Raw genomic sequence first — 230,686 nt, 5'->3', positions numbered from 1 at the left:
TCCAATAATAGACTTTCCAGACCCCATATATCCAACTAAAATTAACATCATTTTCTTCTTATAAATTGATTATTAAAAACATAAGTAACAAGATAACAAAAAAACAAAAAAATATCCAATAATAGGTTTGGAATATTAATTAAACGTTTTATATTTGCACCCTCGTTAGAGAAACTTAATGACCAGTTAGCTCAGTTGGCAGAGCATCTCCCTTTTAAGGAGAGGGTCCTGGGTTCGAGCCCCAGACTGGTCACAACAAAAAAAGTTAAGCATTCGCTTAGCTTTTTTTTTATCTTTACTTAAAATAATGCGCACGTGGCGGAATTGGTAGACGCGCCAGCTTGAGGGGTTGGTGGACATTAGTCCGTGGAAGTTCGAGTCTTCTCGTGCGCACATTAATCCCTTGTTTACTTAAAAAAAAATCTTCAACCACATATTCAAATAAAAAAAGTTTATTTTTGTTTAATCTTTTTCTATTAAAAATGAACAACATAAAAAGTACGTTTAGTATAAAAGACCTAGAAAATCTGAGTGGTATCAAAGCACATACCATTAGAATTTGGGAAAAAAGATACAACTTACTACAGCCAGAAAGAACAGGTACAAATATTAGATATTACAGTTTGAGTAATCTTCAAAAACTGTTAAACATTAGCTATTTAAACAATAATGGCTATAAAATCTCAAAATTAGCAACTGTTAAAACTTCAGAAATCGTAGAATTAGTAAGAGAAGTCGCTATAAATGATGGTACAAATAACCATGTATTGACCGCCTTCAAACTTTCAATGATTAATTTTGATCAAAAGTTATTTTATGACACGTATTCATATTTAGAAAAAGAAAAATCATTCACAGATATTTTTTATGATGACTTTATTCCTTTACTAAATCAAATAGGAATGCTCTGGCAAACAGACACCATCACTCCTGCTCATGAACATTTTGCTACGACTTTAATTCGGCAAAAAATTCTTATAAATACTGAAATCCTTCAGTCTCAAAATCAAGTAAACTCTAAAAAGACGTTTGTTCTATTTTTACCTGATAATGAAGTCCATGAACTTGGACTTATGATGATAAACTATAAAATCATTGAAAACGGACATCAAAGTATTTATTTAGGTCAAAGTGTTCCAACCGATAGCCTAAAGGACATTTTAAATTACTATGACGAAATTACGTTTATATCTTATTTTACAGTAAAACCTGAAAAAGAAAATATTAAAAATTATATTAAAGTCTTTTCCGAAAGCATCCTTAAAAATAAACTTACCAAACTTTGGATATTAGGTAAACAGTTAGATGAAATTGATTTAAACTCACTACCTAAACAAATTGTTCCTTTTAAAACAATAAAAGATTTAGTTAAAAAACTATAAAATTTTGTTATCAAAACCATTTTTTGTTTAACTTTTTTGTAATTTTGTTAAACAATGAAAAAAACTGTTTCAATTATTGGTTCTGGATTTTCCGCTTTAGCAGCATCATGTTATTTAGCTAAAGCAGGTTTTAGTGTTACCATATTTGAAAAAAACAAAACTATTGGTGGTCGTGCTAGGCAACTAAAGAAAGAAGGGTTCACTTTTGATATTGGTCCAACATGGTATTGGATGCCTGATGTTTTTGAGCGCTTCTTTTCAGATTTTAATAAAAGCCCAGAAGACTATTATAAACTAGAAAAACTAAATCCAGCCTATAGCGTTTATTTCGGAAAAGATGATTACATCACTATTGAGGATACTATAGATAAAATTTGTGCCGCTTTTGAAAATGAAGAAAAAGGGAGTTCAAAAAAGCTCATGAAATTCATTAACAATGCACAAGATAATTATGATGTAGCAATAAAAGATTTAGTTTACAGACCTGGAGTTTCACCTTTCGAATTGGTAACACCTGTTACCATAAAAAAAATCAATCAGTTTTTTAGTACCATAAAAAAAGATGTCAGGAAAGCATTTAGCAATGATAGATTAGCTATGATTCTTGAATTCCCTGTACTTTTTCTTGGTGCTAAACCTGATAATACACCTTCATTTTATAGCTTTATGAATTATGCCGATTTTGGAATTGGAACATTTCATCCTAAAAAAGGCATGTATCAAGTTATTCTAGCTATGGAAACTTTAGCAAAGAGCTTAGGTGTGACTATTAAAACTGAAAATCCAATCGATAAGATCATCGTAGATAATGGAAAAGCTACTGGGATTATCGCAAATAACATAACATATAATAGCGATATTATTTTAAGTGGAGCAGATTATCATCATACTGAAACACTTTTAGATTCTAATTATGTGCAATATTCTGAAACATATTGGGAGAAAAAAACCTTTGCGCCTTCTTCCTTATTGTTTTATGTAGGCTTTGATAAAAAACTAAAAAATGTTAACCACCATACCTTATTTTTTGATGTAGATTTTGACGTTCATGCGAAAGATATTTATGATACACCGAAGTGGCCAGAAAATCCATTGTTTTATGCAAGTTTTCCTTCAATAACAGACAGCAATGCTGCTCCTGAAGGCAGAGAAGCTGGGATTTTCTTAATTCCATTAGCTCCAGGACTAGAAGATACTTCAGAATTAAGAGAACAATATTTTAACAAGATTATTAATCGATTTGAAATGCTCACTTCTCAAAGCGTTGAAAAAAGCATTATCTTTAAAGAGTCCTTTTGTGTTAATGATTTTATACAAGATTACAATTCCTATAAAGGTAATGCTTATGGAATGGCAAATACACTTTTACAAACCGCTTTTTTGAGACCAAAATTGAAAAGCAAAAAAGTGAACAATCTTTATTTTACAGGACAACTAACGGTTCCAGGACCAGGAGTTCCGCCTTCACTAATTTCAGGAAAGTTAGTCGCAGAACTTATTAAAAAACACCACAACAACAGATGAAAGCCATTTTTGATACCGTTTCTTACCAATGTAGTAAGGTTGTTACCAAATCTTACAGCACGTCATTTTCATTAGCAACAAAAATGCTGGCAAGTTCAATTCGCCAAGACATTTACAATATTTATGGATTTGTAAGATTTGCCGATGAAATTGTTGATAGTTTCCATGACTATGACAAAGAACTATTATTTAATAAGTTTACAAATGATTTAGAATTAGCGCTAGAACATAAAATTAGTCTGAACCCAATTTTAAATTCGTTTCAAGAAACCTATCATAAATATGCTATTGAAAAAAGTATGGTTGATGCATTTATGAAAAGTATGCGACTCGATTTACACAAACAAAATTACCTTACAGATACAGAATATAAAAACTATATTTATGGCTCTGCTGATGTGGTTGGATTAATGTGCCTGAAAGTGTTTGTTAAAGGTGATCAAGAAAAATATGATGCTCTTAAAGATTCTGCAATGAGCTTAGGTTCTGCTTTTCAGAAAGTAAATTTCTTAAGAGATTTGAAAGTTGATTTTGAAGATTTAAGTAGAACTTATTTTCCAAATACAAATCTTAATCATTTAGATGAAGATTCTAAAAAAACAATTATAGATGACATAGAGCGTGATTTTGAAAAAGGCCTTAAAGGCATCAAAAACTTACCTATAGAAGCTAAATTTGGTGTATTTATGGCGTATAGATATTATAGTCAGTTGCTGAAAAAATTAAAGAAAACTCCAGCTTTAGATATAAAATCGACAAGAATTAGAGTACCAAACTACAAGAAGTTTGAGTTACTTACCAGAAGCTATGTCAAATATCAATTAAATCTATTATAATCGTATGCAAACTGTATTGTGGATTCTTATTTTTTTAGGTGTCTTTTGCACTATGGAATTTATGGCTTGGTTTACTCATAAATACGTCATGCATGGATTTTTATGGAATTTACATAAAGATCATCACAAAAAAGATCACAACAGTTGGTTTGAACGAAATGATGCATTTTTTATTTTTTATGCTTTAGTCAGTATGACTTGTTTTTATTTATGGAGCTATGAAAACATGTGGTTTTGCTTACCAATCGCTCTTGGCATTATGGCCTATGGTGCAACTTACTTTTTAGTTCACGACATTTTTATTCATCAACGTTTAAAAATGTTTAGAAATGCTAATAATTGGTACGCAAAAGGTGTTAGACGTGCTCATAAAATGCATCATAAACACTTAGGAAAAGCTGATGGCGAATGCTTCGGAATGTTATTCGTACCTTTCAAATATTTCAAAAAATAAGTATTTATTTATGACTGAAAGTTCCCATTTCGATTATATCATCATTGGAAATGGTTTGGCTGGTTTTCAACTGGCTTTAAAATTGTCTGAAGATTCCTATTTTAAGAATAAGCAAATTGCTCTTATCGACCCTTCAGAAAAAAACACCAATGATAAAACGTGGAGTTTTTGGCAAAAGGATACTTCTCAATGGAGTTCTATCATTCATAAATCTTGGAAGAATGCATCTGTAATCACTTCTAAAAAGAAAATAAATTTAGAGTTAAACCCATATACTTATCATGCAATAAAAGCAATCGATTTTTATAATTATGCTAAAACTCAACTTAGAGAAAAAGATAACATTCATTTTATAACTGAAAAAGCATCTTCTGTTAAAGCTAATGAAACAGTTTTAGTGTCAACAGATAAAAACAATTACACAGCATTACATATTTTTGATAGTCGGATTCCCGAAGAATTCTCTATTAAGAATAACGATAATATTTCGATCATTCAGCATTTTAAAGGTTGGATTATAAAAACTGATAGTGAATGTTTTGATGACACGAAAATCACAATGATGGATTATCGTTTGAAAGATGAAAACCAAACCACATTTATGTATGTCTTGCCTTTTTCAAAAACCGAAGCCTTAGTAGAATTCACATATTTTACCGAAAACTTGGTCGATCAAACTATTTATGATTCCTACATTAAAACATATATCAAAGACTATTTACAAATAGACAACTACACTATGGTAGAAACTGAAGTTGGTCAAATTCCAATGACCAACTATGACTTCTCTAAATTTAACACCAACAAAGTAACCAAAATTGGAACAGGAGGTGGTTGGGTAAAAGGCTCAACAGGATATTCCTTCAAACATACTGAAAAGAAAGTCGCAAAAATAATAGAGAATATTAAAGCCAACAAAATACCTTCTCACAATTTATTTAAGAGTAAATATAAATTTTACGACAAAATTTTTCTAAAAACTCTTAAAGATGATAATCATAAAGGTGAATGGATTTTCGAGCAATTTTATAGCAAAAACTCCGTTCAAACCATGTTTAAATTTTTAGATGAAGACTCCACATTTTTAGAAGATATAAAAATCATGTCTTCGCTGTTCTCTTGGTCATTTATTAAAGCCTTTTTTAAAACGCTTTAAGCAACTCATCAATCGTATTGGTTACAGCGTCACTATTCCAATCTGCTGGACCAGTTTTATCAATTACAATCTCTCCTGTTTTACTTATGACGAATGTTCTTGGAATTGAAGATACATTAAATTCTTTAGGATGTTCAGTTACTGATTGGTAGACATTAAAACTATACTCTTTTTTAGACATAAACTTTTCAATTACTGAAACCTCTTCATTTGATACAAATAAAAACACGACATCTTCATTGTCTTTATAATTCTGATAAAGTTCTTCCATACTTGGCATTTCTGCAATACATGGTGGACACCACGTTGCCCAAAAGTTTATGACAACCACTTTTTCTTTAGCTGAATTAAAATCAAAATTAGTTTCAGAAATACCTCTAAGCTCCCAATCGTAGCTGGAAAGTATTTTTCGTTCTGAGTGATCAATTACTGAAGGTTTTACAATTAAAGTAATGCCTTTATTTATAAACACCTGAATTGGTTGTCTTGTCTGCGGAATAAGTAGCAACGCAATTACAATTAAAAATATGAGATTGTAAATTTTTGATTTTTTAGATCTAGCCATAATAACAAAATAAAGAAACGCATTACCATAGTCGGCAATGCGTTTCAAATCTAACATCAAAATATCAATAAATTTTTCTTTTTCATAAGTAATTAGACAAACTCCTTGTATATTTTAATTTCAAAAACACAATGAAACGTCAGTTCGAGTGATTTTGTCGTACGATAAATAGTATCGAGAACAAATTTTAAGTTAAAATTCTTATTCTCGATACTATTTTCACTTATTTTCAATCGTAAAATTCACTCGAATTGACGAATTTCATTAAAACAAACAACGACTTATATTAGTTTCTAGTTACAGATCCTGAAATTGTAGCTACTGGTCCCATTCCCATAGAAATAGCAGTATGTGTCATTGCAGTTGCAGGAACCATATGAGCTAAAGGTTTTAGGGTAAATGGCATCGGACTATTATCTGGGCTTGGTTCAACTGAAATCACAATTGTTGCACCTCTTAAATCTGTTGGAAACGTCATTCCTGTTGGAGCATTTTGTAAATAATCTTCTCCAGGGTATCCAGGACCATTTCCTGCATCACCTTTAAACATTGAAGTTGCAGCATTTTCATCTGCAGCAGCAGGATCAGTAAATGTTCCTGTACTTATTGGAGTGCCTTCTAAAACTGCCCAACCTTCGTATTTCCAACCTTCAGTTAACACAGGTAAATCTAATCCTGTCATTCCTGTTCCACTTGAATTATCTAAAAACCAAACACCACTTTCTTCATTAGTATCATCTGTATCAGTAGGAGTTGCTAAAATATAAGTTCCTGTCGAAGCACTAAAATCTCCAACAATACCATCAGAATTCACATTAGCAGAAGCTCCTAAAAAATCACCTGCTAAAATTTTTGTTGCAGCTGGCGCTGGATCTAAATCAACTGCTGGTTCAATAGAAAGTACAAAGGTTGTTGCACTATTTAAATCTGAAGTATTGACTGAAAAGGTTTGAGGAAACGTCACACTGGTAAACGTTCCTGTAGAAACTGGCGCTCCATCTACAATAATCCATCCTTCGTAAACAAAATCATTACCTAAAGCTTCTAAACCTGCTAAGTTCAAAACTAAATCTGAATTTGTTGGAGCACTACTTGTGTTATCGTCATCACTACTGCATGAAGTGGCTACAAATCCTAGTGCCAAAATTGCTAAAAACATTTTTTTAATCATCATTTAAAATTTTAAAGTTATTTAATACTTCAAAATTATAGTTTGACATTATTAAAAAATGTTAGCTAGCTAACACTAAGCACTTTTTTTTAAAATTCTTATCTCTTTTCGGTTGAAATCGATATAATTCTCTTCTTTAAGCTCGTTTAGAAGAATATTAAGTGTTGGTCTTGAAGTACCAATTAAAGACGCGATATCTTTTTGAGTGTATGGATGTTTAATAACGTGATCTCCTGTTTTGTCACAATCATAGCCGTAATCTGAACAAAGCTCATCTAAAAACTCGATTAATCGCGTTTTAGTATCTTTAAATAATAACAGTTGAAGTCGGCGTTCTAATTTTTTAAATTTAAATCCAATAAACTTATAGATTTTAAAACTGAAGGTTTGATTATCACGCATTAATTCATGCAATGTGGTTACTCCTATTGGACAAATAGACGTAGCATTATCAATAGACTGCGCAAATTCATCTCTAACATTATCACCAAGTATAGCCTTTTCACCAAATAATTCTCCTTTCGATAAAATTGCTTTTACAATTTCATCACCATTGTCGTTGTAATAACCAATCTTTACTTTACCTTTTTCGATGAGATAGACTTTGTTAGCTGAATCCTCTTCAAAGTAGATGTAATCCTTCTTTTTATAAGCATCAAAATCATGTTCTTTTTTATAGGCTTTGAATTTATGAGGACAAAGCACCTTAAATAGATTGACATCATCAAAGAACCAAATGGATTGCATTTTGAGTATTTTATTGTTAGATAATATTCAAGTCGTATTAAACCTTTAATCCTTACATTTTTATCATAAAAAAAGCCCTTGAGATTTCAAGGGCTTTTTTTATTTAATAATACAGTTTATTAAGCTGCATTTTCCTTTTTAATTAAGTTTAAAGCAGAACCTTCATTATACCAATCAATTTGAGATTGATTATACGTATGATTGACTTTAATAGTGTCTTTATTTCCATCTGCATGAACAATTTCAATTGTTAATTGTTTCCCAGGAGCAAATTCATTTAAATCTAAGAAGTTAAATGTATCATCCTCTTGAATTAAATCGTAATCACTTTCATTAGCAAATGTCAATCCTAACATTCCTTGTTTTTTAAGGTTTGTTTCATGGATACGTGCAAAAGATTTTACGATGACAGCAACAACACCTAAATGTCTAGGTTCCATTGCAGCATGCTCACGAGATGAGCCTTCACCATAATTATGATCTCCTACAACTATAGATTTAATTCCTGCCGTTTTATATGCTCTTGCAGTATCTGGAACACCACCAAAATCGCCAGTTAATTGATTCTTAACGAAGTTTGTTTTCTTTCCGTAGGCATTAACAGCGCCAATTAAACAGTTGTTAGAAATATTATCTAAATGTCCTCTAAATCGTAACCAAGGTCCAGCCATAGAAATATGATCTGTAGTACATTTACCGAACGCTTTTATTAATAATTTAGCGCCAGAAATATCGTTTCCAATAGGTTCAAAAGGCGTTAATAATTGTAGTCTTTCAGAATCTGAAGCTACAGTAACTTGAACACCACTTCCATCAGCCATTGGTGCTAAATAACCATTATCTTTTACTTCAAAACCTTTAGGAGGTAATTCCCATCCTGTTGGTTCATCTAACATCACTTCTTCTCCGTTTTCATTGATTAGAGCATCAGTCATTGGATTAAAGTCTAGGCGACCAGCAAGTGCTATTGCAGCTGTTAATTCTGGTGAAGCCACAAATGCATGTGTATTTGGATTTCCATCAGCACGCTTGGCAAAATTTCTATTAAACGAATGCACTATACTATTCTTAGGTGCATTTTTAGGATCATCATAACGAGCCCATTGACCAATACATGGTCCACATGCGTTTGTAAATATTTTAGCGCCTAATCCTTCAAAAATTTGAAGAATCCCATCGCGATCAGCAGTAAAACGTACTTGTTCAGAACCTGGATTAATTCCTAATTCAGATTTCATCTTCACACCTTTATCTATTGCTTGTTGCGCAACAGAAGAAGCACGAGATAAATCTTCATAAGAGGAGTTGGTACAAGACCCAATTAAACCCCATTCTACTTTTATTGGCCAATCGTTAGCTTTCGCTTTTTCTCCCATTGCAGAACCGACTTCAGTAGATAAATCTGGAGTAAAAGGCCCATTTAATAAAGGTCCTAATTCAGAAAGATTAATATCAATAACCTGATCAAAATAGTCTTCAGGATTTGCATATACTTCAGCATCACCTGTTAAATACTCTTTAACTTGATTTGCAGCATCAGCAACATCAGCTCTATCTGTAGAACGCAAATAGCGTTCCATAGATTCGTCGTAACCAAACGTAGATGTGGTTGCTCCTATTTCGGCTCCCATATTACAAATGGTTCCTTTTCCAGTACAAGACATTGCAGTTGCACCAGGACCAAAATATTCTACAATTGCTCCAGTTCCTCCTTTTGCAGAAACAATACCAGCAACTTTTAAAATTACATCTTTAGGTGCAGTCCAACCAGATAATTTTCCTGTTAATCTAACACCAATTAGTTTTGGAAACTTCAATTCCCAAGCCATTCCTGCCATAACATCTACAGCGTCCGCTCCACCAACTCCAATAGCAACCATTCCTAATCCACCAGCATTTACTGTATGTGAATCTGTTCCTATCATCATTCCTCCTGGAAATGCATAATTTTCTAAAACTACTTGGTGAATAATACCTGCTCCTGGTTTCCAGAAACCTATTCCGTACTTATTAGAGACAGACTCTAAGAAATTAAAGACTTCATTACTCGTATTAATTGCGTGTTGCAAATCTGTAGTTGCACCATTTTTTGCTTGAATCAAGTGATCACAATGCACAGTTGTTGGAACTCCTACTTTAGTTTTACCAGCTTGCATAAATTGCAATAAAGCCATTTGTGCTGTTGCATCTTGACATGCTACTCTATCTGGAGCAAAATCTACATAATCTTTACCTCTTGTGAATGCTTTATTTGGTGTTCCATCCCAAAGGTGTGAGTATAAAATCTTTTCTGAAAGTGTAAGTGGTTTACCAACGATATCACGAGCAGCATCAACGCGCTCAGCCATATTTGAGTAAACCTTTTTAATCATGTCTATATCAAATGCCATATGTGTAATTAATAAGGGTGAATATTAGTTTATTTTCCTTGAAGACAAGGACTGCAAAATTACGAATTTTTAGTCAGATTTTAAAATGTGTAACGAAATGAGTTTAATGCTAAAAATATATCAAAGAATAATGATTTTTGTTGCATAAAATTGCATTATCATCAGTTTTTAGTAGTGTAAAATACCAAATTGACAATATAACTCACTTAAAATACTTTTTTATTCTAGAAGAATCTCTTAAATCTGTCATTGGTTTTTCATATATGCGATACACCAAATATGCTACCACAAATGTTATAAGTACATAAACTAAAAGATAAATAACGAGGTCTAATCCTTCCATGGGTTCTGAAGGAATGAGATATTTCATCAGTTGCATAATTATTGAATAATGAAATACATAGATTGCATATGACAAAATGCTAATGTAAGTGATTGGTATTCTGATTGATTTTGGTGCAGATTTTACAACACTTAATAATGGCAACGTACAAGCAATTGCTATAGATTTAATTATAAAATACCATACGTTCCAAAACTGAGGATATTCTGTAATAAACCATCCTTTTAATGGAATCAAAAAATTCATACTAATTAAAACTACAATTCCAAAAGCGCATGCTATATACCTTATACGATACCAAAACTTAGGTTTTACAATTGAAATATATGCAGCCAAAACACCGTAATAAATAGCATCAATTCTGTAAATTACAATCGATTTCACATTAAGCGTCCAATGCCTCATATGACGAACTGTTTCCTCATGATTATACATCAACTTACTTATGATAAACAACACTAAAATAAAAAGTGTCACTTCTAGAAATAATCGTGGTCGAGCAGTCTTTTTTCTGAAAAACAAAACCAAATACAGTAGTAAAGGCCCTAAAATGTAGGCAAACTCTTCAACTGACAAACTCCATGACTCAGGATAAAACCAAGGTAATTCTGTAGTGAAATTATGTAGAAAAAGAGCATATTTCCATAATTGATCAGGCAATTGGTTTCCAATATAAATAAAGACAAGAATGTTTATAATTAAAGTCAGATAGTAATTCGGCAGCGTTCTAAACCAACGTCTGACCCAAAAATAACTCATATCTTTAAACGTAAAATCTTTAGAGACATACATTTTATATAAAATCTTTCCGATTAAAAAACCACTCAAAACAAAAAAAACATCGACACCTAAAATCCCCCAAACACTAAACAATTTTCGAGTAATTCCTCTCATTTCAGGAACTATCCAAAGCGTATGTGAGCACATGACCATAATAATGGCCATAGCTCTCATGAGGTCTAAGCCAAAAATTCGTTTTTCATAATCTATTCGCATCAAAAAAAGCCTTAGTTTTGTTTAGGTAGTCCATTTATAATGAAGTCCAAAATACTAAAATATACAATGCTGTTCATAGTTTTATTAACTATTGTTGGTGGCATTTACTATTTAAGACTTCCAAACAGGCATAAAGCTATTGTAAAAACAAAGCTATATCATGGCTTAGGCATTGTTGATGAGAAGTGGAATATTCAATCCAACGACTCATCCATACGTGTTATTACTCCAACTTTAGTTATCGACAATATCTACAAATCTATGGAAGGTCCGAAAGTTATACGTTCAATTCAGTTAGATAACACCAAAAATGAATTGGTTTGGATCACCTCTTTTGAAACAAAGGCATTAAGTACAAATGAAGTCGATCAACTTTCAAACGACTACATATGTCATACAAATATTGATTTATTTGAAGGCGAACACTATTCTAGATGGCAACTTAATGATAGAATTGGTGAACAATATCCACGTTTGACGTCTATGAGTAATGGTATTGAAAGCTACAAATTTCCTGAAGGATTTGGATTTCCTGTGTTTACTAATGAAAATTTATTGTTAGCAACGCAATCTTTAAATCACAATATTAAAGGTGATCCGTTTGATATTAAACATGAAGTGAATTTAGGTTTCAAACCGCATAGCAAACTCATGAAACCTCTAATGAGCAAAACCGTTTTTGTGATGCTGCCTTATGATTCTGAAAATCCGTTTCAAGGTCCATCAGACAATAGTCCAAATATGTGTTTACCGATAGAAACTAATAACCATAGTTATAAAAACGACCAAGGTGAATCGTTATCTGGTCATTGGGTGATATTCCCTGGAAAAGAAACTTATAATTATGATATTACGCATCAACTTCAACTAAAAGACAGTACGACAATGCATCATATTGCAACGCATTTACATCCTTTTTCTGAAACCTTAGCATTGCGAGATAAAACAGCAGATTCGATATTATTTGTTTCTAAAGCTGAAAATTATGTGGATAAAATCGGACTTAAAAGCGTGTCTTATTTTTCAAGTACAGAAGGCATTATGCTGTATCCAGATCACAACTACGAATTAGTGCTTCACACCAATAATACGACCAAAATTAATCAAGATATGATGGCTAGTATGTTTGTGTTTTTATACGATAAGGAAATGCATGACAAACTAAAATCGTATCAACCTTGACAAACTTTAAACTATTAGTGTGTTCATTATTTTTACTTGTTTTGAATTGTAATACGTCTTCAAAAGAGTTACCCATTTTAAGTTATAAAATTGATGCTACAGGAAACCAACGTTTCTACAACATGACTTACCAAGGATTTACAAATCAATTAGGAGATTCTTTTTCTACGGAAGACATTCAAAACAAAATTTGTATTGCTAATTTCTTCTTCACGCGTTGCCCAAGTATTTGTCCACCAATGCGAACCGAATTAATTTCAATTGCTGAAGCATTTTCAGTAGATGAGAACATTCTGTTAATCTCTCATACGATAGACCCAAAGCATGATTCAATTCCTGTTTTAAAAGGGTATTCTGAAGCGACAGCAATTCCAGATAATAAATGGCAATTTATAAGAGCTTCCGAAGAAAAAACCAAATTACAAGCAGAAATGTATATGACGAATTTCAAACCTAATGAAGATGGTTCAGATTTTTATCATAGTAGTTTTGCAGCTTTAGTAGATCAAAAACAACAAATTAGAGGTTTTTATAATGTCTTAGTTCTGGAAGACGTTGAACGTTTAAAAATTGATATCAAACAGTTATTAAAGTAATTATTTTCATTTATTTCTCACAATACAAATTCGAAACGTCAGTTCGAGTGATTTTGAGATACGAAAAATCATATCGAGTACTTTTAATCCATCAAATCAGCTTGTTCACGATACTAATTTCACTCATATTCAATCATGAAATTCACTCCAACTGATTATAACATTCAATTTATAAATAAAATTAATTAATAATATTCTATAGTCGTATTTGGAGTATCAAGATAGGTGTCAATATAGTTTTTAACTTTTAAATACACGCGTTCTTCAGGATAAACAATTACACCAATGGTTCTTCCTGACCAATCGTTTAAATCGATATAATAATCTTGATATTCGTTCTTTACGTTTAATTTGATATGCTCTGGCAAGGCTTCAATATCATTCGGATTATTAAAATGAATCTTACAGTATTTCGGTTTACCAGAAAAATAACTAAACGCTAGAATATGGTCATAAAACCCAAATAAATTTAATACTGGAAATACAATAGCAATGAGAAATAAGGCAATGACTTTTGGATGATTAATCTTAAACAAATCTTTAGGAGAAAACGCTGATTTATAGAACAAATAAAACAACACAAATACATTAAAGAATGTCATTGGAAATACAATATAGCCATAGCCTCCTTTAATAAAAGTTGTCAAAATAATAGTGTGCATTATCGCAATTGACCAAATCCCAATTGTTCTTGTTTTTGGGAAAATTAAAAATGCTCCAAACGATGCTTCTAAAAATGGAACAGCATAAGTAAAGGCTAATCGCAACCATTCAGGAACAAACGGAATACGTTTACTAAGACCAAAAGCCCATTTTTCAAAAAAGAGCGCGTTCCATTTATGCATACCGCTCCAGAAATAGGTGCCAACTAAAATTAAGAGAATACATTGCTTAACACGTTTAGGATTATTGCTGAACTGCGTCAATGCCAATACCATAAAAATAATTTCAAAATAAAAGGGTTGAATTCTATTTTGGTCAAGCAATATCCAAAAAATATAAATGCCAATTATAAGCATACTGAATTCCCAAGTGGGTTTTAAAACAAAGCTTAAAAAGCTGATTATAAATAGAGACAAGAGTACAATATCAATCGAATAACTAGGAATTGGAATACCATCAAAAAGAGAAATCAAAGGAAATAAACGCTCCGAAAACCATATTCTAGGAGACATTACTATTGGAATTAAAATTGCGAGAAACGCGAGAAGCCTCACCCAAAAGAGTTTGTCTAGTTTAAGATTCAGAAACATTCCTTTTTGATTATTCAACTTTAATGCAGTTTTAAAATACTAAGAGGAATTTAAGATACCATTAAAAATTAAAAAGTGATGTTTTTTTTAACTTAAAACAAACTCTTAACGATTTGCTCATCAGTAATTCCTTCAGCTTCTGCCTTGTAGTTTTTAATAATTCTATGACGAAGAATTCCTTGAGCAACCGCTTGAACATTTTCAATATCTGGTGAAAATTTACCATTGATTGCGGCATGTGTTTTAGCTGCAAGAATAAGATTTTGAGACGCTCTTGGTCCAGCTCCCCAATCTACAAACTCTCTTACTATCTCTGAAGCCGTATTTGCTTTTGGTCTCGTTTTACTTACCATTTTCACGGCATATTCAATAACATTATCTGCAACAGGAATACGACGAATAACATTTTGAAAACCAATAATTTCTTCAGCAGTAAACAGTGAATTTACTGTAGCCTGTTTATCTGTCGTTGTAGCTTTTACAACTTGAACTTCTTCTTCAAAAGAAGGGTATTCTAAATTGATAGCGAACATAAAACGGTCTAATTGAGCTTCAGGTAAAGGGTATGTTCCTTCCTGTTCAATTGGGTTTTGTGTAGCTAAAACAAAGTAAGGCAAATTCAGTTTGTACTGATGACCAGCAACAGTCACCACGCGTTCTTGCATTGCTTCTAATAAAGCTGCTTGGGTTTTTGGTGGTGTTCTATTAATCTCATCTGCTAAAATAATATTAGCAAATATTGGTCCTTTTATAAATTTAAAATGTCTGCTTTCATCTAGGATTTCACTACCTAAAATATCACTAGGCATTAAATCTGGTGTAAATTGAATACGCTTAAAATTTAAGCCGAGTGCTTGCGCAATAGTATTAACCATTAAGGTTTTTGCTAAACCAGGAACACCAATTAACAACGAGTGTCCTCCTGAAAAAATAGAAATTAGTATTTGATTAACGACCTCATCCTGACCAACAATAACTTTGGCAACTTCGGTTTTTAAGGCATTATATTTTTTTACAAACTGTTCTATTGCAGCAACGTCAGACATACTTTATTGTTTTTCTGTTTTTAACCAATTATTAGAAAACTCACAATCTCTATAATCGCCATTAACCTTAATGTAAGTATCATTAATTTTTTCTTCTTGCCATTTCGCTATTTCTTGAATTTGCTTATCTTGAAGTGTTAAGTTTTTAATTTTCAAGTAGTCTTTTGCAAAATTGGCTTCATGCTCATCAACTCGGTCAGTTACAATTAGTAATTTATATTTTAGAGCGTTAACTCTATCTTGATCTTGCAAAACCAAACTCACTTCATTATCTTTTAAATCTTGAATTTGTCCGTATAATTCTGGATCCATTTTAGTCAATTCAAAATTAAAATCTTGCGTGTATGGATTGATTAATTGTCCACCATCATTTTTAGTTTCCTTCTCATCACTAAACTCTTTAGCAGCAGCAGCAAATGTTAGTTCACCAGCCACGATACGCTCTCTAATTTTATTGATTTTATCTTTTGCTTCGTTTTTAGCTTCTTCAGTAACTCTAGGCCTAAGTAAGATATGTCTAACATCATATTCTTGTCCTCGTATTTTTTCTAGCATTACAATATGGTATCCAAAATCAGTTTCAAAAGGATCAGAAATTTCACCTTCTTGCATCCCAAAAGCGACATCTCTAAATTCTTTAACCATACGAGGTCGTTTTTTATTTAAGGTATATTTACCACCATCTTTACGAGATGCGACATCATCAGAATAAAATACGGCTTTAGTTGTGAAGCTTGCTCCATTTTCGATTACATCTGCTTTAAACTCTTTAAGTTTATCAATAACTTTTTGTTTTTCAGTTTCAGATATTTCAGGAATAATAACAATTTGAGCCACTTTTAATTCGGTACCAAAAGTAGGACGCTCATCTTCAGGAATATCATTAAAGTATTCTCTCACTTCTTCTGGAGTTACTTCAATTTCTGAAACAATTTTACGTTGCATATCTGATGCTAACTTTGCATTTTTGTTAATCTCAAACATTTCATCTCGTAAACTTTGCTCACTATCCTTATTATAGAAATCAAGTAATTCTGCCATTGTGCCACCTTTAGTTTCAAGAAATGCATTGATTTGTTGCTCTATGCTTGAGCGAATTTCCAATTCATTTATTGTAATACTATCTTGAATGGCGTGATGTGCATATAGTTTATCTTCTAACAGTTTTCCAAATAATTGACAACGCGTAATATCTGCTGTAGAAACACCTCTGGCTTGAAGTTGGATAAATTCTTTATCTATATCAGAATCTAGCACTACAAAATCTCCAATTACAGCAGCCACACCATCGACTTTCACACGATCACTAGCTTTAAGTGTATCTTTATGTGTTTTAGATTTTGCAACTTCGTCTTCAATGATCTCTTGTCCTACAACTATTTGTGTACATAGAGCTAAGGCAATTGCAACGACTAGTTTTGAGTTATTTATAAATTTCAAATTGTTTATTTTTAATAGCATCTTTGGTAATATCTGTTTCAAGCTTTTTAATGAGCTCTAGTTTTCTTTTATTGATAATTATCTGATCGATAGTAGGTTTTACATAGTCTAAAGGTGCTAAATCATTCTGAAATAAAACATCTTTAATTTGCACCAAATATAGGTCTAATGAATCTTTGAGTTGTATAAAATTAGATTTTTTTAACAGTTCTTTTTTATTTTCCGAATTTAATGCAGAAATTTTGTTTACAATCTGTGATGTCTGTATCCATAAGGAATCGTTAAGTGAGTAGGATTTAAATTGAACTGAAATAGAATCTAGGTAAATTTTATCATCAACATCATATCTTTTAAACCGCTCTTTAATTTCGTCTTCATTAATCGCATTATTAGGAATGGTAATATATCTAAACCTTACTAATTCTTCATTAAGTTTAAAGGTTTCTTTATTAGCTTCATAAACCTGTAGTGCTTCATCAGCATTCACTATTGTATCGATACTTTTTTTCACTAAAGCTTCAAGATATGCTTTGGTGTAAAGGTCTTTTTTGTATTGATTGACTAGTTTTTGAAAATTCTCTTGTTTTTCTTCTGAAAGATTACGTTCTGCACCATCAACAAGAAGCAATTGAGTTGCCCAACGATTGATAAATCCATTGACAACAAATGTACTATCTTCTTCAGAAATACCTTCAGCAACAAGGGCTTCAATATCATCTTGATACAGATAAGTATCGTTAACTTTTGCCACAGGAATTTTATCATCAGTTGTTTTAAAAAAACTACACGAAGACAATGATATGACACACAATATGATTACGCTATATTTTTTCAACAACTAGTTTAGAATTAAGGATTTTACCTTTTTTAGAACTTTATGATCTACTTTTACGTTATAGCGTTCATTAAGTGATTTGATCCAATCGTTTTCAATTTGATTTTGATAATCACTAACAATTTTACCACGAGCTGCATCTAAAGTTTTATGGCTTTTAGAAATTACTGTTTTAACCATAATGACATGATAAGCATCATTATGCTCATATACTTTTGAAATTCCTTCTTTAAATTCAAAATCCTTTGGTAATTCTTTATCACCAAGCTCAAAAATATCACTTGTAGAAATTATATTTTGAGCTTCATCTTTATTAAGTTCAGCTTCAATCGCTTCAATAGTTTTTCCTTTATTTAATAACTTAATTGCTTTTTCTATCATGTTCTTATTAGCAGAAGATAAGATTACACCTTCTACTCTATCTTCCCACATATAATTATCTTTGTTGTTTGCATGAAACGCTTTTAATCCAACTGTATCTTTAGAAGCTGCGTTCCAAACTTGCTTTTCCATAAGATCAAATAATAGCAAGCCATCTCTATATTCTTTTAAAACATGAGCAAAGTCTTCATTCTCAAATTCTAAATTCTCTTTGTTATAAAGAATCACTTCATCTTCTTTGTATTTACTATAAATGCTATTAATAAGAGCCTTAGTACTCATTTTTTTATTGGCATATGTACGTTGGATTTTAAATAAATGTTGCGCGAAGTCACCATAAGTGATTTTTTTTGTACCAATGGTCAAAAATATTTTTTCTTGCTCTAAATCTACTGGCACAATCCATGCTTGCTTAAAGTAAGAATCATTAATTATAGTTTCGAAATACGATAAAGCATCTTTATTATCTACAACTTTATACTTTTCGTCTAATTGTTTTGCTAAGGATGTATTTATGAGTTTAGAACGAGAATCACGTTTCACTTTATTTTCAAAAATTGCTTTAGTTTTTTCATAAGGCTGAATGCTACTTTTTCCAATTAATTTAACAATATGCCAACCAAAATCTGTTTTAAATGGTTCAGACACTTGTCCTTTATCTTTTAAACTGAAGGCCATATCTTCAAATTCCTGAGAGCCAAGTTGTCCACCAGTAAATGGAGCTAATTGTCCGCCTTTACTAGAAGAACTCTTATCATCTGAGAATTGCTTAGCAAGAGATTCAAATTTTTCTCCTTGCTGTAATTTTTTATAAATCTCATTGATACGTGTTTCGGGAACAAGTAAAGTATCTTTTTGGTTATTTGCAACCATAATGTGTGCAACAGTTACTTCACCTAACGATGGACGTTTATCTGTAACATTTACAATATGGAATCCAAAACGTGTTCTAAATGGCATTGAGACCTCTCCAATTTTTGTATTATAAGCAGCTGTTTCAAATGCATATACCATTTTAAACACTGAGAAATAGCCTAAATCTTCAGCAAACACAGTTTTTCCATTGTGCACTTCATTTTTAACAACATCATAACCTTCTTTCATTATACGCTGTCTTAACTCTAATAATCTATTATAAACTTGAGTCGTATCTGTATTAGTTTCTTCAATCCTAATAAGAACATGAGACGCTTTAATATCCTCTGTAGATCTATCATAAGCTTCTTTCACTAAAGTTTCAGTCACTTTACTATCCGATAAGAAATTCTTTGTCAGCTGTGATTTATAATTCGTAAATTCTCTAATGTATTTTGCATCTTTATCAAGTTCTAAACGTCTAGCTTCTTTAACTTTTAACTGATAATTAATAAAAAGCTCTAGGTAAGCATCTACATCTTTTTGTGATTCGTCTTTCACTAAATCTAAATTTTTATTGTAAACTCTAACAAATTCTGAAGCCATAACAGGTTCTTCATCAACAGTAAACAAGATGTCATTTTTATCAATTTGTGCAAAAACAGTAACTGAAAAACAAAAGAAAATAGCAGTAATAAAGTGTTTCATAGTGTAATAATTATGAATTAAATATATTATATGATTATATCAAACTTCAGCAAAAATAATACAATTCAGACATTTAGCAAGATGCTTTCACTAAACGGTTAAATATTCTTTTAATTATCGTGTAAATCATACATTATTAAAAAGAATTCTATATTTTATTCCTCAAAGTTATTAACACGAAAACGATGTAGTAATTGTAATAATTACAAAATCAGCAAGTTTATACTTAGATTTGGTTAAATCAAAATAATATATATGATGAAAAATTACTTATTAATTTTATTTAGCCTAACTGCATTTTTGTCTTTTTCACAAACGACCTACAATGGAAACGGAAATACTGGTTTTGGAGGTGTGATTGGTCCTGGATCAATAACTATAAATGATGATGGAACAACAATAACACTTGAAGTAACTAGAGGATCTGGAGAATTTAATGATGCACTAGTGATTTATTTAGATACATCAACTGGAGGTAGAACCTCTATTGACGCTGATGTAAATGATCAAGGAGATGATTTAAGAAGAGCTATCTCTAGTGCTGGTGACAATGCTTCTGTTTTAAGTTTTCCTGCAGGTTTTGAACCAGATTATGCCATGGCAATTGATACTAACTTTGGTGGTTTATGGTCAATCCCAGAGACAGGTATGATTGGAGATAATGGTTTAGTATATCAAACATCTTTAAATTCAACTTTAACCGCAGCGAGCGATATGACATTTACGCTTGATGTAGATTGGACTGAATTAGGGTTAACGTCTATTGATAGCTTTAAATTTATTGGCATCTACCTTAATGCTGGAAATGGATATACATCTGATGAAGCTTTTGGCTCTTCTATTGCTGGAGGAAACGTTGCTGGAAATGACTTAACTTTCACTTCAAACTTTGAATACAGTAATACACTAAGTGTTTCTCAATTTGACACTAAAAACAATATTAAAGTTGCTAATAATATACTATTCATAAATAATTATATTGGTGATTTAAATATTTCAGTAGTTGATATTACTGGAAAAAAAATTAAAACCTTAACTGCATATAGTGATTCAAACACTTTAAAAATGCCATTAGGTTTACCAAAAAATCAATTATATGTTATGCATATTGAAGGTTCAAATTTTAACAAAACAATGAAGATTGTTATTCGTTAAACTGATTTAACATACCAGTAATCTAAAATGGTGATTGAAACTTCTCAGTCGCTCTTTTATTTTAAAAAAAGAAAGTATCTTTAAAGCAATAAAATATATCCCTCGTAATGCTTTATACTACAGAAATTATAGTTAAAGTTCCTCTTGATGCATTTGTAAAAAAAATGAATAACATCGACAATAAAAAACATTGGCAAAGAGGACTGCAATCTACCGAACACATTTCGGGTAATCCAGGAGACTTAGGCTCAAAAATAAAACTCAATTATAAGTACGACAAACGCGACATGGAAATCATAGAAACAATTACTAAGAATGATTTCCCTAACAAATTTTGTGCGACTTACAAGACTAAGGGAATGAATAATATTCAAAAAAACCATTTTAAAGAAACAGAAGAAGGCTTTACTAAATGGACTTCAACAAATGAATTTACACCACTTAGTTTTTCAATGAGAGTCATGCTGTTTTTGATGCCAAGAGCATTTAAAAAACAATCTTTAAAATACATGCAAGATTTTAAAAATTTTGCTGAAAATGGAATTTCAGTATCTAATGCGTAAACTAAAACTCATTTGGGATTTTCGTGGTCCAAACGCATTAAAAACTGCAGAACACCATACAATTCATTTAAAAGAATATATTGCAATCCAAAAATTAAACATAAGCATTACTGGTTTTCAAAATTTAAATGACATGCATGCCATAGCATTTATGGTTGTCGATGAACAAGATATGAGACCTATTAGAGATGCATTAAAACCTCATCGAGGACAAGTATATCAAGACTAATTTAATATCTAAATAATGAACATTACAAAAAAAGTTGCACTTTACTCACCTCTATTATTGCTGTTAATTTTCGGTTGCCAAACAGAAACTAAAGATGAAAAAAAGACGACAAACTATGCTGAAGAATTACATTCATATGCAAAACCTAATATTTCTGCCATTAAGCACTTAAATTTAGATATAACTGTAGATTTTAAAACAGAAGTCATTAGTGGAAAAGCCACTTATACCATAGAAAACAACAATGCAAGTAGCATTATATTAGATTCAAAATTTTTAAAAATTGACAAGGTAGAAGCTGATGGAAAAGAGACGACTTTTAAACTTGGAGAATTTAATGAACAGTTAGGACAACCGCTTACAATTGAAATAAAAAACACGACTAAAACAATAGCTATAAGTTACAGAACAACTAATAAAACTGAAGCTTTACAATGGTTAACTCCGCAACAAACAGCAGATAAGAAATATCCTTTTTTATTCACTCAAGGTCAAGCAATTTTAACCAGAACTTGGATTCCAATTCAGGATAGTCCGCAAATTCGAATTACTTATGATGCGACTGTAAAAGTTCCAAAAGAACTAATGGCTGTCATGAGTGCTGAAAATCCGAAAGCGAAAACTGCAGATGGAGTGTATTCATTTAAAATGAAACAACCCATTTCTCCATACTTAATGGCACTTGCTGTTGGAGATCTTGAATACAAAGCTGTAAGTGAGCGTACAGGAGTTTACGCTGAAAAATCGATGATAGAGAAAGCTCATTTTGAATTTTCAGATATGGAAAAGATGGTTATAGCTGCCGAAAACTTATATGGTGATTACGATTGGGAGCAATTTGATGTCATTGTTTTACCTCCTAGTTTTCCATTTGGAGGTATGGAAAATCCGCGTTTAACCTTTGCAACACCAACCGTTATTGCTGGTGATAAAAGTTTAACATCTTTAATTGCACATGAATTAGCACATTCTTGGTCTGGAAATTTAGTAACAAATGCTACTTGGAATGATTTCTGGTTGAATGAAGGTTTTACAGTCTACTTTGAAATACGAATTATGGAGGCGGTCTACGGAAAAGACAGAGCCAACATGATTGCATTAATTGGCAGACAAGATTTAGACGAAGAGATTGAAAGCTTTAAAGACGAGCCTTACAGAACAAAACTGAAGCTGGATTTAAAAGGAAAAAATCCTGATGATGGCATGAACAGTATTGCGTATGATAAAGGGTATTTATTTTTAAGAACTTTAGAAGAAACTGTCGGTCGTGAAAAATTTGACATCTTCTTAAAAGACTATTTTAAAACACATGCGTTTTCTACAATCACAACTGAAAAGTTTCTAAACTATCTAAATGCAAATCTTTTAGAACCAAATAACGTTATATTTAATACTGAAGCATGGATTTATCAGCCAGGTATTCCAACAAATCAAGCGATTATTACATCAAATAAGTTTTCAAATGTTGAAAAAACCTTACACAACTTTTTAGAAAATGTGACCATTGATGACACATTAACAAAAGATTGGACGACGCTAGAATGGGTACACTTTATTAGAAACTTCCCAGAGACAATGACCAATAAAGACATGACGCGTTTTGATGAAGCTTTTGATTTATCTAGCGCAACTAACTCACATATTGCTATGGTTTGGTTTGAACAAGCTATCAACCTAGATTATCATGGAAATAATGTAGATCAAAATATTGAAGATTTTTTAATTAGAGTCGGCAGACGTTGGTACGTAAATACCTTGTTTAAAGCTTTTGAGAAAAATGGAAAAACAGAAGAAGCTTTAGCTATTTATAAAAAATCTAGAGCAAATTACCACTCAGTTACAGCAAACACTATAGATGAATTGTTAAATTACAACCAATAAGACTTTAAAATATATTTAATTGAAAAAACGATCAATTTGGATGACAAACTTAAGAGCAGTAGCAACAATTGCTGTTATTCTTTTGCACGTATCTGCTCCTATTCTTTATAAATATGGAAAGGTTTCAAATACAGATTGGCATATTGGTAATTTTTTTGATGGTATAGTTAGATGGTGTGTTCCTATATTTTTTATGATAACAGGTGCACTGCTTTTAAATGAAGATTACAAACTAAAAGTGTATTTAAAAAAACGTTTTTTTCGAATAATACCTCCTTTTATTTTTTGGAGTTTAGTTTATATCCTTTATGATCACTTTACTAAAACAAATAGTGATACTACCCTATTTGCATTTTTAGAAACACTCCTAACAAAGTTATTAAACGGAAGCAAGTTTCATTTATGGTTTGTTTATGTATTACTTGGTTTGTATTTAGTAATTCCTATTTTAAGAAAATGGATTAAGAACGCTTCAAGAAATGAAATTCTATACTTTTTAATGATTTGGTTTTGCACAATTATATTTAGCATTCCATATTTAAAAGCCTATATACCAAATATAAATCTAGATTATTTCGCTGGTTATATTGGATATTTAGTTCTTGGTTATTTTTTATCTAAAATAGAATATAACAAACAACTTATTCCATTTCTATTTATAATAATCGGATGTACCATTACAATTTTAGGAACCATATACATCACAGAAAAAAACCATAAATTTGATAACCTTTTCTATAGTTATTTAAGTCTAAATGTACTGTTAAGCTCTACTGGTGTTTTTCTTTTATTTAAAAATACGGAGTTCAGACATAAGCATTTCAACAAACTTATGACTGTAATTAGTGATCATAGTTATGGTATATATTTAATTCACATCTTAATCCTAATTTTATTAAAAAATATTGGTATTAATTGGAATACCATTCATCCATTAATTGGCATCCCTTTCACAACATGTATTTGCGCCTTAATATCTTTACTAATAATATTTGTACTTAGAAAGGTGAAATTCGGCAATTATATTTCGGGATAAGCATTTCAATCAATACCATTTAAACAAATGGCGCCATTATAGAAAGTAAGGCAAATAGATAATTAAAAATATTGTAACTGCCCCAAGTACTGCAAAAGTAACTGCACCTGCAGCAATATCTTTTATAAATCCAATTCGAGAATGAAAATCTGGGTGAATAAAATCAGCCATTTTTTCTACTGCTGTATTTAAACCTTCAATTCCTAAAACCAAAGCCATTGCTAATGTTTGATTGATCCAATCTTGCTTAGAAATATCAAAATAAAACCCTAAAAAAACAATAATAGAGAACAAACTCGTTTGCGCCATAACGCTATGTTCTGTTGTTATTAATAAAAAGCAACCTTTAATTGCAAATTTTAAGCTTTTAAGTCGTCCTACAATAAATTCTTTCATAAAAGTCCGTTATTTTTCTTTTTGTTTTAATTTATATTTTCTCTTATTATACTGGTCTGAAGCAGTGATAATGTGACTCAATGCATCTTTTGCTAAGTCTTTATTAAGTTCAGCTGGGCTTAAACTATCATTCTCATCAATATTGAACTGAACTGGCTCTTTACCTGATTGAAGTACTATCAATTCTTCACCAACTCTAAATGCATTTGTGCTGTGAAATTGCATAATTGCTCGCCCTTTAGTGTTTTCATTTAATTCATAAATATTACGTCCTACCATTGGAGTTTCAATATCAATACCAATTAAATCCAATAATGTAGGCGGAATATCTAATTGACTACAAAGTTTATCGTAAGTAATGCCTCCTTCTATATTAGGAGCTATTATTAAAGCTGGAATATGGAATTTATTTACTGGAATTAAATCCTTTCCCCAAGTTCTAGTATTATGGTCTGCAATTACAATAAAAACAGTATTGTTATAATATGCTTCTTTTTTTGCAAGTTTAAAGAATTCTCCAATAGCATAATCGGCATATTTTATTGCATTATTTACAGTGCTTTTCTTTTCATCATATAATTCAATTTTTCCATCGGGAAACTCAAAAGGCTCATGATTAGAACTCGAAAACATTAAAGAAAAAAATGGTTTCTCAATATAAGACGCATATAATTGATTTCCTTTTTTCACTAAAGACTCATCAGAAACACCCCAATTTCCTTTAAAATCGTATTCCTCCTTTTTGTAATCTCTTTCATCAATAATATTATCAAATCCATTACCATTAAAAAAAGATGCCATATTATCAAAATTAGCAGAACCACCATACACAAAACTTGTTTGATATCCTTTCCGCTTTAAAGCATCTGCAAGTGTAAAGAAGCCATTTTGTGACTTTCCTAATTTAACAACACTCCTTGAAGGTGTTGGCAAAAAACCTGTTGTTACAGCCTCAATTCCTCTTACACTTCGTGTTCCAGTTGCATATAAATTTGTAAATAACAATCCTTCTTTTGACAAAGCGTCAAAGTTTGGTGTTAATGGTAATCCTCCCAATGAACCAACATATTCTGCTCCAAGGCTTTCTTGCAAAAATATAACAAGGTTATAGGGCTTTTCTCTTTTATGTGTGCTTTCTTGTAAGTGCAACAAAGGAATTTCTGAATCATGATAATCAGATTCTGTAGGTGTCATATATTTTTTAACCCTTTTTAAAGCCTTATCTATTGGCAACTTTCCATACATATCTATGGCGTTTTCTTCATTTTTCAAAGAATAAATTGCAAAACCTACAGTATACAATGAATTTAAAGCTAGGTTATTTGTTAACTGATCTGTACAAAAAACTGCATCACTTGCGTTTATAGGTCGCTTTGAAGTTAAACTAGAACGTGCTCCTAAAAACAATAAGGAAGCAACAAATGGCAAACAAATTAACTTAAACCAATATGAACTAGTAGATGCTACTTTAAACCAATTCTTTGAATACTTTACTAAAACATATCCAATTATAGATAGCGCTACAACCGCAAAAATCATAATGCCTAAAAAACTTTTGAGTAACATTCCAAAGACTTCTTTTGGGTATTCTAAATACTCAACAAAAAGTCGATTTGGTCTTGTGTCATATTGTAAAATAAAATTAGGTGTTGCTAGTTCCATAAACAACAATAAAAATAGAAACGCAATAAAATAAAACCTGATAAACGTGTTGATTTTTGGCAACCAATTATCTGGTAACAATAGTATTAAAACAGTAGGTAACACAGCAATATAACTTAAGAGTATTACATCAATTCTTAAGCCAATAGGAAAGATAAGCCAATAGTTTTCAATTTCTGTAACTCGCTCTGAGAACCATATAAAAAGTATAAACCTGCTACATGTTGTTATGATTATTCCTAAAAGAAAAAACATGAAAACTGGTTTTAAAAATAAAATTTTTTTCATTTTAAAATTTATTCATAAAAAAAGTGAAGATATACTAAATAGTTAAATCAACCAATAGGCATTATCGATTACAACTAAAAATCAACCATATTAAATTAGTTTGAACAATTGTTTCCAAAAGTGTTATTCATAGAAAATTTAACAAATTCTCTACAGGTTCTTTATACTTTTACTAATTTCGTTTCAGACATTTAAATACCATTCTATTTTGAAAACGATCATAAACACTACAAAAGCACCAGCACCAATTGGACCATACAACCAAGCTATTTTATCAGGAAACACATTATATACTTCTGGCCAAATTGCATTAGACGCAGATACTGGAGAACTTGTTATGGGTTCTATACAAGATGAAACCAAACAGGTTATGGAAAATTTAAAAGCTGTATTAGAAGCTGCCGAAATGACGTTTAACAATGTGATTAAAACGTCTATTTTTATCAGCGATATGCATAATTTTTCTCAAATAAATGAAGTATACGCTCAATATTTTAATGTTGATACAGCTCCTGCACGTGAAACCGTTGAAGTTGCTAATTTACCAAAATTTGTTAATGTTGAAATTAGCATGATTGCTGTAAAATAACGCAACACTATTTTGGCCAAAACTTTAAAACTATCTAAAAAAGAAATCAAAGGATTTCTTGATGAAAAAGTAATACAATACAATCATCCAAGATTTATTGAGAGTGACCCAATACAAATTCCTCATCAGTTTTCTAAAAAAGAAGATATTGAAATCGCTGGATTTTTAACAGCTACCATTGCTTGGGGAAATCGAAAAAGCATTATTAAAAATGCTCATAAAATGATGCAGCTTTTAGAACAATCTCCTTACGATTTTGTTACCAACCATCAAGAATCAGATTTAGAAAAACTATCCACCTTTGTACATCGCACTTTTAATGGACATGATTTTATTCAGTTTATAAAAAGTTTAAAACATATTTATAAAAATCATAACGGATTAGAAGCTGTGTTTTCTAAGAATACTAAAGAGCAATCCCTTCAGTATTCAATTCATCAATTTAAATCCCATTTTTTTGAGATTAATCATTTGCAAAGAACACAAAAACATATTAGTGATCCTTTAAAAAACTCTGCAGCAAAACGCTTCAACATTTTTTTACGTTTAATAAGTACTGCTTACTTGTTAATGTTCTTTATTCTTTTTAGGAATAATTATAAGCTATGCATATGCAATACTCATAACTTATAAGAAAGTGATATAAATAGAACTATATTCAGAGTGTTTAAGTTTATTTTTTATTAAATCAATTGAATGAACGATAATTACCCAATTTTATTATCATATTAATTCGTTTTTTATATCTTTAGAATATACCTAACACTCTAAATGTAAGATATTATGAAGCAATTATTTAGATTAGCATTATTAGTAATTTCAATTTTTATAATAGTTCTATCATGCTCAAAAGATGATAGTACTGATAGTACTGATGAATCAACAAACTCTAATTTAACTGTTTATAAGAATCAAACTGGCGATTTTAATGCAGATGCATTACAAGCACAACATAAAGATTCTAATGGGACTTTTAATTTTTATGGTCATTTTGATGGAGACAATAATCCAACGACGATAAATACACTAACGTATCAAAAGGTTAATAACGATACTATTGTAAATTTAATTGTTGACCCATTAACAAGTAGAATTACTAATGCTTACACCTCGGTTAATGGGGTGAAATCGGATGTTGTTATAAAATATGACTATCCTAGTAATACTCATATGAGCGTTTCTTTTCATCAATATGATTGGAGCAATAATAGCTCTGAGATTATTTATGGAGTAAATCTGGAAACTCCTTTTAATAGTGAGAATAGATTTTCTTCTGATGTAGGTTGGAATATTGGAGCTTTGTTATCTGGTATTCTTATTGTTGAAGCTGGAAGTGCTATCGCAGGCGGAGTTACTATAGGTATATTTGCAGGAATAGGAACAGTTGCAGCTGCGGCAATTGCAGCTCCATTAATAGCGACTACATTCGCTTTAGCAATAGCTTCAGCTTTCATACCTTCAGATGCCTTTTCATCAGAGCTTTTACCTTCGGATTTACCTTACCCTGAAGATACACCTATATTAAACCCAGTTACTTCAGAAGAAGACCCAACGCCAAATCTCACACCATTTGATTGTTCTGCAACTTTTATTGCGTTTACACCAGTAATGCAATATGATGGAACAATTGTGATAGAAGATATTAATGAAGGTATAAGCCCTTATCTTTATTTGGTTGAAACAGAGATTAGAACTTACCCAATATTCCCTAATAATTACGAAGATGGTGGTTATGAAGTTTGTTTAAGAGACGCCAATGGATGCATTACATGTCGCTATGTTACACTGCAAAGGGAATGTTTAGAGGTTACCACAACCACTACTAGTAATAGTGCAACGGCAATAATTTCTAGCGGACAGCCGCCCTATACTTATTTATGGAATAATGGAAGCACCAACAATTCAATAACTAATTTAACAGAAGGAACTTATACAGTTACAGTTTCAGACGAAGCTGGTTGCACCGGTATTGGGAATGCAGTAATTGTAAATAACGATATAGAAACGGTGGTTATAGGGACACAAGAATGGATGTTAAAAAACCTTGATGTTAGTATGTATCGAAATGGTGACCCTATCCCACAAGTAACAGACCTAACAACTTGGTCAAACCTTACTACAGGCGCTTGGTGCTATTATGCTAATAATTCTACAAACGGTTTAGTTTATGGTAAATTATACAACGCCTACGCAGTAAATGACTCACGAGGTTTAGCTCCTGAAGGTTGGCATGTACCAAGTGACACAGAGTGGGAAGTTTTAAGTGAATATTTAGGAGGGGCTTCTGAAGCGGGAGGTAAATTAAAAAGCACGTCGTCTTTATGGGATTTAGAAAACACAGGTGCTACCAACAGTAGTGGTTTTACTGGTCTTCCAGCTGGATTAGTCGACGGAACTAATGGCTTTGTCTTTAATTTAAAAGGAAAATCGGGTTGGTTTTGGAGTTCTACGTTGGACAATATGAATCCTCAGCACAATTGGTTTCATTTATTATCGACATTTCATGATGACTTCTATGGGGGCCAATATCCACAAAATTATGGTATGTCTGTACGCTGTATAAGAGATTAGCTAACTTGTTAAATTTTCAATAGCTATAAAACATCCATAAAAAATAATTTGATAATTGATTCAATCCGAACTAAAAGAATTCCTAGAATCCAAAGTATCAATATACAATAACCCAAAGTTTATTGAGAGTGACCCTATCCAAATACCACATCGTTACCAGTTAAAAGAAGATATTGAAATATCTGCATTTCTAACAGCTACCATCGCTTGGGGAAACCGTAAAATGATAATTAAAAACGCTGACAGGATGATGCAGTTATTAAGTAATTCACCATTCGATTTTATTATGAATCATAAAGATTCGGACTTAGATAAATTCGATGGCTTTGTTCACCGTACGTTTAATGCAGAAGATTTTAAATATTTCATTAAAGCTCTAAATAATATATATACTAATTATGGTGGCATGGAGTCTATATTCCAGAAGAATGTGACTCAGGATAGTATCCAACCAGCTATTCATGAGTTTAAACAAATATTCTTTTCATTGGACCATCAAGTAAGAACCCAAAAACATGTTGGTGACCCAAATAAAGGTTCGGCATGTAAACGAATAAATATGATGCTCAGGTGGTTAATTAGAAAAGATAATTCTGGTGTGGATTTTGGGATTTGGAAAACTATTCCATCGTCAATTCTGTCGTGTCCTTTGGATGTGCATTCTGGTAATGTTGCCAGAAAGCTAGGTGTATTAACACGAAAGCAAAATGATGCTAAAGCCTTACTTGAACTTGATACATCGTTACGTAAATTAGACTCGATGGACCCTGTAAAGTACGACTTTGCATTATTTGGGTTGGGTGTATTTGAGGCGTTTTGATGATTACTCTATTATTTTTAATAAAGCTTTTGTCTATAAGGTAGATTCTAATTCAGATAATCTAAATCTTAATTTTTCACCTTCTTCAATATTTTTCTCTAAATCATTTCTTAAATAATTTATTTCATCGGTAAGTCCTACAATGTTATCATTCAATACTCTAATCACGTTTGCTAATTCTTGTGTATTCATTTTTTATAATATTTATTTTTAATATCTGCTCATTTGCTTCACCCAATGTTTCACTCGGTAAAGATTCTCGATGATTTTCTTAGCTGAAGACGGACTACTTGCTGAGGTTGAAACTTCAACTGCCGTTCCAACACCCTCTATTCGTATTTTCCCTTTGTACATTATCATATTAGCAATTTTTTATATTTAATTAAGCAGGTTCTAACACCAGTTTTCGGACTTTCTGAACTGTACCGCTAGACTTACCCGTTAGGGTCATTATGTTTCTTATGGACTGATTCTGCTTTACAAACTTTACGATATCTGAATGCTCGGTCAATAATTGTTTGGAATTTTTTGTGGAATTTACTCTACGACCAAGCTTACCACCTTCTTTAATATATTTGGCTCTACCACTATCAAGACGACTCTTAATTAATCTTAATTCAGCCATAGCAAAGGTAGATGCAATACTTAGCATCGTTTGGACCATGCCATTCACCTCTCCATTTTCAAGCAGTGTATGTAGCTTATAATTGTCGATAATAATATTTATTTTGTTTTCATTGCACTTCTCTAGGAACAAGGCAAATGATGATATTTTACGTGATATCCTGGATGTTTCTGATGCTATTATGTGCTTCACATTGTTGGTAATAGCATATTCCAATATATCATCATTAACCGCATCATTTTTAGTTCCACTTTTATAGTAGCTAAACTCCTTAATGATTTGGTAAGTGTTACCATAATTACACCTCAACTCTTCACTCTGACGAGTAACATCTTGTTTACTCTCGGTAGTAGAACACCTACTAATGATTAATGCTATTTCCATATCTTAAAATTTACATATCAAATATAGCTAAAAACTATTATAATTACAATTATTATAGTTTTAATCTATTAATTAGTAATTGTGTATTACGGGAAACCTTTAATAATATTTAATAATTTTGTTTAATTTACATGTTTTTAGTGACTTATAAGACCACATCAAATAACTTTGAATTAATCAATATGAAAAATTTATTAGCTACATTAATATTATTATTCACAATTACTTTTCTACAAGCACAGACACCCATTACTGACGCCAACATAAACGAAGCTGTTGATTTGTGGCTTTCTGACCAGCCCTTGGCAGAATCTACTTATGGCAATATTTCAAACTGGGATACAAGTTCGGTTACAGATATGAGTGAGTTGTTTTTATTTGCTGAATCATTTAACGAAGATATTGGTAATTGGGATACAAGCTCCGTTACGGATATGAGTGATATGTTTCGGAATGCTGAATCATTTAATCAAGATATTGGAAGTTGGAATACAAGCGCGGTTACAGATATGAGTTTTATGTTTGAAAGTAGTGCCATAGCTTTAGGAATTGAAAGTTGGGACACAAGTTCCGTTACAGATATGAGTGGAATGTTTATCTTTTCGGGTGGCTTTATTCCAGATATAGGAGGTTGGAATACAAGCTCAGTTACAAATATGACATATATGTTTGGTGAGTGCTTTACTTTTAATCAAGATATAGGAAGTTGGAACACAAGCTCTGTTACAAATATGAGTGAAATGTTTTCTGATGCCAGAGCTTTTAATCAAGATATTGGAGGTTGGGATACAAGCTCCGTTACAGATATGAGTAGAATGTTTCAATTCTATTTCGACGAATTTACTGACCCTGATGCTACTTACTCATTTAACCAAGACATAGGTAGTTGGGATGTTTCTAATGTTCAAGATATGAGTTTCATGTTTGACGAAGTGGAACTTTCTACATCAATTTATGATAGTATATTAATCGGATGGGCATCGCAAACTCTGCAAACTAATGTACCCTTCGAAGGGGGGGTATCAAGCTACTGTAATGGAGAAACAGCAAGAAACTCTATTATAAATGACTTTAATTGGAATATTACAGATGGTGGTTTGGACTGCCCTTTAACTCCTATTACTGACAGCAATATATACGCTGCTGTTAGTTTGTGGTTTACTCAAACGAATTTGGCAGAAGCTACTTATGGCAATATTTCAAACTGGGACACAAGCACCATTACAAGTATGAGTTTTATGTTTTCTGGTCGTCAATCTTTTAACCAAGATATCGGAGGTTGGGACACAAGTTCGGTTACAAGTATGAGAAATATGTTTAGCGGTGCTAATACATTTAATCAAGATATTGGTGGTTGGGATACAAATTTGGTTACAAATATGGAATCAATGTTTAGTGGTGCTAGTGCATTTAATCAAGATATTGGAGATTGGGATACAAGCTCGGTTGCTAATATGGAATCAATGTTTAGGGGTGCTAATGCATTTAACCAAGATATTGGAGGGTGGAACACAAGCTCTGTTATAGGTTCAGGTATGCAGAATATGTTTAACGGTGCTAATACATTTAATCAAGATATTGGTGGTTGGGATACAAGCGCCATTACAAATATGAATTCTATGTTTCGAGATGCTACTGTATTTAACCAAGATATTGGAGATTGGGACACAAGCTCTGTTATAGGTATGAATTCTACGTTTACTGGGGCTAGAGCGTTTAACCAAGATATTGGTGGTTGGGATACAGGAACTGTTACAGATATGAGAAATATGTTGAGTTTTACTGATGTATTTAATCAAGATATTGGAGGGTGGGATGTTTCTAATGTTCAAGACATGGCGGGAATGTTTGCTAACGCAACTGTATTTAACCAAGATATTGGAGGTTGGGATACAAGCACTGTCACAACTACATACTTAATGTTTTTTTTAGCTGAATCATTTAACCAAGATATAGGAGGTTGGGATACAACCTCTTTAATAGATATGACTTCAATGTTTTATAAATGCGAATCATTTAACCAAGATATAGGAGGTTGGGACACAAGCACTGTATCTACTATGGCTAGAATGTTTGATACTGCTTTATCATTTAACCAAAATATAGGAGATTGGGATGTTTCTAATGTTCAAGATATGAATCGTATGTTTGAAGGAGTGGAACTTTCAACATCAATCTATGATAGTATATTAATAGGATGGGCGTCGCAAAATCTACAAACTAATGTACTCTTCGATGGGGGGTTATCAAACTATTGTAATGGAGAAAATGCAAGAAATTCAATTATAAATGACTTTAATTGGACTATTACGGATGATGGTTTAGATTGCTCAACATTAGATTTAGTCGATAATGAATTGGATGGTCTTAAAGTTTATCCAAACCCTGTGACAAACCACCTTTTTATTCACAACGGTAACACTAATACAAAAATTAGAATATTCAATCTATTAGGAGAGGAAGTTATTACATTACAGCATAGTAGTCGCATTGATTTATCATCATTGAATTCAGGAGTTTATTTTCTTGAACTATCTTTTGATTCTATAACTACTGTAATAAAAATAATCAAAGACTAAAAATGATACATTATTAGCGTATCATTTAATGTGTTAATAGATTTAAAATGATACACTTTGGATTTTGATACGCTAACATGAAGATTAATCTAGCTTTTTAGGCAACACCCGTTTAGCGGTTTTACCACTCATAGTAAGTTGTAAGCCTTTAATTAGGTGCATGTTCTTTATTAGCAGTTCAAACTGTTGTTGTGTGACTCGTATTTTCATTTTTAATTTTTAATTCTATGTCGTTACCAAATAAATCCCAATCTTCATTAACCAATCCATCTTTGCTCATATAAAACAGTCCAGCTTTAAATGGGTCGTACTTTCCGTAATCCACTCTATCAAAAGAAAAGAATTGTAGAATATCTTGTATAACATCTAAGTGTAAACTTTCATCCCCAACATATAAGGCTAAATGGTTGTGATGACCATTACGATTATTATAAGTTTCTGTTGTGAAAAACATTCTAATTGTTGTTTCTGGATATCTTTCTACAAGGTCATCATTTAATGCTCTTATCAGCCTACTACAAGATTTTTGGTCTCTATCTAATTTATAGGAAATTGTTACAAAGTATGACCAAGGCATATACCATAGTTCTTTACACAATGAATCTTTATCCATTAAACCATCGATGAGGTTACGCATACTTTTATTTTCATTACAAACTTGATTATACTCATCGTGCATAATTTCAATATCAAAATATTTTAGGTGTGATTCAGGAATTAACCTTTTTCTGTTTTGGAGTTTCGTTTCAGTAAATAGGTCAGGACGTTTAACATAAAAACGATAGATAGAACTTCTACTTTTATTAACTGATTTAGTAAACTTTTTAATTGTTTCATATTTCATAATATTTATATTTAGTGCATTTGTTATTTGAACATAATTGTCCCATATAAAGAGATGTTAATTACAACCCTCTATAATTTAAATATCATCGAAAACCTAAAAGTTCACCTGTGACACACATTTTTAGAAAAAAATTTTAATTTCCAGTAAAATAAAGGTGAACCGCAGATGACACACTTCTTTTAAATACTTGTAAATGGTGCACAAATTAAATATAGGTCGGTTTGCAATCGAGAGGGAGCACCTATATATACATAGCAAGGTGCGATACGTTGTTGGCCATATACAGTTAGCGCAATGAGAACTTGGGTTTTTAGGATAATAAGAGGAAGTGTCCTACCGTAGAATCATTCTAGCGGATACGTGCTAGAGCAAATGTTTTAAGCAGCCTTAACTCTACAATTAATTTATTTAATTATCTTTAAAGTAAATATTATTTATGGTTGGAATTTATTGTAGAATTTCTGGTGATAAAGAAGAAGGAAAAGACACCAGTATAGAATATCAAGAAGAACGTGGTATTGGTTTCGCAAATGAAATGGGCATGCTTTATGAGGTTTATAAAGACATAAATGTTTCTGGTAAAGCAGATATTATTGCTCGTGATGAGTTTCATAGGTTTATTGGTGATGTTAAATCTGGAAAAATCACACATGTATTTGCAATACATCAAGACAGAATAGAACGGAATCCAGATACATGGCGTTACTTCGTTTCTACAGTTCTAAATGCTGGTGTTCAATGGTTTCCTGATGGCAAATTTTATGACCTTGATTCAACAACCAATAGAGCGATGGCAAACTTACTATCCATATTTAATGAAATGCATTCTGATAAAACTTCTGATGCTGTTAAGGTTGCATTCTATCGTAATGCTCTTAAAGGTAAAGTCCATGGCATAAGACCATATGGAATTACTAAAGATGAAGATGGTTATATGATACATGAGCCTAATGAGATAAAAGTAGTCAAAGATATATTTAAATGGTCATTAGAGGGTTTAGGGGTATATAGCATTGCCAAAAAATTAAATGATTTGAATATACCAACAAGGTTTGCTACACTTGATAAAAGCACCACCACCATAGATTCGAGTACTGGTAGAAAAGTTAAACAAAAGAATAAGGTTTGGTGGGGTTCAACAGTACATGGAATCTTAAAGAAAAAGTTATATGCTGGTTTCCATGTTTGGAATAAGGAAGAAATAGAGTTGCCACATCTAGCTTTAGTCACACTAGATGAATTCGATAAAGTCCAGGAGAATTTGAAAAAAAACAAAAGGACTAAATCAGGCAAGAAACCTATTTACAAATACTTATTGAATGGTCTGATTTATTGTCATGATTGTAGTAAGATGTACAAAGGCAAAAGGAGATTATCCGATAGGCGGAATCAGTATATATGTTCTGGAAAACAAGCACCACTTCATATTTGTAAAACCAGCAAAGGTTTTAATATTCCTCGTTTTGAAACGTTCATCATTAAGCATTTATTCCTTAGCAAAGACCTTCAGAAACATCTCAATAACATTGAAGTTGACACTGTTGAAATAGATACGTTAACTTTTAAAAAGAATGAGTTAAAGAGTAAGATTAAGACAGCAGAAAAACAAGAGACAAAAGCGTTTAATTTGTTGTTTGGTGACGATGATTTATCAGATGATACTAGGTTAAAAGCTAAATACAAAGAAACAAAAAACAAAGTTGTTTCGTATAAAGAATCTTTGGAACAAGTTGAATCTGAATTGAAAATACAAACCGATAACAACCGCTTAAATAGAGTTAACAGAACTATAGAGGGTTTCAACCTCAACGCTGGATTTGAAGCTATTAAACTAGCTGTACAACAGCTTATAGAACGTGTTGATGTTGAATACCGACCGCTAAAAAAGAATGGCAGATTCATCTTTAGAATTAAATATAAAGGGTTTCAAGAACATATATCTTATGCTGCCACCCAACAGTTAGACAGATTTGCATGTGTTAATTATGAAAATACTCTTGAATCTTATGAATATGCTGAAGGTCTAAATGTTTGGAAGGGGTATAAGTCTTCTAATAAACACTTCCTAAAATCAGATGCCAATTTTAATGAATACTTTGATAAGTTCTACAAACATCACAGTATGCCTATAAGAGTTAACAAAGAGGAATTGCTTCATTTTGATTAAATACTATGCTGCATAATTTATATGCATCAACATGTACTTGAGGTGGATGGTAAGACAAGATCAAAATGGTGTGGATTTTGGGATTTGGAAACACATCAACCCTTCACTTCTATCTTGTCCTTTAGATGTGCATTCTGGTAATGTAGCTCGTAAATTAGGATTACTAAAACGCAAACAAAATGATGGTAAGGCTTTAGCTGAATTAGATATCTCTCTTCGCAAATTAGATGCAATTGATCCTACCAAATACGATTTTGCTTTATTTGGTTTAGGTGTATTTGAAGGCTTTTAAAAAACCTTATTCGGATTTACTTTTTTCATCAAGCATTTCTGTATTTGAAGCATTATTTAACCAAGCTTTACGAATCTTAATTTGAGCAGAAGTAGCTTTGCTATTTTCTACAATATTCTTTTTAGTGGAATACGCTTGAGTCAATTTTGTTTTTATAATAATTTCTTCTCCATTGCGATCGATAACCAAATGAATATCATCTCCAATTTTTGCACCATAAAGTTGTATTAAAATAACCCTAGCATTTTCGATAGTTGCTGCTTTTCCATTTACAGATTTAACAATATCATTTTCATTGACACCATTTTTCACCCAAAAGCTATTATCTTTAACATTAGAAGAGAAAAACACAATTCCTTTGTCTTTATCTGCCTCGAAAACTGATCCAGCTCCAGATTGTATTAGCCCTATTTCAACACGTGTTTCTTCAAAGGTCAAACCAACTTTTTCTAAAAATGTGCTATAATCTATTGGAGTTGCACCAACTATATGTGTCTTAAAAAACTCACCAATTGAAGGGTATGTCATATCAATAATTTCATCAATTAGTAAATCATCCTTAAACGGTTTTTCTATTCCGTATATGTTTGATAATTCTTTCATTAAGCTAAGCATACTTCTATTCCCATTGCTTTCTTCTCTCAATAAAATATCCAGACACATTCCTAATAAAGGTCCTTTTTCATATACGTTACCATAATTTGATTTAAAAGGTTCTTCTAAAATATTCTCACTCATTTCAGTAAAACTCATTTCATCATCGTAATAACCTCTAGACCTATGAATTTCTGAATTCACTACTTTATAATAATCTTCTGATGTAATCAAACCTTGATACGCCTGAAAATGCTGCGCAAAATATTCAGTTACGCCTTCATACATCCATAAATGTTTAGAAAAGGTTGGCTCATTATAATCGAAATAGTGCACATCTTCAGAATGTACAGTTAAAGGTGTTACAATATGAAAAAACTCATGTCCAACAATATCAATTACAGATTTCGCCAAACGTTCTTCAGTACTATTTTCTAACAAAACGGCAACTGTTGAAGTATGATGTTCTAATGCGCCTATACCTTTGGGCTGACCTTCGCTCCTATCTGTTAAATACAAATAAATATCATAGCGTGATGTTGCATTCATATCTCCTAAATACGCTATTTGAGCTTCCATCATTTTAGAAACAGTAGCTTTCAAAGTCGATACTTTATGTTTACTATTTGGCGAATACACACTTAAAACAATTTTAACATCTCCAACCATAAATTCTTCAACATCTAAGTTACCGTACATCATTGGATTATCAGTGATGTCAAAATAACGAGGCGCAAAATAACTTGTTGTAATTTTTGTGCCATCAGGACTAGATTTTAAGTTGGTACTTTGCAATGCTGATGTACGTTCAAAAATTGCTGGTGCTGTTATATCTAATGTATATTGTGCATTTTTAAGTGCATCAAAATAACCTATAAATCCGTGTAAATTCAATACATAATTTTCTGGTGAAATATTAGTTCCTCCAGGTGAAAAAGGTATTTCTTCTCTAGAATTCGCATGATTTTCAAGGTCAAATGTATCATTAACTAAGTATTCTAGTTTATCTAATCGTGTTGCATTAGCAATTTGCCAGGTGTTATCATTTATTCTAACAACAGGCAAAATAGTTCCACTATAATCAAAGGCCTTTAAATCTTCAATATATTTCCCAAAATCTTCAACAGCATAACTGCCTTGAATAATTCTGGGCATTCTATAAATCACTGTATCTAATATGAAGCGGCCTGGATTTATAGTTACAGGAGCTTTATCATCTACAACTTTAGTTAAATCAATTGATGCAGCTACAGGGTTTTTATAAGCTAAGTCACTAATGTCGCTTTTGGAAGTTCCGCAAGCAAAAAGTAATATACTAAATGTTGCTACAACTAAAATGTGCTTCATAATATTTTTTTTAACGCACAAAATTACAATAGGCAATACTTAATTTAGCAAAGGTTTTGTTAAAATAGATGTTGTATTTTAGCCGTATGTCTAAACCAGTTATAAGTATTCTTACTCCTTTTAAAAACTCATCTATTTTTTTACCAGAATGTTTAGAATCTATCATTCAACAAACGTATAGAGATTGGGAATTATTAATAGTAGATGATAACTCAACAGACAATAGTTATGCTGTTGTAAATCAATTTGTTCAAAAAGATTCGCGTATCAAATTATTTAAAAACTCAGATACTGGAATTATAAATGCATTACGTTTAGCCTTTGATAAAAGCTCAGGAACTTACGTCACAAGAATGGATAGTGATGATCTTATGCATCCCGAGAAATTAGCCATAATGTTAAATGATTTACAAACACATGGCAAAAAACACATGGCTTTAGGCTTAGTAAAATACTTTAGTGAAACTGGTATTGGTAATGGGTATGCCAAATACGAATCTTGGTTAAACACACTTACAAAAAATGGAACTAATTATTCTGACATCTACAAAGAATGTGTCATCCCATCGCCATGCTGGATGCTACATCGAGAAGATTTAATCGCTTGTGACGCATTTAATCCTGAACGCTATCCAGAAGATTATGACTTGGCATTTCGATGCTATAAAAACAACATCAAATGCATTCCAAGTAATAGTCTTCTACATTACTGGAGAGATTATAGTACAAGAGCTTCAAGAACTGATAGTAATTATGCCGACAATCATTTTCTTAGCATTAAATTACATTACTTTTTAGAACTTAATTACAATGCTTTAAGACCTCTAACAGTTTGGGGAGCAGGTCAAAAAGGAAAAACTACAGCAAAACTTTTACAAAAAGCTGGTGTCGACTTTATATGGATATGTGATAATCCGAAAAAAATTGGCAAGCATATTTATGATGTAAAATTATACAATTTCGAACACTTAAAAACGCTCCGAAATCCGCAAAGCATTATAACTGTTGCCAATTCAAAGGAACAGGAAATCATCAAATTATATTTAGAATCTATAAATATGGCAGTAATGAACGATTACATTTTCTTTTGTTAATTAAAAGTAACACTAGAATAACATAGAAATATAGAAATATTCTTTAATTTGCTACACATTTTATAGCTATGAAACCAAACACCTCAATTCTTATTCTTTTATATTTTTTTTTGTCAATCAATCATATTGATGCAATAAATTTATCAAATTCTTCAGACTCATCTAGTCTTAATGTATTGTGCCCTGCACCAATCTTAACGTCTTACCAGCCAAGTAGTGGTCCAGAAAACACTTTAATCACGATACAAGGAAGTGATTTTGATACCGCAGCTTCTGTAACTTTCGACGGAACAGAAGCGTCATTCACTATCATTAATGCTAATGAAATTACTGCACTTGTTCCTGCTGGAATAGCAGAAACATCTACCATTTCTATCACTAGCACTGGAGGTTGTACTGGAGATGCTGCAACTAATTTTACTTTTATTTCTTCAGAATGTTTTACAGGTGAATTATATATTTCTGAAATTTTTGATTCAGAAACTGGTAGTTATGGTATTATAGAACTTTACAATCCAACAAATACAACAATTACTCTAGATGGTATCTACACTGTAGAACGATATGGCGATATTGGAAACGCTGCTCCAAGTATTACAATTCCTCTTGTAAATACTGTTGGTCCTCAACAAACATATAATATTCAACTTGGAAATACTGGTACTGATTGTGGTATTGCAACTGATCTCGAAACCGCTACTGGGTTTAATGAAAATGATGAATTCAAACTTCTTAAAAACAATGTTTTAATAGATATTGTACATGCTCCTGATGAAAAAGGGTATACGATTATAAGAAATGCTAATGCTGTTGCTCCAAGTAACACTTTTAATGCTACAGAATGGTTGATCGATAGTTTTGAAATGTGTACTGATTTAGGAATGCATACTGCAGATCCGACATCTTCTGAAACACCAGAAATCATACATCCTATGTCACAAAACATGTGTGCTAACGATCCAACATCATTTACAGTTTCTGTAGATAGCGGAACGTTTTCTTACCAATGGAAAACACTTGATGCTTCGGGGAACTGGGTAAATGTGACTAACAATGCTATTTACTCTGGAGCAACAACTAATACATTAAACTTGATAAATGTACCTATCACTTTTAACGGAAACCAATACTATTGTGAAATAACTTCTGCTAATTGTGAGCTTGCTAGTAATGCTGCACAATTATTCGTTTTTACTTCAGAAGTTGATGATTTAGCAGACGCAAATGTTTGTGAAAACTATACGCTTCCTGATTTAACAAATGGCAACTACTTTACATTAGCCAATGGCTCTGGAACACAATTAAATGCTGGTGATGTCATTACTACAACACAAACAATTTTCATTTTCAACAGTGTTGGAACTTGTACTAACGAGTCTAGTTTTACAGTTACCATCACAGATCCACCAGCTGTTGACACCATAGAAGATCAAACCGTTTGTACAGAATATATTTTACCTACATTAATCAATGGTACTTATTTTCCTGAAGCTAATGGCACAGGAACAACTTTGAATGCTGGAGATGTTATTTCTTCAACACAAACAATTTATATTTATAACGAAACAGGAGTTGCTCCTGATATATGTTCTAACGAATCTAGTTTTACGGTTACTATTAGTGGAACGCCTACTGTAGATATTCTAAACGATGACACAGCTTGTTCAGAATTTACCTTACCTGCATTAATCAATGGAAATTACTTTACTGCATCAGGTGGAAACGGCACATCTTTAAATGCTGGTGATGTGATTACTACATCCCAAAGAATTTACATATATATAGAAATAGGAACTGCGCCTGATACATGCTCGAATGAAAGTAGTTTTGATATCACCATCAACCAAGTTCCCATAGTTGATATAATTTCTAGTCAAGACATTTGCTCTGATTATACGCTTCCAATGTTAACCAACGGAAACTATTTCACTTCAACTAATGGCGCAGGAACACAATTAAATGCTGGTGATTTAATTTCAGCATCGCAAACCATTTATATTTATAATGAAATAGGAACTTCTCCAAATATATGTTCTAACGAATCTAGTTTTGATATCACAATTTATCCTGCTGTTGATTTTTCTTTAACCGAAAGTAATATTACAATAGATGAAGACTCTATAACTGTAACAATGACAGACAACACAATACCTTATGAATACGCCATTGATAATGGAGTATTTCAGTCTGACTTTATGTTTACAAACCTTTCAAATGGACAACACACGTTATACGTAAGTGATAATAATGGCTGTGTAACAAAGTCTTTAACTTTTGATATTTCAGTTGACCTTGGAGAGTTAATAATTCCTGAAGGGTTTTCACCAAATAATGATGGAAAAAACGATTGGTTTAACATCCAAGGGCTATATGATAATTACCAAAATCATGAATTAAAAATCTACAATCGCTATGGTGCTTTAATTTTTGAAGGAAATAACAACAACAAATGGTATGGAATCGCAAATAAAGGTCTAATGAAAACCAGTAACGTACTTCCTGTAGGCACCTATTTTTACGTTTTAAATCTTAATGATACTAATGCAACTAAAAACGAATATATTGGTTGGGTATATCTAAACAAGTAAAATAGAACCAATTAAATATTATTATTTTTAATCCCTAATAACACTTAATGAAACGTTTTATTTTTATATCTGCTTTTTTTTGTGCGCTTTTTGCGTCTAATCAAAGTTTCTCATTTAATGCGATTAAAAATAACGCAAGTACAACTGTTAATAGATTATGTCCTGCTCCAATTGTTTCAGTTTTCTCTCCTTCGACAGGACCTGAAAATACGCTTATAACAATAACTGGAGTTAATTTTACAGATGTTGTTTCTGTACAATTAGAAGGTATGGACATCGGATTCATAATTATTAATGATAACGAAATCACTGCTGTTGCACCAGCGACATTATCAGCATCTTCTCAAATAAATCTTATTAGTTCTGGTGGATGTATAGGTGTTTCAGCAAATGCATTTACTGTAACCGAATCTGAATGCAGTACAAGTAGTGGAGAAATCTACATTTCTGAAGTATATGACTCTGATGGTGGTAGTTATGGTGTTATTGAACTTTATAATCCAACAAATAATATCATCACTTTAGATGGAGTTTATCAAATTGATCGATATGGTGATATTGGAAACGCTACACCAAGTTATTCAATTCTGTTAACAGGTACTATAAATCCATTTGATACATTTATAATTGAAATGGGAAGCACAGGAAATGTATGTCCTGGCATAGTTCCTGATTTAAGTCTTGGCGCTGGTATTAATGCAAATGATGAAATAGTACTTCTTAAAAATGGTATTCAAATTGATGTTTTATATACTGATGTTAATATTGGTTATACATATGTTAGAAATCCTGATGCTGTTGTACCTTCAAGTACATTTGACATTAACGATTGGGCATTTTCAGATAATGAAATTTGTTCAAATCTTAATACGCATACAGAAGATCCTTTCATCTTGCCAAATATAACACAACCTGTATCTCAGAATGTTTGTGTGAATGGAAACACAATGTTTACTGTTTCTGTTGACACAGGAACCTATACCTATCAATGGAAAGTTCTTGATGCTTCTGGAAACTGGATAGATATTATTAACAATGCAAACTATTCAGGTGCGACTACAGCGACATTAATGCTAAACAATATACCTGGAAATTTTGATGGCAATCAATATTATTGTGAGATGACTTCTGGTAATTGCGATTTGTTAAGTGTTGCTGTACAACTTGTAGTTAACAATCCTGAAGTTGATACATTAGCAGATCAAACGTTTTGTACACAATATATCTTACCTCCTCTTACTAATGGTAATTATTTCTTAGCTCCTAATGGTGGTGGAGCAATTTTATTTGCTGGAGATGGTGTTGGAATTACAAGGACAATCTATATTTATAACGAAACCGGAGTTGCTCCTGATATATGTTATAACGAATCTAGTTTTTTAGTAACCATAACTGGTATACCTGCAGTAGATACAATACCTGACCAAAATATTTGTTCAGAATACACCTTACCTCCTCTCACCAACGGAAACTATTTCTCTTTAACTGGTGGAAATGGAACAGCATTTAATGCTGGTGATGTTATCAATACAACGCAAACCATATTTATTTACAATGAAAATGGAGTCACTACAGATACCTGTACTAATGAGAGTAGTTTTACGATCACAATTCTTCCGCTGCCTTTGGTAGATACAATTGCTGATCAAGATGTGTGTACGGATTTCACATTGCCTGCACTAACCAATGGAAACTATTTTTCTCTTACTGGTGGAAATGGAACAACGTTTAATGCTGGTGATGTAATCAGTTCTGATCAGACTATTTTTATCTATAATGAAACAGGAACGGCTCCTGATATTTGCACTAACGAAACGAGTTTTACGGTTACTGTTGTTGGAACGCCTTTAGTAGACACCATTGCAAATCAGAATGTATGTGTCGATTATACCTTGCCTACACTTACTAACGGAAACTACTTTTCTCTTACTGGTGGAAATGGAACAGCATTTAATGCTGGTGATGTCATTAATGCAACGCAAACCATATTCATTTACAATCAAATCGGAACGGCTCCTGATATTTGTACTAACGAAACGAGTTTTACAATTACCATTCTTGGATTGCCTTTGGTAGATACCATTGCCAATCAAATTGTGTGTACAGATTATACCTTGCCTGCACTTACCAATGGAACTTATTTTTCTCTTACTGGTGGAAATGGAACAACGTTTAACGCTGGTGATGTCATTAATTCAACCCAAACCATATTCATTTACAATGAAACTGGAACGGCTCCTGATATTTGCACTAACGAAACGAGTTTTACGGTTACTGTTGTTGGAACGCCTTTAGTAGACACCATTGCAAATCAGAATGTATGTGTCGATTATACCTTGCCTACACTTACTAACGGAAACTACTTTTCTCTTACTGGTGGAAATGGAACAGCATTTAATGCTGGTGATGTCATAAATACAACGCAAACCATATTCATTTACAATCAAATCGGAACGGCTCCTGATATTTGTACTAACGAAACGAGTTTTACAATTACCATTCTTGGATTGCCTTTAGTGGATACCATTGCCAATCAAATTGTGTGTACAGATTATACCTTGCCTGCACTTACCAATGGAACTTATTTTTCTCTTACTGGTGGAAATGGAACAACGTTTAACGCTGGTGATGTAATCAGTTCAGATCAGACTATTTTTATCTATAATGAAACAGGAACGGCTCCTGATATTTGCACTAACGAAGCGAGTTTTACGGTTACAATTATCGGAACACCTTTAGTGGACACCATTGCAAATCAGAATGTTTGTGTCGATTATACCTTGCCTACACTTACTAACGGAAACTACTTTTCTCTTACTGGTGGAAATGGAACTACCTTTAATGCTGGTGATGTCATAAATACAACGCAAACCATATTCATTTACAATCAAATCGGAACGGCTACTGATATTTGTACTAACGAAACGAGTTTTACAATTACCATTCTTGGATTGCCTTTAGTGGATACCATTTCCAATCAAATCGTGTGTACAGATTACACCTTACCTGCACTAACCAATGGAAACTATTTTTCTCTTACTGGTGGAAATGGAACAACGTTTAATGCTGGTGATGTAATCAGTTCTGATCAGACTATTTTTATCTATAATGAAACAGGAACGGCTCCTGATATTTGCACTAACGAAACGAGTTTTACGGTTACAATTATCGGAACACCTTTAGTAGACACCATTGCAAATCAGAATGTTTGTGTCGATTATACCTTGCCTACACTTACTAACGGAAACTACTTTTCTCTTACTGGAGGAAATGGAACTACCTTTAATGCTGGTGATGTCATAAATGCAACGCAAACCATATTTATTTACAATCAAATCGGAACGGCTCCTGATATTTGTACTAACGAAACGAGTTTTACAATTACCATTCTTGGATTGCCTTTAGTGGATACCATTGCCAATCAAATTGTGTGTACAGATTACACCTTACCTGTGCTTACTAATGGAACTTATTTTTCTCTTACTGGTGGAAATGGAACAACGTTTAATACTGGTGATGTAATCAGTTCTGATCAGACTATTTTTATCTATAATGAAACAGGAACGGCTCCTGATATTTGCACTAACGAAACGAGTTTTACGGTTACTGTTGTTGGAACGCCTTTAGTGGACACCATTGCAAATCAGAATGTTTGTGTCGATTATACCTTGCCTACACTTACTAATGGAAACTACTTTTCTCTAACTGGAGGAAATGGAACTACCTTTAATGCTGGTGATGTCATAAATACAACGCAAACCATATTCATTTACAATCAAATCGGAACGACTCCTGATATTTGTACTAACGAAACGAGTTTTACAATTACCATTCTTGGATTGCCTTTAGTGGATACCATTGCCAATCAAATTGTGTGTACAGATTACACCTTACCTGCACTTACCAATGGAACTTATTTTTCTCTTACTGGTGGAAATGGAACAACGTTTAATGCTGGTGATGTAATCAGTTCTGATCAGACTATTTTTATCTATAATGAAACAGGAACGGCTCCTGATATTTGCACTAACGAAACGAGTTTTACGGTTACAATTATCGGAACACCTTTAGTAGACACCATTGCAAATCAGAATGTTTGTGTCGATTATACCTTGCCTACACTTACTAACGGAAACTACTTTTCTCTTACTGGAGGAAATGGAACTACCTTTAATGCTGGTGATGTCATAAATACAACGCAAACCATATTCATTTACAATCAAATCGGAACGGCTCCTGATATTTGTACTAACGAAACGAGTTTTACGGTTACGATTATCGGAACACCTTTAGTAGACACCATTGCGAATCAGAATGTTTGTATCGATTATACCTTGCCTACACTTACTAATGGAAACTACTTTTCTCTAACTGGAGGAAATGGAACTACCTTTAATGCTGGTGATGTCATAAATGCAACGCAAACCATATTCATTTACAATCAAATCGGAACGGCTCCTGATATTTGTACTAACGAAACGAGTTTTACAATTACCATTCTTGGATTGCCTTTAGTGGATACCATTGCCAATCAAATTGTGTGTACAGATTACACCTTACCTGTGCTTACTAATGGAACTTATTTTTCTCTTACTGGTGGAAATGGAACAACGTTTAATGCTGGTGATGTAATCAGTTCTGATCAGACTATTTTTATCTATAATGAAACAGGAACGGCTCCTGATATTTGTACTAACGAAACGAGTTTTACGGTTACGATTATTTCATCTTCAGACTTCAGTCTTACTGAATCGAATATTGAAACCTTAAATGAAACTCTTACAGTTAATATGAATGACCCTTCTGTTACTTATGAATATTCATTGAATGGTTTAGACTTTCAAACTAGTAATGTGTTTTCAAATTTACCTGAAGGCACTTATATTTTATATGTTAGAGAAATTGGTGGATGTATTACAAAATCTATATTTTTTGAAATAACAATAGATTTATTTATTCCGAAGTTTTTAACACCAAACGAAGATGGTTTTAAAGATACATGGAAAATTATCGACCGAAATAACATCATCAAAGATGTCTATATTTTTGACAGATATGGTAAGCTTCTGAAACATATCATAGGAAATGCTGTAGCTTGGAATGGTACTTATAACGGAAAAGCTCTAGGAACTAATGATTATTGGTACATTATAAATTTAAGGACTGGTAAACAAATAAAAGGTCATTTCACTTTAAAACGGTAGTTCCTTTACACATAAGTTTTATGTAACTTTGTAAGATGCGTTTTAAAGTACAATCCGAATTCAAACCTACAGGTGATCAACCTCAAGCCATTCAGCAATTAGTTGATGGAATAAACACCAACGAAAAATACCAAACTTTACTTGGCGTAACTGGTTCTGGAAAAACGTTTACAGTTGCAAACGTCATTCAAGAAGTACAAAAACCTACGTTGGTTTTAGCTCACAATAAAACTTTGGCTGCACAATTGTATTCAGAATTTAAACAGTTTTTTCCAGAAAATGCTGTTGAGTATTTTGTGTCGTATTATGACTACTATCAACCAGAAGCATACATTCCAGTTTCTGGAGTTTACATAGAAAAGGATTTGTCAATAAACGAAGAAATTGAGAAAATGCGTTTGAGTACAACTTCATCTCTATTGTCAGGACGACGTGATGTGATTGTTGTGGCTTCTGTATCTTGTTTATATGGTATTGGAAATCCTGTTGAATTTCAAAAGAATGTGATTTCAATAGAAATCGATCAACAAATTTCTAGAACCGATTTATTACATCGACTTGTGCAAAGTTTATACTCAAGAACTGAAGCCGATTTTAATCATGGTAATTTCAGAATAAAAGGCGATACAGTTGATGTATTTCCTAGTTATGCAGATGATGCATTCCGCATTCATTTTTTTGGAGATGAAATCGAAGATATAGAACAATTCAATATTCAAACTAATGAAGTTATCGAGCATTATGACCGATTGAATATTTATCCTGCTAACATGTTTGTAACCTCACCAGATGTACTCCAAGGTGCAATTCGAGACATTCAAGATGATCTAGTAAAACAATACGATTACTTCAAAGACATTGGAAAACATTTAGAAGCAAAACGTTTGAAAGAACGTACCGAATTTGATTTAGAAATGATTCGTGAATTAGGCTATTGTTCTGGAATTGAAAATTATTCTAGATATTTAGATGGACGATTACCTGGAACACGTCCTTTCTGTTTATTGGATTATTTTCCAGATGATTTTTTAATGGTTGTTGATGAAAGTCATGTTACCATTTCCCAAGTTCATGCCATGTATGGTGGCGATCGAAGTCGTAAAGAAAATTTAGTAGAATATGGTTTTAGATTACCAGCTGCTATGGATAATAGACCATTAAAATTTGAAGAATTTGAAGTCTTGCAAAATCAGGTGATTTATGTAAGTGCCACTCCTGCTGATTATGAATTACAAAAAACAGATGGAATCTATGTAGAACAAGTCATTAGACCTACTGGACTTTTAGATCCTATTATTGAAGTGCGACCAAGTTTGAATCAGATCGATGATTTAATCGAAGAGATTCATCAACGTATAGAAAAAGATGAACGGACTTTAGTCACAACGTTAACCAAACGTATGGCTGAAGAATTGACAAAATATTTAGATCGCATTCAAATTCGTTGTCGATATATTCACAGTGATGTCGACACCCTTGAACGTGTTCAAATCATGCAAGATCTACGTAAAGGTGTATTTGATGTATTAGTTGGTGTTAATTTACTTCGTGAAGGTTTAGATTTACCAGAAGTATCTTTAGTTGCTATCCTTGATGCTGATAAAGAAGGGTTTTTAAGATCTACACGATCTCTTACTCAAACCGTTGGAAGAGCAGCACGACATCTTAATGGAAAAGCCATAATGTATGCAGATAAAATTACTAAAAGCATGCAAAAAACGATTGATGAAACTGAATATAGACGTGAAAAACAAATTGCTTATAACACCAAACATAATGTAACTCCAAGAGCGCTTAATAAGAGTTTAGACAACGCTTTAACTGAAAATTCGGTTAGCACTTATAGTTATGAGTTGGAAGCTGCGAAAGCAGCAGAACCAGAAAGTGAATACTTGACTAAAAATCAATTAGAAAAGAAAATTCGTGAAAAACGTAAGCTTATGGAACAAGCTGCTAAAGCATTAGACTTTATTATAGCAGCTCAACTTCGTGATGAAATTAAAAGCTATCAGGAAAAATTAGAAAAAGTAAATATGACATAAATGAAAGTTAGCGAACCAATAATTCAAATAACGCAACATTATGAACAACCTATAAAAAGTGTGTGGAACGCTTTAACAGATGTTCATGTAATGAGACAATGGTTTTTTGATAACATTCCTGAATTTGAACCAACAGTTGGATTTAAAACTCGATTTTCAGTAACATCTGAAGATCGCATATTCCTTCATCTTTGGGAAATAACTGAGGTCATTCCATATCATAAAATTGTTCTCAATTGGAAATATGATGGCTATCAAGGGGATTCCTTTGTAACTTTTGAATTGTCTAAAGTTGACAACCACACACAATTGACTTTAATAACAAAAGTTATTGAGGATTTTCCAGACAACATACCTGAGTTTAAAAGAGAAAGCTGTATAGCTGGCTGGAATTATTTTATCAAGACGAGTTTAATGAATTATTTCAAACAATAATTAATTATACTGTACTTTAAAAATATCAATTAAGAAATCTGGTGGAACAATTTTATTTGGAAAACTATCCATTAAATCAAGAACTCTATTTATAGATTCATGACTCAAACCCATTCTTAGTCCGAAATTATGAAGTTTAACTAGTTCCTTAGAACTTATCTCATGATCTAAATTCATTAATAAGACTAATCTATGAAACTGAACGATACGTTCGCTATGAGATTTAAGATTAACATACGTTACAGGATGTTCTATTAAGTATTCAAAATCTTCTTTTGAAATGTCCAATTGTTTGGCAACTCCAAAAAGAAATCTATATTCTATGGATTTTATATTTTCATTTTTCTGTGCAAAAGCAATCATTTCTGAAAGCAAGCTCAATTTTTCAACGCGATTTATCATGACGAGGGATTATGATTTTTAATTATTTAAATTTAATAAGTTTAATGTGGCTATAATCCTTGATAAATTGTAGCTCATCGAAAAATAATCTACATTTCATCGGTTTTTTCCTACTTTTACATAGAATAAAAATGCAATATATTGATTTTCAGCATCTTAAAAAGATAGTGTCGTTCATCGATTATTCAGTCTTTGAAAATTATTATCGATGAAATACACTATGATTAATTATTAAATTTTACAACAGTTATTTCGATACATATTAATACACAAAGTACTACCTTTAAACTTTCAACTTTCAACTTTTTAATTTTTAGTGAATGACTAACAACGACATATTTAAAAAACTAAGAGTAGCACACAAACTTCGCGATGATGATATTGTAAAGATTTTAGAACTCGTCGACTTTAGAGTTACTAAAAGTGAGTTAAATGCCATGTTCAGACGTGAAGATCATCCCAACTATATGGAATGTGGAGATCAGATTTTACGGAATTTCCTTAACGGATTAATCATACATTTACGAGGTCCTATGCCAAAACCACAAAAAAAGAAGTCCTAAATTATCAATATCGTAATTATAATAGTATTAACAGTAGTTTTAGATTTAAGGCTGTAAATTGCATGTTGATTAAATCATACTTATGTTTGAGATTTCAAATGCGACTAAAGTCATTCCTAATATTTCAAAAGCTGAAATAAAAGCACTTAACGCTAAATACAAAAAGCTTTCTGCAACACAACGTATTCAAGAACTGTACAACGATTTTGATGTTACAGAAGTCATGCTGACAAGTTCTTTTGCTGCAACCTCAGCTTTTTTATTAAAACTATTTTCTCAAGTTAATAAAAAGCAAAAAGTGTTCTTTATTGATACAGGTTATCATTTTGAGGATACAATTACATACAAAGATCAACTTAGTAAACAATACGGACTTAATGTGACTTCAATAAGCGCATTAAAAAAGGAGCATGAGTTTACAACAAAAGATGAGACTTGGAAAAAAAATCCTGATTTCTGTTGCTCTATTAATAAGGTAAAACCTTTAGATAGTATTAAAAACAACTATAAAGTATGGGTTTCTGGACTTATGGAATGGCAAAGTGACCATCGTGCAACTTTAGATATTTTTGAACTTCGTGGAGACATCTTAAAATTCTATCCTTTATTAGACATTACAAAAGCACAACGTGATGCGTATATAAAAGAACACAATTTACCGTTTCATCCATTAGTTTCTAAAGGTTACAATTCAATTGGTTGTAAACATTGTACTGTTCCAGGAGGTGATGATCGTAGTGGTCGCTGGAATAACAATCCTAAAACAGAGTGTGGATTACATTTATAAATAATATTATTATCGCATAAACGAAAAAAGTCTCTATGAAAAAAAAATGAGAGCACTCATATTCGTTAGAATTAACAATAAATTGGTATTAAATCTATAAAAAAAAGCTCTCAATATGAGAGCTTTTTTTATTTATGATTCTTCGCTTGCGCTATGAATGTCAGTTTTTAAGACAAAACTTCTTGTACTTTATCAGCTGCTTCTTGAAATTCTGTAGCACTCATAACATCTAAGCCAGAACTATCAATTAATTCTTTAGCAATATCTGCATTGGTACCTTGTAAACGTACAATAATTGGCACTTCAATATTACCCATGTTTTTATACGCATCAATAACACCTTGAGCAACACGATCACAACGCACAATTCCACCAAAGATGTTTATTAAAATAGCTTTCACAGCTGGATCTCTTAAAATAAGCTCAAAAGCAATTTCTACTCTTGCAGCATCAGCAGTACCACCAACATCTAGAAAGTTAGCTGGCTCTCCTCCTGCTTGTTTAATCAAGTCCATCGTTGCCATTGCTAAACCTGCTCCATTTACCATACAACCAACGTTTCCGTCAAGGTCAACATAGTTTAATCCATGTTCACCTGCTTCAACTTCAATTGGATTTTCTTCACGTAAATCACGTAATGCCGCTAAATCTTTATGTCTAAATAAGGCGTTATCATCTAAAGATACTTTAGCATCAACAGCCATAATTTTATCGTCACTAGTTTTCAGTACTGGATTAATTTCAAATAAAGAAGAATCAGATTCTGAATATGCTTTATATAGTGACGTTACAAATTTCGTCATATCTTTAAATGCAGCTCCAGACAATCCTAAGTTAAAAGCGATTTTTCGAGCTTGAAAAGGTAAAATACCAGTTGCTGGATCAATTTCTTCATTAAAAATTAAATGAGGTGTTTCCTCAGCAACAGTTTCAATATCCATTCCACCTTCAGTAGAATACATAATCATGTTACGACCATTGCCTCTATTTAATAAAACAGACATATAATATTCTTCTGGTTCAGAATCTCCAGGATAATACACATCTTCAGTGACTAACACTTGATGTACTCGCTTCCCATCTGCAGAAGTTTGAGGTGTAACCAAATCCATTCCTATTATTTGCCCAGCAATTGTTTTTACTTCATCTAAATTTTTAGCAAGCTTAACTCCACCACCTTTTCCACGTCCTCCTGCGTGAACTTGAGCTTTAATTACGTGCCAACCTGTACCAGTATCTTCAGTTAATTTCTTAGCTGCTGCAACTGCTTCATCAGCATTTTGTGCAACGATACCTCGCTGAATACGTACGCCAAAACTGTTTAATAATTCTTTTCCTTGATATTCGTGTAAATCCATTTGGTCTTGAAATTTATTGTTAGCTCCGAATATGCATTCGAAGTGTCTTTATTCATCTACAAAAATAAACATACTTAAAGTTTTTACCAATATTTTTAAAGAGATAATATTTATTCAGAATTCTTTAATAAAAGCCTCGTATTTTTATGATATCACCATCATTTCGTGACGTAAAAGCAAGTAAATTTGTAACATATTTAAATTTTAATCTAATGGAACAAAACACATTAATACAGATAGCTAAAGACTTTGGAAGTCCTGTTTATGTTTATGATGCTGAAAAAATTCAATTTCAGTATAAACGATTAACGTCTGCATTTTGTAAGGTGAAGCATTTAAAATTAAATTATGCTGTAAAAGCGTTATCAAATATTTCTGTTTTAAAATTATTTAATAGCTTAGGCTCTGGCTTAGATACTGTTTCTATTCAAGAAGTACAACTCGGACTCAAAGCTGGTTTTAAACCTGACGCGATTATTTTTACACCTAATGGAGTCTCTCTTGAAGAAATAGAAAATGCAGCAGAATTAGGAGTTCAAATCAATATTGACAACCTTTCTATTTTAGAACAATTCGGAACGAAACACCCTAAAACTCCTGTGTGTATTCGCATCAATCCACATGTTATGGCAGGAGGAAATACTAATATTTCCGTAGGTCATATTGATAGTAAATTTGGAATTTCAATTCATCAAATTCCACATTTACTTCGCATTGTCGAAAATACCAACATGACTATTAATGGAATTCACATGCATACTGGTAGTGACATCTTAGATATTGATGTGTTTTTATATGCAAGCGAAATTTTATTTGATACTGCTAAAAACTTTAAAAACTTAGAATTTATAGATTTTGGCTCAGGATTTAAAGTCCCATACAAAGTTGGAGATATTGAAACCAATGTTGAAGAACTCGGAGAAAAATTATCTAACCGTTTTAATGAGTTCTGTAAAAATTATGGTAAGCCATTAACTTTAGCCTTTGAACCAGGTAAATTTTTAGTGAGCGAAGCTGGATACTTTTTAACAAAAGTAAATGTTGTAAAACAAACTACTTCTACAGTTTTTGCTCAAGTAGATACTGGCTTTAATCATTTAATACGACCTATGCTTTATGGTTCGCAACATGAAATTAGTAATATTTCTAATCCAAATGGTCGTGAGCGTTTTTATTCAGTCGTAGGTTACATCTGTGAAACGGATACGTTTGCTAATAACAGACGAATTAACGAAATTAGTGAAGATGACATTCTAGCTTTCAAAAATGCTGGTGCATATTGTTATTCTATGGCTTCAAATTACAATTCTCGTTATCGTCCTGCTGAAGTACTTTGGCACAACAATTCAGCTTATTTAATTCGCAAACGTGAAACTTTTGATGATATTCTTAACAATCAGATTGAAATAACACTCTAAATTAAAAAAACGATAAGAACTCTGTATTCTTTTTATAGATCTTAAGTTTCGCTTCGTTAAGACAATGTTAAAATTGTAAGGATTTTTTTACTACCTTTAGCTTTCCCTAAAGTCTTTTAATAGCTATATAAAGACTTATGACTAAAAAACTAACCCTAATATTACTTACACTATTTTGTGTAATTAATAGTCATGCTCAAACTTCAGATGCGAATCCATCATCAATAAATGATATAATGGATTGGCTGGAAACGCATGTAGATAAGCCAAAAGACTCAACTTTAATTGGTTTAAATTCCCAAAAAGCAATTCAACTTTCAAAGCAAGTTAATAATCAAATTTCACTTGCTCAATCTTATCGTTATTTAGCTATATATCATAAAGAATACTCAAAATTAGATTCTTCCTTATATTATTTTAATAAAGCTAAAGACATTTATAGCAATATAAATGAAGACCTCAGCCTTGCTAATATTTATATGGACATTAAAGGGTTTTACACTGTAAAAGCAAATTACAATCAAGCAAAAAAGTTTGTTTACAAGGCCTTAGAACTTTACGAAAAACTAGATAACCAAAGAGGAATAGCATTATCGTTTGCACATGTTGGCGATTTATTATATTATGAAAACAATTATAATGAAGCCATTAAATATTGTGATAAAGCCATCATCATTCAGAAAAACATTAATGCAAATGAAGACCTAGCACTTACCTATCGCTTTAAAGCTAGCAGCCAGTTATTTACTGGATTTGATTCAGAAAACGCATTGAAATCAATAAACGCATCAATAGAACTTTATAGGCAATTAGGTGAAACTGGTATACCTATGATGGCTTCTGTTAATTGGAGAGGCAACATTTATAAATATATGGAGCATTACGATGAAGCCATAGTAGATTATCAAACAAATTTTGATAATTCAAAACAAATGGGACTTGAGTGCTACCTCATCCCTTCGTTAGCAAATATTGGTCATGTTTATCTTATGCAAGGACGATATAAAGAAGCTTTACCTTATAACTTAAAAGCTATTGATCTCATCAAAAAAACTGGGAGAACTCGAAATTTATGGGAAAACTACATGCATGTTTCTGAAATATATGAATCACTTAGTGACCATAAAAAGGCATTGTATTACCATCAGTTATATACTTCAGAATTAGAATCTTTTAAAGACAATATCATCTTAAGTTTAGAAAATGAAGCGCAATCAAAATATGAAGTTGGTCAAAAAAATGCTACAATTAAATTTCAGGATGAGAAAATCAGTCAACAAAAACGTACTAAGATTTTATATTTAGTTTTAACAGCTTTATTAGCAACGATACTATTCGGATTATTTTATTATTCTAGGAAAAACCAAAAGCGAAATCAGCAATTAGAACTATTAAATAACGAATTAGACAACAAGAATACCCAAAACGAATTACTACTAAGAGAGATTCATCATCGTGTAAAAAACAATCTTGAATTGGTTAAAAGCCTAATTGCATTACAATCTGCCGAGTTAGAAGATTCTGCAACAAAAGATGCCATGATTGCTAGCCAGAACAGAGTCCAATCCATGGGAATTATTCATCAAAAATTATATCAAGGTGAAAACTTAGGCTGTATCGATATGAAAGACTATTTCATTAATTTAGGCGATGGTATTTTAGATACATTTGATGCTGATGATAAAGTGAAAATTGAATGTGCTATGGAGCAATTAGAACTTGATGTAGACACTGCTGTTCCTATCGGACTTATTGTAAATGAACTTATAACAAACGCTTTAAAATATGCTTTCCCAGAAGATAGTAAAGGGAAAATTGAAATCTGTTTAACACGATCAAATTCAGAAATTTTGACATTAAAAGTAGTCGATAATGGGATTGGAAAAACCACTGAAGCAACTCCAAAAGGGACAGGTTTTGGAACGCAACTTATTAAATTACTCACCCAACAACTCAATGGAAATATGCAAGAGAACCATGAAAACGGAACGTCAGTTGTATTTGAATTTAAAATTAAATCTGCTGCATAAATGAGTACACCTATAAAAATATTGATTGTTGAGGATGAAATGATAATCGCAGCAAATATCTCTTTACAACTTACTACACTTGGTTACGATATTATTGGAATTGTACCAAGAGCAGAAGAAGCAATAACATGCGTTAAACATGACCTTCCAGATATTGTTTTAATGGATATAAATTTGAAAGGCGATTTGGATGGAATAGACACCGTAAAACGCATTCAAAAAGAGCATGAAATTGCAGTTATATATTTAACTGCAAATGCAGATGAAACTAATTTTAATCGTGCAAAAAGCACACATCCTCATGCGTTTATTTCTAAGCCTTTTAAAAAATTAGACCTTCAACGTGCTATTGAACTAACAGTAGATCGTCTTCAGCAAGAAAACAATGATAATGTAGAGATCAGTTCTTCAGTTGCTGAATCATCTCCGTTTATGCTTAGTGACTGTATTTTTGTGCGACATAATGACAAAATGGTAAAAGTCCATATCAATGACATTTTCTATATTGAAGCCGAACGTAATTATTGTCGCATCTATTCAAAAGGCAAAGAATATTTATTGGTAATAACCTTAAAAGATATGGATGAGAAACTACCAAACAAACACTTCTTAAGAGTACATCGTTCATTTATTGTCAATCTATCTCAAATAGATGAAATTGCAACAAGTCATATTGTTATTGCTAAAAAAGCTATACCTGTAAGTAAAACTTTAAAAGAAGAATTACTCAAAAGATTACAGACCATCTAATTCTTCTTCGATAATTAGATGCTATCCTTCGGACAGTAAAAGCATCCATTCGTCCTATATTGTTTCTTTTTTATCATGATTATCAGTTATTTAGTAATAGAATCAATACAGATTCAATATTAATTAACCATTAAAACTATTAATCATGAAAATTTCAAAACAATTTCACGAACACTTAATCAATACAAGTGACATGTGTAAAACAATTTTATTAACAGCTTGCTTTTTATTAATGCTACCTACAATTACTCAAGCCCAAGATGCAGAAGAAAGTTTTATTCTTGATCTCACAGAATTTACAATTAAACAAGGACAAGACACTAACTTCACAGATGGTGTAAAAAAGTGGAACAAATGTTACAAAGACAGCAAAGGAACAAATACTTGGAATGTTTGGCATCGCCTACAAGGAAAAGGGAATGTTTATGTATTGTCATCAAGATTAGCTAATTGGGCTGACATGGACAAAAAAGATGCTGCAGCAAAAGAATGTAGAACAATCGCAATAAGCTCTATTATACCTCACATAGAAAGTTCTGAATATAATGTTACTAGATATATGCCAGAACCAAGTCGCAAAGCCAATATGGAAGGCATGAGTATTGTTTGGGTAAATAGCTTTAAAGTGAACGACTTTGTAGCTTTTAATGAAGTCTTAAAAGAGGTGACATCAACCATTGCAAAAAAAGAAGGAGCTAATAGAGGCTATTGGTACAGCATCATGGGTGGAGAAGGCGCTGATTATTTTATTTCAACACCTTTTAAAGATTTTGCCGATTTAGATAAAGACACAGACAGTGTATGGAAAGTATATGAAAGTGTACATGGCAAATCAAAAGCTCAAGATATCCGCAAAAAATTTAATGCATCCTTAGAAGATGCTTGGAGCTATACTTATACGTTAGTAGAAGACTTAAGTATGAACTAAAATTTAGGTCTATTCATTATAGAGAATTAAAAAAACATTAACCTTATAAAACAACAATTATGAAAACAATATTAAAAACAATAGCACTAGTAGTATTCCTTTTCATAGGACAAATCACTACTGCCCAAGAACAGGAAACGAAAAGTTTCAATGAAGTCGTTACACAAAATCCTACTGCCGAAGAAGACCTTAAGATCGTTACAGATTACCTTGATGCCGTAATAAACAACAAAATGGATATCGTAGATAATTTATTATCAGATACATATGTAAATAATGGCCCTAGTAATGGTGAAAGTTCAACAAAAGCTGAAGAAATAGCAAGTTGGAAAGACATACATAAAATTCGTACTAATCAAAAAAATGAGTATGTAGTTAATACTTGGAGAGTACTAGAAGGTGATTACAAAGGTCATTGGGTGTCTATTTGGGGAACCTATACGTTTACACAAGATGGAGCAGACATCATTTTACCATATCAATACACCGCAATGGTTGAAAATGGTAAAATACAAAAATCAGTAATATATTATGATAATTTGGCTATTGCTAAAGCTATGGGTTATACACTAACTCCTCCAAAAAAGAAAGAATAAAAAGTACTTTCATATTCAATTGAAATATAAAAACTTCAACTTGAATAATTATTTCTAACAGGCAGAACGGTTTTTGTGGAGAGGATCGTGATATTACTAAAAGGTTTTCTATTTAGTGTTTTAAAAAGTAAACCAACCAACGAGTTTATCATCTGCCTGTTTTTTCTTCCAACTTATTATAAGCATCAATCATGAAAAAAGTAGGCATCATTGGAGGTTCTGGCTTTATAGGAAGTCACATCACCAAACAATTTTTAGAAAATGGTTTTGAAGTAAAGGTCTCATCTACAAACATTTCAAAACAAGAAAAATATCAACATTTAATGGAGTTAGATCATGCTGATCATTTATACATTAGTGAACTTAATGTTGTAGACAAAACACAATTAAAAGAATTTGTAAAAGACTGTGACATTGTCATTCATGGTGGCACACCTTTTCAATTAGATGTTACAGATCCACAATCTGAATTATTTGACCCAACCATTAAAGGCACAGAAAACTTTTTAGATGCAATCAAATCAACACCAACTGTAAAAAAGGTCGTTCTTATTGCTTCAGTTGCTGCTTGGAATACAAATTTCCCAATGCCAGCAGGTGAAAAGTTAGCAACAGATACTTTTAGTGAAACTGATACTCCTTTCATAAGCAACGAAAGTCATCCTTATGCACAAGCAAAATTTATGGCGAATCAAGCTGTCAATGCATTTATAGAAAACCATCCGCAATTAGATTTTGAAATCACAAGTGTGTCTCCTGTTTTTGTAATGGGAAAATCAATGTCTAACAGGGAAGATTCCACATCAACAGGCTTACAATTTTTATTTAAAAACAACCTTGCTCCTAACCCATTTATTCAAATGCTGTATGACACAGATGCTGAGTTTGCTATAGTCAATGTTAAAGATGTTGCAAATGCTGTATTTAAAGCAGCTACCATTCCTAGTTTACATGGCAAAAACTACTTACTCAGTAGTGAAACTTATGCTGTTTCTGATATTTCATTAATGCTAAACCATCAAACACCTAAAAACCAACCTAAAGTTATTTACCAAAATCAAAAAGCTGAACGTGAATTAGGTCTTCCTTTTCAATCAGTACAATCCACTTTAAATGAATATTCTAATTAAAATAAACTAAAAATTAAAAATGAAGACAACAAGACTAGTACTAGCAGTTACTATTTTGAGCATCACATCAACTTTTGCTCAAAAAAACACTATTGAAAAAGATATCAAAATGTATACTCAAGTTTGGGATGATATTGTAAATAAAGGTGACATTGACAAAATCAATTCAACCTATTTTGACACAAACATTACTGCTATTCAAAGTCCAGAAAACATTGTTGGTATTGAAAATTTCAAAGCCTATTATCAGAACTTTATTACTGGTTTTTCAAATATCGAATTTACAATAATAGACGTCTTTGGTGTTGACAATAAAATTGTAAAACATTGGAATTTCAAAGGCATGCATACTGGCGATTTTTTTGGTATTCCTGCGACCAATCGAACGGTTGATATTCAAGGTGTCACTATAACAAAAATGAAAGATGGCAAAATAGCTCAAGAACAGGATTTTATGGATAATGCTGTTTTTATGCAACAACTAGGTTTGGTTTCTAATCCTGAAAACATTTCAATTATTAATGGACTTTACCAGGCTTTTGAAAAAGGTGATATTCCTACAGTACTTGCTGGAATGGATACAAAAATTGAATGGAACGAAGCGGAAAGTAATTCATTAGCTGATGGCAATCCGTATGTTGGTCCTGATGCCATTTTAAATGGTGTTTTTGCTCGTCTTGGAGCTAACCATGAGTATTTCAAATTAGCTGATATTGAACTTCATGAGATGAGTAACAATCAAGTATTAGCAACGTTACGCTATGATGCCAAAAACAAAGCAACTGGTAAAGTTTATAATGCTCAAGCAGCTCACTTATGGACTCTCAAAGATGGAAAAGTGATTGCTTTTCAACAATATGTTGATACCAAAAAGCTGGCAGATTCTGAAAAATAATAAACTAAAAAATTATTAAATGATTTATTACTGGATACATCTTATATACCTATTCATTGGATCAAAATTATTTTGGAGCAAGACCGACTTAACTTCTGATCTTACTAGAAAACAACGTGTTAACATACTAGATTGCGACACCTTTAGGTATATGGCGAATTCCAAGTATTCCTATTACATGGATTTTATTCGGTTTGAAAAAATGTTTCGCTCAAAATTATACGGAAACACTGTTAAAAAAGGAATGTATGCTGTTTTAGGATCTCAGAAAATCATTTACAAAAAACCACTCAAAAGATGGTCAACATTCACAATAACCTTAGTTCTAGAAGGATGGGATGAAAAATGGGTATACCACAAACAAGTTTTTAAACAAAAAGATCAAGTTTGTGCAATTGGATATACTAAAGCAGCCTTTTGGAAACATAAAAAAGCGCAAGATATAAGTGGCATTTTTAAAAATTGTGATGTTCAACAAAAAGAGATGAAAATATCTGAAAACATACAATTAATATTTGATAATGATTATAGTCTTTTAAAAGCTAATTCAATAACCTAAAAATAAATGAAAATATCTAAACTTAAATTTAGCCGAAGTCTTACAGAAAGTCCTCTATCTCGTTATTTTTCGTTTTCAGCACTATATATTGCTCAAGGGATTCCTGAAGGCATTCTCTTTTTTGCAATGCCAGCATGGTTAGCTATGAATGGTAAATCAGCTACAGAAATAGCTGCTTTTATTGGCGTAATTCTTATTCCCTGGAGTTTTAAATTGGTAGTTGCGCCTTTAATGGATCGCTTTACAATTCTTTCTATGGGACGAAAACGACCTTGGGTTATTTTTGGTCAATTAGGTTTAATTCTAAGTTTTTTGAGTATCGGATTTGTACCTGATCCACTGAATAATATTTCAGGTTTGATGGTTGTTGGTTTCTGTATTAGTTTTTTTGGCGCTTTTCAAGATGTTGCGACAGATGGAATGGCTGTTGATGTCATTCCTGATGATGAAAAAGCCAGAGCAAATGGTTTAATGTGGGGAACAAAAATTATAGGCACCTCACTTTCCTTATTAGCAGGAACATATTTAATCAATAGTTTAGGATTTACAACAGCTATCTCATTATTATCCATTGCAGTAGCAATCATTATGATTGTTCCTATTTATTTCACCGAACGTCCTGGCGAAAAAATCATGCCTTGGTCAAAAGGGGAAGCTAATCTCGAATCTAAGGAGAGTCAGTTAAGAAGTTGGTCTGAAATACTAAAAAGCCTCTATCGCGTAACGAAATTACGTTCAAGTCTCATTTTTATTGTCATTTCGTTTATTGGTGGTATTTTGTTTGGTCTCATGGATACGATTCTGCCCATTTTTACAATTCAAGAATTAAATTGGACAAATACTGAATTTTCAGAACTCTTCTCAATCATAAATATCGTAGCTGGGATTTTTGGAATGCTCGTTGGTGGCTACTTGGTAGATTACTTCGGAAACATAAAAATGTTAACCATTTACTTAGGTTTAACCACTGTAATTATCACTGCCTTTGCATTTGCGACAGGGTTTTGGACAAGTGTTGTTTTTATATGCGGTTTCATTTTCAGCTATTATGTATTATACATATTTCTTACCATTGCTGTATTTGCCGCAGGAATGAATCTTTGCTGGAAAACTGTAGCTGCAACACAATTTACATTGTATATGGCATTGTCTAATATGGGACGAGCATTAGGATCAGCATTAGTTGGTGTTTTAAAAGAAAATTTCAGTTGGGAATACGTTTTCATCTTTGCTGCTACCATACCATTACTAATGGGAATTATGGTACAATTCATTAACTTTAAAAGTCACAAAGCAAAAGTAGATAGCTTTAAAGTTTTAGATCACACGTTAGTTGCTCCACATGTTATAGATGATTAAATAAAAAATGTAGATATAGGAACAAACTAAAGATTTCAAAAACCAACCACTGATGATTACTAAATTCGGAGAAAAGTTTACAATTCTATTTCAAAAATATATGCCTAATGCATTTGTTTTTGCTCTAATACTTACACTTATTACAGCCTTATCTGCTTTTATTTGGCTTGATGCAACACCTCTAAAAATTGTACAATCATGGTATGATGGATTTTGGTCTCTCTTAGAATTTGGAATGCAAATCGTTTTAATTATAATTACTGGTTTTGCTATCGCCTTATCTCCTATTATAAATAAAGGCATAGACAAATTGGCCATTTATATAAAAACGCCGAAACAAGTTTACTTTTTTGTGACTTTAATAGGTGTTTTATTATCTTTTGTTAGCTTTGGTTGGGTTGTAATCACTTGTGTTTTAGCTAGAGAATTAGCGCTTAGAATCAAAGGAATCAATTATCCTTTTTTAGTAGCTTGTGTTTATTTTAGTAATGGAGGTTGGGTTACTGGATTGTCAAGTTCTATTCCATTGTTATTAGGCACAAAAAACAACTATTTAATTGAAACAGGAATTCTATCTGAAATCATTCCTACCACTTACACTTTAGGGTCTTCTTTAAATATTGCTATGATGATTTTTTATTTAGTAGTTGCGCCATTGATGATGCTTTTAATCATTCCAAAAATTAAAAATTTCAAAGAGCTAAAAGACATGACAGATGGCACAGAACCAACAAATAAAAGCTCTGTAAAAGAAGAAGCTTTAAATCAAAATTTAGACTACCCTTCAGTATCTGACAAATTAAATAATAGTATTATACTTCAGTACATTATCGTTTTAATGGGATTAAGTTATATCGTGTACTACTTTGCGACTTTCGGTTTTGAACTCAATTTCAATATCATGATATTCATTTTCTTGATTATTGGTTTAGCACTACACAAAACTCCAATGCGATATGTGATTGCGATGAAACGTTCGAGTAGTAATGTGTCAGGGATTTTATATCAATATCCATTTTACGCTGGCATTATGGGCATTATGATTTATACTGGTCTTGGCGAAGAACTCGCGAATATTATAGCTTCAGTAGCCACGATTGATTCGTATCCTTTTTTCGCTTATCTCACAGGTGGCTTAATTAATTTTGCTATTCCTTCTGCTGGTGGTGAATTTGCCGTTGTTGGTCCAAGTATTATTAATGCTGTTACAGATATTGGCGCTGGACTTCCAGATCAAGAGGTTACAGCAATGATTTCTAGAGCTTCTTTATCTATTGCTTATGGTGAAAGTTTAACCAACCTATTACAACCATTTTTCTTACTACTCGTGTTTCCTATTATGGGAAAAGGAATCAAAATTCAAGCGCGTGATGTCATGGGTTATTTTGTAATTCCGTTTATTTTATTTTTCATCATCCAATCTTTGTTAATCACCTACATTCCTTTATAAATAGAATTTATGATAAAAGTCTTCAGACACCTCAGACAATCCTTGATTATGGAAAACAAAACAGGCAAATACTTCAAATATGCCATTGGTGAAATACTGCTAGTCGTTATAGGTATTTTAATTGCGTTGCAAATTAACAGTTGGAAACAAGAAAAAAATTATAGAATAGTAGAACAATCCATTCTCACTAATCTAAAAGAAGATTTTATTAAAAACCAACAAGAAATCGAGGTCCTGATATTTGCTAATCAAAAATACCATCGCAATCTAAATCAATTTATTAAACTTCTAAAATCATCACCAAAAGAGACAACAATCCAAATTCCAGATACCTTAACGATGGCTGCAATTGCTGCACCAACATATATTCCTACAACATCAACAATTGATGTCATCATATCTACTGGAAACATTGATTTGATAAAAAACGAAACCTTAAAAACAACGATTAGTCGCTTTAAACGAGAACTTGCAGATTTAAATGAAGATGAATATGATGTACGAACAATGGCAAATGATCAACTAGCTCCTTTATTAAGTCAGAAAAGTGATTTAATTAATGAATATGAAAACACGTATGCATATACTATAGATCGTGATAATAAGGTGAAGATTAACACGTCTTCGCTTGTAAACAACTCAAATTTATTAGCAACTTATATTGCTCAAAGGTTCTATTATAACAAAATGATTATAAGTCAGTTGAATGGAATTTACGACATGCAAAAAGAAATACTAGAACTCGTTAATAGTGAACTTAAATGATAAAAGTTTTTAGACGTTTCAGACAAACCTTAATTATGGAAAATAAGACTTCAAAGTACTTCAAATATGCTATTGGTGAAATACTACTAGTTGTCATTGGAATTTTAATTGCTGTACAAATCAACACTTGGAATGAACACCGAAAAACCAAATCCAATGAGATAAAAACACTTACCCAATTAAATGTTGATCTTAGAGAAAACTATAAAGAAATAACTGAAATACATGAATTAATGCTACTCAGTAATAAAAGTGGTCAACAGATGCTTGACCATTTAAACACAAGCAATCAAGTCACAGATTCTTTAAAATATTGGGTTGAAAGTTTTAGCAATACTAACATATTTAATAATGCCAACACAACCTATAAAAACCTTGAAAACAGTAATGACAACATTATTTCAAATGATTCGATTCGATTACAAATTACTTTAATGTATGAACTTGACTTTGCAAATATTCATAGACGTGAAAAAATGTTTTATGAAGATTATTTACCTAACTATCAGGAAGAATTATTAAAAAATTTCAAAACTTCACCTGTCGTCGACAAATGGCTTGAAGATGTTAAACTAGCAGTAAATACTCCTATAAATTTATCAAATTTAAAACAGAATGAAGCTTTTAAAAACACATCTGTAGAACTCTATAATTTTAGATTATTACGCTTAAAATGGCTTAACGGATCAATAATAAAACTTGAGACATTAATTAAAACTATAGACAACGAAATCAATACATTAAAATCTTAATAAAACAGACCTTTAACCAAACAATCAATACTATTATGACATCAAAAATTGACCAATGGACCAAATTAGAACTTCAAATCTACATCCTTCTTCTATGTGCCAATGCAGATTCAGAAGAAACAGATCTAGAAATTGAAATGATTACATCGAAAGTTGATACAGACACATTTAACAAAATCTACAACGAATTTAAAGCTGATACTGAAGACGAACAACTCGAGAAAATAGATGATAATATTCATCAACATGAATACACTAATATGGAACTCGCTAAATTTCGTCAAGAAGCTCACCACATATTTTTCAGTGATGGAAAATTTATGCAAATGGAACAAAACTTAAATCGCATTTTAGACAATATCCTTTACTAAACAATTAAAAACACTTAAAAATGAATGAAGACAAAGGCTTAAAACGTAGTATTGGTATATTTGGCTTATCAGCTAATATTGTAAACATCATGATTGGCGCAGGCATTTTTGCCTTACCTGCAATTATTACAGGAATCATGGGAGTTGCAAGTATATTTTCATACATCTTTTGCGGAATTCTAATTGCACTAGTCGTGCTCTGTTTTGCTGAAGCAGGTAGTAAAGTCAATAATACTGGAGGTCCTTACACCTATATTGAAACCGCTTTTGGAGACTACGCTGGATTTATAGCTGGCATTTTTGCGTCTGGTAGCAATATGATTGCAAGTGCAGCTGTAGCTATTGCTCTTGTAAATATCTTGGCAACTATCAATCCTGTTTTCGAAATACCTTGGGTTCGTACAAGCTTTCTGTTTCTAATGTATTTATGTCTTGCTTTTATTAATATAAGAGGTGTCAAACAAGGGATTGGTTTGATAAAACTTAATACCATTTTAAAAGTAAGTCCGTTACTTATTTTAGTCCTCTTTGGATTAAGTCATATCTCATTTGACAATCTACACATCGAAGCTTTACCAAGTATCAATCAGCTTGGAGAATCATCATTAATCTTATTTTTCGCGTTTTTAGGTTGCGAAACAGGATTGATTGTTGGTGGCGAAATCAAAAATCCAAAGCGAACCATTCCACGTGCCATTTTAATTAGTATTGGCTCTGTCGTTATTTTGTATATCCTTATTCAAACGGTTTGTCAAGGTGTTTTAGGTTCTAATTTAGTCGATTATAAAGCAGCTCCTCTAGCTGAAACTGCTAAAGTTATATTGGGTCCTTTTGGATATATTTTATTAACAGTTGGTGCTGCAGTATCTATGTTCGGACTTATTAGTGGAGATTTATTAAACTCACCACGGATTTTATTTGCACTATCAAGAGATAGAGTCATTCCAATTAAAAAATTATCAAAAGTACATTCAAAATTTGCCACACCTCATATTGCCATCATTACACATACAGCGTTAACGTTTATATTGGCTACAACAGGAAGTTTTGAGCAATTGGTTATTCTTGCAACGTCATCTATTCTATTGATCTATTTAGGCGTTGCTTGTTCTGTTATTAAATTACGAAAAACTCAAAAGGCTGAACCTGGAGACTTTAAAATACCTGGAGGTAATTTTGTTCCTTTATTATCTATAGGAATTATCATTTATTTTCTTTCTAACTTGTCTTCGGAAGAACTCATTGGTACAGGAATTTTCATTGCAGTACTATCGCTTCTTTTTATGCTTATTAATAAAATGAAAAAGAAAAGCAATGATTAAATTTTTCAGACATATTAGACAAAACTTAATTATGAAAAACAAGACTTCGAAGTATTTTAAATATGCTGTTGGAGAAATTATACTTGTGGTTATTGGGATTTTAATCGCGCTGCAGATTAACAATTGGAATCAGGAATTAGGCTATAAACAAGATGAACATCTAATCGTTAAAAACCTAAATTTAGAATTTAAAAAGAATAAAGTAAGTATTGAGAAGTACATTAAAAATTATGAAAGCATTTTATCAGACATTAGAGATATTATGAATTTGGTAGGTGAACCTGAAGACGTTCTAAACAAATATAATCTGGATAGTTTAATATCGCGAAGCATAGATTATTGGACGTATAAACCAAGTCAATCTGTGGTCTCAGATATTATTTCTTCTGGCAAGCTCAATTTAATTACTTCAGATTCATTGCGATTACAACTTTTTGATTGGTCTGTCAATTTAGAAGAAAACGAAGAAAATTATAAAACATTAGATGAAATTAGTCAGAGTATCGTGTTACCCTATTTAATAAAGCATGCTTCATTAAAAAATATCGATAGTTATGGCATTCTGGAATGGCATAATAAAACAAAACTCAAACATTCCAATTACAAAATGTTTCAGGATATTGAATTTGAAAATGTAATGGATGCCCATGCTTGGGATATAAAAAATTATATAATAATACTTAAAAATCTTGAGAAAACTATAGATAGAATTATCATCGAAACCAATCGAGAATTACAACTATGATTAAACTCTTTCGAAATATTCGTAAAACCCTTTTAGCAGAAGGTAAAACCCCAAAATATTTCAAATATGCTATAGGTGAAATTGTACTTGTCGTCATTGGAATTTTAATTGCATTACAAATTAACACTTGGAACCTACAACGTATTGAAAACAAAAAGGAAGAAGAATTACTAATTGGTCTATTAGATGAGTTTCAATATAATTTAGGCACGCTTGAAGAAGGACTTATCGTTAATGAAAAAGTAAGTCAAGCTTGCATTAGCCTTACTCAAATGATTAGATCAGGCACCATAGACAAGGACACTAAACTAACTGATGAATTACTGGTTACGCTTGGAACATTTCAATCTTTCGATGCTCGAACAGGGATTTCTGATGAAATTGTTAATTCTGGAAAAATAAGTATTCTAAAAAATGACACGTTACGCACACAATTGGGTAATTGGCTTACACTTTTAAGAGATTCTGAAGAAGATATCCTTTTTAGATCTGATCATTATACCATGAACTTGATGCCATTTTTAATGAAACGATTTCCTTTAGCTAATGGAGAACTTACAAAAAAGCTACCATTTGATAAGAAAAACTATTTGAAGACTATAAAGAAAAATCGCCATTTGAATACAATTTATCGGAAAAAGACCTGATGGAGTTTGAAAATCAAGTGTGGCATCACAAACACAATCATGATTATATAGTTATAAACGATCTCAACACTCGAGATTTCATAAACATTACGATTAAGATAATAAATGAAGAATTGAACAAAAAACAGTAGTATGATTAAATTCTTCAGGCTATTAGACAAAGCTTAATTATGGAAAACAAAACCTCTAAATATTTCAAATATGCTATTGGTGAAATTATTCTTGTAGTCATTGGAATTCTCATCGCCTTGCAGATTAATACTTGGAATAAACAACAAGAAGAACATCAATTAGAATTAAAAATCATTGAAGAAATACGCTCTAATCTAAACCATGATTTAGACGAAATTCAAGAAGATATTGCAATAATGGCAGATATCAATTCGGCTTGTGATGCCTTAAAAACTTATATTAACACTCAAGAAATTCCGTCAGAAGAATTGTTTATAACTGCTGGTTTACTTAGAGTAACACCACATTTTGATCCGAATACAAGTGGTTACGGACTTTTAGTTTCTAAAGGCATTGGTGTCATTTCTAGTGATAGCTTAAGAAATGATATTTCACTACATTATGAAAGACTCTATAACTATTACAAACGTTATGAAGAAGAACGTATACAATTTCATGCCTTACATAGCGAACCAAAACTCATAGAACACTTCTCGCCTTCTTATGATGCAAACCAAACGTATTATGTGATGCATGAAATTTCACAAGAAGACTTTAGCATTCTAAAAAAAGATAAAGCATTTATTAAAGTAGTATCTGCCATAGCTTTTGAAAATTCCTCAGTTAAAAATAGAGCAGAACGTGTTGAGAGCAGTATCTTGTCACTTATTACAGCTCTCGACAAAGAAATTAAAGTGCTAAAAGAATAATTATATGCGCATATCAAATACAACATTTACTTTTAAAATCATAAGTTCAATTAGTCTCTTTTTACTGTTATGGAATTGTAAAAACCAACCAGAACTGCCAGATCCTCATGAAGCAGGATGGAACAATCAAGTGATTTGTGAAGTTGTAGAAGATAACGACAAATTACGAACCTTAAAATGTACCTTTCCTCCTGGTGTTGGTCATGAACGTCATTATCATAATGCACATTATGGTTATACGGTTTCTGGAAGTAAGTTCAGAATTAAAGACACAACTGGAACTAGAGAAGTGAATGTACCTTCTGGCTATTCATTTTATAACGACAAAATTGAATGGCATGAAGTTTTAAATATTGGCGATAGTACTGCTGTGTTTTTGATTGTTGAACCGAAATAATTAAACATATTAACTTGAGTCTTATATAAGCAGTTTTTTATTTGAATATAGATATTCTATAATGTCTGTCAGGTCGAGCGCAGTCGAGACCTATTAAAAACTATAAATTCTAAGACCTTTCGACTGAGCTCAAGGTGACAACTTATTGTTTTATTGGTTATTTGTATAAAATAACAAAAGCTTATATAGAACTTACATTATTAGTATAAATCACAATTCTTGTTAAAAATACTTTAAGCTGAATTCAATGTTTTAAATTTGGTGTTGTATTCAAAAGTGATGTTATGAGTGGGTTCGATATTGTTATGGTCATTGCCATAATTCTTTGTGCAAGATTAGGTGTTCGTCTAGTAACTGGCTATATCAAAATGCAAAAAGAAACTAAAGATGAAGACGATAACACTGTCGAATAATTGCTGCTAAGCTTACTCTTTTATTGTTCCGTAAAAATGATTCACCTTAGGATTTATAGCATTCCCAGAAGTTCTACGGAAAGATGCAATCTGTCCACAATGCCAAATAGCATCAGCAATTGGCCCATTAATTTGATTCCAAAACGGAGTTTCACGTTTACCAGAAATAATTTTAAATTGTGAAATATCATCACTTTGTCTTAAAATATCTGCTGCTGTTTTTAAGTTGATAAGAGTTTGTCTACGTTGTTCTTCAAAACTCATTTCAGGAGTCTTTTGACCTCTAATATTAGCTTTTTTTAATGTAGAATTAACGATAGTTTTAGACAAATTATAGATGTGTTTCACAGTTTCTCCAGTTGTTCGTACTGAATCATTCGGTTTATATCCCAAATCATGTTCAGATAAATGTTCTGTAGCCCAATAAAACCGAAATCCTAATGCATCAACTAGTCTTGCTGCTACAGTACCAGCAGTAAATGTTTCGGAATATTCTGGAATTTCATAATAAGGAAGTTCTTGCTCTTCAGTTTGTGCTTGAATAACAATTGATAATAATAAAGCAAGAATAAGTGTAATTTGTTTCATCTTATTTTGGTTCTAAAATTCTATTCTTATAGGGAAAATAACCTGTTTAGTCTTTCAATTCAGTATCATTAGTTATGGTATCAGTTCCATACTTGTCTATCAAATAAATCAAAGCTGTCATTGATGCTGCACCAAGTTCTAATTCTCGTTTATTCACATGTTCAAAGGTGTCATTTGCTGCATGATGATGATCAAAATAACGTTGCGAATCTGGACGTAAACCAGCTAGAACGATGTTATCATTTTTCAACGGACCAATATCTGCTCCACTGTAACCTGCTTCAAAATAATGAATTAAATACGGTTTGAATAAGGATCTCCAACTTTGAACTTTAGCCAACATAGCTTCACTAGATTGAAAACTAAATCCTCTTGGTGTAAATCCACCAGAATCACTTTCTAAGGCAAAGATGTGATTCTCACCTTTCTTTTTAGCGACTTCAGCATACTTTTTACCACCACGTAAACCATTTTCCTCATTCATAAATAACACTGCTCGAATGGTTCGTTTAGGACGAATACCACTTTCTTTTAATAAGCGTAATACATCCATAGATTGCACAACTCCTGCTCCATCATCATGAGAACCATCACCTAAATCCCATGAATCAAGGTGACCACCAACCACAATAACTTCATTTGGAAACTCGCTTCCAGTAATTTCTCCAATCACATTATAGGATTGTACATCTGCTAATTGTTTACAATTCTGACTAAAGTAAAATTTAAGATCCTTATTAAGAGCTATCATTCCACTTAGCAATTCTGCATCGTTTGTACTTATTGCAGCAGAAGGAATACGCTGTGAATTTGGCAAATCTCCATAACTCATACTACCTGTATGTGGATAATCGTCTAATCTCAAATTCAATGAACGTACAATAACAGCAAGTGCACCATATTTGGCAGCTTCTTTCGCGCCATTATAACGTTCACTTGAACAACCACCATACGCTTCAAACGTATTGATTAAATTGGCTTGCATTGGTCTGTTAATAAATACAATTTTACCTTTAATTTTAGTTTCACCTAGGGCTTCAAGATCTTTGTATGTTTCAACTTCAATAAGATTTGCTTTAACGCCTCCAGTTGGTGTAGCAATTGATCCGCCAAGTGCGCAAATATTTACGCTAGTAGTTTTTCCAGGTGACGTTTCAATATAAGCAAATTCAGGAGCTCCTCTAATCCAACGTGGTACCATTACTGGTTGCAACCAAACTTTATCTAAACCTAGAGTTTCAAATTGTTCTTTAGTATATTGAACAGCTATTTCGGCATTTAAAGATCCTGAAAGTCGTCCTCCAATTTGATTAGACAAATGATCTAACCATTGATAACTCATACCATTAGTGAGCGAATTATCATATATTTTTTTTAGATTTTCTGTATCAGTTTGTGCTGAAAGTTGACATGTAATTACAATAGAAAGTAATAGGATTAATTGCTTCATGTAAGATTTTTTATTGAAGCTAAATATACTACTTATAATAATGAGGATTTATAAAGAAATCATAAAAAAACTATTCATTTTCAAGTTGTTTAATATAAACATCAAGATTCGCTTTAATATCATCATCAAGCTCAGGTTCAACAATATCCTTATATTGAATTAGAGTATCGTATAAAATTTTAGCTACAATATAACGCGCTGTTGGTTTATCATCTGCAGGAATTGCAAACCAAGGCGCATGAGGTTTAGATGTTCTATTTAAAGCATCTTCGTAACAGTCTTGGTATTTGTCCCAAAGTTTACGTTCTTTTAAATCGCCTGGAGAGAATTTCCAATTTTTATTCGGTTTTTCTAAACGACGTAATAATCGATTCTTTTGTTCTTCTTTAGATAAATGAAGGAAAAATTTAAATATGATGGTTCCATTTTCAGCAATGTGTTTTTCAAAATCGTTAATCTGATTAAAACGTTGATCCCAAAATGCATCATTGATATCATCAACAGAATTCACATCAGGCAAATTTTCACCTAAAATATAACCTGGATGCACTCGAGTCACTAATACATTTTCATAATGTGTTCTATTAAAAACACTAAACTTTCCTCGTGCAGGAAGTGCAATATAATGTCGCCATAAATAATCGTGATTTAGTTCGTTTTCGGTTGGAACTTTAAAGCTATGAACTACAATTCCTCTGGTATTGAAATCTTTAAACACTTCTCTAATCATACTGTCTTTTCCAGCAGTATCCATGCCTTGAATGCAAATTAAGATGGCATATTTACCATGTGCATAGATGGTGTTTTGAAAATCGCCAAGTTTTTCACGAACCTCTTCTAATTCGTCTTCTACAGTATTTTTATTGGCTCCTAAATTGAAAGTCGTAGATATGTTACTTAACTGAATATTTTCGGTTACCTTAAACTCATTAATCTTAATCTCTTTCATAACCCTTTATTTTGATGCGAATAACTTCACGTCCTTTTCACTTACTTCAATTCCACCCAAAATAATAAGACGTTCTACAACATTGCGCAATTCACGAATATTGCCAGTCCAATCATAATCTTGGAGTAATTTAATGGCTTTATCAGAAAACTCTTTTTTAGCTGTCCCTTGTTCTGTAGCTATTTTAGATGTAAAATGGTTAATCAACAACGGAATATCTTCTCTTCTGTCATTTAAAGCTGGAACTTTTATGAGAATTACGGCTAATCTATGGTATAAATCTTCTCTAAATCTACCTTCAGAAATTTCCTTTTTTAAGTCTTTATTAGTCGCAGCAACAACACGAACATCAACTTTAATATCCTTATCATTACCAACACGCTGAATTTTATTTTCTTGCAAAGCCCTCAATACTTTCGCTTGAGCAGACAAACTCATATCTCCAATTTCATCAAGAAATATAGTTCCAGAATTTGCAGCTTCAAACTTACCTGCTCGATCTTTAACAGCACTCGTAAAAGCCCCTTTAACATGACCAAACAATTCGCTTTCAATCAATTCTGAAGGAATAGCAGCACAATTCACTTCTATTAAAGGACCTTTTGAACGTGCACTTTTTTGGTGTAACCAATGTGCAACAAGTTCTTTACCTGTTCCATTTGGCCCAGTAATTAATACTCTAGCATCTGTAGCAGAAACTTTTTCAATCATATCCTTAATATGAGAAATAGCATCACTATCACCAATCATTTCGTATTTCTTGCTGACTTTCTTTTTGAGCATTTTATTCTCAACAACCAATGTTTTTGTGTCTAATGCAATACGAACTGTATTGAGCAACCTGTTTAAATCTGGTGGTTTAGAAATATAATCGAAAGCTCCTAAACGCATAGTATTTACAGCTGTATCAAGATCTCCATGACCAGAAATCATGACCATTGGAATTTCAGGTTTAATTTTTTTGACAGCTTCTAAAACCTCAACACCATCCATCTTTGGCATTTTTATGTCACAGAGCACTAAATCGTAATCTTCTTTCTTAATTTTTTCAATACCAACAAGGCCATCTTCGGCTTCTTCAACTTGGTAGCTATCACTTTCTTCAGACAGTATTTTTACTAAAACTCTTCGAATTGCCGCTTCATCTTCTATCACTAAAATCTTTGACATAACTATATTTTAAATTAAATCTTATTCTTAAATAAATTGAATTATTTTGGTTGCTGTTTGATATGAATATCTCTCTGAGGAAATGGGATTGAAATATTGTTCTCTCTAAATAACTTATCGATTTTGAATCGAATATCACTTTGAGGAAAGCGTGCATTAAAACTATCGTTTAATGTAAAAACTACTTTAAAATTTAATGAACTCTCGCCAAAATCTGTAAACAAAACTCTAGTTTCTGCTTTTGCTAATACTTTTGGATGTTCGTTAGCTGCTTGCATCAATAATGCCTTCACTAACTCGACATCACTTCCATATGCTACACCTACAGCTACACCTTCTCTTGTTGTTGTTCCATTTTGAGTCCAATTATAGAGACTATTGGTTAAATAAAGATGATTTGGTATTACTAACACTTTATTATCTGCAGTAGTTGCTCTTGTCGTTCTTAATTTAATTTCTTCTACTCTGCCAATTTTACCATCTAATTCGATAATATCTCCAACATGAACAGATTGATCAATTAAAATAAATACTCCTGAAATTATATCTTGAAATAAAGTTTGTAATGCTAAACCAATACCTATAAGTAATGCTGCTGATGCAGCAAAAACAGCTGTAACATCAACGCCTACTGTATGTAATGTTATCAATAAAATAACAACATAAATAAGCCATCTAAAATAACTAAATACGACATTAAACTTCCCTTTTTCTTCATTAGGCAAATGTCTTGTAAACGCTTTAAGCAAAAGTCTTAAAACAATTGTGGTTATGAATATTACTGTGATTATGATTAAGATATCCAAGATTGATATGCTTATATTCTCAGTAATATCTAAATGGAGGTTCAGAAAATCTTTTACTTTTTGCCAAGCAGAACTTTCGGTAATCTTATGTTCGATATTAGATAATTTCTGTGTCACAATTAATATTTAATCCATTTAAATAGTTCTTTATAACTAGGTTTTTTACCATACATCAAAATACCTACTCGATAAATTTTGGCTGCAAACCAAACTGTAAACACAAATGTACCAACTAAAATTAAAAAGGATACTACTTGTTGCCAAATAGGCACTCCAAATGGAATACGCATTAACATCACAACTGGAGACGTAAACGGAATAAATGAAAACACTGTAGATACGGTTCCATGAGGATCTTCAATTACTGTAAAAATACCAACATATACAGCTAAAATTAAAGGCATTAGGATTGGCATCATAAACTGTTGCGTATCAGTTTCATTATCTACAGCTGCACCTACTGCTGCATATAATGAGCTATACAATAGAAATCCTCCAATGAAGAAGAACATGAATGCGAAGACGAGATTGGCAATTGGTAGATTTAAAAAGGATTGTAATCCCATTTGGACATCATTCGCAAAATCAGGATTTTGCATCACTTCGGTCACCATTTCTTGCTGTGGTGTTTGTATTTCTGCCAAATTAATACCAAGAACTGCAGATCCTGCCAACATTAAAACGCTACCCAAAACTACCCAAATAGCAAATTGCGTAATGCCTGCTAATGATGTCCCAATAATTTTGCCCATCATTAATTGAATAGGTTTTACTGACGAAATTATGATTTCAATAATTCTACTTGTTTTTTCTTCAATGACGCTACGCATAATCATATTTCCATAAATGATAATAAACATGAACAATAAGTAACCTGCTGCACCTCCAAAAATAAGTTTCAACCAACTATCAAGCTTAGATGTTTTTTCACCTGAAAATGTTTCTTGAGCAATCGTTATATTTGTCTTAGAAGCTTCTATTTGTTCTATATCCACTCCGTTTTTAACTAATTTAGTGCCTTCTAATTTCTTTTCAATTTTCTCTTCTAAACTATTCATGATCCCAACAGAAGGTGACTCATCTGAGAAGAACTGAACACTTGAGTAAATGTTTGTTGTATCAGTGCTTTTTTCGATATATAGTAATCCAAAATCCTCTTTGGCTTTTGTAAGCTCTTTGGCAGTTTCTAAATTGGTATCCTTTGTTAAAATGGTGTAAGTTGTATGTTCAGTGTTTTTAAACTCATCACTCAACATGCCTGTTTCATCCAAAATGGCAATAGTGCGTTCTTTATCGTTATTTAATTGAGCTAAATAACCAACAACCACAAATAACGCCACCATAATTAATGGACTTACAAACGTCATTATGATGAATGATTTGTTTTTAACCTTAGTTAGGTATTCTCTTTTTATAATAAGTGGCAAATGATTCATCTTAATTGTTTTTGACCGTTTGAATAAAAATATCGCTTGCGCTAGGAATCACTTCAGTAAAGTGGTGCACTTCTGCTTTAGATGTTAAAAATGATAACAAATCGTTAGACGAATCGTTAGCATTTAATTTAATATTCATTTTAACATCATCATTTAAATTTCTAAATGTTGCTGGCAACACTTCAAATTTATCTTTAATGGCATTTGAAACGTTCTCAATAGTATTTGTTTGAAGACCGACTTCAAAAGTATTCGTTTTATATTGACGTTTAATGTCTGTTAACTTTCCGTCTAAAATTTTATTTGACTTATGAATTAAAGCAATATGATCGCAAAGTTCTTCTACAGACTCCATTCTATGGGTAGAAAATATCACTGTTGCACCTTCATCTCTTAGCTGAAGAATTTCATCCTTAATTAAATTAGCATTAATAGGATCAAAACCTGAAAAAGGCTCATCAAAAATTAATAATTTTGGCTGATGTAAGACTGTAACAATAAACTGAATTTTTTGTGCTTGTCCTTTACTAAGTTCTTGAATTTTCTTATTCCACCAATCTCCTATTTCTAACTTTTCAAACCAATATTTTAATCGTTTTTTTGCTTCTTGTTTTGTTAAGCCTTTAAGTTGTGCCAAATACAAAACTTGCTCACCAACTTTCATTGATTTGTATAAGCCACGTTCTTCAGGTAAATAACCAATATTTTGAATGTCTTCAGGTTGTAACGGTTGACCATCTAATAACACTTGACCAGAATCTGGCATTGTAATTTGATTGATAATACGAATAAGGGTAGTTTTACCAGCTCCATTAGGTCCTAGCAACCCGAAAATACTTCCTTTGGGCACAGATACTGAGACAGCGTTTAGCGCTCTAAAATCTCCAAAGTTTTTAGACACTGAATCGGCAACTAAGAGGTTATTCATAACTATAAATTGAAAAATTAAATATTATAACGTGTAAAGATAAAAATGTTAATGATGAATAAGGCTTATACCTAATTATTTTTAATAAAATCACTTGAATATAAAAATATTAAAAAAGTTAAAAAGTCGCTAATCAACTCACTAAAAATGACTTGAAAAACAAAACCCACCCTTAATAAATTAAGGATGGGAAAAAATTGCTATGAAAAAGAAAAATTACCACTAAAATAAATTAGTGATAATCAAATATAGTTTTTTTTTTGTAAATAACAGTTTTTTAAGAAAACATATCTTTAACTTTTTCAAAAAAAGATTTATCACTACTCTCTGGTTTAGGATTGAAGTGTTCATCATTTTTCATACTTTCAAAAAATTGTTTTTGCTCCTTATTTAGTGTTTTTGGTGTCCATACATTCACATGTACTAATAAATCTCCAGTACCATATCCATTGATGCTAGAAATCCCTTTTCCACGTAGACGTAAAATCTTTCCAGATTGCACACCAGCTTCTACTTTAATTCTAACTTTACCTGTAACTGTATCAATTTCTTTTGAAGTCCCTAAAACAGCATCAGGAAGGCTAATATAAAGATCATAATGTAGATTATCTCCTTCGCGCTTAAGCGTGTCATGTTCTTTCTCTTCTATAACTACTAATAAATCTCCAGAAATACCATTTCCTGGAGCATCATTACCTTTACCAGTGACTTTTAATTGCATACCATCAACAACACCAGCGGGAATCTTTACAGAAACAGTTTCTTCTTGAACTTTAAGGCCTTGAGCATCTGCATCACTAGGTTTTTTGTCAATACTTTGTCCAGCTCCACCACAAGTTGGGCAGGCAGCTGCTGTTTGCATTCTTCCTAAAATAGTATTTGTAACTCTAGTAACTTGACCAGCACCATTACAGGTACTACAGGTTTTATAAGTAGTTCCAGATGCTTGAATTTTTCGTTTTACTTTAATTTTCTTTTCAACACCATTAGCAATCTCTTCTAAGGTAAGTGTAACACGAATACGAAGATTACTTCCTTTTACTCGTCTTTGACCTCCACCAAAACCGCCTCCAAAGCCAGAGAAACCTCCACCTCCAAAGCCACCACCAAAAATATCTCCAAACTGACTGAATATGTCATCCATATTCATTCCGCCTCCACCACCAAAGCCTCCAGCTCCATCAAAAGCTTGATGACCAAATTGATCGTATTTTGCTTTTTTGTCAGCATTACTCAATATTTCATAGGCCTCAGCTGCTTCTTTGAATTTTGCTTCAGCATCTTTGTCATCTGGATTTTTATCTGGATGAAATTTAATTGCCATCTTACGATAAGCTTTCTTAATTTCAGCTGCAGAAGCATTTTTATCTATACCTAATATCTCGTAATAATCTCTTTTTGCCATATTGTTTTATCTATTCTTAATATTAAAAAACAGGTGTCTTTTTAATTAATATTTTATTGTCCGATAACCACTTTTGGAAAACGAATTACTTTCTCTCCTAACTTATATCCCTTTTCTACAACATCTACAATTTTACCTTTAAGATCATCAGTTGGCGCAGGAATTTGAGTAATAGCCTCATGAATATCTGCATCAAATACATCACCAGCATTAACTTCTAACTTCTCTAAACCTTTTTGATTCAAAGTCGTCAACAGTTTATTATAAATTAAAAGCACGCCTTTTCTAAGTTCTTCAGCTTCTTTATCGTCTTCAATATGTGCTAAAGCGCGTTCAAAATCATCTAAAACCGGAAGCATTGCCAACATGACATCTTCGCTTGCTGTTTTAAATAAATCAATACGTTCTTTCGACGTTCGTCTCTTATAATTTTCAAACTCTGCAAACAAACGCAAAAACTTATCTTTTTCTTTAGCAAGTTCTTCTTTTAATTGTTCTTCCACAGAAATCTCTTCTACTTGTGTATCTTGATTTGAAGTTTCATTAACTTCAGTATCTTTTATAGTTTCACTTTTATCCTTTTTACCCATTATTTGGTCATTTTTATAAATCTTCGATTTAGGATTTGCAAAAGTACTGCCATTATTATTAAAATGTCAAAATGTCATCAAAAAAATTAATCATTTGAGGTCTCTTCAGAAATCATTATTTTTGAATTCATAATAACACTAAAACTATTTTAAATGATTAAGAAAACATTATATCTTACATTATCACTGATTTTTACTCTTTCAATTACTGGATGCAAAGATAATGCTAAAGAAGCTAATACTAGTGACGCTGAAGCTGCTGCAATAAGCAAGAGTACTTCTGAAAAATTTACTGTTAACGTTTCTGAATCTACGATTGAGTGGATCGGATTTAAGCCAACAGGAACTCATAGTGGGACAATAAGCCTTGACAATGGTGTATTTAAAACTGATGACGGCAAACTTCAAAGTGGTACATTTTTAATAGACATGAATAGTATTACTGTTACAGATATGGAATCTGGTGATGGCAAAGAAGATCTTGAAGCACATTTAAAAGGGACTGTTGAAGGAAAAGAGAATCATTTCTTTGATGTTAAAAAATTCCCTACTGCTGCTTTTGAAATTACAGGAACTGAATCTTTAGCAGCAGGAAAAACAAGATTATCTGGAAACTTAGACATTAAAGGTCAAAAGCATAATATTTCTTTCCCAGTAAATATTACTAATAATGGAGATGAAATGACAATTGAAAGTGAACCTTTTAAAATTGACAGAACAAAATGGAATGTAAATTATGGTTCAAAATCTATCTTTGAAGGTTTAGGAGATAAATTTATAAATGACGATTTTGAATTAAAAATACGTATTAAAGCTAAAAAGGCTTAAACGTTAGTACTTTAATATTGAAAAGGCCATTCTTTTTAAGAGTGGTTTTTTTGTATTCTTATAAAAAATGAAACATCTTAATAATTTCCTCTTTTCGCTGATTACTAAATGGGATTTCGTTCTCTTTTATGACTAAATAATTTATACCTATTTGATCTACTGCATTTTTATTAACTATATATGAACGATGTACTTGAATAAAATGATTTTCAGGTAAGGTTTTTAAAAACTCTGAAAGTCCATAACGTAATAAGTATTTTTTAGTTCCGACGTAAACCTCTATATACTTTAATTCTGATTTTATATAGAGTATATCTTTCATTGCAATTTTCTTATAGATATTTTTCTCTTTTATAAAAATATAATCTTCAATAGCTAAGGGCTTTTCTTTAATGGTAGATTGTATATCTAATTCGGTGTTGAATTGAAAATCAACAAAATTTCTAAGCGCGACTTCAATAGATGTAAATAAATCCATTTTCTTGAATGGTTTTATTAAATATCCAAAAGGTTGAGTTTCCACAGCACTTTTTACAGTTTTCTTATCACTATAGGCTGTTAAAAATATAAATGGAATTTTATAAGATTCTTTTATTCGTTTTGCTAGCCATATTCCATCTCTAGCCCCTTGTATATTCATATCTAAAATAGCAATATCAGTTTCTCCTTCATCTAAAATTGATAACGCTTCTTTTGCATCTCTTGCTATACCAGAAATTCTATAACCTACGTCTTCTAAATTGTCTTTTATAGCATCAACTGTTAAAAATTCATCTTCAACAATTAACACACTAATGGTTTCACTCATACGTTTTCCTTTAGGTTATCACTAAACGTTATTTCAAAAGCACATCCTTCTGGTTTTTTATTATAATATTTCACATTGCCTCTTAATTGCCAAGCAAGGCCTTTAATTAGACTTAAACCATAAGTTTTTTTTGATTTTTCTTCCATATTACTAGGAAGCCCAATTCCATTATCTTCAACACATAATAGGTAAGTATGCTCTTCTAACTTAGTGATTGTTATATTTATTGTTCCACTCTTTTTTCCTTTAAAACCATACTGAAAACTATTGCTCAATAATTCGTTTAAAATAAGCCCATATGGAACAGCAACGTCAACATGAAATGTAGTTTCAGGGATATCAATTTTAATATTGGCTTTAAACTCAGTGTAGTCTGAAATATTATCAACTAATAAAGTTGTATATTCTTTTAAATTAATACGCTCAAGATTCTCAGTTTTATATAATTGCTGATGAATCATTGCCATAGCATTAATTCTATTTTGACCATCATCCATTAGTTTTTTTACAGATTCATCATTTGAAGTTTTAGCTTGTTTGCTAAGTAAGCTCGATACTACTTGAAGGTTGTTTTTTACACGATGATGTACTTCTTTTAATAATATTTCTTTTTCTATTAAAGATTGATCTACTGCTAATTTTTGTGTTTCAATTTCAGCTTTTTGTATTTTCGTTTTTCTTAAAAAAGCATATAACATAAACAATAAAAGTAACAGTGTTACTATAAAAAGTAAGTAAAAAATTTGTTGTTGCTTTTGGCTAGAAATTTTGTTATTCTTTTCTAATAGTTTCAATTTTTGGATTTGAATCTCTAAATCATTTTTATTTTTCTCATATAAAATAGCTGCTATTTCAGAGCTTCTTTTGGTTTTATTAATTGCAATAGAATCCTGCAAATGATTCATCTTATTGTAGACCTTTTCACTCTCCTCTTGTTTATCTAATGCAAGTAGAATTTTACTTTCTAATTGTAAATTACTAATCAATAATGTAGTAAACTGTTTATAAGGAATTGCTTCTCTTGCCTTATTGATATAAAACAAAGCTTTAAGGTATTCTTTTTTTAAAAAATAAATATGTGATAAAGTATTATTCGCCTCAATGTAGAGGTTTATTTCTCCTAAATCAAGTGCCGAAATTGATTCTTTTTTTAATGCGTTTATAGCATTATTATAATTGTTTTTATTTAATTCTAATTCAGCGATATTTAAGTTAATAACATTTTTAAAATGCTCATTATAGTTTGGTTTAAAGCCTTCTTGTTTAACATTTGAAATAGACACTAATTGTAGTGCTTTTTTAAAATAGACCTCTGCACTATCTGCTTGTTCTTCTCTAGAAAATGAAAGTCCGATATTATTATTTATACTCGCTTTAAAAAATGGTCTGTTTTTTTCTTTTACTGAAACAATTGCTTTTTTATAATAGGCTCTTGCTCTTTCATACTGGCTCATAGCATAATATGCAGAAGCTATATCGCTAAATTCGTTTTGTGAAGCTTCAGGTTCTTTATTTAAGGCTTTTAGAATTCTGTATTTTTCCGGAATTAACTCAATGTAATTCGTTAAATATCCAGCTGAATAATATTCAAAACAAAGATATGTATATATAAAATGCTTGTCTTGTAGTGTTGCAAATGAATCTTTAGTAATCATTTCGTTTGCAAGGGCTATGAACTTAACTATTTCTCTATGCGATAAATAATAATCTATTTCAAAGCGCTTAGCTGCTGCTATTTGTTTTAGACTTCCGTTTTTATTTGACCAAATTAAAGCATCATTAATGTAATCGAAATATTCAGTTGGATAGCCTTTTTTTTCAACTTCAGAATCATAAGGTCGTAGCATTTGTCCTAATTCTACAGTCAATTTATAACGCTCTTCACTTTCAGAAATACTATTAGCCAAAGCACTTTCAATTGCTTCAATTTGAAAAGATTGAGCACAAAGGTTAGTGTTAAAAAGGCAAAACAGTATAACTGCAATAATTCTCATTCACTTTGAATTAATAAATCTAAGAAATTGAAAATATGAATATATACCAAAAAAATGACATGAATGCATAAAATACAGACATGAGTCTCTTACAAAAAGGCATCAAAGGTAAACGTAATGTTGTTCATACCACAAATAATAGATTTCAATACCATGAATACTTAGTTCGCGACATTTTTTTGATTATTTAACTACCAATGAAGAACTTACTGTTACCAATCAATACCGTAATACATGAAAACGCATATTCACATTCTATTATTTTTAATTTTCACAGGCACAACTTTTGCTCAAGTAGGAATTGGTACTACAAGTCCTAATGCACAATTAGATATACGATCATCTAATGAAAGTGCACCAGCAAATACTGATGGTATCCTCATACCAAAAATAGATGAGTTTCCTTCAACAAGCCCAACAGCGCTTCAAGATGGCATGATGGTTTATCTTACGGGAGATGTAACTCCTGGAAAAGGATTTTACTATTGGGATAATACAGGATCTTCTTGGGTAGCGCTTTCTAGTGGAGCTAGTTCTGGAGATCATGATTGGTATACTGAAAGTACAACTATAGCTCCAACTAGCATAAATGATGATATTTATACGCAAGGCAATGTTGCCATTGGAAAAAACACCGCAAGTTATCCGTTAGATATAGCAACTATAGCTGGTAGAAGAGCCATTAATATAGATATTTCAGGTAATTCAACTGGAGCGAGTATTGGTACTCGATATATAGCAACAGGTAATACAAGTACTGGATCTGCTACTGGGTTATATAATTTGTTTTATGGCTCTGGAACAGGAAATCAAACGGGAGTATACAATTCGTTTTTTCACGATGGAGATGGCATTCACTATGGTATTCAAACATTAATGAATAATTCTGGTAATGGAATACATTTGGGTTCTAGAGTTGTGTTAGGTGGTACTGGAACTGGACCACAAGTTGGAAGCGATGTAGAAATAAGTAATACTGGTTCTGGAAGTCATTTTGCAGCTTCTCACTACATAACAGGAGCATCTTCTGGAGAACAACGTGGTACATTTAGTCGAATTGATACTAATGGAAATGGCAGACATTACGCTTCATACAACTGGATATCAGGTGCAGGAACCGGAAATAAATATGGTTGTTACAATAGGTTTACTGGTTCTGGAGGGACTCATTATGGTGTTTACGCAAATGTAGATGCAGCAAATGGAGATGCTGGTTATTTTTTGGGTGATGTGTATGTATCTGGTATCTTGACAAATCCGTCAGCACGATTTTTAAAAAGAAATATTACACCTGCAGATGCTGTTATAAAAAAATTAATGAAGCTTGATGTGAAAAGCTATAATTACAGAACCACTGAGTATGATTTTATGAATCTGCCAGAAGGTTTACAGACTGGCTTTATTGCTGAAGAGTTAGAAGTTGAATTTCCAATGCTCGTTACAAATACAATTCATCCGGAAGCATACAGCGAAAATGATAAAGGTGAGAATATTAAAACTTCTGATAAAGTAGAATTCAAATCTGTTAGTTATGTAGGTTTAGTACCTCATCTTGTTAAGGCTTTACAAGAGCAACAAAAAGAAATAGAAGATTTAAAAACTAGGCTTTCTAAAATAGAAGCTCTTTTAAATATCGAATCTAAATAATATTTTGTTAGCCTAACAAATCTTCAAGAGCTGGTTCTAAATGATGGTGTGTAAAGTTAAAACCAGCCTCTTCAATCTTTTGCGAACTTACGCGTTGACTTTCAAATAACAATATATGCATGTCGCCTAAAATTAGTTTCATAACAAATTTTGGTATGTTAGGTAAAACAAGTGGTTTCTTTAAAACTTTAGCTGCTATTTTTGTAAGTTCTGAATTACTCACTGGATTTGGTGACACGCCATTAAAAATACCATCAAGACGATTATCTGCCACATAGACAAATAATGCTGATAAATCTTCAATATGAATCCATGACTGCCATTGCTGTCCATTTCCAAAAGCTGCACCAGCGCAAAAGCGCATTGGTTTTATAATTTCGGGAAGCGCTCCTCCATCTTCTGAAAGCACTAAACCAATTCTAATTTTTGAAACTATAATTCCTAGAGAAGAAAATTGGTCAATTGCGTCTTCCCATTTATCGACTACATGACCTAAAAACGATGTTGAAATGGGTTCAAAATCTTCTTCATAGTAATTGGTTTGAGAACTTGGATACATACCAATTGCACTTGCAGAAACAATCTGTTCTATAGGAAAATTATTAGTTTTAATGGTGTCAAATAGCAACTTTGCAGTTGCTGTTCTACTTTTGATAATTTCATTTTTGTAATCTGGAGTCCATCTTTTTGAAATAGAAGCTCCAACTAAATTTATGATAGTATCAACACCTTCAAAACAAGAGCTATCAATTTCATTCGTTTTAGGATTCCAATAAAACCCTTTATATGCGTCATGATTGTTAAGTTTTTGTCTTGACGTCGTTAAGTAATGAACCGTCCAGTTTTTTTCATGACAAACTCTAACAATTTCTTGTCCGATTAATCCTGTAGCACCTGTAATTAATACTATTTTCATGATACTACAAAGATAATGATACTCAAATATAAGAACTAAATATTTGGGAATGGTTTAACTTTTAATGGCTCTAAGCATGTGTCGTTTTCCAGGAGGACCTTCGAGACGTTTGATAGAAAAACCCACAGCTCTTAGCGCTCGTTTCACACTTCCTTTAGCTGAATAGGTGACTAAAACACCATTTGGTTTTAGCGCATCATACATTTTTTTGAATATGACTTCTGTCCATAATTCTGGTTGTACACGTGCGCCAAAAGCATCAAAATAAATGACATCATAACAGTTAACATCAACAATATCGTTAAAAAACTTCTGCTGTTTAGTCAACCGAAATTGTTTGGTAACTTTATGCGATGTTTCCCAATCTGACTTATGAATATCTACAAAAGCGCTACTCTGAATTTTTAATGCTTCAGCATAATTAAGTTGCGACAATTCCTCAGTAGAAACGGGATACGCTTCAACTCCACAGTAGTTAATATTTAGCTTGAGTTCTTCAGAAACTAATAACGTTAGAATAGCATTTAAGCCAGTGCCAAAACCTATTTCTAAGATTGAGATTGGATGAGATTCTGAATTCGGTTCAGAATGACAAATGGTTTCAGAAACGCCTAAAATATGTTCATTATAAAAAAAAAGCAAACCCTGTTTTATATATACGTGGTTTGCTTCTTGGATTGCACCATGCACAGAATGATATTGTTCATTCCAGTCTTCAATTTGAATGGTTTTAGAACCGTCTGCAGTGGTAATTATTTTTCGTTGCACAATGGTTATTTAATCAGCAATTTTTTAATCTTAGGAATTGGTCCTGTACATTCAGTTTGATGACAAGACAAGCATAAGTTAATTGCATTATTATAGCGTTCAGAAAGTGGTATGGTAGAATCTTGAACAAAAATCATTTTCTGAGCTTCAATAAATTTCCCTGAATAATGGTCGAAGGTTTGGTTTCTTGACTTTGCTTTCGTGAATTCAGCAGTATGAATTTTCAAAAACTCTTCTGGAAATTCGGTAACAACCTTTCCATTTTCAACTTCTTTTTTCAGCTGTAAATTAAAAGCATGCATGCCTCTCATTAAATTCGCCATTTCAGAACCTTGATACACATCATAACGTTCTGTGCCATCAACTATACTAACCTTTTTTTCAGTTTCATCTGATTTACCTGAAGAATTACAACTAAAAACTAAAGCAATTAAAAATATGTAACTAACGTGTTTTAGCATTACTCCTCTTTTAACAAGACACCATCTGCAACAAATGAGAATGTCTTTTTAGGCTCAGTGATTTTTGCAATTTCTTCAGCTGATTTTCCAGCATCTTCAGCGTAGTGACGTTGTTCATCAACAGGAACTTCATTTACAAAAGCTTTACCATTTAATACAACGTCTTTACCTGCAATGTCCATTGGCATAAAAAATCCATAATCTTTAAATTTCACCATTGCTTGCTCTCCGTTCCCAAGATCTACTTTCATCCAACATCCTTTTGCTTGACACACTTCATCAACTTTTGCAATCATTTTGGTATTTATAGAATCTCCAATAGTCATACTTTCAAATTTAGCAGCCATTTTTTTAGATGAAAGAGCATCAGTATCGTTAATCTCTTTTCCAAAAGAGCTATAAGAAACAGCTTCTGTATCAGGCATATCTTGAGCGACATCTATATGTTTTTCAGTTTGTTTATTTTCATTTTTACAAGAAAAAACAAAAACAGCAAGCATTAATAGTAAAAAAATACGTTTCATAATTGGTGTGATTTTAAAATAATTATTTGTAATACAAAGGTACATATTTTTTAGCTGATTTTTATGCGTTTTTTTAAGCTGAAATGACTAATTTTGCATAATCAAATTTATACAAAAAAATGACTAAAGTTTCAACTCACGAAATCGATATAGTAAAATCAAAAAACACTAAGATTCATGATGTAGATTTTGACAACCTTACATTTGGTCGCGTATTTACAGATCATATGTTTTACTGTGATTATATTGATGGCGAATGGCAACAACCAAAAATTGAACCTTATGGTCCAATGAGTATTGATCCATCAGCTCGGGTATTTCATTATGGTCAGGCAGTTTTTGAAGGCATGAAAGCTTATAAAGACGATCATGGAGATGTGTTTTTATTTAGACCAGATGAAAACTTTGCACGAATAAATAAATCGGCTAAGCGATTAGCAATTCCTGAGTTTCCAAAAAACTATTTCTTTGAAGGTCTTACAACCTTATTAAACCTTGATAAAGCTTGGGTAAAAAGTGGAGAAGGCAACTCTTTATACATTCGACCATTTGTAATTGCTACAGATTCTGCAATTGCTGCAGCACCTTCAGACAACTATCGATTTATGATTATTTGCTCACCTGCAAAAGCATATTACAAAGGAACTGTAAAGGTATTAATTGCCGAAGAATATAGCCGTTCTGCAAATGGAGGTGTTGGTTTTGCAAAAGCAGCCGGAAATTATGCAGCACAATTCTATCCAACAAGTTTAGCTCAAAATAAAGGCTTTCAACAAGTGATTTGGACAGATGCTGATACACATACATTTTTAGAAGAAGCAGGAACTATGAATGTGTTTTTTAGAATTGGAGACACCTTAATTACAGCGCCTACTAGTGACCGTATTTTGGATGGTGTAACACGAAAAAGTTTAATTCAATTGGCAGATGACAACGCAATAAAATGTGAAGTACGACCAATTAAGGTTCAAGAAATCGTTGAAGCATCTAAAAATGGTAGCTTAAAGGAAATTTTTGGTGCTGGAACAGCAGCTGTTATTAGTCCGATTTCAGATTTCGAATATCAAAACACTATTTACAATCTGCCCGAAATAAATGAACATTCTTATTCAAGCATTCTAAAACAAAAAATGCTAAACATACAGCATAATCTTGCCGAGGACAAACATGGTTGGAGGTATGAAATATAATAAAAAAGCAGCCAATTGGCTGCTTTTTTTATGACTCTAAAATCTCTTGAATCTTTGGCTTAAAGTAGTTTGGTCCTTTTAATACTTTTCCATCTGCTCTATAAATAGGTTCTCCATCTTCACCAAGTTTACTCATATTACTACGTTGAATCTCATCAAAAACTTCTTCAATTTTATATTGCAAACCATGTTCAATGATGGTGCCACATAAAATATAGAGCATATCACCTAACGCGTCAGCAACCTCAACTAAATCATCATTATTTGCGGCCTCAAGGTATTCTTCATTTTCCTCTCGCATCAATTTATAGCGCAACATGTTTTTATCAATACCCAAACTCGCTTTTGGTGTTTCTCTATGACCAATTTTAAATGCCGTATGAAATGCTTTTACTGCTTCTATTTTGTTTTTCATTTTTTGATTCTATTTTTTTTAAAATTAAATATCTATGCCTTATTATGTTACCATTTAAATTACAAAATTCACAAACATTAACGTGATTTATGTGAAATTTGCAGTCGTATTATTTATTTTTGTATAAAAATAGCTATATGTTTAGTAATGGTCAATTGATTTTTGGGATTTTATTTGCAATTGCATTTATTGTAATTATTTTTTTTGCATATAGAAAAGATATCAAGATCCATAAAAAATATTACAAAGGTAGTATCTGGATTTTAATTGCTTTTGTTTCTTTTTTAGCTATGATTGCTACAATTAAATCAATTTTTGTTTAAAGCAACTCTCTGTTTTTATATTATTTCTTTCCTATTTCCCCTGTAAATACTACATTTTTCAGTAAATTAGGTTGATATACCTAGAATTGGGTATGTTATGATGTTTTCCTATTTCGCATCTTTGATATCAAATACCAACTAAATTCGATCCTTATGAAATCAAAAATGTTACTAATTACAATTGCATTAGTCATTATTTCCCTTTATTTAGGTTACAAATTATGTAATGTAGAATGCGACGACACTCAAACTGATTGCACGTATTGTGAACCTTGTAAAGGTGAAGAAGTCAGAGAAATAAACATGCCTTTAAACAGTGATTTAACTTTTAAAATCAATAGTGCAGACACTTCCAATTTTCAACCTTTTCAATATGATATATTGAATAGTTATGGAATTCTTGGGCAAATATATCTAGATGAAAACAACTCAAAAAAGATTTCTAAGATTGATTTTGAATTATTAGAAGTAGGTAAATGTAACCGCTGGAAAATTGAGAGTGTTAGCTATCTGAAAGATTCAAACGGGCATAATATTGAGTATAAAATAAATAAATACCATGAAAATGGAACACCCAATCACGCAGATCTAAATACTAGTTTCGAATTTGAAATTGGAGATGATTTTAATATTAGAATAACGTCTGATGATGATCCACGAATAGTAACTCCAGCCGAAGGTATTTACCCACCATTCATATGCTTTGGAAAAATTGTTGATATCAATTAGTTTGATGAGACTCATCTTACTAATTTCAGTTCTAATGTACAGTGTAGCTTGTGACTCTCAAAACACTCAAAAGTTACATCAAACACTTGAGTACCTTTTATACAACAATATTGAAAAAGCTTATGATAAAATTAAAACAATACCAGAATCTCAAGAACGTAAGAACTTAATTTGGCATCTCGATGCATTCTATTACGGAATAAAAGATAGTCTAGTTGACCAAACCAAAAGTAAAGATGAATCCCATTTTGGAGTTGTGTTAAATGAAATAAAAGAAGCAGATATCTATAATGAATTTTATATCAATAAAGATTCAATCATTTTTGAAAAGTACAAAAAAGCTGTAGAGCTTTCAAAACACCAAAACGATAGCATATTAGTTAAATATTCTTTGAATAAAATATTGAAGTATTTATTTTATAAAAGAAAATCTTATGATGTATTGAACCAATACAATAATATATACAGTAATTATATAAAAACTCCAAGTGACCAGGTGGTTTATGATTATTATAAATATACAACTAAGTCCTTTATTGAAAATAAGCCATGCATTCCAATATATTTAAATGGACTAAAATTACTTGAAAACATTGATAACGACTTTTTAAAAGGTAAACTCAATGTTATGCTTGGCAATCAAGAAAGTCATTTTAATAAACAAAATGATTCTGCAATTAAGCATTTTCAAAAAGCCAAAAATTACTTCACAAAAGTACCAGGAGTTTTAGGCAAACGCAGTATGTTTGGTATTTATAATAATCTAGCTGCAGCTCATAATTATAATAATGAACCGATAAAAGCTTTATATTATTTTGATAAAGCAATTCAACAAGACATTCCTAAAAATGGTTTTTTACAACAATCATATTTATATTTAGCTTTAGCACAAACTCATAAAAATTTAAAAAATTACGACAGCGCTTATTTCTATTTGAATATGGAAAAGGAAGCAATAAAACAACATAAAGAATACGAAAACGCATTGCAGCTAACTGAAATTGAAACCAAATACCAAACCGAAAAAAAAGAGAAAGAAAATTTATTACTAAAAGCTTCAAATTTAGAAAGCGAAGCCAAAAGGAAACAAAATCAAAACATCTCAATAGGTTTGGCAGTAGGTCTGGCATTAGTGAGTATCATCGCTTTCCTCCTTTTCAAAAACACCAAACGCAAACAGAATCTAGCAGAGAAAGAAAAAGAACTAGAAACTCAAAAACTCGCAACAGTTTTAAAAGAACAAGAACTTACCACTATTGATGCCATGATTGAAGGTCAAGAAAAAGAACGGCAACGTATTGCTAACGATTTACATGATGATTTAGGTGGTTTAATCGCAACTGTAAAACTTCATTTTAATGCACTAAAAGAAAAAAACACACCTGAACTCTATGATAAAACAAATACTCTAATTGATGAAGCATATCAAAAAGTAAGATCCGTTGCTCATGCAAAAAACTCTGGTGTTATTGCTAAACAAGGTTTATTGTTAGCTGTTCAACAAATGGCAGAAAAAGTTTCAGCATCTAACAAAATCACTATAGATGTTATAGATCATGGATTAGAAAATCGCTTAGAAAACAGCTTAGAACTTACCATTTTTAGAATTATTCAAGAACTTGTTACAAATGTTATAAAACATGCAGAAGCCAATGAAACTACAGTCCACATTACTAATCATGATGAAAGCTTAAACATCATGGTTGAAGATAACGGTATAGGTTTTAATCCAAATCAGATTACCAAAACAAATAAAGGTATGGGAATTAGCAGTATTGATAAACGTGTTGCACATTTGGATGGCACAATGACTATTGAATCTGATAAAAATCAAGGAACAACCATAATAATAGATATTCCAATATGATACGACTAGCCATTGCAGAAGATCACCAATCGCTAATTGATGGCATTTCACTTCTATTAGAATATGAAGAAGACATTTCCATTGTTGGCACAGCTAATGATGGCGAAGCTCTATTAAAAATTGTAGAAAAAAAGCGTCCTACTGTTGTACTTACAGATATAAGAATGCCAAAATTAGATGGAATAGAAGCCGCAAAACGAATAAAAAAGGCGCATCCTGAAATCAAAATCTTGTCATTTTCTATGTTTGAACAAACTGAAGCCATCCAACAAATGCTAGACGCTGGAGCAACAGGCTATGTCTTAAAAAACTCTTCACTCAAAGAAGTTTTGAAGGCTATAAGAACCGTAGCAAAAGGAGAAATCTATTTTGATGCTAACATCAATACCAATGTCCTCAATCCTGAAAACAATTCGAAAAAAAAGGGACTTTTAACAAAACGGCAAATTGAAATTCTTCAACTAATCGCATTAGGTAAAACCTCAAGGGAAATAGCTGATGAATTGTTTATAGGTATTCACACCGTTGATACCCATCGCAAAAACATGGCACGTATTTTAGGTCTTCAAGGTAAAGGAGAGCTGATGAGATATGCTTTGGAAAAGAAATATAAATTTTAAAATATCAAAAAAATATACCTTATATTATGCATATTCAAAAGCACAAAAACTATCTGTTTTTATCATAAATATTAATTAACAAACTAAACTCTAATATGAAAATATTTAAATCGCTTTTCTTATTATTATCAGTACTTCTCTTTAATGAGAGTTTTTCACAAAGTTACATTGGATATAATGCCGATAATTACTCTGGTATTCATGGCGTTACTCATAATCCATCCAATATTTTTGGTTCAAACTTCAAAACTGATGTAAATTTAATATCAGTTAGTGGATTTACTGGTAGTGATTATTTTGGAATTAACTTTAGTAGTATACTAAGTGGTAATTTTGATGTCGATGAAGATTCTGAACGCTTTGTTAGTGATAAGAATAATTTCTTTTTGAATACAGATATTTTAGGCCCTTCATTTATGTTTAACATTAATAAAAAGAGTAGCATTGGTATTATTACAAGAGCTAGAGTTTTTTTTAATTTAAATAATATCAATGGAGAACTCTTTGAGGCTATTGAAGATGATTTCGAATCGGATAGCAATGTTGCATTTGGTTCACAAAATTTGAACGGAACTATTCATGCTTGGACAGAAATTGGAATTGCCTATGGAAGACTATTAATGGACAAACAAAATCATATCTTAAAAGGTGGTGTAACTCTAAAATATCTGCAAGGTGCAGGTGCTTTATTCACAAATAGCCCAGGATTAACGGGACAATATAATAATGTAACCGAAACTTTAACGACGCAAGGTGAACTTAATTATGGTACTACTGAGGATTTTGATTCAGATGATTTAGGGTTCGACAATCTAACTGCTGGTTTTGGCTTAGATTTAGGATTCACATACCAATGGCATCCTAATAGAGAAGATGATAGCACGCCAATTTATAAAGATCATTACAAACTAAAAGCAGGTATTGCTATAACTGACATAGGGTCGATTAAATATAAAAATGCAGAACGAACAACTTACAATATGAATAACACCGTTGATGCTTCTTCATTTGATGATTTAGAAGAGTTTCTTGATGATAACTATAATAATACAGATGTTATTGAAGATACCAAAATTCAACTACCAACAGCTTTGCATTTGCTAGTAGATTATAGATTAGCAAAAAAATGGCTGGTGAGTGCTCAAGCAAATTTATCTCTAGTAAAAAAAGAAAATGATCTTGCTAGTTCTATAATCAATACAGTAACTATAGCTCCAAGATTAGAAACGAAATGGTTTAGTTTTTATACACCATTAAGTTTCAGGCAATATGGTGATTTTGCTTTTGGAGGAGGCTTTAGACTTGGACCATTAAGTGTTGGTTCTGGTTCAATTTTTAGTAATCTCTTATCAGATAGCTCAAAAACTACTGATGTATTTTTTGGTTTAAAAGTACCTATCTATAGGAAATAACCTGGCCTAACTGATATCATAAATACCCAATATTAGGTATTTTTCTTTAACATTAATTTTCCTATTTTTATAAAGCTATTAATTTATAGCGAGAATTAATATTAACCAACAAATTATTTAATTATGAAAAAAATCAAAACTATTCTCGTTTTACTATTTATGGGTTTTTCATTAATCCATTGTAGTTCTGACGGAAGTGATTCAGAAGAAAAGGAATTTATCGACCCTTCAAATTCTAACGCATTAGCTCGTGCTTTAATTATTACTGGAGATGTCACAAATGGTAATCCTCCTCCTACATCTCAAAACGGAAATGCTCCAGCAGCTACCAACAATCAAACTTCAGCAACAACTACTGTAGATAACACGTTATACCTTCCATTTAATTTTGCTACAACAGGTGCTAATAATTTTTATGCAGGATGTTATGTACAAGTCGTAGGTGCAAATATTTATTGGGATATTAATTTACCTAGTAATAATAGCAGTGGTCAGTTAATAATTCCTGTTGGAATTCCAAACAATATTTTAGAAGGAAATTTCACACTAGCATATTGCTTATATGATAGTCAGGGAAATATTAGTAATGTATTACAAACCTATGTTACCATTGCACCACCACAAACCTGTCCTGGATTTGAAAGCGGAAGTGACGGATTAACTATTTTCACTTATGACATGGGAGAAAATAGTGGAAACGTTATCATAAGCTATGACACTTATAGTATTGTAGATCGAATCGATTTATTTTATGCAGGACAATGGATTGATGGAACAGGTTCTCCTCTTGGTCAAAACGAATTCCCTCCAATAATGAATTGTTTTGATGCCGTTGAAGATGGCTATGTTGGACAATCTGGATACTTTGAGTTTCAATACAATCCTTCAAATGGTAAAGAGTTAGACATTTACGTTTCTGGATGTATTGGAGGCAGTACAGCTTGGGATATTGCTGTGAATTGTCCAGAATAAACTCCTGACAACAAAAAAATAGGCAAAACGCTAATTATTTAGAGTTGGTATACTAATACTCTATAGGGAGAATCAATTATAGCCAACTTAGAAAAATCCCCTTAATTGGGGATTTTAAATATAAATTATTTTCTATATTTGTCTAACTATTAATCATTTAATCATTTTTTCAAATGAAAAGAATTTTACTTTCCCTCATTGCTTTATTTATTTATACAACAGCATTTTCTCAGGTTCCAATAAACGATACTATAGAAAATGCCATTGAAATTACAGAGAACTCCTTTGTTGATGAAAATCTTCGTTTAGATTTAGCTAGTGAAAGTTCTGGTGGACAAGTTGGATGTCCTACAACAGATAAGGTTGTTTACTATAAATTCACTGCTGATGCAGATACTAAAATTTTCACAAAACTTACTGATGATACTGATAATCCTATTTCAGGAAGTGGTAGTACTTTTATTAATATATATGAAGCTCCTAACCTCAATATTACTTCAGAAAGTGAATTAACCGCAGTTACTGGTTTTGTTTGTGGTCTACAGTCTACAGTAAATATCGACATTATAAATGGACAAAATTATTATATCTTGTTAAACAGAGATCGTGAATTTGCTAGAAGCACTTTCACTTTTGAACAAGATCCTCCACAAATTGAAAGACAAGCTTTAATTGATTTCTATAATGCTACTAATGGCCCTTTATGGACTTCTTCTGATAATTGGCTCTCTAATAATGTTCCAATTAAAGATTGGGAGTATGTATCAGTTGAAGAAGGCCATGTCATTAGATTATCTTTTTGGAATAAAAATTTAACTGGTGAGATACCAAATTCCATTTTAAATCTTGAGTTTTTAAATTCATTTAACTGCACTTATAACAATCTAAGTGGAATTATTCCTGATTTTTCAACATTATCAAACTTTGATGATTTAAGACTAAATAATAATAACTATTCGATACTTGATTTTGAAACTAATTTTGTAGCTAATTCAACAATTGATTTTTTTGGATTCTCTCCTCAAAATACAGTAGATGAATATATATTAATAGAAAACCCAGTAGTTGGTCAAGACTATACTCTTAGCATGACGCCTCAAGAAGGTACAAATATTAACTATCAATGGGTAAAAAGGGCTGCAAATTTATACGATCCAATTATTGAAAACGTTGTAGGAGCAAATAGCAGTGATTATATAATTTCAAACTTTCAATTAGAAAATGGCTCAACGTATTCTTGTTTTGTTACAAGTCCATTAGTACCTGGCTTAACAATTGAAAGAAAAAGTATCGAATTTAGAGTTCCAATTTCACAATCTGAAAGAGATGCACTTATTGCACTTTACATCGCTACAGATGGAGACAATTGGTATGATACGATAGGAACTGGTGTTATCATTGAGAACTGGAATACTTCTGCCCATGTCGACACTTGGACTGGTGTGGAGACTTTAGGTAATAAAGTGGTCTATTTGAATCTAAATTTCAGAAATCTCAATGGCCAATTACCTGAAGAAATTGGAGATTTAATTCATTTAAATGAATTGAGAGTAAGTGCTAATCCTGACTTAATTGGACCAATTCCATCATCATTAGGTAACCTTACTGAATTACAATGGCTAAGATTACAAAATAATGGTCATTCAGGAGAGATACCTGCGTCAATAGGGAATCTTCCTCTACTAAATAGACTTTACCTTAGTTACAATCAATTAACTGGAAATTTACCTTCTAGTTTAGGAAATGCTACTGAATTGATTCAATTAATTCTAGAAAACAATCAATTATCGGGTGAAATTCCAGCAAGTATTGGGAACCTAAGTAGCTTAAATAGTCTAAGTTTAGGGAACAATATTTTATCAGGTACAATTCCTTCTGAACTAAGCAATTTAACATCTCTTTATTCTTTTGAAGTATTCAATAATAATTTATCAGGACCACTTCCAGAATGGACATCATTTGACAATCCAGAATATGTTAGCATCGATTTGAGAAATAATTACTATACTTTCAGTGATCTAGAACCATTAGTAAATAATGGTATTACCTATGGTTCATTACAATACTCGCCTCAAAACACACTAGACGATGAAGAAGAAATCACATCACCTCCTGGAGTAGATATCTCTCTAGATGTAAATGACACAGATATCAATAGAGATTCTCAAGCCCCTTCACCAAATAATGTATACCAATGGCATAAAGACAATGTAGCCATTAGTGGTGCTAATGCAAACACGTACACCATTGTAAACGCTCAAGAATCTGATAGCGGAGTTTACCATTGTGAGATTACTAATCCTTTAGTTCCAGATCTCACTGTCGTTAGAGCAGATATTAATGTGACTGTAGATAGTAATTTAAACACTGAAGATTTTGAAAATGAAAGCTTCAAAATATTCCCAAATCCAGCGAGTAATTGGTTATCGATAAAAACCAACTCAAATATAAATACTAATGCAAAAGTATTTGATATTAATGGTAAATTACTGTTTGAAAAACAATTAACTTCTGAAGTTACAGCAATTGCTGTTGATCAATTAGCTTCTGGTGTTTATCTAATTCACATCAACATAGATGGTAAAACAGCTACCAAACGATTTATTAAACAATAAACTAAAAATCGGATTCAAACTATTATTAATCAATTCTGTTACCTCAAATGAAAACATATTCACTTTTTCTGCTAGCCCTTTTGATATCTTTCACTTCTTTATGTCAAGTTCCAATAAATGATACTATTGAGAATGCCATAGAAATTACTGAAACTTCATTTATAGATGACAATCTTCGTCTTGATTTAGCTTCGGAAGCTTCAGGATTTTCTAGCGGTATTTGTGGTTCTAATGGATATAAATCTATTTATTACAAATTCACCACTTCATTTACTGGTGATGTTTCCGCAATTATAAAAAATCAAGATGGCTCGGATATTCCAAATAGTAATAGCTTAGTTTTGTTTTATTCTGCTCCTAACCTCAATGTTACATCTGAGTCAGAGTTGATTGAAAATATATCTGGATGTGTTTCTAGTTCATTTAGAAATGCTTACGTAGAAACTGGTCAATCATATTATCTAGTAATAAGTAGATCAGAAACTAATGCAGTGTCAAGAGTCGAAATAAACATAGAAGAAGTTATACCTCCAATTAATGGTTCATTATTAAATGCTACAGAAATTACTACTTCAATTTTTTCGGATGAAAATTTAAGAATAGATTATGCAGAAGAAAGTCCTGGTGGACAAATTGGATGCAGTACTCCTGACACAAAAGGTCTCTATTATAAATTTACTGCAGCATCAGATACAAGACTTATTACAACTCTTTACAATGACAATGGTCCATCAGGTAGTCTTTCTGACTTATCTTTTGTCATGATTTATGAAGCTCCCAATCTAAACGTTACATCGGAATCAGAATTAACTCTAGCATCAAGTTTATCTTGTTCAACTCAAAATTATGTAGATTATGATATCACTAGTGGACAGTCTTATTATATACTAATTCATAGACCTGATGAATTTGAGGAATCTGTATTTACATTTGATTTAGAACCACCAAATAGTGAAAAACAAGCATTAATTGATTTATTCAATGCAACCGAAGGTCCTTATTGGACTTCAAATATAAATTGGCTTTCAGTATATGATCCTGTTAGTTCTTGGCAAGGTGTTACAGTTGAAAATGGACATGTAGTTTCATTACAGTTAGGCAGTAAAAATCTTACAGGTGAAATTCCAAATTCCATACTTAACTTAACTTTTTTAGAATCGCTTAGTATGTCTAATAATCATTTAAGCGGAACTATCCCTGACTTTTCAAGTATAACAAGTCTTGAGTTTATTAACCTACGACAAAATGACTTTTCTTTTGCTGATTTTGAGCCTAATTTTATTGCAAATACTGCATCAAACGTGTTTAATTACTATCCGCAAAATTCATTTAATGATTTGATAGAAATTGATAATCCTGTCTATGGTGATGATTACACTTTAACCGCTATAACGCAAGGCACTAATTTAAGTTATCAATGGATTAAAGAAGTAATGGGTCTTAATAATATAGAAATTGAAGAAATTTCAGGAGCTACAAACTCCGAATATACAATTACTAATTTCCAAGAAGAGGATTTGTTAACCTATTCTTGTATTGTAACAAGCTCTGTTATCCCTGAATTAATTCTGGAACGTAAAAAAATAAAATTCAGAACTCCTGTATCTCAAACTGAAAGAGAAGCACTAATTGCCATTTACAATGCTACAAATGGTGATTTCTGGACAAATAATGAGGATTGGAATTGGACAACATCTGCGCATGTTGACAATTGGACTGGTGTTGAAACTCTAGGAAATAAAGTTGTGTCTTTAAATCTGACTTTTCAAAATCTTAATGGACAATTACCTGATGAAATAGGTGATTTAATCTACCTAAAAGAATTAAGTATCAGTTTCAATTATTCATTAACTGGACCAATACCAATAACTATTGGTAATCTAACAGAGTTAAGCTGGTTAAGAATACAAGCTAATAGTCTTACTGGAGAAATACCTGCAGTAATTGGTGCTTTATCAAATTTAAAATATCTAAATCTTAGCGAAAATCAATTGACTGGCAGTATACCTTCAAACTTAGACAACTTAAATCAACTGATTACTTTGTCTTTACGAGTTAATCAGCTAGAAGGTGAAATTCCAACTAGTTTAGGGAGCTTAAGTGAGTTAAACTATTTAAGATTAGACAACAATAACCTTAGTGGTACAATTCCTTCTGAATTAGACAATTTAACATCTCCTTTGTCTTTTGATGTATACAGTAATAATTTATCAGGACCACTTCCAGAATGGACATCATTTGACAATCCAGAATATGTTAGCATCGATTTGAGAAATAATTACTATACTTTCAGTGATCTAGAACCATTAGTAAATAATGGTATTACCTATGGTTCATTACAATACTCGCCTCAAAACACACTAGACGATGAAGAAGAAATCACATCACCTCCTGGAGTAGATATCTCTCTAGATGTAAATAACACAGATATCAATAGAGATTCTCAAGCCCCTTCACCAAATAATGTATACCAATGGCATAAAGACAATGTAGCCATTAGTGGTGCTAATGCAAACACGTACACCATTGTAAACGCTCAAGAATCTGATAGTGGAGTTTACCATTGTGAGATTACTAATCCTTTAGTTCCAGATCTCACTGTCGTTAGAGCAGATATTAATGTGACTGTAGATAGTAATTTAAACACTGAAGATTTTGAAAATGAAAGCTTCAAAATATTCCCAAATCCAGCGAGTAATTGGTTATCGATAAAAACCAACTCAGGAACTAATGCTCTAGCACAAGTATTTGATATTGATGGTAAATTACTATTTGAAAAACAATTAACTTCTGAAGTTACAGCAATTGCTGTTGATCAATTAGCTTCTGGTGTTTATCTAATTCACATCAACATAGATGGTAAAACAGCTACCAAACGATTTATTAAACAATAAAAAAAGTATATTGAACTTACATACAAATACCCAAAATTGGGGATTTGTATGTATAGACTTGATGACATTTTAGATTTTATAAGATGTTCTATAAAATATAAGCATGACCATTATTTCAATTTTCATTTCTCTAATTATTATCAACCTATTACTATTAAAGTTTAGCATTAATAAATACAGACAATAATTAGTTTAATATAGCTTTATATTTATTTCCGCAAAGCTTTAGCTAAATTGATTATCTTTGATTGTACAATCATTATCAATCAAATAATCTAAAGATGAAAGCGTTTAAATACATTTTATTTTTAATCCTAATTCTCATCATAGGTTTGGCTATTTACATTGCAGTTCAGCCAAACTCTTTTGAAGTCAAACGCACAAGAACGATTCAAGCTCCAGTAGCTGTTGTTTATAACAATATTATTGATTTCAAAAACTGGGAAGCATGGTCATCTTGGGTTGAGGAAAAACCAGAAACCATTATTACGTTATCTGATACAACTAATGGTATTGGAGGTTCCTATTCTTGGAAAGATAAAGATGGTGTTGGTACAATGAAAACTATTGACACAAAACGTAACACATCTATTACACAAGAAATGCAATTTGGAGATTTCCCTAAATCTGATATTACTTGGAAACTAGAATCTAACAATGATGGCTCAACAGAAATCAATTGGACTATTTCAGGCAAAGATTTGCCATTTGGATTTAAGATGTTTTCAACTTTTATGGGAGGAATGGAAAAACAAATCGGTCCACATTTTGAACGAGGATTAGAAAAACTAGATAGTATTCTAGTTGCAGACATGAAAAAATATAGCATCAATATTGAAGGCGTAACACAACATAGTGGTGGATTTTATTTGTACAACACAACGTCATGTAAGATGTCAAATTTTAAAGAAAAAATGCAAGAGATGTTACCTAAGGTTGGTGCTTATGCATTAACAAACAATATCTCTATGGCTGGAAAACCGTTTGTAATGTACCACAAATGGGATACTGAAAATGATGCTGTTATGTTTTCTTGTTGTATACCTACAACTTCAAAAATAATGGCAAACGAAGCTGATATAATTACTGGTCAGCTTGAGCCCTTTAAAACTGTAAAAACGGTTCTTAAAGGAGATTATGCCAATCTACAAGAAGCTTGGGATAAAACAATGGCTTATATTCCAGCGCATAGTTTAGAGTTTACTGAAGCAGGACCAATGCTAGAAGTTTATCTTACTGATCCTATGGCAACACCTAATCCAGCAGATTGGATTACTGAAATCTATATTGCTATTAAATAATGATCAAACAATTAATACTCGTTTTTATTGGTGGAGGTTTGGGAAGTGTACTTCGTTTCATTATTGGAAAATATCTAAACAATGCTGAAAACGGCATTCCATACGGCACATTTGCTGCTAATATTATTGGTAGTCTTTTAATAGGAATCATTTTAGGTATGGCTGCAAAAAACAACACCTTAACTTCTAATCAAACCCTATTGCTTGCTACTGGCTTCTGTGGTGGTTTCACGACATTTTCAACCTTTGCTTATGAGAATCACATCTTTTTAAGATCAGGAGATTTTACCTCATTTGCTATTTACACCATTGCTAGTTTTATTGTAGGGTTCTTAGCAGTTTTCTTCGGAATGTATTTGGTAAAATAAATCATTCCTGTTTTTCAAATGCCTTCACTCCTGCTCTAACACTTAAAGCTAAATAATTGACTCTTGGTACAATCGGACAAGAATACTTATCGTTATATGCGCAATAAGGATTATAAGCTTTGTTGAAATCTATCTCAATGGTGTCATCTTCTGGGATTCTCAAATCAATATAACGTCCACCTCCATAACTTTCTTCGCCATTAGTATCATCAATAAACGGAAGAAATAAATAATCTTCTAGTCCTTCCCTTTTCATAACATCTTTACCTTGATAAAGGTTTAATGTATAAGTTTGTCCTTGCAGTTCAAAGGTCAAAATTCCATAAATACGTTCAGGAGACACACGACTAGTCGTTGTTTTCATATCAAACCATTCTGTATCTGGTGTTAACTTTAAACGTGCTGTCACAACATATGAAGAATCAAATTTAAAGAAATCTAGACCTTTAAAATGCTTTCTGTCTTTGTCTTTTAATGGAGAACTTGTTGCGTCTTTATATTCTGAATTGAGCTCTCGTTGAAATTCAGTCTCACCCAAAATAGGTTTCTTTTCTTGTGCACAACTAAATGTACTTACCAATACAATCAATATTAAAAATGGCTTCATAATTATAGTTTTCAGTATTCAAAAATACAACTTAAACCTTTTTTTCATAGATTTGACTGTAAATAAAAAACAAACCATGCAAAATTGCGTCGTATTATATACAAAAAGACAAACCTCTTGTTTCAAGAGTCGGACTTACTATATGCGATGATAATATAATTATATAACCAATCAATCATAAAAAGTCCGACGATATCGTCGGACTTTTTATATTTATACAACAACCAAAATGAAAAAACTATACATAAACTATATTGAATCATTCCAAGGTTTATCTAAAGAAATCTGGTACTTAGCTTTAATAACACTTATAAATAGAGCTGGCACTATGGTAATCCCATTTTTGTCGTTATACTTTAAAAATAGTCTCGATTTTAATAATGATGATGTAGGATGGATTTTTGTGTTCTTCGGACTTGGTTCTGTTATTGGTGGCTGGTTAGGCGGAAAGTTAACTGATAAAATAGGGTTTTATAAAGTCATGATTTTAAGTTTATTTATTACTGGGCTTAGTTTTATCGGGTTACAATACATCACGTCGTTTTGGGGATTATGTTTTGGTATATTATTTCTTATGATTGTAGCTGACACATTTCGTCCTGCCATTTATGTATCGCTTAAAGCATATAGCAAACCAGATAACCAAACACGTTCACTGGCACTAATTCGCTTGGCAATCAATGCAGGAATGGGAATTGGGCCAACAGCTGCAGGTTTAATTATTGTAACAAAAGGGTATAGTTTATTGTTTTGGATAGATGGAATAACTTGTCTTTTGGCTATCGTATTGTTTTACTATTTAGTGAAAGAACCAAAAAAGAAACGTGTTGAAACTAATGAAGACTTAGACATAAAAAAGGATAATAATCTTGTTTACAAAGACTTCACCTATTGGATTTTTATCGGCATTTGTTTCTTCATGGGAATGGCGTTTTTTCAACTCGTTGTGACCATGCCATTATATTATAATGAAGTTTTTAACTTAAATGAATTTGAAATTAGTTTGTTCTGGGTTATAAACATAAGCATTATCGTTGTTTTTGAAATGCCTTTTATAAATTACTTGGAAAAAAAACATATTTCTATAACCAAACATATTCTTGTCGCTTGTTTACTTATGGGATTGAGTTTCTTTGTAATATTTCAGAATTTTTGGATAGGTATTCTTGTCGTAAATATGATTATGATGACTATTGGTGAAATGCTAGGTTTTCCATACACTAATAAATTTGCACTTAATAGAGCAAAAGAAGGGCTTGAAGGGAGTTATATGGCTTTATTCGCCATTGCTTTTTCAATAGCACATATTTTCAGTCCAAAAATTGGACTAAGTGTTGTAGAGAATTATGGCTACCAAATTAATTGGTTAATTACTGGTACTTATGGCTTAATAGGAGTTTTATTATCCATATGGTTGCAAAAACGTATTAAAAAGAATTTATAATGAATTTAAACCAAATCACCATACCATCATTAGATGTTGAAAAAGCGACCGAGTTTTATAAAACGTTCGGACTGAAACTCATCGTAGATGCATTACCTAGATATGTTAGGTTTGAATGTCCTGACGGAAATGCTACGTTCTCAATTCATAAGGTAGATGAAGTACCAAAAGGAAATGGAATTAGTATTTACTTTGAAGATGATAATCTTGATGAACTAGTGGATCAACTTCAGCAAAAAGGAATTATATTTACTTCAGAAGCTGAAGATAAAGACTGGTTGTGGCGAGAAGCACATTTAAACGATTTAGATGGCAACCATATCATTTTATTCAATGCTGGAAAAAACAGAACAAATCCGCCTTGGCGAATCAAATAAAATACCACTCAACCTGCAAGGTTTTAAATACCTTGTAGGTTTAATTTATAGACTATGAAAAACATACTCTTAATATTTAGCATAGTAATCTTTATAAGTTGTAATACGTCCGAAGATAAAAACAAGAACTCAAATAATGAGCTACTGAAACAAGCTCAGCAGAAGGAAAAAGAATTTCCAAAGCTTGAACCCAACAGATACAATGTAGCTTTTCTTATTATGGATGGTGTTTTTAATACTGAATTAACGGCACCTTTTGATATCTTTCAGCACACTATTTTTAGAGATAGCATTAAACCTATGAATGTTTTTACTGTTGCTAATACTGATGAACCTATTGTTACATTTGAAGGCATGCGAATCATTCCCGATTTCAATTATCTGAAAGACAACTTACCAAAAATTGATATTCTCGTTGTGCCAAGTGCCGAACATCATTTGGATACAGATTTAGAAGATGAAGCAATGATAAAATTTGTAAGAAAAATTGATGCACAAGCTCAGTTTATAACATCTCATTGTGATGGTGCTTTTGTTTTAGCGCAAGCTGGATTGCTTGATAATTCAGTATCGACAACGTTTCCAGGTGATATTGATACCATGCGAGAGCGTTTTCCTAATCTAGATATTAGAAAAGATGTGTTATTTGTTCACGACGGAAAATACATAACCTCAGCAGGAGGTGCAAAATCTTTTGAAGCAGCTTTGTATTTATGCGAATTTCTCTACGGCAAAGATATCGCAGAAAGTTTAGCTGGTGGCTTAGTGATTGATTGGAACTTAGAAACTATTCCGCATACTATAATTGAAAGATAATTTATTTCAAAGGTTTAACCTCATTATGTTTTATAACGTGTGATAATACAATTTGTGTTTTTGTTTCACCATAAACAATTAGTTGATCAATAAAAGATTCTAAGTGTTTTTGGTTTTTTAAAACGACTTCCATTACAATATTTTCATTACCAGTTATACGATAACAATTAATTACTTCATTATAGGTTTTCACTTTTTCTAAAAAGGGTTTCAACATGCCCATAAAAGCACGTAAAGTAATTAATGCTTTTAATTGATAACCAACTTCAAACGGACTTACTAAAGTATTATAACTCTGAATAATTCCAGCATCCTCCATTTTTTTAATTCGCTCTGAAACTGCAGGCGAACTAATACCAACTTGACGACCAATTTCAGCATTAGACTCTCGAGCGTTAGTTTGTAAGCATTTCAAAATCTTCCAATTTAGGCTATCAATATCCATTTAAAGTATTTTTACAATCTACATTAATAATTAAATCAAATATACAATTTTACTTTAATATCTAAAGCAAAATATCAATACTTGTCACTAATTTTGTTACGATTGCTATTGAAAATGAATTATAATATCCCATCTCACCTCTCTGAACTGCCTATATATCAAAAGGCTATAGATATCATTGTTCTGTCGCGAAATATTTCGACATACATTGGTCAGGATTTATCATATTTAAGATCAGATGGTACTGAAGACACTCACATATACTTTTCTGGTGATATCATTCAACAATCAGAATCTTTAGCTCCAGAAATTGAAAAAGCGCAAGCTGAATATTGTTCTGATAAGAAACACAAACACTTTATGTCTTTAGAACGATTAGTACATCGTTTACATTTAAATTGCAACCGCTTGCAACATTGCAATAGTAATGGTAAAGATTATTTACCGATCCTACAAAGTGAATTGAAAAAATTCAAGCGTTTACAGCGTCATTGGATGATGACACTTTAAGTAGATGTGCAAACTTTGCAATCTGCCTTTTCTTTAAGTTCTCCAACCAAAAAACCATTATCATTGACTTTAAAATCACAACAATCAATAAAACCTTGAGCGATGAGTTTTCTTCCGCGTTGTATTTGAGATTTCACTGTTGGCAACGGCAAATGCAATTGTTCTGATATTTGAGCTTGCTTCATTCCTTTTACATCACTCAAAAACAATGGATCTCTATATTTTTTTGGTAAATTTTTAATAATACCTCGCAAACAATCAATTTCAGAGTGCTCTAGTTTTAGATCTTCAAAAACAAAATCCTCATCAGTCATTTCATAAACAAGATCGCGTTGTCTAAAATAATCCATAACCGTATATCTAGCTATAGAAAACAACCAAGATTTCAGCTTATTAATATCTTTAAGAGTATTATGTTTGGTATGAACTTTTATAAATGTTTCTTGCAATAAATCATCAGCTACTGTTACATCTTTAACTTTACTCAAAATAAAGTGTTTGATATCATCAGCGTATAGGTTCCAAATGTCTTTTGTTGTCGTCATACTATTGAAAAAATAAAACAATGTCTATTTCGATATAAAGTTACCAAAACAGACATTATTAGCTTATAATTTTAATATAACTTAACAGTTACAATTGTTACATGAACAATTATCACACGTACAGTTTTTACAATTTCCATCATTACAACCTTTACAGTCGCAGGTACAATTTGAATTTTTCATAATCTCTATTTTTAAAGTTCATATTATAGACGATAAAAGATTAAAAAAGATGCATTTCGCTGTATTTATTTTTAAACAGAAATCTAGATTAAGGATTAGTAGACCACAAAGATGCACTTTTAAGCATTGCTCTCTTTGGGAGTTTTAAACCTGCAAGTATTAATTCTGCAAAATCTTCAGGCTGTAAAACGCTATCTTGAGACTCGCTATCTGCAATACCTAAGTCAATTGACATATCTGAAGCTATTGTACTTGGTGTTAAGGTACAAACTCTAATGTTATTCTTACGAACTTCTTTCATTAGAGATTCAGACATTCCAATAACTGCAAATTTAGATGCAGAATAAGCTGATGTACTCGCATTTCCGTTTAAACCTGCTGTAGATGATACATTAATAATTTCACCTTCATTTTGATTAATTAAATATGGCAACACTTCTTTAGTTACATAATACATTCCCATAAGATTGGTTTGAATGATTTGACTCCATTGGTTTACGTCCATGTCATTCAACGTTCCAAAAGCAGCAATTCCAGCATTGTTTACCAAAATATCAATAGAACCCAAAGAATTGATTATATCTTTTATACCTTTTTGAACAGCCTCATAATCACTAACATCAAATACTGAATATATAGCTTTAACGCCAAATGCTTCCAATTCTGAAACGGTTGCTTTTAAAACAGTTTCATTTCTTCCTGTAATAGCAACATCAATTCCTTCTTTTGCAAAGGCTATTGCTGTCGCTTTCCCTAGTCCTCTTCCTCCTCCAGTTATGATTGCCTTTTTATTTTTCAATTGTGTCATCCTAATTTTTTAAATTGTTTTTGAGGTTACTAAAGTAAAAAACACGAATCAAACAGAACAGCTATTCAGTCTCAAAATCGCTGAAATAAGTTTTTTTTGAGAATACCGAATTAATTAGATCGGTTTAATAAACATCTTCTATTCTGAAATTATAAATCCACCAATAAGTTCATCCTTGTTAGGTCTTTCAAACCAGGTTTCCATAAAGTCAAAGTTTTCTTTACTGACTTCAAATTCAAATGTTACTCCTTTTTCATGATTTCGTTTCATGACTCTTTCAAAACGAATTTCCTTTGAAATGTCTAAAAAATGAAACTTTAACTCATAGCCTTTTAATTTAGCGAATGTTCTAAATTTTTCTCTGTGCTCAAATTTCGATAATCCTAAATCGAGAATAGAATCTGTATTAGAGTTTTCTAATTGATCTATTAACTCCATAATCAATAATTCGGCTCTATCAATTCGTTCCAGAAACCATTCTAATCCGTCATCAGGAGTTTTATCTGCAAGAAATAATGTATTATTCCATTTGTCAATTGAAAAAACAATCCCGTTTGTTTTTCTTTTCAATTCCTTAGAATATGTTGTTTTTCCTGAGCCTGTATTTCCGACTATTAAATGAATCATTGGTCTGTTTAATGCATGACAACATGCTCAAATTTGGCAGTGTTTTCCTGCTAAAAAAATTAGTAAAAAAGAAATCTTTAAGGTGAATTCGCTAAGAAATTCCAAGTACGAGTTATGATTAAACTGTTTTCATAACAACACTTTACAGTTACTAATGATATGCAGAGTTATGAGCTAAAGCGCCTTTACAAGTACTACAAGAGCCTGCAGCTCCAGAACCACCTGCACAGCCTTTTGAACATGTATAATGCCATACTCCAGCTGAGTTTTGAGCAGGCTCAGGCTTCTTATCTTGTGTAACAGTTTTAGAAGCAACAGGAGCAGCAAAAGGAGCTGTTGTTGCACTATTTGCTTTGTCATGATAAGTTGTATTATGCGCTAAAACATTTCCACATGTTCCACATTTATCAGCTTTTCCTGCACCTCCAGGGCAACCTATTCTGCAGGTATAATGCCAAACTCCTGCTGTATTTTGAGCAGGCTCTTTAGTCGTTGGAGTTGCTGTAGTTGGTTCTGTTTTTAAATTTTCAACTTCCAATGGTTTTGTACTGTCTTCTTTTGGTGCTTTAGTAGTGTCATTACAGCTATAGAAAGAAATGACTGAACTAAATAATAATATGGCAATAATCTTAAAGTACTTCATAATTGTTTTTAAATCTAAATGGTTTATATAAAATTACATATTTCTGCGATACTGACCGCCTACTTCAAACAAAGCTGAAGTAATTTCTCCTAAAGAACACACTTTACATACATCCATTAAAGCTTCAAATATGTTTTCGTTATTAACGGCTTTAAGTTGTAAATCTTTCAGTAATTGAGTTGTATCATTCGCTTTATGAAGATTCTCTAAAGTTTTTATCTGGAATTGCTTTTCTTCTTCAGTGGCACGAATCACTTCCGCAGGTAAAACCGTTGGAGATCCTGTACTACTCAAAAATGTATTTACTCCAATAATTGGAAAATCACCATTATGCTTAAGCGTTTCATAATACAAGCTTTCTTCTTGAATTTTAGAACGTTGATACATGGTTTCCATAGCTCCTAAAACACCACCACGTTCTGTGATACGATCAAATTCTAAAAGCACAGCTTCTTCAACTAAATCTGTTAGTTCTTCGATAATAAAAGCCCCTTGAATTGGGTTTTCATTTTTATTTAAACCTAATTCTTTATTAATAATCAACTGAATAGCCATCGCACGACGAACCGATTCTTCAGTTGGTGTTGTAATAGCTTCATCATACGCATTAGTATGCAATGAGTTACAGTTGTCATAAATTGCATATAAAGCTTGAAGCGTTGTTCGAATATCATTAAAATCGATTTCTTGAGCATGTAAACTTCTACCAGACGTTTGAATATGGTATTTCAACATTTGGGCTCTTGAATTTGCACCATACTTATGCTTCATAGCTTTAGACCAAATCTTACGAGCTACACGACCAATGACTGCGTATTCTGGATCTATTCCGTTTGAGAAAAAGAACGATAAGTTAGGTCCAAATTTATTGATATCCATACCTCTCGACAAGTAGTATTCAACGTAAGTAAATCCGTTTGATAATGTAAATGCCAATTGTGAAATTGGATTTGCTCCAGCTTCAGCTATATGATATCCTGAAATAGACACACTATAGAAGTTACGCACATTATTATCAATGAAGTACTCTTGAACGTCTCCCATTAAACGCAATGCAAATTCCGTAGAAAAAATACAAGTGTTTTGTGCTTGATCTTCTTTTAAAATATCTGCTTGAACCGTTCCTCTAACTTGAGCAATTGTTTTTGTTTTAATATCTAAATAAATGTCTATTGGCAACACTTGGTCACCTGTAACTCCAAGTAGCATTAAACCTAAACCGTTATTCCCTTTTGGCAATTCGCCATTATAAGATGGACGTTCTTTGTCTTTATAAAGCTTAGTTATTTTAGTTTCAACCTCTTTCTCTAAGTTATTTTCTTTGATATAAAGCTCACATTGTTGGTCTATTGCAGCATTCATAAAAAAGCCTAACAACATTGGAGCAGGACCATTAATCGTCATACTAACTGAGGTCATTACATTTGCCAAATCAAAACCAGAATATAGTTTCTTAGCATCGTCTAAACAGCAGATTGACACACCAGCATTACCTATTTTTCCGTAGATATCTGGTCTGTGATCTGGATCATTTCCGTAGAGTGTTACACTGTCAAATGCTGTAGACAAACGCTTTGCAGGCAATCCCATACTCACATAATGAAAACGACGATTGGTACGTTCTGGACCACCTTCGCCAGCAAACATTCGAGCAGGATCTTCACCTGTGCGTTTAAAAGGATATAATCCTGCTGTAAATGGAAATTCTCCTGGTACATTTTCTTGTAGAGTCCATCTTAAAATATCTCCCCAAGCTTGATACTTAGGCAGAGCGACTTTAGGAATTTTCGTATGAGACAATGACTCTGTCTGAGTTTCAATTTTAATCTCCTTATCTCTCACTTTAAAGGAATAGATAGGATTTTTATACTTGTTTACTTTTTCGTCCCAACCAGTAATCACTTCCCAGTTATATGGGTCTAGGTTGAGTTTTACTCTATCGAATTCTCCAACAAGTAGCTTAATGAAGGCTTTGTTCTCGACTATAATCGGATTGACAGACTCACTTTCAATTCCTGCTTTATCTAATTGTGGTGCATTTCCAGCAACAGATTCAATGGTTTTATAAATCCCATAAAGCTTTTGAGCTACTTCAATTTGATTATTTGCTGTTTTATCGTAGGCACGATTATTTTCAGCTATCTCAGACAAATAACGTGTTCTTGCAGGAGGAATCACAAAGATCTTCTCGCTCATCTCATCAGAGATAAGGAAAGTTGATTGTAAATCGGTCTTCGTTTTCTCAACAAGCTTATCCATAATAGCTTTGTAAAGCGTATTCATTCCTGGATCATTAAACTGAGAGGCAATAGTACCAAAAACAGGTAACTCATCTTGAGGTGTATCCCAAAGATTATTGTTTCGCATATACTGTTTCTTTACATCTCTTAATGCATCTAAAGAACCACGTTTATCAAACTTATTAATGGCAACCAAATCTGCAAAATCAAGCATATCAATTTTCTCAAGCTGAGTTGCTGCTCCAAATTCTGGAGTCATGACGTAAAGTGACACATCACTATGCTCTATGATTTCGGTATCTGATTGTCCGATACCTGAGGTTTCTAATATGATTAAATCAAATTCTGATGCTTTTAAAACTTGAACAGCTTCATTTACATATTTAGACAATGCTAAATTAGATTGTCGTGTTGCTAAACTTCTCATATAAACTCTAGGAGAATTGATAGCATTCATGCGAATACGATCACCTAAAAGTGCACCTCCTGTTTTTCGTTTCGAAGGGTCAACGGAAACAATGCCAATTGTTTTTTCTGGAAAATCAATCAAGAAACGACGCACAAGTTCATCAACTAAACTTGACTTCCCTGCACCACCTGTTCCTGTAATACCGAGCACTGGTGTAATAGAATTTTTATTTTTAGTATGAATTTTATCTAACGTGTCTTTAGCGACTTCTGGAAAATTTTCAGCAGAAGAAATCACTCTAGCAATCGCTTTAGGATTTTTCTTAGGAAGGTTGTCAATTTCACTATTTAAAGTGTCACCAATTGCAAAATCTGATTGCTGAACCAAATCGTTAATCATACCTTGCAATCCCATTTCTCTTCCATCATCTGGAGAATAAATTCGTGCAATACCATAATCCATAAGTTCTTTAATTTCCGAAGGAAGAATGACGCCTCCTCCACCTCCAAAGATTTTAATATGATCAGCTCCTCTTTCTTTCAAAAGATCATACATATATTTAAAATACTCATTATGACCACCTTGATATGACGTTAAACAAATAGCATTCACATCTTCTTGAATCGCAGTGTTTACTACTTCTTCAACACTTCTATCATGACCTAAGTGTATGACTTCAACACCAGTAGCTTGAATGATTCTCCGCATGATATTTATTGATGCGTCGTGACCATCAAACAATGATGCTGCAGTAACTATTCTAACTTTATATTTCGGGTTGTATGGTGCGACTTGCTTCATTCGTAAAATTATGTGTTTTAAAGGTTACAAATTTACGGAATATTCAAAAAACATAAGGGTTTATAATAAAATATCTAAAAGTTTAATTTTGATAAGGCTCATACTGAATTTATACTACCTTAGTTTGATTAAAAAGGAAGATTAAGTGAAAAAAATTACAATTCAAATTCATTGTAAAGACCAATCTGGTATCATTGCATCTGTTACAAGCTTTATTGCGAATAAGAGTGGAAATATCGTATATATTGATCAGCACGTCGATCGAGAACAAAACATATTTTTTATGCGATTAGAAAGTGAGTTCAATTCATTTTCAATTGACACATTTAAAACTGAATTTATTACTGTTTTGGCTTCAAAATTTAAAATGAAATGGCGTATTTATGATGCTAAAGACAAACCCAAAATGGCCATTTTTGTTTCGAAGTATGACCACTGTCTTTATGATATTTTAAGCAGATATAATTCAGGAGAATTACATTGCGAAATACCTTTTATTGTGAGCAATCACCAAGATTTAGAATATATAGCACAAAATTTTAACATTCCATTTTATCATATTCCAGTTTCAAAAAGCACTAAACAAGATGCTGAAAACAAACAGCTAGATTTATTAAATTCTCATAATATTGATTTTATAGTTTTAGCTCGATATATGCAAATTGTTTCAAGAAAATTAATAGACCAATTTCAAAATAAAATTATCAATATCCATCATTCTTTCCTACCTGCATTTGTTGGCGCAAAACCTTATCATTCTGCTTTAAAGCGAGGTGTGAAAATCATTGGAGCTACCAGCCATTATATTACAGAAGAATTAGATGCAGGTCCTATTATAGAACAAGATGTAGCCAGAGTAACGCATACACACTCTATAGACGATTTAATCACAAAAGGACGAGATTTAGAAAAAATAGTTTTAGCGACAGCCATTAAACATCATATCAATAGAAAAGTAATGGTTTATAATAACAAAACTATTATTTTCTATTAAGGCTCAACTAATTTTAAACTATTTAAAGTGACCAATTTAAAAAAAATGTCTCTTAATATTTATGTACTACAAATTCAATTAAACACTTATATTTGTAAACTTAAAATCAATAAATCATGATGCGTAAATTATTAGCTTTTGTACTTATTTTGAATCTTACTGCATGTGCAGAATTACAAAGTGTTGTTGACCAATTACCTCAACAAACTGGATCTATATTGAGTAATGCAGATATGGCTGCAGGTTTACGCCAAGCCTTAGATTTAGGAATTGACAAACAGGTTAGCAAACTTACTCTTAAGAACGGTTTTTTTAAAAATGAATTGGTTAAAATCTTATTACCTGAAGAATTACAAAAAATTGACAAAGGTTTACGTGACATCGGTTTAGGGAATTTAGCTGATGAAGGTCTTAAAGTGCTAAATAGAGCAGCAGAAGACGCTGTAAAAGAAGCTACACCAATTTTTGTTAGTGCAGTAAAAGACATCACTTTTAATGATGCTAAAAACATTTTATTAGGAAATGATAATGCTGCAACACAATACTTAACAGGTAAAACACAAACGGAGTTATATAATAAATTTAAACCTGTGATCAATACTAGCTTTAGCAAGGTTGGAGCTGATCAAATTTGGGCTAATCTTATTAATAAATACAATGCAATCCCATTAACCAATAATGTAAATCCAGATTTAACAGACTACGTTACAGGTGAAGCCTTAAAAGGTGTTTACACAATGATTGCTGTTGAAGAAAAAGAGATTCGTAATAAAGTATCATCAAGAACTACAGACTTACTTCGTAAGGTTTTTGCGTTGCAAGATTAATAATAAAGATACTGTCTAAAAAGTGTCCTTCTAAATAAAATGAAAAATCTCTTGAAATCATAATGATTTGATTTTAAAAAAATTAAGATTCATCGCTTTGCTCTGAATGACATCATTAATCACTTTTTAGACAACCTCTTAGTTCATTATCTATTCTTTAATGATTTTCTCTACGTAAACGCCTTTATCTGTTAGTATTTTCACAAAATAGATTCCGTTGCTACGTGTTGACATATCTAATTCTATTTCTGTATTAGAATCTATTTTAGTTTGCAACAACCTACCTTGAACATCAAATAATGAAATAGTCTCAATCGTATTCTTTGCCTTAATGTTTAGCATGTTTTTTACTGGATTAGGGTAAAGGTTTATAGTATTGTCTATCGCATAATCGGGATTACTTAATGCTGCAAATGTGGTATTAGCATCATTGGTTTCTATTGGAAAATTATAATCAAAGAAAATCTCAGCATCTTTAGTAACGGTATCATTAGTTACTAAATCCTGTTTGGTTCTCATTCTTAATAAAATGTTTCCGTGACCTCCAGTAGCTTCTAAATAAATAGATTCGAAAATTAATTCTAAAGTGTTATTTGTCACCTTGACATCTACATCATGAGAACTACTGAGTAATCGTAATGAGTTAATGTCAAATTGTGTTGGATCTACTTCTATTTTTACAACAACATTTTCTGCAGGAGCATTACCTGTATTTTCAAAACGAACTATATAATGCAAATAGTTTCCTATTTCTGTAGCTCCAACCAGGTCACCTTCCACACAATTAATATCATTTGGATCAAAAGAACCTACGACAATTTGATTAAAATTAAAAACATTGTCTGAAGGCAAATCGTCTCCTGCTATTGGACTTACAGTTGCTGTAAATTCTAATTCATCGTCAATATTAACAGCTGGTGTTTCTGTAGGATCATTAACATTTAGGATGAGGTAAATACTTCGACTTTCAAATGGTAATAAATTGGCATAATCCCAACTAAGTGCACCCACTGCTTGAGTTGTGGGAATCTCTGTACTACTTACATAATCCAGAACTGCATCATTATAATTTACTAGAACATCTCCTGAAACGGTTTGATTCCCCTTATTCTTATAAGTAATAACGTATTCTGCATCAAAACCAGGTCTTGCTGGAATGCTAGGCGCAATTACAATCTCAATATCTGGATGAATGCCATTAGGCGTTATGCAAAAATCTTGTAGCTCTATATTATTATTTATATCAGGAAAATTAATAGTTGCATCAATTGGTGCCAAATTAAAAAATGTTGGATTTTCAATATCTGGTGTGACTGTGAACGTTCCATCATCAGTATAAAAAAAGTATTCTCCTGTGTTAGTTGTAAATGTCGCTCCATCGTTTACACCATCATTTATATTTATTTTAATAAACGGAAACGCATCATCATTACTATCACAGCCATTATTATCGTTATCAAATGCTATATTTCCAGTAATGGTATTGTAATCACCTCCAGGAACAAATGAGCAATAGGTATTTAAATTACAATTAGTATAGCCTAAATCGTCTATAACTGTTTGTACCTGATCAATTTCATCATCATCTACACAGATATAGCGAAGATTAGGTAGTCCTGCCAAATAAAGGTTATTCGAATCTGTTCCATTTTTCACAAATAAATATTCTAATTGCGGATTACTTTGAACGTTAATATAGCTCGTAACATCAACATTATTTAAATCTAAACTTTGGATTTGACTTCCAAACGAGAGTTTAAAAATGAACATTGTTAAATTTCCAAAATCGATATTCACAATTGGATTAAGACCTAAGTCTAAAATCCCTATATAGGTAGCACTCGTTACATCTAGAGATGAAAGTTGATTTTCAGTAGCGTCAAAATTAGATTGAACATTAATAAGATTATCTACATTAATACTCGTTAAATCATTACCACTAACATTAATATCATTTGCATCTAATAAGCTACTTAAATCTAAACTAGTTAATGAGTTTCCATCTAACTCTAAATCTGCCATGTTAGTTAAACTAGTTAAGTCAATAGCTGTTAGGTCTGCATCATTGGCAATTATATCTTGTACAGAAACCAAACTAGACAAATCTATAACTCCAGGAATACTGCTACCATATTCAAAATCGTTCCCAATATTTATTAATCCACTCAGATCTGTTGTCTGTATAGGTCCTTGAATTGTCACATCATGTCCAACAAATGTTAAAGTGCTCAGGTTTAGATCACCAAAACTTCCTGAAATATTAAAATCATTAAAAACACTTTCCAAGTTCCCTAATTCCAAATTAGTTATACTAGATGCATTGACTAACACAAAATCGCCACTACCAACATTAGTTGTTGTGGTAAAATCTAAAACCGTTTGCAAATTATTCAAATTGAGTGTACTTAAAGCACTCGCATTTGAGCACAAAAACCCTCCAACAGAGGTTAAACTACTTAAGTCTACGGTCGTAAGATTCACATCCATATCGCTCAATCTTAAGAGCTCTGAAACTGTTTGCAATCCACTTAAATCAACTGTAATTAAATCATCATTAAAGGTAATTCTCAAGCTATTCGCACTAAGTAAACTACTTACATCTAAATTGAGCATATCGTTGTTTTGCACAAACCGAAATGATCCAGCCGATGCTAAACTGTCTAAATTAAGACTCGTAAGCGCTCCATTATCTTGAAAAGAAATATAATTGGCGTGTACCAAATTACTTAAATCCACAGATGTTAAAAAGTTGGTATTTGTGCATGTAAAACCAACACTAATATTCGTTAATGCTGACCAATTAAGACTTGTAAAGTCATTACTAGAACAATCAAATTCCACTACTTCTGTCATGAAGTTCATATCTAATTCGGTAATGTCATTATAACTGCAATCCAAACTATGTAAATTGGCCAAATTAGAAATACCTTCTAAGGTCACTATATTATTAAAACTACAATTAAGGCTCTCAAGATTTATAAAAGCGGCAATCCCTTCTAAAGAAACAATATTTTGACTATTAAGTACCAGGCCCAAAACAGCCTCAGCTTCAGTGACTTGAATTTCACCATCGTCATTCAAATCTGCATCAATGTTACCATAACCGTTTCCATTTGTATCAACACAATTTGTAGTTAGTAAAGCATTCTTAAAATTAGCATCAGGTATATCAACTATTTGAGCAAAAGCAGAGCTTGATAGAAACATTAAAAATAGAAAGGATATAGATGTTATACTTTTCATAGCAATTATTTTATTTATTATTTAAAGTTAACCCAACAACTTAAGTTATCAATAGGTTATTTAGAATTTGACACTTTTCATTTAGAATTCGATTACATGGTGTTTAGTAATTCCTTTAAACGATCACGTTTGCGTTGTGACACTGGTAACTGAGAACCATCTTCCATTATGATATAACCACCATCTTTTTTTATATACGTTTTTAAATACATTATATTAATAAGATGACTTTGATGTATGCGTTCAAAACCGTGTTCACTTAACAACTCATCATATTCTTTTAATGTTTTTGAAATTAGAACTGGTTTTTGATTTTTTATATAAAACTTGGTATAATTGTCTTCACTTTCGCACCTTATAATATTTCCAATTTCAAAAAGATGAATACCTTCGGAAGTCGATAAAGCAATACGTTTAAACGTATCCACTTTCTTACTGATATTTTCTAACAATAAATCTATATTAGAAAAACTGGAGGCGCGTTCAATACTGTTCTTTATTTTGTTAACGACTTGTTTTAATTCATCTGGATCCACTGGTTTTAACAAAAAGTCTAACGCTGAAAAACGAAATGCTTTTATTGCATATTTTTCATGTGCAGTGATAAATACAATATTTGTATTTATCTTGCCTTCTACTTTAATTATGTGTTCTAAAATGTCAAAGCCAGTACCATTAATTAATTGTATATCTAAAAATACAACCTGAGGCTTCTTGGTTAGAATTTCAGCAGCACCATTTTGAACATCGTCTGCCTCACCTATTACGTCAATTTCTGGCGCATAACGTTGAAGCAAGCCCTTCATACCATTACGCAAATTAATATCATCATCTATTATTATTGCTGTTATCATTTTAGTCTATGTATTGAATTGGTATGCTAATAATTACTTTTGTGCCCAAACTGTTACCATTGGCATCATTAATTTGATGACAATCTAAACTCGCTTGTGTATTTGCTATTTTAGAAATCATTTTTAAACGTTTCTCGATAATCTTTAACGCCATTGATTTATGTATTTGCACTGAATCTTCCTTTAGCCTAACTGAATTGTCTATACCAATACCATTATCTTGTATTGTACAAATAATCATATTCTGTTTTGTAGAAAAATCTATAGTTATTTTTCCTTTTTCTTTTTTAGCAACCAGACCGTGAATGATGCCATTTTCCACTAAAGGCTGAATTAATAAAGGAGAAATTGCAACCGCATCTTCGATTGTATTACTCTTTGTAATATTGAAATCAAAAACATTATTAAAACGTAATTGTTCAAGCTCCAAATAATTCTGAAGACTTTCAATTTCTTTTTCAATAGGAATAAGTGCTTCCTTAGAATACTCTAATGTTAAGCGCATTAACTTAGAAAATTTTGCCAAATACTTAATGGCATGATCTGTTCCGTTATTTATAATAAATCCTGAAATTGCGCCTAAACAATTAAAAATAAAATGCGGATTCATTTGTAAATGCAATGCTTTTTGCTCGTAAGCAATTAATTCATTTTGCAAGGTTAAACGCTTTTTTAGTTGCATTTTATTGAAATACAAAAAGATAAAACCACACAGTAATAAAGCAGCAACACTAATGAAAATCAATCTCAATCTGCTTTGTTTTGCTTCCTCTACTATAATTAATTGTTGCTTTTCACGTTCTAATTTTTCTAAACTTTCCTTTTTCTCATATTCAAAATTCATTTCTGCTTGAACACCTTTCCTTATACTCTGGTCATTTAATAGGGAATCCTGAAATGTTGCGTATAATTTATAATGTCTTAAAGCTTCAAATAAATTATTTTGCTTTTCGTTTGCCGCACTTAACACTTTTTCTGCAAGTATTATTTGTTCTAACACATTAGTTTCGGTTGCTAAACTCAAGGCTTTTGAAGCATTTTCTAAGGCTTTTTTGTATTGTTTTTGTTCTAAAAACAATTGCCCTTTAAATAGGTATGTATCTGCAATTCCGAATTTATCATTTATACTATTAAACGCTAAAATAGCTTTATCCCAATGTTCTACAGCTGCTTCAATATTATTAGTTTTTTTATAATATAATCCCATACTATTATGCCATTCTCCCAGTGCTCGTGGATTGGTTTTTACGGCATTTCCTGCTTCTTTATAGTACGAATACGCTTCAGTATATGTGTTAAGCTCTAAATAGCAATTAGCAATATTTGTTAATGTAATGCCTATATTACTATCATTTAATTGTTGCTGAATGACTTTAGCTTTTTCAAAATACTGAAGTGCTTTACTAAATTCTTTTTGTGATCTATATGCAACACCAACGTTATTATATAAACGTGACAACATATTTACATCGTTGACCTCTTCATAAATCTTAATAGATTTTAAATAATATTGAAATGCTCTTGAGTAATTACTTTGCTCAGAAGAGACAATTCCTATACTTCCATATGCTCTGGCCAGACTTTTCTTTACGTCTTCCGTTGGATTTTTTTCTAATACAATTTCAAATAGTGTTTTAGCTTTAAAAAAGCAATCAACAGCTTTATCGTAATTTCCTATTATAATATTACCATTCCCTAAGTTTACATAAGCATACCCTTCTTCTTGTTTAAGGTTTAGCTCTTTAGCAAGCTGAAGTGCTTTTTCACCAAAAAAAATTACTTGTTCTCCGCTACTTGTTTTATAAACATTAGAAATTTGATTGAAAAGTTGAAGTTTGTCAACTTTATCGGTTGTTTGAGACACAATGATAATTAAACTATCTGCAACCTTGCTTTGAGATTGAATCTTAAAACAACTAAATATAAGTAAGCAAAAGAGAAATACTTTATTCAAAACTTAATGAGGTTTATTAATCAAATATACTATGTTAGAATAAAGAATAGGTAGAGAATTAGAATTTGACTTGTTTAAATTAGAATTTGCAATAAACACATAAAAATTAAAACTTCATAATAGCGTTTCAATAAATAATTAGTTAATTCTCACATTGGCACAAAAAAAATTCTTAATACAAAGCTAATACTAACTTAACGTTGGTGTCCTCATTTTGTGACATCTTTGTACCAGTTAGAGGAGAAGTTATCTTCAATCTTTTATTTGAATTAGAAAAGTTAGTTAAAAAATCGGTCTCTGTCTTAAGACCGATTTTTTTTGTGCTCTATTTTTCTTGCTCTTTAATAATTTTTTATCTACATTTAATAGCTTAATATGCTAGCAATGAAGGATGCAAAAAAAATCATAGATAATCAGAGTAGGTTACTAACACGTTATAAAACTCTAGTTGAGCAGGCTTATAATTTAAGACAAACAGATGGTGCGCTTAGTGATTTTTCGGAATATAAAGCGATTAAGCTACTACACAAAATGAATAAGCTTAAGTTTTTAGCAAGAGATTTTAATCCTGTTCAACAAAACTAATCTCATACGTAAACACAAAACCTATATCGTATTTTGTAATTCCTTAAAGTAATCAAAGGCTTTTATCAGTCGAGAGCCATACCAAGAAAACGCTTCTCCATCAACAATTATAACCTCTGTTTCTGGTAGCATCGATTTAATTCCAACAATATCACTGTCTTTAAACGGATAAGGCTCGCTCGATAATAAAATAACATCTGGTAGTTTTTCTTTTAATTCTAGAAGTCCGATTTCAGGATAACGATTCACATCTTGATAGACATTTCTAAAATTATTAATTGAAAGCATTTCATTAATAAATGTTTGATTTGCTGCAACCATCCAAGGTTTTTTCCAAATAAAATAAGCAACATTTAGTTTAGGTCGATTTGAGATTAACAATTCAAAAGCGTTCCTTTTTAATTTGATTTCGGCAACGATAGATTCTGCTTTTTCAATTTTATGAAACAAAATACCATACATTTTTATAAGCTCCAAACAATCATCAATTGTATAAATATCACTTATATGAACTGGAGCAATGCTCTCTAATACGGAAATCATTTCTTTAGTGTTTTCTTCCATATTACAGAGAATCACATCTGGATTGAGCTTTTTTATCTTCTCTAAATGAACCTGTTTAGTTCCTCCAACAATAGTTTTTCCTTTTTGAAGATGTTTAGGGTGAATGCAGAATTTTGTAACACCAACAATGGCATCTTCTAAACCTAAATCAACTAACAACTCGGTTTGAGAAGGCACCAAACTCACAATGCGTTCTGGAATTCCATTTATTTGAAGTTTACGATTGAGTTGATCTTTTAAAAACATAAAACATTACACTTGAACTATTGAAAACTCACCTTTTAATGGTTTTAAACTATCTATTAATTTCGGAATGAATTCAGAACCATAGTCTAAATAAAACTCAGAAAAATTCATATAACGTTCTTGCAAACTCTGATTAGGAAATAATTCATTTTGAAGCTCTACAACACGTCTAATATGATCAGATAATTTTCGTTTTTGAGCCTTTAAAAGTCGTTTTTCTAAGTTTTCTAAACCTTTGACTTGCTTTTGTTCTTGAGCAGCAACAGCACCAATAAATGAACCATCAGTCTTTTCAGCTAAATCATATAATGCCTCAAACTGTTGTTTCAAATGTTGTACTTGCGATGAAAAATCAATATCTATTGCTGAAATCTGCTTCGTTATTTTAGTTTTTAGTGCCTCTTGATTTAAGAATAAATCTGAAACTTCAACATGCAATTTATCTAGCTTTTGTTTTTGTTTTTCAGTAATTAATACTACTGAATTACGAAGCAACAACATTGGAAACACAACATTTTGACTTTCGAAATTAGATTTTAATTCCAACCAATAAGCGAGTTCTCCACCTCCTCCAATGTAACAGAGATTAGGCAAGACAACTTCTTGAAATAAAGGTCGTAAAATCACATTTGGTGAAAACCGTTCTGGGAAGTCATAGACTTCTTTTAGTATCTCACTCTTATCCCAAGAAACATCAGTGTTATTGACATAAAAAATAGTATCTTTTTCAACAATGCGCTCTCTAACATTTTCAGTGATATAGAATAGGTTTATTTCTCTTGGATTAACTTGAATTTTATAGTTTCCGTCTAAGGCGTTTAAGTTTTCATTGGCTTCAGAAACTTTTGAGAAAGACGTTTGTTTTACAAGTTCCTCTTCAACATAAGGAATGAATTGTTGTTTCAAAGTTTTATCATTCCCATCAACAATTACTAAACCGAAATCCTTAAATAAATCATTCACAAGCTGATGCATGGCTTCCGCTAAATTAGAATGATTGAGATAAGCATCTTTAAAACGTTTTTTTAATTCTGAAGCATTCGTTGTTCCATTTAATTGAGCACTAAAAACTTCAAAAACGAGGTCTAAACTTTTAAGATTTAACTCACCAACAGCTCCTGAAGCATCTCTACTCCACTGTACTTTTTTTCCTTTAAAATTGAAATAATTAATTTCTTCAAAATCATGATCTTCAGTAGCCATCCAATAGATAGGTACAAAGTCGTATTCAGGATATTGAACTTTCAATTCTTTACATAAATTTATCGTAGAAATGATCTTGTAAAAAAAGTATAATGGTCCTGTAAATAAATTCAATTGATGACCAGTAACAACTGTAAACGTATTCGTGTTTTGAAGTAAATTGATATTGGTTTGCGTAAGGTCTGAAACCTCACTATTTTGATACTGTTTATTAAGAGATTTAACTAAAACTGTTCTAGACTCATCAGTAAAACTGGATTGCTTTTCTTCAATCTGCGCTTTAAAGTTTTCTAGTTTTGGGAAGCGATTATAAAACGGTTTTAAAGGTTCATTTTCATCTAAATAATCACATATTAATGACGAAAAATAATTGGTCTCTCTAAACGGTATACAGTCGGTTGGCATAAATACAATTCTATTGAAACGTAAAGATACAGTTATTGGATTTTTTGAATTGCTAAATTTTAGTTAATTCCTCCAAACGCATCTTGTCAGTAAAAAATCTAACAATAAATTACCTTGAATAATTAGGAGCTTCTTTAGTAATAGTCACATCATGAGGATGACTTTCATTAATTCCTGAACTCGTAATTTTCACAAAGCGTCCAGTTTCTTTTAAGGTTTCCACATCTTTTGCTCCACAATACCCCATTCCAGCTCTAAGTCCACCAATAAATTGATGAATACTTTCTTCCAATTCACCTTTATATGGCACACGACCAACAATACCTTCAGGAACTAATTTTTTAATATCGTCTTCAACATCTTGAAAATAACGATCTTTACTTCCTTGTTTCATGGCTTCAACAGAACCCATTCCGCGATATGATTTAAATTTTCGTCCTTCGTAAATAATGGTTTCACCTGGACTTTCTTTTGTACCAGCCAATAAAGAACCTAACATTACAGTATCAGCTCCAGCAGCAATGGCTTTAGGAATATCTCCAGTATAACGAATTCCACCATCAGCAATTACAGGAACACCAGAACCTTTAATCGCTGCAGCCACTTCTAAAACAGCCGAAAATTGTGGAAAACCAACACCTGCAACCACACGAGTAGTACAAATTGAACCAGGACCTATTCCAACTTTCACAGCATCTGCTCCAGCGTCGACTAAATATTTTGCAGCTTCACCAGTAGCGATATTACCAACAATAACTTCAAGTGATGGAAATTTCTTTTTTATATCTTTTAATACCATAACAACACCTTTGGTATGACCATGAGCAGTATCAATAATTACAGCGTCAACTCCTGCTTTAACTAAGGCAACCGTTCTATCTACTGCATCTCCTGTAACGCCAATTGCTGCTGCAACACGTAATCTACCATAGCTATCTTTATTAGCATTAGGTTTTTGAGTCACTTTAGTAATGTCTCTAAATGTGATAAGACCTTTTAACTTATAGTGATCATCAACGATAAGTAGTTTTTCAATTTTATTTTGCTGAAGAATAAGCTCTGCATCTTTTAATGACGTTCCAACTGAGGCAGTCACTAGGTTTTTACTGGTCATCACATCAATAATGGCTTTATCGTTTTCATGCTCAAAACGCAAATCACGATTTGTTACGATACCTTTTAAAGTTCCATTATCATCCACAATAGGAATTCCACCAATGCTATGTTCAGCCATATTTTGTTTAGCATCTAAAACTTTTGCAGTTAAAGGTAAAGTAACTGGGTCTATAATCATACCGCTTTCAGCACGTTTTACTTTTCGTACTTTTTCGGCTTGTTGATCGATAGTCATATTTTTATGAAGTACTCCAATACCTCCTTCTTGAGCCATGGCAATTGCCATTTTGCTTTCGGTAACCGTATCCATTGCAGCAGAAACTACAGGAATATTTATTGTAATGTTACGCGTGAATTTGGTTTGAATATTGACTTCTCTAGGTAAGACTTCAGAAAATGCTGGAACTAAGAGTACGTCGTCATAAGTTAGACCTTCTCCTACAATTTTATTTTCGTGTGCTGTCATGATGCAATTACAGTTATAATTGCATGCAAAGATACAACTATTATCAGGAAAACTGTTAAGAGCAGATTAAATCTTAACCGCAAATATCTATACGATTAAAAGAGCTACGTTAGCAGCTTAGAATCTAATCAATTCAAAACTAATTTATAGTCAATATCGTCAACTGACAAATACCATGAACAATTAGTTGATGCAAATTTAAACAACTGTTTTAACTCTCTAATTTCATACCTATTGAACATCAATACCAAATTGGTTTGCTTTGAAGGAATAGGAATTTTTCGGCTAACTTTTGCGTTTGCATATTTAGTTTCCCAATACGCTTCATCGAGTGTCAGAATAAAGTTTTTAAACCTTTTAAATTGTGCCGTAGTAAATTCAAAATAGACATTATTGAATTCTAAATGGTACAACTTACATTCGTTACAAATTGATAGTTCACCATGACTCACTTTTGATAATACTTTCACACTATGACACATACACTTTAGTTTTAATAGCAATCCATTTTAATTTGCGAATTGGCTTCAAATTCGCTCAATAACACATTAAGTTTGCTGCTTGTTATATCTCTTAATTGTTTTAAGACCTGATTTTGCATTACTATGGATCCGCAAATCATTATAACACCTTCATTTTTTAAATGTGTTGCTATAAAATCAGCTTGTTGAGCTATCAAATCCTGAACATATATTTTTTCTTTTTGCTCTTGCGAATAAGCTACTTGGCAAGTTTTTAATTGACTTTGATTCAATGCGTTTTCAATTAAAGTGGAATAAAGTTCAAAAGACGTTTTAGTACGTAACCCTAAGAATAGATGAATTTCCTTTTGTAATAAATTGCTACCAATCATTCCTAAAAAAGGTGCAATTCCAGTTCCGTTGGCAATCATAACAACAGCTTTTGAGGACTTCGGAACATGAAACACTGAATTAGGTTTAACAGTTGCTGAAACTAAGTCATTAACCTTAAGTGTACTTAAATATGAAGAACACAAGCCTTTTTCATGCTTTTTGATACTTAACAATACATCATCACCTATTTTTGCTACAGAATAATATCGAACAGCTTGATTATCATCTGGTCTAAATGCTAATAAATCTCCTGAATGAAATGTCTCCTTTTTATTCGGTTTTAATTGTAATATAAACGTTTGATCACAATTTAGGTCTGTGCGTTTTACCACTTTAAATTCTCTTGTATTTTTTGAATTCAATTTAACAGAAGGTTGCTTAACCTGAAGTTGTACATTATTAATTGTACTCCATTGATTCACCCAAATTTGAAAAGTTTCAAAGGACTGATTATTGATTTTGAATACTTCTGAGCTTTGCTGAAAACCTTGATGTGATTTCAATACATCATCAACAGTTTCAGCAAATTTACAATAGTCAGGATAGAGTAAAGATCCATAACCTACAATAGCATAATCTATAGTTTTATTTTGAGGAATTGTTGTTACTAAGTGTTTAAATCTATTCGCATTAATTGGCGCATCACCTTCACCATAAGTGGATGTAAAAATGAGAATCTGTTTAGCTTGTTGATAGTTGGTGTACGAATTCATTTCAGAAATAAAAACGGATTTACCTTGAGTAATTAGTGCTTCATAAAACAAACTCGCAAAACGAAACGTACTTCCTGTTTCTGAACCCACAAGAATAATAATTTCTGAAGTGTCTTGAGTAAATTTATTCTTTGGAATATTGGTGTTTTTTCTACGTTTTAAAGTCATTGCAAATCCGGAATAGATAAAAAACAATAACGTCACACAAACTAAAAACAACACAATAGACCATAAAATGGTACCTTGACCAGTATGCAAAAACAAACTCCACTGTGAAACTAATTGCACTAATGGATATTTTTGCTCACTTACTATTACTCCTGAATATTGATTGACTAGAAGTTCTTTGTCTTTCAACTTAATGAAGAAATAATCTTCTACATCTTCAGAAAATGGAAACTCTAAGCGTTTTACATCTGTTAACTTTAAGCTTTTAAAAACTTCGAAATCTGAAATTGGAATTTTATCAAGTTCTAAAGTTGAAAGCTCAGGATACTCATGACTAATCTTGGTTTCAGGAAGCAATGAAAATTTTTCTAAAGACAAATATACACCTGTAAATGCCACAATCACAATCGGAATTAAAATCCAACGACCAAGAACGACGTGATAATATTGTTCGAAGTTTTCATTAATAACTTTAGAAAAATATCGACGAATACCTCCTTGCCTTTTGGCTATTAAAATCATTCCAGAAAACGCCATTAAAATTAAAAAGAAAGACACCAAACCTACAATAAAGCGTCCTGTAGATTTTAAAAATAGTGAGCGATGTAAATTGATTGCAAAACTAAAAATAGGTGCTTTTTCGATTAAGCTTCCTAGCTTTTCACCTGTTTCAGGGTTGATGTAAAAGGTATCACTTTTACCTTCATTTGTAATCACAGAAGCTATAACAAAATCATTCTCATCGATTTCGACAGTGATGATTTCATCATAGCGTTTGCTTAAACTTTTTACTGTTGCTGCAACTGTTGTGTCTTCATTAAAACCATATGATTGCATCTGATTAGAAATGGGCTCAAAAGCCAAAATCATTCCAGTAACCGAAGCTAAAATTATAAATACAGAAGAAACTAAAGCCAGAATAAGGTGACTAAATCTCCAGATAGAAATGGTCATTTTAATGGATTTATTGAGGCATCATTCTAATGTATCTAATAAAACCTTTGCCTTCAATTTTACTTTTTACGTTTTCAGAGGTGAGTTCAAACTCGACATCACTTGTGTGATATTCTTGATCTTCAACTGCTGTTTCAAATCTAAGTTTGTAGCCTTTGTCTAGCTTGTCATCATCAATTTTTATCACATTGACAGCACGTTCACCTCCACTTATGGTTGCTCCTGTGATGGCATCGATATCTGTTCGTTTTTTTCCGTAGAAGCTCCACCAAGATTCAACCGTATTATACCACTCGTCATCATCACCTTTTACATATAGTGTTTTTTCGTATTCACCTTTAGGGTTGAGTAATGAAATGACGATGTATGCACCTTCACCAGTATAATTCGTCATTTGAATCATGCATTTGTATTTAGTTGATTCGGTTAAAGTCTTGAAGGACATTAAACCTAAAACCAAAATTAGCAAAGGCAATATTATGCGTATATTCTTCATAAAAATCTATACTATTTTAAAAATTCTATTGAAACCTTATTCTTTTTAAGCAACTCATTTTCTTTAGCTAAATCGTATGCAGTCTCTTCAAAATCGGTAGTTATAGTCTTATCTGCTCCTTGATCCATAAGAAATTTTAAGACCTCTGTATTTTCGGCTGTCATAGCTGCTAAAAGCAAGGCTGTATTACCTTCATTGTTTTTTACATTAATGTCTTGATCCATTTCTAAAGCTAACTTTAATAAAGTGATGCTATTTTTTTTAACAGCAAAATGAAACCAGGTGTTACCGTTTTTTTGAACAGCAGCTAAATCCAATTTATTACGTTTAAATAATTCCATTTTTTCATTAAATACCAATACATTTTTAATTGAATACGAATTGGCTAAGTAATAGGCTAGATTGTTTCCTTTAGCATCAATGATAGTTGTATCATATCCTTTTTTAATTAAAAACTCAACAACATCAGGCGTATTTCCTTGTACTGCTAATGACAAAGCTGATTGTCCTTTTTTATTGGTGTCATTGATCGTTTTTAAGTTTTCAATAAAAATCTTAACGACCTCTAAGGTGTTTCTAGAAGCTGCATTCATTACTGCATTATTTCCTTTAGCATCTTTAGTATTGACATCTAATCCTTTTTCTAATAAATAGTATATCAACTCAATATCTTTACTTCTAGATGCAACGATATGTAATGGAGACACATCTTCTTCATTAAAAGTATTAGGATTTAATCCTTGACTTTCTAAATACTTATAAACCTCTACTCCATTTGTAGTCCCTCGTGTTCCGTAAGCTGCAAACAAAAAAGCCTGATCATTCCCTTTAACTCCTTTATCGAGTAAAGCATTCATGAGTTTTATGTTTCCAGTTTTCGCAACATAATTAAAAACACCATTGCCTTTGCTATCAACACTTTTAATATCTAATCCTTTAGACTGAAAATAATTAATCAATTTAAAATCTTCATCACTTGGTGCCGCTAACAATAAAGCGTTTGCGCCATTAGGATTCAAATCTATTTTTAGGTCAGCTCCATTTGCTATGCATAAATCATAGACTTTAGTGTTTTGCTGACCTGACGATGCTGCAAAATTTAGAATGGTATTCCCTTTATCATCTGTAAGATCTGTTTTAGCCCCTTTCTTAAGTAAATAGTCCATAAACTCAACATTGCCTTTGTAAGCTGCCCAAAAGATGTAAGTTCTCCCATCATGAGTTAGTTTATTGACATCATTTCCTTTTTTAGATTGAATGCACTCAATAGTTTTATTTGGTGCATTTTGAAGAATTGCATACACTACAGCATCAAAATTATTACTATTGGCTTGAGCGATATTGTGTCCTTCTTTAATTTTTGAATCTATATCTTTAATTGAAGGATTAGTACTCCAATAATCTCTACTTAAAAAGATATTTTCTTGAGAAAAACCATAGACACTCATTAAAAGTGTAACTAAGGTTATAATTTTTTTATACTGTTTCATATTATTTTTTCACAAAAGATTCTATAACCTTATTAATTTGTTTTTCGTCATTTACTTCATCATCAAATAAATATTTATATAAGACTTTGTGATCAACTTTAGATTCTAATGACAAATTTTGGTGTCTTCCGTAAACTTCATTCCATTTGTTTCTAACTAAAGCCCATTTTTCTTGATGCGCTTTCCACCAGTTTGCAGCTGCCTGACATCTACTATCGACAACCTTAACATAGGTATTATATCCTTTTTCTTTTGCTAAGATTACGTCGTCTTTCCCATCTTCACGAATAATTTTATCGTTATCTTGATCATGCAACCAACCATAATTTGTGATTTCATGTCTATTACCCCTTAGTGTGACATTGTAATCACTTCGTTTGGTATATTCTCTTCTTGGTAATGGAGCAGTTGTAGTATTTTCCCAATAACTTTTCCCATCTACATGAACCCAAGTTGAAGACCCTTCATAACGCGGACTATCATCTACTTGATATACTTTTTGTGTCCATTGACCTTTAACCTCTTCAGCATTCTTTTTTTCAGAAAGCCAAGCATTATCGCCATTAAACATATAAAATTCACTATTTTCAAATAACCAATCTTGTCTCCAATGCTTCACAATATGTGGTTGCTCAGGATTTCCGACTTGTAATAAATGCTGAATAGATAGCTTGTTATCATCATCTTCAATTAATTCAGCCCACTCTAAACCTTTATCAACTTTGGTTTTAGAAGGCGTATATAATGAATCTTCACTATAGGAAAACGTCTCTGCAAAATTGAAAGTCACTTCATAGCAACCACACATTTTTTTAATGGCTTTTTTGTCTTGTTCTTTCTTGTTTTGAGCATTTCCTACTAATGAAAATGTAAAAATTAATACTAGTAAACCTGCTATTTGTTTCATTTTTAAGCGTTTATTTTTTATGATTAAAAAAAGTTTAAAATTACTTATTCTTATTTAGATTGAATTAAAATAAGTGTATATATTTGCGACAAAACTAATCAAGAATGAGTCTAAATAAAAATTTTTTTTGTATTTATTTTTTACTTTTTTCAGTCAGTTTATCTTTCTCGCAGACAACCAGCGAGATAGCTAAAGATTCTACTAAAGTTGAAACATTAGAGGAAGTTGTTATCACTGGACAATACAATCCACAGTCTATTAAGAAATCCGTACACAACGTCATTGTAATTAATAGAAAACAAATCGAACAACAAGCTGCAAACAACCTTGCAGATTTATTAAACTTCAATCTTAATCTGAATATTATACCAAATTCTCAATCAGGAAAATCGACTATTTCATTTTTCGGATTAGATGCACAATACTTCAACATATTAATAGATAACATACCATTGGTTAGTGATAATGGTTTAGGAAATAATATCGATTTAACACAAGTAAACCTTGATGATGTTGAACGTATTGAAATTGTAGAAGGCGCAATGGGTGTTGAATTTGGAGCTAATGCAGTATCAGGAGTCATCAATATAATTACTAAAAAATCAATTCATAATGATTGGGAAATTCAGGCCTATCTACAAGAAGAAACTGTTAGCGATGAATATGCATGGTTTGATGAAGGTAGACATATACAGTCTATTAATGTGTCACATAACATAAGTGATAAATGGTTTGCCAAAATTGGCTTTAATAGAAATGATTTTGCAGGTTTTTTTAATAATCGACAAGGTGAAAGTTACTATCAAAATGATGGTTTAAGAGGATACGAATGGCTACCTAAACATCAAATAGTTACAAATGCTTTACTTAATTACACAACTAAAAATTTTAGATTATTTTACAAATTTGAATATTTCAATGAAGAAATAAACTATTACGATGCTGCTGTAAGGGCTAATATAGACATCGATAACCAAACTAGTAACCCTTCTGCTACAGATCGAGTTTTTAGAACCAATAGATGGGTAAACAACCTTAATATTGATGGTCATTTAAACTCAGGTGCAAACTATAATGTTTCAATATCTTATCAACAACAAAAACGTAAATTAAACGAATTCAATTACTTTATTTTAACACAAAATAGAAGTAGCGAAACCGATGAAGTTTATCAATCAAGTAAAGTATTATTCTCAAAAGGAACCATTGATAATCTTGTAAAAAGTGACCTATACAACTTTCAATTAGGCTATGAAGCAAGATATATAGAAGGTTTCGACACACAAGCTTCAGGAGATATAACACAGGTTGACAAAACCAATACACAAAACAATATGGCTCTGTTTGGTTCTGCGGAAGTTAAACTATCTGAAAATTTCTCATTTAGACCAGGAGTTAGATATGAACATAATTCTCTATTTAATTCAAAGTTTTTAGGCTCTTTGAGTGCAAGATATTTACTTAAAAACGGATTTGAACTTCGTGGAAACATTGGAAGTTCATACAGAGTTCCAAACTTCGAGGAACTGTACTATTATTTTGTAGACTCAAATCACGATGTTCGAGGCAATGAAAATCTTGATCCTGAAAACGGATTCTCAGCCTTTGTAAATCTAAAGAAAAGAAGTTGGTTTAAAAATTCATCTTTAATTAACAATTTAAAATTCAGCTATATAGATCTATCAAATAAAATTGATTTAGCAATTGTAAACTCTACGCCTTTACAATATCAATATATTAATATTGATAGTTTTAAACTCATCGGAATCACGCTAGATAATACGTTTAAAACTGGTGGATTATCCTTCAATTTAGGAGCAACCTTCCAAGGCATTTCAAGAATCAATGAAGACGAGGTTAATGGAGAAGATAGATTTCTATATAATTTTCAAATTAATACGAGTGCTTCCTATTTCTATCAAAAATGGAATACTTCATTTACTATGCTGCTCAAATATAATGGTCAACAAGAGAATTATATCGCTGATGGAACAGATACTAATGGCAATTCTCTATTCACAAAAGCAACAACAGAAGCTTATAGCTGGCTTGATGCTTCCATAAAAAAATCATTTTTCAAAAACAAAGTTGATGTGACACTAGGTAGTAGAAATATACTTGACATTACAAACGTAAATGTGAGTAGTACTAATACTGGTGGTACACATTCAGCAAACAACAGCGCTCTTCTTTTGGGCTATGGACGTTCATATTACTTAAAACTATTATATAATTTAAATTTTTAAACACTATTTATTATGATAAACAAATTATTCAAAACAGCTTTGTGCTTATGTGTTATTGCTTTTACAAGTTGTAGCAGTGATGATGACAATCCTCAAGAACCATTAAACATTATAATTGATGGCGCAGCGATTGCTCCAGAAATTGGTGGTCCAAACCAACAAAATCAAGTTTATATTGATTTAAGCACTAATACAACTACTAGCGTTCAAAGAGACTCATGGGATTTAGGATTTTATTCTGGAAACGATTTTAGAGTTGTTATCAATGGCTCTATAGCTATGGCAACTACTGAACTTTATACAACTGATATAGATGCAATTACGTCTTCAACGCAAGAGGTTATAGATTTACAACCTCAAGTTAAGGTTGGAACTTTTGATAGCAGTAACTTAGCCTATGTTGATACTTTCGATGGTAATATTAATGGAACTGCAATTGAACAAATATCTGATATTGATTCTGAAAACAGTGTCTACTTAGTAAACCTAGGTAATGAAGTAGGTACTGATATTCCTGCAACAGGTGTTTCCTTAGATGGAGAGGAAAGAGGATGGATAAAAGTACGCATACTAAAAGAGGGTAATAATTATATCTTACAATATGCCGATTTAGATGCTACAACTCATAACGAAGTAACAATTTCAAAAAGTGCAAACTATAATTTTACATTCTTCAGTTTTAATACTGAATCTATTGTAAACGTTGAACCTTTAGCTACAAAGTGGGATTTAAACTTTAGTGTTTTTACTGATGAAGTTTTTGCTGGACCAGACAGCTATGGTGCTTATATTTATGCTGATTTTGTATCGAGTAATAATCTTGAAAATGTTGGTATTTATATGATTGACACAGAAGAAAACACAGAATTATCATATGATAACTTTACATTATTAGATGTTGATGCTTTCAATTTCTCTACTGACAGACGTGCTATTGGTAGTTCTTGGAGAAATGGTGGTGGACCTGGCACTGCACCTTCTTTAAAGGACAATGTGTTTTATATCGTTAATGACACAGATGGAAACTTATATAAGTTACAGTTTTTAGCTTTAACGAATTCTGAAGGTGTTCGAGGATATCCTGAATTTGTATATAGCTTATTACAATAAATTATAAAGAAATAATTCTTAAGAAAACCCTTTCTATCATGAGAGGGTTTTCTCGTTTTAATGATATTGAGTAAAAATCTTAGTTGCTTCGTTATAAGAACTTTCGAAACTCATCGCATTAAGATTATTATTTTTATTTGAAGTAAAATAGGATAGTAGTTTTTCGGTTGGCATATTTCCTGTGAGTTCATCTTTCGCCATTGGGCAACCACCAAAACCCTGAATTGCGCCATCAAATCGCATACATCCTGCTTTATATGCTGAATCTACTTTTTCAAACCAAGTCGTTGGTGTTGTATGTAAATGTGCTCCAAATTCAATATTAGAATATTGCGGAATTAAATTAGAAAACAAATAATCAATATTTTCAGGATCAGAGCTTCCAATAGTATCACTTAAAGACAAAATCCTTACTCCCATTTTACTCAGACGTTCTGTCCATTCTCCAACAATATCAACATCCCAAGGATCTCCATAAGGGTTTCCAAATCCCATAGAAATATAAACCACGACTTCTTTATTATGTGCATTTGCTAATTCTAAAATTTCAGAAAGTGTGACGACAGATTGCGCAATAGTTTTATGTGTATTACGCATTTGAAAGTTTTCAGATATTGAAAATGGATATCCTAAATAATCAATTTCTGGATGTTGACAAGCATCATTTGCGCCACGTGTATTAGCTATAATTGCTAAAAGTTTACTTGTAGTTGTACTCAAATCGAGCTTTGATAATACTTCAGCAGTGTCAACCATTTGCGGAATGGCTTTTGGAGAGACAAAGCTTCCGAAGTCTATGGTATCAAATCCAACTCTTAAAAGCGATTGAATGTACTGTACCTTTTTATCAGTAGGAATAAAATCCTTAATGCCTTGCATAGCATCTCGTGGACATTCAATTATTTTAAGTGTTTTATTCATTTAGCCCAAAGATAGTGATTATGATTCTGTTTTTAAATCTATTTTTTAGAAGTAAAAATTAAGATCGCAATACCTATAAACACAATTATTTGGAGCCATTTTAGATACAATCCAGTACGCTTATGTTGCATAATATATTCTGAAATTGAGCCAGCTAGAATAGCAATAGTTGAAAAAATGAATGCAGAAACACTCATAAATAGCAATCCTAAAACATAAAACTGAAGCACAGTACTCATCGAATCATTAAATAAAAATCCGGGAAAAAATGCTAAAAAGAAAATAGACACTTTCGGATTTAACACATTCATAATAAAGCCTTGTTTAAACAATTGTGTCATGCTTTTCTTGGGAATATCTCCTGAAGTTAGACTCAATTCAGCTTTAGCTCTAAATACCTTGTATGCTAAATAAAGTAAATACAATGCTCCAAAAAGTTTGATTATAAAAAAGAGTGAATCATTTTCCTTTATAATTGCAGACACTCCAAAAGCGACCAATGAAGTATGTATCAAACAACCAGAAATCAAACCAGCAACAGTCGCTAGACCAAATTTCTTTCCATTTACGATACTTTGCATAAGCACGTATATATTATCTGGTCCTGGAGAAATTGCTAATACAGACGTTGCAATAACAAATGAAAAAAGAAGATCGTAATTCAGTGTGTTTAGTTTTAGTAAAAATAATATTAAAAAAACAAAATTACTGTAAGTAATTAACATGTATTTACGACTGAATACATTTATAATTAAACTGTAATCACATGAAAAACTTTACTTTATCTATTAAATCTCTACTCATATTTATCATTGTTTTACAAACAGGAGTTTCGTTTTCACAGTCTATTGCAAGTTATAATATTACATTTTCTAGTGTTTGGGAAAATGAAATTGTTGATCCTGAAAACGGAAATAGTACAGCAACAATTCCAGGAAATGCACATTGGTCAAATCTTGTTGGCGCAACACATAACAGTAATTACAAATTAGTTGAAATGGGAACTTTAGCCACTACAGGTGTTAAAAATGTAGCAGAAACTGGTAATAATGATGCTCTTATGATTGAAGTTTTGAACGAAATTAATAACACAGGCAATGTAAACCAATGGTTACAAGAACCTATGTCTCCTTTTAATAATATAAGCTCTGCAACACTTAGTGATGTTATAGTAAATTCAGATTTCCCATTATTAAGTTTAGTATCTATGATTGCTCCTAGTCCAGATTGGATGATCGCTATTAATGGCATAAACTTAAGAACTGGTGGCACATGGAATAATGAAATAATAATTCCTTTATTTCCTTATGATGCTGGAACAGACAGTGGATCTATGTATGCATCTGCAAACTTGCCAACAGTACCTAATCCTGAGCCAATTTCAGCATTAATAAATCAAGCACCTTTTAACGCCAAGCCTATTGGGACAATTACAATCTCTTTAAATGAAGTCTTAAGTCTCCCAGATCAAGAGATAACTAAAGTTCTTGTGTCTCCAAATCCATCTAATGGTTTGATTAAAATCAGCACATCGAATTCTAACATAATGAAAGAGACTTTAGTATTTGATGTCTTAGGAAAACAAGTCGTTAAGATGAATAATAAAGATCTAGATTCTTCATTAAAATTAGATTTGACAGCCTTAAATAAAGGTATTTATCTAGTTAAATTTGAACTTCAAGATGGTGCTTTTATTACAAAAAGACTAGTTTTAAACTAAAAAGAGCTCGCGTTTCAATGATTAAATTATATCTATAGTCAGTTTTTAGTTATTTTTACTGTATCCAGTTTAGCCCAGAAATTTAATTATGAAAAAAGTAAAATTATTGAAAAACGCAATTATTACTGTCGTGTTTTTAAACTTATTCGTTTTTAGCAACGCTCAAGTAGAACCGCAATGTGGCACTATTGTAAGTCCAGAATCTCAAGCTTATTTCGAACAACTTCTACCTCAAATTCAACAATTTGAAGAAGAATTTAATCAAATAGCTCTTAGTCGTTCATCAACAGCAATAAGTTCAGTACCAATTAAAGCTCACATCATTAGAACTGATGCAGGAACTGGTGGACTTTTACTAAATCAATTTAATGCCGCAATGTCAATTATGAATGATTTTTATGCTAATGCATATATAGAATTCTTTTTATGTGATGGTATAAATTATATTGATGACACCAACTTATTCAACTTCGAAACCGACGAACAAGATGCAATGACAGCAACTCATAATGTTAATAATGTTATTAATATTTACTTCGCAAATACGGTAACTAGCTCTTCGTCCGGAAATGGATTATGTGGTTACGCCTATTTTCCTGGTGGTCCAGAAGTAATCTTAATGAATAATTCTTGTGCTACAAATGGCAGTACTTTATCTCATGAAATGGGGCATTTTTTTGCACTTTCTCATACACATGGAAATATTAATGGAACACTAACTTCAGAATTGGTAGATGGATCTAATTGTAGTACTACTGGAGATTTTATTTGTGATACTCCTGCTGATCCACAATTAAGTAATAGTAATGTTACCACTGTTTGCACATACGTAGGGAACGATATTGATGCAAACAATCAATTCTTTAATCCTGACCCATTTAATATCATGTCTTACTCTCGTAAAGATTGCCGAATTCAATTTTCGCCACAACAATATGCAAGAATTTATGGAACTTATCAGGCTTCTAGATCTGCACTAACCTGTCCTAGTTTCAATATTGATATTGCTTCAGATTACATCAGCAGTTGTGATGCTAACCCAACAGTTAATTTCACAGACAATAGTATTGGTGCTACGTCTTGGTTATGGGATATTAATGGAGATGATAATATTGATTATACAACACAAAATCCATCACACACCTATGCTTCTAATGGAGTATATGATGTAACACTAACAGTATCAAATGGTTCCGAATCAATAACAAAAGTGTTTCAAAATTACATATCTGTTGGAGGAATTGATATTAATACGAATCAAATCATATTAACTTTATCGACAGATGACTTTCCGGAAGACATATCTTGGTCCTTGAAAAACACTGCTGGTACAGTACTATATTCGAACCCAACCTATTCTAATAGTACAGATAACTTACAAGTATTTACAGAATTTTTTGATGTGGTAGTAAACGAATGTTACACTTTTGAAATTAATGACAGTTTTGGTGATGGTATCTGTTGTGGCTCTGGAAATGGTTATTATAGTCTTGAAACAGCAGAAGGAAATGTATTTGCTGTAGGTGGAGCTTATAACGATGGAGAAACAACATACATGTCTAATAATGTTTTAAGTGTCGATGATTATTTTTCAAATAATGACCTATCCATTTATCCAAATCCAGCAACGACAACTTTAAACATTAAATTGTCAAATACTAACAATTTGCCTGATAGCTTTTCAATTTATAATATGCTTGGTCAAATTGTAAAAACGGAATCTATTTCACAGATTTCCGATTTAACTATAAATGTTGCTGACTTTAGTGATGGAATGTATTTTATTAAACTCAAAAAAGACAGTAATACAATCACTATTCAGTTTGTAAAAAACTAGTCTTATTACTTAAATAATAGAAGCGAATCCGTAGTTTATTGATTCGCTTTTTTTATAAGCGCTTTATTTATTTGCTTAATCAATTTTGGACCTTCATAAATAAAGCCAGTATAAATTTGAACCAAATCTGCTCCAGCTTCAATTTTATCAAGTGCGTCTTTTGCAGAATGAATTCCTCCTACTCCAATAATAGGAAACGCTTTGTTGCTTTTATCTGAAAGGTATTGAATAACACGTGTTGACTTTTGTTTTATTGGTTGTCCACTTAATCCACCATTTCCAATTTCAGCAAGACGTTCTTCCGAAGCCTTTAACCCTATTCTATCTGTTGATGTGTTACTCGCAATTACACCATCTAAATGTGTTTCTTTAACAAGATCTATAATTTCATCTAATTGATTTGTATTCAAATCTGGAGCTATTTTCAAAACAATAGGCTTCTGCTTTTCAAAATTTGAATTTGCTTTTTGCACTTCAGAAATAAGTTCTAATAGATAATCTTTATCATTAAGTTTTGCATGACTGCCAACATTTGGACAACTCACATTAAGTACAAAATAATCTACATATGGATGCAATCCGTTAAAACACTCCAAGTAATCATTGGTGTAATCTTCAGGCTTAGTTGCAGTGTTTTTACCAATATTCCCTCCTATAACAAGCTGTCCTTTATTCTTTTTTAATTGAATAATTGCAGCTTCTAATCCTTCGTTATTAAAACCCATTCGATTTATAATCCCTTCATCATCTTTCAATCTAAATAATCTTTTCTTAGGATTTCCAACCTGTCCTTTTGGAGTTACTGTTCCAATTTCAATAAAACCGAAACCAAAATTTGCAAGTTCATTATATAACACAGCATTTTTATCAAATCCTGCAGCTAATCCAACAGGGTTTTTAAAATGCAATCCTAAAACATCTCGTTCTAAGAACTTATTTTCAACCATATAGATGCTTTTAAATAGTGATTTTATTCCAGGTATTTTACAAGAAAAGCGTATTAACGAGAATGTAAAATGATGAATTTTTTCAGGATCAAAAAGGAATAAAATCGGTCTTAAAAACAGTTTATACATGTGGTGCTATTTATGCTACAAAAATAAGAATCTAATTTTTTTAAAGGTCAATAATAGATTTAAAATATGCCAATTATCATATTTTATATGCAATAGTTTCTCTATTTTTGAATATAAATTAAATTAAAAATCATGAAAAAAATCATAATTCCTGTCGATTTTTCACAGCAATCAGAATACGCTCTAGAAACAGCTGCAGCTCTTGCTAAAAAACATAATTCAGAACTAATAGTAATGCATATGTTGGAGCTTTCAGAATCAATATTTTCATCTTCAAGTTCAGATAAAAATGAAGAAACTGCATTTATGCTATTGGTTACTAATAAGAAATTTGAAAGTTTTTTAGACAAACCTTATTTAGAAGGCATCACTGTTACTCCAATGATTAAAAATCATAAAGTTTTAAAAGAAGTAGATGAAATTGCAAAAGAAATTGATGTAGATTTAATCGTTATGGGATCTAGAGGTCACAATGATTATGATGGTGTACTACTTGGATCAAATACCGAGAAAGTTGTGCGTCATAGTGAAATCCCTCTTCTGGTAGTTAAATCCAAGCCAGAAACTATTGACTTTGAAAACATCGTAATTGCTACAGATTTTTCTGCAGATAGTGCGTCTGCAGCCAAAGTTGCTATAAAATTACTTAGTGATCTTAGCAAAAAAATAACATTATTACATATTAACCTTCCTAATGCTCATTTTTTAAGTACAGATGAAATTGAAGAAAAGGCATCTAAGTTCTTAAAAGAAACAAATCTTGAAAATCTGAAAGATGGTATTGTTTTAATTTCAGACTATAATGTTGAAGAAGCGATATTAGGATATGCAGATAAACATAATATGGATGCTATTGGAATGATTACTGAAGGCCGAACTGGTTTAAGTCATTTATTTGGCGGAAGTATTTCTGAAGATTTAGTTAATCATTCTACATTACCAGTATTTACTTTTAAAAAGTAAGATTAAAATACTCTAAAAAAAGCACCTTGATTTATTTTAAGGTGCTTTTTTATATCGTAAATTTATAACCATTACAATACTAATTAGCATTTGAATTTTTATTTTTGAAAAAACATCAACCATGATAAACAAACAACACCTTATCGATAGATTTATAAGTTACGTCACTATCGATACGGAATCAGATCCAGAAAGCAACACGACTCCAAGTACAGCTAAACAATGGGATTTAGCTAATAAATTGGCAGAAGAACTTAAAACGATTGGCTTGAGTGATGTGACCATTGATGATAAGGCATATATCATGGCAACCTTACCAAGTAATGTAGATCACGATGTACCAACCATAGGTTTCATTTCTCATTTTGACACAACTCCAGACTTCACAGGTGCGAATGTAAATCCGAGAATTATTGAGGATTATGATGGAAAAGACATTACCTTAAATGAATCTGAAAACATTATTCTGTCACCAGATTATTTTGAAGATTTATTGCTTTATAAAGGGAACACATTAATTGTTACTGATGGAACCACGCTATTAGGTGCAGATGATAAAGCTGGAATTACTGAAATTGTTTCTGCTATGGAATACTTAATTCAACATCCAGAAATTAAACATGGTAATATTAGAATTGGCTTCACTCCAGATGAAGAAATAGGTCGAGGTGCTCATCATTTTGATGTAGAACAATTTGGAGCAGATTGGGCTTATACGATGGATGGTAGTCAGATAGGCGAATTAGAATACGAGAATTTTAATGCTGCTGGCGCAAAAATACATGTCAAAGGAAAAATTGTACATCCAGGTTATGCCAAAGGAAAAATGGTCAACTCTATGTATATTGCAACCGAATTTATAAACGCGTTACCAAGACTTGAAACACCAGAACACACTGAAGATTATCAAGGATTCTTTCACTTGTATAGTATTGACGGTAAAGTAGATGAAACCATACTTCAATATATCATAAGAGATCACGATAAAAATCATTTTGAGGCACGTAAAGAAATGCTTAGCAAACTAGCAAATGATATCAATTCTGAATATGGTCGAGAAGTGATTACTATTGAGATAAAAGATCAGTATTTCAATATGAAAGAAAAGGTAGAACCTGTGATGCATATTGTTGATATTGCTGAAGATGCAATGAAGTTATTAGGTATTGAACCCTTAATTAAACCTATTCGTGGCGGAACTGATGGTTCTCAATTAAGTTATATGGGATTGCCTTGTCCTAACATTTTTGCTGGTGGACATAATTTTCATGGACGTTATGAATATGTGCCTGTAGAAAGTATGATAAAAGCTACTGAAGTGATTTGTAAAATTGTAGAGTTGACTGCTGAAAAAAATCGATAATTTTCGACACGTAATTCTAACTGGAAATCATTAAAAAAAATTCATAAAATGAAAGAGAAACAAAGTTGGTCAGAGAAACCTATTCCGAGTCTAATAATATCAATTATCGGATTATTATTTATAATTTTTGCATTAGTAAATCTTTTAGGATTTGTAAAAGAACCAATAAATAATACCTCTAGCATATTCGGAATACTCTTCGGATTGATTTTGATTTATCCAATTTTCAAGAAAAAGCAAAAAAAGAATTGAAAATTAAATATATAACACTCGCCTTTCTACTGATTTTGGCTTCCTGTAATGAAAGCAAAAAAACCACTAAAGAAGAGAAATACCTAAAAGAATCTTATAAAGAGCAAAAAAGTGATGAATCTCTTTCTAAACATTCAGAACATTTTGATTCATTAACCAACATCTACTCAAACTATAAGTATCTAATTTCAATCGACGCTCCTGACCATTGGGAAATTGATTTTGGAACTGCAAAACATAGCATTTTTCGTGGGAATGACCCAGAACTTGCGCTTACGTTTTCAATCGTTGTTGTTGAGCCAAAAACTGAATTAAAGCATTCTAAAAATGCCTGGGAATTTTATCTTGACAATAAAACCAAACAAGATGCAGAATTAAAGACTATTGTTAAAACACAATTTAATTCTGAAATTCAAAATTATAAGGCCAATAAAAGCTATATTAGAAATATTATTTCAGCTAATCATGCTTATGATTTTTTAGTAAAAAGTACTGATTTAGAGTATTTAAATCACGTTATAAATCATCAAATTTATAACAACGACTATATTTATACATTAACAGCTCACATGCCCAAAATTGTTTACGACGAACAACCTGAATATTTTGAACGCTTGTTTAATTTGATAACATTTCTACCACATTCGGAAAAAATTAACGAATAAAACTAAAGTTGAACCTAAAAATTTCAGTTAACTTCTATAAGGTTCATTATCTTTTATTAACTTAGAGCTAAACCAAGGCACACATCTCAAAATGAAAAAAGTTTATTCAGTAGAAGAATACATAGAAACTAATTCGCATTTTGGCGAAGCGTTGAATTTATTAAGAGATATCATCAATACAACAGAATTAAATGAATCTATAAAATGGAACGCTCCGGTTTATGATTTAAATGGAAAAAATGTCGTTGGACTTGGCGCTTTTAAAAATCATTTCGGAATTTGGTTTTTTAATGGTGTATTTCTAAAAGATGAACATAAACTATTGGTAAATGCTCAAGAAAAAACAAAATCCTTACGTCAAATGCGTTTTAAAACTGTTGATAACATTAATAAAAACACAGTATTAGCTTATGTAAAAGAAGCTATTGAAAATCAGAAATTAGGCAAAGAAATAAAACCTGTTCGTAATACTAAATCTGTCGTGATACCAGAAGAGTTAAATCAAATTTTAAAAGCTCAATCTGATATTAATACTTGTTTTAAAGCACTTACACCTGGTAAACAAAGAGAATATTGCAGTTATATTTCAGACGCTAAACGCGAAGCTACAAAGCAAACTAGAATAGAGAAAATCATTCCAATGATCTTAAATGGTGTTGGCTTACATGACAAGTATAAGAACTGCTAGCAAAGCTTTCTTCAAGAAAAGATTCATGAGTTTGTCCTCCTTCTGAAGGAGAAAATATCATAAACTGTCATTAAGAACGTATCGAAAAATCTCTTTCAAATAACACATAAAAAAACTCCGAAAGTAACTTTCGGAGTTTTTTATATCTTCAATACTAAAGTTTTATTTTACAGCAACAGGAGCGTTTAATTTCTGACTCATTTCCATAGAAATAGCAGAACGTTCAAACTTAATTTTTCCAGCCATAGTTTCAATCACACAGCTGTTATCTTTATCATTTAAGTCACTCACTTTACCGTGTAAACCACTTTTAGTAATCACCTTGTCACCTCGCTTCAATTCAGCTGCGAATTTTTTTTCCTGCTTAGCTCTTTTCAAATTAGGAGCTAACAAGAAAAAATACGCTACAGCAAATATAGCCAGATAAGGTAGTATATCCATCATAGGTTTTAACTTTTAGGATTACTGAACCGATTTGATTGCCGCTGAACCTGCTTTTTTAGCTGGTGCATTTGGATCTGGCTCAATAAACGCTTTAATTTTCACAACTTCTGAACCTTTTTCAGTGTTTGTTGTTAAGGTAATACTTTTGCTTACTTGGTTGTTACCTTTACCGTTAAATTTCACAGTAAACTCAGCAGAATCACCAGGAGCAATTGGATCTTTATTCCAATCTGTTGGCACTGTACATCCACAAGTACTTTTAATATTACTTACAACTAAAGGTGAATCACCAGTATTTGTATACTTAAATATAGTTTCAACTGGAGTACCATTAACGATAGTTCCAAAATCATGTTCAGCTTCAGCAAATGTAATTACTGGAAAATCACTAGATGTTGCATCTCTTTCTGCAGCAGCAGCTACGTTATCCGAATTAATTTTACTTGCAGCATTTTCTTCTTTACAAGATGTAAAAGCTACCATACAAAGTGCACTTAATCCTAATATTACTTTTTTCATTACTATAATTTTTAATTAAACTTTTTTTTATGTTTTTTGATTAAGGCCTAAAAGTAATAATTATTTCAACGAATCAAAATTTTTTAGCATTTTTTTAGATGAATAAACAAACCTTAACACTAGATTTTTAAAGGATTTTATAGTAATCCTCTACCTACTTTATTGAATTTATTTTCGGCTTTATATTCTTTAACTATCTTATCTAAAATTCCGTTAATGAAATTGCTGCTTTTCGGTGTAGAATATTCTTTAGCAATTTCGAGATACTCGTTAATAGTTACTTTAACTGGTATGGATGGGAATTTTTGAAATTCACAAATAGCCATTTGCATTAATACTGTATCTATTTGTGTAATTCTTTCCGAATCCCAATTTTTAGTTTTATTCGCTATTTCAGCACTAAAACCACTTTGATTCAAAATGGTTTTTTTAAGCAAGTCAATGCCAAAACCTCTGTCATCTTCATCTTTAAATAGCTTTGGAAGAAAATGTTTTTCTGAAGCCGATGGTTTCAGCCTCTTTAAAAGCTTTAAAACACTAGTATTTACTACTGGAATATCATCTAACCAAGTTAGTTTCTTGTCTTCAAAATAATCGTAGAGTTTGTCATTTGGAGCAATGACATCTTCAAAAATAGAAATCACAAAGTTTTTATCTTCCTTAAAAGATGATACTGAAGTTTTCATGTAATCTTTATAAAGATCACTCTCCATTATGGCCTTAAATGTAAGATCTACATATTCAAAATCAAGATACCAAGGATTTACTTTACGATGCTCTAGTTCTGCTTTAAGCGCTTCATTTGCACTAAGCATCATTAGAACTTCATTCTTAATAAATTTTAGATTTGGATTTTTTTCAGCTTTAGTTGCTAAAAACTTTTTTTGAGTCTTATCTTGATGATCTTCTGCCTTTTTATGAACCTCAATAATTAACGACACTATGCTAAGATAAAGATCATACATACTGTTCAAACTATTATTAAGGAATTTGTCAGTAACTTTTAAATCTTCACTCTCGTTTCCTTTAAAAGCATAGAGTGCTTGCATGACTTTAATTCGTATATGTCTTCTATTTAGCATGTAAAGAACTTTAAATAATAACGTTTAGAAATTATATGTTTTGGCGTTACAAATAACGTGTGGCAAAAATACTATAATTTTAAGAGTTAGAACAATTATTTTTGCTGTTCTCTCTTACGAGTTTCAATACGTTCGTTTGCAATACTTAAAGCAGCAACATTTGTAGAAACTTGACTCATTTTTGCTCTGTCTAATATTTCTAAAGTTGTATTATAGATGTTCTCTGTTTTACGTACAATTTCTTGTTTATCATAATTTTCTAATTCTGCATAAACATTGATAATACCTCCTGCATTAATTAAAAAGTCTGGTGCATAAACAATTCCCCGTTCTTGTAATTGTCTACTGTGCTTATCTTCTATTGCCAATTGATTATTAGCAGCTCCAGCAATGATCTGAGCTTTTAATTTAAAGATAGTATCGTCATTGATTGTTGCTCCTAAAGCACAAGGTGCATAAATATCCATATCTTCAGAATAAATATCCTGACCATTATAAATGGAAACATCATACTTAGACTTTACAGCTTCTAGTCGTTCTTGATTAATATCTGCTATTGTAACTCTAGCACCTTCATTAACCAAATGTTCAACTAAAGCTTCACCAACATGACCAATGCCTTGAACAAATACTGATTTATCTTCTAAAACATCACTTCCAAATTTGAATTTTGCAGCGGCTTTCATTCCCATAAAAACACCATATGCAGTAATAGGTGAAGGGTTTCCTGCACCACCTTTACTTTCAGAAATACCAGTAACGTAAGGCGTCACCTCACGAACTAAATCCATATCTGCTGTAGTCATTCCAACATCTTCTGCTGTGATATACTTTCCGTTTAAAGAATGTACAAACTCACCAAACTTTTTCATAAGTTCAGGAGTTTTTTGTGTTTTAGCATCACCAATAATTACAGCTTTTCCACCACCTAAATTCAATCCAGTAATAGCAGATTTAAAGGTCATACCACGAGATAGTCTCAACACATCGTTAAGTGCTTCCCATTCGTTGTTATAATTCCACATTCTAGTACCTCCAAGTGCAGGTCCTAAAACTGTACTATGTATACCAATTATTGCTTTTAAACCAGTATCTTTGTCGTTGCAAAAAACGATTTGTTCGTGATTATCAAAAGATAATTGCCCAAAAACAGGGTCTATTTTATGAAGTTCTTTAGAACTAATAACATCTGATGTCATGCGATTTTTTGTTTGAAGTCTATTTTGCAGTTTATACAAAATAGCGAGCAAAAATAAATCAATATTAGAGTACTAACAAAAATATAGACGATAATTTATATATCTGTTAACAACTTGAAGCTCCATTTTTTCAATGAAGGAACTAAAACACATAAATAAATACTTCTACAAATATAGATATCGTCTACTATTTGGTGTTCTAATTACAATTTTCGCAAAAATCTTTGCAGTGTTTACACCTAGGCTTATTGGGAAATCGATTACCACAATTTCTAAAGGTTTTAATAATGAAATTAGTAATGACGTTTTTAAACAAGAATTAACTACCCATATTATATATTTAATTGGAGCGGCTATCATTGCTGGTTTTTTTACTTTTTTAATGCGTCAAACCATTATTAATGTCTCACGTCATATTGAGTATGATTTAAAAAATGAAGTGTATCAACAATACCAACGTTTATCATTAAATTTTTATAAATCAAATAGAACTGGAGATTTAATGAACAGGATTAGTGAAGACGTTACTAAAGTAAGAATGTACACTGGTCCAGCAATTATGTACACGGTAAATATGGTTACGTTATTTGTTGTGGCACTAATTTATATGATAAGTGTTGCTCCTAAGCTCACACTGTACACGATGTTGCCTTTACCTTTTTTGTCTTTTATCATCTATAAATTAAGTAAAATCATCAACAAAAGAAGTACTATTGTTCAGCAATATCTATCGAAACTTTCATCCTATACTCAGGAGTCGTTTAGTGGCATATCTATTATTAAATCATATGGTATTGAAAACGAAAATAATCTAGCATTTAATGCCCTTTCTGAAGAAAGCAAACAGAAACAAATTGATTTGACTAAAGTTCAGGCTTTATTTTTTCCATCAATGATTTTATTAATTGGAATCAGTAATATTTTGGTCGCTTATGTTGGTGGCATGCAATATATTAATGGAGAAATAAAAGATATTGGTACCATTGCTGAGTTCCTATTTTATGTTAATATGCTCACTTGGCCAGTAGCTACTGTTGGTTGGGTGACCAATTTGGTACAACAGGCTGAAGCATCTCAAAAACGTATTAATGAGTTCTTAAAACAAGAACCCGAGATTAAAAACAACACTTTAGAACATACTAAGATTGAAGGAAATATTGATTTTAACAATGTGACCTTCATCTATCCTGACACCAATATTAAAGCTCTGAATCAAATTTCTTTCACTTTGAAAAAAGGAGAAACTTTAGCTGTTTTAGGAAAAACAGGTTCAGGAAAATCTACCGTTTTAGATTTGATTGGAAGACTTTACGATGTTCAAGAAGGTAATATCACTATTGACGGAAAAACAATAGATCAACTCAATCTTAACGATTTAAGAGACAGTATTGGCTATGTACCTCAAGATGCTTTTCTGTTTTCAGACACGATTGAAAATAACATTATGTTTGGTAAAGAAGATGCTACTGAAGCCGAAGTGATTGAAGCTGCTAAAAATGCTTATGTACATAAAAACATTAAGAAATTCACTAATGGCTACAAAACTAAATTGGGAGAACGAGGCATTACGCTTTCTGGTGGACAAAAACAACGTATTTCTATTGCGAGAGCATTAATAAAAGCGCCTGAAATCATGTTATTTGATGATTGTCTTTCTGCTGTTGATACTGAAACTGAAGAAAAGATATTGAATAACCTAAGAAAAGCATCACAGGGAAAAACTACAATTATTGTCAGTCATCGTGTATCTTCTGCAAAACATGCCGATAAAATTATTGTACTTGACGAGGGGAAAATTGTTCAAAGCGGAACACATGAAAACTTAATTAATGTTGACGGTTACTACCAAGAACTTTATTTAAAACAGCTAAGCTCAAAAGAATTATAAATATTTGTTGCTTACTATCCTTTTTTTTTAGATTTTTGAAGCACTAACAACTCAAAAATCAAAAATTAGCTATGAGTGATCACGGAATGATGGAGAAAGAAGAAATTTTCTCAAAAGTATTAAGAGCAGGAAGACGAACTTACTTTTTTGATGTAAGGTCAACTAAAGCTGGAGATTACTACTTAACTATTACAGAAAGTAAGAAATTCACAAATGACGACGGATCTTTTCATTATAAAAAACACAAAATCTATCTTTATAAAGAAGATTTTAGTGAATTTAATGAGATTTTAAAAGAAATGACCGATTATATCATTGCCGAAAAAGGTAATGAAGTGATTAGTGAAAGACATCAAAAAGATTTTAAAAAAGAAGATTACAATACAACGAGTGATGATATAGCTGAAGGCGGAGAATCTATCAGTGATTCCGATTCTGCAGATAAGTTTACAGATATCAATTTTGAAGACATATAATTTACTCTTTTGTTAAAACATACTTAAACCGTTACATTTCGTAGCGGTTTTTTTATTTTTATACGTTTCTAACTGCAACTAAAAATTTTATGAGATATATTTTACTCGTCACCGCATTAACTTGCTTTTCAATACATTCACAAACTCCAACGGATTTATCATATTACCTTCCTCAAAACACGACGTACAATTCTAAAATTCCAACACCAGAATCTGTTATTGGTCATCAGGTAGGAGAATGGCACATTACGCATGACAAACTTGTTCAATACATGCAAGTTTTAGCAGAGTCCTCTGATAGAATACATATTGAAAACAGAGGCGAAACTTTTGAAGATAGACCACTACTCCTTCTTACCATAACATCTCCAAAAAACCATTCAAACATTGAAAGCATACGAACTACACATATTGCCTCTACAGAAAATAATAACATAAATGTAGATGATATGCCAATAGTCGTATATCAAGGGTTTTCTATTCACGGAAACGAAGCTAGCGGTTCAAATGCTGCGATGCTTGTGGCTTATTATTTAGCTGCAGCTGAAAGTGATGATGTCACTAATTTACTAGATAATACAGTAATACTTTTCGACCCTTGTTATAATCCTGATGGTTTACAGCGTTTTGCGTATTGGGCAAATACGAATAAAAGTAAAAACTTGAATCCAGATCCAAACGATCGTGAATATGATGAAATTTGGCCAGGTGGACGAACAAATCATTATTGGTTTGATATGAATAGAGATTGGCTACCTGTACAATTACCAGAATCTAGAGTTCGTATTGAAAGCTTTCATAAATGGTTACCAAATATACTAACCGATCATCATGAAATGGGAACCAATTCTACCTTCTTTTTTCAACCAGGAATACCTTCTAGAACGCATCCACTAACACCAAAACTCAATCAAAAACTCACTAAGTCAATTGGAAATTATCATGCAAAAGCGTTAGATAAAATTGGTTCGTTGTATTATACAGAAGAAAACTTTGATGACTTTTACTACGGAAAAGGGTCTACGTTTCCTGATATTAATGGTGGTATTGGTATCTTATTCGAACAAGGTAGTTCTCGTGGGCATGTTCAGGAAAGTGAGAATGGTATTATAACTTTCCCTTTTACAATTCGAAATCAATTTACTGCAGCATTATCTACTCTAGAAGCTGGAATACACCTGCGTAAGGAGATTTTACAATACCAACATGATTTTTACAAAAATGCAAGAGTTGAAGCGAGTAAAGAAAATGGAAAAGCCATCATTTTTGGTGATGAAAAAGATGCAGCTAAAACCTATCATTTAGCTGAAATATTAAAGCGTCATCAAATTGAATTTCATGAGCTCAAAAGTGATTTTAAAACCAATGGAAAACAATTTAAAAAAGGATACAGTTATGTCGTTCCTAAAAATCAAAAAAACACACGCTTGATTAATGCCATGTTTGAAAAGCGCACAACGTTTCAAGACAGTTTGTTTTATGATGTTTCGGCTTGGACTTTTCCTTTGGCATTTGGATTAGATTATGCTGAAAATATTTCAACAACTAATGCAGGTGCAAAAGTTGAAGACTTACAAATGAAAAATGGTTTAGTCTCTGCAAAAAGCAATTATGCTTATATCATGGAATGGCATGAGTACTATGCTCCAAAAGCATTAAACGCAATTCTTGCCAACGGGTTAAGAGCTAAAGTAGGCATGAAAGAATTCACTATCAATGGTAAAACTTACGACTATGGAAGCATTTTAATTCCTGTTCAAAATCAGAATAAATCAGCTGAAGAATTATATAAATTTCTACAAAAAGTAGCTAAAGACAGTCACCTAAAAATCGATGCTGTAGCAACAGGTTTAACGCAAGGGATTGATTTAGGAAGTAACAAATTTAGAGCTTTATCACAACCAAAAGTTGCCATGATTGTTGGCGATGGCATTAGAAGCTATGATGCTGGAGAAATCTGGCATGTATTTGACCAACGTTATGATATGCGTATTACCAAATTAGATTCACGACATTTATCTCGTACAGATCTAAGTCGGTATAATACGATAATTATGCCTAGTGGCTCACTTGATGCAGGTGCAACTGAAAGCTTGAAAAAATGGACTGCAGATGGCGGAACACTAATTGCCTACAGAAATGCATTGAAATGGCTTAATAGAAGTGAATTAATAAAATTAAAATTTAAAAAATCTGAATTGGTAGCTGAGAATATTTCTCATGAAGAACGAGGTGATTTTAGAGGCGCTCAAGTTATTGGAGGCGCAATTTTTGAAGCTAAACAAGACCGATCTCATCCTATAAATTTCGGTTATAAAAACGATAAAATTGCATTATTTAGAAACAACACCATGTTTTTAAATGCAGATAAACAAAGTTATAATAATCCGTTGCAGTATACTAAAAACCCACTATTGAGCGGTTATGTTTCTCAACGAAATTTAGATAGTTTAGCACTATCTGTTCCTTTTAAAGTGAAACGTTATTCCTCTGGAAACATCATTGTTTTTACTGACAACACGAACTTTAGAGCATTTTGGTATGGAACAAATAAATTACTTATGAACGCTATTTTTTTCAGAGAAGAAATGTAACAATCAAGATACTATACTCCCGTTTTCAACCTGATGTTCTGGATTTAAAAGTATAACATCTTTACCATTAACAGCACCAAGAACTAAGCATTCGCTCATGAAATTTGCAATTTGCTTTTTTGGAAAGTTAACCACAGCCACAATTTGGCGGTTAAGTAAATCTTCCTTTTTATAAAGCGTTGTAATTTGAGCAGAGGTTTTTTTAATTCCTAAAGCACCAAAATCGATAGTTAACTGATAAGCAGGCTGTCGTGCTTCAGGAAAATCATTGACCTCTATAATTGTCCCAACACGTAAATCGACTTTTGTAAAGTCTTCAAAAGTTACTATATTATTCATGATTTAAAAGTATAAAAAATATGGCACTAACACCTTCAAATATGCTTCCATTAGGAACGATAGCTCCAGAATTCAATCTTATAAACACTATTGATGATTCAATGGTTTCTTTATCAGAAGCAAAAGGACTTCATGGTACTGTGATCATGTTTATCTGTAATCATTGTCCGTTTGTAAAACATATCAATTCAGAATTATCACAATTAGCTAAAGATTATATTACAAAAGGGATTAATTGCATTGCTATCTTTAGTAATGATGCTGTAAATTACCCAGAAGATGCGCCAAGTAAAATGAAAATGAATGCCCTAGAACAAGGGTTTATATTTCCTTATTTATACGATGAAAATCAAGACGTTGCCAAAGCCTATGATGCTGCATGTACACCAGATTTTTATGTATTTGATACTGACTTAAAGTTAGTCTATCGTGGACAATTAGATAGCTCTAGACCAGGAAATGGAATTCCTGTTACTGGAGAAGATTTACGTTTAGCTATTGACAATATGCTAAACAAAACCATTCAAATCACAAACCAAAAACCAAGTATTGGCTGCAATATCAAATGGAAGTAAAATAGAATTCCTTCTTGTTTATAATAAAAAATCCATCAAATATTTGATGGATTTTTTATTTAATAAGGATATTGCTCTGTTAGTTAAAGTTTAATTTCCTTCTCTAAACTTAAAATGTATTGGTATACTGTATGGCATATTTACAGCTCTACCTCTTTGTTTACCTGGTATCATTTTGGGTAGTAAACTAATAATACGCTCAGCTTCATTTTCTAAAATTTTATCTGGACCTCTTGTTTTAATTTTTGCTACTCTACCAGTCTTGTCAATTACAAAAAGCACATATACTTTACCTTGCATCTCCAACTCAAGTGCTCTTTCAGGATACTTAAAGTTTTTATTGACGTGTTCTTGCATTTTAGTTTGAAAACAGTCAATTTGTTCTTGTCTAGAACCTCCTTCACACCCTGGAAATACAGGAACATTTTCGATGACAGCAAATGGCACTTCAATATCTTCTTCCACTTCTTCCACTTCAACATCTTCAACACTAGCAATATGCTCTTCAATAGCATCATTTTGTCCAATCTCAGTACTTTCAATAATAGTTTCTTCAACCTCAACTTGATCTTCTACCACTTTGATATCATCTGGAACCAAAGCTGGAGGTGGTGGAGGTGGTGGAGGTGGCACATCTAAATTGACAATTGGAATGTCTTCCTCAATGAAATTATCCACTTGTACAATGTCTCTTGATATTTCATCACTCTCATATGTTTTGTATTCAAACATAAGGTAAGTGATTAATAACATCAAATTCAAGCCGACAGCAAAATAGAGACTGCTATTTCGTCCGACGTCTACGTTTGGATTCTTTTTGACTTGCATAACTCTTAAATTTTATACTATGAAGTTACAACAAGAAACCCGAGAAAAACATGACAATTATCATGCTGTTTGCACCTTTCGGAAATAGATATTATAAATTATCCAATTGATTATCCGTTCCATTTTCGCTAATAGTCCAAAAGAATCCTACAAAGAAAAACTGATCAGCAGCAGGCTGTAATGAGCGTCGCGCAAAGTTTCCATTTACATTAGGAGTATTAGCATATTGGTATCCATTTATATTTTTAAAACCAAGAACATTATTTACAGAAGCATATATGATTTTTTGCGGACTAATTAAATAGGCCCAATTTAAACTCACACTGTTAAAACTACTTGTTTTCTCTCCTAAAAACTCATTGGTATTCGGATTGGTATAAGGACGTCCTGAAGCAAATGAATATGAAAAACCTACTTGACTTTTCCAATCATCGATCCAATATTTTGCAACCGCTGAAAAATTATGAGTATTAGCAAAACTAGGTTGCGCTTGGATAGGATAATTTCTATAATCACGTTCGGTATCTAAATACGAGTAACTAATCCAATAGTCCGTATTTTTAATACTTTTATTATCTCTCCAAAAAATGTCCAGACCTTGAGCAAAACCAGAACCTGAATTATCGTATGTAGAATCAAATCCTTCAGAAGCAGTATCAAATTTTACCAAATTATCATAATCTTTACGATACAACTCAGCTCTAAATAATTTTCCATCATTTACATATTGATAGTTCATGATGTAATGCTTTGTATTCTGAGTTTTAACTTTTGAATTGAATTTTAAAATCCCATTATTCGCATTTTGATAGAAATCACCATAAGCGACAGATAGTTGTCCATTTTTTGAAGTTTTTAATGCTACAGAAGCTCTAGGAGCCACATTAAATTCTTTTGAAAGCTCATAATTATCGGCTCTCACGCCTACTTTTAACGCTAAATTTTTATTAAAGATGATATCCGATTCAACAAAAGCTGCTGAATTATTATTTGTAAATCCATAACTACCAGTAAACTCATCAGATTTTATGGCTTCATCAAAATCAGTAGTAAAATGTTCCAGACCAAAACTCAATTTAAATCTACTATTAAAACGTTTCTTAAGTTTCAGTTTTGCATGTGCAGAATTTTCGCTATCGCCAACATCAAGCATGTTATTAATGCCAATATCAGTTTTAGCAATAGTATAACTCAAACCTGTTTGCATGGACCAATTATTTCCTAAAACCCCTTGATAAGACGCATTAGTATAGAAATTTTTATTATTTAAATTAAAACGCACACCATTTGAATCATTAATATCTTCTTGAATCAAATCAAAACTAGATGTATCAAAAGCAGCATAGAATTTAAGCATTCCTGTTTCAAATTTCTGGCGAAAAACAGCTTCACCTTGAGCACCTTCATATGGCTTTTTCCAATCGTTCCTATCTGGAAATAAAGCAATGTAAGGCGCTAAATTAATATAGGATGCATTAACACTTAAAGAGGTGTTTTCCCATTTTTCAGTATGACCTAAGCTTCCACCTACACTCATTATACCAATATCTGTTTTTTCTTGGTCTGGCTCATCAATTGTACTTAATAATAATACGCTAGATAATGCGTTTCCATATTCGGCAGAATAGCCACCAGTAGAGAAAGTAATTCCATCAAACAAAAATGGTGAGTAACGACCTCGTGTTGGAATATTATTAGCGGTTGGTGAGTAAGGTGTAAATACGCGAATACCATCGATAAAAATTTGTGTTTCACTCGCATCTCCTCCTCTAACAAATAACCGTCCATCTTCAGCAACTGTTGATGTTCCAGGCAATGTTTGCAATGCACCAACGAAATCTCCAACTGCACTTGCTGTAGTTACGACATCTAAGGGCTTTAAAACAGATACTTTACTATTATCATTAGCTTCAAAAGTTCCTGCAGAAATTACTACTGTATCTAAAGCATTAACATCTTCTCTTAATTTAATTTGAAGATTATTAAGTGTAGAAACATCTCCAGCTATTGTTTTTGTTTCATATGATAAATAGGAAATAATTAGTGCTTGCGTGCCTGTTTCTGAAGTTTCAAAAGAAAATTCACCTACATCGTTGCTTGTTGCGCCATCATAAGTACCATCTAAATACACATTTGCTCCAAAGATTGGTTGGTTTTTATTATCGGTTACTTTACCACTAATTGTAGTTTGCGCAAAAGACAACGTTGTGATTAAGACTGCTAAAATGAGTGTTGAAATTTTCATGGTTGATTGTATTAAATTGTTCGTTGATTAATTGATGGTACAAACTTGACGCTTTTGCTATGTTTTTGAAATTCTAATTGACCGAATTGTTAAAATTGAATGATGAATTGCATATTTTTACAAAAACGAAGATTAAATGTACTCTAAAATCGAGCAAAGATTTACTGGAATTTATGCCATTATTGTCAGTATCGAATTGATATGTGGTACTTTTGAAAGCTTAGCAACTTTACATTATTTCACAAAGCCTTTAATTGTAATATCGCTTCTTCTGTTTTTTGTTACTCAAAGTCAACACTTAAACAAAACCACAAAAACACTAATGATATTAGCTCTTGTTTTTTCATTAGTTGGTGACGTAGCTTTATTATTTGATGCGATAAAGCCAATATATTTTATAATTGGTTTAGCTTCATTTTTATTAGCACATGTGATGTATGTTTTAGTCTTTTTAAAACAAAGGAATACACATAAAAAGCCGCTTGGCTTCATTCTTATAATGCTTGGTTATGCTGCTCTTTTATTTTATATACTGAAAGATGGTTTAGGAGATTTATTACTACCAGTAATTGTATATATGTTTGTTATTTTGAGCATGTCTACTTCTGCATATCTAAGACAGAAGTTAAATAATACTATAAGTTATAATTGGGTGTTTATTGGCGCTATTTTATTTATGATTTCTGATAGCATTCTAGCTTTAGATAAATTTTACCAACCACTTACTTTAAGTTCGATTAGCATTATGCTAACCTATGCTTTGGCACAATATTGTATCGTTATCGGAATTTTGAAACTACCTTCAAATTCGCGTTAAGGATGGAAACGGCATCCTTTTTTGTTTTATTAAAAGGTTTTCGACTGAATTGAAAGTCGCTTACAAAAAAGATATAGTGGACAGCCTGACCGAAGGGAACGCCAAAATTATTTTTTAAAAGGCCTAATAATTAAACGAGCTGCTTTATCGAAATTGATATAGTTATAGGTCCAATTAAAGAACACTATAACTCTATTTCTGAAACCAACCAACGACATTAGGTGAATAAACATCCAAACAAACCACGCGAAAAAACCTCCAAACTTAAAGTGTTTTAAATCGACAACAGCTTTATTTCTACCAATAGTAGCCATAGAGCCTTTGTCTTTATAAGAAAACGGTTGCATTGGTTTATTATTGATAAGCCTTAAAATATTCTCACCTAACAATTTACCTTGCTGTATGGCAGGTTGGGCAACTTGCGGATGACCTTTAGGATATACATCAGTTGTCATTAAAGCAATATCTCCAACAGCAAAAATTGTATCATAACCTTCAATTTGATTGAACCTATTTACAGAATAGCGATTGATTTTCTCTAATAAAACATTAGCATTTAAACCTTGAATTGGTGCTCCAGTAACACCAGCAGCCCAAATTAAAGTTTCGGATTGAAACTCAAGATCCGAATTGGTAGTCACTTGTGTGCCATCGTAATTTTTAACAAACGTATTGCAATGCACTTTTACTCCTAAATTCGTTAAAAATTTCTCAGCTTGTTTAGAAGCATGTTCACTCATTGGAGGCAATACTCGATTTGCGCCTTCAAGCAAATGAATGTGCATATCTTGAGGATTTAAATCTTTATAATCTCTAGGAAGAATATTGTTTTTAAGTTCTGCTATTGCTCCAGCAAGCTCTACTCCTGTTGGTCCACCACCAACAATGACAAAATTCAAAAAAGCGTCTCGTTCTTGTCTGGTATCAGCAATTGCAGCTTTCTCAAAATTTTGTAGAATTAGACTTCTAATATTAAGCGCTTGAGGAACACTTTTCATTGGCATACTATGTGTTTTTATAGCATCATTTCCGAAGAAATTAGTTATTGTACCAGTAGCAATAACCAGATAGTCAAATTGGAGATTCCCAATGGACGTTTTTATCCTATTTTTTTCTGGCTGAATGTGTTCAACTTCTGCCAATCTAAAAAACGTAGTTTTATGCTTTTTTATTATTTTTCGAAGCGGATAGGCTATCGAATCGGGTTCTAATCCTGAACTAGAAACCTGATAAAGAAGCGGTTGAAACGTATGATAATTGCGTTTGTCAATAAGAACGACTTGTACACTTTTATTTGCTAGAGACTTTGCAAGTCTAACACCTGCAAATCCACCTCCTATGATTACAACTCGAGGTAAAGTTGATTCTGGGATATTCATAAGTTTTTATTAAAACTATCCTTACAAAGATACGATTTAGGTCATCCAAAATCTTACTTTTGAAGTATTACTTAATACATATTGTAACATTTTAAAACAAAAGCCTACATATAGGTAACTAACCGATAAAAATTTGGATAAAGCATTAGAACATAGTTTTGTTGAATTACTCGAAAAACACCAAAACATTGTGCATAAAGTCTGTAGATTATATACTAATAATCAAGATGCTCACAATGATTTGTTTCAAGAGATAACTATACAATTATGGAAAGCATATCCTAAGTTTCGAGGTGATGCTAAGTTTAGTACTTGGATGTATCGTGTTGGTTTAAATACGGCAATTACACTCTACCGAAAGTCAAAACGAAGCATAAAAACACAAGAATTTGAAAGTGTTCAGTTTAAAATAAAATCTGTACCATATGACGACACTGAAGAACAGCAATTAAAACTGTTATATAAAGCCGTTCATCAACTTAATGACATTGAAAAAGCATTGGTGTTTTTATATCTCGAAGACAAAAATTATAGCGAAATAAGTGAAACCCTTGGTATTACAGAAGTTAATGCTCGTGTAAAAATGAATAGGGTAAAGAAAAAATTAAGAACAATATTAAATCCGTAATAATATGGATGAATTAGAATTATTAAAAAAAGACTGGAAAAACGAGGACAAAGTATATCCTAAATTATCATATAAGGAAATCTATAATATGATACTTAGTAAATCGTCTTCTATTGTCAAATGGATATTTATAATAAGTATCCTGGAATTTGTGTTTTGGGTATTTATTTCCTTTGGGTTGAAAGCCTCAGGATTTAATTTAGAACTTGATGGCATGGAAAAAAATGCTGGTTTTATTGCCATATCAATTTTCTCCTATGCAATTTTAGCCTATTTCTTTTACAGATTTTATATTAATTACAAAACCATTAATACAACTGACAATGCAAAAGTACTAATGGAAAATATTTTAAAAACAAGGCGTACTGTAAAGCAATATGTGTTTTTTAATTTATTGGTATTAGTTATTGGTGTATCCTATATGATGCCATATGCTTTAAAAAGCGACGAGGATTCTAGAGTACTTTTAGAAACAGCTCAAGCTAATGGTGAATTGTTTAAGTATTATGCAAGTATTGCTTTAGTAACCATAATTGGATTAGTAATCGCTATTAGCGTATTGCTTTTATTTTATTGGCTTATTTATGGTATACTATTAAAACGTTTGAATAGAAATTACTACGAATTAAAAAAACTAGAAGTTTAAATTACCAATCGCGAAGTTCTTGATTAAGTCGTTCTTTTTCTAATAGTTCTTCTTGAGGAATTACTTTTAGGAACGATGGATGCTGCTCAATAGCATACTCAATTTTCTCAACGATATCTGCGATACTTTCATTTTCATAATCGATTTGTAAAGGTGCTTTTATTTCAAATGATTGGTAGACATTTTTCTTTTTAACACGTAATCCTTTTTTATCGAATGAACGCCTAAAACCATCAATAACAATAGGCACCACAATAGGTTGATACTTTTTAATAATATGTGCAGTTCCTTTACGAATTGGTTTAAATGGTGTAGTTGTGCCTTGCGGAAATGTTATGACCCAACCATCGTCTAAAGCTTTTCCTATACTAGAAATATCGCTCATTTTAACTTGACGGTTCACATCTTTACCTTCAGATCTCCAAGTACGTTCTATACTTATTGAACCAACATAGGCTAAAATTTTAGGTAACAATCCTGATTTCATTGTTTCTTTAGCAGCTACGTAGTACAAATTCAGTTTAGGGTTCCATAAATAACCAACATTTTTAATGCTATCTAATCGTCCGCTAAGACTCGCATTAAACACATGAAACATAGCAATTACATCAGCAAAATACGTTTGATGATTGGCTATAAAAAGCACATTAGTGTCAGGAAGATTTTTAATAACATCAGAACCTTCAATTTGAAGTTCATTAAAACCTCTAAATCTTCGGTGAGTTAGTGCTCCTAAGATTCTGATTAGCCATTTTTTTACAAAAAGTATATGCCCAAAAGGGTTTCTTTTAAATAATCCCATTAAGTAATTGTTATTAAGCGGAAAAACAAACTTACAAAAAACTCAACCTTACAGCACCTTTTTTAACAAGTCTTTTACTTCACTTAGCATCATTGCTGTTGCTCCCCAAACCACATGATCATTAAGTTTAAAAGCGGGCACCTCAATATTTACTTCATAAGATGTAGGCACAGAGGTTTTAATAACAATAGATTCATCTAAAAAATGAGAAAGCGAAACTTCAATAAGATCTTCGACTTCAGAGTCTTGTTTGATAAAACTCGGTGTGCTTTGAGTGATGCCAAAAAAAGGATGTACCGTAAAATTACTTGGTGGAATATACATTGGTGTCATTTGTTTTAACACTTTTACGTTTTCAACTTGAACACCAACCTCTTCATAGGTTTCTCGCAGAGCGGTCATCTTTAAATCTGAATCATTTTCTTCTAATTTCCCACCAGGAAATCCTACTTGTGCCGAATGAACGCCTTTATAGGTTTTTCTTAAAATTAAAATGAGATACGTCTCATTATTCTCATTTGGATAAAACAGGGCTAATACTGCAGCTTGTTTAGCTGTTTTCATCAATTCCCTGTTGCGTTCCATTAGCTCCAAACGATATGGAGGAGACATTTTAATCTGAGAAGCTTCTCCTGGAAGTTCTATATTTTTTATTTTTGATATTGATTTTAAAAATGTATTGAAATTCATTTAAGAGTGATTAACAAATTATTTAATATGTTAAGATAATCAAACTCATCACAAAACGGATACGGAAAAAGATTTTTTTGAACATTATAAATATCCAAGATAAGCAGCTTTCTTAACTAATCCAGCAGCATTATGAACTTGTAATTTTAAAAAAATATTTTTCTTATGAGCTTCAACAGTATGTTTACTTAAAAATAACTGTTTTGCAATCTCATCTGTTGAATATTCATTTGCAATTAGTTTAATAATCTCTTTTTCTCTTTTAGTTAATAAATGCTTTTTAAACTCTAATTCATCAGTTCTTTTTACAAAGTCTTTATAGTAATACGATTTCTCTTCTATTACAATGGTCGTAATTGCTTTTAATAATATTTCATGACTTGTTTCTTTTAATAAATAACCATTAATATTATTAAAAGATTGAATTTGTTTAAACATACTAATAACAAGAATCTTCAAGTCTGGCTTATTTTTTTTAACTGCTTTAATGAGTTCTAGTCCGTTAATTTCTGGCATTGAAATATCTGTAATTAATAAATCGACATCATTTGTTTCAATAAATTCAATTGCTAATATAGCGGAATCAAAAACACCTTTAATATTAATATGACTTTGCTTTTGAAGCACAGAGGAAATGCCTTCAAGAAACATCTTATGATCATCAACCAATACAATATTTATGTTTTGCATATCAAATAGGGATTTCTAGTGTTACTTGTGTTCCTTTTCCTTTTTGTGAATCAATTACCAATTGACCATTAATCGATTTTGAACGTTCATTTATATTTGCTAATCCAATTCCTTCCTTATCCAAATATCTATCAAAACCAATGCCATCGTCTTCAAAAATAACTATGATTGAATCATTGTGCTTATTTATTGAAAGCTCAACAGCATTACAATTAGAATGCTTCAGAGCATTATTAAATAACTCTTGAAAAATTCTATATAAATTATGTCTTAGGTCTACATCCAAATCATTTAAACATTGTTCAGGAAAAATAGAGATTGTAATTTCAAAAGCATTTAAAGATTCATATTGCTGTTTTAATTCTACCAGTAATTCATCAAAGACCTTTTCATCAAAATAGTTAGCACTTAAGTTGTGAGATAAAACTCTTAAATCTCGAAAAATATCTGAGACCTTTTCACTGATATTATTAATACTTGGATTTTGTAATTCTGAATTTACTTCAGAAAGTGTCAAATTTACACTTGCTAATTGACCTCCTAAACCATCGTGCAATTCTTTAGCTATGCGATGGCGTTCTTTATCTTGTCCTTCAATTAAAGCCTTAACTTGAACTATTTCTTGTTCTTTCTTTGCATGTTCTCTTTCTTGTTCTCTAATTATACGTTGAGTTTTAATCCTGTTTCTATAATACAACAGCAATAGACTTAATGCAACCGTAATTAATATGCCTCCAATTAAAATACTTTTTCTCTTTGCTTCTGAAAGTTCTTTTTCTTTTTCCAACAACTCAATCTGACTATCCTTTTTTTCAACTTCATACTTTGTTCTTATTTCGTCAAATTCTTTAGTTTTCTGAGCATTTAATAATCTCTCATTTAATTCTATATACTGCTCCTGAACATCAAACGCTTTTTTAAACTGTTTGTTAAAATAATAACCTTCTGAAAGATACCAGTAACCTAATGAAATTGCATTTTCATCCACATATTTACCATATTCATTAATAGCTTTCTCATATTTTGAAACACATTTACTAAAATCATCCAAATTATAATTATAGATTCCTAATGATAAATTGACATAATACAAAGAAGCCATGTTATTAACCTCTAAAGCAATTGATTCGCATAACTCTAAACTTTCTAACGCTAAATCATATTGGCCAGCATTTAAATAAACATCTCCAAGATTAGCATACACCAGACCTTCATAATGTCTCTGTCTTGTTTCCTTAAATAAATCTATTGCTTTCTTATAATAATAAATTGAACTATCTCTATTTTTAGTAAAAAGTGAAATCCCTTTTAAATTGTAACTATCACCCAATCTAATTTTTAAATTATTTGCTTTACTAAGTTTTATAGAATTTTCGAGTTCTTCTAAAAATTTATTTTCATCTCCTCTTATTCTATACAACCACGCTAAATTGATGTGAATACTACACATTTGTTCAACATAGTTTTTATCCTTTGCGATTTGATATCCTTTTTCAAAGTGTTTATGTGACTCTGAATAATTTCCTTTTCTTCGTTCTACTGCACCTATCCGATTATAAAGGATTGCTTGTTTCTGAAAATCTTGTAACTTAATTGATAAATCGAATGCCTTCTGAGCATAAACCAATGAAGAATCGTTTTGTTTTTGACGAAAATATATTAAGCTTAAATTAGTGTATGAGGACAGCAAAAGTTCTTCATCCTGCAATACTTCACTTTTTTGAACTGCTTGAGATGCTAATTCCTGAGCTCCTTTTAAATTGTAAAAAATAGTTGTTTCAAATAGAGTATTTAACTCATTGATTTCCTTTACACTTTGAGCATTAATCAACGGTGTAATTAATTGAAAACAAAAAATAAAGACTATGAATTTTACTTTAATCAATTTAATATATTTATGGCTAATTGTAAAAATACCATAATTATGGTATTTTTTTGCTTTATCAATACTACTAAATTTACGCTATTATGAAACAACAACAAAAACACTTTATCAAACTCATTTTCTTATTTGCAATAGGCATTAATTACAATTCTTACTCTCAACAACCCATTGCAGAATGTCAGGAAGACTTTCATGGTGTTGGCGAAGTAGATAAAGAATGTGATGAAACAATAATTGTTACATCCACTTCATCTGAAGGTCCAGAAGGCACAATTTTTTATGGCTTAATTTACTCTAGGTACAATTCGGTAAAGTACATACCTGGATATTCAAAAGTTAGACTTGTACCATACGATAATACTGAAGGAAGTAGAGCTGGAGGTCGAACAAAATCAGGAACTGGAGGTAAACCAGTAGGTGGAGGAAGATATTCAAATCCAAACCTTGTTAATACAAAGGTATTACTTAGTGATCTTAAGATTTATCCCAATCCAGTATCTTCTAAACTGTCAATTACTTATACAGCCTCAAATTTAAATAGCTACGAAGTATACAGCATTGAAGGGCGACTTTTAGTAACAAAAGATCTTGATGGATCTAATAATTATAGTATAAATCTAAGTCAACTCAGTTCTGGATTACATCTCCTAAAATTATACAGTAAAAATGGAGAAGTTATCAATAAACATATCATTAAACAATAAACAATTTCACAAACAATTTAAAATTTTAACATTATGAAAAAATTACTGCTTTTTATTCCTACATTTTTTATTTGCACATTAGCATTCTCACAAATTTTCCCAACAAACACTTCTAATCCCATAGCATCAATTGATATGAACTCAGGCCCAAATAGATTTATAGAATGGCCTACTTCTCCATGGGGAAATGGATTTGGACATAGAATTGTTTCAGGTGATCCAGGAGGAATGACATTGTTAAATTTTGAATCTAGACATAATTCTACCACTTGGAATACCAGCATGTCTATTACATCAAATGGTGTAGTTGGTATTGGCACTGTTGACTTCGCTCAAAATAATAGTGATTCACGATTGCTTGTTGAAGGTAAAATCTTATGTGAAGAAATAGAAGTTGTTCAAAATGTATTTCCTGATTATGTGTTTCAAAAGTATTATACTGGAGTATCAGAGTTAAAAAGTGATTACAACATGCTTACATTAGAAGAAATTGAAGTATATACGAAAGCAAATCACCATTTACCAGAAATACCTTCAGCTGAAGAAGTTAAAGAAAACGGCATGCAACTAAAGGACATGACTACTATCCTATTGCAAAAGGTTGAAGAACTAACGCTATATACAATTGAGCAAGAAAAGCGAATCAAAGCTTTAGAAGCTGAGTTAAAAAATTAAGCTTAGATCTATTCATTAGATCAATTATCTCACGTTTAAAAAAGGCTGATTAACATTTCATTTGATTTGTCAGCCTTTTCATTTCAAATTTAAATTCCGACCCTTTTACTTAAGCTATATAAAGCTTAAGGTAGGATTTCCATTGCTTTTTTTAAACAGAAAAGTAAGTCTTATTTCTATACTCCAATTAATAAAATTCTAAACTATGAGAATTGCAATACCCATAATCACTCTCGCCTTAATTGTATTTAATTCTTTAACAATAAATGCGCAAGCAAAAAATAAAAACTATATAGAATTAGAAGAAATACGTTTAGCCAAAGCCGATTCAATAAACAAGCTTATTGACATCTTTATTAAAACTAATCTACCTAATTATGAACTAAGCCAAAATGAAAAGAATACCATTGCAGATGACCTTTACAATATTCATGATGGCACATCAAAACCAATTACAGGAATTGATTTAGAAAGCGTTTTGCTAGAAGCAAAAAAGATAAAACTTAAACAAAAGTATTTTCAAAATAAACCGAATGACTTGGTCTTTTTTCAACCCTTAGAATTACCTATTGAATTTAGACAATCATGCATAAATGGTGATTTTGAAGGTGGATATGCAAATTATACTTTTACTGAAAGAAATACAACTAATCATTTGAATCCAGGTTGTACAGGAACAGATGATAACCTAGTTGCTTTTCAACCTGTAGGATTAGATAATTTTAACGCACTTGCCTCTCTAGTTTCGCCTGGAGATGAGCCACTTTTAGCTAGTTTAGGTATCTCAGTAAATAGAGTGTTTTCTGGATCTAGATCATTAAAAATAAATCCAACACCTATAGATTTCCCTGATTCTCAAATTGGAAATAGAACATCCGTTTCAAGAAATTTTATAATAAATGAAGATCAAATTGAATTCAGTTTTTTATACCTTGGTCATACTAATAATTCACATAATAGGGCGTATTTCAGATACCGATTAATTGATAATATTACTGGAGAAATTTTATCTACTAATTGCCTCTTAACAATCAATAACGACTGTAGATTTATACAGCTAGCTGATAATACTTATGGTAATAATACTTTAACGTATACACCAGACTGGATTTGTGAAAGAATAAACACATCTAACCTTATTGGTCGAGATGTTACACTAGAATTTTCAGTTTCTGATTGTGAATACCGAGGTCATTTCAGCACAGTATATATTGACAATATTTGCGGTGTTTCATGTTCTCCAACCTGGGGAGATTTAATTATTGATCCTATTAATATTGATTGTCCAGATTCAAACATTGAAGTATGTGGCACATTTGAATTGCCAACAGGAACAAATTTCACCACTCTTACTTTAGATGTCAGAGATGACATAGTTGTAAATACCATAAGCACTTATGTTAATCCTGTTATAACAGGAAATAATTATTGCTTTAATGTCAATTTATCAGATTTTGGAGCTACTCCATCTGGACAATATTCGTTCGATGTAATTTTAAATAATGATTCAAATTGTAATACCCTATCACAGATTACGGCATCTGGAGGATTAATAAACTTTGATAATTGTTCAGCCCCTTGTGATATAGTTACTGGAGAGTTTATTAATAATACTGATTTATGCTGGGACGATATTTCAGATGATGATTATGAAATAGAGTTCATTTCTCAAGAAACATGTCCAAATGGTGCTGGTTCAAGTTCAAACCCATCGTTTGTAAGCTATACTCAAAGCGCTAATTGCATAGATTTAGTTAATGTTGTTCATACTTTGGGAGGAAAATGTTTTAGATGGCGAATTCGAACCAATTGTGGAGATTGGACAGATTGGTGTTTAATTGCAGATGGATCTGATGAGAATAATCCGCCCTTTGTAACCTTCAATGATTGTATTCCAACTGCTCCTTGTGAAAATTTCATTCCAGAAATTGTTCTAGAAAGTCCGGATGATAATATACCAAATGGTATCACAGAAAATTATGACTCCTATATTGATATTATTGCGAGCAATACTGTTGAAAATGGAGCAATATCTTTATATCAAGCTAGTCACTCAATAAGACTTGTCCCTGAATTTCAGGCACAAAACATAACTGGTCAAGGAAGTTTTATCGCAAGAATTATTCCTTGTGAACCAGCTATAATTCCTCCTAGTAGTCAAAGAATAGGGCAAAAATTCGAGGATTTAGATAAAATCAAAGTTCATCCAAATCCTGCTAGCAATATTTTAAATATAACTTCAAAAGAATCTAAAATACTTAGTTTACAGTTGCTAAACATTTATGGAAATAAACTAGAAAGCTTTGAAAATATTAATACTTATAAATATTCTTTCAGTGTATACAATCATTCAAGAGGCTATTATATTTTAAAAATCACTTTAGAAGATGGTAGTATTGAATTCAAGACAATAATCTTAAAATAACAATAACTAATAAGCCAATTCAAATTATTGAATTGGCTTTTGTTTAAAATACTATTTATTATGAAGCATGTTCAAAAACTTTTATTTGCATTAATATTATTAATATCTAACTATGCTATAGCTCAATCTGTAACAGTCTATAGTATGCAATACGATAATGGAACTATAATTCCATTAGGAGGCATTATTGAAATTGAATCAGGTCAAAATTCTAGAATTCAATTTGCTGTAAATGTTGATAATCCAAATGGATTTGAAGGCACTCTAAAAATATACACCAAAGAAACCGGTTCAAGTAACCCTATACAACGCGGTGGTACTGAAACAATTTTTAGTGGTACTACATTTTTCGTTTCATCTAGAGATATCACATTATATGCAAGTGATTTTAATCCAACTGGAGGAAAATTGTACGCTGAATTCATGACCTCTGGAGGGTCTAAACACACTAGCGGATACTATAACATTGAAGTCTATACAGATGAAAACACAGATAGTGATGGAGATGGTGTGCCAGATAATCAAGATAATTGTCCAAATGAAGCAGGACCAGCTTCGAATGGTGGGTGTCCAGTGCCTGATCCATGTTTATTAGATCCTCCAACAAACAGAATAATATCTAATATAACAATCAATTCCGCTTCCTTGAATTGGGATCCAGTTTCTAGTAACAATGGTTATACACTTCTTTATAATGTAAGTAACTCTAATAATACTCCTACAATTGTTAGTTTATCAAGTGGTGCAACTAATTACAATATTTCAAACCTGCAAGATAACACCTCTTATTTCTACAGAATCAGAACAAAATGCTCAAATGGTGAATATGGCAATTGGAGTGCAACTGAAACATTTTCAACTTTAGAAGAAGTTTGTAATTTAAATCCACCTACAACACTTACAAGTTCAAATATTTATTATAACAGCGCAGAAATTAGTTGGACAGATGTATCAGGTAATAATGGATATCATTCACAATACAAGCAAAGTAGTTCAAACAATTGGAATGACGCAAGTAATAACTTAGACACGACATTTACATTAAACAATCTACAAGATGAAACAACATATGAATGGCGTGTTAGAACGCGTTGTGATAATGACGTATATGGTATTTGGAGTTCTATTGCGAGTTTTACTACACCAGAGGAGTGTTTAGAAAATTTGAATATTATAATTATTATTGATGGCGGAAACACAATTTTAAATGAAGTTTCAAATAACATAACTTCTTATAGCAGAATTGAAAACAATGCAAATGTCACATATTCAGCAGGAAATAAAATACTTTTAAAAGCTACTTATAGAGGTAATCAAAGTTTTAGTTTTCATGCAAAAGCTGGTTCAAATTTTCTAGCTAAAATTGAAGGATGCACTAATGAACCTTTAAATAGAATGCATCAAAATGAAAATTATAATAAAAAAGAAATTGACAAAACCAAATTACTTGTTGATATAAAAATCATAAAAGCCTACCCAAACCCAACAAAATCTAAAATCACTATTGCAAGTCTAGAACCAATGAATCAATTAGTTGTATCAAATCATATTGGCAGAACTTATATTGACGCATCAATTGATAATAAAAATGCTTTAAAAACAACTTTGAATTTAGAGAATCTTCCTTCAGGAATGTATTTCTTAAGAATCACTTTAAAAACCGGCAAAATCATAACCAAACAAATCGTCAAAAAATAAGTATTGATCTTTAAACAAAAAAAAGCTGATTAGCCTATCTAATCAGCTTTTTCTATTTTTGAAAAAAAACATAATGAAATACCTATGTATTCTGAGCATCTTCTTTCTATTCATTAGTTGCAAAGAGCAAACCAATGAAATAAAAACAAATACAAACACTTCAGATTCATTAATAGTTACTTCTAAACCAAAAGACACTCTACAAAGAACTCCAGAACGCGAATACCCTCTACTCACCGAAAAAAATGCCATGGAATTCTTTCTTCAGTATGAAAAACTACACAAAGAAACTAAAGTCCGACTAGTTACCGATTTTGGAAACATTGATATTTTGTTGTTTAACGAAACTAAATTCCATCGTGCAAACTTCATTTACTTAACAAAACAAGGCTATTTTACTGATACGCAATTCTATCGTGTAATCGAAAATTATATTGTTCAAGGTGGCAGTACAGACGATAGAGATGTGATGCGAAAACGAAAAAATATTGGCAAGTATTTACTTCCAACAGATACTAAACGTGGCTTCAAACATGATCGTGGTGTGATTTCTATGCCAAGTAGTGATATTGAAAATCCGCATAAATTAGCATCACCTTATGAGTTTTTTATTACACTAAGAGATGTCCATCAATTAGATGGTGATTATACCATCTTCGGAAAAGTAATAAACGGATTAGATGTAGCCGACAAAATTGCTAAAGTAGAAACTGATGATGGCGATTGGCCGTTACAAAATGTATATATAAAACGTGTTGAAATTTTAGAATAGCTGTTGGCTGTTGAAAAAAAATCTAAAATAGATTCGATACTAATCGCAAAACTAAAATTTCACTTCACGCATATCGCCAAAACAAAAAGCCTTAAGTTTTTAACATAACTGCAACATAAATTAAGAGGAATTTTCAATACCTTGAGCCACACTAAAACTAATTCAATTCACACAATGATTTCAAAATCAATTAAAGCTGCTCTCCTATGCAGTATTGTACTTTTTGCTAGTTGCAAAAAAGACGAAAAACAATCCGAAAACACAGAAGAAACAACAACTATGAGTGACAATGTTTTGTTACAAGAATGGACAGGTCCTTATGAAGGCGTACCTGCATTCGACAAAATGAATGTAGCAGATATTAAAGAAGCAGTTGAAAAAGGCATGGAATTAAATCTTGCCGATATTGATGCGATTGCTAACAATACTGAACCTGCAACGTTTGAAAACACGATTGTGGCTATGGAAGCTTCAGGAAAAACCTTAAACGATGTCTTTACATATTATGGCATTTTGAGCAGCAATATGTCGTCTCCTGAGTTTAGAAAAATTCAAGGTGAGTTAGCTCCGAAATTATCTGACTTCAGTTCTAAAATATCTCAGAATTCAAAATTATTCCAACGTATTAAAACGGTTTATGATGCCTCTCAAAAAACACCTTTAGAAGCAGAAGCACAACGTGTTGTAGATTTAACGTATAAGAGTTTCGAAATGAATGGCGCAAATTTAGATGCTGCTAAAAAAGAGCGTTATGCTGCTATTAACAAAGAACTTTCTAGTTTATATAACGATTTTTCTGACCACGTTTTACATGATGAAGAAAACTATGTGACCTATTTAACAAAAGATCAATTGAGCGGTCTTGCTGAAGGGTTTGTAAAATCAGCAGCAAAAATAGCGACTGATAAAGGTCAAGAAGGCAAATACGCTATTACAAACACACGTTCTTCAATGGATCCATTTTTAACGTATTCTACCGAACGTGAATTACGTAAACAAGTGTGGACTAACTATTATTCTCGTGGAGATAATGGAGATGAATATGACAATAACGCCCTAATTGCTCAAATTCTTAAACTGCGTAGAGAACGTGTTGAGCTTTTAGGTTATGACAATTATGCACAATGGCGTTTACAAGATCGCATGGCAAAAACGCCAGAAAATGCTATGGAATTAATGAATGCTGTTTGGCCAGCTGCTATTGGTCGTGTTGCTGAAGAAGTTGCAGATATGCAAACAGTTGCCAATGAAAATGGTGATAATATTACAATCGAACCTTGGGATTACAGATTTTATGCTGAAAAAGTGCGTAAGAAAAAGTACGATTTAGATAGTGATGAAGTCAAACAATATCTTCAATTAGATAAATTAACTCAAGCCTTATTTTATACTGCTGGTGAATTATTCAACTTTGCATTTACACCAGTTGAAGAAGGAAAAGTTCCTGTATTTCATGAAGATGTAAAGGTTTGGGAAGTGACAGATAAAGATTCAGGGAAACATATTGGTTTATGGTATTTAGATCCTTATGCAAGAGAAGGAAAACGTTCTGGAGCTTGGGCTACAACTTACAGAAGCTTTACCTCTTTTGAAGGTGAAACTAATGTGCTAGCCTCTAACAATTCAAATTTTGTGAAGCCTGCTCCTGGTGAAGCTGTATTAGTATCTTGGGATGATGCTACTACGTTTTTCCATGAATTCGGACATGCGTTACACTTCTTCTCTGCTAATGTCAAATACCCAACTTTAAATGGAGGTGTTAGAGATTATACTGAATTTCAATCGCAATTATTAGAGCGCTGGTTATCAACTGATGAAGTCATTAATCAGTTTTTAGTCCACAACAAAACAGGTGAACCAATTCCAGCGTCGTTGGTTGCTAAGATCAAAAAAGCATCAACATTCAACCAAGGTTTTGGAACTACTGAATATTTAGCATCTGCATTAATGGATATGAAATTACATTTAGCAGATCCCACAAATATAGATATAGACAAATTTGAGCGTGAGGCGTTAGCAGAACTTAATATGCCTAAAGAATTACCAATGCGTCACAGAACACCACACTTTGGTCACGTATTTTCAGGTGAAGGTTATGCAACAGCTTACTATGGTTATATGTGGGCAGATGTGTTGACTGCTGATGCTTCTGAAGCATTTGCTGAAGCTCCTGGAGGGTTTTACGATAAAGATCTAGCAGCAAAATTAGTGAAGTATTTATTTGCGCCTAGAAATGCTATGGATCCAGCGGAAGCATATCGTTTGTTTAGAGGTCGTGATGCTAAGATTGAAGCTTTAATGCGAGATCGAGGATTTCCTGTACCTACTACAAAGTAAATAGATTCATATTTTAAAATAAATCCTATTATCTTTAGTAAAATAAAGGTAGTAGGATTTTTATTTTCAACAGCTTATGAAATTATCTCTTTTTTTATGTTTTTTATGTGCGATAACAACAAGTTATTCTCAAGGTCAAAATAAGTTAACAAGTTTAGACAGTTTATTTTATCCTAATTACCCAGATGGCATATATGAAACTAAAGCTGACTTTTTAAGCAAGACTCCAAGTAACAATGAAGCTATTAATGCATTAGAACTTGTGAATTTAAAACGAATTCATAAAGACTCACTTCCGCATAATTGCTTTTTCTTTTACGATAAATCAAGAAGTAAGATTAGAAATGTGTTTGCTATTGTTCACAATGGACAAACATTTTTTCAAATCAAAACCATATTAAAACACAGAAATAAAAATGATCGTGCTCAACAAAACAGTAAAAGTCATTCGTTTGTGAGAGTTATTTTTGGTGGTAACAATTATCTCTACACTGAAGTCAATTTTAGAAATAAATGGAAAGTAAACCCTGTATTAAATACAGGTATGGTTGGAGGTCTTATTTATTCGAATAAAACCTATGGTAAGGGTGTCGTATGGGACTTTAAAAATGACGAATTCAATATCTTTAAATCCTGTAAAGATTATAATAACTTTATAGTTGATAAGCTTCCAGAAATGGTTCAAGAATGTAAATCAGATGAACCTAACAATTTTAAGGTTAGAGAAGCAATTCAAATCATAAAATAGTAAAACATCTGCTTATACGTATTCTAATCAACCAACTATTATAGAAAATAAAGTCATCAGAATTACAGTTCCTTGTTTTCAATTTTTTACATGTTTGTATATGGTATCGGCATTACTTTCTGAATTGAGAGAGTTTCCAAATTTCAACTCTGAAATTCAAAATCTTACTATTTGTAGGTTTGTTTTATTTCTTAACGACTATTTTAGTATCCGAAATTATTATCTATAAACATGTTATTTTTCTAACCAAACGGTAACATTTTTAAGGTTTATCTTTATACAAACTAGGTAAGCTAATTCTAAACTTTACGGCTAATAATCGCACTACAATTACAATAATACCAGCTATAACAAATACGAAATTGGTGTCTGACATAAACTCACGTAGTAAAAAATAAGTTAAACCACCTAAAATACAGGCTGTAGCATAAATTTCTTTTCTGAATATCACAGGAATTTCATTACACAAAATATCTCGAATAACACCACCAAAACATGCTGTCATGGTTCCTAATGAAATACAGATTATAGGATGCAAATCGGCAACAATTCCTTTTTCAATTCCAACAACAGTATACAAACCAATACCGATTGTGTCAAACAAAAACAATGATTTTCGTAAATAATTCAACTTATTTCTAAACAAAACCGCAAATACAGTTGCTCCAAAAATCACATAAACATAAGTCATATTTGTCATCCATGACACTGGCTGAATTCCAATTAAAACATCTCGCAACGAGCCTCCTCCTACTGCTGTTACAAATGCAATAATAAGCACACCAAATGGGTCCATTTTTTTATTAAGTGCAATGAGTACACCAGAAATAGCAAATGCTATAGTTCCTAAAATATCTAAAATTTGAAAAAACATTACATGCCTTGTGTATAATAATTATAATCTTTGAGGATGACATCAATAAACTGCATATCGCTTTCATTATAGTTTTTAAGTTCAATAACTTCAACAATTTTCTTTCTAAGTTTCACAAGTGTTTCGTAGTCTCTTGAAGCTTTAGCTCTGATATAAGTTTCCTTAATAATTCGAGCATCATTGTCTGACAAATTTATAACACTAGGATATGTTGGAATATAATCATCATCTAATTCTTCAAGAATAGTATGACTTATATTGACATTATTCTTTAAAGTAATAACTGAAGTACCAGCAGTCATGTCTCCTAATCGCTGACTTTTTTTACTTGTAACAATCGCTATTAAAGCAACAATTCCAGACATCATATTTAAATCTACTATTCTAAAAAACCAACGCACTAAATAATCGGCTAAAGCTGCTTGATAACCATCAATCTTTACGACTTTTATTTTCATAATTCGCTTCCCAATCGTTTGTCCATCGAGAAGGGTTTCAAAAAGCAAAGAATAAAATACAACAGGCAAATAAAAGGATACATAAATGGCAATTTGAGACCAGTGATCCATATCCTCAACAAGCGCTTCTATTTCAAGTAAATTAAATACAATTTGATAGGTAACAACAATATAAGCGATCTTAATTATCCAATCAATTATAAACGCTAAAATACGTTCACCTACGCTTGCTGCGATGAAATTTATATTAACGTTTTGTGTGGTATTTATTTGTAACTCTACCATTAATTGCTTTAATTTGAATGCATATGAGAGAAGTCGCATTTATTAAACAAAATAAAGAAAAATGGCTCAATTTCGAAAAGGCTATTTTTGGAAAAAACCTTAAAAATCCTGATGAACTTGCATCACTTTATATTCAGTTAGTAAATGATTTATCTTACGCTCAAACTTACTATCCCAAAAGTAAAACAATTCTTTACTTAAACAACCTCGCTGCTAAAGCTTTTCAAAAAATTTACAAAACGAAACGAGAAGATACGAATCGATTTGTCTATTTCTGGAAAGTTGAAGTGCCACTTATTGTATATGAATACAGACGATATATAGGCTATGCATTTGCCATATTTTTAAGTTTTGTTGCCATTGGAGCCTTATCTGCAGCCTATGATGATTCTTTTGTAAGACTTATACTTGGAGATGAATATGTGAATATGAGTCTAGAAAACATTGAAGCTGGAGATCCCGTTGCTGTTTATAAAAGCGGGAGTAATTGGGGAAGTTTCATTGGCATTACACTCAATAATTTATACGTTGGTATCACGTCATTTATTTGGGGTGTTTTTGGTGGTTTAGGCACTGCTTACATTATGCTGAAAAACGGAATTATGGTTGGTGCATTTCAGTATTTCTTTCAGAAACAAGGTGTGCTTTGGGAAAGCGTTAGAGGCATTTGGATTCACGGCTCTATGGAAATTTTTGCCATAGTAATTGAAGGTGCAGCTGGATTAATTTTAGGTGCTAGTATTTTGTTTCCAAAAACATATTCTAGAATGGTATCTTTTAAAATGGGTGTAAAAAATGGAGTAAAAATTTTAATTAGCACTTTTCCTTTTACTATTGCTGCAGGTTTTTTAGAAGGCTATGTGACAAGATATTCTAACATCATGCCTAATTGGTTATCTGTTGGTATCATTTTAATAACCTTGAGTTTGATTTCATATTACTATTTAATTTACCCGTTCATGCTTAACCATAAAATCAAAAAAGAAAATGCAATTATATAAGTCCAGAGATTTTGGATCTTTTTTTCAGGATACATTTGCGTTTTTAAAACAGAACGGTAAACATTTGTACAAAAACTTTTTTATCATAAATGGAATTTTCCTATTAATCTTAATGGTTATGGGTTATTTCTTTAGTAAGTTTTATGTTGATGTTATTTTTGGAGGTGTTATTAATGGGAATCCAAATGCAATTGATGACTATATGAATGAAAATGCAGGCGTTTTTATTTTACTTCTACTCGTATTTATTGCTGTTGGATTAATTGCTGGATTAATATCTTATTCTTTTGTACCAATTTATCTAAAATTGTATACCAAAAACAATGGCATATCTTTTAATACGACTGATATCATTAAAGAATACAAAGCCAATTTGGCTAAGATTTTCACCTTCTTGATTTGTGGCATTTTAATCGCAATTCCTTTGAGTATCATTTCTGGATTGATGATGTTTATACTTGCAATCACTCTTATTGGAATTCTTTTATTGCCATTAGTTTTAGGTGCTTTAAGCTTATTATATCAAGGTTCGTTAATGGAGTACTTTGAAAACAAAAAAAGTATTTGGGATAGTTTTGGATACTCTTGGAAACTTATACGTTCTAAGTTTTGGCCAGCTGTTGGTTGCGTTGGGATCTTTTATTTTATGAGTTACATTGCTCAAAATGTAGTAGCCATGATACCATATGTGTTTTTTATCATAGATATGGTAGCTGAAATGCAACCCAATGGAAGTCCTGATCCACAACAACTTGAAAAATCGATGACCATTATGATGGTTGCCATTTTCCTTCTCACCTTTTTAGTCAGTAGCGTTTTGAATGTTATTGTACAAATTAATCAAGGTGTGGTTTTCTACAGTCTTAAAGAAGATAATGAAAATATAAACACCAAAAGTGATATTGACTTAATAGGTTCTAGTGAATAAATTTAAATTTCTATATATCACCCTTTTTCTCTTCGGAATGTCTTTCAACTCCAACGCTGTTAATATGGCTACTATTGAAATGACTACACTAACACTTCAAGATTCAATTTATACAGATACTGAGGCTAGAGACAAACGAGCGTATGAAAATCTTAAAGAAAAATACAGTGGTGACGAATTTATTTACGAACGCTCCATAGAAAACTCTGGTTGGTGGTCTCGTTTCAAACAATGGTTATCTGATGTTTTTAAAGACTTATTTAGCCTTAATTCAGATGCAAAAGCGTCTAATGTTACAGATATCGTACTGAAGATTTTTTATATAGTCATCTTTTTATTAGTTGTCTACTTTATTGTTAAAGCTATTATTAACAAAGAAGGAAAGTGGGTATTTGGCAGATCGTCTGATAAAAGTATTATTCCAATTACTGATATTGAAAACAATATTTATGAAACCGATTTTAAAGCTTTAATCACCACTGCTGAAAGTGAAAATAATTACCGATTAGCCATCAGATATTATTACTTATGGTTACTAAAAACATTATCAAAAGCAGAAATTATAGATTATGATGTAGAAAAAACCAATAGTGACTATTATTATGAAATCGAACATGACGTCACAAAAGAAGAGTTTTCATATACATCGTATCTCTACAACTATATTTGGTATGGTGAATTTGATATTGACGAACCGCAATTCAATAAAGCCAAAAATGCATTTACTCAATTTTTAAATTCAATTAAAGAATGAGTAGAACGCTAAAAATATACGTTGGGATTTTGGTACTGCTATTCGTTGGTATTATTGCTATAGAATTCTCTACTCCTCCTCCAATTAACTGGACAAAAACATATAATGAAACGCATAAAATTCCGTACGGAACGTTTGTGTTTTATGAAGAATTAGGAACCTTATTTCCTGAGAGCAAAGTACAAGACGTTAAAAATACGCCATATGAGTATTTTGATGACTACTACAGTTGGGAAGACAGCTCTTATCTCACAACCGGAACCTATATAGTTATTGATGATTTTGTCAATATTGATAATACTTCAGCACAAGAATTACTCGACTTTGCTTCTGCGGGAAATGATATCTTTCTTTCTAGTAATTATTTTCCTGACAGACTTAAAGACACATTAGGTTTCAACACTCAAAACGATTTCACATTTAAAGGTAAAGGAGAATTATCTTTAACAAGTCCTTCATTTGAAAACGACTCCATTACAATAAACAAAGGCTTAAGTAATATTTATTTTTCAAAAATAGATACACTTTACACAACTGTTTTAGGATATCAAAAATTTGCAGATTCTGCATATGTGAATTTCATTAAAACATCTTGGGGAGACGGCTATTTTTACATCCATTTACAACCTATTGCATTTACAAATTATCACCTTCTAAAAAAAGACAATAAAAAATACGCTTCAAGCATCATGTCTTATCTTAGTGATGACACCATATATTTTGATTCAAGAAATAAGCTTGGTAAAGAATTAGGGGCATCGCCTTTGCGATTTATACATAGCCAACCTGCATTACGATGGGCTTGGTATTTGGCATTAATTACAACAATAGTCTTTATGATATTTAATGCCAAACGAAAACAACGCATCGTAATGGTTATAAATCCTCTAAAAAACACAACCGTAGATTTCACAAAAACCATTGGAAATTTATATTACGAAACGAAAGATCACGATAATCTAATTGAGAAAAAAATAACGTATTTTTTAGAATTCATACGACGTGTTTATTATTTAGATACTCAAATTTTAGATGAAAAATTCGTAAAAAATCTATCTTTAAAATCTGGAAAAGACCAATCAAAAGTTAAGAAACTAGTAAACCAAATCGCACATTTAAAAGCTAAAACGCCTTGTAATGAAGGTGATTTATTACGATTAAACAAAGCAATTGAAGATTTTTATACCACATAAATTATGGAACACATAGACGACAACCAAAACGAAAATTTAACACCAAAAAGTGAACAGCAAGATGCAACACTTACTCCTGAGAATCTAGCTAATGAAGCTTCAGAAACTATTGAAAATGCAGAAAGCGATATCAATTTCAAAAATCGTATCGATTTATCTGAACTTCAAAAAGGCATTTCATTAATAAAAGGAGAAATTAGCAAAGTTATTGTTGGTCAAAAGGAAATGATAGATATGCTTATAGCTTCTATTCTTGCCAATGGCCATTCACTTATTGAAGGTGTTCCTGGTGTGGCAAAAACCATTTCTGCAAAACTACTAGCAAAGTCTTTAGACATTGGGTTTAGTAGAATTCAATTCACACCAGATTTAATGCCAAGTGATATTTTGGGTACGTCTGTTTTCAATATGAAAAATTCAGAATTTGAATTTAAAGAAGGTCCGATTTTTTCTAATATGATTCTTATTGATGAAATAAATAGAGCGCCTGCAAAAACACAAGCTGCTTTATTTGAGGTCATGGAAGAACGACAAATCACCATCGACGGACAAAAATTTAAAATGGAATTACCATTCATAGTTTTAGCAACGCAAAACCCAGTTGAACAAGAAGGAACATACCGTTTACCAGAAGCGCAATTAGACCGTTTTTTATTCAAAATAGATATCGATTATCCTAATGTAGATGAAGAAATTGAAATCTTAAATAGAGAGCAAAATTTACAAGGTGGTGAAAAAACAGATCAGATAACAGCACATTTGAGTAAAGCACAAATCAATAAATTTCAAGGTCTCGTAGATCAAATTATTATTGAATCTCACCTAATTAAATATATAGCTGATATGATTGTTAGCACTCGTAACAATCCGTTTTTATATTTAGGAGCTTCACCGAGAGCATCTATAGCAATATTGAAGGCAAGTAAAGCTTTTGCAGCGATGAGTGGACGTGATTTTGTAACTCCTGAAGATATTAAAAGAGCAACAATTCCTGTATTGCAACATCGTGTCATTGTAACACCAGAACGTGAAATGGAAGGTGTGACAACAAAACAAATTATCAGACAAATTATTGAAGCGGTAGAAATACCAAGATAAGCATTTAGCAAAGATTACATATCTAACTTTTACCAAAAATGTTGAAACGAATTAAACCTTTTTACTTACAGAATAGATTCTTTTATGCTTGCATTGTCATAATGGTTCTATTTGTGTTAAGTTTTATTTTTCCTAGAGGTTTTGCAATCGTCAAATTAGTATTGCTATTATTAATTACTCTTACTGTTCTTGATACCATTCTATTATTTGCAGCTAAAAATGGCGTAAAAGGAAATCGGATTTTCCCTGAAAAATTTTCAAATGGAGATGAAAACCCAATACGTATAAGTCTTAACAATCACTATACGTTTACTGTCTTTGTGAATATTATTGACGAGATTCCTGAGCAATTTCAAGTAAGAGACTTTAGCATTCATCGTAAACTGGAAGCGTCTAGTGCTTCAGAAATTGAATACAAGCTAAGACCTGTTGAACGAGGCGAATACCATTTTGGAAAATTAAATATCTATGTCACATCTGTTTTTGGTTTAATTGCACGTCGCTTTACGTATGATGATAACGCGATGGTACCAACCTACCCAAGTTTTATGCAATTGCGTAAATACGATTTAATTGCCATCAGTAATAATCTTCATCAATATGGTATTAAAAAAATACGTAAGATTGGTCATACCATGGAGTTTGAACAAATAAAAGACTATGTTTTAGGTGATGATTTGAGAACCATAAACTGGAAAGCTACTGCTAAGCGAAGTGAATTAATGGTTAATCAGTTTCAAGATGAAAAATCACAACCAATTTATTCTATCATCGATAAAGGTCGTGTGATGAAAATGCCTTTTGAAGGCTTAACGTTATTAGATTATGCCATTAATGCTGCTTTAGTAATTTCCAATGTGGCATTAAAAAAACAGGATAAAGCAGGTATTTTAGCCTTCTCAAAAAAGGTTGAAAACATTGTTGTTGCTGAAAAGCGAACCTCTCAAATGAACCTCATTCTGGAAACGCTTTACAATGTAAGCACCGATTTTTTTGAATCTGATTACAGCCGATTATATGCTGATACAAAACGAAATATTAACCATCGAAGCTTGATGCTTTTATACACTAACTTTGAAACTTTAGATAGCTTACATCGACAATTACCATATTTAAAAGGAATTGCAAAAAATCATTTATTGGTCGTTATTTTCTTTAAAAACACCGAACTCAATCAACTTATTACTGAACCTGCAGAAACAGTTCAACAAGCATATGACAAAGTGATTGCTGAAAAATTTGCTTTCGAAAAACGACTGATTGTCAATGAGCTTCAAAAATATGGGATTCAATCGATATTAACATCGCCTCAAGACTTAACAATTGACACAATTAATAAGTATTTAGAAATCAAAGCAAGAGGATTGTTGTAATTAGAATCAAATAAAAGATGTGAAAACGGTTGCATTAGGCACAATCGAAATGTCATAAGGCTACTATTAAATGATTTTTATTTCACCAATACACTCTAAACAAGACATTTGGAGTAAATCCTAGAGAAAATTTATCAATGACCTGTATCTCATTATTAAAGTCATTATTCCCTATATATTCTTTACTTATTAAATTATTTCTGTTGTAAACATTCCGAATTGAAAATCCAACTTTTCCTTTCAACTTACTAGCTTCAGAAAAATTAAAAGCATAGGTAGAAGAAAAGTCTAAGCGATGATAATCTGGTAATCGTTTGGTATTAATTCCTTGATTAAATTCTAATCCATTGGTTCCTAAATGAGATCCAGTAAAAGGTTTTCCTGTTTGCCATCTCCAACCTAAAGCGATTTGTAGTTTTGAAATTTTATAACTCAATGATGTCGACACCGAATGAATCACATTAGACCTTGATTCAAAGGCTTTATCATTATTCAAGTTTCGATACTTGCTTTCAGAATTATTAAACGAATAACTCACCCAAGAATTAAAGCCGTTAAATCGTTTTCTCAAGAAAAGATCAATTCCATAAATTGTTTGCTCACCAAGGTTAAACTGACTATTCTCAGGATTCAAAAACCCAAACGATAAGGCCATGATGTTATCAAGTGTTTTGTAATAATTATCGATATCAAAAGTCCAACCATTATTCGTAAATATAAATCCTAACGACACTTGTTTGCTATTAATAATTGGAAAATTATTCCCATTTGCCAATCGCCAAAGTCGGTTTTCTAAAGACAAATCACTTATGATTGTTTCATCAATCTCACTAATGATTTGGTTCTTGATTTCTCCAGACATTTGAAGTTTTACATTCTTAAACAAACTTTTATAAATTAATAATCGAGGTTCAAATCTGTAAGCCTCCAACTCATCAAAATATGTAATTCTTCCGCCTAAAGACACATCGAAGAACTTAGGATTTTTATATTCATAATTAGCATACAAATTATGAGCTTGCACTTTAGATTCATCTTGATCTAAAATAAATTCAAGATTAGATGAGTTTTTAAATGCATAACCAACATCTTTCAGAACATATTGATATCCAAAAGTCACGGAATTATTATTATTAATTTTCTGCTGTAATTCTGTTGAAATACCTGAATCATAAATCAAATTTCGCTTTTCAAAATCAGATATTTGCTGATTATCTAGAGTTGTTATGTAATTATAATTAAGTTCATAATCTGATAAATATGCAGACACTTGTTGCGTCAAATTAGCATTCCATTGCTTGTTCCAACCAAAACTATAGCCTTTGTTTTTAATAGACATGCGATCATTAAACATTTCATTTCTGTTAGAATGATTTACCGTATAATCGAGCTGGTTATCGATAGAAATTAAACTAACAAACAAGGTATTATTAGCATTGGGCTTAAAGTTGAGTTTGATATTAAAATCTAAAAAACTAAAATTATTATTGGGATTATCACCATTTTCAATTTTAGTGCTTTCAAACACTTTCTCAGCCAATCTATCGAAAGTTACAGATTGATATATATTAGTATAACTTGATCTTACAGACGCTTGAACACTTAGTTTATTCTTTATTAATGGTGCATCAAAATTAGCATCTGCATTAATACCATTAAATCCGATTTGAGCTTTAAGTTCATCTTCAATTTTAGAGTTGGTAGTCATTGAAATCACACTTGATGCACGTTCTCCATATCTTGGATGTGAGCCTTTATTAATAAAAGTAACTGTCTTAGTTGCATTTGGATTAAACGGTGAAATCATTCCGAAAAGATGTCCTTTATGATATATATTTATACCATCCCAAATAATTCGATTTTGGTCTATTTTCCCTCCTCTAACTAAAAAACCAGAGGCTGTTTCGTTTGGACTAACAACTCCTGGTAATAATTGAATGCTCTCTAAAACGTCTGGTTCGGTAAGTCCAGGCAAAATACCAAGGCTTCTTGGGTTTATTTTATAAGTCCCATCTTTCCGTTTAGAAATCCCTTTAGTTAGAAAACTATTTATTACAACCTTTTCTAACTCTTGAATATCAGTTTCAGCGTTATTATTATTATTATTATTGATTATAATGTATCTGTCATTTATAATTTCAAATTTGAGGTTGGTTAGAATTTCTATTTCTGAAAGCACTTGATGTAATGAGCGTTTCTCTTTATTTAAGGATATTGTTTTATCAGCAAGAAGGTTATCATAATAAGAAAATCTCACATTGTAAACGTCTTCAATGGTTTCAAATGCACTTTGTAACGTTTCAGAATTGAAACTAATATAAAATTTAGCCTCTTCTTGCGAAAAGGCTAAATGTGGTAGTATTACCAAAAAGCAAATAATCAATTTTTTCACCTTATACTCAAATAAATGTTTCCTTTTTCTTTTTCAAAATATTGTATTTGTAAAGACTTGAACACAGTTTTTAATGCTGTATTCAAATTTTCATGAGTAAAACTACCTGTATATATGATACTATTATCAATAGCATCTGAATTAATTTCAATATTATATTGTGATTCTAAAGCAGAAATCACATACTTTAAAGGCACGCTTTTAAAGCTGCTTTCGCCATTGATCCAACTCGGATTAACAATCGAAATGTCCCATTTTTCTATGTCATCACCATTAATACGTCTCACAGTATTTGTAGGCAATAAAATGTAGTTTTCATTTTTAGTTTGCACACTTACTTTACCTTCAAAGCAAACGACTTCAAGCAAGTCACTAACAGAGTTTACATTAAATTGTGTTCCTAAAACCTGAACGTTGCCATTATCAGTTTCTACAGTAAACGTGCTTCCTTTTTTAACTTTAAAATAAGCTTCACCTTTAAGGTTTAATGTTCTATTATTCTCCCAGTTATCTTCATCGTAAGTCAAGGTAGATTTGGAGTTTATTATGACTTCAGAACCATCTAATAAAGCAATCGTTTTTTGTTCACCAAAATGGGTTTCAATAGTTACAATATCATTTCCTAAGATTGAAAACAATCCAAAAAACAACACAACAGAAGCAGCAATACCAATGAGCCAAACTTTACTATTTAAGTTTCGAACTTTTCCATTTTTATTAGCAATTTGTTCTTGAATTTTAGCAAACGAAGCTTCTGTAGACCCTTCCAAATCATCAAAGGTTTCAAGACCTTTTCTAATTTTTATAAACGACTTGTAATCGGCTTCAGAAACCAACCCTTTCAGCTCATCATCAGAGAGTTTCCCTTCTAACCATTGAGCTAAAAATGTATCGTTTGCGTTATGTAAATCTATATTTTTCATTGCTTAACTACTATTATGACAACTATGTTGAATAAAACCCTACTTTATTTTTATATTTTTAAACATTCCCTATTTGTTCTCTCAAAACTAATAAGGCAGAATGCATTCGTTTTTCTACTGCTTTTACTGAAATATCTAGTTGTTCTGCAATCTCTCTATATTTCTTTTTTTCAATTCTATTGAGTAAAAATACTTCTCTCTGTTTTTCTGGAAGCGAATCAATAGTTCTCTGTAGTTTGTCCATAAACTCTTTCTCTAACATAATAAACTCTGGAGATTCATTATTATGATGACTAGAAATACTCGATTTATGTTTTCGCACCACTTTTTCGTGCTTTATCGTATTTAAAAAGGCATTAGTTGCTACAGTATACAGATAGCTTTTTGCTTTTTCATAACTCACTTTACTACAATTATCCCATAGTTTTATAAAAGTATCTTGTAAAAGATCTTCAGCCTTATCAATATCTTGAGTTTTAAAAAAAATAAAACGTCTAATCTCTTTTGCATGTGCCTTGTATAGCGCTTCAAAAGTTTTAGAATGACAAATATTATGTTGATCTTTAGGCATTAGCTAATTTGAAAGTAGAGGCTTCAAAACTAACTAAAAAAAATTTAGAGGAAAAGTAGGGTATTTTTTTTTCTAGTTGTCTTAGTTATGATTAATCGCTAGAAAAACACATTAACTTTAAAATTACTATGATGAAAAATTTAAAATTATTTCTTTTAAGTTTTGCTCTTATTGCAGGTCTTTTCACCTCTTGTTCTAACAATGATTCTGTTGTAAATGAACAAAATATAGACGAAACTGAAGCTATTACACAATCTTTAAACAGACTAGCAGAACAATTTAATGACGAAGGCTATGTTATTGCATCTGAGAACCCTTCAGGAAACATTGTATTCGATTTTTGCTTTGATTTTGTATACCCTTTAAACTTAGCTTATAACAATGGAACCACAGTTGGTGTTTCTAGTTTAGATGATCTAATTACGATTCTTATCAATTCTACTGATGATTTATACATTAGTGGTGTTGAATTCCCTTTTAATGTTGAAACCTATAACGACAGCACAGGAGCTATAGAAATTGTAACAATTAATAATGAAAATGAATTCTTTGATGTATTAGAAAATTGTGACTTTGATGGAATTGATACTTGTGATTGTGATGATGTTGCAGATCCTGTATGTGTTGAAGTTCTAGATCCAAATGGCAACAGTTTTATTATAACCTATCCTAATGAATGTCTTGCATTATGTGATGGATTTACACCTAATGATTTTGCTGAAAACTGTGAAGACGATTACAACTGTCCTGGTGGAAATGAATGTTTTGATTTTAATTTCCCAATAACAATTATCACTGATGACAATCAAACGGTTACAGTAAACTCTCAAGAAGAATTAGATAGCGCATTATATAACGCATACTACTTTGATTTTGTATATCCATTTGAAGTTACTACAGAAGAAGGGAACCTAATAGTTCTAGAAAACGAAGAAGCATTTATATCTCTATTAGAAGAGTGTTATAATATTAATGATTGTCCTTGTCCAACAAATGTAAACCCTGTTTGTGTTGAAATTGAAACACCAAGTGGAGATATTGAAATTATAAGCTTTTTAAATGCTTGTGAAGCAGAATGTGCAGGATTCACAGATGCAGATTTTGTTGATTGTGAAACGCAACAAGAGATTTGTAATGAACAAGAGATTATTCAAAACTTAATAGAATGTACTTGGTTTGGTAATGTAAGTTTAATGAATAGTATTGTTGGTTATGATTTTAATATTGATGGAACAGTAACTCTTATAGGCACAGCAGAACCTGCTAATGGCACTTGGAGTGTTGTTAGAAATGAGCAAAATGGAGAAGTTTATATGTACCTTGACTTACCAGAACCATATAATGTAATATCAAATTTAGATTGGACTGTGATTACATGTGAAGAGGACATGATACGTTTAGAATCTGGTGACGAATCCATTATTTTTGATCGAGATTGTAATGTAAATAATCCAAATGAATGTAGTGAACAAGAACTATATGCTTATTTATTACAATGTAATTGGTATTTTACAACTAGCCTATACAATAATGTGAATGCTGAACTTGCACAATTTTTCCAAAGTGGTATCGTAGAAATTACTAGTCAAGGCACTAACCAAACTATTGATGGTGATTGGTGGCTAACATCTAATCCTTCACAAGGTTTATTGTTTATGTCCTTTAATATTCCAAGCTCACCTTACGAGATATTTTCTCAATATGATTGGTTCGTAACTCAATGTAGTGAAGAATTTATATTACTAGAATCTGGTAATGGCAATGAATTCATTCAACTAGAACGTAATTGCAACTAATAAAACAAAATTGATTCAATACAAAAAGCCCTTCAGGAGTTACTCTGAAGGGCTTTTATTTTTATGCTTTAAAATTATACACTTTCACCTAACCAAGCTTTCATCATCCAAACTGTTTTTTCTTGTTCGGTTATAAAATCACTCATCATAGAAGCTGTTCCTTCATCACTTGCGTCACCAGAAATCTCCAAAATCTGACGCTCAAATTTTAATAGTTCAGATAAAGAAGCAACAATTAATTGAACTGCTTTTTCATCTTCTGAAATATTCTTACCAACTGGTACTTGGGCTGCTTTTGAATAGTCTTCAAATGTATGCAAAGGTGTTTCTCCTAATGTCAAAATACGTTCTGCAATTTCGTCTACTTTAATATTTGCATCTGTATATAACTCTTCAAATTTAACATGCAAATCAAAAAAGCGTTTACCCTTTATGTTCCAATGTATACCTCTCAAGTTTTGATAATAAATTTGAAAATTGGCTAGCAAGTGATTTAAATCTCCTGCGATTGATTTCGTTTTTTTTGTATCTAATCCTATACTATTTAACGTCATATCAGTATTGTTTTTGTTTATACAAATTTAAAATGAAATCCGTTTTATTAATCATAGTTTTAATCAATAGTTTTTATATCTTTATAGCCTAAATGAATACACCATGACAATTACACAATTGAACTATGTTCTAGCCATTGCTGAACATAAAAACTTTACCAAAGCTGCAGAGAAATGCTTTGTCACACAACCGACTTTAAGCACACAAATACAAAAATTAGAAGACGAACTAGATATTTTAATTTTTGATAGAAGTAAAAAACCAATTGAACTTACAGATGTTGGAAGAAAAATTGTACATCAGGCTAAAAATATTGTTGACGAGTCTGAACGAATTCAAGATATTGTAGACCAACAAAAAGGATTTATTGGTGGTGAGTTTAGACTAGGTATTATTCCAACAGTAATGCCAACATTATTGCCTATGTTTTTAAAAGCATTCATCAAAAAATATCCTAAGGTGAAGCTTAAAATTGAAGAACTCACTACAGAAGAAATCATAACCAGAATTAATGATGGACATTTAGATGCTGCAATAGCTGCTACTCCTTTAGTTTTAGAAAGCATTAAAGAACGCGTTTTATATTACGAACCTTTTGTAGGCTACATACCTAATGATCATCGTTTAAAGGATAAAAAAAAGATAGATGTATCAGATTTAGACATCAATGATATGCTTCTATTAGAAGATGGTCATTGCTTTAGAGATGGTGTTATCAATTTATGTAAAGCGTTTAAAACACATCAAGATGACCAATTTCAATTAGAAAGTGGCAGTATAGAAACTTTGATAAAATTATCAAATGAAGGATTAGGAATGACGCTACTTCCTTATCTAAATACTATGGACTTAAATGAAAAGATGTCAAAACAACTTCATCATTTTAACGAACCTACTCCAGCCAGAGAGGTCAGTATCATTTATCATAAAAATGAGCTTAAAATGCAGATTATTGATGCTTTACACGATGTCATTTCAGGTATTATAAGAGGAGCAATAGCATTTCATAATGTAGAAATCATAAGTCCTTTATCAAAATAAAGGACAACTAATAAAATGAAAAAAGCGACTCGTAAGTCGCTTTTTTCTATTGTTTTAATAATATTAAACATTGATCTAATTCTGGGTTCTGTAAAATCAAAGATTTTATATAAATCTTAAGCTCTTCTATTTCGTAAGGTAACAAACGACTTAGTGCTTTTTTTAATTCTTTACAGAACAATGTACTATCAAAACTTACTTTCGCAAGTACAGTTTTGGTGTACTCGAACATTGCTCTAGCCATAATGTAAAGTTAATTTAGGTTTTAGTTAGGTAGATGTATTGTATAGGCTTTCATTTTTGATTACAGTTTAAATTTAGTAAAAAAAATGATTATTTGTTATCCTTAAAGAAATATTTAACACTAAAAACAATCGCTTAAAAGTAATTAATTACGTTTAACTCCATTAAACATCAAGGTTTACTAATTCTTAATAACTTTTAAGGTTTTTATTTTAGAATCTGAAAACACCTTTACAAAGTAAATTCCGGTTTCAAGAGAGCTCATGCTTATTTGATTACTATTGCTTTTGTAGTTTTCTAAGACTCTTCGTCCTTCAATATCATACACATGTAGAGTATTAATTTCAAATTCTGCTTCTATGGTTAAGATATCTGCTACTGGATTTGGATACACTTTAATAGTTGATAAACTAAAATCTGAAGTGCTCAAATTATCTTCAGCGACTTCTGTTATATAAGCGTTTGTAATTACTGGTGCATTAAAATCAAAATAAATTTCTGCTTGATTAGCAAATTCATCGCCTAATACCAATGTGCTTAAAGTTTTTATTTTATAAACTACATAACCATCGTTGTTAGCATCATCAAATGGTAATTGTATATTTTCAAATATAAATTCAACATCGTTATCTGGATTAATTCTGGTATAATAATCATGGCTTCCATTTAAAGGAACCAAGGTATTGATATCAAATTTTGTAGCATCAATCCTATTATTCACAACAACATTGATTGCATTTGCTGTTCCTAAGTTCTCAAAACGAATGAGATAATGTACATATTTACCAACCTCTTCTGGTGCAATTATTTCGCCTTCTAAACATCTAATATCATTTGGATCATACGAATTAACTACAATCTGTTTTAGTTCAAATTCATTATCACTTGGAGTTTCATCATCGATTAAAGGAAATATGTTAGCTACATAACCTAAGTCATCTCCACTATTTAGTGGAAAATCTGGATCTGTTGGTGTGTTTAAATTAAAGGACACTTCAATTCCTCTAGTTTCAAAAGGCGATAAATCTGTAAAATTCCAAGATAAAATATTATTGGTTTCACTATCGTTAGTTGGTGTTGCTGATAAAAACTGAACGACATCAGCATTCAAACTATAATCAAACTCTACTGAACCTGATATGAGTGTGTTTCCTTTGTTTTTATAAATAATCTTATAATGAGAATCAAATCCAGGAATAACCTGACTTACAGGAACAATAACAACTTCTAAGTCATTAAAAGTTCCATTTGAAATTACACAAAAATCTTGATTGTACGGACTTGCATCAGTTGGAAAGTCGACAACTAAGCTCGTTGGAGAAATTGAAAAATAATCTGGATTTTCTATTTGTGGTACTAGAGTATGAACTCCATCTGGTAAAGCAAATGAATAATCTCCAGAAGCATTAGCAATAAAGCTACCAGAATTTGTGTTGTTAGAAATATTGAACATCATATTTGGAAACTGAATATCATTTATATCACAACCATTAGTGTCAATATCTAACAAACTTCCACCTTCTAAAGCATAAGTAACTCCACCTGAATTAAAAGTACAATAAGAATTAACAAAACAATTGGTTAAACCTGAATTTTCTACCAAATTTCGCACATAAGCTACTTCATCATCATCGACACATATATATTCAAGAGCACTGTGGTATTCATCAATAATAAGGTTCTCTGCTGAACCATTTTTAATGTTTAAATATTGTAAACCTTCAGATAATGAAAGGTCTAGTGTCGTTAAATTAATATTCTGACTCACATCTAAACTAGTTAATTCATAATTATGAGAACAAACAAAATATTCTAAATTAACAAAACTACTAACATCTATTGAAGTAATGTGATTATAATCAAGAATAAGAACTTCCAAATCTACACAATTACAATTGCTTATTAATTCTTCAAAGCTATAATACTGAGAGTTAGTATTTCCCATCGCTAATTCTTTTAAATTAGGAAGATTAATTAATGCTATTGAGGATACAGAACTAAAAAAATTAACTGAAGTCAAATTTGGTAAATTTTCAATAATTAAAGTAGTTGAATAATTATTAATATTTCCCATAGTAAAATCAATAAGGTTTACAAAACTTTCTAAACCTTCAAGTGAATTAATATACTCTATATCTTGAAAATATAATTCAGTTATTAGTTCGGCTTCACTAATCTGTATTTCACCATCACTATTTGTATCAATTACTGGCACATAGTTTAATAATCCATTCTTAAAATTAGCATCAGGAATATCAATAATTTGAGCATTCCCAATTAAAAAGGTTATTAGAAATAAGAACGAGAGTAGAAAAGACTTCATTTAATTAGAGTTTTTGAGTGAATATCTATACTAAAGATACTTAAAAACTAAAAAAGGTTGCGTCATAAACACAACCGTTTAATAAATGTCCTACAAATTCTAAATGGTTAAAACTTATTATCACCATCTAATAAATCGCCTAAACCACCAAGAATACTACCTTCTCCTTTACTGCTTCCACCACTTATTGGAGCAGATGCTAAAACACGTCCAGCCAATCTACTAAATGGTAAAGATTGTATGTAAACTGTTCCTGGTCCTTGTAATTTTGCAAAGAACAAACCTTCACCACCAAAAACAGTATTCTTAATACCTCCAACAAATTCGATGTCGTAATCGACACCTTGTGTAAAACCAACGAGACAACCTGTGTCAACTTTCATCGTTTCTCCAGCTTGCAATACTTTTTTAGCCATAGTTCCTCCAGCATGAACAAATGCCATACCATCACCTTCTAACTTTTGCATAATAAAACCTTCGCCTCCAAAAAGTCCGCGTCCTAATTTTTTCGAAAACTCAATGCCTACACTTACGCCTTTAGCTGCGCAAAGAAACGCATCCTTTTGGCAAATGAACTTTCCTCTAAATTCAGTTAAATCGATAGGAATTATTTTTCCAGGATAAGGCGATGCAAACGATACATTACGTTTCCCAGTTAAGTCATTATAAAAGGCTGTCATAAATAAACTCTCACCTGTTAAGATGCGTTTTCCTGCGCCTAATATTTTACCTAAGAAACCTGTGTCTTTTTGAGAACCATCTCCAAAAATGGTTTCCATTTTGATGCCTTCATCCATCATCATAAAACTTCCTGCTTCGGCTACTACGCCTTCTTGAGGATCTAATTCTATTTCTACGAATTGCATTTCTTCTCCGTAAATTCTGTAATCTATTTCGTGTGATGTCATACTATCTTTGTTTAAAAGTTGATTTGTTTATATGTTGAATTGTTTCAGGTTTTGTTACAAACTATTTACGATCTAACTTTAATAGACCATTCAAAATTAAAATCAGACACTTGAACTCCTTCTTGATTAACACCTTTTGAGTTTAGTACTATCGATTGTCCTTCTCCTGTTTCAATGGCCTTAATTATTAAATCATCGATAGCCTTACCTTGATTGCAGGTAAATTGGATTCGTCCTGTTGCTTTTTTGCTATATGTTGCATTATTACTTGTAACTAGCATTGACATTTTCGTTCCATTAGATTGAACTTTAGACATGACTAAAGCTCCTGTGGTGAGTTCAGCTGCCATACCTTGAACAGCCCAAAACATAGAATTAAACGGATTTTGATTGATCCATCTATGCTTTACGGAAACGACACAAGTTGTATCAGATATAGATTTTGTACGAACACCACAAATGAATGCTGCTGGCAGTTTAAAAGATAAAAAAGCATTTAATTTTCTTGGTGAAAGGTTCATGTTTTCGGGAAGTTTTCAGCTAAAGTATTGAAAATAATCCACATTCCAATTTGTTAAAATTATGTTAATTTTTAGTACTATGCGTAACAAAGTACTTGTTTTTAGACATATATTTGTATAAGAAAATACTATATGTTTTAAAATCATGGAAGACAATCATCAAAAAAATATTGCAACATTCATTCATTTATCAACCTTTAGTAGGTTTATTATCCCGTTTGGAAACTTTATTGGCCCAATCATATTATGGATGGCAAACAAAGAAAAATCTGAGTTTGTAGATAATCATGGAAAACAAGCCATCAATTTTCAAATTAGCATTTTGCTATATGCTCTTGTAATAGGATTGCTCTCCGTTCCGTTTTTCATTTTTAACATTTTTAATTCATTCGATTTTATTGATATCGATCCTTTTGATGGTGTTCATTTCAATTTAACAGAGCCTTCACCTCTATTATATATTGGTGGTGGATTAGGAGCTTTAGCCATTTTAGCATTTATTCTTGAATTAGTATTTATCGTAATAGCGAGTTTAAAAGCAAGAGATGGAGAAGATTACCACTATCCATTAACCATCAATTTTTTAAAATAGAATCAATATTTCATCAAACAATCATAATCAATCATCAATCAAAAAATGAACAGTTTATTAAAATTAAATCTCTTTAGAATATGACACGAGCATCATCTAAACTTATTGTCGAATTATCAAATGTCTCATATGCAAACTGCATAAGACTTTTTGAAAAATATTAGAAAACACTTATGAAAATAGAAAACACAAAAGCACAAATGCGAAAAGGTGTCCTTGAGTATTGCATATTATCGGTCTTAAAAGATGAAGACGCTTATGTTGCAGAAATCTTAGGCACACTAAAAGACGCAAAACTGCTTGTTGTAGAAGGCACAATATACCCACTACTAACAAGGCTTAAAAATGCTGGATTACTCAATTATCGTTGGGAAGAATCCACTTCTGGACCTCCAAGAAAGTACTATGGTCTTACAGAAACAGGTCAGTTATTTCTAAAAGAATTAACAATAACCTGGAACGAATTACAAAATGCAGTTAATATAGTAACCAGAGAAAAAACAAAACAATAATGAATAAGACAGTCAACATAAATTTAGCAGGTATATTCTTTCACATAGACGAAGATGCATACTTAAAATTACAGCGCTATCTTGAGGCTATAAAACGTTCATTTACAGACTCTCAAGGTCAATCAGAAATCATATCAGATATTGAACATCGAATCGCAGAATTATTTAATGAACGTGTTCAGAACGAAAAGCAAGTGATTCGAATTAAAGAAGTCGATGATGTAATCACTATTATGGGACAACCAGAAGACTATTTGGTAGATGATGAAATTTTTGAAGATGAACCAAAAACATCTTACCATAGAAATTCAAGATCAAATTCAAGTTCTTCAAAAAAATTCTATCGCGATACAGACAATTCCTATGTAGGAGGTGTATCATCTGGATTAGCGCACTATTTTGGAATTGATCCTATATGGATTCGTATCATCTGGATTGTACTAATCTTTGGTGCAGGTACTGGTGTTTTACTATATATTCTATTATGGGTTTTAGTCCCTGAAGCAAAAACAACTTCAGAAAAAATAACCATGACTGGAGCACCTGTTAACATTAGCAACATCGAAAAAAAAATTAAAGATGGCTTTGACAGTGTCTCTCAATCCGTTTCAGATACAGTCAAAAATGTAGATTTACCCAAGCAAGGACAGAAAATCAAATCCTCATCAAAATCATTTTTTGATACCATTGGTGACATCATTATGTTTTTCTTTAAAGTATTTGCAAAATTTATTGGCATCATTTTAATTATCGTAGGTGCTGCAACATTAATATCGCTATTAATATTTTGCATGAGTTTAGGAGCTATTGATATCATTCATTTTCCAGGACTTGACATTTTTGAAGCAGCAAATGCAGCAAACACACCAGTTTGGTTAATATCATTAATTGCACTTTTCGCAATTGGTGTCCCTTTCTTCTTTGTGTTTTATTTGGGATTAAAAATTCTAATTAACAACTTAAAGTCTATTGGTAATGTGGCTAAATTCACACTTCTAGGCTTATGGCTTATGGCTATCATAGGAAGTATTGTTATTGGAGTAAGACAAGCTAGCGAACATGCTTACGATGCAACTGTTACTACAAAAGAGCAACTCGATATTAAAGCTAGTGACACTCTAACACTTGCAGTTGTTGGCAATACGCTTTATAGTAAGCAATTTGGAAGGCATAGTAATGTATTTAGACCCGTTTACGACGACAATGATAATAAGTTGATATACTCAACAGATGTGAGATTAATTGTTCGTTCAACAAAAGATTCTCTAGCGTCAATACACATTGAAAAAACAGCTGAAGGTAGAAATTACAAAGAAGCTAAATTAAGATCTCAAGAAATTGATTACAGCTATGACATTAAAAATAATAGGCTTGAATTAGATGGATTTTTAACGACAGCCTTTGAAAACAAATTTAGAGATCAAGAAATAGAAGTCACGCTTTATCTGCCAGAAGGCACAATACTATATGCTGAAGAAAACACCTATTCATATCATAGAAACTCAAGTTACTACAATGATATTTTAGATAATGGTATGGAAAATCAATATTTAGAAATCACCAATAATGGTGTTAAATGTTTAGACTGCCCTATCGACGACGAATTTAAAGTAAAAGTAGATATTGATGACGATGAAACTGGACTTAGAATAGATGAAGATGGTATCGAAATCAAAACAGAAGGCACTAGACTAAAAATTGACGAAGATGGTATTGATGCAAAATCTGTAAATGTAAAAGTTAATATTGGTGAAGATGGTATTGAAATCACATCAGAAGATAATTAACAATTCAGGAATCTAAATTAACAGTTCGGATCTTTCAATTTTGAAAACTAATTTAAAACTGGAACATTTGAATCATCAATCAAATCAAATGAATAAATCAATATGTATCCTGTTAAGTATCTTCGGAATTTTAACCAACCTAAATGCTCAAGTAGCAACAAATTCCGAAGTATACAAAACACTAAAAGCTAATGATAGTTTAATTTTTGAACGTGCTTTTAACAATTGCGAAATTCAATATCTCAAACAATTAATTGCTGAAGACTTTGAATTCTATCATGACATCGCTGGAATTACCAGTTCAAAAGAAAAATTCATTCAAACCATGTATGAAGGCATTTGCAACCCAAATAATACAACGAAATCTACCAGAGAATTAGTTGAAGGAAGTTTAGAAGTTTTCTTATTAAAAAAGAATGGAGAACTATATGGTGCTTTGCAAAATGGGATTCATAAGTTTTATGAAACAACCAACGGAAATAAAAGACCTGGTAGCACTGCAAAGTTTTCTCATTTATGGATTATCGAAAACGGAAAATGGATCCTTAAACGTGTGATAAGTTTTGATCATAACATGTAAACTAAAAAATTTAAATAAAATAATCAACAATCAAAAACAATCAATCATGACAACACTAACAAAAATTATCGTAACAACACTACTAGCTGTGCTCCTTACATCTTGTAATTTCGATTTCAATATGGGAGTTAAAGGCAACGGAAATGTGACCTCTACAGATAGAGCAATAAATGAGAATTTTAATGCTATAGAAGTTAGTAGAGGACTAGACGTTTATTTAACACAAAGTGATTCAGAAAATATTAGAGTTCAAGCTGATGAAAACCTACAAGAAATTATTGTAGTTAAAGTAGAAAATGGTGTTTTAAACATTTATGCAGATGAAAATATAAGTTCTGCCTCTTCAAAAAAAGTAATGGTCAATTTTAAAAATATTGAAAGAATATCAACTTCTAGTGGAAGTGACGTCATCTCTACTTCTATTATAACTGCTGATGAACTTGAAATCTATACCTCTAGCGGAAGTGATGTTGAACTTGAAGTAGATGTAGAGCGTCTAATTTGCGAATCGTCTAGTGGAAGTGATATAAAACTATCTGGAACAACAAATATATTTAGAGCAGATGCTTCTAGTGGAAGCGATATAAAAGCAGCTAAACTTAAAGCTCAAAAAACAAAGGCTCAAGCAAATAGTGGAGCAGATATAACCGTAAATACCTCAAAAGAATTAACAGCAAGTGCTAACAGTGGAGGCGATATCAAATATTATGGCAATCCTGAAAAAGTAGAAAAAAACGATGGTCCGTCTGGAAGTATCAGCAAACGATAACAAGTAACCAACCAACTAATCAACTTGTTTTTTAAACCATTTCGAGCTCAGTTTTGAGTTTGGGATGGTTTTTGTTTTATATTTGTTATAACACTCAATATTTTATAATGAAAAAGATTACTTTATTCCTATTAATTACCTTAGGCTATAGTCTAGTTGGTTATTATCAAGATGACGACAAAGTAAAAGGCGATAGAAATGTAACCATTAAACAGACCTACGTAGACAATTTTAATACAATCATTGTTGGTGAAGATTTTGAAGTCGAACTATTTTATAATAGTAAACCTTCAGTAGAAATTGAAACGGACGATAATTTACATGAATATATAGCGATTGAAGTTATTGATAGCATTCTAACATTCAAAACGACCAAAGAGATTAGATCTAAAAAGAAAATGGCAATTAAAGTCAATTACAGTAATGGGTTTTCTCATATTAAAACTCGAGAAAATGCAGAAATAAGATCATTAACATCACTAGAGTTAGATAATGCTAGTTTAAAAACTTCAGGATCTTCAAGAGCTTATCTAAATATAAAAGCCAACAGTTTTAACTTTACTAGTCTAGATAAAGCTAAAGTAAAACTCAATGTAAATGCTAACACTACTCGTATTGAATTAAGTGATCAATGTAAATTAGATGCACTAATTAATTCTAAAGAAACCAAAGTTGATTTATATCAACGTGCAAATATAGATATCGAAGGAACAACAGATAATCTCCTTTTAGTATCAGATAACAATGCACAATTTAATGGTAAAAATTTCACTGCAAAAACCTGTACTGCAACTTGTGAATTTGCTACAAATGCCTATCTAGAAGTAACAGAATCTATAATTATAGAAGCTTCTGGATCAAGTGAAATTTACTTGTTTGCAAACCCTAAAATCACTATTAACCGATTTACTGAAACTGTCAAACTTCAGAAAAAAGAAAAATAATCAAATACAAAATACAACTCTAATATAATCAACTAACTCTAATACAAATCAATTTAAGATGAAGAAAACAATCTTACTTTTTGCCATTTTCATTTCAGTATTTTCTTGTAAAGAAGATACCACAAAAACAGAAATAACTTCTGTATCTAAAGAAGATGTTCAAGTATTTTTAGACGAATACTCCACAACATTTACAAAATTATATTATGATTCTGCTCTAGCGGAATGGGATGCAAACACCAAAATTGTAGCTGGTGACACTACAAATGCATACAAGGTTCAAAAAGCAAATGAAGCTTTTGCTAAATTCACAGGAAGTACAGATGTGATAGAAAAAACACGCAAATTTCTTGAAAGCAAAGATGATTTAGATATTGTTCAAGTACGTCAATTGAACACCATACTATATTCGGCTGCAAACAATCCTGAAACAGTATCAGATTTAGTAAAAGAACGTATTGCTGCTGAAAACGCTCAAAACGAAGCGCTTTTTGGATATGATTTTAAAGTCAACGGAACTTCAGTAACTACTGGAGACATTGATAAAGTATTAAGAGAATCTAACAATGAAGCTGAACGTTTAACAAATTGGGAAGCATCTAAAAATGTTGGCGTAGGTCTTAAAGACGGACTAGAAAACTTAAGAAAATTGCGTAACGAAACTGTAGGAGCTCTAGGTTACGACGATTACTTCTCGTACCAAGTGTCTAGCTACGGAATGTCAAGACAAGAAATGCGTGATGAAATGAATAAAATGGTTAAAGAAGTTTGGCCTTTATACAGAGAATTACATACTTGGGCAAGACATGAACTTGCAAAGAAATTTAATGCAGATGTACCAGAATATCTTCCAGCACATTGGCTTCCTAATCGTTGGGGACAAGATTGGAGCTCCCTAGTTAATGTTGAAGGATTAGATATTGATGGCGTTTTAGCCGACAAAGATCCAGAATGGATAGTAAAAGAAGGTGAAAATTTCTATAAGAGTATTGGTTTTGATGCGCTTCCAGCTAGTTTTTATGAAAAATCAAGCATGTATCCACTTCCTGCTGATGCACCATACAAAAAGAACAATCATGCATCTGCTTGGCACATGAATTTAGAAAACGACTTACGCTGCTTAATGAGTGTTGAGCCAAATGCAGATTACTATGAAACGATTCACCATGAATTAGGACATATTTATTATTACCAAGCGTATACCAATCCAAATGTTCCACCATTACTTCGTGAAGGTGCAAATCGTGGTTATCATGAAGCTATTGGAAGTTTATTAGGTTTTGCTGCTATGCAAAAACCTTTTTTAGAAGGCAAAGGCCTAGTTGATGCTGATGTAAAAATTGATGAAACTCAAAATTTATTAAAAGAAGCATTAAGTAATATTGTGTTTTTACCTTTCTCTGCAGGTGTAATGACCGAATTTGAAAATGCTTTATATGCTGAAAACTTACCAAAAGATCAATTTAATAAGAAATGGTGGGAATTAGCTAAGAAGTACCAAGGTATGGTTCCTCCAACTGATCGTGGAGAAGAATTTTGCGATGCTGCGTCTAAAACACACATCAATAATGATGCTGCTCAGTATTATGATTATGCAGTGTCTTATATTTTATTATTTCAATTTCATGATCATATCTCAAAAAACATCTTAAAACAAGATCCTCATGCAACTAACTATTTTGGAAGCAAAGATGTAGGAACTTTTTTAAGAGGTGTCCTAGAAACTGGAGCTAATAATGATTGGAGAGAATTACTTAAACAAAGTGTTGGTAGCGAAATGAGTGCAAAACCTATGCTTGAGTATTTTAACCCACTAATGGATTATTTAAAAGAACAAAACAAAGGGAGAACACATACACTTCCTGAAACATTATAAATAGTATAAGTATTTAAAATTAAAAGTGCTTAAAGTTGGAATTTCATATTCAACTTTAAGCACTTTTAGTATGTATAACTTTTTGATCTAATTTAATTATAATTAGAAGTACTTACTTCAAAAGTTGAATCTTTAGCTGCTAACCATCTTTCAGCATCTAAAGCAGCCATACAACCTGTTCCTGCAGCTGTAACAGCCTGTCTGTAAACATGATCAGCTGCATCTCCAGAAACGAATACACCTTCAATATTCGTTTTTGAAGTTCCAGGCACATTAATTATGTATCCTGTTTCATCTAAGTCTAAGAAGCCTTTAAAAATATCTGTATTGGGTTTATGACCAATGGCAACAAAAAATCCTGTTGCAGGAATCTCCTGTATTTCATTGGTTTGATTATTTTTCACACGAACTCCTGTAACGACTTGTCCATCACCTAAAACCTCATCAGTTTCAGTATTAAACAAAATGTCTATATTTTCTGTATTTTTCACACGAGCAGCCATAATTTTTGACGCTCTAAATTCGTCACGCCTCACTAACATTGTTACTTTTTTGCAAAGTTTAGATAAATAATGTGCTTCTTCACAAGCGCTGTCTCCAGCTCCTACAATTACAACCTCTTGATTTCTATAAAAGAAACCATCACAAACTGCACAAGCAGAAACACCTCCTCCAAGTTTTAAATATTTTTGTTCAGAATCTAAGCCTAAATATTTAGCTGAAGCTCCTGTAGAAATAATAACGGTATCACAATGAATCTCTTTTGTTTCATTTACCCAAACTTTATGAATATCTCCTGAGAAATCAACCTTGGTAATCCAACCATTACGTACATCAGTTTCAAAACGTTCTGCTTGTTTTTGTAACTCTATCATCATTTCTGGACCAGTAACACCATCTGGATAACCTGGAAAATTTTCAACTTCATTTGTAGTTGTTAGTTGTCCTCCTGGCTGAGTTCCTTGGTACAAAACTGGTTTCATATTAGCTCTCGCTGCATAAATAGCTGCCGTATAACCAGCAGGACCAGAACCTATTATTAAGCACTTTACTTTTTCAATTGTATCAGACATAATTTATGTTATAATTTATCAATACAAAAGTAGGATTTTTGATAGAATGCTTACATTTAAGTTATCAACAGTTACTATATAAACATTACGTTTTTCTATCAAAAAGAAAAACGCACTATAGTGTATGTGCGGATTCACTCGTGAATTTTAGTGTGAAATAAAAAAAAGCTGAACAAATGTTCAGCTTTAGTTTGTCGGAGTGGCAGGATGATAACTAAACCGCCACTATATAGTAAAATCAATGCTTTAAGAAATAGACTAAAACAGTGTGAACCGAATTGTTGACCTATTAGTTAGATTGAAATAGTATTATTTGTCAGAACGTCTTGGGGCAAATTTACAATTTAAACTTCATTAAATCCAAACAAAAAACATCAAATTTTATGATTAATCAATCAAATATTTATTGATAATTTCTTCATCTATACCACTATATTCTGCAAATTCTCTAATGGTAATAAATTGGTATGGTTCTTTATCAAAAAAGTTTTTAATATCATTTAAAAGCTTACGTCCATAGCGCTCACTTCGTCCTGTGATACGTTGAATATCTTTTGGGTATATACAAGCTCTTTTTTGTTTCATGATACTTTATGTATGCTTTATCTATACTTAAACCATATTTTATAATTAAATGATGATGCGTTGTTAAAATGTTGACAACACGATAGTGTTATAAATATTTTAATGACGTTTTTGGTTTTATCGGAATGTATAACCAAAAACGGAATCTACTTTTTTATTGTAAGCCACAAAGTTACGTGATTTGAATTATTAATTAAAAAACGAATTATTATGGCAAAACAAACTGGAATTATTAAACTAAAAGGAACTATTGGTGGTATCTCCTTTTATAAAACTAGCGATGGACATCTAGCACGCGAAAAAGGTGGTGTAGATGCAAATCGTATTGCAAATGATCCTGCGTTTCAAAGAACGCGTGAAAATGGCTCGGAATTTGGACGAGCTGGCAAAGGTGGTAAAGTACTTCGAAATGCTATTCGTGTACTTTTGCAAAATGCAAAAGATAAACGTGTAGTTAGTAGATTGACAAAAGACCTTGTGGCAATTGTTAAGACTGATACTACCAATGAAAGAGGATTAAGAACGCTACAAGATGGAAATTTGAACTTATTAGAAGGGTTTGAATTCAATCTGAATGGTAAGTTAGGCGCAACTTTATTTGCTGCATTTACAAAAGCTTTTGACCGAGTTACAGGTGATGCAACTTTAAATATTGCTGCTTTTTCTCCAACTATTAGAGTTGCTGCACCAACAGGAACTACACATTTTAAAGTAGTAATGGGTGCTGCAGAATTAGATTTTGTAAATGAAACCTCAACATTTGAAAATGATGAAACTGCAATTCTACCTTATTCTGCTGCAGATACAGCTCCAATAGCTTTGACTGCTTCAATAACTGCTAATTCAACTTTGCAAGTTGTACAAGTTGTTGGTATTGAATTTTACCAAGAGGTAAATGGGCAAATGTATGAGCTTAAGAATGGTGCTTACAACGCTTTAGCTGTTGTTACTATTGATACTCCATAATTATGGATTTGACACTCTACAGAGCATATTTTAAAGAGGGTACCAACGGTACTCTCTTTTGCTCTAATACTTTTCTTTGCCATACTATTGAGTTACCCTGGGGAAAAAATAAACGAAATATTTCTTGCATACCAGAAGGACAATATCAAATTGAACCTCGTTATTCTAAACAATTTAAGCATCATTTGATTTTAAAAGCTGTAAAAGATAGAAGCTATATTTTATTTCATCCAGCAAATAATGCTTTAAAAGATTTAGAAGGCTGTATTGCTCCAGTATCTTATTTAAGTGGCATTGGCAAAGGTCTATACTCAAAAGATGCAATGCAAAAATTATTGTCTTTGGTATATCAAGCTAAAGACCGAAAGGAAATTATTTTATTAACTATTAAATCACAAAATTATGAACATAGTAGAACGTTATAAAAAACCAACTCCAAAGTTTTTCAAAACTTTAAGAAACATCGGCATTGCTTTAGCAACTGCTGGTGGTGCTATTATTGCGGCTCCAATTACAATGCCAGCTTTAGTAATTTCTATTGCAACTTATATGACGGTTGCCGGAACAGTTGCCACTGCAATAAGTCAAGCTGTCGTTACTGATAAAGATAACTCTAAAACTGAAGCAAATGCAACTGTCGATGGACTATAATACTAAATCTGCTGTAATTGGTGGCACTTTTTTTTCATCAGTAGCAAATATTGGTGTTGAAGATTTTACCACAACTATTATTTTAGCAGTTATTGGTGCTATCGTAAGTTTTTTGGTTTCAGTCATTCTAAAGTATATTTTTCAAAAACTTAAAAGTAAATTGAAAAAATAGGTTTTAATAATTAACTCTAATTTTTACTTAACGAAATGAAGCAAACAAAGAATTTTGATAAAGAAATTAAATGAATTTAGCAGGGTTTTTGTGCAGATGAATGAGATAAGAAAAAAATATACCTTTTATCGTTTTTAAAAATTGAGAATTGCGGATGAATCGAGGGCAAAGGCATTCTCAAATTTTAAAAATGTTAGCCAAATGGCGATTGAATGCCGAAATATGAGTAAGGAAATAATTAAGGTACGTAGTGCGCTGGCAGCAGCGAAAATAAGTGTATGGTTTTTTTATTTGCTTTGTTCTATTTTACTGATTGGTTTTGTTAAAAGTGAATGCTTCGAAAATGTATTTACGGTAACTAAATTTCTATTTTAAAAATGTTGTTTTTATAGTTGAAGAATTAGCATTTACTTTTAGTGAAAACAATTTTATCTTATTTTCTTGGCAAATAAAAAATTATACTCTTATTGGCTATTTTTGATTTTATAGGTGCTTTAGAAATACTCTTAATAGTTCTGATTTCTAAAGATTTATAAACTTAATTTATTGAAACTTAATTTATTGAAACTTAAAAAGCACTTATAAAAACAATGCAACAATTCCTAAATGTTGTTTAAATATCAAAATGTTATTAACTACTTCCTATGTGAGCGTTGGATGAGTGGATATTTTACATAATAGCAGTTATAGCTACGAAAATATAATAAAACGCCGTAGGCAACCATTGAAAGGATTTTTGCTACTATAACTTCTATTATGTAACATAGCTTGGGATAGCGTTTAAATTATTAGCTTTTGCAAGGTGTAGCTCTTTATAGTTGCGAAATGAGGCACGAATGAAGCAAGCTCTAAAGTGCTGCAATTAGTAGAGAAATTTAAACGCTATAGAAGTGTGGCGCGCGGAACAAACCAAAAGACAGAGGTTTTTTGCTAGAGCAAAAAGCTGGGTTTTGGTTTGTGGGGGAATTATTGTGGTAAATTCAACCTTTCAAATAATACCCTATTCCTTTCTTTTGAATCTTTTAAAACCTTACTAAAGGGTAAAACTTCAATATATGCCTTGTAATTATTAGTGTCATAAATTCTAAAATAACCTAAACCATCAGGTGTATTAATAAAACTTTCCTCATCTAAAATGTATTCAAGACTTGAAGTAATATCAGCAACTACATAACAATAAAAAGGTGTATTAAATGAAGCCTGTATTTTTTTACCTCTCTTTTTAGTTTCTCCGTCTATTGTCTCTCTAATATATCTTCTTACTTGAGCAATAGGGTCATTTTTGGGATTACCATAAACATAATCATTACGTTCAGGTCTTTTAAATTCAACAATTGTGAAAGATTCAAAAGGAATTTTGTTTTCTGAAAATAATACAGCTTTATCGAAAACTTCTTCTTTTTTTATTATTAAATCCATTCGCTCTTTTGAATCTGAACCAAGATTTTCAATTTGTTTAAATAGTTTGTCTGATGCTAAAAATTTATTGAAAGTCAATCTTTCATCTAGTAACCATAAGTTTTGTTTTTCGCTAAAGATAGAATCATCTGTTTCTCGAATCGGAAAAAATAAACTGTGAACTAAATCTTCATTTGCAAATTTATCATCATCATTTAACTCTATTAGTTTTTCAAGCAAGTCTATTACAGACCTACGGTGAACTACATAACGAGCTAAATCAGACTTTCCAACTTCGTTTAAATTAGTCACATATTTTTCATACAATTCTTTATAATCTTCTAACTCCGTAATGTCTTTTTTCTTGGTCAGTAAATCAGCACCTTCTTGTTTAATTTCTTTTCTCCATTGTGCTTCTATTTCGTATAGCTTTATATCTAGTTCATTTTCATTTAATCCTACTGGTAATCTTTCTACTTTTTCCTTTTTGTACTTAAATAAGTTAGTATAATTAGGGAATTTATTATCAATAATTGGTCTATATCTTTCTACTTTTTCAGCACGTATTACGGCAAGAGTTTCAGATAAAAGATTCTCAATACAATTAATAGTTTTCTTTCTGATTTTAGATAATGTAACTTCTTCTATCACTTCAATTTGTTCACTATCTTCATTCTCGCTTTTGTCAGGAAAATTAAAACTTGTCCTTGCATCATTAACACTTGTATCAAGTAAATCACTAACTACAAAAACTTGATAATAAAATTTCTCATTTCTTAAAGAGTCTAAAATTGAATATTTTAAATCTACAAGATGTTTAGATAAACCTTCACTCCTCACTATTCTTTCATTTGCACAATAATTCACTTTATGGCTTTGAGCACTAAAAGATTTAGATATATGTATATTAAACTTTTCTTCAGCAATTATGAATGAATCTGATAAAATTTTGCTTTTAAATTCACTATTAAATATCTTAGTAAGATTCCTATGAAAACCATCTTGATTCTTAATAATTATTGTAGGTTGTTTTTCTTGAATAAAATAAAGCTGAAAGTGCTTTATTATCTCCCTTGAAACATCAGTAATAGATTTAGGAACATTTTCTTTATATGGACTTACATAAGATTTTAAAAGCACATTAGTTCCAATCCTATTATCATTAGATAACTCTTCATTATAATTAGAGTAACCTTCAATAGTTTTTTTGAATTCAAAACTTCTTGTCCAATATTTATCTTTATCTAAATAACAACTGTTTATAATTAGTGCTGAAAAAGCCTTTAAACAAACTAATCTTCCTATTCCTTTTCCTCCAATCTCTATTTTATACTCACTATCAAATTCTTGAAATGAATTATAATTATCCTCATTTAAACCTATACCGTTGTCTATTATTTCAAATGAATCAATAGGATAATCATCAGTGTTAGAGATTTCTTCAAAAATACCTTCCTTACCTATACGTAAAATATTAATCTCAATTTTACCATTGTCCTTAATAAGTTTTTCTTTTTTTGCTTCTTCTATAGCATGTATAGAATTACTGATCACTTCAAAAAGAGGATAAAGTGATTTAGTTTTAGGTAAATGAAGTTTGTTTACCCTATTACGTACATTAGTAGATGTCTTTGGCATAATAGCCAAATTTATTAAAATATAACCGATTTTATATTCCATTATTAACTATTATTTTCTCTTATCTAAACTTTCCTTATCAAAAGCAATTAAATTAAAGAGTTGTCGCATTCTTGAACGTACTCGATTACCATATCTGTTTTCTAATTCTTGTGCATTAAGATTAGTTGTAGCGTGCGTTTTAATATTTCGTTTTAAAAATAAATCGTAACGTGATAAAAGTATTTCTCCCATTACATTACAGTCTTTACCAAAATGACGTCCTGTAGTTTCTACACCTAAATCATCAAAACAATAAAAACTACTGTTGCCATATTCTTCAATGGTTTTATAACCTATGTTGTTAAATGTAAATGTTATATTTCTTGCAGGAATTACTTCATATGGTTTATGATGAGGTACTATGTGTCGCAATAATTTCATTAAACTGGTCTTGCCACAACCTACAGGACCAGATAATAAAATACCTTTGTTCGGATCTATTTCTAACTTTTTACATGCTTCAAAATCTCGAATAAAATAAATACATAATTTGTAAAGTACCACCTCATCTTCTTCATAAATTTTAAAGTTTTTGCCAAACAGTAGTTTTCCTTTTGCATCTAGGTAAATTAAAATCTTCTTGAAATCGTATGAAATGTTATTGTCTTTTAATTCACCTAATCGATACTGAACACTTCCTTCTTGAATTATATGTGGTTTTAGATTACTCATAGAGGTTCATTGTAGTTTTTATTTTTGCTAGTCTTAAGGTTGTCTTGATTTTGGCTAGCTCCTTTTTGTGTTTTCTCTGTTTTAATTTCTTCTGCTTTTAGCATCCAATTACGAGCTGTTGCGTGCCAATTGACAATTTTAGTTTTTCCGCCTACTTTCCAACCTATACCTTGATAATGATTATAAAATTTTTGAGCTTCAATTTTTGGCCAGTTTTCTTTTTTAAAAAAATCAATCACTTCATTTTCATTTTTTGGCTGGTCAAGTTTATTAATGTTTTTATTAGTTTCTATATGTTTATTAATAGATACCAGAGCTTGTCCATTTTTAGGACTATGTGAGTCTACTACTTGTTTAGAGCTTGTCTCGAAATTGAACATCTTAATTCGACTTCCCTTAAATGGATTGTGTGATGGGTAATACACAATGTATTGCCAATGACTTAATTCTTTAATACACTTATGGTAGGTTGACTTTGAACCAATTTTAGAATAGCTCATTACCTCATTTCGATTAATATAGAATTCTTCAGGAAAGCGATTATTATTCCATATTTGAAATAGACCAACATATAAACTTATGTGAGTTGGGTTTAAGCGACTATCTTTTGAGAATTTTAGAAAAACACCGTTTAAATGGCGTATATAGTTTATTTTATTCATTCAGTTATATAAAATCCAACGCGCCAGCTGGCTTCTTCGTTAAAACAGTCCACAGGACTGTTTCTTTACACTCGCCCCTATAGTTGACCTTTTGCATAAGGAAAGGTTCCTGCTTTCGTGGGAACTAGAATTTATTATGAATTCTATTGTCTTCCATTACTTTCTGAATTTCTTCATAATCATAATAAATAACGCCACCAACTTTGGTATATGGTAATGTTCCGTTAATTCGAAGATTTTGTAATGTTCCTGGTGAGATGCTTAAAAAGTCGCGGACTTCTGGCGACTTTAACCATTTTTTTGATGCGAAACCAGATTGGTGATTAATGATTGCTTTGATGTCCTCTAGTAATTCTAATTTGAATTCTCGAAGATCTTCTGTAGTGATAATTGTTGCTGCCATTATAAACGATTTTGGTTAAAATAGCTACCACCTCGAACTCTCGCTCTCAATGGCAGCTATTAATATTGATTTGACTTTCGTTTGGCAAATATGAAGTGATTTGTTGTAATCTACACACAAGACAATCCCAAGCTGGGTGATTTTATGTGTTCATTTTTAATGAGTTACATTGATTTAGTTTAGTGTTTACAATTTAATATTCATAACTAAAAAAGTGCAAATTATATGATAATAATTTGCACTTTAAAACACCCAAGTTGGGTTTTTATTCATCAGATTCTAACATCTTATTTATCAAAGATTCTTTAAGTTTATCCATAAACTTTGTTTGATTAATTTTCCGTGAACGAATCTCTAAAAAGGTTCTATAATAATCCCCTAAACTAACATTAAACATTTGTTCACAAACTGATGCTACTTCTTTAATATCTGCTGTTCCGCTATTAATTACTCCTAAACTATATAAAGCGTAAATAAGCTCTATCAAATCGGTTTTATTGCCTGTCCAAAACAGTTTTGATTGTTCCTGAAAAGCGTTAGAATTCGTTTCCATTACATTATTATCTAATTTATCTATTTCTGTTTTAAAATGAATAATTAACATGTCATAAGCTAAAATAGTTGCAACTGTATTGTCGTGGCTTGTAGAAAATTTATCATCTGCAAAAAAGGCTAAAGATTCCGGAAACAATCGAATATCTGCTTTTCCTCTTAGAAAGTACTGTTCATCTAAAAAAGTAGCTCCTCTTCTATAATAATGATAAAACTCTAAATTATCATTGAAATAATTTTGCAATCTATCTATATGCTTATTAAAGTATTTTATTTGAGATTTATTACTGCCTCTTGGCCTTTTACTTTCAATATTAAACAGTTTTACATAATAAATTAATTTACTATATACTTGTGGTTTTACTTGTTTAAATAGATGAATTTCATCTTGATTAGTTTTAAACTTTTGCTTTAAAACTATACTTCTCAATTGCTCTAACCCTCTTTTTGCAATTTTTACACCTTCTTCAGCTTTTTCTAATACCCTTTCAGTTTCAGATTCAAGAAATTCTAATTGGTTTTCGAGGTCTCTAACGAGTTTTTCGTTAACATCCATTAATATTTTCAGTTGGGTTATGTGTAATTGATTTGTTCAAAATCAATTTAGTTTTTTATAACATAGTTTTTTTGTTATTACATCTGGTGTTACTTGATTAGAATACTGCTCTTAACTTTGTAGTTCTTGCTCTGGTATCTAAAATTGGGTCTATAAACCTACATTCCCTTTAAACTCTTTATTAGCATAAGCATTAATAGTTATGAAAATCGCTTGCCTTTTTTAAAATAAATTTATTGAAGATTGGGAATCTGCCAGCTAATTCAAGAAGTAGCTAACGGTTTTCAACACTTAATTAATTATTGTCTATAAGTCCCATCAGGCAAAACAGTTGGAAAACTATATTGTGGATCTGTTAGTAATGCATACATCGCAACATCTGTGGTTTGCATCAAGGCATTTGTATTTGGTTTCCATTCTTGCTGTATCTCACTTAACCTGTTTTCTTGTGCACCTAATATTGAAGACATAGACCAGTACATATATTCAATCGTCATACAATCTGCATATTCACAAGTTGCATCATCATATGTATACCAAGCTGTGGACGGGTACGGGTTAGGTATGGTTTCAAAGTAACCTCCTCTTGCTATATCCATGGCATTAGCTAATTCTGACCCGGCTTCTAAGCCAAATACGGTTGGGTAAGCATTTGCGTGTCCAGCAACGTTAATAATATGCCATACCTCTTCTAATGAAGCATCAAAACTACCTGTGTGTCCATTGGTATGCCAAGCCGGAACAGTTTCATCAGCACCTAGATCTTGTCCTTCTCTGCCAGTTGGGACATCAGAGGGATGATCGTTTTCTGTTTTCCACATAAATAGAAAAGCATTATTTTCTATCATTTTATCGACTACTAATTGGTTATCGACTACTCCATCTTCATCATTATCTAAGTATTGCGCCATAATATTCACTGCATGTAATAATTTGGCATCCTCGACTCCTGAAGCAGCATAAATGTCCACTCCAAAAACAATCACCTTTCTGTTAAAAGTTGGCAAGGTGGAAGATTCTGAATTCGCAACTATGGTAAAATTGGGATCATTACCTGGGTTTATTGTTGATGTAGAAGTACCATCATCAGTACTACAAGATTGACAAATAATGATTCCAATCAAAACTATTAGTTGGTTTGCTTTTTTTAAATAATTTTTCATTTTTATTATATTTTTAAATTAGTAATTATGGTTGTTAGGCTGCCAACTAAATCAAACAATAGTTAACAGCCTACAACACTTTTTTTTCGTATTTAATTAATGGTATATGTGGTTCGAACAACCTCACTCAACCTAAAATAACCTAGCACCTCTTCATTTGGGTCTGCTAAATTTTTACAGTTGCCTTTTAGTTGTACTGGTGTTGTCTGGAATGGGCCATTTCCGTCCGATTCAGATTGGATCAATAGAAGATCAAAGAAATTATAATAGTGTTCAGAAATTCCATATAGACTTATACTTAAAGTATTTCCTGCTATAAAATCTGCATCTGAAAATTCCATAAAGTTTTGGTTTCCATCGGTAAAATTATCGCTTAAAGGGAAAAAATCAATTTGCGAATTAAATGAGGGAATAAATTCTCCCAAATAATAATTTGCTTCGTTGGCGGGGTCATCAAAAAAAATGGTGACTTTTATATTTTCATCTCCATCTTCCTCACTTATGGATTGCTCAACTTCTGAAATATCTACTACGGGAATTAAGGTTTCGGTTGCTGAGTAAGTTTTTCCGTTGTATATAATTTCTAATAAATAGATTTGATTCAGTTCTGGTATAAAATCATTTGTAATATACCTTCCATTTCCTTGGTCTTGAAATATAAATTCTGTTCCATCATTGTCGTTAGTTACTTTAACGTCCGCTCCAATGGCAGGTATATCTGGATTTGAATCGAAAAAAGCCGTTGAAGTACTTAATTTAATAACTTGGTTTTGACCTGTAGTCCCTTTTTCCCAATTAATGAATGCTTCAACTACTAATCTTGCTCCTCCATTTGGCACATTTACATCTATAACGTCAGTACAAGAATTTAAAAGAAGGGTTGTAATTAAAAAAGGGCATATATATTTGTGTATAATGTTCATTGTATTAAAATTTAAAATTATAAGTGATTCCTGGTGTAATTCCGAAAATTGAAGTTCGTGTTGCTTGATTTACATTTGTATCTAAATTCTCTCCAAATGAAATAGATGCTGCGTTTTTACGCCCATATAAGTTATAGACACCAAACACCCATTCACTTTGCCATTTCCTATTTTTGTTTTTTCTTGGTGTAAGTGTTGCAGATATATCTAACCTATGATAGGCTGGTAAGCGATCTGCATTTCTGTTAGAATATGTTGCTATTGAAAGTCCACTAAATTGAAATTGTCCATTTGGATAAGTAACTGGACGACCTGTTTGAAAAGCGAAGTTTGTTGAAAAACTCCATTTTTCATTCAGTTCATAACTTCCTGTAACGGATATATCATGAGTTCTATCGTAAGAGGTATTGTACCATTTCCCGTTATTAACCCCCAAGCCACCAGCAGCACCTCCTGGTGTTTGCTGTTGTGCTTTAGAAAGGGTATATGCTATCCACCCTGTAAAATCACCTTTGTTTTTACGAAGTAATAATTCCAATCCATAAGACCTAGTCTTTCCTATCAAAATTTCCCTTTCTATGTTGTTCTGTGCTATTAAATCTGCACCATTAATATAATCTACCCGATTATCTATTGTTTTATAATAGGCTTCAGCCTCAATAGAAAACATATTGTCTTTAAAATTCCTAAAATAGCCTACAGCATATTGATTGGCTAATTGTGGTTTTATAAATTTTCCGCTTGGTGCCCATACATCTAATGGTGTTGCTGATGTGGTATTAGAAATTAAATGCAAATATTGTGCTATTCGGTTATAACTTGCTTTTACAGATGACTTTTCATTTAACTGATAAGATAGTGCTAAACGAGGCTCGAAATTTCCAAATGTTGCTATCGTTTTATTTTTATTGTATGTTGTCTGAGCAATTGCGTTTGCACGCTCATAGATTCCTAAACTCGCATTATAAACCACTGGTAAATTATTGGTATATTCATTTAAAGTTTGTTTCCCTAAACGAGAAAAATTACTATATCGAATACCGTATTGTGCCGTAAGTTTGCTAGAAATTTTGTGTTCTAAACCAGCATAAATCCCTGTTTCAATTCCAAATTTATCATCTAATTTACGTTTATTAACTCCTGAACTAGAATTTAATGGATTTAGTCTTCCAGGATTAAAATCGTAATAAATACCACTAACACCAAAATTAAATTTATAGGTGTCATTTAAAGAATAGCCAACATCGTATTTTAAATTGTAATTTTTAATATCCGATTTCCAATCTATCCCATCTAGATCTAATTCAAGATTATAATTGTATTTGCTGTAAATAAGTGATAAATTAGAAAATAGTTTATCACTAAAAAGATGGTTCCAACGCAAATTCCCTATAAGGTTTCCATATGAATTTTTAAAAGACTTGTCAAATCTAATAATATCATTTCCGTAATAACCAGATAGATACATTTTATTATTCTCATTAATTTCATAATTGGTTTTAAAATTCAGATCAGAAAATTTCACACTACTGTTTTTGGTTTCTTTATTTAACTTCAGAAATAAGTGTGCATAAGAAGATCTTCCCGATATTAAAAAAGATCCTTTATCTTTAAAAGTAGGCCCTTCGACCGTAAGCCTACTAGATATAAGTCCAACACCTCCTGAAAGTTTGAGTTCTTTACTATTACCATCTTTTTGCCGAATGTCTAAAACTGAAGACGCTCTTCCTCCAAAACGAGCAGGTATACCTCCTTTATAAAGTTTAATATCTTTAATAGCATCTGCATTGAAGACCGAAAAGAAGCCAAATAAATGTGATGAATTATATATAACGGCTTCGTCAAGTAATACTAGGTTTTGGTCTTCTGCTCCTCCACGTACATTAAAACCTGAAGCGCCTTCACCAGAGTTAGTAACTCCTGGCAGCAATTGTATAGCCTTAATTACATCTATTTCACCTAAAACTGCTGGGATTTTTTTAATGGATTTAGCCGATAACTTGGCAACACTCATTTGTGGCGTTCTTAAATTTACTTTTTTAGATTCTTCAGCGATAATAACAACTTCATCCAATTGACCTGCGTCTTCTTCTAATTCTGTATTGAATTTAATGTTTTGGTCAAGTACAATTTCTTTTTCTACGGTTTTATAGCCTAAATAGGAAACCACCAATGTATAATTTCCTTTGTCGGCTGTTAAGGAATAAAAACCATATTCATTCGTGGTTACTCCTATTGAAGTTCCTTTTATAAGAATTGTGGCACCTAAAAGTGTTTCTCCATTGCTTTGGTCTTTAAGTGTTCCGCTAATAGTAAATTTTTCTTGTGCATATCCTACGGAAATAAAAAAGAAAATTAATAATGATAAAAAAGGGTGTTTCATATACGTTCGTGTTTTGTGTTTGCAAAAGAACGCACACTATTAAAAAAAATTTGTCTGTACTAGTCCGAATTCGTGTTTTCGGACGCATTTAAAGATTCTTTATATTGCCTTGGTGTTATGCCTTCTAAAGTTTTAAAAGCATTATAAAACGTTGATTTAGAAGAGAATCCGGCTTCTTGTGCTAAGCCTAGAATAGAATATTGTGCAGCTTTATCTGATTGCATCAATTTTTTAAACTCATCAACACGATATTTGTTAATGAATTTATAGAAATTGGTATTTGATGCTTTATTTATTAAGACGGACAAGTCTCTTTCCTTAATTTCAAGCAAGCCTGCTAACGCATTTAAGGTTAAGTTTTGATCTTTAAATAATTTTTCTTTTTCTATTTGTTCGCAAACTTCTTGAAAATGCTCCTGTAAGCTTTCGTCATTTTCACTTTGAGGGACATCCTTATCATCTTCATTACTTACTGTTTTTTCTATATTAAAAGTAGTAGTAAATAATTGTGCTTGAAAAAAACCATTGTAGCCAACCCAATAGACAATAAAAACAGTAATTAAAGTTCCTAAAAGCGCAAATACATATCCCAATGATTCACTTTGTAATATTGCGATTTCACTTAAAATCATTGTGATATGAAATATGAATACCAGAATAATAATACTTTTTATCCAAGACATCGTTTTAGACTCTAATTCCGAAGAATAATAATTAGCAACATTTTTACTATGGCTTCTTAAAAATCTAAAAGCAATAATTATTAATGGTATAACAAAAAGAGGATAAAGAAGAATAAATATAAAATCTAAAAAGCTGTCTTCTTCTGGTTGAAAGGTATTAATTAATAAGGCAGGTAATAGTAATAATAAATACCACCTATTAAAAGATTTGTTTATTGTAATAATTATATAGATAAATAAAGAAGGGATAATTAAAAACACAAAGTCTAAGTGAAAAAAGAATGAAGCTTTTAATTCATTTATTTCTAAATAATCTATATAAATACTACTTATTTCCGTCCACCCTAAGCTTAATGCAAACAGAGCTAAAAAAACATTAGCTTTTTGATTTTTTGATTTTATCGTTAAAAACAATAAACTTATCATTATTGCAGAAAAACCAGCAAATAAATCTAAAATTATAAGTATATCAATTTCGAATTTCATTGTATAAAAGTAACTGATATTTGTGACTTGACTCCAATCTCTTGAATAGAAAAAAGTAGCTGAGAAAAGATTTGATCTCATTCTTATCTAATCATAATAATAATGTATGGATATACAACAACTGCTACGAGTTTGTTTTCTATTAAAAATTTGATACTTTTATTTAGCATTAACTTTTGGTTATTAAATAGTTAGACAATTTTATGGAATTACTTGTTTCAAGCTTAATAAATTTTAATTCAAATTGAGTGAAATTAGCTTTACATTAAATAAATTTTGATTGATTTTCTGTGTTTAATTTTCTTTTTTCGAATTTTTCTCTTAAGGTTTTCATATCATCACTTACCTTTCTCTCAATAACTTTAGCATATATTTGGGTTGTAGCGATTTTTGTATGACCTAGAAGTTTTGAAACCGTTTCTATCGGTACACCATTACTTAATGTTATTGTTGTGGCAAAAGTGTGTCTAGCAATATGAAAAGTGAGGTTCTTTTTAATTCCACATAAATCTGCAATTTCTTTTAGGTAAGAATTTAGTTTCTGATTTGAAATATTAGGGAATAATGTTTTTGTTTTTTTCGTTTTAATATGCCCTTTATATTTTTCAATTAATTCTTCAGCCATAGGTAAAACAGGAATCTTTACTTTATTGTGAGTTTTCTGTCTGCTCGTAATTATCCATCTACCGCCATCTATACCAATTGCAATATTATCTTCGTTGAGGTTCATAACATCTATATACGATAAACCTGTGTAGCAACTGAAAATAAATAAGTCTTTTACAAGTGTTAATCTCTCTATTTCAAATTCTTTCTCAATAATGTTTTGTAATTCATCTTCTCTTAAAAACTCACGTTCATTCTTAATATATGTTGGTTTGAATTTTATAAAAGGATCTTTATCTATCCATTCCATTTTATAAGCTAATGTTACCATTTTACGAAGTCGTTGAATATGCTTCATAACCGTATTATTTTCCATTTTCTTCTGATGATCCTCTGGTACATATAAACGTAGAAATTTTTCGAAATCAACCAAAAAACGAAATGTTAATTGTGATAAATACACATCTTGAGTTTTTCTTTTTTTTGTTAAGAATAACTTGATATATTTTTGAGTAGTGAAGTAGTTCTTTAAAGTACCATAAGTTAATGATTCGCTCATTTGTGTATTATGATAATCTACTAACGTTAATAAAGAATATTCTTCGTTGTCTTCGCCTAAAAAACGAGCTTTAATAGATTGAGCACAGATAAAGACTTTTTCTTTTACTAGTTCATCATGAGCTTCGTAGATTCTATTTTTAACCAGGTCTAAATATCTATTAAGTAACCGAGATTCTTGTTTATTACCTCTGGCTCTTCCTTTATTGGAATCCCATTCGGATAAAATTACTTTTCGTTTTAAACTGATATTTGCTCGTTTGCCATTTACAGTTACTCTAGCGAAAACTGAAACTAGATTATTTTTTACTCGTGTGGCATTAACCCAAAATGATAGGGCAAAGGTGGTTTGTGATTGCATAGTTGTCGTCTTTTAGTTAAACATTTTGTCAAGACGAAAGTCAAATCAACTATTTCAATTACAGTATTTTAAGTGTCTATTAGGTTCACACTTTTTGTGTTTTAAAACTGTGAACCGAATTGTGAACCGAATTAAACCATATTAATTCAATTCTTATGATAACCCAAAAACCATAAAACCTTGTAAATCATACGATTTACAAGGTTTTAATTTTCTTTGGTATTAATTTTAGTCGGGGTGGCAGGATTCGAACCTGCGACCTCCGCGTCCCAAACGCGGCGCGATAACCGGGCTACGCTACACTCCGAATGGTTATCTAAATCTTAAAAAGAAAACAACACTCTTTCCAAAATTGGATTGCAAATATATACCTTTTCTTTAAAATCTGACACATTTTATTATTAAATTTAAACTCAAAAGTTGTTTTTATGACATTTAAAAATAAATTCCTGATTCTAACTGCTCTTTATGCCGTTTTCGCTTGTGCTCAAGATAAGAATCCTAAAAATACAGAACACGAATTCGAAGTGGTTGTAAAAGATCTTAGTATTCCTTGGGGATTTACCTTTCTTCCAGACAATTCAATACTGATAACCGAAAATGAAGGCCAAATTATCCATTTTAAAGACGGAAAAAAAACTGAAATTAAAAACACACCTAAAATTTATAATCGTGGTCAAGGTGGACTTCTAGATATTGTTTTACATCCAAATTATTCAAATAATGGTTGGATTTATATCACTTATTCTTCCCCTGAAGGAAAAGATAAAGGAGGACACACAGCTTTAATGAGAGCAAAACTAAAAAACAACACACTAGTTGAAAAACAAGTATTATATAAAGCCACACCAAATACAACAAGAGGTCAACATTTTGGTTCAAGAATTGTGTTTGATGATAAAGGCTATTTGTATTTCACAATAGGTGAACGCGGAAATCGAGATGAAAATCCGCAAGATATAACTCGAGATGGCGGAAAAGTATATCGACTACATGATGATGGACGAATTCCAAGTGAAAACCCATTTATCAATACACCAAATGCTAAAAAAGCAATTTATTCATATGGTCACCGCAATCCACAAGGCATGACTATTCATCCTGAAACCAGAGAGATATGGACTCATGAACATGGACCAAAAGGAGGAGACGAAATAAATATTATTAAATCTGGCAAAAATTATGGTTGGCCAGTCATTAGTTATGGCATCAACTACATAGGAACTAAGTTTACAGATATTACTGAAAAAGAAGGCATGGAACAACCCTTACATTATTGGGATCCATCAATAGCTCCTAGCGGAATGACATTTATTACAAGTGATAAATACAAAGGCTGGGAAGGCAACCTACTTATCGGTTCTTTAAAATTCAAATATTTAGACAATTGCTATATTAAAAATGGCAAAATAATCAAAGAAGAACGTTTACTCGATGGATTAGGTCGCGTTAGATCTGTAAATCAAGGACCAGATGGTTACATTTATGTTGGAATTGAAAACTTAGGTATTGTCAAACTGATTAAAAAGTAAATGAAAATTACAATGTAGTTTTAACTGAAAATAAGTTTCAAAAATTAAACCATAAACTGCCTATAAATAATTAAATTTGTAAATACATTTTAAAAATAAATTATGCTTATCATAGGAATTGCAGGTGGAACTGGATGTGGCAAAACCACAGTCGTTAATCAAATATTAAATGAACTTCCTGAGGGAGAAGTTGGTATTATTTCTCAAGATTCTTATTATAAAGACACTTCGCATTTAAGTTATGATGAACGTATTAAAATTAATTTTGATCATCCAAGATCTATAGATTTTGAATTGCTAGAATCTCATCTAAAAGAACTCAAAAAAGGAAACGCAATTGACCAACCTGTCTATTCTTTTGTAAAGCACAATAGAACTGGAGATACCATCCATACACTTCCACGAAAGGTTATGATTGTTGAAGGTATTTTAATATTAACACATCCTGAACTTAGAGACATGTTTGACATTAAAATATTTGTGCATGCTGATAGTGATGAACGCTTGATAAGAAGACTTAAACGTGACATTACTGAACGCGGACGTGACATAAATGAAGTGTTAACGCGCTACCAAAACACATTAAAACCTATGCATCAGCAATTCATTGAACCTATGAAAGAATATGCTGATATCATTATACCTAACAATAAATATAATACAGTTGCAGTTGATATCGTAAAAACCATCATTAACGAAAAACTGAATTAATGCTTAAATATCTCAAAAACATATTTGTCATTATCATTATATTTTTTGCTGTGTGGATGCTATTTATAGACTCTAATTCATTAATGATTCACCACGAATTAAATGAAGACATCAGCGATTTAGAAAATGAAAAAGAATATTATAATAAAGAGATTGAAATAGATAAAAAAGCAATAAAAGAACTTAGCACAGAAGAAGGGATTGAAAAATTAGCGCGTGAAAAATATTACATGAAAAAAGACAATGAAGACATCTATATCATCGAATATGAAGACAGCCTAAAAACTAAGACTAACGATGAGTAAATCTTTATTTAACCAGTTTCCGGATGTTTCGTCAAAAGAATGGAAACAGAAAATACAAGCCGATCTAAAAGGAGTCGATTACAACAAAACACTTATCTGGCAAACCAATGAAGGCATCGATGTAAAACCTTTTTACCATAAAGACGAATTTAATACACTTCCTGAAGTCTCTGCTTCCGAAGTCACAAAATTTAAAATTTGCCAAACCATATTTGTTGCTAATGTTGCAAAATCAAATACTAAAGCTCTAGACATCGCTACAAGAGGTGCAGAAGCAATAAAATTCATTATTCCAACTGAAGATATTTCTATTAAAGAACTCCTGCAACACATAGATTTATCAAATATTAACCTCTATTTTGAATTACAGTTTTTATCTCCCGAATATGTAAAACGAATAAACAGCTATAAGCAACAGAATTCTTCAATTTATGTAAATACTGATATTATTGGAAAATTATCTGCTTCTGGAAATTGGTTTTCAAACCTAAAAGATGACCACAAATATTTTGATTCTATAATTTCTAGCACCAAAACACTAAGCATTAATGTATCACATTACCAAAATGCAGGCGCAAACATAACTCAACAATTAGGCTATGCTTTAGCTCACGCTAATGAGTATTTAAATCATTTTGACAATACACTAGATAACAATTCAAAAGAGCAATTAAATGTTATTTTTAACGTCTCCATAGGTACAAATTACTTTTTCGAAATCGCAAAACTTCGAGCATTGAGAATCCTATGGAAAAGCCTAGCTTCTCAATATGGCGTAAATACTGAATGTCACATTTTCGCTACACCATCTATACGAAACAAAACCATTTACGACTACAACACAAATTTACTTAGAACGACTACAGAATGTATGAGTGCAATTCTTGGAGGTGCTAACACTGTAAATAATCTAGCTTACGATGCTGTATATCACAAAGACAATGAATTTAGCGAACGTATTGCTAGAAATCAATTACTCATTCTTAAGCATGAAAGTTATTTCAATGCCGTAAATAATCCAGCAGATGGAGCCTATTATATTGAATCGTTAACTGCACAAATTTCTGAAAAAGCTTTAGACCTTTTTAAAGATATTGAAGCAAATGGCGGATTTCTAAACCAACTTAAAGAAGGAACCATTCAAAGAAAAATTAAAGAAAGCGCTGCAAAAGAACAAAAGCAATTTGACGAAGGAGAACTTGTATTATTAGGCACAAATAAGCATCCAAATAAAGAAGACATTATGCATTCTGAAATAGAATTATATCCGTTTTTAAAAACAAACCCAGTCAAAACATTAGTTGAACCTATAATCAATAAAAGACTATCTAACGCTCTGGATGAAAACAGATTAAATAAAGAAAAATTATAAAATCTACTACAATGAAAACACGATTTATTTATTTTGTAATATGTTTAATTCTTGTCAATTGCAAAGAACCTCAACCTAAATTAATCTTTAATTATTCCGACAAGCCAATGGTTCTAAATTGCAACAATGAATACACAAATTTACTCAACGAAGCCCTACATAATTTCGAAGCAACTCTAACAGAACATTACGGAAACAATAAAACAAACATAAGCAGTATAAACAATGCTTATCGCGACTTTCTAAAAGAAAGCACTATTAATGCCACAAATTACAACAACATTGCCAACCAACATTCTCTAGATATTTTTGAAGCTCTCAAAAACATAGATGGCTTATGGATTACAAAAAACAATCAACTTTCCCTTAATTATAAGCATGAAATATTTAGCTGTATTGGAAATAACATTTCAGATAAAGATTTAAAAACTACTTTTAATGCGTTGTTATCAACAAACAGCATGAGCATAAGAATGCTAAAAGATCTATTTTTAACAAGAAGCCATATATTTAACAAAGACAAATACTTAGCAACTTATGTCGCATTAGAGCTATATTACTCAAAGCTTTCCAATGTAGATTTAACAAAAAAAGAGGAAAAACCATTAGACACAACTAAAGACACAAAAGACCCTCACGCTGGACATAATCACGATTAGAGAACCACATCTATTCAAATGAAAAGAAGAAACATTCAACATATTAAAATAGATCAGGAGCCAAATCACAATGCAGATAACTCTAAAGGCAATTTTCATACTGCGGAAGATATTGACATCAAATCAACATACTCTAAAGCAGACCTTAAAAACCTAGAGCATTTAAATTTCGTCGCTGGTATCACTCCTAATCTTCGTGGACCATACTCAACAATGTATGTTCGCAGACCTTGGACAATTAGGCAATATGCAGGTTTTTCAACAGCCGAAGACAGTAACGCCTTTTACAGACGCAACCTTGCTGCTGGACAAAAAGGACTATCTGTCGCTTTCGATTTAGCCACACACAGAGGCTACGATTCAGATCATGAACGTGTGGTTGGCGATGTTGGAAAAGCTGGCGTAGCCATTGATAGTGTTGAAGACATGAAAATTCTCTTCGATCAAATTCCGTTAGATAAAATGTCGGTTTCCATGACTATGAATGGCGCAGTATTACCCATTATGGCGTTTTATATTGTTGCCGCTGAAGAACAAGGCGTAAAACCCGAACAACTAGCTGGCACGATTCAAAATGACATTCTGAAAGAGTTCATGGTAAGAAACACTTACATCTATCCTCCAACACCTTCAATGAAAATCATTTCTGATATTTTTGAATACTCGAGCAAGAACATGCCGAAATTCAATAGTATCAGTATCTCTGGCTACCACATGCAAGAAGCTGGCGCAACTTGTGACATTGAATTAGCATACACTTTAGCCGACGGATTAGAATACATCAAAAAAGGACTCGCAGCAGGAATGGACATCGACACCTTCGCTCCTCGCCTATCTTTCTTTTGGGCTATTGGCATGAACCATTTTATGGAAATTGCCAAAATGCGAGCAGCCAGAATGCTATGGGCAAAAATCGTAAGCCAGTTTAACCCTAAGAATCAAAAATCTTTGGCTTTACGAACGCATTGCCAAACGTCTGGATGGAGCTTAACAGAACAAGACCCGTTTAACAACGTAGCACGAACTACTATTGAAGCTGCTGCAGCTGCTTTTGGCGGCACACAAAGTCTACATACCAACGCTTTAGATGAAGCTATTGCATTACCAACCGATTTTTCAGCTAGAATAGCGAGAAACACTCAAATATTTTTACAAGAGGAAACAGGAATCACTAAAACCGTTGACCCTTGGGCTGGAAGTTATTATGTCGAAAAATTAACGCACGATATCGCTCAAAAAGCATGGACTCTTATTGAAGAAGTTGAAGAACTTGGCGGAATGACAAAAGCCATTGAAGCTGGCATTCCTAAATTAAGAATTGAAGAAGCTGCTGCACGAAAACAAGCGAGAATAGATTCTAATCAAGACATTATTGTTGGCGTCAACAAATACCGCTTAGAAGAAGAAGATCCAATTTCCACATTAGAAGTCGATAATCAAACTGTTAGAAACGGACAAATAAAACGCCTAGATCACATCAAAGCGACTAGAAACACTGAAGCTGTTGAAAAATCTCTTAAAAATTTAACCAAAGCTGCAAAAACAGGAACAGAGAATTTGTTAACTTTAGCAGTAGAAGCCGCTCGAAACAGAGCAACTCTAGGCGAAATTAGCGATGCTTTAGAAACCGAATTTGGCAGATATAAAGCGCAAATTAAATCATTTTCAGGCGTGTATAGTAAAGAAATAAAAGACGATAAAAGTTTCCAGAAAGCAAGAGCATTAGCTGACCAATTTGCAGAACAAGATGGTCGCAGACCTAGAATCATGATTGCCAAAATGGGACAAGATGGTCATGACAGAGGCGCAAAAGTTGTTGCTACTGGTTATGCAGATGTTGGCTTTGATGTAGATATTGGCCCACTCTTTCAAACACCAAAAGAAGCAGCCAAACAAGCTGTAGAAAATGATGTGCACATTTTAGGCGTATCATCCTTAGCTGCAGGACACAAAACACTCGTGCCTCAAGTAATAGGTGAGCTTAAAAATTATGGTCGTGAGGACATCATGGTGATCGTTGGAGGCGTCATACCAAAGCAAGATTATCAATATTTATTTGATGCTGGAGCTGTTGCAGTTTTTGGACCTGGAACTAAAATTAGCGATGCAGCGATTCAAATTTTGGAGATTTTGATTGATTAAATATTCGAAAACAAAAACGATAATGAGCACTATTGACAAATCAACTCGATTAACCAATTATATAATCGATTTGTTTGTAATTTATATTCTCTTTTTTGTCTTTTCTATAATAGAAAATAGTTATCATACAAATTATCTTGCTCTACACACAATCATGTTTTCTTATTACTCAATACTAGAAATTACTACATCTCAAACTTTAGGTAAAATGATTACAAAAACCAAAGTTGTAACAAAAAATGGACACAAACCTCATTTCTTTAAGATTATAATTAGATCACTAGCCAGAGTCATACCTTTTGATGCACTTTCTTATTTGTTTGGTAGTGAAAACGGAATGCACGACTCCGTTTCAAATACAAGGCTTGTTAAGAAATAAATATTTATTAAGCTGCACATTTTTTGAATTTCACAAAATATATTTCAAAAAGGCAGCTACACTAATAATCAGCAGACCACTGTAAATGGACTAATAAAAATAATATCAAGCACAAATATCATATATAAAGAAAATACAGATTCAAAAGAAATAATGTTTTCTGCTGAAACTGTTAAAAACTTCACTTTAGAAGAACCTTTTAAAGAGTTCGTAAGCCTTAGTGTTGATAATAAAGCTTCGTTTTTCGAATACATCATTAATGCAAGTACTTCTTTATTTATTTCTGATGACATCTATTTTATAAATGACCAAACTAACGGATTGAAAAAATTAGAAATTAAAAAAATTCAAAAATCTACAGATCAAGGCGTCTTTGAAAGCACAATAAATAGCTATGTTGGCATCTTAAGTTATTACGCCAAAAACTGTCAAGAATTACAAACAGAAGCAAACTCCGTAAAGTACAATCGTAAGAGCCTATCAGACTTTGTAATTAAACTGAATAAATGTAATAATGCTGAAGTTAAAGATTATTCTACTGATAAATCTGTTGTAAATCTACTAGAAGTTGGTATTACGCTTGGTGGGAATTATGCAACTTTTGAAGACACACGTAATAATGGATACAAAACTAGTGGTGCTGATTTCGGACCGAGTTTCGGTGCATTTATTAGTTTTTCTCCAAACATAACTAAATACAATCTATCCTTTCTATTTGGTGTTGAGTATAATCAGAAAAAAGTAGATTATAATTATGAAGAACCTAATTTTTTCGGACCTAGATCTGTGTTACATGATGCAAATGTAGTTGAACCATACCTTGTGGCTACATACCAACCTTTCCACAATAAACAAGGCCTTTTAAGTCCATATATAGGTTTAGGTACATCTTATGGATTTACATTAAAACACGATATTGAAGTCAAAGATATCTTCTCAGAAGAAATCTACTAAAGAGATATTGACCAATCATTTTCTTTACTTTTTAAAGTTGGAACTTTTATAAATATTAATAAAAACAAATTCTTGCTTGAATTGGTTTTTTCTAATTACAGTTACCAGACTTCAGGAAGCGCAGAAGACTATGGTGGTAATTTCCAAGTCAAAATAGGTTACATCTTCAACCTTAAAAAATAAACGATAAAACAGCTTTTAAAAACCGCTTTAATTTAAATTAAAGTGGTTTTTTTATTTAAATACCTGTTAACAACTTCCACTTCCAAAAGTCGTAAATAATCGTATTTTTACACTTCATAAATACCAAATCAATTAATGGGTAAAATCATTGCAATAGCCAATCAAAAAGGTGGTGTTGGTAAAACAACAACTTCCGTAAACCTTGCAGCTTCTCTAGGTGTATTAGAAAAAAAAGTGTTGCTTATTGATGCAGATCCTCAAGCTAATGCAACTTCTGGCCTTGGAATAGATGTTGAAAGTGTTGAAACTGGTTCTTACCAATTACTAGAACACACAGCTTCAGCTGAAGATTGTATTGTAACAACCAATTCACCTAATGTAGATATTATTCCTGCACATATAGACTTAGTCGCTATTGAAATTGAATTAGTCGATAAAGACGAGCGTGAATACATGCTTAAAAAGGCTATAACGCACTTAAAATCTTCTTACGACTATATCTTGATTGATTGCGCACCTTCTTTAGGACTATTAACGTTGAACGCATTAACAGCTTCAGATTCTGTAATTATTCCTATTCAATGTGAGTATTTTGCGCTTGAAGGTCTAGGTAAATTATTAAACACCGTTAAAAGTGTTCAAAAGATTCATAATGTAGACTTAGATATTGAAGGCATGTTGCTCACGATGTTTGACCAACGTTTACGTTTATCTAATCAAGTGGTTGAAGAAGTCCAAAAACACTTTACTGACATGGTTTTCAAAACCATTATACAGCGTAATGTGCGTTTAGGAGAAGCACCAAGTTATGGCGAAAGTATTATTAAATATGATGTCAGTAGTAAAGGTGCTTCAAATTATTTAAGTTTAGCAAAAGAAATTATTAATAAGAACGCATAATGGCGAAGGCAACAAAAAAACAAGCATTAGGTCGAGGACTTTCAGCACTTTTGAAAGATCCTTCGAACGATATTAATTCTGTTAAAGATAAAAATGCCGACACCATCATTGGAAATATTGTTGAGCTTGATATTGAAGCCATCGACATTAACCCGTTTCAGCCTCGTACTAATTTCAACGAAGAAACTTTACGCGAATTAGCATCTTCTATTAGAGAATTAGGAGTTATTCAACCTATAACTGTTAGAAAACTAGAGTTTAATAAATTTCAATTGGTGTCTGGTGAGCGTCGTTTTAGAGCTTCAAAACTCATCGGATTAAAAACTATTCCTGCTTACATTAGAATTGCAAACGATCAGGAATCACTAGAAATGGCTTTGGTAGAAAATATCCAAAGACAAGATCTTGATCCTATTGAAATTGCACTCTCCTACCAACGCTTAATTGATGAAATTAAATTAACTCAAGAGCAAATGAGCGAACGTGTTGGTAAAAAACGCTCAACTATTGCTAACTATTTACGGTTACTAAAACTAGATCCGATTATTCAAACTGGAATGCGTGATGGTTTTATTTCAATGGGCCATGGTAGAGCTATCATCAATATTGAAGATCAAAACATACAACTTGATATTTATGAAAAGATAATAACCGATAAGCTTTCTGTTAGAGACACAGAGCAATTGGTTAAAAACTTTCATAACACAAATATTATAAAGTCAGCTAAAAAAGAAGAGCTTCCGAAGTATATCAAAAAAGGAGTCAAAGAATTTTCAGAATACTTTGGACACAAAATTAACGTTAAGGTATCAAAGAATGGTAAAGGTCAAATTACAATTCCGTTTCATTCTGAAGAAGATTTTAACCGCATAAAAAAACTTGTCAAAAGTGCCAAATAAGCATATTTATCTCATTGGTTTTCTTTTCTTTTTTGGCTTCAACACATTTGCCCAAAACAAGAAAGCGAACGACAGTTTAGGAATCGACAATGACCTTATGGTCGTTATGGATACCATCGCACGCAAACCAATTGACATTCTTGCGCCTACAAAAGCCGCTTTCTATTCGGCAGTGTTACCTGGCCTAGGGCAAGCTCGTAATAAAAAATACTGGAAAATACCTATCATATATGCAGCCCTTGGAACTGGTGTCTATTTCTATTCCGTAAACAACAAAGAATATAATCGTTATAGAGACGAATACAAACGTCGTTTAGCTGGCAAAGACGCATCAGATGGAGAATTCCCTCAAGTTAGCAACGAAGGATTAATAAACGCACAACAAACCCTTAAGCGAAGAAAAGAACTTTCTCTATTAATAACCATTGGCATATATGCTTTAAATATTATAGACGCTAACGTTGATGCACATTTATTGCAATATAATGTCGATCGAAACTTAGCTATTAAACCGCATTTCCAATATAACGAAATGGAGAATTCTTCAGACCTAGGACTCACACTCAACTTTAAATTCTAAACCATGAACATTGCGTTATTGGGTTACGGAAAAATGGGCAAAGCAATTGAAAACATTGCTATTAAAAGAGGTCACCATATTGTATTGAAGGTTTCAAGAGACACTAGCGATTACGTATTCGATAATATTGATGTTGCTATCGATTTCAGTTTACCTTCTTCAGCTTTTGAAAACATAAGCAACTGTATTCGCAATAAAATTCCTGTAATATCAGGAACTACAGGATGGCTAGAAAAATATGATGATATTGTATCGCTTTGCAAAACTCATAATGGTACATTTTTATATGCATCAAATTTTAGTTTAGGTGTCAATATCTTTTTTGAGGTGAATAAAACTTTGGCAAAATTGATGACTGGCTTACCACAATACAAAGTCAGTATTGAAGAAATACATCATATCCAAAAACTAGATGCGCCTAGCGGAACTGCCATTTCATTAGCGAATGAGATTATTAGTCAATCAGACTACAAAAATTGGACACTAGAGCCACCAAAACCAAAAGAGATTGGTATTTTAGCAAAACGAATTGAAAACGTTCCTGGAACGCATGAAATCAATTATGAATCTGATGTAGATTGTATTTCAATTAAACACACAGCTCACAGTAGAGAAGGTTTTGCCCTTGGTGCTGTTATTGCAGCAGAATGGATTCATGACAAAACCGGAGTTTACACAATGAAAGACGTGTTAAACATTGGTTAATTTGTAATTTATGAGTAACGTTTTAAAATATTTTTCAACCAACAACACAAACAACATATTATGACGATAACACAGTGGTTAATTTTCATCTTGATAATTCAAGTTATTCACGGACTTGGGACATGGAAGCTATACGTAAAAGCTGGACGACAAGCTTGGGAAGCTTTTATTCCAGTATACAATTCAGTAATCTTAATGAAAATCATCAATAGAGCTTGGTGGTGGACCATCTTATTATTTGTACCAATTGTCAACCTCATTATGCTTCCTGTAGTTTGGGTTGAAACTGCTAGAAGTTTTGGAAAAAACACATATCAGGATACGTTTCTAGCTGTTATCTCTTTAGGATTTTATAATTTTTATCTCAACTATGTCGCTGACGTAACTTATATAGAAAATAGAGATTTACATCCTAAATCAAATTCTGGAGATTGGGTAAGTTCCATTTTATTTGCCATCGTAGCTGCTACAATTGTGCATACGTATTTTATTCAACCATTTACAATTCCTAGTTCTTCTTTAGAAAAATCGTTATTGGTTGGTGATTTTCTTTTTGTTAGTAAATTTCATTATGGAGCCAGAATACCTATGACTACTGTTGGAGCTCCAATGGTTCATGATACAATTCCGGTTATAAAAAGCAAATCATACCTTTTTGATGACCGTTTTGATAAAAGAAAAACTTCATGGAAAAACAAACTTCAAATACCCTATTTGAGACTACCAGGTTTTGAAGATATAGAACGGAATGATATTGTCGTATTTAATCAACCTGCAGACACCTTGCTAAATATGAACATCTTTACGCCAGACAGGAATTATTACAAACCTATAGATAAAAAAACAAATTTAGTAAAACGATGTGTTGGTATACCTGGTGATTCTCTTGAAGTAAGAAATGGTTATGTATATATAAATGGTAAGAAAAATGAACTACCAGATCGTGCTAAATTACAATTCTCTTATGACATTGAATTTAAAGGAAATATATCGAGTAACGAACAAGTGTATGCCATTCTAAAAAGATATGATATTACTGATGGTATTGGTTTTGATTCTAGAAGCGAGACTTATTATGTTCAAGCAACTGAAGAAGCTGCTTCTAAAGCTAAAAACCATCCCAATATAGCTAAGCTAACTCGCAGAAAAACTGACAAAGGCGTAGATGGCAATTTATTTCCTCGAGACGCTCAATACCCTTGGAACTACGACAATTTTGGCCCTTTATATATTCCAAAAGAAGGTGTTACAGTAGATTTAAACATTGAAGTCCTTCCTTTATACAAACGATTAATTTCGGAATATGAAGGAAATGATTTAAAAACTAATGGCAACCAAATTCTTATCAACGGTAAGCCTTCAACTTCATACACTTTTAAACAAAATTATTACTGGATGATGGGTGATAATCGCCATAACTCTGTAGATGCTAGAGCTTGGGGATTTGTACCTTTTGATCATGTTGTTGGTAAGCCAGTTTTTATTTGGATGAGTTGGGACGGACTTAAAAATCCACGTTGGGAACGTTGGTTCACTACTGTTGGAGGAAGTGGAAAAGCTACATCATATTTTATTCCGTTCTTAGTATTATTGTTTGGTGGTCTTGGCTTCAATAAATTGAGAAAAAGAAGAAAAGCGAATAGCTAATTAGATTTTTTTAATTCTAAACAGACTAATGAAGGTCCTAATACATCCTACATATTTTCCGAGCATTGCTCATTTTGTAGCGATGGTGAATGCAGAAAAACTTGTGTTCGAAATTAGTGACAACTACCAAAAACAAACATATAGAAACCGAGCAACTATTTTTGGAGCTAATGGTAAATTAGACCTAAATGTTCCTGTACATTATACTCAAAAAAATCGTCAACTCTATAAGAACGTTGCCATTTCGAATATTGATAATTGGCAAGATCTACATTTAAAGTCTTTAGAATCTGCATATAGTGCTTCACCTTTTTTTGAATTCTATATCGATGATTTAAAACCTTTATTTAAAACTGAAGCAAATACTATTATGGACTTTAACTTTAAGTGTATAAAAACTATTTTTGAGTGCCTTCAGCTACCTTTTGAACACGAAACAACGGAGCATTTTGATAAAGAACCTAAAAACACTCTAGATGCTAGACCTTTGGCTAATAGTAGAAAAGAGACAGTGCAAAACTTCAAATCGTATGCTCAAGTATTTGATGATAAACATGGTTTTCTAAACAACTTAAGTATTTTAGATTTATTATTTAATGAAGGACCAAACTCAATTATATATTTAGAATCTCAAAAGCTAAACTTGTAATGTATCAATCGATTGTTCATTACGGAATTCATTTTTTATTGCCTTTAATCATAGCACTTATATGTTTTAAAGCACAATG

At 31.7% G+C, this 230,686-nt stretch carries 210 protein-coding genes, 3 tRNA genes and 2 pseudogenes (2 of these 215 only partly in view); 122 read left to right on the top strand and 93 right to left on the bottom strand.

Annotation, left to right across the window (positions count from 1 at the left end):
- Positions 1-51 carry the 5' end (the start) of a shikimate kinase gene (locus MUN68_RS04620; RefSeq protein WP_249997197.1) on the bottom strand. The gene continues 468 nt to the left of window position 1, outside the view, so the window shows 51 of its 519 coding nt (coding positions 1-51); its start codon is at positions 49-51; the stop codon falls past the left edge of the window.
- A gap of 129 nt (positions 52-180) precedes the next feature.
- Between MUN68_RS04620 and MUN68_RS04615 the strand changes: the two genes are divergently transcribed.
- The 7 genes from MUN68_RS04615 (at position 181) to MUN68_RS04585 (ending at position 5,352) form a co-directional block, all read left to right on the top strand.
- Positions 181-253: transfer RNA gene (locus MUN68_RS04615), tRNA-Lys, on the top strand.
- Positions 254-309: 56 nt separating this feature from the next.
- Positions 310-393: transfer RNA gene (locus MUN68_RS04610), tRNA-Leu, on the top strand.
- A gap of 89 nt (positions 394-482) precedes the next feature.
- Entirely contained in the window at positions 483-1,382 is a 900-nt protein-coding gene (locus tag MUN68_RS04605) for a MerR family transcriptional regulator (RefSeq protein ID WP_249997195.1), read from the top strand.
- Positions 1,383-1,436: 54 nt separating this feature from the next.
- The gene (locus MUN68_RS04600) at positions 1,437-2,906 is read left to right on the top strand and encodes a phytoene desaturase family protein (RefSeq protein ID WP_249997194.1); all 1,470 of its coding nucleotides are present in this window, start codon (positions 1,437-1,439) and stop codon (positions 2,904-2,906) included.
- Positions 2,903-3,742, top strand: a complete 840-nt coding sequence (locus tag MUN68_RS04595; RefSeq protein WP_249997193.1) for a phytoene/squalene synthase family protein — start codon at positions 2,903-2,905, stop codon at positions 3,740-3,742. Before MUN68_RS04600 ends, MUN68_RS04595 begins: the two co-directional genes overlap by 4 nt.
- Before the next feature lie 4 nt (positions 3,743-3,746).
- A complete protein-coding gene (locus tag MUN68_RS04590; protein WP_249997192.1) occupies positions 3,747-4,196 on the top strand; it encodes a sterol desaturase family protein in 450 nt (149 codons plus the stop codon).
- A 10-nt stretch (positions 4,197-4,206) separates the two neighbouring features.
- Positions 4,207-5,352, top strand: coding sequence for a lycopene cyclase family protein (locus MUN68_RS04585; RefSeq protein ID WP_249997191.1), 1,146 nt, complete (start codon positions 4,207-4,209; stop codon positions 5,350-5,352).
- Here MUN68_RS04585 and MUN68_RS04580 read toward each other — a convergent pair.
- The 5 genes from MUN68_RS04580 to MUN68_RS04560 all read right to left on the bottom strand — a co-directional run bounded on the left by MUN68_RS04580 (position 5,339) and on the right by MUN68_RS04560 (position 11,564).
- Positions 5,339-5,974: a TlpA family protein disulfide reductase gene (locus MUN68_RS04580; RefSeq protein WP_249997190.1), complete on the bottom strand. Its 636-nt coding sequence runs from the start codon at positions 5,972-5,974 to the stop codon at positions 5,339-5,341. The genes MUN68_RS04585 and MUN68_RS04580 overlap by 14 nt on opposite strands.
- 229 nt (positions 5,975-6,203) lie before the next feature.
- Positions 6,204-7,091: an anti-sigma factor gene (locus MUN68_RS04575; protein ID WP_249997188.1), complete on the bottom strand. Its 888-nt coding sequence runs from the start codon at positions 7,089-7,091 to the stop codon at positions 6,204-6,206.
- A gap of 72 nt (positions 7,092-7,163) precedes the next feature.
- Positions 7,164-7,835, bottom strand: a complete 672-nt coding sequence (locus MUN68_RS04570) for a Crp/Fnr family transcriptional regulator (protein WP_249997187.1) — start codon at positions 7,833-7,835, stop codon at positions 7,164-7,166.
- A 119-nt stretch (positions 7,836-7,954) separates the two neighbouring features.
- Positions 7,955-10,225, bottom strand: a complete 2,271-nt coding sequence (locus tag MUN68_RS04565) for an aconitate hydratase (protein WP_249997186.1) — start codon at positions 10,223-10,225, stop codon at positions 7,955-7,957.
- A 202-nt stretch (positions 10,226-10,427) separates the two neighbouring features.
- Positions 10,428-11,564, bottom strand: a complete 1,137-nt coding sequence (locus MUN68_RS04560; protein ID WP_249997185.1) for an acyltransferase family protein — start codon at positions 11,562-11,564, stop codon at positions 10,428-10,430.
- A 66-nt stretch (positions 11,565-11,630) separates the two neighbouring features.
- On the opposite strand from MUN68_RS04560, the gene MUN68_RS04555 reads away from it, so the two are divergent.
- On the top strand, positions 11,631-12,746 hold the full coding sequence (locus MUN68_RS04555) for a hypothetical protein (protein WP_249997184.1): 1,116 nt from the start codon (positions 11,631-11,633) through the stop codon (positions 12,744-12,746).
- Positions 12,743-13,342 (top strand): SCO family protein, encoded by a 600-nt coding sequence (locus MUN68_RS04550; protein ID WP_249997183.1) that lies wholly within the window; start codon positions 12,743-12,745, stop codon positions 13,340-13,342. Before MUN68_RS04555 ends, MUN68_RS04550 begins: the two co-directional genes overlap by 4 nt.
- A 185-nt stretch (positions 13,343-13,527) precedes the next feature.
- Here MUN68_RS04550 and MUN68_RS04545 read toward each other — a convergent pair whose 3' ends face one another.
- The 5 genes from MUN68_RS04545 to MUN68_RS04525 form a co-directional block, all read right to left on the bottom strand.
- The gene (locus tag MUN68_RS04545) at positions 13,528-14,613 is read right to left on the bottom strand and encodes a MauE/DoxX family redox-associated membrane protein (protein ID WP_249997182.1); all 1,086 of its coding nucleotides are present in this window, start codon (positions 14,611-14,613) and stop codon (positions 13,528-13,530) included.
- 74 nt (positions 14,614-14,687) lie between these two features.
- Entirely contained in the window at positions 14,688-15,641 is a 954-nt protein-coding gene (locus MUN68_RS04540) for an AAA family ATPase (protein ID WP_249997180.1), read from the bottom strand.
- A gap of 3 nt (positions 15,642-15,644) precedes the next feature.
- Positions 15,645-17,081, bottom strand: coding sequence for a peptidylprolyl isomerase (locus tag MUN68_RS04535; RefSeq protein ID WP_317134790.1), 1,437 nt, complete (start codon positions 17,079-17,081; stop codon positions 15,645-15,647).
- Positions 17,065-17,916 (bottom strand): peptidyl-prolyl cis-trans isomerase, encoded by an 852-nt coding sequence (locus MUN68_RS04530; protein ID WP_317134789.1) that lies wholly within the window; start codon positions 17,914-17,916, stop codon positions 17,065-17,067. The genes MUN68_RS04535 and MUN68_RS04530 overlap by 17 nt, the downstream gene beginning before the upstream one ends.
- A gap of 3 nt (positions 17,917-17,919) precedes the next feature.
- Positions 17,920-19,860: a peptidylprolyl isomerase gene (locus MUN68_RS04525; RefSeq protein ID WP_249997178.1), complete on the bottom strand. Its 1,941-nt coding sequence runs from the start codon at positions 19,858-19,860 to the stop codon at positions 17,920-17,922.
- Positions 19,861-20,115: 255 nt separating this feature from the next.
- On the opposite strand from MUN68_RS04525, the gene MUN68_RS04520 reads away from it, so the two are divergent.
- The 5 genes from MUN68_RS04520 to MUN68_RS04500 all read left to right on the top strand — a co-directional run bounded on the left by MUN68_RS04520 (position 20,116) and on the right by MUN68_RS04500 (position 24,724).
- Positions 20,116-21,015, top strand: coding sequence for a T9SS type A sorting domain-containing protein (locus MUN68_RS04520; protein WP_249997177.1), 900 nt, complete (start codon positions 20,116-20,118; stop codon positions 21,013-21,015).
- Between the two features lie 107 nt (positions 21,016-21,122).
- Positions 21,123-21,578: an SRPBCC family protein gene (locus tag MUN68_RS04515; protein WP_272792402.1), complete on the top strand. Its 456-nt coding sequence runs from the start codon at positions 21,123-21,125 to the stop codon at positions 21,576-21,578.
- Positions 21,571-21,807 (top strand): hypothetical protein, encoded by a 237-nt coding sequence (locus MUN68_RS04510; protein ID WP_249997175.1) that lies wholly within the window; start codon positions 21,571-21,573, stop codon positions 21,805-21,807. The genes MUN68_RS04515 and MUN68_RS04510 overlap by 8 nt, the downstream gene beginning before the upstream one ends.
- 15 nt (positions 21,808-21,822) lie before the next feature.
- Positions 21,823-23,688: a hydrolase/aminopeptidase gene (locus MUN68_RS04505; protein WP_249997173.1), complete on the top strand. Its 1,866-nt coding sequence runs from the start codon at positions 21,823-21,825 to the stop codon at positions 23,686-23,688.
- A 19-nt stretch (positions 23,689-23,707) separates the two neighbouring features.
- Entirely contained in the window at positions 23,708-24,724 is a 1,017-nt protein-coding gene (locus MUN68_RS04500) for an acyltransferase (RefSeq protein WP_249997172.1), read from the top strand.
- Positions 24,725-24,760: 36 nt separating this feature from the next.
- Here MUN68_RS04500 and MUN68_RS04495 read toward each other — a convergent pair whose 3' ends face one another.
- Positions 24,761-25,120, bottom strand: a complete 360-nt coding sequence (locus MUN68_RS04495) for a diacylglycerol kinase family protein (RefSeq protein WP_249997171.1) — start codon at positions 25,118-25,120, stop codon at positions 24,761-24,763.
- Positions 25,121-25,129: 9 nt separating this feature from the next.
- On the bottom strand, positions 25,130-27,070 hold the full coding sequence (locus tag MUN68_RS04490; protein ID WP_249997170.1) for an LTA synthase family protein: 1,941 nt from the start codon (positions 27,068-27,070) through the stop codon (positions 25,130-25,132).
- Between the two features lie 208 nt (positions 27,071-27,278).
- Here MUN68_RS04490 and MUN68_RS04485 point away from each other — a divergent pair, with 208 nt between their 5' ends.
- From MUN68_RS04485 to MUN68_RS04470, 4 genes and pseudogenes are all read left to right on the top strand, one after another.
- Positions 27,279-27,659, top strand: a complete 381-nt coding sequence (locus MUN68_RS04485; protein ID WP_249997169.1) for a RidA family protein — start codon at positions 27,279-27,281, stop codon at positions 27,657-27,659.
- Between the two features lie 12 nt (positions 27,660-27,671).
- Positions 27,672-28,205 (top strand): annotated as a pseudogene (locus tag MUN68_RS04480) (DUF2400 domain-containing protein); the annotation flags it as partial.
- Positions 28,206-28,442: 237 nt separating this feature from the next.
- Entirely contained in the window at positions 28,443-30,230 is a 1,788-nt protein-coding gene (locus tag MUN68_RS04475; protein WP_249997168.1) for a fibrobacter succinogenes major paralogous domain-containing protein, read from the top strand.
- A 55-nt stretch (positions 30,231-30,285) separates the two neighbouring features.
- A complete protein-coding gene (locus MUN68_RS04470) occupies positions 30,286-31,050 on the top strand; it encodes a TIGR02757 family protein (protein WP_249997166.1) in 765 nt (254 codons plus the stop codon).
- A 33-nt stretch (positions 31,051-31,083) separates the two neighbouring features.
- Here the strand turns inward: MUN68_RS04470 and MUN68_RS04465 are convergent, their stop codons facing one another.
- From MUN68_RS04465 to MUN68_RS04455, 3 genes are read right to left on the bottom strand one after another with little or no spacing between them, the layout of a single operon-like run.
- Positions 31,084-31,242 carry a hypothetical protein gene (locus MUN68_RS04465; protein WP_249997165.1) on the bottom strand — a complete coding sequence of 53 codons (159 nt, stop codon included), beginning with the start codon at positions 31,240-31,242 and terminating at the stop codon, positions 31,084-31,086.
- 18 nt (positions 31,243-31,260) lie between these two features.
- Positions 31,261-31,410, bottom strand: a complete 150-nt coding sequence (locus MUN68_RS04460; RefSeq protein ID WP_249997164.1) for a hypothetical protein — start codon at positions 31,408-31,410, stop codon at positions 31,261-31,263.
- A 22-nt stretch (positions 31,411-31,432) separates the two neighbouring features.
- Positions 31,433-32,059, bottom strand: coding sequence for a recombinase family protein (locus tag MUN68_RS04455; protein WP_249997163.1), 627 nt, complete (start codon positions 32,057-32,059; stop codon positions 31,433-31,435).
- Positions 32,060-32,241: 182 nt separating this feature from the next.
- Between MUN68_RS04455 and MUN68_RS04450 the strand changes: the two genes are divergently transcribed.
- Positions 32,242-34,638, top strand: a complete 2,397-nt coding sequence (locus MUN68_RS04450) for a BspA family leucine-rich repeat surface protein (RefSeq protein WP_249997162.1) — start codon at positions 32,242-32,244, stop codon at positions 34,636-34,638.
- Positions 34,639-34,816: 178 nt separating this feature from the next.
- Here MUN68_RS04450 and MUN68_RS04445 read toward each other — a convergent pair whose 3' ends face one another.
- Complete coding sequence (locus MUN68_RS04445) at positions 34,817-35,482, bottom strand: hypothetical protein (RefSeq protein ID WP_249997161.1); 666 nt, start codon at positions 35,480-35,482, stop codon at positions 34,817-34,819.
- Positions 35,483-35,921: 439 nt separating this feature from the next.
- Between MUN68_RS04445 and MUN68_RS04440 the strand changes: the two genes are divergently transcribed.
- Both MUN68_RS04440 and MUN68_RS04435 read left to right on the top strand, forming a co-directional pair.
- Positions 35,922-37,652: a recombinase family protein gene (locus tag MUN68_RS04440; protein ID WP_249997159.1), complete on the top strand. Its 1,731-nt coding sequence runs from the start codon at positions 35,922-35,924 to the stop codon at positions 37,650-37,652.
- A gap of 25 nt (positions 37,653-37,677) precedes the next feature.
- A pseudogene (locus tag MUN68_RS04435) lies at positions 37,678-37,944 on the top strand (DUF2400 family protein); the annotation flags it as partial.
- Positions 37,945-37,950: 6 nt separating this feature from the next.
- Here the strand turns inward: MUN68_RS04435 and MUN68_RS04430 are convergent.
- Positions 37,951-39,885: a M61 family metallopeptidase gene (locus tag MUN68_RS04430; RefSeq protein ID WP_249997158.1), complete on the bottom strand. Its 1,935-nt coding sequence runs from the start codon at positions 39,883-39,885 to the stop codon at positions 37,951-37,953.
- 86 nt (positions 39,886-39,971) lie between these two features.
- On the opposite strand from MUN68_RS04430, the gene MUN68_RS04425 reads away from it, so the two are divergent.
- The 5 genes from MUN68_RS04425 to MUN68_RS04405 all read left to right on the top strand — a co-directional run bounded on the left by MUN68_RS04425 (position 39,972) and on the right by MUN68_RS04405 (position 51,248).
- Positions 39,972-40,979: a glycosyltransferase family 2 protein gene (locus MUN68_RS04425; RefSeq protein ID WP_249997157.1), complete on the top strand. Its 1,008-nt coding sequence runs from the start codon at positions 39,972-39,974 to the stop codon at positions 40,977-40,979.
- A gap of 68 nt (positions 40,980-41,047) precedes the next feature.
- Entirely contained in the window at positions 41,048-43,567 is a 2,520-nt protein-coding gene (locus tag MUN68_RS04420; RefSeq protein ID WP_249997156.1) for a T9SS type B sorting domain-containing protein, read from the top strand.
- Positions 43,568-43,614: 47 nt separating this feature from the next.
- On the top strand, positions 43,615-48,771 hold the full coding sequence (locus MUN68_RS04415) for a T9SS type B sorting domain-containing protein (protein ID WP_272792401.1): 5,157 nt from the start codon (positions 43,615-43,617) through the stop codon (positions 48,769-48,771).
- Between the two features lie 35 nt (positions 48,772-48,806).
- A complete protein-coding gene (uvrB, locus tag MUN68_RS04410) occupies positions 48,807-50,813 on the top strand; it encodes an excinuclease ABC subunit UvrB (protein WP_249995507.1) in 2,007 nt (668 codons plus the stop codon).
- Positions 50,814-51,248 carry an SRPBCC family protein gene (locus MUN68_RS04405; RefSeq protein WP_249995506.1) on the top strand — a complete coding sequence of 145 codons (435 nt, stop codon included), beginning with the start codon at positions 50,814-50,816 and terminating at the stop codon, positions 51,246-51,248.
- Here the strand turns inward: MUN68_RS04405 and MUN68_RS04400 are convergent, their stop codons facing one another.
- Complete coding sequence (locus tag MUN68_RS04400) at positions 51,249-51,650, bottom strand: TerB family tellurite resistance protein (RefSeq protein WP_249995505.1); 402 nt, start codon at positions 51,648-51,650, stop codon at positions 51,249-51,251. It abuts the gene before it with no gap.
- A gap of 320 nt (positions 51,651-51,970) precedes the next feature.
- On the opposite strand from MUN68_RS04400, the gene MUN68_RS04395 reads away from it, so the two are divergent.
- Positions 51,971-52,213 carry a DUF1456 family protein gene (locus MUN68_RS04395; RefSeq protein ID WP_204345615.1) on the top strand — a complete coding sequence of 81 codons (243 nt, stop codon included), beginning with the start codon at positions 51,971-51,973 and terminating at the stop codon, positions 52,211-52,213.
- An 82-nt stretch (positions 52,214-52,295) separates the two neighbouring features.
- Positions 52,296-53,000: a phosphoadenylyl-sulfate reductase gene (locus MUN68_RS04390; RefSeq protein WP_249995504.1), complete on the top strand. Its 705-nt coding sequence runs from the start codon at positions 52,296-52,298 to the stop codon at positions 52,998-53,000.
- A gap of 167 nt (positions 53,001-53,167) precedes the next feature.
- On the opposite strand, the gene sucC is transcribed toward MUN68_RS04390, so the two are convergent.
- Positions 53,168-54,358 (bottom strand): ADP-forming succinate--CoA ligase subunit beta, encoded by a 1,191-nt coding sequence (gene sucC / locus MUN68_RS04385; RefSeq protein ID WP_249995503.1) that lies wholly within the window; start codon positions 54,356-54,358, stop codon positions 53,168-53,170.
- 212 nt (positions 54,359-54,570) lie between these two features.
- Here sucC and lysA point away from each other — a divergent pair, with 212 nt between their 5' ends.
- From lysA to MUN68_RS04290, 19 genes are all read left to right on the top strand, one after another.
- Positions 54,571-55,776, top strand: a complete 1,206-nt coding sequence (lysA, locus tag MUN68_RS04380; protein ID WP_249995502.1) for a diaminopimelate decarboxylase — start codon at positions 54,571-54,573, stop codon at positions 55,774-55,776.
- A gap of 137 nt (positions 55,777-55,913) precedes the next feature.
- Positions 55,914-57,806: a tetratricopeptide repeat-containing sensor histidine kinase gene (locus MUN68_RS04375; RefSeq protein WP_249995501.1), complete on the top strand. Its 1,893-nt coding sequence runs from the start codon at positions 55,914-55,916 to the stop codon at positions 57,804-57,806.
- Complete coding sequence (locus MUN68_RS04370; RefSeq protein WP_249995500.1) at positions 57,807-58,556, top strand: LytR/AlgR family response regulator transcription factor; 750 nt, start codon at positions 57,807-57,809, stop codon at positions 58,554-58,556. It begins immediately after the preceding gene.
- A 145-nt stretch (positions 58,557-58,701) separates the two neighbouring features.
- Positions 58,702-59,484 carry a hypothetical protein gene (locus MUN68_RS04365; protein WP_249995499.1) on the top strand — a complete coding sequence of 261 codons (783 nt, stop codon included), beginning with the start codon at positions 58,702-58,704 and terminating at the stop codon, positions 59,482-59,484.
- Positions 59,485-59,543: 59 nt separating this feature from the next.
- Entirely contained in the window at positions 59,544-60,080 is a 537-nt protein-coding gene (locus MUN68_RS04360; RefSeq protein ID WP_249995498.1) for a hypothetical protein, read from the top strand.
- Positions 60,081-60,271: 191 nt separating this feature from the next.
- Positions 60,272-61,210, top strand: a complete 939-nt coding sequence (locus MUN68_RS04355; RefSeq protein ID WP_249995497.1) for an NAD-dependent epimerase/dehydratase family protein — start codon at positions 60,272-60,274, stop codon at positions 61,208-61,210.
- 19 nt (positions 61,211-61,229) lie between these two features.
- Complete coding sequence (locus MUN68_RS04350; RefSeq protein WP_249995496.1) at positions 61,230-62,105, top strand: ester cyclase; 876 nt, start codon at positions 61,230-61,232, stop codon at positions 62,103-62,105.
- Between the two features lie 19 nt (positions 62,106-62,124).
- Positions 62,125-62,664 carry an acyl-CoA thioesterase gene (locus MUN68_RS04345; RefSeq protein WP_249995495.1) on the top strand — a complete coding sequence of 180 codons (540 nt, stop codon included), beginning with the start codon at positions 62,125-62,127 and terminating at the stop codon, positions 62,662-62,664.
- 6 nt (positions 62,665-62,670) lie between these two features.
- Positions 62,671-64,023 (top strand): MFS transporter, encoded by a 1,353-nt coding sequence (locus MUN68_RS04340; RefSeq protein WP_249995494.1) that lies wholly within the window; start codon positions 62,671-62,673, stop codon positions 64,021-64,023.
- A gap of 52 nt (positions 64,024-64,075) precedes the next feature.
- Entirely contained in the window at positions 64,076-65,473 is a 1,398-nt protein-coding gene (locus MUN68_RS04335; protein ID WP_249995493.1) for a short-chain fatty acid transporter, read from the top strand.
- A 48-nt stretch (positions 65,474-65,521) separates the two neighbouring features.
- On the top strand, positions 65,522-66,238 hold the full coding sequence (locus MUN68_RS04330) for a DUF6090 family protein (protein WP_249995492.1): 717 nt from the start codon (positions 65,522-65,524) through the stop codon (positions 66,236-66,238).
- A gap of 35 nt (positions 66,239-66,273) precedes the next feature.
- On the top strand, positions 66,274-66,990 hold the full coding sequence (locus MUN68_RS04325) for a DUF6090 family protein (RefSeq protein WP_249995491.1): 717 nt from the start codon (positions 66,274-66,276) through the stop codon (positions 66,988-66,990).
- Between the two features lie 35 nt (positions 66,991-67,025).
- Entirely contained in the window at positions 67,026-67,361 is a 336-nt protein-coding gene (locus MUN68_RS04320) for a hypothetical protein (RefSeq protein ID WP_249995490.1), read from the top strand.
- Between the two features lie 20 nt (positions 67,362-67,381).
- Positions 67,382-68,683 carry an APC family permease gene (locus tag MUN68_RS04315; RefSeq protein ID WP_249995489.1) on the top strand — a complete coding sequence of 434 codons (1,302 nt, stop codon included), beginning with the start codon at positions 67,382-67,384 and terminating at the stop codon, positions 68,681-68,683.
- A 31-nt stretch (positions 68,684-68,714) separates the two neighbouring features.
- A complete protein-coding gene (locus tag MUN68_RS04310) occupies positions 68,715-69,428 on the top strand; it encodes a DUF6090 family protein (protein ID WP_249995488.1) in 714 nt (237 codons plus the stop codon).
- Positions 69,425-70,075, top strand: a complete 651-nt coding sequence (locus MUN68_RS04305) for a DUF6090 family protein (protein ID WP_249995487.1) — start codon at positions 69,425-69,427, stop codon at positions 70,073-70,075. Before MUN68_RS04310 ends, MUN68_RS04305 begins: the two co-directional genes overlap by 4 nt.
- A 170-nt stretch (positions 70,076-70,245) precedes the next feature.
- On the top strand, positions 70,246-70,956 hold the full coding sequence (locus tag MUN68_RS04300) for a DUF6090 family protein (RefSeq protein WP_249995486.1): 711 nt from the start codon (positions 70,246-70,248) through the stop codon (positions 70,954-70,956).
- 4 nt (positions 70,957-70,960) lie between these two features.
- Positions 70,961-71,353, top strand: a complete 393-nt coding sequence (locus tag MUN68_RS04295; protein ID WP_249995485.1) for a cupin domain-containing protein — start codon at positions 70,961-70,963, stop codon at positions 71,351-71,353.
- A gap of 284 nt (positions 71,354-71,637) precedes the next feature.
- Positions 71,638-71,766, top strand: a complete 129-nt coding sequence (locus MUN68_RS04290; RefSeq protein WP_272792400.1) for a hypothetical protein — start codon at positions 71,638-71,640, stop codon at positions 71,764-71,766.
- Between the two features lie 12 nt (positions 71,767-71,778).
- On the opposite strand, the gene MUN68_RS04285 is transcribed toward MUN68_RS04290, so the two are convergent.
- The 9 genes from MUN68_RS04285 to MUN68_RS04245 all read right to left on the bottom strand — a co-directional run bounded on the left by MUN68_RS04285 (position 71,779) and on the right by MUN68_RS04245 (position 81,088).
- On the bottom strand, positions 71,779-72,354 hold the full coding sequence (locus MUN68_RS04285) for a hypothetical protein (RefSeq protein WP_249995484.1): 576 nt from the start codon (positions 72,352-72,354) through the stop codon (positions 71,779-71,781).
- A gap of 46 nt (positions 72,355-72,400) precedes the next feature.
- Positions 72,401-73,804, bottom strand: a complete 1,404-nt coding sequence (locus MUN68_RS04280) for a M20/M25/M40 family metallo-hydrolase (protein ID WP_249995483.1) — start codon at positions 73,802-73,804, stop codon at positions 72,401-72,403.
- A gap of 70 nt (positions 73,805-73,874) precedes the next feature.
- Entirely contained in the window at positions 73,875-74,753 is an 879-nt protein-coding gene (locus MUN68_RS04275; RefSeq protein ID WP_249995482.1) for a PPK2 family polyphosphate kinase, read from the bottom strand.
- Between the two features lie 6 nt (positions 74,754-74,759).
- On the bottom strand, positions 74,760-75,923 hold the full coding sequence (locus MUN68_RS04270) for a sigma-54-dependent transcriptional regulator (RefSeq protein WP_249995481.1): 1,164 nt from the start codon (positions 75,921-75,923) through the stop codon (positions 74,760-74,762).
- Between the two features lie 41 nt (positions 75,924-75,964).
- Positions 75,965-76,846: a mechanosensitive ion channel family protein gene (locus MUN68_RS04265; RefSeq protein WP_249995480.1), complete on the bottom strand. Its 882-nt coding sequence runs from the start codon at positions 76,844-76,846 to the stop codon at positions 75,965-75,967.
- A gap of 2 nt (positions 76,847-76,848) precedes the next feature.
- Entirely contained in the window at positions 76,849-78,165 is a 1,317-nt protein-coding gene (locus MUN68_RS04260) for an ABC transporter permease (RefSeq protein ID WP_249995479.1), read from the bottom strand.
- Between the two features lies 1 nt (position 78,166).
- The gene (locus MUN68_RS04255) at positions 78,167-79,093 is read right to left on the bottom strand and encodes an ABC transporter ATP-binding protein (RefSeq protein WP_249995478.1); all 927 of its coding nucleotides are present in this window, start codon (positions 79,091-79,093) and stop codon (positions 78,167-78,169) included.
- Between the two features lie 277 nt (positions 79,094-79,370).
- On the bottom strand, positions 79,371-80,498 hold the full coding sequence (gene dnaJ / locus MUN68_RS04250; protein ID WP_249995477.1) for a molecular chaperone DnaJ: 1,128 nt from the start codon (positions 80,496-80,498) through the stop codon (positions 79,371-79,373).
- Positions 80,499-80,551: 53 nt separating this feature from the next.
- Positions 80,552-81,088: a nucleotide exchange factor GrpE gene (locus MUN68_RS04245; RefSeq protein ID WP_249995476.1), complete on the bottom strand. Its 537-nt coding sequence runs from the start codon at positions 81,086-81,088 to the stop codon at positions 80,552-80,554.
- 153 nt (positions 81,089-81,241) lie between these two features.
- Here MUN68_RS04245 and MUN68_RS04240 point away from each other — a divergent pair, with 153 nt between their 5' ends.
- Positions 81,242-81,916 carry a YceI family protein gene (locus tag MUN68_RS04240; RefSeq protein ID WP_249995475.1) on the top strand — a complete coding sequence of 225 codons (675 nt, stop codon included), beginning with the start codon at positions 81,242-81,244 and terminating at the stop codon, positions 81,914-81,916.
- A gap of 58 nt (positions 81,917-81,974) precedes the next feature.
- Here MUN68_RS04240 and MUN68_RS04235 read toward each other — a convergent pair whose 3' ends face one another.
- A complete protein-coding gene (locus MUN68_RS04235; protein ID WP_249995474.1) occupies positions 81,975-82,724 on the bottom strand; it encodes a LytR/AlgR family response regulator transcription factor in 750 nt (249 codons plus the stop codon).
- Complete coding sequence (locus MUN68_RS04230) at positions 82,721-84,718, bottom strand: histidine kinase dimerization/phosphoacceptor domain -containing protein (RefSeq protein ID WP_249995473.1); 1,998 nt, start codon at positions 84,716-84,718, stop codon at positions 82,721-82,723. Before MUN68_RS04230 ends, MUN68_RS04235 begins: the two co-directional genes overlap by 4 nt.
- A gap of 234 nt (positions 84,719-84,952) precedes the next feature.
- Here MUN68_RS04230 and MUN68_RS04225 point away from each other — a divergent pair, with 234 nt between their 5' ends.
- Positions 84,953-86,365 carry a tail fiber domain-containing protein gene (locus MUN68_RS04225; protein ID WP_249995472.1) on the top strand — a complete coding sequence of 471 codons (1,413 nt, stop codon included), beginning with the start codon at positions 84,953-84,955 and terminating at the stop codon, positions 86,363-86,365.
- 7 nt (positions 86,366-86,372) lie between these two features.
- Here MUN68_RS04225 and MUN68_RS04220 read toward each other — a convergent pair whose 3' ends face one another.
- Genes MUN68_RS04220 through MUN68_RS04205 form a run of 4 tightly spaced genes read right to left on the bottom strand, consistent with a single transcriptional unit; the run spans position 86,373 to position 89,034 of the window.
- Positions 86,373-87,281, bottom strand: coding sequence for a TIGR01777 family oxidoreductase (locus tag MUN68_RS04220; RefSeq protein ID WP_249995471.1), 909 nt, complete (start codon positions 87,279-87,281; stop codon positions 86,373-86,375).
- A 54-nt stretch (positions 87,282-87,335) separates the two neighbouring features.
- Complete coding sequence (mnmD, locus tag MUN68_RS04215) at positions 87,336-88,049, bottom strand: tRNA (5-methylaminomethyl-2-thiouridine)(34)-methyltransferase MnmD (RefSeq protein WP_249995470.1); 714 nt, start codon at positions 88,047-88,049, stop codon at positions 87,336-87,338.
- A gap of 5 nt (positions 88,050-88,054) precedes the next feature.
- Positions 88,055-88,510: a hypothetical protein gene (locus MUN68_RS04210; RefSeq protein WP_249995469.1), complete on the bottom strand. Its 456-nt coding sequence runs from the start codon at positions 88,508-88,510 to the stop codon at positions 88,055-88,057.
- A complete protein-coding gene (locus tag MUN68_RS04205) occupies positions 88,510-89,034 on the bottom strand; it encodes a DUF4920 domain-containing protein (protein WP_249995468.1) in 525 nt (174 codons plus the stop codon). The genes MUN68_RS04210 and MUN68_RS04205 overlap by 1 nt, the downstream gene beginning before the upstream one ends.
- A gap of 119 nt (positions 89,035-89,153) precedes the next feature.
- Between MUN68_RS04205 and MUN68_RS04200 the strand changes: the two genes are divergently transcribed.
- Positions 89,154-90,224, top strand: coding sequence for a branched-chain amino acid aminotransferase (locus MUN68_RS04200; RefSeq protein ID WP_249995467.1), 1,071 nt, complete (start codon positions 89,154-89,156; stop codon positions 90,222-90,224).
- Positions 90,225-90,252: 28 nt separating this feature from the next.
- Here the strand turns inward: MUN68_RS04200 and MUN68_RS04195 are convergent, their stop codons facing one another.
- Complete coding sequence (locus tag MUN68_RS04195; protein WP_249995466.1) at positions 90,253-90,639, bottom strand: nucleoside triphosphate pyrophosphohydrolase family protein; 387 nt, start codon at positions 90,637-90,639, stop codon at positions 90,253-90,255.
- Between the two features lie 476 nt (positions 90,640-91,115).
- Between MUN68_RS04195 and MUN68_RS04185 the strand changes: the two genes are divergently transcribed.
- The 9 genes from MUN68_RS04185 to crcB all read left to right on the top strand — a co-directional run bounded on the left by MUN68_RS04185 (position 91,116) and on the right by crcB (position 103,740).
- Positions 91,116-91,691, top strand: a complete 576-nt coding sequence (locus MUN68_RS04185) for a hypothetical protein (RefSeq protein ID WP_249995464.1) — start codon at positions 91,116-91,118, stop codon at positions 91,689-91,691.
- A 4-nt stretch (positions 91,692-91,695) separates the two neighbouring features.
- Positions 91,696-93,558 (top strand): ATP-binding protein, encoded by a 1,863-nt coding sequence (locus MUN68_RS04180; protein WP_249995463.1) that lies wholly within the window; start codon positions 91,696-91,698, stop codon positions 93,556-93,558.
- Positions 93,555-94,178 carry a response regulator transcription factor gene (locus tag MUN68_RS04175; protein WP_249995462.1) on the top strand — a complete coding sequence of 208 codons (624 nt, stop codon included), beginning with the start codon at positions 93,555-93,557 and terminating at the stop codon, positions 94,176-94,178. The genes MUN68_RS04180 and MUN68_RS04175 overlap by 4 nt, the downstream gene beginning before the upstream one ends.
- 95 nt (positions 94,179-94,273) lie before the next feature.
- On the top strand, positions 94,274-95,590 hold the full coding sequence (locus tag MUN68_RS04170) for a DUF5723 family protein (protein WP_249995461.1): 1,317 nt from the start codon (positions 94,274-94,276) through the stop codon (positions 95,588-95,590).
- A gap of 123 nt (positions 95,591-95,713) precedes the next feature.
- Positions 95,714-96,562, top strand: coding sequence for a hypothetical protein (locus tag MUN68_RS04165; RefSeq protein WP_249995460.1), 849 nt, complete (start codon positions 95,714-95,716; stop codon positions 96,560-96,562).
- Positions 96,563-96,735: 173 nt separating this feature from the next.
- Positions 96,736-99,177 (top strand): leucine-rich repeat domain-containing protein, encoded by a 2,442-nt coding sequence (locus MUN68_RS04160; RefSeq protein WP_272792399.1) that lies wholly within the window; start codon positions 96,736-96,738, stop codon positions 99,175-99,177.
- 47 nt (positions 99,178-99,224) lie between these two features.
- Positions 99,225-102,071, top strand: a complete 2,847-nt coding sequence (locus MUN68_RS04155) for a T9SS type A sorting domain-containing protein (RefSeq protein WP_272792398.1) — start codon at positions 99,225-99,227, stop codon at positions 102,069-102,071.
- A gap of 281 nt (positions 102,072-102,352) precedes the next feature.
- Entirely contained in the window at positions 102,353-103,372 is a 1,020-nt protein-coding gene (locus MUN68_RS04150) for an SRPBCC family protein (protein ID WP_249995457.1), read from the top strand.
- A gap of 2 nt (positions 103,373-103,374) precedes the next feature.
- Entirely contained in the window at positions 103,375-103,740 is a 366-nt protein-coding gene (gene crcB / locus MUN68_RS04145) for a fluoride efflux transporter CrcB (RefSeq protein ID WP_249995514.1), read from the top strand.
- Between the two features lies 1 nt (position 103,741).
- Here crcB and MUN68_RS04140 read toward each other — a convergent pair whose 3' ends face one another.
- Positions 103,742-104,347 carry a DUF1684 domain-containing protein gene (locus tag MUN68_RS04140; RefSeq protein ID WP_249995456.1) on the bottom strand — a complete coding sequence of 202 codons (606 nt, stop codon included), beginning with the start codon at positions 104,345-104,347 and terminating at the stop codon, positions 103,742-103,744.
- A gap of 229 nt (positions 104,348-104,576) precedes the next feature.
- On the opposite strand from MUN68_RS04140, the gene MUN68_RS04135 reads away from it, so the two are divergent.
- Genes MUN68_RS04135 through MUN68_RS04125 form a run of 3 tightly spaced genes read left to right on the top strand, consistent with a single transcriptional unit; the run spans position 104,577 to position 106,984 of the window.
- Complete coding sequence (locus MUN68_RS04135; RefSeq protein WP_249995455.1) at positions 104,577-105,791, top strand: MDR family MFS transporter; 1,215 nt, start codon at positions 104,577-104,579, stop codon at positions 105,789-105,791.
- Positions 105,791-106,168: a VOC family protein gene (locus tag MUN68_RS04130; RefSeq protein ID WP_249995454.1), complete on the top strand. Its 378-nt coding sequence runs from the start codon at positions 105,791-105,793 to the stop codon at positions 106,166-106,168. Before MUN68_RS04135 ends, MUN68_RS04130 begins: the two co-directional genes overlap by 1 nt.
- A 54-nt stretch (positions 106,169-106,222) precedes the next feature.
- Entirely contained in the window at positions 106,223-106,984 is a 762-nt protein-coding gene (locus tag MUN68_RS04125; protein WP_249995453.1) for a DJ-1/PfpI family protein, read from the top strand.
- 1 nt (position 106,985) lies between these two features.
- Here the strand turns inward: MUN68_RS04125 and MUN68_RS04120 are convergent, their stop codons facing one another.
- The gene (locus tag MUN68_RS04120; protein WP_249995452.1) at positions 106,986-107,429 is read right to left on the bottom strand and encodes an Lrp/AsnC family transcriptional regulator; all 444 of its coding nucleotides are present in this window, start codon (positions 107,427-107,429) and stop codon (positions 106,986-106,988) included.
- Positions 107,430-107,543: 114 nt separating this feature from the next.
- Between MUN68_RS04120 and MUN68_RS04115 the strand changes: the two genes are divergently transcribed.
- On the top strand, positions 107,544-107,939 hold the full coding sequence (locus tag MUN68_RS04115) for a hypothetical protein (RefSeq protein ID WP_249995451.1): 396 nt from the start codon (positions 107,544-107,546) through the stop codon (positions 107,937-107,939).
- Here the strand turns inward: MUN68_RS04115 and MUN68_RS04110 are convergent.
- The 5 genes from MUN68_RS04110 to MUN68_RS04090 form a co-directional block, all read right to left on the bottom strand.
- Positions 107,936-108,484, bottom strand: coding sequence for a sigma-70 family RNA polymerase sigma factor (locus MUN68_RS04110; RefSeq protein ID WP_249995450.1), 549 nt, complete (start codon positions 108,482-108,484; stop codon positions 107,936-107,938). The two genes, MUN68_RS04115 and MUN68_RS04110, sit on opposite strands and share 4 nt — an antisense overlap.
- A gap of 271 nt (positions 108,485-108,755) precedes the next feature.
- On the bottom strand, positions 108,756-109,475 hold the full coding sequence (locus MUN68_RS04105) for a 3-ketoacyl-ACP reductase (protein WP_249995449.1): 720 nt from the start codon (positions 109,473-109,475) through the stop codon (positions 108,756-108,758).
- Positions 109,476-109,613: 138 nt separating this feature from the next.
- Complete coding sequence (locus MUN68_RS04100; RefSeq protein ID WP_249995448.1) at positions 109,614-110,102, bottom strand: AAA family ATPase; 489 nt, start codon at positions 110,100-110,102, stop codon at positions 109,614-109,616.
- Between the two features lie 151 nt (positions 110,103-110,253).
- On the bottom strand, positions 110,254-110,745 hold the full coding sequence (locus tag MUN68_RS04095; protein ID WP_249995447.1) for a hypothetical protein: 492 nt from the start codon (positions 110,743-110,745) through the stop codon (positions 110,254-110,256).
- A gap of 33 nt (positions 110,746-110,778) precedes the next feature.
- On the bottom strand, positions 110,779-114,195 hold the full coding sequence (locus MUN68_RS04090; protein ID WP_249995446.1) for a methylmalonyl-CoA mutase family protein: 3,417 nt from the start codon (positions 114,193-114,195) through the stop codon (positions 110,779-110,781).
- Positions 114,196-114,340: 145 nt separating this feature from the next.
- Here MUN68_RS04090 and purU point away from each other — a divergent pair, with 145 nt between their 5' ends.
- Both purU and MUN68_RS04080 read left to right on the top strand, forming a co-directional pair.
- On the top strand, positions 114,341-115,189 hold the full coding sequence (gene purU, locus MUN68_RS04085) for a formyltetrahydrofolate deformylase (protein ID WP_249995445.1): 849 nt from the start codon (positions 114,341-114,343) through the stop codon (positions 115,187-115,189).
- A gap of 119 nt (positions 115,190-115,308) precedes the next feature.
- A complete protein-coding gene (locus MUN68_RS04080; RefSeq protein WP_394357641.1) occupies positions 115,309-116,016 on the top strand; it encodes a DUF4197 domain-containing protein in 708 nt (235 codons plus the stop codon).
- Between the two features lie 150 nt (positions 116,017-116,166).
- On the opposite strand, the gene MUN68_RS04075 is transcribed toward MUN68_RS04080, so the two are convergent.
- The 3 genes from MUN68_RS04075 to MUN68_RS04065 all read right to left on the bottom strand — a co-directional run bounded on the left by MUN68_RS04075 (position 116,167) and on the right by MUN68_RS04065 (position 122,067).
- Positions 116,167-119,259 (bottom strand): DUF7619 domain-containing protein, encoded by a 3,093-nt coding sequence (locus MUN68_RS04075; RefSeq protein ID WP_249995443.1) that lies wholly within the window; start codon positions 119,257-119,259, stop codon positions 116,167-116,169.
- A 92-nt stretch (positions 119,260-119,351) separates the two neighbouring features.
- Positions 119,352-120,113: a LytR/AlgR family response regulator transcription factor gene (locus MUN68_RS04070; protein WP_249995442.1), complete on the bottom strand. Its 762-nt coding sequence runs from the start codon at positions 120,111-120,113 to the stop codon at positions 119,352-119,354.
- 1 nt (position 120,114) lies between these two features.
- Positions 120,115-122,067, bottom strand: a complete 1,953-nt coding sequence (locus tag MUN68_RS04065) for a tetratricopeptide repeat-containing sensor histidine kinase (protein ID WP_249995441.1) — start codon at positions 122,065-122,067, stop codon at positions 120,115-120,117.
- Positions 122,068-122,451: 384 nt separating this feature from the next.
- On the opposite strand from MUN68_RS04065, the gene MUN68_RS04060 reads away from it, so the two are divergent.
- Entirely contained in the window at positions 122,452-122,652 is a 201-nt protein-coding gene (locus MUN68_RS04060; RefSeq protein WP_249995440.1) for a Lacal_2735 family protein, read from the top strand.
- Between the two features lie 21 nt (positions 122,653-122,673).
- Here the strand turns inward: MUN68_RS04060 and MUN68_RS04055 are convergent, their stop codons facing one another.
- The 8 genes from MUN68_RS04055 to MUN68_RS04020 all read right to left on the bottom strand — a co-directional run bounded on the left by MUN68_RS04055 (position 122,674) and on the right by MUN68_RS04020 (position 132,234).
- Positions 122,674-123,462 carry an ABC transporter substrate-binding protein gene (locus MUN68_RS04055; RefSeq protein ID WP_249995439.1) on the bottom strand — a complete coding sequence of 263 codons (789 nt, stop codon included), beginning with the start codon at positions 123,460-123,462 and terminating at the stop codon, positions 122,674-122,676.
- A 6-nt stretch (positions 123,463-123,468) separates the two neighbouring features.
- Positions 123,469-125,070 (bottom strand): bacillithiol biosynthesis cysteine-adding enzyme BshC, encoded by a 1,602-nt coding sequence (bshC, locus tag MUN68_RS04050; protein WP_249995438.1) that lies wholly within the window; start codon positions 125,068-125,070, stop codon positions 123,469-123,471.
- Positions 125,071-125,179: 109 nt separating this feature from the next.
- Positions 125,180-126,652, bottom strand: a complete 1,473-nt coding sequence (gene guaB / locus MUN68_RS04045) for an IMP dehydrogenase (RefSeq protein WP_249995437.1) — start codon at positions 126,650-126,652, stop codon at positions 125,180-125,182.
- 128 nt (positions 126,653-126,780) lie between these two features.
- Positions 126,781-127,122 (bottom strand): DUF6686 family protein, encoded by a 342-nt coding sequence (locus tag MUN68_RS04040; protein ID WP_272792397.1) that lies wholly within the window; start codon positions 127,120-127,122, stop codon positions 126,781-126,783.
- A 23-nt stretch (positions 127,123-127,145) separates the two neighbouring features.
- The gene (locus MUN68_RS04035; RefSeq protein WP_249995436.1) at positions 127,146-129,341 is read right to left on the bottom strand and encodes a PepSY domain-containing protein; all 2,196 of its coding nucleotides are present in this window, start codon (positions 129,339-129,341) and stop codon (positions 127,146-127,148) included.
- A 10-nt stretch (positions 129,342-129,351) separates the two neighbouring features.
- Complete coding sequence (locus MUN68_RS04030; RefSeq protein ID WP_249995435.1) at positions 129,352-129,837, bottom strand: DUF2271 domain-containing protein; 486 nt, start codon at positions 129,835-129,837, stop codon at positions 129,352-129,354.
- An 11-nt stretch (positions 129,838-129,848) separates the two neighbouring features.
- Positions 129,849-131,327, bottom strand: a complete 1,479-nt coding sequence (locus tag MUN68_RS04025; RefSeq protein ID WP_249995434.1) for an ankyrin repeat domain-containing protein — start codon at positions 131,325-131,327, stop codon at positions 129,849-129,851.
- A gap of 1 nt (position 131,328) precedes the next feature.
- Entirely contained in the window at positions 131,329-132,234 is a 906-nt protein-coding gene (locus MUN68_RS04020; protein ID WP_249995433.1) for a DUF6607 family protein, read from the bottom strand.
- A gap of 104 nt (positions 132,235-132,338) precedes the next feature.
- Here MUN68_RS04020 and MUN68_RS04015 point away from each other — a divergent pair, with 104 nt between their 5' ends.
- Both MUN68_RS04015 and MUN68_RS04010 read left to right on the top strand, forming a co-directional pair.
- The gene (locus MUN68_RS04015) at positions 132,339-134,480 is read left to right on the top strand and encodes a TonB-dependent receptor plug domain-containing protein (protein WP_249995432.1); all 2,142 of its coding nucleotides are present in this window, start codon (positions 132,339-132,341) and stop codon (positions 134,478-134,480) included.
- A 12-nt stretch (positions 134,481-134,492) separates the two neighbouring features.
- Complete coding sequence (locus tag MUN68_RS04010) at positions 134,493-135,590, top strand: HmuY family protein (protein ID WP_249995431.1); 1,098 nt, start codon at positions 134,493-134,495, stop codon at positions 135,588-135,590.
- Positions 135,591-135,647: 57 nt separating this feature from the next.
- Here MUN68_RS04010 and MUN68_RS04005 read toward each other — a convergent pair whose 3' ends face one another.
- Together MUN68_RS04005 and MUN68_RS04000 are read right to left on the bottom strand one after the other, a co-directional pair.
- The gene (locus tag MUN68_RS04005; protein ID WP_249995430.1) at positions 135,648-136,511 is read right to left on the bottom strand and encodes a hydroxymethylglutaryl-CoA lyase; all 864 of its coding nucleotides are present in this window, start codon (positions 136,509-136,511) and stop codon (positions 135,648-135,650) included.
- A 38-nt stretch (positions 136,512-136,549) separates the two neighbouring features.
- The gene (locus tag MUN68_RS04000) at positions 136,550-137,236 is read right to left on the bottom strand and encodes a LysE family translocator (RefSeq protein ID WP_394357630.1); all 687 of its coding nucleotides are present in this window, start codon (positions 137,234-137,236) and stop codon (positions 136,550-136,552) included.
- Positions 137,237-137,277: 41 nt separating this feature from the next.
- Here MUN68_RS04000 and MUN68_RS03995 point away from each other — a divergent pair, with 41 nt between their 5' ends.
- A complete protein-coding gene (locus MUN68_RS03995; protein WP_249995429.1) occupies positions 137,278-138,231 on the top strand; it encodes a T9SS type A sorting domain-containing protein in 954 nt (317 codons plus the stop codon).
- A gap of 88 nt (positions 138,232-138,319) precedes the next feature.
- A complete protein-coding gene (locus MUN68_RS03990; RefSeq protein WP_249995428.1) occupies positions 138,320-140,068 on the top strand; it encodes a zinc-dependent metalloprotease in 1,749 nt (582 codons plus the stop codon).
- Positions 140,069-140,103: 35 nt separating this feature from the next.
- Here the strand turns inward: MUN68_RS03990 and MUN68_RS03985 are convergent, their stop codons facing one another.
- The gene (locus tag MUN68_RS03985; protein WP_249995427.1) at positions 140,104-141,144 is read right to left on the bottom strand and encodes a quinone-dependent dihydroorotate dehydrogenase; all 1,041 of its coding nucleotides are present in this window, start codon (positions 141,142-141,144) and stop codon (positions 140,104-140,106) included.
- 132 nt (positions 141,145-141,276) lie between these two features.
- Here MUN68_RS03985 and MUN68_RS03980 point away from each other — a divergent pair, with 132 nt between their 5' ends.
- The 5 genes from MUN68_RS03980 to MUN68_RS03960 all read left to right on the top strand — a co-directional run bounded on the left by MUN68_RS03980 (position 141,277) and on the right by MUN68_RS03960 (position 145,075).
- A complete protein-coding gene (locus MUN68_RS03980; RefSeq protein WP_249995426.1) occupies positions 141,277-142,107 on the top strand; it encodes a universal stress protein in 831 nt (276 codons plus the stop codon).
- A gap of 121 nt (positions 142,108-142,228) precedes the next feature.
- Entirely contained in the window at positions 142,229-143,470 is a 1,242-nt protein-coding gene (gene pepT / locus MUN68_RS03975) for a peptidase T (RefSeq protein WP_249995425.1), read from the top strand.
- A 48-nt stretch (positions 143,471-143,518) separates the two neighbouring features.
- Positions 143,519-143,722 carry a hypothetical protein gene (locus MUN68_RS03970; protein ID WP_249995424.1) on the top strand — a complete coding sequence of 68 codons (204 nt, stop codon included), beginning with the start codon at positions 143,519-143,521 and terminating at the stop codon, positions 143,720-143,722.
- Positions 143,719-144,387, top strand: a complete 669-nt coding sequence (locus tag MUN68_RS03965) for a hypothetical protein (RefSeq protein ID WP_249995423.1) — start codon at positions 143,719-143,721, stop codon at positions 144,385-144,387. The genes MUN68_RS03970 and MUN68_RS03965 overlap by 4 nt, the downstream gene beginning before the upstream one ends.
- Positions 144,388-144,478: 91 nt before the next feature.
- Positions 144,479-145,075: a YdeI/OmpD-associated family protein gene (locus tag MUN68_RS03960; protein ID WP_249995422.1), complete on the top strand. Its 597-nt coding sequence runs from the start codon at positions 144,479-144,481 to the stop codon at positions 145,073-145,075.
- Between the two features lie 162 nt (positions 145,076-145,237).
- Here the strand turns inward: MUN68_RS03960 and yajC are convergent, their stop codons facing one another.
- The 4 genes from yajC to MUN68_RS03940 all read right to left on the bottom strand — a co-directional run bounded on the left by yajC (position 145,238) and on the right by MUN68_RS03940 (position 148,319).
- Positions 145,238-145,519, bottom strand: a complete 282-nt coding sequence (gene yajC / locus MUN68_RS03955; RefSeq protein ID WP_249995421.1) for a preprotein translocase subunit YajC — start codon at positions 145,517-145,519, stop codon at positions 145,238-145,240.
- An 18-nt stretch (positions 145,520-145,537) separates the two neighbouring features.
- Entirely contained in the window at positions 145,538-146,038 is a 501-nt protein-coding gene (locus MUN68_RS03950; RefSeq protein WP_249995420.1) for a DUF1573 domain-containing protein, read from the bottom strand.
- Positions 146,039-146,175: 137 nt separating this feature from the next.
- Positions 146,176-147,120 carry a transcription antitermination factor NusB gene (gene nusB / locus MUN68_RS03945; RefSeq protein ID WP_249995419.1) on the bottom strand — a complete coding sequence of 315 codons (945 nt, stop codon included), beginning with the start codon at positions 147,118-147,120 and terminating at the stop codon, positions 146,176-146,178.
- Between the two features lie 95 nt (positions 147,121-147,215).
- Positions 147,216-148,319: a Glu/Leu/Phe/Val family dehydrogenase gene (locus tag MUN68_RS03940; RefSeq protein WP_249995418.1), complete on the bottom strand. Its 1,104-nt coding sequence runs from the start codon at positions 148,317-148,319 to the stop codon at positions 147,216-147,218.
- Positions 148,320-148,452: 133 nt separating this feature from the next.
- Here MUN68_RS03940 and MUN68_RS03935 point away from each other — a divergent pair, with 133 nt between their 5' ends.
- The 3 genes from MUN68_RS03935 (at position 148,453) to MUN68_RS03925 (ending at position 153,277) form a co-directional block, all read left to right on the top strand.
- Positions 148,453-150,207 carry an ABC transporter ATP-binding protein gene (locus tag MUN68_RS03935; protein WP_249995417.1) on the top strand — a complete coding sequence of 585 codons (1,755 nt, stop codon included), beginning with the start codon at positions 148,453-148,455 and terminating at the stop codon, positions 150,205-150,207.
- Positions 150,208-150,278: 71 nt separating this feature from the next.
- Entirely contained in the window at positions 150,279-150,683 is a 405-nt protein-coding gene (locus tag MUN68_RS03930) for a PUR family DNA/RNA-binding protein (RefSeq protein ID WP_249995416.1), read from the top strand.
- An 89-nt stretch (positions 150,684-150,772) separates the two neighbouring features.
- Positions 150,773-153,277 (top strand): M14 family metallopeptidase, encoded by a 2,505-nt coding sequence (locus tag MUN68_RS03925; protein ID WP_249995415.1) that lies wholly within the window; start codon positions 150,773-150,775, stop codon positions 153,275-153,277.
- A 3-nt stretch (positions 153,278-153,280) separates the two neighbouring features.
- Here MUN68_RS03925 and MUN68_RS03920 read toward each other — a convergent pair whose 3' ends face one another.
- Positions 153,281-153,616: a tRNA-binding protein gene (locus tag MUN68_RS03920; RefSeq protein ID WP_249995414.1), complete on the bottom strand. Its 336-nt coding sequence runs from the start codon at positions 153,614-153,616 to the stop codon at positions 153,281-153,283.
- A 20-nt stretch (positions 153,617-153,636) separates the two neighbouring features.
- Between MUN68_RS03920 and MUN68_RS03915 the strand changes: the two genes are divergently transcribed.
- Complete coding sequence (locus tag MUN68_RS03915; protein WP_249995413.1) at positions 153,637-154,191, top strand: thioredoxin family protein; 555 nt, start codon at positions 153,637-153,639, stop codon at positions 154,189-154,191.
- 90 nt (positions 154,192-154,281) lie between these two features.
- Here MUN68_RS03915 and MUN68_RS03910 read toward each other — a convergent pair whose 3' ends face one another.
- Both MUN68_RS03910 and MUN68_RS03905 read right to left on the bottom strand, forming a co-directional pair.
- Positions 154,282-155,019, bottom strand: a complete 738-nt coding sequence (locus MUN68_RS03910) for an energy transducer TonB (protein ID WP_249995412.1) — start codon at positions 155,017-155,019, stop codon at positions 154,282-154,284.
- 91 nt (positions 155,020-155,110) lie between these two features.
- Positions 155,111-157,264: a TonB-dependent receptor gene (locus MUN68_RS03905; protein ID WP_249995411.1), complete on the bottom strand. Its 2,154-nt coding sequence runs from the start codon at positions 157,262-157,264 to the stop codon at positions 155,111-155,113.
- A gap of 136 nt (positions 157,265-157,400) precedes the next feature.
- Here MUN68_RS03905 and MUN68_RS03900 point away from each other — a divergent pair, with 136 nt between their 5' ends.
- A complete protein-coding gene (locus MUN68_RS03900) occupies positions 157,401-158,081 on the top strand; it encodes a lysoplasmalogenase (RefSeq protein ID WP_249995410.1) in 681 nt (226 codons plus the stop codon).
- 107 nt (positions 158,082-158,188) lie between these two features.
- Here the strand turns inward: MUN68_RS03900 and MUN68_RS03895 are convergent, their stop codons facing one another.
- Complete coding sequence (locus MUN68_RS03895; RefSeq protein WP_249995409.1) at positions 158,189-159,460, bottom strand: NAD(P)/FAD-dependent oxidoreductase; 1,272 nt, start codon at positions 159,458-159,460, stop codon at positions 158,189-158,191.
- Between the two features lie 133 nt (positions 159,461-159,593).
- On the opposite strand from MUN68_RS03895, the gene MUN68_RS03890 reads away from it, so the two are divergent.
- Together MUN68_RS03890 and MUN68_RS03885 are read left to right on the top strand one after the other, a co-directional pair.
- Entirely contained in the window at positions 159,594-160,088 is a 495-nt protein-coding gene (locus MUN68_RS03890; protein WP_249995408.1) for an RNA polymerase sigma factor, read from the top strand.
- Between the two features lie 4 nt (positions 160,089-160,092).
- Entirely contained in the window at positions 160,093-160,734 is a 642-nt protein-coding gene (locus tag MUN68_RS03885) for a hypothetical protein (protein ID WP_249995407.1), read from the top strand.
- Between the two features lies 1 nt (position 160,735).
- Here MUN68_RS03885 and MUN68_RS03880 read toward each other — a convergent pair whose 3' ends face one another.
- The 4 genes from MUN68_RS03880 to MUN68_RS03865 form a co-directional block, all read right to left on the bottom strand.
- On the bottom strand, positions 160,736-161,536 hold the full coding sequence (locus tag MUN68_RS03880; RefSeq protein WP_249995406.1) for a lysophospholipid acyltransferase family protein: 801 nt from the start codon (positions 161,534-161,536) through the stop codon (positions 160,736-160,738).
- A gap of 48 nt (positions 161,537-161,584) precedes the next feature.
- Complete coding sequence (locus MUN68_RS03875; protein ID WP_249995405.1) at positions 161,585-162,226, bottom strand: NUDIX hydrolase; 642 nt, start codon at positions 162,224-162,226, stop codon at positions 161,585-161,587.
- An 84-nt stretch (positions 162,227-162,310) separates the two neighbouring features.
- Complete coding sequence (locus MUN68_RS03870) at positions 162,311-162,916, bottom strand: response regulator (protein WP_249995404.1); 606 nt, start codon at positions 162,914-162,916, stop codon at positions 162,311-162,313.
- A 1-nt stretch (position 162,917) separates the two neighbouring features.
- A complete protein-coding gene (locus MUN68_RS03865; RefSeq protein ID WP_249995403.1) occupies positions 162,918-164,801 on the bottom strand; it encodes a tetratricopeptide repeat-containing sensor histidine kinase in 1,884 nt (627 codons plus the stop codon).
- A gap of 83 nt (positions 164,802-164,884) precedes the next feature.
- On the opposite strand from MUN68_RS03865, the gene MUN68_RS03860 reads away from it, so the two are divergent.
- From MUN68_RS03860 to MUN68_RS03830, 7 genes are all read left to right on the top strand, one after another.
- Complete coding sequence (locus MUN68_RS03860) at positions 164,885-165,505, top strand: T9SS type A sorting domain-containing protein (RefSeq protein WP_249995402.1); 621 nt, start codon at positions 164,885-164,887, stop codon at positions 165,503-165,505.
- Positions 165,506-165,538: 33 nt separating this feature from the next.
- Positions 165,539-166,180, top strand: coding sequence for a hypothetical protein (locus MUN68_RS03855; protein WP_249995401.1), 642 nt, complete (start codon positions 165,539-165,541; stop codon positions 166,178-166,180).
- 205 nt (positions 166,181-166,385) lie between these two features.
- A complete protein-coding gene (locus MUN68_RS03850) occupies positions 166,386-168,605 on the top strand; it encodes a T9SS type A sorting domain-containing protein (protein ID WP_249995400.1) in 2,220 nt (739 codons plus the stop codon).
- A gap of 60 nt (positions 168,606-168,665) precedes the next feature.
- Complete coding sequence (locus MUN68_RS03845; RefSeq protein ID WP_249995399.1) at positions 168,666-170,303, top strand: fibronectin type III domain-containing protein; 1,638 nt, start codon at positions 168,666-168,668, stop codon at positions 170,301-170,303.
- Positions 170,304-170,376: 73 nt separating this feature from the next.
- Complete coding sequence (locus MUN68_RS03840) at positions 170,377-171,075, top strand: peptidylprolyl isomerase (RefSeq protein ID WP_249995398.1); 699 nt, start codon at positions 170,377-170,379, stop codon at positions 171,073-171,075.
- A 174-nt stretch (positions 171,076-171,249) separates the two neighbouring features.
- Positions 171,250-173,412, top strand: coding sequence for a M3 family metallopeptidase (locus tag MUN68_RS03835; RefSeq protein WP_249995397.1), 2,163 nt, complete (start codon positions 171,250-171,252; stop codon positions 173,410-173,412).
- Positions 173,413-173,488: 76 nt separating this feature from the next.
- Positions 173,489-174,160: a hypothetical protein gene (locus tag MUN68_RS03830; protein WP_249995396.1), complete on the top strand. Its 672-nt coding sequence runs from the start codon at positions 173,489-173,491 to the stop codon at positions 174,158-174,160.
- A 262-nt stretch (positions 174,161-174,422) separates the two neighbouring features.
- Here MUN68_RS03830 and MUN68_RS03825 read toward each other — a convergent pair whose 3' ends face one another.
- A complete protein-coding gene (locus MUN68_RS03825) occupies positions 174,423-175,034 on the bottom strand; it encodes a trimeric intracellular cation channel family protein (RefSeq protein WP_249995395.1) in 612 nt (203 codons plus the stop codon).
- On the bottom strand, positions 175,034-175,816 hold the full coding sequence (locus MUN68_RS03820; protein WP_317134788.1) for an RDD family protein: 783 nt from the start codon (positions 175,814-175,816) through the stop codon (positions 175,034-175,036). The genes MUN68_RS03825 and MUN68_RS03820 overlap by 1 nt, the downstream gene beginning before the upstream one ends.
- Between MUN68_RS03820 and MUN68_RS03815 the strand changes: the two genes are divergently transcribed.
- From MUN68_RS03815 to MUN68_RS03790, 6 genes are read left to right on the top strand one after another with little or no spacing between them, the layout of a single operon-like run.
- A complete protein-coding gene (locus MUN68_RS03815; RefSeq protein WP_249995394.1) occupies positions 175,801-176,778 on the top strand; it encodes a stage II sporulation protein M in 978 nt (325 codons plus the stop codon). The two genes, MUN68_RS03820 and MUN68_RS03815, sit on opposite strands and share 16 nt — an antisense overlap.
- Positions 176,765-177,706 (top strand): hypothetical protein, encoded by a 942-nt coding sequence (locus MUN68_RS03810; protein WP_249995393.1) that lies wholly within the window; start codon positions 176,765-176,767, stop codon positions 177,704-177,706. The genes MUN68_RS03815 and MUN68_RS03810 overlap by 14 nt, the downstream gene beginning before the upstream one ends.
- Positions 177,699-178,460 (top strand): DUF4129 domain-containing protein, encoded by a 762-nt coding sequence (locus MUN68_RS03805; protein ID WP_249995392.1) that lies wholly within the window; start codon positions 177,699-177,701, stop codon positions 178,458-178,460. The genes MUN68_RS03810 and MUN68_RS03805 overlap by 8 nt, the downstream gene beginning before the upstream one ends.
- Positions 178,457-179,653, top strand: a complete 1,197-nt coding sequence (locus MUN68_RS03800; RefSeq protein WP_249995391.1) for a DUF4350 domain-containing protein — start codon at positions 178,457-178,459, stop codon at positions 179,651-179,653. The genes MUN68_RS03805 and MUN68_RS03800 overlap by 4 nt, the downstream gene beginning before the upstream one ends.
- A 3-nt stretch (positions 179,654-179,656) precedes the next feature.
- Complete coding sequence (locus MUN68_RS03795) at positions 179,657-180,751, top strand: AAA family ATPase (protein ID WP_249995390.1); 1,095 nt, start codon at positions 179,657-179,659, stop codon at positions 180,749-180,751.
- 41 nt (positions 180,752-180,792) lie between these two features.
- On the top strand, positions 180,793-182,124 hold the full coding sequence (locus MUN68_RS03790; RefSeq protein ID WP_394357640.1) for a DUF58 domain-containing protein: 1,332 nt from the start codon (positions 180,793-180,795) through the stop codon (positions 182,122-182,124).
- An 82-nt stretch (positions 182,125-182,206) separates the two neighbouring features.
- Here the strand turns inward: MUN68_RS03790 and MUN68_RS03785 are convergent, their stop codons facing one another.
- Genes MUN68_RS03785 through MUN68_RS03775 form a run of 3 tightly spaced genes read right to left on the bottom strand, consistent with a single transcriptional unit; the run spans position 182,207 to position 186,010 of the window.
- The gene (locus MUN68_RS03785) at positions 182,207-184,492 is read right to left on the bottom strand and encodes a TonB-dependent receptor domain-containing protein (RefSeq protein WP_249995388.1); all 2,286 of its coding nucleotides are present in this window, start codon (positions 184,490-184,492) and stop codon (positions 182,207-182,209) included.
- Positions 184,493-184,512: 20 nt separating this feature from the next.
- Entirely contained in the window at positions 184,513-185,439 is a 927-nt protein-coding gene (locus MUN68_RS03780; protein ID WP_249995387.1) for a FecR family protein, read from the bottom strand.
- Between the two features lie 58 nt (positions 185,440-185,497).
- On the bottom strand, positions 185,498-186,010 hold the full coding sequence (locus MUN68_RS03775) for an RNA polymerase sigma factor (protein WP_249995386.1): 513 nt from the start codon (positions 186,008-186,010) through the stop codon (positions 185,498-185,500).
- A gap of 131 nt (positions 186,011-186,141) precedes the next feature.
- Between MUN68_RS03775 and MUN68_RS03770 the strand changes: the two genes are divergently transcribed.
- Complete coding sequence (locus MUN68_RS03770) at positions 186,142-187,806, top strand: hypothetical protein (protein ID WP_249995385.1); 1,665 nt, start codon at positions 186,142-186,144, stop codon at positions 187,804-187,806.
- Positions 187,807-187,880: 74 nt separating this feature from the next.
- Here the strand turns inward: MUN68_RS03770 and MUN68_RS03765 are convergent, their stop codons facing one another.
- Positions 187,881-188,360, bottom strand: coding sequence for a Dps family protein (locus MUN68_RS03765; RefSeq protein ID WP_249995384.1), 480 nt, complete (start codon positions 188,358-188,360; stop codon positions 187,881-187,883).
- A gap of 103 nt (positions 188,361-188,463) precedes the next feature.
- Here MUN68_RS03765 and MUN68_RS03760 point away from each other — a divergent pair, with 103 nt between their 5' ends.
- The gene (locus MUN68_RS03760) at positions 188,464-189,402 is read left to right on the top strand and encodes a LysR substrate-binding domain-containing protein (protein WP_249995383.1); all 939 of its coding nucleotides are present in this window, start codon (positions 188,464-188,466) and stop codon (positions 189,400-189,402) included.
- A gap of 46 nt (positions 189,403-189,448) precedes the next feature.
- On the opposite strand, the gene MUN68_RS03755 is transcribed toward MUN68_RS03760, so the two are convergent.
- The 4 genes from MUN68_RS03755 to MUN68_RS03740 all read right to left on the bottom strand — a co-directional run bounded on the left by MUN68_RS03755 (position 189,449) and on the right by MUN68_RS03740 (position 193,397).
- Entirely contained in the window at positions 189,449-189,646 is a 198-nt protein-coding gene (locus MUN68_RS03755) for a hypothetical protein (protein WP_249995382.1), read from the bottom strand.
- Between the two features lie 180 nt (positions 189,647-189,826).
- Complete coding sequence (locus tag MUN68_RS03750) at positions 189,827-191,968, bottom strand: DUF7619 domain-containing protein (RefSeq protein WP_249995381.1); 2,142 nt, start codon at positions 191,966-191,968, stop codon at positions 189,827-189,829.
- Positions 191,969-192,075: 107 nt separating this feature from the next.
- The gene (locus MUN68_RS03745; RefSeq protein ID WP_249995380.1) at positions 192,076-192,876 is read right to left on the bottom strand and encodes a TIGR00266 family protein; all 801 of its coding nucleotides are present in this window, start codon (positions 192,874-192,876) and stop codon (positions 192,076-192,078) included.
- A gap of 65 nt (positions 192,877-192,941) precedes the next feature.
- A complete protein-coding gene (locus tag MUN68_RS03740; protein WP_249995379.1) occupies positions 192,942-193,397 on the bottom strand; it encodes a DUF4442 domain-containing protein in 456 nt (151 codons plus the stop codon).
- A gap of 145 nt (positions 193,398-193,542) precedes the next feature.
- Here MUN68_RS03740 and MUN68_RS03735 point away from each other — a divergent pair, with 145 nt between their 5' ends.
- The 7 genes from MUN68_RS03735 to MUN68_RS03705 all read left to right on the top strand — a co-directional run bounded on the left by MUN68_RS03735 (position 193,543) and on the right by MUN68_RS03705 (position 200,457).
- Positions 193,543-193,989 (top strand): DUF4870 domain-containing protein, encoded by a 447-nt coding sequence (locus tag MUN68_RS03735; RefSeq protein ID WP_249995378.1) that lies wholly within the window; start codon positions 193,543-193,545, stop codon positions 193,987-193,989.
- Positions 193,990-194,162: 173 nt separating this feature from the next.
- The gene (locus MUN68_RS03730) at positions 194,163-194,501 is read left to right on the top strand and encodes a PadR family transcriptional regulator (protein ID WP_249995377.1); all 339 of its coding nucleotides are present in this window, start codon (positions 194,163-194,165) and stop codon (positions 194,499-194,501) included.
- Positions 194,501-196,288, top strand: coding sequence for a PspC domain-containing protein (locus MUN68_RS03725; protein ID WP_249995376.1), 1,788 nt, complete (start codon positions 194,501-194,503; stop codon positions 196,286-196,288). The genes MUN68_RS03730 and MUN68_RS03725 overlap by 1 nt, the downstream gene beginning before the upstream one ends.
- An 88-nt stretch (positions 196,289-196,376) precedes the next feature.
- On the top strand, positions 196,377-196,868 hold the full coding sequence (locus MUN68_RS03720) for a nuclear transport factor 2 family protein (RefSeq protein WP_249995375.1): 492 nt from the start codon (positions 196,377-196,379) through the stop codon (positions 196,866-196,868).
- A gap of 46 nt (positions 196,869-196,914) precedes the next feature.
- Entirely contained in the window at positions 196,915-197,637 is a 723-nt protein-coding gene (locus tag MUN68_RS03715; protein WP_249995374.1) for a head GIN domain-containing protein, read from the top strand.
- Positions 197,638-197,744: 107 nt separating this feature from the next.
- Positions 197,745-198,581 (top strand): GIN domain-containing protein, encoded by an 837-nt coding sequence (locus MUN68_RS03710; protein ID WP_249995373.1) that lies wholly within the window; start codon positions 197,745-197,747, stop codon positions 198,579-198,581.
- 58 nt (positions 198,582-198,639) lie between these two features.
- Complete coding sequence (locus MUN68_RS03705) at positions 198,640-200,457, top strand: M2 family metallopeptidase (protein ID WP_249995372.1); 1,818 nt, start codon at positions 198,640-198,642, stop codon at positions 200,455-200,457.
- A 92-nt stretch (positions 200,458-200,549) separates the two neighbouring features.
- Here the strand turns inward: MUN68_RS03705 and trxB are convergent, their stop codons facing one another.
- Together trxB and MUN68_RS03695 are read right to left on the bottom strand one after the other, a co-directional pair.
- Positions 200,550-201,530, bottom strand: a complete 981-nt coding sequence (gene trxB, locus MUN68_RS03700) for a thioredoxin-disulfide reductase (protein ID WP_249995371.1) — start codon at positions 201,528-201,530, stop codon at positions 200,550-200,552.
- A gap of 387 nt (positions 201,531-201,917) precedes the next feature.
- Positions 201,918-202,115: a hypothetical protein gene (locus MUN68_RS03695; RefSeq protein WP_249995370.1), complete on the bottom strand. Its 198-nt coding sequence runs from the start codon at positions 202,113-202,115 to the stop codon at positions 201,918-201,920.
- A gap of 210 nt (positions 202,116-202,325) precedes the next feature.
- Here MUN68_RS03695 and MUN68_RS03690 point away from each other — a divergent pair, with 210 nt between their 5' ends.
- From MUN68_RS03690 to MUN68_RS03680, 3 genes are read left to right on the top strand one after another with little or no spacing between them, the layout of a single operon-like run.
- A complete protein-coding gene (locus MUN68_RS03690) occupies positions 202,326-203,081 on the top strand; it encodes a hypothetical protein (RefSeq protein WP_249995369.1) in 756 nt (251 codons plus the stop codon).
- Positions 203,082-203,083: 2 nt separating this feature from the next.
- Positions 203,084-203,506, top strand: a complete 423-nt coding sequence (locus MUN68_RS03685) for a DUF5675 family protein (protein ID WP_249995368.1) — start codon at positions 203,084-203,086, stop codon at positions 203,504-203,506.
- Positions 203,484-203,732, top strand: coding sequence for a hypothetical protein (locus tag MUN68_RS03680; protein ID WP_249995367.1), 249 nt, complete (start codon positions 203,484-203,486; stop codon positions 203,730-203,732). The genes MUN68_RS03685 and MUN68_RS03680 overlap by 23 nt, the downstream gene beginning before the upstream one ends.
- Here the strand turns inward: MUN68_RS03680 and MUN68_RS03675 are convergent.
- From MUN68_RS03675 to MUN68_RS03620, 12 genes are all read right to left on the bottom strand, one after another.
- A complete protein-coding gene (locus MUN68_RS03675; protein ID WP_272792396.1) occupies positions 203,727-203,858 on the bottom strand; it encodes a hypothetical protein in 132 nt (43 codons plus the stop codon). The genes MUN68_RS03680 and MUN68_RS03675 overlap by 6 nt on opposite strands.
- Before the next feature lie 1,012 nt (positions 203,859-204,870).
- Complete coding sequence (locus MUN68_RS03670; RefSeq protein WP_249995366.1) at positions 204,871-206,982, bottom strand: ATP-binding protein; 2,112 nt, start codon at positions 206,980-206,982, stop codon at positions 204,871-204,873.
- 9 nt (positions 206,983-206,991) lie between these two features.
- Positions 206,992-207,654: a P-loop NTPase family protein gene (locus MUN68_RS03665; protein WP_249995365.1), complete on the bottom strand. Its 663-nt coding sequence runs from the start codon at positions 207,652-207,654 to the stop codon at positions 206,992-206,994.
- Positions 207,651-208,316, bottom strand: a complete 666-nt coding sequence (locus MUN68_RS03660; protein WP_317134787.1) for a hypothetical protein — start codon at positions 208,314-208,316, stop codon at positions 207,651-207,653. The genes MUN68_RS03665 and MUN68_RS03660 overlap by 4 nt, the downstream gene beginning before the upstream one ends.
- Positions 208,317-208,440: 124 nt before the next feature.
- Positions 208,441-208,719 (bottom strand): helix-turn-helix domain-containing protein, encoded by a 279-nt coding sequence (locus tag MUN68_RS03655; protein ID WP_249995364.1) that lies wholly within the window; start codon positions 208,717-208,719, stop codon positions 208,441-208,443.
- A 265-nt stretch (positions 208,720-208,984) separates the two neighbouring features.
- Positions 208,985-209,827 carry an RteC domain-containing protein gene (locus MUN68_RS03650; RefSeq protein ID WP_249995363.1) on the bottom strand — a complete coding sequence of 281 codons (843 nt, stop codon included), beginning with the start codon at positions 209,825-209,827 and terminating at the stop codon, positions 208,985-208,987.
- Positions 209,828-210,126: 299 nt separating this feature from the next.
- A complete protein-coding gene (locus tag MUN68_RS03645; protein WP_249995362.1) occupies positions 210,127-210,990 on the bottom strand; it encodes a hypothetical protein in 864 nt (287 codons plus the stop codon).
- A gap of 92 nt (positions 210,991-211,082) precedes the next feature.
- On the bottom strand, positions 211,083-211,913 hold the full coding sequence (locus tag MUN68_RS03640) for a DUF4249 domain-containing protein (RefSeq protein ID WP_249995361.1): 831 nt from the start codon (positions 211,911-211,913) through the stop codon (positions 211,083-211,085).
- A 4-nt stretch (positions 211,914-211,917) separates the two neighbouring features.
- Positions 211,918-214,296: a TonB-dependent receptor gene (locus MUN68_RS03635; protein ID WP_249995360.1), complete on the bottom strand. Its 2,379-nt coding sequence runs from the start codon at positions 214,294-214,296 to the stop codon at positions 211,918-211,920.
- A 59-nt stretch (positions 214,297-214,355) separates the two neighbouring features.
- A complete protein-coding gene (locus MUN68_RS03630; protein WP_249995359.1) occupies positions 214,356-215,546 on the bottom strand; it encodes a helix-turn-helix domain-containing protein in 1,191 nt (396 codons plus the stop codon).
- A gap of 184 nt (positions 215,547-215,730) precedes the next feature.
- A complete protein-coding gene (locus MUN68_RS03625; protein WP_249995358.1) occupies positions 215,731-216,990 on the bottom strand; it encodes a site-specific integrase in 1,260 nt (419 codons plus the stop codon).
- 232 nt (positions 216,991-217,222) lie between these two features.
- Positions 217,223-217,297, bottom strand: a tRNA-Pro gene (locus MUN68_RS03620).
- 121 nt (positions 217,298-217,418) lie between these two features.
- Here MUN68_RS03620 and MUN68_RS03615 point away from each other — a divergent pair.
- The 15 genes from MUN68_RS03615 to MUN68_RS03545 all read left to right on the top strand — a co-directional run.
- On the top strand, positions 217,419-218,522 hold the full coding sequence (locus MUN68_RS03615; RefSeq protein WP_249995357.1) for a PQQ-dependent sugar dehydrogenase: 1,104 nt from the start codon (positions 217,419-217,421) through the stop codon (positions 218,520-218,522).
- Between the two features lie 102 nt (positions 218,523-218,624).
- Positions 218,625-219,233, top strand: coding sequence for a uridine kinase (gene udk / locus MUN68_RS03610; protein WP_249995356.1), 609 nt, complete (start codon positions 218,625-218,627; stop codon positions 219,231-219,233).
- Positions 219,233-219,538 (top strand): FtsB family cell division protein, encoded by a 306-nt coding sequence (locus tag MUN68_RS03605; RefSeq protein WP_249995355.1) that lies wholly within the window; start codon positions 219,233-219,235, stop codon positions 219,536-219,538. The genes udk and MUN68_RS03605 overlap by 1 nt, the downstream gene beginning before the upstream one ends.
- Positions 219,531-220,910 carry a methylmalonyl-CoA mutase subunit beta gene (locus tag MUN68_RS03600; protein WP_249995354.1) on the top strand — a complete coding sequence of 460 codons (1,380 nt, stop codon included), beginning with the start codon at positions 219,531-219,533 and terminating at the stop codon, positions 220,908-220,910. The genes MUN68_RS03605 and MUN68_RS03600 overlap by 8 nt, the downstream gene beginning before the upstream one ends.
- An 11-nt stretch (positions 220,911-220,921) precedes the next feature.
- Positions 220,922-221,569, top strand: a complete 648-nt coding sequence (locus MUN68_RS03595; RefSeq protein ID WP_249995353.1) for a hypothetical protein — start codon at positions 220,922-220,924, stop codon at positions 221,567-221,569.
- A gap of 18 nt (positions 221,570-221,587) precedes the next feature.
- Positions 221,588-223,711 carry a methylmalonyl-CoA mutase gene (gene scpA / locus MUN68_RS03590; protein ID WP_249995352.1) on the top strand — a complete coding sequence of 708 codons (2,124 nt, stop codon included), beginning with the start codon at positions 221,588-221,590 and terminating at the stop codon, positions 223,709-223,711.
- Positions 223,712-223,733: 22 nt separating this feature from the next.
- The gene (locus tag MUN68_RS03585; protein ID WP_249995351.1) at positions 223,734-224,090 is read left to right on the top strand and encodes an RDD family protein; all 357 of its coding nucleotides are present in this window, start codon (positions 223,734-223,736) and stop codon (positions 224,088-224,090) included.
- Positions 224,091-224,243: 153 nt separating this feature from the next.
- The gene (locus MUN68_RS03580) at positions 224,244-225,044 is read left to right on the top strand and encodes a hypothetical protein (protein ID WP_249995350.1); all 801 of its coding nucleotides are present in this window, start codon (positions 224,244-224,246) and stop codon (positions 225,042-225,044) included.
- A gap of 318 nt (positions 225,045-225,362) precedes the next feature.
- Complete coding sequence (locus MUN68_RS03575) at positions 225,363-226,127, top strand: ParA family protein (RefSeq protein WP_249995349.1); 765 nt, start codon at positions 225,363-225,365, stop codon at positions 226,125-226,127.
- On the top strand, positions 226,127-227,026 hold the full coding sequence (locus MUN68_RS03570) for a ParB/RepB/Spo0J family partition protein (protein ID WP_249995348.1): 900 nt from the start codon (positions 226,127-226,129) through the stop codon (positions 227,024-227,026). Before MUN68_RS03575 ends, MUN68_RS03570 begins: the two co-directional genes overlap by 1 nt.
- Positions 227,016-227,606 (top strand): DUF5683 domain-containing protein, encoded by a 591-nt coding sequence (locus MUN68_RS03565; protein WP_249995347.1) that lies wholly within the window; start codon positions 227,016-227,018, stop codon positions 227,604-227,606. Before MUN68_RS03570 ends, MUN68_RS03565 begins: the two co-directional genes overlap by 11 nt.
- A gap of 3 nt (positions 227,607-227,609) precedes the next feature.
- Complete coding sequence (gene dapB, locus MUN68_RS03560; protein WP_249995346.1) at positions 227,610-228,311, top strand: 4-hydroxy-tetrahydrodipicolinate reductase; 702 nt, start codon at positions 227,610-227,612, stop codon at positions 228,309-228,311.
- 60 nt (positions 228,312-228,371) lie between these two features.
- Positions 228,372-229,958: a signal peptidase I gene (gene lepB / locus MUN68_RS03555; protein WP_249995345.1), complete on the top strand. Its 1,587-nt coding sequence runs from the start codon at positions 228,372-228,374 to the stop codon at positions 229,956-229,958.
- 28 nt (positions 229,959-229,986) lie between these two features.
- Positions 229,987-230,607: a WbqC family protein gene (locus MUN68_RS03550; RefSeq protein WP_249995344.1), complete on the top strand. Its 621-nt coding sequence runs from the start codon at positions 229,987-229,989 to the stop codon at positions 230,605-230,607.
- Positions 230,607-230,686, top strand: the start of a protein-coding gene (locus MUN68_RS03545) for a DUF6122 family protein (protein ID WP_249995343.1). 229 nt of this gene lie beyond the right edge of the window; only the first 80 of its 309 coding nucleotides appear in the window; it begins with the start codon at positions 230,607-230,609; its stop codon lies off the right edge, out of view. Before MUN68_RS03550 ends, MUN68_RS03545 begins: the two co-directional genes overlap by 1 nt.

The organism is Psychroserpens ponticola (genome assembly GCF_023556315.2).
Lineage (GTDB): Bacteria > Bacteroidota > Bacteroidia > Flavobacteriales > Flavobacteriaceae > Psychroserpens > Psychroserpens ponticola.
This window is presented reverse-complemented; position numbering and strand designations above follow the sequence as displayed.

Bases quoted from the DNA above. Each gene is read 5' to 3' on its own strand.
- MUN68_RS04335 (WP_249995493.1), top strand. From the start codon at position 64,076: ATGATTACTAAATTCGGAGAAAAGTTTACAATTCTATTTCAAAAATAT.
- sucC (WP_249995503.1), bottom strand. From the start codon at position 54,358: ATGGATTTACACGAATATCAAGGAAAAGAATTATTAAACAGTTTTGGC.
- MUN68_RS04350 (WP_249995496.1), top strand. From the start codon at position 61,230: ATGAAGACAACAAGACTAGTACTAGCAGTTACTATTTTGAGCATCACA.
- MUN68_RS03800 (WP_249995391.1), top strand. From the start codon at position 178,457: ATGAGTAGAACGCTAAAAATATACGTTGGGATTTTGGTACTGCTATTC.
- MUN68_RS03855 (WP_249995401.1), top strand. From the start codon at position 165,539: ATGAAAAAATTACTGCTTTTTATTCCTACATTTTTTATTTGCACATTA.
- MUN68_RS03985 (WP_249995427.1), bottom strand. From the start codon at position 141,144: ATGTATAAACTGTTTTTAAGACCGATTTTATTCCTTTTTGATCCTGAA.
- MUN68_RS03940 (WP_249995418.1), bottom strand. From the start codon at position 148,319: ATGACATCAGATGTTATTAGTTCTAAAGAACTTCATAAAATAGACCCT.
- pepT (WP_249995425.1), top strand. From the start codon at position 142,229: ATGATAAACAAACAACACCTTATCGATAGATTTATAAGTTACGTCACT.
- MUN68_RS04180 (WP_249995463.1), top strand. From the start codon at position 91,696: ATGAGACTCATCTTACTAATTTCAGTTCTAATGTACAGTGTAGCTTGT.
- MUN68_RS04370 (WP_249995500.1), top strand. From the start codon at position 57,807: ATGAGTACACCTATAAAAATATTGATTGTTGAGGATGAAATGATAATC.
- MUN68_RS03640 (WP_249995361.1), bottom strand. From the start codon at position 211,913: ATGAACATTATACACAAATATATATGCCCTTTTTTAATTACAACCCTT.
- MUN68_RS03905 (WP_249995411.1), bottom strand. From the start codon at position 157,264: ATGAAAATTTCAACACTCATTTTAGCAGTCTTAATCACAACGTTGTCT.
- MUN68_RS04405 (WP_249995506.1), top strand. From the start codon at position 50,814: ATGAAAGTTAGCGAACCAATAATTCAAATAACGCAACATTATGAACAA.
- MUN68_RS04130 (WP_249995454.1), top strand. From the start codon at position 105,791: ATGAATTTAAACCAAATCACCATACCATCATTAGATGTTGAAAAAGCG.
- MUN68_RS03765 (WP_249995384.1), bottom strand. From the start codon at position 188,360: ATGACGTTAAATAGTATAGGATTAGATACAAAAAAAACGAAATCAATC.
- MUN68_RS04200 (WP_249995467.1), top strand. From the start codon at position 89,154: ATGACTAAAGTTTCAACTCACGAAATCGATATAGTAAAATCAAAAAAC.
- MUN68_RS04035 (WP_249995436.1), bottom strand. From the start codon at position 129,341: ATGACCATTTCTATCTGGAGATTTAGTCACCTTATTCTGGCTTTAGTT.
- MUN68_RS04510 (WP_249997175.1), top strand. From the start codon at position 21,571: ATGCGTAAACTAAAACTCATTTGGGATTTTCGTGGTCCAAACGCATTA.
- MUN68_RS04580 (WP_249997190.1), bottom strand. From the start codon at position 5,974: ATGTTAGATTTGAAACGCATTGCCGACTATGGTAATGCGTTTCTTTAT.
- MUN68_RS04555 (WP_249997184.1), top strand. From the start codon at position 11,631: ATGCTGTTCATAGTTTTATTAACTATTGTTGGTGGCATTTACTATTTA.
- uvrB (WP_249995507.1), top strand. From the start codon at position 48,807: ATGCGTTTTAAAGTACAATCCGAATTCAAACCTACAGGTGATCAACCT.
- MUN68_RS04445 (WP_249997161.1), bottom strand. From the start codon at position 35,482: ATGAAATATGAAACAATTAAAAAGTTTACTAAATCAGTTAATAAAAGT.
- MUN68_RS04430 (WP_249997158.1), bottom strand. From the start codon at position 39,885: ATGAAGCACATTTTAGTTGTAGCAACATTTAGTATATTACTTTTTGCT.
- MUN68_RS04125 (WP_249995453.1), top strand. From the start codon at position 106,223: ATGAAAAACATACTCTTAATATTTAGCATAGTAATCTTTATAAGTTGT.
- MUN68_RS04230 (WP_249995473.1), bottom strand. From the start codon at position 84,718: ATGAGAATTATTGCAGTTATACTGTTTTGCCTTTTTAACACTAACCTT.
- MUN68_RS03615 (WP_249995357.1), top strand. From the start codon at position 217,419: ATGACATTTAAAAATAAATTCCTGATTCTAACTGCTCTTTATGCCGTT.
- MUN68_RS03980 (WP_249995426.1), top strand. From the start codon at position 141,277: ATGAAAAAAATCATAATTCCTGTCGATTTTTCACAGCAATCAGAATAC.
- MUN68_RS03915 (WP_249995413.1), top strand. From the start codon at position 153,637: ATGGCACTAACACCTTCAAATATGCTTCCATTAGGAACGATAGCTCCA.
- MUN68_RS04110 (WP_249995450.1), bottom strand. From the start codon at position 108,484: ATGACGACAACAAAAGACATTTGGAACCTATACGCTGATGATATCAAA.
- MUN68_RS03780 (WP_249995387.1), bottom strand. From the start codon at position 185,439: ATGAAAAATATAGATTTACATAACGCAAACGATACATTTTTAGCTCAA.
- MUN68_RS03880 (WP_249995406.1), bottom strand. From the start codon at position 161,536: ATGGGATTATTTAAAAGAAACCCTTTTGGGCATATACTTTTTGTAAAA.
- MUN68_RS04150 (WP_249995457.1), top strand. From the start codon at position 102,353: ATGAAAGCGTTTAAATACATTTTATTTTTAATCCTAATTCTCATCATA.
- MUN68_RS04090 (WP_249995446.1), bottom strand. From the start codon at position 114,195: ATGAAGCAAGTCGCACCATACAACCCGAAATATAAAGTTAGAATAGTT.
- MUN68_RS03870 (WP_249995404.1), bottom strand. From the start codon at position 162,916: ATGCAAAACATAAATATTGTATTGGTTGATGATCATAAGATGTTTCTT.
- MUN68_RS04030 (WP_249995435.1), bottom strand. From the start codon at position 129,837: ATGAAGAATATACGCATAATATTGCCTTTGCTAATTTTGGTTTTAGGT.
- MUN68_RS03570 (WP_249995348.1), top strand. From the start codon at position 226,127: ATGGCGAAGGCAACAAAAAAACAAGCATTAGGTCGAGGACTTTCAGCA.
- MUN68_RS03970 (WP_249995424.1), top strand. From the start codon at position 143,519: ATGAAAGAGAAACAAAGTTGGTCAGAGAAACCTATTCCGAGTCTAATA.
- MUN68_RS03635 (WP_249995360.1), bottom strand. From the start codon at position 214,296: ATGAAACACCCTTTTTTATCATTATTAATTTTCTTTTTTATTTCCGTA.
- MUN68_RS04295 (WP_249995485.1), top strand. From the start codon at position 70,961: ATGCGCATATCAAATACAACATTTACTTTTAAAATCATAAGTTCAATT.
- MUN68_RS04135 (WP_249995455.1), top strand. From the start codon at position 104,577: ATGAAAAAACTATACATAAACTATATTGAATCATTCCAAGGTTTATCT.
- MUN68_RS03665 (WP_249995365.1), bottom strand. From the start codon at position 207,654: ATGAGTAATCTAAAACCACATATAATTCAAGAAGGAAGTGTTCAGTAT.
- MUN68_RS03835 (WP_249995397.1), top strand. From the start codon at position 171,250: ATGATTTCAAAATCAATTAAAGCTGCTCTCCTATGCAGTATTGTACTT.
- MUN68_RS04455 (WP_249997163.1), bottom strand. From the start codon at position 32,059: ATGGAAATAGCATTAATCATTAGTAGGTGTTCTACTACCGAGAGTAAA.
- MUN68_RS03920 (WP_249995414.1), bottom strand. From the start codon at position 153,616: ATGAATAATATAGTAACTTTTGAAGACTTTACAAAAGTCGATTTACGT.
- MUN68_RS04080 (WP_394357641.1), top strand. From the start codon at position 115,309: ATGCGTAAATTATTAGCTTTTGTACTTATTTTGAATCTTACTGCATGT.
- MUN68_RS04270 (WP_249995481.1), bottom strand. From the start codon at position 75,923: ATGTCAAAGATTTTAGTGATAGAAGATGAAGCGGCAATTCGAAGAGTT.
- MUN68_RS04540 (WP_249997180.1), bottom strand. From the start codon at position 15,641: ATGTCTGACGTTGCTGCAATAGAACAGTTTGTAAAAAAATATAATGCC.
- MUN68_RS03720 (WP_249995375.1), top strand. From the start codon at position 196,377: ATGAATAAATCAATATGTATCCTGTTAAGTATCTTCGGAATTTTAACC.
- yajC (WP_249995421.1), bottom strand. From the start codon at position 145,519: ATGATGGATATACTACCTTATCTGGCTATATTTGCTGTAGCGTATTTT.
- MUN68_RS04355 (WP_249995497.1), top strand. From the start codon at position 60,272: ATGAAAAAAGTAGGCATCATTGGAGGTTCTGGCTTTATAGGAAGTCAC.
- MUN68_RS04450 (WP_249997162.1), top strand. From the start codon at position 32,242: ATGAAAAATTTATTAGCTACATTAATATTATTATTCACAATTACTTTT.
- MUN68_RS03725 (WP_249995376.1), top strand. From the start codon at position 194,501: ATGAATAAGACAGTCAACATAAATTTAGCAGGTATATTCTTTCACATA.
- MUN68_RS04345 (WP_249995495.1), top strand. From the start codon at position 62,125: ATGATTTATTACTGGATACATCTTATATACCTATTCATTGGATCAAAA.
- MUN68_RS04255 (WP_249995478.1), bottom strand. From the start codon at position 79,093: ATGAATAACCTCTTAGTTGCCGATTCAGTGTCTAAAAACTTTGGAGAT.
- MUN68_RS04490 (WP_249997170.1), bottom strand. From the start codon at position 27,070: ATGAAAAAAATTTTATTTTTAAAACCAGTTTTCATGTTTTTTCTTTTA.
- MUN68_RS04020 (WP_249995433.1), bottom strand. From the start codon at position 132,234: ATGAAACAAATAGCAGGTTTACTAGTATTAATTTTTACATTTTCATTA.
- MUN68_RS03860 (WP_249995402.1), top strand. From the start codon at position 164,885: ATGAAACAACAACAAAAACACTTTATCAAACTCATTTTCTTATTTGCA.
- MUN68_RS04025 (WP_249995434.1), bottom strand. From the start codon at position 131,327: ATGAAACAGTATAAAAAAATTATAACCTTAGTTACACTTTTAATGAGT.
- udk (WP_249995356.1), top strand. From the start codon at position 218,625: ATGCTTATCATAGGAATTGCAGGTGGAACTGGATGTGGCAAAACCACA.
- MUN68_RS03950 (WP_249995420.1), bottom strand. From the start codon at position 146,038: ATGAAAAAAGTAATATTAGGATTAAGTGCACTTTGTATGGTAGCTTTT.
- MUN68_RS03585 (WP_249995351.1), top strand. From the start codon at position 223,734: ATGAGCACTATTGACAAATCAACTCGATTAACCAATTATATAATCGAT.
- MUN68_RS03625 (WP_249995358.1), bottom strand. From the start codon at position 216,990: ATGCAATCACAAACCACCTTTGCCCTATCATTTTGGGTTAATGCCACA.
- MUN68_RS04330 (WP_249995492.1), top strand. From the start codon at position 65,522: ATGGAAAACAAAACAGGCAAATACTTCAAATATGCCATTGGTGAAATA.
- nusB (WP_249995419.1), bottom strand. From the start codon at position 147,120: ATGCTAAATAGAAGACATATACGAATTAAAGTCATGCAAGCACTCTAT.
- MUN68_RS04425 (WP_249997157.1), top strand. From the start codon at position 39,972: ATGTCTAAACCAGTTATAAGTATTCTTACTCCTTTTAAAAACTCATCT.
- MUN68_RS04575 (WP_249997188.1), bottom strand. From the start codon at position 7,091: ATGATGATTAAAAAAATGTTTTTAGCAATTTTGGCACTAGGATTTGTA.
- MUN68_RS04415 (WP_272792401.1), top strand. From the start codon at position 43,615: ATGAAACGTTTTATTTTTATATCTGCTTTTTTTTGTGCGCTTTTTGCG.
- MUN68_RS04340 (WP_249995494.1), top strand. From the start codon at position 62,671: ATGAAAATATCTAAACTTAAATTTAGCCGAAGTCTTACAGAAAGTCCT.
- MUN68_RS03775 (WP_249995386.1), bottom strand. From the start codon at position 186,010: ATGCCTAAAGATCAACATAATATTTGTCATTCTAAAACTTTTGAAGCG.
- MUN68_RS04005 (WP_249995430.1), bottom strand. From the start codon at position 136,511: ATGAATAAAACACTTAAAATAATTGAATGTCCACGAGATGCTATGCAA.
- dnaJ (WP_249995477.1), bottom strand. From the start codon at position 80,498: ATGGCAAAAAGAGATTATTACGAGATATTAGGTATAGATAAAAATGCT.
- MUN68_RS04565 (WP_249997186.1), bottom strand. From the start codon at position 10,225: ATGGCATTTGATATAGACATGATTAAAAAGGTTTACTCAAATATGGCT.
- MUN68_RS04560 (WP_249997185.1), bottom strand. From the start codon at position 11,564: ATGCGAATAGATTATGAAAAACGAATTTTTGGCTTAGACCTCATGAGA.
- MUN68_RS03645 (WP_249995362.1), bottom strand. From the start codon at position 210,990: ATGAAAAATTATTTAAAAAAAGCAAACCAACTAATAGTTTTGATTGGA.
- lysA (WP_249995502.1), top strand. From the start codon at position 54,571: ATGGAACAAAACACATTAATACAGATAGCTAAAGACTTTGGAAGTCCT.
- MUN68_RS04280 (WP_249995483.1), bottom strand. From the start codon at position 73,804: ATGAAGCAATTAATCCTATTACTTTCTATTGTAATTACATGTCAACTT.
- MUN68_RS04600 (WP_249997194.1), top strand. From the start codon at position 1,437: ATGAAAAAAACTGTTTCAATTATTGGTTCTGGATTTTCCGCTTTAGCA.
- MUN68_RS03850 (WP_249995400.1), top strand. From the start codon at position 166,386: ATGAGAATTGCAATACCCATAATCACTCTCGCCTTAATTGTATTTAAT.
- MUN68_RS04360 (WP_249995498.1), top strand. From the start codon at position 59,544: ATGAAAACAATATTAAAAACAATAGCACTAGTAGTATTCCTTTTCATA.
- MUN68_RS03810 (WP_249995393.1), top strand. From the start codon at position 176,765: ATGCAATTATATAAGTCCAGAGATTTTGGATCTTTTTTTCAGGATACA.
- MUN68_RS04070 (WP_249995442.1), bottom strand. From the start codon at position 120,113: ATGATAACAGCAATAATAATAGATGATGATATTAATTTGCGTAATGGT.
- MUN68_RS03715 (WP_249995374.1), top strand. From the start codon at position 196,915: ATGACAACACTAACAAAAATTATCGTAACAACACTACTAGCTGTGCTC.
- MUN68_RS03770 (WP_249995385.1), top strand. From the start codon at position 186,142: ATGAAAAATTTAAAATTATTTCTTTTAAGTTTTGCTCTTATTGCAGGT.
- MUN68_RS04160 (WP_272792399.1), top strand. From the start codon at position 96,736: ATGAAAAGAATTTTACTTTCCCTCATTGCTTTATTTATTTATACAACA.
- MUN68_RS04290 (WP_272792400.1), top strand. From the start codon at position 71,638: ATGAGTGGGTTCGATATTGTTATGGTCATTGCCATAATTCTTTGTGCA.
- MUN68_RS03990 (WP_249995428.1), top strand. From the start codon at position 138,320: ATGAAAAAAGTAAAATTATTGAAAAACGCAATTATTACTGTCGTGTTT.
- MUN68_RS04400 (WP_249995505.1), bottom strand. From the start codon at position 51,650: ATGATAAATCGCGTTGAAAAATTGAGCTTGCTTTCAGAAATGATTGCT.
- MUN68_RS03825 (WP_249995395.1), bottom strand. From the start codon at position 175,034: ATGTTTTTTCAAATTTTAGATATTTTAGGAACTATAGCATTTGCTATT.
- guaB (WP_249995437.1), bottom strand. From the start codon at position 126,652: ATGACAGCACACGAAAATAAAATTGTAGGAGAAGGTCTAACTTATGAC.
- bshC (WP_249995438.1), bottom strand. From the start codon at position 125,070: ATGCCAACCGACTGTATACCGTTTAGAGAGACCAATTATTTTTCGTCA.
- MUN68_RS04395 (WP_204345615.1), top strand. From the start codon at position 51,971: ATGACTAACAACGACATATTTAAAAAACTAAGAGTAGCACACAAACTT.
- MUN68_RS04175 (WP_249995462.1), top strand. From the start codon at position 93,555: ATGATACGACTAGCCATTGCAGAAGATCACCAATCGCTAATTGATGGC.
- MUN68_RS04305 (WP_249995487.1), top strand. From the start codon at position 69,425: ATGATTAAACTCTTTCGAAATATTCGTAAAACCCTTTTAGCAGAAGGT.
- MUN68_RS03830 (WP_249995396.1), top strand. From the start codon at position 173,489: ATGAAATTATCTCTTTTTTTATGTTTTTTATGTGCGATAACAACAAGT.
- dapB (WP_249995346.1), top strand. From the start codon at position 227,610: ATGAACATTGCGTTATTGGGTTACGGAAAAATGGGCAAAGCAATTGAA.
- MUN68_RS04240 (WP_249995475.1), top strand. From the start codon at position 81,242: ATGATTAAGAAAACATTATATCTTACATTATCACTGATTTTTACTCTT.
- MUN68_RS03575 (WP_249995349.1), top strand. From the start codon at position 225,363: ATGGGTAAAATCATTGCAATAGCCAATCAAAAAGGTGGTGTTGGTAAA.
- MUN68_RS04465 (WP_249997165.1), bottom strand. From the start codon at position 31,242: ATGAATACACAAGAATTAGCAAACGTGATTAGAGTATTGAATGATAAC.
- MUN68_RS03730 (WP_249995377.1), top strand. From the start codon at position 194,163: ATGAAAATAGAAAACACAAAAGCACAAATGCGAAAAGGTGTCCTTGAG.
- MUN68_RS03650 (WP_249995363.1), bottom strand. From the start codon at position 209,827: ATGGATGTTAACGAAAAACTCGTTAGAGACCTCGAAAACCAATTAGAA.
- MUN68_RS03960 (WP_249995422.1), top strand. From the start codon at position 144,479: ATGAAAAAAGTTTATTCAGTAGAAGAATACATAGAAACTAATTCGCAT.
- MUN68_RS04015 (WP_249995432.1), top strand. From the start codon at position 132,339: ATGAGTCTAAATAAAAATTTTTTTTGTATTTATTTTTTACTTTTTTCA.
- MUN68_RS03670 (WP_249995366.1), bottom strand. From the start codon at position 206,982: ATGGAATATAAAATCGGTTATATTTTAATAAATTTGGCTATTATGCCA.
- MUN68_RS03925 (WP_249995415.1), top strand. From the start codon at position 150,773: ATGAGATATATTTTACTCGTCACCGCATTAACTTGCTTTTCAATACAT.
- MUN68_RS03605 (WP_249995355.1), top strand. From the start codon at position 219,233: ATGCTTAAATATCTCAAAAACATATTTGTCATTATCATTATATTTTTT.
- MUN68_RS03910 (WP_249995412.1), bottom strand. From the start codon at position 155,019: ATGCAAGTCAAAAAGAATCCAAACGTAGACGTCGGACGAAATAGCAGT.
- MUN68_RS04515 (WP_272792402.1), top strand. From the start codon at position 21,123: ATGCTTTATACTACAGAAATTATAGTTAAAGTTCCTCTTGATGCATTT.
- MUN68_RS04375 (WP_249995501.1), top strand. From the start codon at position 55,914: ATGACTAAAAAACTAACCCTAATATTACTTACACTATTTTGTGTAATT.
- MUN68_RS04590 (WP_249997192.1), top strand. From the start codon at position 3,747: ATGCAAACTGTATTGTGGATTCTTATTTTTTTAGGTGTCTTTTGCACT.
- MUN68_RS04115 (WP_249995451.1), top strand. From the start codon at position 107,544: ATGAATTATAATATCCCATCTCACCTCTCTGAACTGCCTATATATCAA.
- MUN68_RS04105 (WP_249995449.1), bottom strand. From the start codon at position 109,475: ATGACACAATTGAAAAATAAAAAGGCAATCATAACTGGAGGAGGAAGA.
- MUN68_RS04000 (WP_394357630.1), bottom strand. From the start codon at position 137,236: ATGTTAATTACTTACAGTAATTTTGTTTTTTTAATATTATTTTTACTA.
- MUN68_RS03795 (WP_249995390.1), top strand. From the start codon at position 179,657: ATGGAACACATAGACGACAACCAAAACGAAAATTTAACACCAAAAAGT.
- MUN68_RS04595 (WP_249997193.1), top strand. From the start codon at position 2,903: ATGAAAGCCATTTTTGATACCGTTTCTTACCAATGTAGTAAGGTTGTT.
- MUN68_RS04235 (WP_249995474.1), bottom strand. From the start codon at position 82,724: ATGAGTGAAACCATTAGTGTGTTAATTGTTGAAGATGAATTTTTAACA.
- MUN68_RS04520 (WP_249997177.1), top strand. From the start codon at position 20,116: ATGATGAAAAATTACTTATTAATTTTATTTAGCCTAACTGCATTTTTG.
- MUN68_RS03695 (WP_249995370.1), bottom strand. From the start codon at position 202,115: ATGAAACAAAAAAGAGCTTGTATATACCCAAAAGATATTCAACGTATC.
- MUN68_RS04585 (WP_249997191.1), top strand. From the start codon at position 4,207: ATGACTGAAAGTTCCCATTTCGATTATATCATCATTGGAAATGGTTTG.
- lepB (WP_249995345.1), top strand. From the start codon at position 228,372: ATGACGATAACACAGTGGTTAATTTTCATCTTGATAATTCAAGTTATT.
- MUN68_RS03675 (WP_272792396.1), bottom strand. From the start codon at position 203,858: ATGACTGAAACCAAAAAACTTACGATAGCACCAATAACTGCTAAAATA.
- MUN68_RS03900 (WP_249995410.1), top strand. From the start codon at position 157,401: ATGTACTCTAAAATCGAGCAAAGATTTACTGGAATTTATGCCATTATT.
- MUN68_RS04325 (WP_249995491.1), top strand. From the start codon at position 66,274: ATGGAAAATAAGACTTCAAAGTACTTCAAATATGCTATTGGTGAAATA.
- MUN68_RS04315 (WP_249995489.1), top strand. From the start codon at position 67,382: ATGAATGAAGACAAAGGCTTAAAACGTAGTATTGGTATATTTGGCTTA.
- MUN68_RS04155 (WP_272792398.1), top strand. From the start codon at position 99,225: ATGAAAACATATTCACTTTTTCTGCTAGCCCTTTTGATATCTTTCACT.
- MUN68_RS04300 (WP_249995486.1), top strand. From the start codon at position 70,246: ATGGAAAACAAAACCTCTAAATATTTCAAATATGCTATTGGTGAAATT.
- MUN68_RS03705 (WP_249995372.1), top strand. From the start codon at position 198,640: ATGAAGAAAACAATCTTACTTTTTGCCATTTTCATTTCAGTATTTTCT.
- MUN68_RS03935 (WP_249995417.1), top strand. From the start codon at position 148,453: ATGAAGGAACTAAAACACATAAATAAATACTTCTACAAATATAGATAT.
- MUN68_RS04505 (WP_249997173.1), top strand. From the start codon at position 21,823: ATGAACATTACAAAAAAAGTTGCACTTTACTCACCTCTATTATTGCTG.
- MUN68_RS03895 (WP_249995409.1), bottom strand. From the start codon at position 159,460: ATGAATATCCCAGAATCAACTTTACCTCGAGTTGTAATCATAGGAGGT.
- MUN68_RS04390 (WP_249995504.1), top strand. From the start codon at position 52,296: ATGTTTGAGATTTCAAATGCGACTAAAGTCATTCCTAATATTTCAAAA.
- MUN68_RS03995 (WP_249995429.1), top strand. From the start codon at position 137,278: ATGAAAAACTTTACTTTATCTATTAAATCTCTACTCATATTTATCATT.
- MUN68_RS03735 (WP_249995378.1), top strand. From the start codon at position 193,543: ATGGAAGACAATCATCAAAAAAATATTGCAACATTCATTCATTTATCA.
- MUN68_RS04100 (WP_249995448.1), bottom strand. From the start codon at position 110,102: ATGATTCATTTAATAGTCGGAAATACAGGCTCAGGAAAAACAACATAT.
- MUN68_RS03815 (WP_249995394.1), top strand. From the start codon at position 175,801: ATGAGAGAAGTCGCATTTATTAAACAAAATAAAGAAAAATGGCTCAAT.
- MUN68_RS04225 (WP_249995472.1), top strand. From the start codon at position 84,953: ATGAAAACGCATATTCACATTCTATTATTTTTAATTTTCACAGGCACA.
- MUN68_RS03755 (WP_249995382.1), bottom strand. From the start codon at position 189,646: ATGGCTAGAGCAATGTTCGAGTACACCAAAACTGTACTTGCGAAAGTA.
- MUN68_RS03930 (WP_249995416.1), top strand. From the start codon at position 150,279: ATGAGTGATCACGGAATGATGGAGAAAGAAGAAATTTTCTCAAAAGTA.
- MUN68_RS04185 (WP_249995464.1), top strand. From the start codon at position 91,116: ATGAAATCAAAAATGTTACTAATTACAATTGCATTAGTCATTATTTCC.
- MUN68_RS04245 (WP_249995476.1), bottom strand. From the start codon at position 81,088: ATGGGTAAAAAGGATAAAAGTGAAACTATAAAAGATACTGAAGTTAAT.
- MUN68_RS04060 (WP_249995440.1), top strand. From the start codon at position 122,452: ATGAAGGATGCAAAAAAAATCATAGATAATCAGAGTAGGTTACTAACA.
- MUN68_RS04605 (WP_249997195.1), top strand. From the start codon at position 483: ATGAACAACATAAAAAGTACGTTTAGTATAAAAGACCTAGAAAATCTG.
- MUN68_RS03760 (WP_249995383.1), top strand. From the start codon at position 188,464: ATGACAATTACACAATTGAACTATGTTCTAGCCATTGCTGAACATAAA.
- scpA (WP_249995352.1), top strand. From the start codon at position 221,588: ATGAAAAGAAGAAACATTCAACATATTAAAATAGATCAGGAGCCAAAT.
- MUN68_RS04495 (WP_249997171.1), bottom strand. From the start codon at position 25,120: ATGAAAGAATTTATTGTAGGACGACTTAAAAGCTTAAAATTTGCAATT.
- MUN68_RS03820 (WP_317134788.1), bottom strand. From the start codon at position 175,816: ATGCGACTTCTCTCATATGCATTCAAATTAAAGCAATTAATGGTAGAG.
- MUN68_RS04140 (WP_249995456.1), bottom strand. From the start codon at position 104,347: ATGAAGCCATTTTTAATATTGATTGTATTGGTAAGTACATTTAGTTGT.
- MUN68_RS03885 (WP_249995407.1), top strand. From the start codon at position 160,093: ATGGATGAATTAGAATTATTAAAAAAAGACTGGAAAAACGAGGACAAA.
- MUN68_RS04260 (WP_249995479.1), bottom strand. From the start codon at position 78,165: ATGAATCATTTGCCACTTATTATAAAAAGAGAATACCTAACTAAGGTT.
- MUN68_RS04420 (WP_249997156.1), top strand. From the start codon at position 41,048: ATGAAACCAAACACCTCAATTCTTATTCTTTTATATTTTTTTTTGTCA.
- MUN68_RS03550 (WP_249995344.1), top strand. From the start codon at position 229,987: ATGAAGGTCCTAATACATCCTACATATTTTCCGAGCATTGCTCATTTT.
- MUN68_RS04525 (WP_249997178.1), bottom strand. From the start codon at position 19,860: ATGAAACACTTTATTACTGCTATTTTCTTTTGTTTTTCAGTTACTGTT.
- MUN68_RS03750 (WP_249995381.1), bottom strand. From the start codon at position 191,968: ATGAAGTCTTTTCTACTCTCGTTCTTATTTCTAATAACCTTTTTAATT.
- MUN68_RS04320 (WP_249995490.1), top strand. From the start codon at position 67,026: ATGACATCAAAAATTGACCAATGGACCAAATTAGAACTTCAAATCTAC.
- MUN68_RS03600 (WP_249995354.1), top strand. From the start codon at position 219,531: ATGAGTAAATCTTTATTTAACCAGTTTCCGGATGTTTCGTCAAAAGAA.
- MUN68_RS04285 (WP_249995484.1), bottom strand. From the start codon at position 72,354: ATGAAACAAATTACACTTATTCTTGCTTTATTATTATCAATTGTTATT.
- MUN68_RS03710 (WP_249995373.1), top strand. From the start codon at position 197,745: ATGAAAAAGATTACTTTATTCCTATTAATTACCTTAGGCTATAGTCTA.
- MUN68_RS03845 (WP_249995399.1), top strand. From the start codon at position 168,666: ATGAAGCATGTTCAAAAACTTTTATTTGCATTAATATTATTAATATCT.
- MUN68_RS04195 (WP_249995466.1), bottom strand. From the start codon at position 90,639: ATGAAAAACAAAATAGAAGCAGTAAAAGCATTTCATACGGCATTTAAA.
- MUN68_RS04210 (WP_249995469.1), bottom strand. From the start codon at position 88,510: ATGCTAAAACACGTTAGTTACATATTTTTAATTGCTTTAGTTTTTAGT.
- MUN68_RS04310 (WP_249995488.1), top strand. From the start codon at position 68,715: ATGAAAAACAAGACTTCGAAGTATTTTAAATATGCTGTTGGAGAAATT.
- MUN68_RS04095 (WP_249995447.1), bottom strand. From the start codon at position 110,745: ATGAAGTACTTTAAGATTATTGCCATATTATTATTTAGTTCAGTCATT.
- MUN68_RS04475 (WP_249997168.1), top strand. From the start codon at position 28,443: ATGAAGCAATTATTTAGATTAGCATTATTAGTAATTTCAATTTTTATA.
- MUN68_RS04055 (WP_249995439.1), bottom strand. From the start codon at position 123,462: ATGTTTTTAAAAGATCAACTCAATCGTAAACTTCAAATAAATGGAATT.
- MUN68_RS03740 (WP_249995379.1), bottom strand. From the start codon at position 193,397: ATGAACCTTTCACCAAGAAAATTAAATGCTTTTTTATCTTTTAAACTG.
- MUN68_RS04170 (WP_249995461.1), top strand. From the start codon at position 94,274: ATGAAAATATTTAAATCGCTTTTCTTATTATTATCAGTACTTCTCTTT.
- MUN68_RS04010 (WP_249995431.1), top strand. From the start codon at position 134,493: ATGATAAACAAATTATTCAAAACAGCTTTGTGCTTATGTGTTATTGCT.
- trxB (WP_249995371.1), bottom strand. From the start codon at position 201,530: ATGTCTGATACAATTGAAAAAGTAAAGTGCTTAATAATAGGTTCTGGT.
- MUN68_RS03875 (WP_249995405.1), bottom strand. From the start codon at position 162,226: ATGAATTTCAATACATTTTTAAAATCAATATCAAAAATAAAAAATATA.
- MUN68_RS03595 (WP_249995353.1), top strand. From the start codon at position 220,922: ATGAAAACACGATTTATTTATTTTGTAATATGTTTAATTCTTGTCAAT.
- MUN68_RS04440 (WP_249997159.1), top strand. From the start codon at position 35,922: ATGGTTGGAATTTATTGTAGAATTTCTGGTGATAAAGAAGAAGGAAAA.
- MUN68_RS03840 (WP_249995398.1), top strand. From the start codon at position 170,377: ATGAAATACCTATGTATTCTGAGCATCTTCTTTCTATTCATTAGTTGC.
- MUN68_RS03690 (WP_249995369.1), top strand. From the start codon at position 202,326: ATGGCAAAACAAACTGGAATTATTAAACTAAAAGGAACTATTGGTGGT.
- MUN68_RS04570 (WP_249997187.1), bottom strand. From the start codon at position 7,835: ATGCAATCCATTTGGTTCTTTGATGATGTCAATCTATTTAAGGTGCTT.
- MUN68_RS03685 (WP_249995368.1), top strand. From the start codon at position 203,084: ATGGATTTGACACTCTACAGAGCATATTTTAAAGAGGGTACCAACGGT.
- MUN68_RS04075 (WP_249995443.1), bottom strand. From the start codon at position 119,259: ATGAAAAGTATAACATCTATATCCTTTCTATTTTTAATGTTTCTATCA.
- MUN68_RS04205 (WP_249995468.1), bottom strand. From the start codon at position 89,034: ATGAAACGTATTTTTTTACTATTAATGCTTGCTGTTTTTGTTTTTTCT.
- MUN68_RS03745 (WP_249995380.1), bottom strand. From the start codon at position 192,876: ATGACATCACACGAAATAGATTACAGAATTTACGGAGAAGAAATGCAA.
- MUN68_RS03655 (WP_249995364.1), bottom strand. From the start codon at position 208,719: ATGGCAGCAACAATTATCACTACAGAAGATCTTCGAGAATTCAAATTA.
- MUN68_RS04365 (WP_249995499.1), top strand. From the start codon at position 58,702: ATGAAAATTTCAAAACAATTTCACGAACACTTAATCAATACAAGTGAC.
- MUN68_RS03680 (WP_249995367.1), top strand. From the start codon at position 203,484: ATGAACATAGTAGAACGTTATAAAAAACCAACTCCAAAGTTTTTCAAA.
- MUN68_RS04165 (WP_249995460.1), top strand. From the start codon at position 95,714: ATGAAAAAAATCAAAACTATTCTCGTTTTACTATTTATGGGTTTTTCA.
- MUN68_RS03580 (WP_249995350.1), top strand. From the start codon at position 224,244: ATGTTTTCTGCTGAAACTGTTAAAAACTTCACTTTAGAAGAACCTTTT.
- MUN68_RS04120 (WP_249995452.1), bottom strand. From the start codon at position 107,429: ATGGATATTGATAGCCTAAATTGGAAGATTTTGAAATGCTTACAAACT.
- MUN68_RS03630 (WP_249995359.1), bottom strand. From the start codon at position 215,546: ATGAGATCAAATCTTTTCTCAGCTACTTTTTTCTATTCAAGAGATTGG.
- MUN68_RS04220 (WP_249995471.1), bottom strand. From the start codon at position 87,281: ATGAAAATAGTATTAATTACAGGTGCTACAGGATTAATCGGACAAGAA.
- MUN68_RS04460 (WP_249997164.1), bottom strand. From the start codon at position 31,410: ATGATAATGTACAAAGGGAAAATACGAATAGAGGGTGTTGGAACGGCA.
- MUN68_RS03660 (WP_317134787.1), bottom strand. From the start codon at position 208,316: ATGAATAAAATAAACTATATACGCCATTTAAACGGTGTTTTTCTAAAA.
- MUN68_RS04275 (WP_249995482.1), bottom strand. From the start codon at position 74,753: ATGAAAGAGATTAAGATTAATGAGTTTAAGGTAACCGAAAATATTCAG.